Annotated in this window: 176 protein-coding genes and 2 riboswitches (1 of these 178 running past the window's edge); of the genes, 115 read left to right on the top strand and 61 right to left on the bottom strand. The window is 70.7% G+C overall.

Features of this window, described 5'->3' with window-relative positions:
• From ABZ928_RS33895 to ABZ928_RS33885, 3 genes are all read left to right on the top strand, one after another.
• Positions 1-900, top strand: a 900-nt coding sequence (locus tag ABZ928_RS33895; protein WP_361527377.1) for a cbb3-type cytochrome c oxidase subunit I, incomplete at its 5' end; no start/stop codon positions are given.
• The gene (locus ABZ928_RS33890) at positions 897-1,295 is read left to right on the top strand and encodes a cytochrome c oxidase subunit 4 (RefSeq protein WP_361527375.1); all 399 of its coding nucleotides are present in this window, start codon (positions 897-899) and stop codon (positions 1,293-1,295) included. The genes ABZ928_RS33895 and ABZ928_RS33890, both read left to right, overlap by 4 nt.
• Positions 1,296-1,447: 152 nt before the next feature.
• Complete coding sequence (locus tag ABZ928_RS33885; protein WP_361527373.1) at positions 1,448-2,710, top strand: Ig-like domain-containing protein; 1,263 nt, start codon at positions 1,448-1,450, stop codon at positions 2,708-2,710.
• Positions 2,711-2,791: 81 nt separating this feature from the next.
• Here ABZ928_RS33885 and ABZ928_RS33880 read toward each other — a convergent pair whose 3' ends face one another.
• A complete protein-coding gene (locus ABZ928_RS33880) occupies positions 2,792-3,193 on the bottom strand; it encodes a hypothetical protein (protein WP_361527371.1) in 402 nt (133 codons plus the stop codon).
• A gap of 171 nt (positions 3,194-3,364) precedes the next feature.
• On the opposite strand from ABZ928_RS33880, the gene ABZ928_RS33875 reads away from it, so the two are divergent.
• The 7 genes from ABZ928_RS33875 (at position 3,365) to ABZ928_RS33845 (ending at position 12,683) form a co-directional block, all read left to right on the top strand.
• Positions 3,365-3,985, top strand: coding sequence for a heme-copper oxidase subunit III (locus ABZ928_RS33875; protein WP_361527369.1), 621 nt, complete (start codon positions 3,365-3,367; stop codon positions 3,983-3,985).
• An 81-nt stretch (positions 3,986-4,066) separates the two neighbouring features.
• Positions 4,067-4,876, top strand: a complete 810-nt coding sequence (locus ABZ928_RS33870) for a c-type cytochrome (protein WP_361527367.1) — start codon at positions 4,067-4,069, stop codon at positions 4,874-4,876.
• Positions 4,873-5,928: a Rieske 2Fe-2S domain-containing protein gene (locus ABZ928_RS33865; protein ID WP_361527365.1), complete on the top strand. Its 1,056-nt coding sequence runs from the start codon at positions 4,873-4,875 to the stop codon at positions 5,926-5,928. The genes ABZ928_RS33870 and ABZ928_RS33865 overlap by 4 nt, the downstream gene beginning before the upstream one ends.
• Complete coding sequence (locus tag ABZ928_RS33860) at positions 5,925-7,559, top strand: cytochrome bc complex cytochrome b subunit (protein ID WP_361527363.1); 1,635 nt, start codon at positions 5,925-5,927, stop codon at positions 7,557-7,559. The genes ABZ928_RS33865 and ABZ928_RS33860 overlap by 4 nt, the downstream gene beginning before the upstream one ends.
• Positions 7,560-7,698: 139 nt before the next feature.
• Entirely contained in the window at positions 7,699-8,763 is a 1,065-nt protein-coding gene (gene trpD / locus ABZ928_RS33855; RefSeq protein WP_361527361.1) for an anthranilate phosphoribosyltransferase, read from the top strand.
• Between the two features lie 74 nt (positions 8,764-8,837).
• Positions 8,838-8,954: riboswitch (SAM riboswitch) on the top strand.
• Between the two features lie 145 nt (positions 8,955-9,099).
• Positions 9,100-10,461, top strand: a complete 1,362-nt coding sequence (locus ABZ928_RS33850) for an aminotransferase class V-fold PLP-dependent enzyme (RefSeq protein WP_361527359.1) — start codon at positions 9,100-9,102, stop codon at positions 10,459-10,461.
• Positions 10,462-10,526: 65 nt separating this feature from the next.
• Positions 10,527-12,683 (top strand): serine/threonine-protein kinase, encoded by a 2,157-nt coding sequence (locus ABZ928_RS33845; protein WP_361527357.1) that lies wholly within the window; start codon positions 10,527-10,529, stop codon positions 12,681-12,683.
• Here ABZ928_RS33845 and ABZ928_RS33840 read toward each other — a convergent pair.
• Both ABZ928_RS33840 and ABZ928_RS33835 read right to left on the bottom strand, forming a co-directional pair.
• Complete coding sequence (locus tag ABZ928_RS33840) at positions 12,680-12,961, bottom strand: Lrp/AsnC ligand binding domain-containing protein (RefSeq protein ID WP_108013337.1); 282 nt, start codon at positions 12,959-12,961, stop codon at positions 12,680-12,682. The genes ABZ928_RS33845 and ABZ928_RS33840 overlap by 4 nt on opposite strands.
• Positions 12,962-13,003: 42 nt before the next feature.
• Positions 13,004-13,762, bottom strand: coding sequence for a rhomboid family intramembrane serine protease (locus tag ABZ928_RS33835; RefSeq protein WP_361527355.1), 759 nt, complete (start codon positions 13,760-13,762; stop codon positions 13,004-13,006).
• A 164-nt stretch (positions 13,763-13,926) separates the two neighbouring features.
• On the opposite strand from ABZ928_RS33835, the gene ABZ928_RS33830 reads away from it, so the two are divergent.
• The 5 genes from ABZ928_RS33830 to ABZ928_RS33810 all read left to right on the top strand — a co-directional run bounded on the left by ABZ928_RS33830 (position 13,927) and on the right by ABZ928_RS33810 (position 19,367).
• On the top strand, positions 13,927-14,166 hold the full coding sequence (locus ABZ928_RS33830) for a hypothetical protein (protein WP_361527353.1): 240 nt from the start codon (positions 13,927-13,929) through the stop codon (positions 14,164-14,166).
• A gap of 36 nt (positions 14,167-14,202) precedes the next feature.
• Complete coding sequence (locus ABZ928_RS33825; RefSeq protein WP_361527351.1) at positions 14,203-15,546, top strand: NYN domain-containing protein; 1,344 nt, start codon at positions 14,203-14,205, stop codon at positions 15,544-15,546.
• Between the two features lie 313 nt (positions 15,547-15,859).
• Positions 15,860-16,894 (top strand): NlpC/P60 family protein, encoded by a 1,035-nt coding sequence (locus tag ABZ928_RS33820; protein ID WP_361527349.1) that lies wholly within the window; start codon positions 15,860-15,862, stop codon positions 16,892-16,894.
• A gap of 236 nt (positions 16,895-17,130) precedes the next feature.
• The gene (locus tag ABZ928_RS33815; RefSeq protein ID WP_361527347.1) at positions 17,131-18,144 is read left to right on the top strand and encodes an NlpC/P60 family protein; all 1,014 of its coding nucleotides are present in this window, start codon (positions 17,131-17,133) and stop codon (positions 18,142-18,144) included.
• Between the two features lie 32 nt (positions 18,145-18,176).
• Entirely contained in the window at positions 18,177-19,367 is a 1,191-nt protein-coding gene (locus tag ABZ928_RS33810; RefSeq protein WP_361527345.1) for a hypothetical protein, read from the top strand.
• Here the strand turns inward: ABZ928_RS33810 and ABZ928_RS33805 are convergent.
• Positions 19,324-19,881: a PadR family transcriptional regulator gene (locus ABZ928_RS33805; RefSeq protein ID WP_361527343.1), complete on the bottom strand. Its 558-nt coding sequence runs from the start codon at positions 19,879-19,881 to the stop codon at positions 19,324-19,326. The two genes, ABZ928_RS33810 and ABZ928_RS33805, sit on opposite strands and share 44 nt — an antisense overlap.
• 120 nt (positions 19,882-20,001) lie before the next feature.
• On the opposite strand from ABZ928_RS33805, the gene ABZ928_RS33800 reads away from it, so the two are divergent.
• The gene (locus ABZ928_RS33800; RefSeq protein WP_361527341.1) at positions 20,002-21,303 is read left to right on the top strand and encodes an MATE family efflux transporter; all 1,302 of its coding nucleotides are present in this window, start codon (positions 20,002-20,004) and stop codon (positions 21,301-21,303) included.
• Between the two features lie 141 nt (positions 21,304-21,444).
• On the opposite strand, the gene ABZ928_RS33795 is transcribed toward ABZ928_RS33800, so the two are convergent.
• Positions 21,445-22,686, bottom strand: coding sequence for a glycosyltransferase family 87 protein (locus ABZ928_RS33795; protein ID WP_361527339.1), 1,242 nt, complete (start codon positions 22,684-22,686; stop codon positions 21,445-21,447).
• A 166-nt stretch (positions 22,687-22,852) separates the two neighbouring features.
• Here ABZ928_RS33795 and ABZ928_RS33790 point away from each other — a divergent pair, with 166 nt between their 5' ends.
• Together ABZ928_RS33790 and ABZ928_RS33785 are read left to right on the top strand one after the other, a co-directional pair.
• A complete protein-coding gene (locus tag ABZ928_RS33790) occupies positions 22,853-23,995 on the top strand; it encodes a glycosyltransferase family 4 protein (RefSeq protein ID WP_361527337.1) in 1,143 nt (380 codons plus the stop codon).
• A gap of 83 nt (positions 23,996-24,078) precedes the next feature.
• Positions 24,079-25,665 carry a GMC oxidoreductase gene (locus ABZ928_RS33785; protein WP_361527413.1) on the top strand — a complete coding sequence of 529 codons (1,587 nt, stop codon included), beginning with the start codon at positions 24,079-24,081 and terminating at the stop codon, positions 25,663-25,665.
• A 28-nt stretch (positions 25,666-25,693) separates the two neighbouring features.
• Here ABZ928_RS33785 and ABZ928_RS33780 read toward each other — a convergent pair whose 3' ends face one another.
• Positions 25,694-27,490 (bottom strand): AMP-dependent synthetase/ligase, encoded by a 1,797-nt coding sequence (locus ABZ928_RS33780; protein ID WP_361527335.1) that lies wholly within the window; start codon positions 27,488-27,490, stop codon positions 25,694-25,696.
• 311 nt (positions 27,491-27,801) lie between these two features.
• Here ABZ928_RS33780 and ABZ928_RS33775 point away from each other — a divergent pair, with 311 nt between their 5' ends.
• The 6 genes from ABZ928_RS33775 to ABZ928_RS33750 all read left to right on the top strand — a co-directional run bounded on the left by ABZ928_RS33775 (position 27,802) and on the right by ABZ928_RS33750 (position 32,943).
• On the top strand, positions 27,802-28,599 hold the full coding sequence (locus ABZ928_RS33775) for a metallophosphoesterase (RefSeq protein ID WP_361527333.1): 798 nt from the start codon (positions 27,802-27,804) through the stop codon (positions 28,597-28,599).
• Positions 28,600-28,730: 131 nt separating this feature from the next.
• The gene (locus ABZ928_RS33770; RefSeq protein ID WP_361527331.1) at positions 28,731-29,171 is read left to right on the top strand and encodes an SRPBCC family protein; all 441 of its coding nucleotides are present in this window, start codon (positions 28,731-28,733) and stop codon (positions 29,169-29,171) included.
• An 86-nt stretch (positions 29,172-29,257) separates the two neighbouring features.
• On the top strand, positions 29,258-30,427 hold the full coding sequence (locus tag ABZ928_RS33765; RefSeq protein WP_361527329.1) for an ArsA-related P-loop ATPase: 1,170 nt from the start codon (positions 29,258-29,260) through the stop codon (positions 30,425-30,427).
• A 57-nt stretch (positions 30,428-30,484) separates the two neighbouring features.
• Entirely contained in the window at positions 30,485-30,961 is a 477-nt protein-coding gene (locus ABZ928_RS33760) for a DUF5304 domain-containing protein (protein ID WP_361527327.1), read from the top strand.
• A gap of 165 nt (positions 30,962-31,126) precedes the next feature.
• Positions 31,127-32,080 carry an ROK family glucokinase gene (locus ABZ928_RS33755; RefSeq protein WP_289915594.1) on the top strand — a complete coding sequence of 318 codons (954 nt, stop codon included), beginning with the start codon at positions 31,127-31,129 and terminating at the stop codon, positions 32,078-32,080.
• Between the two features lie 140 nt (positions 32,081-32,220).
• Positions 32,221-32,943, top strand: a complete 723-nt coding sequence (locus tag ABZ928_RS33750; RefSeq protein WP_361527325.1) for an endonuclease/exonuclease/phosphatase family protein — start codon at positions 32,221-32,223, stop codon at positions 32,941-32,943.
• A 152-nt stretch (positions 32,944-33,095) separates the two neighbouring features.
• Here ABZ928_RS33750 and ABZ928_RS33745 read toward each other — a convergent pair whose 3' ends face one another.
• Together ABZ928_RS33745 and ABZ928_RS33740 are read right to left on the bottom strand one after the other, a co-directional pair.
• A complete protein-coding gene (locus ABZ928_RS33745; RefSeq protein WP_361527323.1) occupies positions 33,096-33,662 on the bottom strand; it encodes a hypothetical protein in 567 nt (188 codons plus the stop codon).
• Positions 33,655-34,434 carry an alpha/beta fold hydrolase gene (locus tag ABZ928_RS33740; protein ID WP_361527411.1) on the bottom strand — a complete coding sequence of 260 codons (780 nt, stop codon included), beginning with the start codon at positions 34,432-34,434 and terminating at the stop codon, positions 33,655-33,657. The genes ABZ928_RS33745 and ABZ928_RS33740 overlap by 8 nt, the downstream gene beginning before the upstream one ends.
• A gap of 160 nt (positions 34,435-34,594) precedes the next feature.
• Here ABZ928_RS33740 and ABZ928_RS33735 point away from each other — a divergent pair, with 160 nt between their 5' ends.
• The 8 genes from ABZ928_RS33735 to ABZ928_RS33700 all read left to right on the top strand — a co-directional run bounded on the left by ABZ928_RS33735 (position 34,595) and on the right by ABZ928_RS33700 (position 45,048).
• Positions 34,595-35,341 (top strand): lysophospholipid acyltransferase family protein, encoded by a 747-nt coding sequence (locus ABZ928_RS33735; protein ID WP_361527409.1) that lies wholly within the window; start codon positions 34,595-34,597, stop codon positions 35,339-35,341.
• Between the two features lie 101 nt (positions 35,342-35,442).
• On the top strand, positions 35,443-36,666 hold the full coding sequence (locus ABZ928_RS33730) for a DUF5931 domain-containing protein (protein ID WP_361527321.1): 1,224 nt from the start codon (positions 35,443-35,445) through the stop codon (positions 36,664-36,666).
• Positions 36,663-37,340 (top strand): response regulator transcription factor, encoded by a 678-nt coding sequence (locus ABZ928_RS33725; protein WP_361527319.1) that lies wholly within the window; start codon positions 36,663-36,665, stop codon positions 37,338-37,340. The genes ABZ928_RS33730 and ABZ928_RS33725 overlap by 4 nt, the downstream gene beginning before the upstream one ends.
• 108 nt (positions 37,341-37,448) lie before the next feature.
• A complete protein-coding gene (locus ABZ928_RS33720) occupies positions 37,449-38,477 on the top strand; it encodes a 6-phosphofructokinase (RefSeq protein ID WP_361527317.1) in 1,029 nt (342 codons plus the stop codon).
• Between the two features lie 139 nt (positions 38,478-38,616).
• Positions 38,617-42,318, top strand: coding sequence for a CHAT domain-containing protein (locus ABZ928_RS33715; protein ID WP_361527315.1), 3,702 nt, complete (start codon positions 38,617-38,619; stop codon positions 42,316-42,318).
• A 28-nt stretch (positions 42,319-42,346) separates the two neighbouring features.
• A complete protein-coding gene (locus ABZ928_RS33710) occupies positions 42,347-42,703 on the top strand; it encodes a hypothetical protein (RefSeq protein ID WP_361527313.1) in 357 nt (118 codons plus the stop codon).
• 10 nt (positions 42,704-42,713) lie between these two features.
• Entirely contained in the window at positions 42,714-43,976 is a 1,263-nt protein-coding gene (locus ABZ928_RS33705; protein WP_361527311.1) for a hypothetical protein, read from the top strand.
• A 76-nt stretch (positions 43,977-44,052) separates the two neighbouring features.
• On the top strand, positions 44,053-45,048 hold the full coding sequence (locus ABZ928_RS33700) for a 2-hydroxyacid dehydrogenase (RefSeq protein ID WP_361527309.1): 996 nt from the start codon (positions 44,053-44,055) through the stop codon (positions 45,046-45,048).
• On the opposite strand, the gene ABZ928_RS33695 is transcribed toward ABZ928_RS33700, so the two are convergent.
• Positions 45,000-46,889, bottom strand: a complete 1,890-nt coding sequence (locus ABZ928_RS33695; protein WP_361527307.1) for an anthranilate synthase family protein — start codon at positions 46,887-46,889, stop codon at positions 45,000-45,002. The two genes, ABZ928_RS33700 and ABZ928_RS33695, sit on opposite strands and share 49 nt — an antisense overlap.
• A gap of 93 nt (positions 46,890-46,982) precedes the next feature.
• Entirely contained in the window at positions 46,983-47,051 is a 69-nt protein-coding gene (locus tag ABZ928_RS33690; RefSeq protein WP_361527407.1) for a trp operon leader peptide, read from the bottom strand.
• A gap of 96 nt (positions 47,052-47,147) precedes the next feature.
• On the opposite strand from ABZ928_RS33690, the gene ABZ928_RS33685 reads away from it, so the two are divergent.
• Positions 47,148-48,500: a class II 3-deoxy-7-phosphoheptulonate synthase gene (locus ABZ928_RS33685; RefSeq protein WP_361527305.1), complete on the top strand. Its 1,353-nt coding sequence runs from the start codon at positions 47,148-47,150 to the stop codon at positions 48,498-48,500.
• Positions 48,501-48,650: 150 nt separating this feature from the next.
• A complete protein-coding gene (locus ABZ928_RS33680; RefSeq protein ID WP_353696267.1) occupies positions 48,651-48,884 on the top strand; it encodes a (2Fe-2S)-binding protein in 234 nt (77 codons plus the stop codon).
• 10 nt (positions 48,885-48,894) lie between these two features.
• On the opposite strand, the gene bfr is transcribed toward ABZ928_RS33680, so the two are convergent.
• Positions 48,895-49,374 (bottom strand): bacterioferritin, encoded by a 480-nt coding sequence (gene bfr, locus ABZ928_RS33675; protein ID WP_361527303.1) that lies wholly within the window; start codon positions 49,372-49,374, stop codon positions 48,895-48,897.
• Positions 49,375-49,549: 175 nt separating this feature from the next.
• Here bfr and ABZ928_RS33670 point away from each other — a divergent pair, with 175 nt between their 5' ends.
• Complete coding sequence (locus ABZ928_RS33670; protein WP_361527301.1) at positions 49,550-50,182, top strand: sulfite oxidase-like oxidoreductase; 633 nt, start codon at positions 49,550-49,552, stop codon at positions 50,180-50,182.
• A 25-nt stretch (positions 50,183-50,207) separates the two neighbouring features.
• Here the strand turns inward: ABZ928_RS33670 and ABZ928_RS33665 are convergent, their stop codons facing one another.
• From ABZ928_RS33665 to thiO, 6 genes are all read right to left on the bottom strand, one after another.
• Entirely contained in the window at positions 50,208-50,717 is a 510-nt protein-coding gene (locus tag ABZ928_RS33665) for a DUF4396 domain-containing protein (protein ID WP_361527299.1), read from the bottom strand.
• Between the two features lie 76 nt (positions 50,718-50,793).
• Positions 50,794-51,654 carry a deoxyribonuclease IV gene (locus ABZ928_RS33660; RefSeq protein ID WP_361527297.1) on the bottom strand — a complete coding sequence of 287 codons (861 nt, stop codon included), beginning with the start codon at positions 51,652-51,654 and terminating at the stop codon, positions 50,794-50,796.
• Positions 51,655-51,691: 37 nt separating this feature from the next.
• On the bottom strand, positions 51,692-53,623 hold the full coding sequence (pknB, locus tag ABZ928_RS33655; protein WP_361527295.1) for a Stk1 family PASTA domain-containing Ser/Thr kinase: 1,932 nt from the start codon (positions 53,621-53,623) through the stop codon (positions 51,692-51,694).
• 118 nt (positions 53,624-53,741) lie between these two features.
• Complete coding sequence (locus ABZ928_RS33650; protein ID WP_361527293.1) at positions 53,742-54,578, bottom strand: thiazole synthase; 837 nt, start codon at positions 54,576-54,578, stop codon at positions 53,742-53,744.
• A gap of 3 nt (positions 54,579-54,581) precedes the next feature.
• Positions 54,582-54,782 (bottom strand): sulfur carrier protein ThiS, encoded by a 201-nt coding sequence (thiS, locus tag ABZ928_RS33645; RefSeq protein WP_361527291.1) that lies wholly within the window; start codon positions 54,780-54,782, stop codon positions 54,582-54,584.
• Positions 54,779-55,945, bottom strand: coding sequence for a glycine oxidase ThiO (gene thiO / locus ABZ928_RS33640; RefSeq protein ID WP_361527289.1), 1,167 nt, complete (start codon positions 55,943-55,945; stop codon positions 54,779-54,781). The genes thiS and thiO overlap by 4 nt, the downstream gene beginning before the upstream one ends.
• Positions 55,943-56,054: riboswitch (TPP riboswitch) on the bottom strand. It overlaps the preceding gene by 3 nt.
• Before the next feature lie 52 nt (positions 56,055-56,106).
• Between thiO and ABZ928_RS33635 the strand changes: the two genes are divergently transcribed.
• The 6 genes from ABZ928_RS33635 (at position 56,107) to ABZ928_RS33610 (ending at position 61,030) form a co-directional block, all read left to right on the top strand.
• Entirely contained in the window at positions 56,107-56,487 is a 381-nt protein-coding gene (locus ABZ928_RS33635; RefSeq protein WP_361527287.1) for a hypothetical protein, read from the top strand.
• A gap of 89 nt (positions 56,488-56,576) precedes the next feature.
• Entirely contained in the window at positions 56,577-57,740 is a 1,164-nt protein-coding gene (locus ABZ928_RS33630) for an FAD-dependent oxidoreductase (protein ID WP_361527405.1), read from the top strand.
• Positions 57,741-57,817: 77 nt separating this feature from the next.
• Positions 57,818-58,189, top strand: a complete 372-nt coding sequence (locus ABZ928_RS33625; protein ID WP_361527285.1) for an Rv2175c family DNA-binding protein — start codon at positions 57,818-57,820, stop codon at positions 58,187-58,189.
• Between the two features lie 136 nt (positions 58,190-58,325).
• Positions 58,326-58,973: a thiamine phosphate synthase gene (gene thiE / locus ABZ928_RS33620; RefSeq protein WP_361527283.1), complete on the top strand. Its 648-nt coding sequence runs from the start codon at positions 58,326-58,328 to the stop codon at positions 58,971-58,973.
• A gap of 129 nt (positions 58,974-59,102) precedes the next feature.
• Positions 59,103-60,026, top strand: a complete 924-nt coding sequence (gene metF, locus ABZ928_RS33615) for a methylenetetrahydrofolate reductase [NAD(P)H] (protein ID WP_361527281.1) — start codon at positions 59,103-59,105, stop codon at positions 60,024-60,026.
• A gap of 56 nt (positions 60,027-60,082) precedes the next feature.
• A complete protein-coding gene (locus ABZ928_RS33610; RefSeq protein WP_361527279.1) occupies positions 60,083-61,030 on the top strand; it encodes a hypothetical protein in 948 nt (315 codons plus the stop codon).
• A gap of 30 nt (positions 61,031-61,060) precedes the next feature.
• Here the strand turns inward: ABZ928_RS33610 and ABZ928_RS33605 are convergent, their stop codons facing one another.
• The 5 genes from ABZ928_RS33605 to ABZ928_RS33585 all read right to left on the bottom strand — a co-directional run bounded on the left by ABZ928_RS33605 (position 61,061) and on the right by ABZ928_RS33585 (position 67,054).
• The gene (locus tag ABZ928_RS33605; RefSeq protein ID WP_361527277.1) at positions 61,061-62,575 is read right to left on the bottom strand and encodes an NAD(P)/FAD-dependent oxidoreductase; all 1,515 of its coding nucleotides are present in this window, start codon (positions 62,573-62,575) and stop codon (positions 61,061-61,063) included.
• A 48-nt stretch (positions 62,576-62,623) separates the two neighbouring features.
• Complete coding sequence (locus ABZ928_RS33600; RefSeq protein ID WP_361527275.1) at positions 62,624-63,241, bottom strand: DUF4126 domain-containing protein; 618 nt, start codon at positions 63,239-63,241, stop codon at positions 62,624-62,626.
• 366 nt (positions 63,242-63,607) lie between these two features.
• The gene (locus ABZ928_RS33595; RefSeq protein ID WP_361527273.1) at positions 63,608-64,228 is read right to left on the bottom strand and encodes a TetR/AcrR family transcriptional regulator; all 621 of its coding nucleotides are present in this window, start codon (positions 64,226-64,228) and stop codon (positions 63,608-63,610) included.
• A gap of 44 nt (positions 64,229-64,272) precedes the next feature.
• Positions 64,273-66,357 carry a YhgE/Pip domain-containing protein gene (locus tag ABZ928_RS33590; protein ID WP_361527271.1) on the bottom strand — a complete coding sequence of 695 codons (2,085 nt, stop codon included), beginning with the start codon at positions 66,355-66,357 and terminating at the stop codon, positions 64,273-64,275.
• Positions 66,329-67,054 (bottom strand): ATP-binding cassette domain-containing protein, encoded by a 726-nt coding sequence (locus ABZ928_RS33585; protein WP_361527269.1) that lies wholly within the window; start codon positions 67,052-67,054, stop codon positions 66,329-66,331. Before ABZ928_RS33585 ends, ABZ928_RS33590 begins: the two co-directional genes overlap by 29 nt.
• Before the next feature lie 182 nt (positions 67,055-67,236).
• Between ABZ928_RS33585 and ABZ928_RS33580 the strand changes: the two genes are divergently transcribed.
• The 3 genes from ABZ928_RS33580 (at position 67,237) to ABZ928_RS33570 (ending at position 69,586) form a co-directional block, all read left to right on the top strand.
• Positions 67,237-67,806, top strand: coding sequence for an SAV_6107 family HEPN domain-containing protein (locus ABZ928_RS33580; protein WP_361527267.1), 570 nt, complete (start codon positions 67,237-67,239; stop codon positions 67,804-67,806).
• Between the two features lie 336 nt (positions 67,807-68,142).
• Positions 68,143-68,913 (top strand): methyltransferase, encoded by a 771-nt coding sequence (locus ABZ928_RS33575; RefSeq protein WP_361527265.1) that lies wholly within the window; start codon positions 68,143-68,145, stop codon positions 68,911-68,913.
• A 277-nt stretch (positions 68,914-69,190) separates the two neighbouring features.
• On the top strand, positions 69,191-69,586 hold the full coding sequence (locus tag ABZ928_RS33570) for a DUF3040 domain-containing protein (protein WP_361527263.1): 396 nt from the start codon (positions 69,191-69,193) through the stop codon (positions 69,584-69,586).
• A 230-nt stretch (positions 69,587-69,816) separates the two neighbouring features.
• Here the strand turns inward: ABZ928_RS33570 and ABZ928_RS33565 are convergent, their stop codons facing one another.
• The 4 genes from ABZ928_RS33565 to ABZ928_RS33550 all read right to left on the bottom strand — a co-directional run bounded on the left by ABZ928_RS33565 (position 69,817) and on the right by ABZ928_RS33550 (position 75,399).
• On the bottom strand, positions 69,817-72,207 hold the full coding sequence (locus ABZ928_RS33565; RefSeq protein WP_361527261.1) for a DUF3488 and transglutaminase-like domain-containing protein: 2,391 nt from the start codon (positions 72,205-72,207) through the stop codon (positions 69,817-69,819).
• A complete protein-coding gene (locus ABZ928_RS33560) occupies positions 72,204-73,580 on the bottom strand; it encodes a DUF58 domain-containing protein (RefSeq protein WP_361527259.1) in 1,377 nt (458 codons plus the stop codon). The genes ABZ928_RS33565 and ABZ928_RS33560 overlap by 4 nt, the downstream gene beginning before the upstream one ends.
• Positions 73,580-74,608 (bottom strand): MoxR family ATPase, encoded by a 1,029-nt coding sequence (locus ABZ928_RS33555; protein WP_361527257.1) that lies wholly within the window; start codon positions 74,606-74,608, stop codon positions 73,580-73,582. The genes ABZ928_RS33560 and ABZ928_RS33555 overlap by 1 nt, the downstream gene beginning before the upstream one ends.
• 239 nt (positions 74,609-74,847) lie before the next feature.
• Positions 74,848-75,399, bottom strand: coding sequence for a carbonic anhydrase (locus ABZ928_RS33550; protein WP_361527255.1), 552 nt, complete (start codon positions 75,397-75,399; stop codon positions 74,848-74,850).
• A gap of 355 nt (positions 75,400-75,754) precedes the next feature.
• Between ABZ928_RS33550 and rsmH the strand changes: the two genes are divergently transcribed.
• The 17 genes from rsmH (at position 75,755) to ABZ928_RS33465 (ending at position 93,983) form a co-directional block, all read left to right on the top strand.
• Entirely contained in the window at positions 75,755-76,711 is a 957-nt protein-coding gene (rsmH, locus tag ABZ928_RS33545; protein WP_361527253.1) for a 16S rRNA (cytosine(1402)-N(4))-methyltransferase RsmH, read from the top strand.
• Positions 76,712-76,720: 9 nt separating this feature from the next.
• Positions 76,721-77,248, top strand: coding sequence for a septum formation initiator family protein (locus tag ABZ928_RS33540; RefSeq protein WP_361527251.1), 528 nt, complete (start codon positions 76,721-76,723; stop codon positions 77,246-77,248).
• A gap of 5 nt (positions 77,249-77,253) precedes the next feature.
• Positions 77,254-79,218: a penicillin-binding protein 2 gene (locus ABZ928_RS33535; RefSeq protein WP_361527249.1), complete on the top strand. Its 1,965-nt coding sequence runs from the start codon at positions 77,254-77,256 to the stop codon at positions 79,216-79,218.
• A 173-nt stretch (positions 79,219-79,391) separates the two neighbouring features.
• Positions 79,392-80,912, top strand: a complete 1,521-nt coding sequence (locus ABZ928_RS33530; protein ID WP_361527403.1) for a UDP-N-acetylmuramoyl-L-alanyl-D-glutamate--2,6-diaminopimelate ligase — start codon at positions 79,392-79,394, stop codon at positions 80,910-80,912.
• A gap of 4 nt (positions 80,913-80,916) precedes the next feature.
• Complete coding sequence (gene murF / locus ABZ928_RS33525; RefSeq protein WP_361527247.1) at positions 80,917-82,323, top strand: UDP-N-acetylmuramoyl-tripeptide--D-alanyl-D-alanine ligase; 1,407 nt, start codon at positions 80,917-80,919, stop codon at positions 82,321-82,323.
• Complete coding sequence (mraY, locus tag ABZ928_RS33520) at positions 82,320-83,393, top strand: phospho-N-acetylmuramoyl-pentapeptide-transferase (RefSeq protein WP_361527245.1); 1,074 nt, start codon at positions 82,320-82,322, stop codon at positions 83,391-83,393. Before murF ends, mraY begins: the two co-directional genes overlap by 4 nt.
• Positions 83,375-84,808 (top strand): UDP-N-acetylmuramoyl-L-alanine--D-glutamate ligase, encoded by a 1,434-nt coding sequence (gene murD / locus ABZ928_RS33515; protein ID WP_361527243.1) that lies wholly within the window; start codon positions 83,375-83,377, stop codon positions 84,806-84,808. Before mraY ends, murD begins: the two co-directional genes overlap by 19 nt.
• Before the next feature lie 20 nt (positions 84,809-84,828).
• Positions 84,829-86,181, top strand: coding sequence for a putative lipid II flippase FtsW (gene ftsW / locus ABZ928_RS33510; RefSeq protein ID WP_361527241.1), 1,353 nt, complete (start codon positions 84,829-84,831; stop codon positions 86,179-86,181).
• A 6-nt stretch (positions 86,182-86,187) separates the two neighbouring features.
• Positions 86,188-87,285, top strand: a complete 1,098-nt coding sequence (gene murG / locus ABZ928_RS33505) for an undecaprenyldiphospho-muramoylpentapeptide beta-N-acetylglucosaminyltransferase (protein ID WP_361527239.1) — start codon at positions 86,188-86,190, stop codon at positions 87,283-87,285.
• A 36-nt stretch (positions 87,286-87,321) separates the two neighbouring features.
• On the top strand, positions 87,322-88,116 hold the full coding sequence (gene ftsQ, locus ABZ928_RS33500; RefSeq protein ID WP_361527237.1) for a cell division protein FtsQ: 795 nt from the start codon (positions 87,322-87,324) through the stop codon (positions 88,114-88,116).
• Between the two features lie 278 nt (positions 88,117-88,394).
• Complete coding sequence (gene ftsZ, locus ABZ928_RS33495) at positions 88,395-89,591, top strand: cell division protein FtsZ (RefSeq protein WP_361527235.1); 1,197 nt, start codon at positions 88,395-88,397, stop codon at positions 89,589-89,591.
• Entirely contained in the window at positions 89,588-90,328 is a 741-nt protein-coding gene (gene pgeF, locus ABZ928_RS33490; RefSeq protein ID WP_361527233.1) for a peptidoglycan editing factor PgeF, read from the top strand. The genes ftsZ and pgeF overlap by 4 nt, the downstream gene beginning before the upstream one ends.
• Before the next feature lie 6 nt (positions 90,329-90,334).
• Complete coding sequence (locus tag ABZ928_RS33485; protein ID WP_361527231.1) at positions 90,335-91,054, top strand: YggS family pyridoxal phosphate-dependent enzyme; 720 nt, start codon at positions 90,335-90,337, stop codon at positions 91,052-91,054.
• Between the two features lie 129 nt (positions 91,055-91,183).
• Positions 91,184-91,825 carry a cell division protein SepF gene (gene sepF / locus ABZ928_RS33480; RefSeq protein ID WP_289915696.1) on the top strand — a complete coding sequence of 214 codons (642 nt, stop codon included), beginning with the start codon at positions 91,184-91,186 and terminating at the stop codon, positions 91,823-91,825.
• Between the two features lie 49 nt (positions 91,826-91,874).
• Positions 91,875-92,165 carry a YggT family protein gene (locus ABZ928_RS33475; RefSeq protein WP_037937545.1) on the top strand — a complete coding sequence of 97 codons (291 nt, stop codon included), beginning with the start codon at positions 91,875-91,877 and terminating at the stop codon, positions 92,163-92,165.
• A gap of 52 nt (positions 92,166-92,217) precedes the next feature.
• Positions 92,218-93,432 (top strand): DivIVA domain-containing protein, encoded by a 1,215-nt coding sequence (locus ABZ928_RS33470; protein ID WP_361527228.1) that lies wholly within the window; start codon positions 92,218-92,220, stop codon positions 93,430-93,432.
• 116 nt (positions 93,433-93,548) lie between these two features.
• Positions 93,549-93,983 carry a hypothetical protein gene (locus ABZ928_RS33465; RefSeq protein WP_361527226.1) on the top strand — a complete coding sequence of 145 codons (435 nt, stop codon included), beginning with the start codon at positions 93,549-93,551 and terminating at the stop codon, positions 93,981-93,983.
• Between the two features lie 55 nt (positions 93,984-94,038).
• On the opposite strand, the gene ileS is transcribed toward ABZ928_RS33465, so the two are convergent.
• Positions 94,039-97,176 carry an isoleucine--tRNA ligase gene (ileS, locus tag ABZ928_RS33460; protein WP_361527224.1) on the bottom strand — a complete coding sequence of 1,046 codons (3,138 nt, stop codon included), beginning with the start codon at positions 97,174-97,176 and terminating at the stop codon, positions 94,039-94,041.
• 588 nt (positions 97,177-97,764) lie between these two features.
• Between ileS and ABZ928_RS33455 the strand changes: the two genes are divergently transcribed.
• The 6 genes from ABZ928_RS33455 to ABZ928_RS33430 all read left to right on the top strand — a co-directional run bounded on the left by ABZ928_RS33455 (position 97,765) and on the right by ABZ928_RS33430 (position 103,470).
• Positions 97,765-98,868: a TraR/DksA family transcriptional regulator gene (locus tag ABZ928_RS33455; protein ID WP_361527222.1), complete on the top strand. Its 1,104-nt coding sequence runs from the start codon at positions 97,765-97,767 to the stop codon at positions 98,866-98,868.
• A gap of 61 nt (positions 98,869-98,929) precedes the next feature.
• The gene (gene lspA / locus ABZ928_RS33450) at positions 98,930-99,529 is read left to right on the top strand and encodes a signal peptidase II (protein ID WP_361527220.1); all 600 of its coding nucleotides are present in this window, start codon (positions 98,930-98,932) and stop codon (positions 99,527-99,529) included.
• A 43-nt stretch (positions 99,530-99,572) separates the two neighbouring features.
• The gene (locus tag ABZ928_RS33445) at positions 99,573-100,517 is read left to right on the top strand and encodes an RluA family pseudouridine synthase (protein ID WP_361527218.1); all 945 of its coding nucleotides are present in this window, start codon (positions 99,573-99,575) and stop codon (positions 100,515-100,517) included.
• The gene (locus tag ABZ928_RS33440; RefSeq protein ID WP_361527216.1) at positions 100,514-100,984 is read left to right on the top strand and encodes a GNAT family N-acetyltransferase; all 471 of its coding nucleotides are present in this window, start codon (positions 100,514-100,516) and stop codon (positions 100,982-100,984) included. Before ABZ928_RS33445 ends, ABZ928_RS33440 begins: the two co-directional genes overlap by 4 nt.
• A 90-nt stretch (positions 100,985-101,074) precedes the next feature.
• Positions 101,075-102,661 (top strand): Na+/H+ antiporter, encoded by a 1,587-nt coding sequence (locus tag ABZ928_RS33435; RefSeq protein ID WP_361527214.1) that lies wholly within the window; start codon positions 101,075-101,077, stop codon positions 102,659-102,661.
• Between the two features lie 68 nt (positions 102,662-102,729).
• Positions 102,730-103,470: an SDR family oxidoreductase gene (locus ABZ928_RS33430; RefSeq protein ID WP_361527212.1), complete on the top strand. Its 741-nt coding sequence runs from the start codon at positions 102,730-102,732 to the stop codon at positions 103,468-103,470.
• A gap of 17 nt (positions 103,471-103,487) precedes the next feature.
• On the opposite strand, the gene ABZ928_RS33425 is transcribed toward ABZ928_RS33430, so the two are convergent.
• Positions 103,488-104,603 (bottom strand): mechanosensitive ion channel domain-containing protein, encoded by a 1,116-nt coding sequence (locus tag ABZ928_RS33425; protein ID WP_361527210.1) that lies wholly within the window; start codon positions 104,601-104,603, stop codon positions 103,488-103,490.
• Between the two features lie 29 nt (positions 104,604-104,632).
• Here ABZ928_RS33425 and ABZ928_RS33420 point away from each other — a divergent pair, with 29 nt between their 5' ends.
• Positions 104,633-105,202 carry a dienelactone hydrolase family protein gene (locus ABZ928_RS33420; protein WP_361527208.1) on the top strand — a complete coding sequence of 190 codons (570 nt, stop codon included), beginning with the start codon at positions 104,633-104,635 and terminating at the stop codon, positions 105,200-105,202.
• A 1-nt stretch (position 105,203) separates the two neighbouring features.
• Here the strand turns inward: ABZ928_RS33420 and ABZ928_RS33415 are convergent, their stop codons facing one another.
• The 5 genes from ABZ928_RS33415 to ABZ928_RS33395 form a co-directional block, all read right to left on the bottom strand.
• Positions 105,204-106,193 (bottom strand): zinc metalloprotease, encoded by a 990-nt coding sequence (locus ABZ928_RS33415; RefSeq protein WP_361527206.1) that lies wholly within the window; start codon positions 106,191-106,193, stop codon positions 105,204-105,206.
• A 176-nt stretch (positions 106,194-106,369) separates the two neighbouring features.
• On the bottom strand, positions 106,370-108,028 hold the full coding sequence (locus tag ABZ928_RS33410) for an alkaline phosphatase D family protein (RefSeq protein ID WP_361527204.1): 1,659 nt from the start codon (positions 108,026-108,028) through the stop codon (positions 106,370-106,372).
• 91 nt (positions 108,029-108,119) lie between these two features.
• Positions 108,120-108,932, bottom strand: a complete 813-nt coding sequence (locus ABZ928_RS33405) for a thioredoxin domain-containing protein (protein WP_361527202.1) — start codon at positions 108,930-108,932, stop codon at positions 108,120-108,122.
• A gap of 83 nt (positions 108,933-109,015) precedes the next feature.
• Positions 109,016-109,708 carry a hypothetical protein gene (locus tag ABZ928_RS33400; protein ID WP_361527200.1) on the bottom strand — a complete coding sequence of 231 codons (693 nt, stop codon included), beginning with the start codon at positions 109,706-109,708 and terminating at the stop codon, positions 109,016-109,018.
• Positions 109,709-109,800: 92 nt separating this feature from the next.
• Complete coding sequence (locus ABZ928_RS33395) at positions 109,801-111,126, bottom strand: DUF2252 domain-containing protein (protein WP_361527198.1); 1,326 nt, start codon at positions 111,124-111,126, stop codon at positions 109,801-109,803.
• Between the two features lie 203 nt (positions 111,127-111,329).
• Here ABZ928_RS33395 and dnaE point away from each other — a divergent pair, with 203 nt between their 5' ends.
• Positions 111,330-114,869, top strand: a complete 3,540-nt coding sequence (dnaE, locus tag ABZ928_RS33390; RefSeq protein WP_361527196.1) for a DNA polymerase III subunit alpha — start codon at positions 111,330-111,332, stop codon at positions 114,867-114,869.
• A gap of 98 nt (positions 114,870-114,967) precedes the next feature.
• Here the strand turns inward: dnaE and ABZ928_RS33385 are convergent, their stop codons facing one another.
• Positions 114,968-115,132 (bottom strand): hypothetical protein, encoded by a 165-nt coding sequence (locus ABZ928_RS33385; protein WP_361527194.1) that lies wholly within the window; start codon positions 115,130-115,132, stop codon positions 114,968-114,970.
• Positions 115,133-115,356: 224 nt separating this feature from the next.
• On the opposite strand from ABZ928_RS33385, the gene ABZ928_RS33380 reads away from it, so the two are divergent.
• The 4 genes from ABZ928_RS33380 (at position 115,357) to ABZ928_RS33365 (ending at position 119,259) form a co-directional block, all read left to right on the top strand.
• The gene (locus ABZ928_RS33380; protein WP_361527192.1) at positions 115,357-116,571 is read left to right on the top strand and encodes an NYN domain-containing protein; all 1,215 of its coding nucleotides are present in this window, start codon (positions 115,357-115,359) and stop codon (positions 116,569-116,571) included.
• A 106-nt stretch (positions 116,572-116,677) separates the two neighbouring features.
• Positions 116,678-117,652 (top strand): ABC transporter ATP-binding protein, encoded by a 975-nt coding sequence (locus ABZ928_RS33375; protein ID WP_361527401.1) that lies wholly within the window; start codon positions 116,678-116,680, stop codon positions 117,650-117,652.
• A gap of 76 nt (positions 117,653-117,728) precedes the next feature.
• Positions 117,729-118,550, top strand: a complete 822-nt coding sequence (locus ABZ928_RS33370; protein WP_361527190.1) for an ABC transporter permease — start codon at positions 117,729-117,731, stop codon at positions 118,548-118,550.
• A 34-nt stretch (positions 118,551-118,584) separates the two neighbouring features.
• Positions 118,585-119,259: an AAA family ATPase gene (locus ABZ928_RS33365; RefSeq protein ID WP_361527188.1), complete on the top strand. Its 675-nt coding sequence runs from the start codon at positions 118,585-118,587 to the stop codon at positions 119,257-119,259.
• 204 nt (positions 119,260-119,463) lie between these two features.
• Here the strand turns inward: ABZ928_RS33365 and ybaK are convergent, their stop codons facing one another.
• The 4 genes from ybaK to ABZ928_RS33345 form a co-directional block, all read right to left on the bottom strand.
• Complete coding sequence (gene ybaK, locus ABZ928_RS33360) at positions 119,464-119,964, bottom strand: Cys-tRNA(Pro) deacylase (RefSeq protein ID WP_361527186.1); 501 nt, start codon at positions 119,962-119,964, stop codon at positions 119,464-119,466.
• A 13-nt stretch (positions 119,965-119,977) separates the two neighbouring features.
• Positions 119,978-120,718, bottom strand: coding sequence for an LON peptidase substrate-binding domain-containing protein (locus ABZ928_RS33355; RefSeq protein WP_361527184.1), 741 nt, complete (start codon positions 120,716-120,718; stop codon positions 119,978-119,980).
• An 11-nt stretch (positions 120,719-120,729) separates the two neighbouring features.
• A complete protein-coding gene (locus ABZ928_RS33350; RefSeq protein WP_361527182.1) occupies positions 120,730-121,764 on the bottom strand; it encodes a hypothetical protein in 1,035 nt (344 codons plus the stop codon).
• A 137-nt stretch (positions 121,765-121,901) separates the two neighbouring features.
• Complete coding sequence (locus tag ABZ928_RS33345) at positions 121,902-123,461, bottom strand: oxidoreductase (protein WP_361527180.1); 1,560 nt, start codon at positions 123,459-123,461, stop codon at positions 121,902-121,904.
• Positions 123,462-123,616: 155 nt separating this feature from the next.
• Here ABZ928_RS33345 and hisD point away from each other — a divergent pair, with 155 nt between their 5' ends.
• From hisD to ABZ928_RS33295, 10 genes are all read left to right on the top strand, one after another.
• Positions 123,617-124,942 carry a histidinol dehydrogenase gene (hisD, locus tag ABZ928_RS33340; protein WP_361527178.1) on the top strand — a complete coding sequence of 442 codons (1,326 nt, stop codon included), beginning with the start codon at positions 123,617-123,619 and terminating at the stop codon, positions 124,940-124,942.
• Entirely contained in the window at positions 124,939-126,057 is a 1,119-nt protein-coding gene (locus ABZ928_RS33335) for a histidinol-phosphate transaminase (protein ID WP_361527176.1), read from the top strand. The genes hisD and ABZ928_RS33335 overlap by 4 nt, the downstream gene beginning before the upstream one ends.
• Positions 126,054-126,647, top strand: coding sequence for an imidazoleglycerol-phosphate dehydratase HisB (gene hisB, locus ABZ928_RS33330; protein WP_020137489.1), 594 nt, complete (start codon positions 126,054-126,056; stop codon positions 126,645-126,647). Before ABZ928_RS33335 ends, hisB begins: the two co-directional genes overlap by 4 nt.
• Entirely contained in the window at positions 126,644-126,808 is a 165-nt protein-coding gene (locus tag ABZ928_RS33325; RefSeq protein ID WP_361527174.1) for a hypothetical protein, read from the top strand. Before hisB ends, ABZ928_RS33325 begins: the two co-directional genes overlap by 4 nt.
• Positions 126,799-127,452 carry an imidazole glycerol phosphate synthase subunit HisH gene (gene hisH, locus ABZ928_RS33320; protein WP_361527172.1) on the top strand — a complete coding sequence of 218 codons (654 nt, stop codon included), beginning with the start codon at positions 126,799-126,801 and terminating at the stop codon, positions 127,450-127,452. Before ABZ928_RS33325 ends, hisH begins: the two co-directional genes overlap by 10 nt.
• Positions 127,452-128,189 (top strand): bifunctional 1-(5-phosphoribosyl)-5-((5-phosphoribosylamino)methylideneamino)imidazole-4-carboxamide isomerase/phosphoribosylanthranilate isomerase PriA, encoded by a 738-nt coding sequence (gene priA, locus ABZ928_RS33315; protein ID WP_361527170.1) that lies wholly within the window; start codon positions 127,452-127,454, stop codon positions 128,187-128,189. The genes hisH and priA overlap by 1 nt, the downstream gene beginning before the upstream one ends.
• Positions 128,186-128,575 (top strand): RidA family protein, encoded by a 390-nt coding sequence (locus ABZ928_RS33310; protein ID WP_361527168.1) that lies wholly within the window; start codon positions 128,186-128,188, stop codon positions 128,573-128,575. The genes priA and ABZ928_RS33310 overlap by 4 nt, the downstream gene beginning before the upstream one ends.
• 26 nt (positions 128,576-128,601) lie before the next feature.
• Positions 128,602-129,357: an imidazole glycerol phosphate synthase subunit HisF gene (gene hisF / locus ABZ928_RS33305; protein WP_361527166.1), complete on the top strand. Its 756-nt coding sequence runs from the start codon at positions 128,602-128,604 to the stop codon at positions 129,355-129,357.
• A 136-nt stretch (positions 129,358-129,493) separates the two neighbouring features.
• Positions 129,494-130,084: a helix-turn-helix domain-containing protein gene (locus ABZ928_RS33300; protein WP_361527164.1), complete on the top strand. Its 591-nt coding sequence runs from the start codon at positions 129,494-129,496 to the stop codon at positions 130,082-130,084.
• A 23-nt stretch (positions 130,085-130,107) separates the two neighbouring features.
• Positions 130,108-131,361, top strand: coding sequence for an MFS transporter (locus ABZ928_RS33295; protein WP_361527162.1), 1,254 nt, complete (start codon positions 130,108-130,110; stop codon positions 131,359-131,361).
• A gap of 225 nt (positions 131,362-131,586) precedes the next feature.
• Here ABZ928_RS33295 and ABZ928_RS33290 read toward each other — a convergent pair whose 3' ends face one another.
• The gene (locus ABZ928_RS33290) at positions 131,587-132,222 is read right to left on the bottom strand and encodes a TIGR03085 family metal-binding protein (protein WP_361527160.1); all 636 of its coding nucleotides are present in this window, start codon (positions 132,220-132,222) and stop codon (positions 131,587-131,589) included.
• A 74-nt stretch (positions 132,223-132,296) separates the two neighbouring features.
• Here ABZ928_RS33290 and hisI point away from each other — a divergent pair, with 74 nt between their 5' ends.
• The 10 genes from hisI to lgt all read left to right on the top strand — a co-directional run bounded on the left by hisI (position 132,297) and on the right by lgt (position 141,132).
• Positions 132,297-132,704, top strand: coding sequence for a phosphoribosyl-AMP cyclohydrolase (hisI, locus tag ABZ928_RS33285; protein ID WP_361527158.1), 408 nt, complete (start codon positions 132,297-132,299; stop codon positions 132,702-132,704).
• Positions 132,705-132,715: 11 nt separating this feature from the next.
• Positions 132,716-134,194: an anthranilate synthase component I gene (locus ABZ928_RS33280; protein WP_361527156.1), complete on the top strand. Its 1,479-nt coding sequence runs from the start codon at positions 132,716-132,718 to the stop codon at positions 134,192-134,194.
• 71 nt (positions 134,195-134,265) lie between these two features.
• Complete coding sequence (locus ABZ928_RS33275; RefSeq protein WP_361527154.1) at positions 134,266-134,907, top strand: TIGR02234 family membrane protein; 642 nt, start codon at positions 134,266-134,268, stop codon at positions 134,905-134,907.
• A 162-nt stretch (positions 134,908-135,069) separates the two neighbouring features.
• Positions 135,070-135,306, top strand: a complete 237-nt coding sequence (locus ABZ928_RS33270; RefSeq protein ID WP_361527152.1) for an HGxxPAAW family protein — start codon at positions 135,070-135,072, stop codon at positions 135,304-135,306.
• Positions 135,307-135,391: 85 nt separating this feature from the next.
• Positions 135,392-135,832, top strand: coding sequence for a DUF2752 domain-containing protein (locus ABZ928_RS33265; RefSeq protein ID WP_361527150.1), 441 nt, complete (start codon positions 135,392-135,394; stop codon positions 135,830-135,832).
• Between the two features lie 138 nt (positions 135,833-135,970).
• Positions 135,971-136,780 (top strand): indole-3-glycerol phosphate synthase TrpC, encoded by an 810-nt coding sequence (gene trpC, locus ABZ928_RS33260; RefSeq protein WP_266828420.1) that lies wholly within the window; start codon positions 135,971-135,973, stop codon positions 136,778-136,780.
• A 307-nt stretch (positions 136,781-137,087) separates the two neighbouring features.
• Positions 137,088-138,371, top strand: coding sequence for a tryptophan synthase subunit beta (gene trpB, locus ABZ928_RS33255; protein ID WP_361527148.1), 1,284 nt, complete (start codon positions 137,088-137,090; stop codon positions 138,369-138,371).
• Entirely contained in the window at positions 138,368-139,186 is an 819-nt protein-coding gene (trpA, locus tag ABZ928_RS33250; RefSeq protein WP_361527146.1) for a tryptophan synthase subunit alpha, read from the top strand. Before trpB ends, trpA begins: the two co-directional genes overlap by 4 nt.
• A gap of 109 nt (positions 139,187-139,295) precedes the next feature.
• Positions 139,296-140,072: a thioredoxin domain-containing protein gene (locus tag ABZ928_RS33245; protein WP_361527144.1), complete on the top strand. Its 777-nt coding sequence runs from the start codon at positions 139,296-139,298 to the stop codon at positions 140,070-140,072.
• A gap of 82 nt (positions 140,073-140,154) precedes the next feature.
• Positions 140,155-141,132, top strand: a complete 978-nt coding sequence (lgt, locus tag ABZ928_RS33240) for a prolipoprotein diacylglyceryl transferase (RefSeq protein WP_361527142.1) — start codon at positions 140,155-140,157, stop codon at positions 141,130-141,132.
• Between the two features lie 62 nt (positions 141,133-141,194).
• Here lgt and ABZ928_RS33235 read toward each other — a convergent pair whose 3' ends face one another.
• Genes ABZ928_RS33235 through ABZ928_RS33205 form a run of 7 tightly spaced genes read right to left on the bottom strand, consistent with a single transcriptional unit; the run spans position 141,195 to position 149,108 of the window.
• Complete coding sequence (locus ABZ928_RS33235) at positions 141,195-142,025, bottom strand: CoA ester lyase (RefSeq protein ID WP_361527140.1); 831 nt, start codon at positions 142,023-142,025, stop codon at positions 141,195-141,197.
• Positions 142,022-143,257, bottom strand: a complete 1,236-nt coding sequence (locus tag ABZ928_RS33230) for a CoA transferase (protein ID WP_361527138.1) — start codon at positions 143,255-143,257, stop codon at positions 142,022-142,024. Before ABZ928_RS33230 ends, ABZ928_RS33235 begins: the two co-directional genes overlap by 4 nt.
• Positions 143,254-144,147: a ribokinase gene (rbsK, locus tag ABZ928_RS33225; protein WP_361527136.1), complete on the bottom strand. Its 894-nt coding sequence runs from the start codon at positions 144,145-144,147 to the stop codon at positions 143,254-143,256. Before rbsK ends, ABZ928_RS33230 begins: the two co-directional genes overlap by 4 nt.
• Positions 144,144-145,586, bottom strand: a complete 1,443-nt coding sequence (locus ABZ928_RS33220; RefSeq protein ID WP_361527134.1) for an ADP-ribosylglycohydrolase family protein — start codon at positions 145,584-145,586, stop codon at positions 144,144-144,146. The genes rbsK and ABZ928_RS33220 overlap by 4 nt, the downstream gene beginning before the upstream one ends.
• Positions 145,574-146,740, bottom strand: a complete 1,167-nt coding sequence (locus ABZ928_RS33215) for an ADP-ribosylglycohydrolase family protein (protein ID WP_361527132.1) — start codon at positions 146,738-146,740, stop codon at positions 145,574-145,576. Before ABZ928_RS33215 ends, ABZ928_RS33220 begins: the two co-directional genes overlap by 13 nt.
• An 8-nt stretch (positions 146,741-146,748) precedes the next feature.
• Positions 146,749-148,020, bottom strand: coding sequence for an ADP-ribosylglycohydrolase family protein (locus tag ABZ928_RS33210; protein ID WP_361527130.1), 1,272 nt, complete (start codon positions 148,018-148,020; stop codon positions 146,749-146,751).
• Positions 148,017-149,108: an ADP-ribosylglycohydrolase family protein gene (locus tag ABZ928_RS33205; RefSeq protein ID WP_361527128.1), complete on the bottom strand. Its 1,092-nt coding sequence runs from the start codon at positions 149,106-149,108 to the stop codon at positions 148,017-148,019. The genes ABZ928_RS33210 and ABZ928_RS33205 overlap by 4 nt, the downstream gene beginning before the upstream one ends.
• 274 nt (positions 149,109-149,382) lie before the next feature.
• Here ABZ928_RS33205 and ABZ928_RS33200 point away from each other — a divergent pair, with 274 nt between their 5' ends.
• The 3 genes from ABZ928_RS33200 to ABZ928_RS33190 all read left to right on the top strand — a co-directional run bounded on the left by ABZ928_RS33200 (position 149,383) and on the right by ABZ928_RS33190 (position 156,540).
• Positions 149,383-150,114 (top strand): VIT1/CCC1 transporter family protein, encoded by a 732-nt coding sequence (locus ABZ928_RS33200; protein ID WP_361527126.1) that lies wholly within the window; start codon positions 149,383-149,385, stop codon positions 150,112-150,114.
• A 371-nt stretch (positions 150,115-150,485) separates the two neighbouring features.
• Positions 150,486-155,084 carry a glutamate synthase large subunit gene (gltB, locus tag ABZ928_RS33195; protein WP_361527124.1) on the top strand — a complete coding sequence of 1,533 codons (4,599 nt, stop codon included), beginning with the start codon at positions 150,486-150,488 and terminating at the stop codon, positions 155,082-155,084.
• On the top strand, positions 155,077-156,540 hold the full coding sequence (locus ABZ928_RS33190; RefSeq protein ID WP_361527122.1) for a glutamate synthase subunit beta: 1,464 nt from the start codon (positions 155,077-155,079) through the stop codon (positions 156,538-156,540). Before gltB ends, ABZ928_RS33190 begins: the two co-directional genes overlap by 8 nt.
• A 125-nt stretch (positions 156,541-156,665) precedes the next feature.
• Here ABZ928_RS33190 and ABZ928_RS33185 read toward each other — a convergent pair whose 3' ends face one another.
• The 4 genes from ABZ928_RS33185 to ABZ928_RS33170 all read right to left on the bottom strand — a co-directional run bounded on the left by ABZ928_RS33185 (position 156,666) and on the right by ABZ928_RS33170 (position 160,340).
• Positions 156,666-157,322 (bottom strand): calcium-binding protein, encoded by a 657-nt coding sequence (locus ABZ928_RS33185; protein WP_361527121.1) that lies wholly within the window; start codon positions 157,320-157,322, stop codon positions 156,666-156,668.
• Complete coding sequence (gene wecB, locus ABZ928_RS33180; protein WP_361527119.1) at positions 157,319-158,746, bottom strand: UDP-N-acetylglucosamine 2-epimerase (non-hydrolyzing); 1,428 nt, start codon at positions 158,744-158,746, stop codon at positions 157,319-157,321. Before wecB ends, ABZ928_RS33185 begins: the two co-directional genes overlap by 4 nt.
• A gap of 183 nt (positions 158,747-158,929) precedes the next feature.
• Complete coding sequence (locus ABZ928_RS33175; RefSeq protein ID WP_361527399.1) at positions 158,930-160,129, bottom strand: glycosyltransferase; 1,200 nt, start codon at positions 160,127-160,129, stop codon at positions 158,930-158,932.
• A 34-nt stretch (positions 160,130-160,163) separates the two neighbouring features.
• On the bottom strand, positions 160,164-160,340 hold the full coding sequence (locus ABZ928_RS33170; protein WP_361527117.1) for a hypothetical protein: 177 nt from the start codon (positions 160,338-160,340) through the stop codon (positions 160,164-160,166).
• Between the two features lie 349 nt (positions 160,341-160,689).
• Here ABZ928_RS33170 and ABZ928_RS33165 point away from each other — a divergent pair, with 349 nt between their 5' ends.
• Entirely contained in the window at positions 160,690-162,543 is a 1,854-nt protein-coding gene (locus ABZ928_RS33165) for a polysaccharide deacetylase family protein (protein ID WP_361527115.1), read from the top strand.
• Complete coding sequence (locus ABZ928_RS33160) at positions 162,540-163,613, top strand: hypothetical protein (protein WP_361527113.1); 1,074 nt, start codon at positions 162,540-162,542, stop codon at positions 163,611-163,613. The genes ABZ928_RS33165 and ABZ928_RS33160 overlap by 4 nt, the downstream gene beginning before the upstream one ends.
• Here ABZ928_RS33160 and ABZ928_RS33155 read toward each other — a convergent pair.
• Together ABZ928_RS33155 and ABZ928_RS33150 are read right to left on the bottom strand one after the other, a co-directional pair.
• Complete coding sequence (locus tag ABZ928_RS33155) at positions 163,610-164,512, bottom strand: chitosanase (RefSeq protein WP_361527111.1); 903 nt, start codon at positions 164,510-164,512, stop codon at positions 163,610-163,612. The genes ABZ928_RS33160 and ABZ928_RS33155 overlap by 4 nt on opposite strands.
• Positions 164,509-165,423 carry a rhomboid family intramembrane serine protease gene (locus ABZ928_RS33150; protein ID WP_361527109.1) on the bottom strand — a complete coding sequence of 305 codons (915 nt, stop codon included), beginning with the start codon at positions 165,421-165,423 and terminating at the stop codon, positions 164,509-164,511. Before ABZ928_RS33150 ends, ABZ928_RS33155 begins: the two co-directional genes overlap by 4 nt.
• Before the next feature lie 97 nt (positions 165,424-165,520).
• Here ABZ928_RS33150 and ABZ928_RS33145 point away from each other — a divergent pair, with 97 nt between their 5' ends.
• Together ABZ928_RS33145 and ABZ928_RS33140 are read left to right on the top strand one after the other, a co-directional pair.
• The gene (locus tag ABZ928_RS33145; protein ID WP_361527107.1) at positions 165,521-166,249 is read left to right on the top strand and encodes a VWA domain-containing protein; all 729 of its coding nucleotides are present in this window, start codon (positions 165,521-165,523) and stop codon (positions 166,247-166,249) included.
• Positions 166,250-166,352: 103 nt separating this feature from the next.
• Positions 166,353-167,987: a cytochrome bc complex cytochrome b subunit gene (locus tag ABZ928_RS33140; protein ID WP_361527105.1), complete on the top strand. Its 1,635-nt coding sequence runs from the start codon at positions 166,353-166,355 to the stop codon at positions 167,985-167,987.
• Here ABZ928_RS33140 and ABZ928_RS33135 read toward each other — a convergent pair.
• On the bottom strand, positions 167,965-169,011 hold the full coding sequence (locus tag ABZ928_RS33135; RefSeq protein WP_361527103.1) for an acyl-CoA dehydrogenase family protein: 1,047 nt from the start codon (positions 169,009-169,011) through the stop codon (positions 167,965-167,967). The two genes, ABZ928_RS33140 and ABZ928_RS33135, sit on opposite strands and share 23 nt — an antisense overlap.
• Complete coding sequence (locus tag ABZ928_RS33130; RefSeq protein WP_361527101.1) at positions 169,011-170,150, bottom strand: acyl-CoA dehydrogenase family protein; 1,140 nt, start codon at positions 170,148-170,150, stop codon at positions 169,011-169,013. The genes ABZ928_RS33135 and ABZ928_RS33130 overlap by 1 nt, the downstream gene beginning before the upstream one ends.
• A 70-nt stretch (positions 170,151-170,220) precedes the next feature.
• Between ABZ928_RS33130 and ABZ928_RS33125 the strand changes: the two genes are divergently transcribed.
• From ABZ928_RS33125 to ABZ928_RS33115, 3 genes are all read left to right on the top strand, one after another.
• Positions 170,221-171,009, top strand: coding sequence for an SDR family oxidoreductase (locus tag ABZ928_RS33125; protein WP_361527099.1), 789 nt, complete (start codon positions 170,221-170,223; stop codon positions 171,007-171,009).
• Between the two features lie 29 nt (positions 171,010-171,038).
• On the top strand, positions 171,039-171,653 hold the full coding sequence (locus ABZ928_RS33120; protein WP_361527097.1) for a TetR/AcrR family transcriptional regulator: 615 nt from the start codon (positions 171,039-171,041) through the stop codon (positions 171,651-171,653).
• A 62-nt stretch (positions 171,654-171,715) separates the two neighbouring features.
• Entirely contained in the window at positions 171,716-172,873 is a 1,158-nt protein-coding gene (locus ABZ928_RS33115; RefSeq protein ID WP_361527095.1) for an acetyl-CoA C-acetyltransferase, read from the top strand.
• Here the strand turns inward: ABZ928_RS33115 and ABZ928_RS33110 are convergent.
• From ABZ928_RS33110 to ABZ928_RS33095, 4 genes are read right to left on the bottom strand one after another with little or no spacing between them, the layout of a single operon-like run.
• Complete coding sequence (locus ABZ928_RS33110) at positions 172,857-173,906, bottom strand: nitronate monooxygenase (RefSeq protein WP_361527093.1); 1,050 nt, start codon at positions 173,904-173,906, stop codon at positions 172,857-172,859. The genes ABZ928_RS33115 and ABZ928_RS33110 overlap by 17 nt on opposite strands.
• Complete coding sequence (locus tag ABZ928_RS33105; RefSeq protein WP_361527091.1) at positions 173,906-174,625, bottom strand: CoA-transferase; 720 nt, start codon at positions 174,623-174,625, stop codon at positions 173,906-173,908. The genes ABZ928_RS33110 and ABZ928_RS33105 overlap by 1 nt, the downstream gene beginning before the upstream one ends.
• Positions 174,622-175,431, bottom strand: coding sequence for a CoA-transferase (locus ABZ928_RS33100; protein ID WP_361527089.1), 810 nt, complete (start codon positions 175,429-175,431; stop codon positions 174,622-174,624). The genes ABZ928_RS33105 and ABZ928_RS33100 overlap by 4 nt, the downstream gene beginning before the upstream one ends.
• Positions 175,428-176,198, bottom strand: coding sequence for an enoyl-CoA hydratase family protein (locus ABZ928_RS33095; protein WP_361527087.1), 771 nt, complete (start codon positions 176,196-176,198; stop codon positions 175,428-175,430). The genes ABZ928_RS33100 and ABZ928_RS33095 overlap by 4 nt, the downstream gene beginning before the upstream one ends.
• 54 nt (positions 176,199-176,252) lie before the next feature.
• Between ABZ928_RS33095 and ABZ928_RS33090 the strand changes: the two genes are divergently transcribed.
• Both ABZ928_RS33090 and ABZ928_RS33085 read left to right on the top strand, forming a co-directional pair.
• Positions 176,253-177,011: an SDR family oxidoreductase gene (locus ABZ928_RS33090; RefSeq protein WP_361527085.1), complete on the top strand. Its 759-nt coding sequence runs from the start codon at positions 176,253-176,255 to the stop codon at positions 177,009-177,011.
• A gap of 1 nt (position 177,012) precedes the next feature.
• On the top strand, positions 177,013-177,918 hold the full coding sequence (locus ABZ928_RS33085; RefSeq protein ID WP_361527083.1) for an SDR family oxidoreductase: 906 nt from the start codon (positions 177,013-177,015) through the stop codon (positions 177,916-177,918).
• Positions 177,919-177,986: 68 nt separating this feature from the next.
• Here the strand turns inward: ABZ928_RS33085 and ABZ928_RS33080 are convergent, their stop codons facing one another.
• Positions 177,987-178,868 carry a hypothetical protein gene (locus ABZ928_RS33080; protein ID WP_361527081.1) on the bottom strand — a complete coding sequence of 294 codons (882 nt, stop codon included), beginning with the start codon at positions 178,866-178,868 and terminating at the stop codon, positions 177,987-177,989.
• 99 nt (positions 178,869-178,967) lie between these two features.
• Here ABZ928_RS33080 and ABZ928_RS33075 point away from each other — a divergent pair, with 99 nt between their 5' ends.
• Complete coding sequence (locus tag ABZ928_RS33075; protein ID WP_361527079.1) at positions 178,968-179,405, top strand: GNAT family N-acetyltransferase; 438 nt, start codon at positions 178,968-178,970, stop codon at positions 179,403-179,405.
• On the opposite strand, the gene ABZ928_RS33070 is transcribed toward ABZ928_RS33075, so the two are convergent.
• Positions 179,392-181,125 carry a beta-galactosidase family protein gene (locus tag ABZ928_RS33070; RefSeq protein ID WP_361527077.1) on the bottom strand — a complete coding sequence of 578 codons (1,734 nt, stop codon included), beginning with the start codon at positions 181,123-181,125 and terminating at the stop codon, positions 179,392-179,394. The genes ABZ928_RS33075 and ABZ928_RS33070 overlap by 14 nt on opposite strands.
• 112 nt (positions 181,126-181,237) lie before the next feature.
• Between ABZ928_RS33070 and ABZ928_RS33065 the strand changes: the two genes are divergently transcribed.
• The 7 genes from ABZ928_RS33065 to ABZ928_RS33035 all read left to right on the top strand — a co-directional run bounded on the left by ABZ928_RS33065 (position 181,238) and on the right by ABZ928_RS33035 (position 189,873).
• Positions 181,238-182,137 (top strand): AraC family transcriptional regulator, encoded by a 900-nt coding sequence (locus ABZ928_RS33065; RefSeq protein WP_361527397.1) that lies wholly within the window; start codon positions 181,238-181,240, stop codon positions 182,135-182,137.
• A 220-nt stretch (positions 182,138-182,357) separates the two neighbouring features.
• Entirely contained in the window at positions 182,358-182,708 is a 351-nt protein-coding gene (locus tag ABZ928_RS33060; protein ID WP_361527075.1) for a chorismate mutase, read from the top strand.
• Positions 182,709-182,848: 140 nt separating this feature from the next.
• Positions 182,849-183,400, top strand: a complete 552-nt coding sequence (locus ABZ928_RS33055) for a response regulator (RefSeq protein ID WP_361527073.1) — start codon at positions 182,849-182,851, stop codon at positions 183,398-183,400.
• A gap of 56 nt (positions 183,401-183,456) precedes the next feature.
• Positions 183,457-185,949: an aminopeptidase N gene (pepN, locus tag ABZ928_RS33050; RefSeq protein WP_361527071.1), complete on the top strand. Its 2,493-nt coding sequence runs from the start codon at positions 183,457-183,459 to the stop codon at positions 185,947-185,949.
• A 103-nt stretch (positions 185,950-186,052) separates the two neighbouring features.
• On the top strand, positions 186,053-186,871 hold the full coding sequence (locus tag ABZ928_RS33045) for an NmrA family NAD(P)-binding protein (RefSeq protein ID WP_361527069.1): 819 nt from the start codon (positions 186,053-186,055) through the stop codon (positions 186,869-186,871).
• Positions 186,872-186,997: 126 nt separating this feature from the next.
• Positions 186,998-188,431: an aminotransferase class V-fold PLP-dependent enzyme gene (locus ABZ928_RS33040; protein WP_361527067.1), complete on the top strand. Its 1,434-nt coding sequence runs from the start codon at positions 186,998-187,000 to the stop codon at positions 188,429-188,431.
• Positions 188,428-189,873: a SidA/IucD/PvdA family monooxygenase gene (locus ABZ928_RS33035; protein WP_361527065.1), complete on the top strand. Its 1,446-nt coding sequence runs from the start codon at positions 188,428-188,430 to the stop codon at positions 189,871-189,873. The genes ABZ928_RS33040 and ABZ928_RS33035 overlap by 4 nt, the downstream gene beginning before the upstream one ends.
• Positions 189,874-189,936: 63 nt before the next feature.
• Here ABZ928_RS33035 and ABZ928_RS33030 read toward each other — a convergent pair whose 3' ends face one another.
• A complete protein-coding gene (locus tag ABZ928_RS33030) occupies positions 189,937-191,742 on the bottom strand; it encodes a 5'-nucleotidase C-terminal domain-containing protein (protein WP_361527063.1) in 1,806 nt (601 codons plus the stop codon).
• 150 nt (positions 191,743-191,892) lie between these two features.
• Here ABZ928_RS33030 and ABZ928_RS33025 point away from each other — a divergent pair, with 150 nt between their 5' ends.
• Together ABZ928_RS33025 and pyk are read left to right on the top strand one after the other, a co-directional pair.
• On the top strand, positions 191,893-192,612 hold the full coding sequence (locus tag ABZ928_RS33025; protein ID WP_361527061.1) for an SIMPL domain-containing protein: 720 nt from the start codon (positions 191,893-191,895) through the stop codon (positions 192,610-192,612).
• Between the two features lie 146 nt (positions 192,613-192,758).
• A protein-coding gene (gene pyk, locus ABZ928_RS33020; protein WP_361527059.1) for a pyruvate kinase crosses the window boundary here: on the top strand, positions 192,759-193,357 show its start. 832 nt of this gene lie beyond the right edge of the window; only the first 599 of its 1,431 coding nucleotides appear in the window; the start codon lies at positions 192,759-192,761; the stop codon falls past the right edge of the window.

The following is a 193,357-nucleotide window of genomic DNA, read 5'->3' as shown; positions in this document are numbered from 1 at the left end:
GGCATCATCTCCGAGGTCATCCCGGTCTTCTCCCGCAAGCCGATGTTCGGCTACATGGGCCTGATCGGCGCGACCATCGCGATCGCGGGCCTGTCCGTGACGGTGTGGGCCCACCACATGTACGTCACCGGCGGTGTGCTCCTCCCGTTCTTCTCCTTCATGACGTTCCTCATCGCCGTCCCGACAGGCGTGAAGTTCTTCAACTGGATCGGAACGATGTGGAAGGGGTCCTTGAGTTTCGAGACCCCGATGCTCTGGGCCACGGGCTTCCTGATCACCTTCACCTTCGGTGGTCTGACCGGTGTCATCCTGGCCTCGCCGCCGATGGACTTCCATGTCTCGGACTCCTACTTCGTGGTGGCGCACTTCCACTACGTGGTGTTCGGCACCGTCGTCTTCGCGATGTTCTCCGGCTTCCACTTCTGGTGGCCGAAGATGACCGGCAAGATGCTCGACGAGCGCCTCGGCAAGATCACCTTCTGGACGCTGTTCATCGGCTTCCACGGCACCTTCCTGGTCCAGCACTGGCTGGGTGCCGAGGGCATGCCCCGTCGTTACGCGGACTACCTCGCGGCCGACGGTTTCACCGCCCTGAACACGATCTCGACGATCAGCTCGTTCGTCCTCGGCGCGTCGATCCTGCCGTTCCTCTACAACGTGTGGAAGACGGCGAAGTACGGCAAGAAGGTCGAGGTCGACGACCCGTGGGGCTACGGCCGTTCGCTCGAGTGGGCGACGTCCTGCCCGCCGCCGCGGCACAACTTCCTCACCCTGCCGCGGATCCGCAGCGAATCCCCGGCGTTCGACCTGCACCACCCGGAGATCGCCGCTCTCGACCAGCTCGAGAACGCCCCTCACGGTGAGAAGGCTCTCGCGGGCGGCAAGGAGGCCGGCAAGTGAAGATCCAGGGCAAGATGTTCATGTGGCTGAGCGTCTTCGTCCTCGCCATGGCGGTTGTCTATGGCGTGTGGTCGAAGGAGCCGGCCGGTACCACGGCGCTCTTCCTGGCCTTCGGCCTGTGCATCATGATCGGCTTCTACCTGGGTTTCACGGCCCGGCGGGTCGACGCGGGCGCGCAGGACAACAAGGAGGCGGACGTCGCGGACGACGCCGGCGAGGTCGGGTTCTTCAGCCCGCACAGCTGGCAGCCGCTGTCGCTCGCCATCGGTGGCGCGCTGGCGTTCCTGTCGGTCGCGATCGGCTGGTGGCTGATGTACTTCTCGGCGCCGCTGATCATGATCGGTCTGTGGGGCTGGGTCTTCGAGTACTACCGCGGTGAGAACCGCACCCAGTAGCACGAGCTGAGCTCAAGGGAGCCCGGACACTCCGTCAGGAGGGTCCGGGCTCCCGCTTTTGCAGCAGTTTCCCTCGCTGAATGCAGCAGTGTCGGTCCCTCGTCCGAGTTACCCACCGCGCCAGGGCTGACAAAGCTTCTTAGCGTGAGGTCATGAGCCAGACTCCGCGTACGCGCACCGTCATCTCCTGCACGCTGCTGGTCGTCGCCCTCACCGCGGGCGCCACCGCATGCAGCGGCGACGGCAACCCGCTGTCGGCGGCGCCGTACGACGCGGCGGACCAGATCTCCTTCAACGGCCCCTCGGGCGACGGCAAGAAGGCCGACCCGGACAAGCCCCTGGAGGTCACCGCCGAGGACGACGACGGCCGCATCACGGACGTCACCGCCATGGACGCCACGGGACGCTATGTGGCGGGCGAACTCTCCGCCGACGGCACCCGGTGGCACAGCACCACCCCGCTGGCCGCCAGCGCCCGCTACACGGTGCGGGTGAGCACCGAGGACGAGGACGGGGCGCCCGGCCGCGAGGTCCTCGCCTTCGACACCGGCAAGCCCCTCACCAAGAAGCGGCTGAAGGTCACCTTCGGCCCCAAGGCGGGCAAGTACGGCGTCGGCCAGCCCATCACCGCCGAACTCAGCAAGCCTGTCAAGGACAAGGCGCAGCGCGCCGTCGTCGAACGGGCCCTCAAGGTCGACTCGATGCCCGCCGTGGACGGCGCCTGGCACTGGGTGGACGACAAGGAACTCCACTACCGCCCCAAGGAGTACTGGCCCGCCCACGCCACCATCCAGGTGCACAGCAACCTCGACGGCATCAAGATCAGCGACCGTCTGTGGGGCGGCACCGCCAAGCCCCTCAGACTGACGACCGGCGACCGCGTCATCGCCGTGACGGACGCCTCGTCACACTCCCTGACGTTCTACAAGAACGGCGAGGCGATCAACGAGATCCCCGTCACCACCGGCAAGCCCGGCTTCGAGACCCGCAACGGCGTCAAGGTCGTACTCGGCAGGGAGTACTTCGTACGGATGCGCGGCACCAGCATCGGCATCGCCGAGGGCTCCTCGGAGTCGTACGACCTGCCCGTCTACTACGCCACCCGCCTCACCTGGAGCGGCGAGTACGTGCACGCCGCCCCCTGGTCCGTGGGCTCCCAGGGCTACGAGAACGTCAGCCACGGCTGCACCGGCATGAGCACCGGCGACGCCGAGTGGTTCTACGACAACATCCACGAGGGCGACGTCGTCAAGGTCGTCAACTCCTACGGCGACACCATGGAGTCCTTCGGCAACGGCTTCGGCGACTGGAACCTCAACTGGAAGAAGTGGCGCAAGGGCAGCGCCCTGGTCGGCGGAACCCCGGAGGGCCCGAACCCGCAGGAGAGGGCAAGACTGCGCCCCGAGAGCGCCTGAAAGGCGCTTTAGGGGCGCGGGGAACTGCGCGACAAGCCACGACGGGCCCGCAGTCGCCGAACGACGAGCGGCCCCGTGCTCCTAGGCGCTCAGAGCCTTCTTCGCCCGCAGCAGGGAAGCCAAGGCAGCCGCGAACTCCACGGGATCCACCGGCAACGTCACCGCGGCCTCCGCCCGGCTCCACGTGGCCAGCCACGCATCCTGCGGCCGCCCGATCAGCAACAGCACCGGCGGCGCGTTGAACACCTCGTCCTTGATCTGCCGGCACAGCCCCATGCCACCCATCGGCACGGCCTCGCCGTCCAGGACACAGACATCGATCCCGCCCTTGTCCAGCTCGCTCAGCACCGCCGCAGGCGTAGCGCACTCCAGGAACTCGACCAGCGGCACATCGGGAGCGGGTCGCCTGCCGGAGGCGAGCCGCACCTGCTCGCGGGTGTTGGCGTCATCGCTGTAGACCAGCACCGTGGCGGTCGCCTGCATCGTTCCTCCGCGCGTCATTGGTCGGGTACCGATGCGGCGGATGCTACTCCCTTGAACACCCCGTCAACACCCGCTTGAACACCCCCGCGATGGGCCATACGGGCAGTACACACGTGCCGAACACTCCGAACGGCACCCCCCGGAGTGAGGGCGGGATAAGCGACCGACATAATGTCGGTCGTGGCGACAGCAACGACAGTAGAAACCGGGCACGCGCACCCGTCGGTCAACCGGCCGAACCTCACCAGCGTCGGAACCATCATCTGGCTGAGTTCCGAGCTGATGTTCTTCGCGGCCCTCTTCGCGATGTACTTCACCCTGCGATCGGTGACCGGTCCGGATCACTGGAAGGAAATGGCCGAGAGCCTGAACTTCCCGTTCTCCGCGACCAACACCACGATCCTGGTGCTCTCCTCCCTCACCTGCCAGCTCGGCGTGTTCGCCGCCGAGCGCGGTGATGTGAAGAAGCTCCGGATGTGGTTCATCGTCACCTTCGTGATGGGTGCGATCTTCATCGGCGGTCAGGTGTTCGAGTACACCGAGCTGGTCAAGAAGGACGGGCTCTCGCTCTCCTCCGACCCGTACGGCTCGGTCTTCTACCTGACCACCGGGTTCCACGGCATGCACGTGACGGGTGGCCTCATTGCCTTCCTGTTCGTTCTCGGCCGCACCTACGCGGCCAAGAGGTTCACTCACGAGCAGGCGACCGCCGCCATCGTCGTGTCCTACTACTGGCACTTCGTCGATGTCGTCTGGATCGGTCTCTTCGCCACGATCTACATGATCAAGTAGCCGGAGCCCGAACCCACGCGCGTTCTCGAAACGCACATTCCAGAAGCATCGACGCAGAAGATCCTGACACCGGGGTAATCCGTGAAAAAGCTCTCCGCACGACGACGCCATCCGCTGGCGGCGGTCGTCGTCCTACTCCTCGCGCTGGCGGCCACTGGGGGGCTGTACGCCGCGTTCGCACCCGCGAGCAAGGCGCAGGCCGATGAGACCGCCCAGTCCCTCACCATCGAGGAGGGCAAGAAGCTCTACGCCGTAGGCTGCGCAAGCTGCCACGGCACCGGTGGTCAGGGCACCACCGACGGCCCGAGCCTGGTGGGTGTGGGCGCCGCGGCCGTCGACTTCCAGGTCGGCACCGGCCGTATGCCGGCCCAGCAGCCGGGCGCGCAGGTCCCGAAGAAGAAGGTCATCTACACGCAGGCCGAGATCGACCAGCTCGCCGCGTACATCTCCTCGCTCGGCGCCGGCCCGGCCGTCCCGACGAAGAACGACTACAGCCCTGAGGGCGCGGACATCGCCAAGGGTGGCGAGCTGTTCCGCACCAACTGCGCGCAGTGCCACAACTTCACCGGCAAGGGCGGTGCGCTCACGCACGGCAAGTACGCGCCGTCGCTGGAGGGTGTCGACCCGAAGCACATCTACGAGGCCATGCAGACCGGCCCGCAGAACATGCCGTCGTTCCCCGACAGCACGCTGTCGGAGCAGAACAAGAAGGACATCATCGCGTACCTCGACGCGGTCAACGGTGACGACACCGAGAGCCCCGGCGGTCTTGAGCTGGGCGGTCTCGGTCCGGTCAGCGAGGGCCTGTTCGCCTGGATCTTCGGACTCGGCGCGCTGATCGCGGTCGCCGTCTGGGTCGCCGCTCGGACCGCAAAGGCCAAGAAGTCATGAGTAGCCAAGACATTCCAGAAGAGAACCTGCCCGCTGAGCAGGACGCGCACGGTGCGGTAAGCGTCGCGGACGAGAAGGACCCCTTCGCCGACCCCGGTCTGCCGCCCCACGAGCACCGAGTCCAGGACATCGACGAGCGGGCCGCCAAGCGGTCCGAGCGTGCGGTCGCCATGCTGTTCACGCTGTCGATGCTGGCCACGGTCGGCTTCATCGCCTCGTATGTGGCGGTCCCGCACGACAAGTCGATCTTCGTGTTCCCGATCGGTCACATCAACGCGCTGAACTTCGCGTTGGGCCTGACCCTCGGCATCGCGCTCTTCTCGATCGGCGCGGGCGCGGTCCACTGGGCCCGCACCCTGATGTCCGACGAGGAGGTCGCCGACGAGCGGCACCCGATCGAGGCGTCCCCCGAGGTCCGTGCGAAGGTCCACGCGGACTTCAAGCAGGGCGCCAAGGAGTCGGCGCTCGGCCGCCGCAAGCTGATCCGCAACACGATGTTCGGCGCGCTGGCCCTGTTCCCGCTCTCCGGCGTCATGCTGCTGCGCGACCTCGGCCCGCTCCCCGGCACCAAGCTCCGCCACACCATGTGGCGCAAGGGGCTCCAGCTCGTCAACATGAACACCAACGAGCCGCTGCGTCCCGAGGACGTCGCGGTCGGGTCGCTCACCTTCGCCAAGCCCGAGGGCCTGGAGGAGCACGACGAGAACTTCCAGACCGAGATCGCCAAGGCGGCCCTGATGATCGTCCGGCTCCAGCCGGACAACATCAAGGACAAGCGCGAGCTCGAGTGGTCGCACGAGGGCATCGTCGCGTTCTCGAAGATCTGCACCCACGTGGGCTGCCCGATCTCGCTGTACGAGCAGCAGACACACCACGTGCTGTGCCCCTGCCACCAGTCCACCTTCGACCTCTCCGACGGTGCCCGAGTGATCTTCGGCCCCGCCGGTCACGCTCTGCCGCAGCTGCGCATCAGCGTGAACGACGAGGGCTACCTCGAGGCGCAGGGCGACTTCGAAGAGCCTGTCGGTCCTGCCTTCTGGGAGCGCGGATGAGCACCAACGCCAACACTGCGGAGCGGCGCGGCAAAGCGCCCGCCGGCGAGCGAGTCGCCGACTGGGCCGACGGCCGCCTGGGGATCTACTCCCTGGCCAAGGCCAACATGCGCAAGATCTTCCCCGACCACTGGTCGTTCATGCTGGGCGAAGTGTGCATGTACAGCTTCATCATCATCATCCTCACGGGTGTGTATCTGACGCTGTTCTTCCACCCGTCGATGAACGAGGTGGAGTACCACGGCAGCTACGTCCCGCTCCAGGGACAGCTGATGTCCGAGGCGTTCAACTCGACCATGCACATCTCCTTCGATGTGCGCGGTGGTCTGCTGATCCGGCAGATCCACCACTGGGCGGCGCTGATCTTCCTCGCCGGCATGTTCGTGCACATGATGCGCGTGTTCTTCACGGGTGCGTTCCGCAAGCCGCGTGAGGTCAACTGGCTGTTCGGCTTCCTGCTGTTCGTCCTGGGCATGTTCACCGGCTTCACCGGCTACTCGCTCCCGGACGACCTGCTCTCCGGCACCGGTGTCCGCTTCATGGAGGGCGCGATCCTGTCCGTGCCGATCGTCGGCACGTACCTGTCGTTCTTCCTCTTCGGCGGCGAGTTCCCGGGCGGCGACTTCGTGGCCCGCTTCTACTCGGTCCACATCCTGCTGCTGCCGGGCATCATGCTCGGCCTGATGGTGGCGCACCTGATCCTGGTCTTCTACCACAAGCACACGCAGTTCGCGGGCCCCGGAAAGACCAACAACAACGTGGTCGGCATGCCGCTGCTGCCGGTCTACATGGCCAAGGCCGGAGGCTTCTTCTTCCTGGTCTTCGGTGTCATCGCGGCCATCTCGGCGATCGCCTCGATCAACCCGATCTGGGCCATGGGCCCCTACCGTCCGGACCAGGTCTCCACGGGCGCCCAGCCCGACTGGTACATGGGCTTCTCCGAGGGCCTGATCCGTGTCATGCCGGGCTGGGAGATCAACCTCTGGGGTCACACGCTCGTCCTGGGCGTGTTCATCCCGCTGATGATCTTCCCGCTGGTCCTGGTCGCGATCGCGGTCTACCCGTTCATCGAGTCCTGGGTCACCGGCGACAAGCGCGAGCACCACATCCTGGACCGCCCGCGCAACGCGCCGACGCGTACCGCCTTCGGTGTCGCGTGGATCAGCTGGTACATGGTGCTGCTCATCGGTGGTGGAAACGACCTCTGGGCCACGCACTTCCACCTGTCGATCAACTCGATCACCTGGTTCGTCCGGGTCGCGTTCTTCGTCGTGCCGGTGCTGGCGTTCGTCATCACCAAGCGGATCTGCCTCGGCCTCCAGCGCCGCGACAAGGACAAGGTGCTGCACGGCCGCGAGTCCGGCATCATCAAGCGCCTGCCGCACGGTGAGTTCATCGAGGTGCACGAGCCGCTCAGCCAGGACGCGCTGCACACGCTCACCGCGCACGAGCAGTACGAGCCGGTCGCGATCGGCGCCACGGTCGACGAGAACGGTGTCGAGCGCAAGGTGACGGGTTCCGAGAAGCTGCGCGCCAAGCTGAGCAAGGCGTACTACGGCGAGGACTCCCAGATCCCCAAGCCGACCGTCGAGGAGTACAAGGAGATCACGAGCGGCCACGGCCACCACTGATCACCAGCGTCGCCACACGCGGTGGAAGGGCCCCCGTCCGGTCTTCGGACGGGGGCCCTTCGCCGTGTCCTGAGCTGGATAGGGTGGGCTCACACTGTTGGTGAACGCCTTTCTTCTTACGACACTCAGGAGCGGCCTTATGAGCGCTGTGACCCCCGCTGGAGGCGACACCGCGGCGGGCCGTTCCTGGCCCGAGGTACTGAACGCCCTGCTGTACGGCCGTGACCAGAGCGCCGATGCCACGGCCTGGGCGATGGACCAGATCATGCGGGGCGAGGCGACCGACGCGCAGATCGCCGGGTTCGTGGTGGCGCTGCGGGCCAAGGGCGAGACGGTGGAGGAGATCACCGGGCTCGTGCGGGCGATGTACGAGCACGCCAATGTGATCGAGGTGTCCGGGCAGACCGTCGACATCGTCGGCACCGGCGGCGACGGCGCGAAGACGGTGAACATCTCCACGATGTCCTCGCTCGTCGTGGCCGGCACCGGCGCGAAGGTCGTCAAGCACGGCAACCGGGCGGCCTCCTCGGCGTCGGGTTCCTCGGACGTGCTGGAGAAGCTCGGCGTCAACCTCGACCTGACCCCGAAGCGGGTCGCCGAGGTGGCCGAGGAGGCCGGCATCACCTTCTGCTTCGCCATCAAGTTCCACCCGGCGCTGCGTCACGCGGGCGCCGCCCGCGGCCAGTTGGGCATCCGCACGGTGTTCAACGCCCTTGGCCCGCTGACCAACCCGGCGAAGGTCAAGGCGCAGGCGGTGGGTGTCGCCGACCCGCTGATGGCGCCGATCGTCGCCGGTGTCTTCGCCGAGCGCGGCAACTCCTCCCTGGTGTTCCGCGGCGACGACGGCCTCGACGAGCTGACGACGACGGCCACCTCGCACGTCTGGATCGTGCGGGACGGCAAGGTCACCGAGGAGAGCTTCGACCCGCGCGACGTCGGCATCGAGCTGGTCCCGGTGGAGGCGCTGCGGGGCGGCGACCCGGCGCACAACGCCGAGGTCGCCCGACGGCTGCTCGACGGTGAGACGGGCCCGGTCCGGGACGCCGTCCTGCTGAACTCGGCGGCCGCCCTCGTCGCCCTGCATCCGACCGGCGCCCCGCTCGCCGAGCAGCTGCGGGCCGGGATGGCGAAGGCCGCGGAGTCGATCGACTCGGGCGCGGCGAAGCGGACGCTGGAGCGCTGGGTCGCGGCCAGCAACAAGTAGCCGTACCGATGGTCGTCCCGCGATCCGGACACGGGTTGCGGGGCGACGATCACATCGCGTACGTTCCTGTACCAGGTCATGAGTGACAGTCATGAGGCCCCGGCCGACTGTCCGGCAACCCTCCGTCCGTGGCGGGGTGCCCCGGGTGAAGACCAGGCCGTAGGCAGCGAGGTCTACGGCAAGCGCGGGCCCCTCTCGAAACCAGGGGTCCTGGTCGTTCGAGGGAGTCTTCCGTGAGCAAGCGAATGCGATAGGGCTGCCGAGCCCCGCCTCCGCGCACCCTTTTCCTCTTCTCCGCATGCCCTGCTTCGGCATGCCCTCTCACGGGAGTTCCCCATGTCTGTCTCCACCGCTGCCGCCGCCCAGACCATTTGTGCCCAGCTGCCCGTTCTGGGCCGGGATGTCACCGTCCCGCTCGTCACGGGTGGCGAGGTCACCTACGCGGCCCTCGACTACGCGGCCAGCGCCCCCGCTCTCCAGCGCGTCTGGGACGACGTGGCGGCGTACGCGCCCTACTACGGCAGCGTGCACCGCGGCGCCGGCTACCTCTCGCAGCTGTCGACCGACCTCTTCGAGAACGCCCGCAAGACCGTCGCCGAGTTCCTGGACTGCCGCGTCGACGACCAGCTGGTCTTCACCCGCTCGACGACGGACTCCCTCAACCTGCTCGCGCGGGCCCTCCCCGCCGACTGCCAGGTGTTCGTCTTCGAGACCGAGCACCACGCGAGCCTGCTCCCCTGGAAGGACGCCCGGGTCACCTACCTCAACGCCCCGCGCACCCCGGAGCAGGCCGTCGAGACCCTGGAGAAGGCCCTCGCCGACCGTGACCCGTACGGCCCCGCCCTGGTCTGCGTGACCGGCGCCTCCAATGTCACCGGCGAGCTGTGGCCGGTGCGCGAGCTGGCCGCCGCCGCCCACGCGCACGGCGCCCGGATCGTGCTGGACGCCGCCCAGCTGGCCCCGCACCACCCGGTCTCCGTGCGGGACCTCGACGTCGACTGGGTCGCATTCTCCGGGCACAAGCTGTACGCCCCCTTCGGCTCCGGCGTCCTCGCGGGCCGCGCCGACTGGCTCCGGGCCGCCGACCCCTACCTCGCGGGCGGTGGCGCCAGCCGCAAGGTCACGCGGCGCGAGGACGGCGGTGTGGACGTGGAGTGGCACGAGAGCGCGGCCCGCCACGAGGCCGGCTCCCCGAACGTGATCGGCGCCTACTCCATCGCCTCGGCCTGCAAGGCGCTCACCGAGGCCGGTTTCGACACCCTGGTCGCCCGCGAGCAGCACCTGATCGAGACGGTGAAGGCCGGTCTCGCCGAGGTCCCCGAGGTCCGGATCCTCTCCCTCTTCGGCGACGACGCCCCGCGCGTCGGCGTGATCTCCTTCGTCGTCGAGGGCTGGAACAGCTCCCACTTCGCCGCCGCCCTCTCCGCCGAGTACGGCATCGGTGTCCGCGACGGCCTCTTCTGCGCCCACCCCCTCGTCCGCACCCTCCTCGGCAGCGACCCGCAGACCCAGGGCGAGTGCGGTGCCCCGGAGGCCGCGCCCGGCGAGAAGTCGCTCAACGCGATCCGGGTCAGCTTCGGCGCGGGCACCCCCGACGAGCACGTCGAGCGTTTTGTGACCGCCGTGAAGGAGCTCGTCAGGGACGGGGCGAAGTGGCGGTACCGCACGGAGGACGGCCGTTGCGTCCCGGCCGTCTGAGCGGCTGACGGGCCTGCGTATACGCTGCCCCCGCGGCATGTTCACGTTCGACGGGGGAGCAGGAAGTGCAGGCGCTGCGCGCGACGGACCCACGCAGGATCGGCCCGTACGAGGTACGGGGACGGCTCGGCTCGGGCGGCATGGGCGAGGTCTACCTCGCCGAGTCGCGGACCGGGCTGCGGCTCGCGGTGAAGGTGGTGCGCTCCGAGTACGCCACCGACCGCACCTTCCGGGCCCGGTTCCGGCAGGAGGTGCGGGCCGCGCAGACCGTCGGCGGGACGGGGACGTACACCGCGCGCGTGGTCGACGCCGACCCGGAGGGCGAACACCCGTGGATGGCCACGGAGTTCGTGGAGGGGCCGAACCTGCGCGACGCCGTCCTCGACGGCGGGGCGCTGCCCGAGCGGGCGGTGCGGGTGCTGGGCGCCGCGCTGGGGGAGGCGCTGGGCGCGATCCACGGGCGCGGCCTGGTGCACCGGGACCTGAAGCCCTCCAACATCCTGCTGGCCCCTGACGGCCCCCGCGTCATCGATTTCGGGATCGTACGGGCCCTGGAGGCCACGGCGATGACCCGCACGGGCGCGATCGTCGGCTCGGTCGGCTATGTCTCGCCCGAGCAGATCCGCAACGGCGGCCAGGTCGGTCCGCCGAGCGACGTCTTCTCCCTGGGCGCGGTGCTGGCGTACGCGGCGAGCGGCCGTGAGCCCTTCGGCGAGGGGCAGGACTCGGTGATCCTGCTGCGCATCCTGACCCGGGACTTCGACCTGACCGGCATACCGAAGGAACTGCTGTCGCTGGTGGAGGAGTGCCTGAGGGACGAGCCGGGGGAGCGGCCGACGCCGAAGGACGTCGTCGCGGCCATGGGCGGTGCCCCGGACGGCGGTCTGCGTCCGGGCTGGTTCACCGCCGGGGGCCCGGAGACCGTGGCTTCCCAGGGTGGCGAACTCTGGCTTCCGGAGCGGGAGTCGGGGGAGCGGGAGAGCCGGGTCGAGTATGTGGCGCCGGTGGTGGTGACGGAGACGGCGGTGCCCGAGGTGCCGTCGACTCCGGCGCGGCCGTCGCGGCGCGGGCTGCTGCGCCTCGCCGCGGGCGGGGCCGCGGTCGCCGCCGTCGGGGGAGCGGGCGGCTGGTGGTGGCTCGGGCGGTCGGACGAAGGGGCCGGTACCGAGGGGAAGAGCGGGAGCGCGAGCTCGCCGGGGAGGACCGTCGCGCGGAAGGCGTCCGTGGGCTGGACGTACGAGGACGCCGGCCCGCCGAGGGTGGCCGGGGGTGCCCTCGGGGCGCTGTCCGCCGACGGCCGGACGCTGTACTTCGCCGGGGACGACGGGACGCTGCGGGCCCTGGTCAGCGACGGCGAGGAACGCTGGAAGGCGTCCCTCTTCAAGGGGGCGTCCTTCGTCACCAGGCCGGTCGTCACGGCCGACGGGATCTTCGTCGCCGCGGTCAACGAGGCCGCGGGCGAAACGGGCCGGCTCATCGCGGTGAGCGCCGACGGCGAGGAGATGTGGACGCGGGATCTGCCGAGTCCGTTCTTCCAGCAGCCCGCGGTGTTCGGGGGCCATGTCGTCGTAGGGTCCGCGAAGGGCACGTTCGACGGTCCGGGTGTCGTGCAGGCGTACGACGGCCGGGGCAAGGTGCGCTGGGACGCGGCGGTGGGCGGCGCGCCGCACGAGGAACTCGTCGTGGCCGGCGACGTCCTCTACGTGCCCTGCTACGACAACCACCTCTACGGGGTCCGCGAGGGCGGTGCCGCGGAGTTCGACGCCAAGATGGACGGTGATGTGGGACGGCCCGCCGTCAGCAGTGACACCGTGGTCGTGAGCACCGGGAACCAAGCCGCCGAGTTGTTCGGGCTGGATCTGGCGGGCCGTCTGAACTGGCGGGAGCCGGACCTCGAAGGTTCCTACGTCCCGGCGAACGCGGACGCCTTCGCCTTCCTGGGGGTGACCAACTTGGGGGCGGTGCTCAAGGCGATCACGGCGCGCGGGGACGTGGTCTGGTCGCACGGAGGGGGTGGGGCCTTCTCCGACCCGGTGCTCGTGGACTCCACGGTGTACGTGCGTACCGACACCGAGGTCCACGCCCTCGACCTGAAGGGCAAGGTGCTCTGGGAGGCCGAGGTGGGCCCCGACCCGGGCGTCCTGCTGACCCCCGTCGTCCACGGCCGCCGTGTCTACGCCGGCACGAACAAGGGCATCGCCGCCCTGGACGTCAGCGGTTAGCTGTCGAGGCCGATCGCGAACGCCGCTTCCAGGTCGTGCTGGGAGTACGTGCGGAACGCGACGTGCGTGTCCGTCGCCTCCACGCCCGGGATCTTGCTGATGCTGCCGGGGATGACCTCGGCCAGGTCCTCGTGCTGCTTGACGCGGACCATGGCGATCAGGTCGTAGGTGCCGGTGACGGAGAAGACCTCGCTCACGGAGTCCAGCGCCGCGATCGACTCGGCGATCTCGGGGATCCGGTCCACGCTGGTCTTGATGAGGACGATCGCGGTGATCACGGCTGGTTCTCTCCCTCGGGGGCCACTGCTGGGGATCTCACCCTACTCGGCGTCCAACGGGCCTGGCTTTTCTGCCGGGGGTCCGGGGGTTGTCCCCCGGGAAGACACAGCAGTCGCAGGGGGGAATCGGACCCACGCGAAGGCGAAGCCCAGGCCGAAGCCCACCAGGTGCGCCAGATACGCCACCCCCGGGCCCTGTGCCGCCCGCCCCGCCGCCAGCCATTGCAGCGCCGCCCAGAAGGGCAGCACCACCCAGGCCGGGAAGCGCAGCGGCAGGAAGAAGAGGAAGGGGAGCAGGCTTGTGATCCGTGCCCCCGGGAACAGGTACAGGAACGCGCCCAGGACCGCCGAGATCGCCCCGGACGCGCCGACCAGTGACTGTTCGGAGTCGGCGTTGGCGGCCGCGTAGCCGAGCAGGGCGAGATAGCCGCAGCCGACGTAGAAGAGCGTGAACTGGACGCGGCCCATCCGTTCCTCGGTCAGCACCCCGAAGACGTAGAGGAAGAGCATGTTGCCCAGGAGGTGGACCCAGCTGCCGTGGACGAAGAGGGCCGTCGCCGGGGTGAGGGCGGCTCTGGCGGAGCCCTCGAACAGTTCTGCGGGGACCACGCCCCAGCGGTGGAAGTAGGCGCGCTGCGTGGCGAGCAGCGCGTCGCCGGAGCCGTACGCCGGATTGAGGCCCGCCGCCGGGCCGATCACGAAGAGCGCGCAGCACAGAGCGATGAGGCCGTAGGTCACCGGTGCCGAGACCCACAGGGTCCTGCTCGTCCGGCCGACCGCGCTGCGCCAGTTGCTGATCATGAACACAGAGCATGGCGTAACGGGACGCATGCGAACAGACCGCCTCGCCGCCGTGGACGGGCCAGCGGTGAGTACCCGCCAGGCCGTAGGGTTACGGCCACACGTGCCGGGGGACCGGCGCGTCGCGGACAATGGAAGACCTAGTAGGAATGAGCACAGGCACGATGACGGTTCCTCTGCCGACCGACTCGACGCGGTGGCGCTGCACCCTCTGCGGCAACCTCACGCGCTTCGACGTGACCCGCTCGTCGAAGGTCGTCGAGTACGTCCACCTCGACCTGGCCGGTGAGCCGAACGTCGAGGAGCGCGAGGTGGTCAGTGAGACCATCGAGTCGGTGCGCTGCCGCTGGTGCAACGCCGTGGATCAGGTGGAACTCGTGGACAGGCCGGGCGCCGGCTCCTGACGGAGCGGGACCCGCACAGCTAGTGGGGTGTGACGGATGGTGGAGAGCGCAGGCGGGGGGCCGGGCGACGGCGCCGCTGAGGTGCTCGACCGTCCGCTGCCCGACGGCGTGCGCCGCCGGGTCGTACAGATCGTGTCGGACGGCTTCGGCGGGCTGACCGTCGGCGAACTGCCCGCACAGCTCAGACAGTACGCGCGCTTCGCGCCGAACCGGCGGGCCAAGTTCGCCGGCAACGCGATGGCCGCGGCGCTGGAGACCGACCCGCTGTTCCGGCAGCGGATCGGGGAGAAGTTCAGAGAGGCCCAGCCGGAGCTCTGCGGGGCCCTGGACTCGGGCGCGCCGCCCCCGGCCGCGGATCCGCTGGACGTGGCGGCCGCGGCCTATGTACTGCGCCCCACGGGCTGGGTGAAGCTCGTGACCGCCGCAGGCGAGGAGGCCCAGCGGGCCGACGCCGAACGCGCCGACGAGGAGAGCCGGGCCGAACTGGAGCGGCTGCGCGAGGAGCTGGCGGCCGCCAGGGACCACACGCGCGCCGAGACCGAGCGGCTGCGCGTCGAGCTGGACTCCGCCAAGAAGGAAGCCGAATCGCTTCACCGCAAGCTGCGCGCGGCCCTCAGCGACGTCAAGCGCGGTGAGGCGGCGCTGCGCAAGGTGCAGGCCGAGATCGAGACCGTGCGCTCCGAGGGGCAGACGCAGGTGTCCGCCGCCGAGGGCGAGTCCCGGCGGCTCAAGGCCCGTCTGGGTGAGGTCGAGGCCGCCCTGGAGGCCACCCGGCGGGCCGCCCGCGAGGGGCGCAGCGTCGAGGACATGCGGGTACGGCTGCTCCTGGACACCGTGCTCGACGCGGCCCAAGGGCTGCGCCGGGAGCTGGCGTTGCCGCCGGTCTCCGTACGCCCCGCCGAGACCGTCGACGCGGTCGAACCGGGACGAATGACCCCGAAGGACATCGCCGCGCGGGCCCTGTCCGAGCACGATCCGGCCATCCTGGACCAGCTGCTCGCCCTGCCCCAGGCGCACTTGGTGGTCGACGGCTACAACGTCACCAAGACCGGCTATCCCCAGATGCCCCTGGAGAAGCAGCGTCTGCGGCTGCTCGGCCAGCTCTCGCAGCTCGCCGCCCAAACCGGGGCAGAAGTGACATGTGTCTTCGACGGCGCCGAGCTCGCCGCACCGGTGCTGCTCGCGCCGCCGCGCGGGGTGCGGGTGCTGTTCTCCAAGCCGGGTGTCACGGCTGACGAGTTGATCCGTCAGCTGGTGCGCGCCGAGCCGCCGGGGCGGCCGGTCATCGTCGCCTCCACCGACCGCGAGGTCGCCGACGGGGTGGCCAAGGCGGGGGCCCGGCCTGTCGCTTCCGCGATGCTTCTGAAGCGTCTGTCCTGAGCATCGAAGTCCGGCTGCCCCGGGCCTCGTTCGCTCCGGCCTGGCTCGCATTGCTCGCGCCGGCGACCTCGCGATGTGTCTTTTCTGCTGGGGGTCCGGGGGTTATCCCCCGGGAAAATGCAGCATGCCCGAATTGGCGCTTTCGTGACACAACGTAGCGTCAATCGAGCGTTACCGCATGTGAGTTGTGTGTAAAGAATGCAGTCCGTGACCGATTTTTTCGCTTGAGGATTTGAATGATCACAAGAAGGTCACTAGGGTCTGGGCTCGAACCTCCGAACGGGTGATCACTCACAAGAAGGAGCTCACCTCCGTGGCGTCCCATCGTCGACCCAAGCAGCCGAGCCGCACGCGCGTGACCGTGCTGACCACCGCTGCTGCCGCCGCAGTCGCTTTGAGCGCCAACGCCGCCAACGCGGCGCCGAGCGAGAAGCCGAGCAAGGACGAGGTCAAGTCCAAGGTCGACAAGCTCTACGAAGAGGCCGAGCAGGCCACCGAGAAGCTCAACGGGGCCAAGGAGAAGCAGGAGAAGCTCCAGAAGGAGATCTCCACCATCCAGGACAACGTCGCCCGCGGCCAGGAGGAGCTCAACGAGCTGCGCGACTCCATGGGCCTGGCGGCCGCCGCCCAGTACCGCACGGGCAGCATCGACTCCTCCCTCCAGCTCTTCCTGTCGTCGAACCCGGACGACTACCTGGACAAGGCCTCCACGGCCGACCAGCTCAGCGCCCAGCAGGTCGAGGCGCTGAAGAAGATCCAGGAGAAGCAGCGCGAGCTCGCCCAGGAGCGTTCCGAGGCGTCCGAGAAGCTCAAGGACCTCTCGACCACCCGGACCGAACTGGCCAAGAAGAAGAAGGAAGTCCAGGCCAAGCTCGCCTCGGCCCAGAAGCTCCTCAACACGCTGACGGCCGCCGAGAAGGCCGCCCTCGCCGCCGAGGAGTCCCGCGCCAGCCGCTCCGCCAGCTCCCGCGTGGACCTCGGCAACACCGCTTCCGCCTCCGCGCGCGGACTCGCCGCCTTCCAGGCCGCCCAGACCAAGCTCGGCTCGCCGTACGTCTACGGCGCCTCCGGCCCGTCCTCCTTCGACTGCTCGGGCCTGACCTCCTGGGCCTTCGCCCAGGCCGGTGTCTCCATACCGCGCACCTCGCAGGCCCAGGCCAGCGCCGGTACCCGCATCTACTCGCAGAGCGACCTCAAGGTCGGCGACCTGGTCATCTTCTACAGCGACCAGCACCACGTCGGGATCTACGCCGGCAACGGCCAGGTGATCCACGCCCCGCGCACCGGCACGGTCGTCCGTTACGAGTCGATCGGGAACATGCCGTTCCAGTTCGGCGTCCGGATCTGAGCCCCGTACTTCTTTCGTACTCCTTCAAGATCACGACACCGCACCGCCCGAACGGGCGAATCGTGACAACGTGAACTGACCCCGCACCCCGCCCATGACCTGCGTCAGGGGCGGGGTGTCACGTTCCGTGCCCACGGAGGTCGTTGGTGGCCGCCCGGTCGCAGGGTTACTGTCGGCCGCGTTTCCCTCTCGTAGGGGATGGTCCTTGTCCGCCAGCGGAAGGAGTGCGGCTTCCCGTGGGGTTCCATCGCCGCCTTGTACCGTCCGGGTTCGACCGGGGCGCGTCCGCCGCGCTCTGTGTCCTGTCAGCCACCGCCGCGGCCCTCGGGGCCGTACCGGCCTCGGCCGCGCCGCACGACGACACCCGTGCCGAGGTGGACCGCCTCTACGAGGAGGCAGAGAAGGCCACCGAGGCCTTCAACAAGGCCGACGAGCGCGCCGACACCCTCCGCGAGCAGGTCTCCACCGCGCAGGACCGCATCGCCCGGCAGCAGCAGCGCATCAACTCGATGCGGGAGGCGCTCGGTTCGCTGGCCGGCGCCCAGTACCGCGCCGGCGGCATCGACCCCTCCCTCGCCCTGCTGTTCTCCGACGACCCGGACGACTACCTGGACAAGGCCGCCGCCCTGGACCGGATCACCGCCCACCAGGCCGGTGAACTGAAGGACCTCCAGGAGGCGATGCGCGAGCTCACCCAGGAGCGGGTGGAGGCGGCCGGGAAGCTCTCCGAGCTGGAGAAGAGCCGCAAGGCCGTCGCGTCGCACAAGCGGACCGTCGAGAAGAAGCTCGCCAAGGCCCGCGAACTCCTCAACTCCCTGCCCTCCGACGAGCGCGCCGCCTACGACCGGGCCTCCCGCTCCGGCCGCGAGGACATGCCCGACCTCGGCGGCGCGGTCCCGCCCAACGCCCGCGCCGGTGCCGCGGTCGCCGCCGCGCGGGGCGCGCTCGGCAAGCCGTACGTGTGGGGCGCCACCGGCCCCTCCGGGTTCGACTGCTCGGGCCTGATGGTGTGGTCGTACCGGCAGGCCGGGGTCGCCCTGCCGCGCACCTCACAGGGCCAGCGCTACGCGGGACGCCAGGTCCCGCTCTCCCAGGCGCAACCCGGTGACCTGGTCACCTACCGGTCGGACGCCAGCCATGTCGGGATGTACGTCGGCAACGGCCAGGTGATCCACGCGCCCTACCCCGGCGCGCCCGTGCGCTACGACCCGGTGGGCATGATGCCGGGGGCCACGGTCACCAGGGTCTGACCTTCGCCTCGTCCCCGCCGTACGATCGTGAAATGGCTGGTCGAAGGCGGGCGTCGCGGCACGGCGTCATAGCGCTGTGCCTGCTGCTCGTCTCGCTCGTGGCGTGCGGCGGCAGGCCTGCCTCGGACACCGCCAGGGCTGATGTCCAGCGGCTCCTGGATCGCCGGGCGGCCGCCGTCCTGGACCGGGACGCGGCGGCCTTCCGGCAGACGGGCGCCCTGGACTGGTTCGAGAACGCGCGCGGGGTGCCCTTCGCCGCCTGGGCCTATCGCCTGACCGGCCTGCACCGCGACGGCGCCACGGCCACCGCCGACGCCGAGCTCAGCTACCGCATCGAGGGCTACGACAACGCCCCGGTCAGCGTCGGCCGCACGCTCACTCTGAGCCTGGACGCGGGCGGGCAGTGGTACGTGGACGGGGAGAAGCCCGCCGAGAAGTCCGCCGAGCAGCTGTGGGACCAGGGCGCGGTGACCGTCGTCCGCGGCGAGCACAGCCTCGTCCTGGGCGCCGGGCAGCCGACCGAGAAGCTGCACTCCTACGCCGACCTCGCGGACCGGGCGGTTCCGGCCGTGTCGAAGGCCTGGGGCGCCGACTGGGCCGGGCATGTCGTCGTGCTCGTACCGACGTCCCTGGAGGGCATGGCCGGGCTGCTCGGCTCGCCCGCCTCCTCGTACCGGGGGATAGCCGCCGTCACCACCGGCGAGACGGGCGCCCCCGCGAGCGCGCCCGCGGACCGGATCATCGTCAACCCCGACGCGTACGGCGTCCTCGGCAGTGTCGGCAAGCAGGTCGTGCTGACCCACGAGACCACCCATGTGGCCACCCGCGCCGCCACCACCGCCGCCACGCCCCTGTGGCTGTCCGAGGGGTACGCGGACCGGATCGGCTACCTCGGCTCCGGGCGCTCACCCGTCCAGGCGGCGCCCGAGCTGTGGCAGGCGGTGACCGAGGGACGGCTGCCCGCCGCGCTGCCCGAGGACTCGGACTTCGGGTTCAGCGGGAACGCGAACCGGCTCGCACAGGCCTACGAGAGCGGCTGGATGGCCTGCCGGATGATCGCGGACCAGTGGGGCGAGGCGAAGCTCCGGGAGTTCTACAAGGCCGTCGGCGGGCACAAGCAGCGGGCCGGGGCGGTCGAGGACGCGCTGGACCGGGTCCTCGGCACGAACCTCGACGACTTCACCGCGCGGTGGCGGGACTATCTCCGGGATCAGCTCGACTGAGCCGCTCTATGGCCTCCTCCAGCCAGGTGCGCTCCGCCTCGCCGGTCGCGCGGGCGACCCGCAGCATGCCCTCCCGGAACAGATCGCCGCTCTCCTCGGCACGGACGGGCTCGCCGCCGTCGTAGAAGAAGCTCGTGGGGGTGTCGAGGAACTCCAGGCGGCGGCGGAGCACGGCGGCCTGTTCAGCGCGGTCCGGCAGGTGGCGCAGGAACGTGAGGACCGTGTTGAAGCGGACCTGGTCGGTGATCTCGACCGGCTTGGGGTGGCGCAGCCGCTCCAGGAGGTCCTCGCGGCCCTCGTCGGTGAGGGAGAGGGTGCGGCGCGGGGCCGCGCTCGCGCCCGGCTCGGTGTGCTCGTCGAGCTTGCCGGCCTTCAGCAGACGGGTGATCGCGGGGTAGAGGGCGCCGTCGCTGACCGGGCGGACATGGCCGCTGAGGGCCTTGATCCGCTCCTTCAGCTCGTAGCCGTGCAGGGGCTCTTCGGCCAGGAAGCCCAGGATCGACAGCTCCAGCACGCCGATTCCTCCTTGTGGTTGTCGTAGCGCCATGATACCTCTTATCGAGCTACCTCGTTTCGATGTATACCGTTTCGAGGTGGCTCGTATCGAGATAGCTCGTGTCGAGGGGGATTTCTCATGGACAGTCATCGTCGGCAGCTCGTCGCGCTCGCCCATCCCGTCTACTTCTCGCTCCTCGCCTCCGTCGCCGCCGGGATCATCAACACGGTCTGGGTCTCCCGGCTCGGCGGACCGGCGGTGGCCGCCGTCGCGGTCGCGACCAACACCGAGAACGTGCTGCTCGGTGTGGCGCTGGTCTTCGGCTCCGGTACGACCGTGCTGGTCGCGCACGCCAGGGGCGCCCGGGATCCGGGGGCGGTGCGGGCGGCAGTGCGCGGCGGGTGGGCGGTGTTCGGGGTGGTCACGCCGGTGGTCGCGGCGGGCGGGTATCTGCTGCGGGAGCCCCTCGCCCGGCTGGTCCTGGGCGGGGGTGAGGCGCTGCCGCTCGCCGTCGGGTACTTCGCGATATCGATGCCGGGCATCGCCGTCTTCTTCGCCCAGCAGCTCGTCGACGGCATCCTCAAGGGCACGGGGGACACGAGAACACCGATGCGGCTCGCCCTGCTCGCCAACGGGCTGATCCTCGTCTGCGACCCGTTCTTCATCCACCTGTACGGCGTCCGGGGCGCCGCCGCCTCGACGGTGCTGTGCCGGGGCGTGGCGCTGGGGGTGGGGCTGGTCGCCCTGCGGCGGAACGCGCTGCTGCGTGCCGCCACCGGGCCCGGCGTGGCCTTCCTGCGGACGCTGCGCACCGGACTGCCCATGGCCGCCGACTTCACCGTGCGCCAGGGCGGGACGCTCGTGCTGGTCGCGATCGTGGCACGGCTCGGGGTGACGGCGGTGGCCGGCTACTCCATCGCCTACAAGGTCATGTACGTCGCCACCATGGGCTTCTACGCCGTCCGGCAGGCCGCCTCCATCCACACCGCGCATCTCCTGGGCGCCGGGCGGGACGAGCGGCGGGCGATCGGGCGGCAGGCGGTGCTGGTGTCCGGGGGGTTCGGGCTGGGGGCCGCCGTCCTGCTGGCGGTCACCGCTCCCTGGATCATGGCCGCCTTCGGGGCCGGATCAGGCGTCACCGACGACGGGGTGCTCTTCCTGCGCTGCATAGGCCCCTACCTGCTCCTGATGGCCTGCTTCATCGCCCTCGGCGGGGTCTTCGAGGGCGGCGGGGGAGCGCCGGTGCTGCTGCGGGTGACGCTGCTGGGGACGGCGCTCCAACTGCCGCTGGCGTACGCGCTGTCGGGGCTGGGGCTGCCGGGGGTGTGTCTCGCGCTGGCGCTGGCCATGGCGGTGCAGTGCGGGGTGGTCGGTGCGGTGTTCCCGAAGGTCCGGAGTCAGGAGGAGGCCGAGGCGTTGGTGGCGCGGGCCTCGGTCTGAGGGGCGGTGATGTCCCGGGCTGGGGCGGTGCCGTCGAACGCCATGGTCGCAGGGCGTCAAGGGGTGTGGTGGCGATCGGCGGGTGTTGCCGGGCGGAGGAGCGGATGGTGGGTGGCGGAGCCCTGCTCGGGAGCGCCGGCGTCAGGAGGAGACCGAGGTCTCCTCCTCGGCGGTGAGCGTGGCCTGAGCGGGCAGCGGGGCCTCGGGCTCGGCCGGCACCGTCGAGCGCCACAGGTTCACCGCCGCCAGCACGGTCGCGGCGACCAGCAGGCCGTTGCGAACGAACAGCAGGGTGACGCCGAGACCGTCGCTCGCGACCACGTTCCCGAAGTAGACCGGGAACTCCAGGACCGTCACGAAGGAGGCCACCAGGACGATCACGGCGGGCACCGCCATCCGGCTCGCCCGGAAGCACAGGCAGACGGCGGCGAGGCCGATCAGCCAGACCATGTACTGGGGGCTGATCACCCGGCTGGTCGTGGTGAACAGCAGGACCGCCACGAAGGCCGCGTCGGCGGCGGTGTGCGCCTCGAACCGGGTCGCCCTCAGCCGCCACAGCAGCAGCCAGGCGAACGCGACGGCGGTGAGGGCGAGGGCGGCCGTGCTGACGATGTTCACCCAGGGGCCGAGGAACTCGACCGAGCCGTAGTTGAGCAGCACCTGGCCGTCCCAGCCGTACTGCCGGGCCACGTGGAAGACGAGCGAGCCCAGCGACTCCACCTCGGTGCCCCGGTCGGCCTGGAAGGTCAGGAAGGCGAAGGCGCCGGGCATGGTCACGGAGAACAGGGCCGCGAGACCGGCGACGGTGCCCACCGCCCAGGCCCAGGTGGCGCGGCTGCGGACGGCGACCAGGAGCAGCACCGGCCACACCTTCAGCATCGCCCCGAGGCCCACCAGGGCGCCCATCACCCGGGGGTGCCGGGCGCCGGCGAGGAGGGCCGCCACTGCGACGGCGGTGACCATCACGTCGTAGCGGGCGTAGACCGTCGGGCCGAGCAGCGGCACGCCCACCACCCACACCCAGGCGCCGCGCAGCGAGCTGCCGGGGCGCAGGCCCGTGTACAGGAGCAGGGAGAGGACGATCAGATCGGCGACGAAGGCGAGGACGAAGAAGGCGGTCGCGTACTGGAGGAACGGCAGCAGCGCGGGGGAGAGGATCGCCAGCGCGGCGGCCGGCGGGTACTGCCAGGTGACGTCGTCCAGCGGGAACGTTCCGGTGCGCAGGACGTCGTACCAGCCCTGGTAGATCACCGAGACGTCGCTGGTGACGTCCGGGCCGGGGAAGACGAACACCTTGAGGACGAACAGGAGCAGCAGGAGCCTCGTCAGGCCCCAGGTCACCAGCAGTCCGGCCGGAGACCGCCTCGCACCCGCAATGTCCACCGGAGCCCCTGTTCGCGCGTTGCCACTCTTGAGATGGCCATGATGTACCGGTCACCTGTGTGCTTGCCATAAACGCGGCCGTGCCGAGCTGCGCGCGGGCCGTTCGGAGGGCTGTGCGCGGGCCGTTCGGCGGGCTCGGCGGGCGCTTTGGATAGGGTCGGCGGCGATGCACAGGACCCTGATCGTGACGAACGACTTCCCGCCGAGGCCGGGTGGTATCCAGGCCTTTCTGCACAACATGGCGCTGCGGCTCGACCCCGAGCGGCTCGTCGTCTACGCCTCCACCTGGAAGCGGAGCAGGGAGGGGATCGAGGCTACGGCCGCGTTCGACGCCGAGCAGCCCTTCACCGTCGTACGCGACCGTACGACGATGCTGCTGCCGACGCCGGGCGTCATGCGTACGGCGAGCGGGCTGCTGCGGGAGCACGGCTGCACGTCGGTGTGGTTCGGGGCGGCGGCGCCGCTCGGGCTGATGGCGCCCGCGCTGCGGAAGGCCGGCGCCGAGCGGCTGGTGGCCACGACCCACGGGCACGAGGCGGGGTGGGCCCAGCTGCCCGCCGCGCGGCGGCTGCTGCGCCGGATCGGGGAGGGGACGGACACGATCACCTACCTCGGCGAGTACACGCGGTCGCGGATCGCGGGGGCGCTGACGCCCGATGCGGCCTCGCGGATGGAGCGGCTGCCGCCCGGGGTGGACGAGAAGACCTTCCATCCGGGGTCGGGCGGCGACGCCGTACGGGCGCGGCTCGGGCTGACGGACCGGCCGGTGGTGGTGTGTGTCTCGCGGCTCGTGCCGCGCAAGGGGCAGGACACGCTGATCCTGGCGATGCCGAGGATCCTGGCCGCGCAGCCGGACGCGGTGCTGCTGATCGTCGGGGGCGGGCCGTACGAGAAGGAGCTGCGGAGGCTGGCGGCGGAGACGCGGGTCGCCGACTCCGTGCGCTTCACCGGTGCCGTGCCGTGGGCCGAGCTGCCCGCGCACTACGGCGCCGGGGACGTCTTCGCCATGCCGTGCCGGACCCGGCGGGGCGGGCTCGATGTCGAGGGGCTCGGGATCGTGTACCTGGAGGCGTCCGCGACCGGGCTGCCCGTGGTCGCCGGGGACTCCGGCGGGGCGCCGGACGCCGTGCTCGACGGCGAGACCGGGTGGGTGGTGCGCGGCGGCTCGGTGGAGGAGACGGCCGAGCGGGTCGTCGTGCTCCTTGAAGACCCGGAACTGCGGAGCCGGATGGGGCAGCGGGGGCGGGAGTGGGTCGAGGAGAAGTGGCGGTGGGACCTGTTGGCGGAAAAGTTGAAGACGTTGCTATAGCCGGAGGCGGATAATCCGCCGATGCTGCGTCCATGACAGCAAAACTGATGCAGCGTCAGCTGACGAGACGTCACATCCTGGGCATGGTCGCCCTCCAGACGGCCGCCGCCTCGGGTCTCACCCGCATCGGTCTCCAGTCGGCACAGGCCGTCGAACCGGCCGCCGTCGACAACGCGCCCGCCATCGTGGTCGGTTCGGGCTACGGCGCCGCCGTCGCCGCCCTCCGCCTCGGTCAGGCGGGCATCCGCACGATCATGATCGAGATGGGCCGGCTCTGGAACACCCCCGGCTCCGACGGCAAGATCTTCTGCTCCACCGCCAGCCCGGACCAGCGCTCCATGTGGTTCCGCACCCGCACCGAGGCGCCGCTGGCCACCTTCCTGTGGCTGGACGTCGTCAACAAGGACATCACCCCCTACCCCGGCGTCCTGGACCGGGTGCACTTCGCCAACATGTCCGTGTTCGTGGGGCGCGGCGTCGGCGGCGGCTCGCTGGTCAACGGCTGTATGGCGGTGACCCCGCTGAAGTCGTACTTCGCCGAGCAGTTCCCGACCGTCGACGCGAACGAGATGTACGCGACGTACTTCCCGCGCGCCAACTCCATGCTCGGCGTCAACACCGTCGACCCGACCTGGTTCGAGTCGACGGAGTGGTACCGCTTCACCCGGATCTCCCGCAAGCACGCCCAGAACACCGGCCTGAAGACCACCTTCGTGCCCAGCACCTACGACTTCGCCTACATGCAGAAGGAGGCCGCGGGGACGGCCACCAAGTCGGCGCTCGCCCAGGAGGTCATCTACGGCAACAACTACGGCAAGAAGAGCCTCGACAAGACGTATCTCGCCGCGGCGCTCGGCACCGGGAACGTCACCATCAACACCATGGAGCGGGTCAGGGCCGTCAGCCGGGCGAGCGACGGGACGTACGTCCTGACCGCCGACCGGATCAACGACGCCGGAACGGTCGTCGAGACCAAGCAGTACAGCTGCACGTACCTCTTCCTCGGCGGCGGGAGCCTCGGCACCACCGAACTCCTCGTGCGGGCACGGGACACGGGCACCCTGCCCGCCCTGGACGCGAGCGTCGGCGCCGGATGGGGGCCCAACGGCAACACCATGCTCGGCCGGGCCAACCATCTGTGGGACACGGTCGGGGCGAACCAGTCGACGATGCCGGTCATGGGCATCGACGACTGGGCGAACACCTCCAACCCGGTCTTCGCGGAGATCGCTCCTTTACCCACGGGACTCGAGCACTGGGTCAGCCTCTATCTGGCGATCACCAAGAACCCGCAGCGGGCCGCGTTCACGTACGACAGCGCCACCGACGGCGTGAAGCTCGGCTGGACCGCCGCCCAGAGCGCGGTGTCGTCGGGCATGGCCAAGAAGCTGTTCGACCGGATCAACTCGGCGAACACGACCATCTACCGGACCGATCTGTTCGGCACGCCCAGCAGGACCTTCGCCGACGACTTCACCTACCACCCGCTGGGCGGCTGCGTGCTGGGCAAGGCGACCGACAACTACGGCCGGGTGAAGGGGTATTCGAAGCTGTACGTCACCGACGGCTCGCTCGTGCCCGGGTCGATCGGGGTGAACCCGTTCGTGACGATCACGGCGCTCGCCGAACGGACGATGGCGCGGGTCCTCGTGGAGGACACCGCGCCATAAGCCTCGTACAGCGTTTTCAACGGGCGTACTACTTCTGGTAGATCGCCTCGATCTCGTCCGCGTAGTCCTTCGCCACCACATTGCGCTTGAGCTTCAGGGACGGCGTCAGGTGGCCCGAGTCCTCCGTGAACTGGGAGGAGAGAATGCGGAACTTCCGCACCGATTCCGCCTTCGACACCGCGGCGTTGCCGTCGTCGATCGCCGCCTGGACCGCCGCGTTCAGGTCCGGGTCGTCGACCAGCGACGCCGCGGTGACGCCCGCGGGCTTGCCGTGCTCGGCGGCCCAGCGGCCCAGGAACTCCTCGTCGATGGTGACCAGCGCGCCCACGAACGGCCGCCCGTCGCCCACCACCATGCACTCCGCGACCAGCGCGTGCGCGCGGATACGGTCCTCGATCACGGCCGGGGCGACGTTCTTGCCGCCCGCGGTGACGATGATCTCCTTCTTGCGGCCGGTGATCCTGAGGTAGCCGTCCTCGTCGAGGGTGCCGATGTCACCGGTGTGGAACCAGCCGTCGGCCAGCGCCTCCTCGGTCGCGCCCGGGTTGTTCCAGTAACCCGTGAACAGGTGCTCGCCGTGCAGCAGGACCTCGCCGTCGTCGGCGATCCGGACCACCGAGCCGGGCAGCGGCTGGCCGACCGTACCGATCTTCTGCCGGTCCCAGGGGTTGAAGGCGGTGGCCGCACAGGACTCGGTCAGACCGTAGCCCTCCAGGACCGTGAAGCCGATGCCGCGGAAGAAGTGACCGAGCCGCTCGCCGAGCGGGGCGCCGCCGGAGATGGCGTACTCGCCCTTGCCGCCGAGGACCGCGCGCAGCTTGCTGTAGACCAGCTTGTCGAAGGTCTTGTGCTTGATCTTCAGGCCGAGGGACGGGCCCGACGGGGTGTCCAGCGCCTTGCTGTAGGCGATCGCGGTGTCGGCGGCCTTGTCGAAGATCTTGCCCTTGCCGTCCGCCTGCGCCTTGGCACGCGCCGAGTTGTAGACCTTCTCGAAGACGCGCGGGACGCCAAGGATCAGGGTCGGCCGGAAGGAGGCCAGCTCGTCGGTGAGGTTCTTGATGTCCGGGACGGTGCCCAGCTTGATCGGCGCCATCATCGGCGCGACCTGCACCAGACGCCCGAAGACATGGGCGAGCGGAAGGAACAGCAGGACCGAGCACTCACCGGTGCGGAAGAGGGGCCGCAGCCGCTCCACCACGTTCCCGCACTCCGCGAAGAAGCTGCGGTGGGTCAGCACACAGCCCTTCGGGCGGCCGGTCGTGCCCGACGTGTAGACGATGGTCGCCGGGTCGTCGGCCTTGGCGAGCGAGCTGCGCTCCTCCACGGCGGCGTCGGTGACGTCCTGCCCGAGCCGCCCCAGCTCCTCCACACCCCCGGCGTCGATCTGCCAGACGTGCTTGAGGGCGGGCAGCTGGTCGCGCACAGACTCGACGGCGGCCACATGGGTGTCCAGCTCGACGACGATGGCGGTGGCGCCCGAGTCGGAGAGGATCCACTGGACCTGCTCGGCGGAGCTGGTCTCGTACACCGGAACGGTGATCGCGCCCGCGCACCAGATCGCGAAGTCGAGCAGCGTCCACTCGTAGCGGGTGCGGGACATCAGGCCGACGCGGTCGCCGGGCTGGACGCCGGAGGCGATGAGCCCCTTGGCGGCGGCGTGCACCTCGGCCAGGAAGGTCGTGGCCGTCACGTCCTGCCAGGCGCCCCCCACCTTGCGGGCGATCACGGCGACGTCGGGATGCTGCGCGGCGTTTCTACGGACGATGTCCGTGAGATTGCCGTCCGCAGGGACCTCGTACAAAGCCGGAAGGCTGAACTCGCGCAAGACTGCTGCTCCTCATAGGGCGCCGGCGCCACGACGTTGTGCGATGCGACGGTGCGGTCCAAGGCTCGGGCAGGTGCCCGGGATCCGCAGCGGCTGGGCCACTGGTTGAAATCCTGAGCACGACTGGACTGCCCGGACGTTACCCGCCGGTATGGCGTCTCCGACAGGGGGGTCCGGCGAGATGTTCGCTGCGTCACACAGATTGGTGTCTCTTTTCGCGCACAGTAGTCCACCCATTTGATGACTAGCCAGTAACCGCAGGTCCCGTCGCCACTGTTCACGTATGCCGCACACGCCTACCCTTGATCGTCATGGCACCCACACCCACCGGTAACCGGAGGACTCGCGTACATGTGGTCAGCGACGTGCACGGCAACGCACGTGACCTGGCCGCCGCCGGTGCGGGCGCCGACGCCCTGATCTGCCTGGGCGACCTGGTGCTGTTCCTCGACTACGCCGACCACTCCCGCGGCATCTTCCCGGACCTGTTCGGGGTGGAGAACGCCGACCGCATCGTCGAACTGCGCACCGCCCGCCGCTTCGAGGAGGCGAGCGCGTTCGGCGCCCAGCTGTGGGCCGGCATCGGCATGGACCGGGCGGCCGCCATCGAGAAGGCGGTGCGCAAGCAGTACGCCGAGATGTTCGCGGCCTTCCCCACACCGACGTACGCCACCTACGGCAATGTCGACATACCGCCCCTGTGGGCCGAGTACGCCGGACCGGGCACGACCGTCCTCGACGGCGAGCGGGTGGAGATAGGCGGACGGGTGTTCGGCTTCGTGGGCGGCGGGCTCCGGACACCCATGCGCACGCCCTACGAGATCAGCGACGAGGAGTACGCGGCGAAGATCGAGGCGGTGGGCGAGGTCGACGTGCTCTGCACGCACATCCCGCCGGAGGTGCCCGAGCTGGTCTACGACACCGTCGCGCGCCGCTTCGAGCGGGGCAGCCGGGCGCTGCTCGCCGCCATTCACCGGACGCGGCCCCGGTACGCGCTGTTCGGTCATGTCCACCAGCCCCTTGTCCGGAGGATGCGGATCGGGGCCACCGAGTGCGTCAACGTGGGGCACTTCGCGGGGAGCGGCAGGCCCTGGGCGCTGGAATGGTGACCGGGCGGTGAAGTCGGGCGCTCACGTGCGCGGTAGCCTTCACGCTGCACACACGTGCGCAGGACCACCTTGTGAGGAGACCTGCGCGAGCAGACCTGCCCTACCGGCCCGCATCTGGAGGAGCCACGGCGATGGCGGAACACACCAGCTCGAGCATCACGATCGAGGCGGCACCGGCCGACGTCATGGGGGTGATCGCCGACTTCGCCCGCTACCCGGACTGGACCGGCGAGGTGAAGGAGGCGGAGGTCCTCTCGACGGACGCCTCCGGCCGGGCCGAGCAGGTGCGGCTCGTCATGGACGCGGGGGCGATCAAGGACGACCAGGTTCTGGGGTACACCTGGACCGGGGAGAACGAGGTGTCCTGGACCCTCGTCAAGTCTCAGATGCTGCGGTCGCTCGACGGGTCGTACATTCTCAAGGCGACGGGGTCGGGGGCGACGGAGGTCACGTATCTGCTGACCGTCGACGTCAAGATTCCGATGCTGGGGATGATCAAGCGGAAGGCCGAGAAGGTCATCATTGATCGGGCGCTGGCTGGATTGAAGAAGCGGGTCGAGTCGGGGAAGTAGCTGGTTCGTCGCCGGGTGCGGGTGCGTTTGGGCTGGTCGCGCAGTTCCCCGCGCCCCTAGGTGGGTCTGAGTTACCGTTCCTTTCCATGCGCACCCTCCTGATCACCGGGGCGGGTGGCAGTGGTCGTACGACTGTTGCCGCTGCCACCGCTCTTGCCGCTGCCCGCTCAGGCATCCGCACGCTCGTCCTGAGTGCCGATCGCACCGACAGTCTCGGTTCGGTGCTCGGTGTGGCCACGGGGTCGGTGCCTGTGGAGGTCCGGGAGGGGCTCACCGCCTGGCGGCCCGATGCCGCCGCCGGGTTTCGGGATGATCTCGCGGGGTTCCAGGAGCGGGCGGCCAACGTTCTCGATCTTCTCGGTGCCTCTCGGCTCGACGCCGAGGAGGTGACGCCGCTCCCCGGCGCCGAGGAGCTGACCCTCCTGCGTGCCCTGCGGGACGCGGTGCTGGCCGAGCGGCACGATCTGCTGGTCGTAGACCTGCCACCCGCTCCGCAGGCCCTCGCGCTCCTCGCCCTCCCCGAGGAACTGCGCCGCTATCTCCGCAGGCTGCTCCCGCCCGAGCGGCAGGCGGCCCGCGCCCTGCGCCCCGTCCTCGGGCGGCTCGCGGGCATCCCCATGCCGTCGGAGTGGCTGTACGAGACCGCGGCTCGCTGGGACATGGAGCTGGGCGCGGTCGAGGCGGTTCTCGCGGACCGGAACACCGTCGTACGGCTGGTCGCCGAGCCCGGTCCGGCCGGGGCGGATGCCGTGCGTTCGGCGGGGCTGGGGCTCGCGCTGCGGGGTCTGCGGCCCGACGTCCTGGTGGCGAGCCGGGTGCTGCCCGAGGAGGCGGGGGACGGGTGGCTCGCCGGGGTCGCCGCGCAGCAGCGCAAGGCGGTGGAGGAGTGGCAGGAGTCGTACGACGTGCGAGTCGTCCGGCATCTCGGTCACGATCCGCGCGGTACCGACGACCTCGTCACGCTCGACGTTCCCGGTGCCGAGCGCACCACCTCCGTCGTCGAGTGGCCCGTCGAGGACCGGCTCGGTGCGGACGGAGTGCTGGTGTGGCACATCCCGCTTCCCGGCGCGATACGGGACGAGCTCGACCTCATCCGGCGCGGTGACGAACTCGTCGTCAGCACCGGGCAGTTCCGCCGGATCGTGTCCCTTCCGTCCGCCCTGCGCCGCTGCACCGTCGCCGGGGCCGCCCTGCGTGACGGGGAGCTGTGCGTCCGGTTCGCGCCGGACCCGGATCTCTGGCCGGAGACACGGTGAACGTGGTACCCCCGTTCGGGTAACGTCGTAGAGACGAACCGCAGTCAGGAGTCCGTCATGAGCGAAGAGCTCCCCCCGTCAGACGCCGTCGAACACGAGGCCGTCGACGAGGTACGGGCCACCGACGCCGACGCCTGGGCGACGGCGTGTGCCGAGGATCTCGCGGCGGAGAAGGCCCGCCGTCGTGCCGAGTACGGTCCGCCCCCCGGGTCGGCCGCCGAGGAACTGCGCAAGCTCGTCGACGCCGTCACCGACAAGCTGTCGTCGATCCAGTCGCCGCTGTTCGGAGCGGTGGCCGGACCCGCCGCCCAGCAGGTGGCCCGCCAGGTCGTCCAGCAGGCCAAGGCCGCCGTCGAGCCCGTCATCGAACGCAACCCGGACGTCTTCGACCACCTGGCGGCAGCCGGCAACGAACTGCTGGCCGCCTACCGCTCCGCGGTCCAGGCCCAGGAACAGCGCTGGACCCAACGGGACAGCAAGCCCCGCCAGGGCGGCGAGGAGCCCGGCCCGGGCGAGCGCATCGACCTGGACTAGAGGCGGGTGAGGGCCTGCCGCCGGACTCCCATCTGCCTGGAGGGGCCTGGCACGCACTCCCACCAGGCCCCTCCAGGTCCGCCCTCCGGGCGGACGACGGGAGTCTGGCGGCGGGCCCTCAGGTACGGTGGGCCGTAGCGGGGCTCGACCGAAACTGAGGGATTCATGGGACTCACCATCGGCGTCGACATCGGCGGCACGAAGATCGCGGCCGGCGTGGTCGATGAGGAAGGCAACATCCTCTCGACCCACAAGGTGCCGACCCCGGGCACGCCCGAGGGCATCGTGGACGCCATCGCTTCCGCCGTAGAGGGCGCTCGTGCGGGGCACGAGATCGTCGGCGTGGGCATCGGCGCTGCCGGTTACGTCAACCGGCAGCGCTCCGAGGTCTACTTCGCGCCCAATATCCACTGGCGCAACGAGCCGCTGAAGGAGAAGGTCGAGGCCCGCGTCGGCCTCCCCGTCGTCGTCGAGAACGACGCCAACGCGGCCGCGTGGGGCGAGTACAAGTTCGGCGCCGGCAAGGGCCACCGCAACGTCATCTGCATCACGCTCGGCACCGGCCTCGGCGGCGGCATCATCATCGGCAACAAGCTGCGCCGCGGTCACTTCGGCGTCGCCGCCGAGTTCGGCCACATCCGGATGGTCCCGGACGGCCTGCTGTGCGGCTGCGGCTCGCAGGGCTGCTGGGAGCAGTACGCCTCCGGGCGCGCGCTCGTCCGGTACGCCAAGCAGCGCGCCAACGCGACCCCCGAGAACGCCGAGATCCTTCTCGGCCTCGGCGACGGCAGCCCCGACGGCATCGAGGGCAAGCACATCTCCATGGCCGCCCGCCAGGGCGACCCGGTCGCCGTCGACTCCTACCGCGAGCTCGCCCGCTGGGCCGGCGCCGGCCTCGCCGACCTCGCCTCCCTCTTCGACCCCTCCGCGTTCATCGTCGGCGGCGGCCTCTCGGACGAGGGCGAACTGGTCCTCGACCCGATCCGCAAGTCCTACAAGCGCTGGCTGGTCGGCGGCAACTGGCGCCCGGTGGCCGACGTCATCGCGGCCCAGCTGGGCAACAAGGCCGGGCTGGTGGGCGCGGCAGACCTGGCAAGAGAGCCCGACCCGATCATGTAAATGAGGGGCGGGCGCGACCCACCCAAGGGGCGCGGGGCTGTATCAACGTGCGGCTCCGCCGCGTGGGCGCGACAAGCCACGACGAAGCGGCAGTCGCGCATCTACCTCGCGCCCCTCCCCATGGGGCGTAAATTACCCGCATGCCGCCCGAGAGTTCAGCCCTCATCCGAGTCCTGAGCTACAACATCCGCTCCATGCGAGACGACACAGACGCGCTGGTCAGAGTGATCCGCGCCTGCGCGCCGGACCTCGTACTGATCCAGGAAGCCCCCCGTTTCTTCCGCTGGCGCAAGAAACTCGCCCGCCTGGCCCGAGCAGCCGACCTCGTGATCCTCTCCGGCGGCGCCACAGCCGCAGGACCGGCGATCCTCTGCAACCTCCGAGCCACCGTCGAACGCACGGAAGACGTCCTTCTCCCGCTCACTCCGGGACAGCACCGGCGCGGGTTCGCCACCGCCGTCGTCCGGCTCGGCGGCGCCCGCCTCGGCGTACTGAGCTGTCACCTCAGCCTCCAGAAGGACGAGCGCTACGAGCAGGCCGGCATGCTCCTCGACCGCCTCGCCGGCATGGGCGTGGAACACGCGATCGCGGGCGGCGACCTGAACGAACGCCCCGGCGGCCGTACCTTCGCCCGCCTCTCCAGCACCCTCCAGGACTGCTGGACCGTGGCCCCGGACGGCGGCGAACACACCTGGACCCGCACCGAACCCCATCAGCGCATCGACGCGATCTTCGCGACGAAGGGCATCGAGGTGCTCGGCTGCGGGGTCCCGCTCGGGCAGCCCGGGGTGGTCGACGAGGATCTCAGGCGGGCGACGGATCACCTGCCGGTACTGGCCGTGGCCCGGGTGCCCGCGATCTGAACCACATCCGCCGGACGGAGTCCGGCGCAGCCGTCCGAAGCCTGTGAGGCCCCCTCGGGGCCGAGCAGTGCGAGGGCGGCATCCAGAGGTACTGCCTTGAGGGCGGCCACGGACCATCTCCCGGTCCTGGCCACCCTCAAAGTCCCCGTCGGCTAGACGACCGCACCCCGCCCGGGGTCGTCGTCCTCGTCCTCGTCCGTCCGCATCCGCGCCACCAGCGTCGCGAACCCGCCCAGGAACCCGCCGATGCCGAGCGTGGCGAGCCACCAGGTCATGTCCCAGCTGAGGAGCACCGCGAGGAGCAGCAGCAGCGGTCCGCCCAGGACCGCCAGCCACGCGAACTTCGCGGTGGTGTCCGCGGCCGGCAGCGGCGGCGGCTCCGGCGGGATGAAGTGGCCCTCGTCGTCCTCGTCGAAGTCCTCCTCGGAGGCGTCCGGCGTCACGTAGTCGCGCGGGCCGACACCGGGCGCGAAGGCGACGGAGCTGCCCAGCGGCTTCGAGGACGCGGGCGTCTCGTCCTCCTCCTTGGGCCTCTCGTCGTTGGTCTCCGGTTCGAGAAGTGCCAGATCCTCGACCGACTTGAACGGCTTGGCACCCGGCGGATCCTTGGGCTCCTCGCCGTACCCGGCCACGATCGCCTCCCAGGCCGCCGCCTCGTCGAAGGGGACGCCCTGCTCTTCCGGCTCGCGGTCCTCGCGGTCGGAGTCGTGCTCAGCCACGTGCGGCCGTCCCTTCCTTGCCGATACCGGGTGCGAGCCGGTCCATGAAGGCGAAGCTCTCCTCGAAGATCCGCTCCGCGTCATGGTCCAACGTCGCCACGTGGTAGCTCTGTTCCAGCACGATCTCCGATACGTCCGTGGAGGACACCCGGCTCAGCACGAGCGCGGAGTCGACCGACGGCACCACATGGTCCTCGGCGCTGCGCAGGAGCAGCAGCGGCTGCGTGACCTGCGGGAGCTCGCCGTCGACGAGGCGGAAGAACTTCCGCAGGGAGTGCGCGGAGTGCAGCGGGACGCGGGTGTACCCCAGCTCGTGGGCGCCTTCCTTCTTGATGTCGTCGGCGATCCCCGGCGTCGTCCGGAGCAGATGCCGGGCCACCGGAAGGGCGTACGGCGCGAGGCCGTGCATACGGTTCGCCGGGTTGACGACGACCACGCCGGTCACGCCCTCGCCGTGCTTGGCGGCCAGCCGCAGGGCGAGGGCGCCGCCCATGGACAGGCCCGCCACGAACACCTCGGTGCAGCGCTCGCGCAGGGCGCGCAGCTCGCGGTCCACCTCCGCGTACCAGTCCTGCCAGCCGGTGAGCGCCATGTCCTCCCAGCGGGTGCCGTGCCCGGGAAGGAGGGGCAGCGACACGGTCAGGCCGCGCTCGGCGAGGTACTCCGCCCAGGGGCGCAGCGACTGCGGGGAACCGGTGAAGCCGTGGCAGAGGAGGACGCCCGTCTCTCCGCCCTCGTGGCGGAACGGCTCGGCTCCAGGGAGGACCGGCACCTTCGGTCTCCTGTTCATGAGAAGGGTGTGAACGTGTCCAGGTGTGGTTCACCGTACGCGACCGCACTGACACCGACCAGGGTCGTCGGGGCCTTTGACGGTGCTCCGGGTTAAGGTCTGATCGACAGACACAGGAGGCACGGGGTTGTTGTACGGAACGATGAAGGTCGCCATCGGCGGGCCGCTGAAGGTCGCCTTCAGGCCCTGGGTGGAAGGCCTCGAGAACATCCCGGCGGACGGCCCCGCGATCCTGGCGAGCAATCATCTGTCCTTCTCGGACTCGTTCTTCCTGCCCGCGGTCCTCGACCGCAAGGTCACCTTCATCGCCAAGGCGGAGTACTTCACCACGCCGGGTCTGAAGGGCCGCCTCACGGCCGCGTTCTTCAAGGGCGCGGGCCAGCTCCCGGTGGACCGCTCCGGCGCGCGCGGCGCGGGTGAGGCGGCGATCAAGGCCGGCATCGAGGTGCTGGAGCGCGGCGAGCTGTTCGGGATCTACCCGGAGGGCACCCGCTCGCCCGACGGCCGCCTCTACCGGGGCAAGCCGGGCGGCCTCGCGCGCGTGGCGCTCGCCACCGGCGCTCCGGTCATCCCCGTCGCGATGATCGACACGGAGAAGATCCAGCCGCCCGGGCAGGTGATGCCCAAGCTGATGCGGCCGGGCATCCGCATCGGCGAGCCGCTGGACTTCACCCGGTACCAGGGCATGGAGCACGACCGTTTCGTGCTGCGCGCCGTGACCGACGAGGTCATGTACGAAATCATGAAGCTCTCCGGCCAGGAGTACGTCGACATGTATGCGACCGCCGCCAAGCGGCAGATCGCGGACGCGGCGAAGGCCGAGAAGGAAGCGGAGAAGGCGGCCAAGGCCGCCCTCGCGAAGGCCGAGAAGGAACGCTCCGAGTCCTAGCAGGGGCTTCGGGGGGGGCAGGGAGTGAGTGAGCTGGAGGGCGCGGCGTACCGGCTCAGGCGCCCGGAGGCGAACGACCAAAAATAGGGGGTGGCGCGGGTATGGCCAGGCGTGAGCGTGTGATGAGGATGTCGGTGGAGCTGCCGCTGTGGCGCGCGCTCACCGGCTACCGGGTGCTGACCATGCTGTACGCGGTCGGGCTGTTCGCCACCAACTACGAGAACTACGACCGCGCGGGCATCGCTTACGCCTACTTCGCCGTCCTGATCGTCTGGACGCTCGCCACCCTGCCCCGGGTCCAGAACGAGGCCGCCTGCACCAAGCGCTTCCTCGCCGTCGACCTCGGCATCGCGCTCACCGGCATCCTCCTCACGCCGCTGGCCGTCAGCGACCACCACATCGACACCGGCGGCCCGACCCTGCCGTCGATATGGACCGCGGGCTCGGTCCTGGCGTTCGCCATCAAGGGCGGCTGGCGCTGGGCCGCGTTCGCCTCCACCCCGGTCGCCGCCGCCAACCTCATCGAGCGCGGCGCCCCGGCCCGGGACACCGTCCACAACGTGATCCTCGTCTGGGTCGCCTCCATCGCCATCGGTTACGTCGTCGAGGTCGCCCGCGCCTCCGAGCGCACCCTCGCCCGCGCCCTGGAGATCGAGGCCGCGACCAGGGAGCGGGAGCGGCTCGCGCGGGACATCCACGACAGCGTGCTCCAGGTGCTCGCCATGGTGCAGCGCCGGGGCGCGGTCATCGGCGGAGAGGCGGCCGAGCTGGGCCGGATGGCGGGCGAGCAGGAGGTCGCGCTGCGCACGCTGGTCTCCGGCGGGCTGATCCCCGTCTCCTGGGCCTCGGAGGACGCGGCGCAGGGGGCGGTCGTACGGGCCGTGGACGAAGGCGACGAGCCGGAGCCCGGCGGTCCCGTCGATCTGCGGTCGCTGCTCGCCCCGTTCGCCGCCGCCAAGGTCAGCCTCGCCGAGCCCGGCGCTCCCGTGGAGCTGCCTCCGGCCGCCGCGAAGGAGCTGGCCGCCGCGGTGGGGGCCGCCCTGGACAACGTACGGAAGCATGCCGGGGAGGACGCGCGCGCGTGGATCCTGGTCGAGGACGAGCCGGACGAGGTCGTGGTGACCGTGCGGGACGACGGGCCCGGGATTCCCGAGGGGCGGCTCGCGCAGGCCGAGGGGGAGGGGCGGCTCGGGGTCGCGCTGTCGATCCGGGGGCGGCTGCGTGAGCTGGGCGGCAGCGCCGAACTGATCTCCGTGCCCGGACAGGGCACCGAGGTCGAGCTGAAGGTACCGAAGGTTTCGCGGGGGAAGGCAGGAAAGCGATGAGTGAGCAGCGGGGCCCGATCAAGGTGATGGTGGTCGACGACCACCCCATGTGGCGCGACGCGGTCGCCCGCGACCTGGCCGAGTCCGGCCTGGACGTGGTGGCCACCGCGGGCGACGGCGAGCAGGCCGTACGCCGTGCCAAGGCCGCCGGGCCCGATGTGCTCGTGCTCGACCTGAACCTGCCGTTGAAGCCGGGGGTGCAGGTCTGCAAGGAACTCGTCGGGCACAACCCGGCGTTGCGGGTGCTCGTGCTGTCGGCGAGCGGTGAGCACGCGGATGTGCTGGAGGCCGTGAAGTCGGGGGCGACCGGCTATCTGCTGAAGTCGGCTTCGACCGAGGAGCTGCTCGACGCGGTGCGGCGTACCGCCGTCGGCGATCCCGTCTTCACGCCCGGCCTCGCCGGTCTCGTCCTCGGTGAGTACCGGCGGCTCGCCTCCGAGCCCGCGCCCGCCCCGGACACCGACCAGCCCAAGGCGCCCGAGCTCACCGAGCGGGAGACCGAGGTGCTGCGCCTTGTGGCGAAGGGGCTGAGCTACAAGCAGATCGCCGAGCGGCTGGTCATCTCGCACCGCACGGTCCAGAACCACGTCCAGAACACCCTCGGCAAGCTGCAACTCCACAACCGGGTGGAACTCGTTCGGTACGCCATAGAGCGCGGGCTTGACGACGAGTAAATCAACGGGCCGCTGATTCACCGGAATTGCCCTTCCCGCCCATCCCTGTGTGACCTGGATCACCATTAGCGTGACTCCCACAGGCAACCGCGGCGAAGGGACATTTCCATGCGGGTCGGAGTACTGACCGGAGGCGGCGACTGCCCCGGGCTCAACGCCGTCATCCGGGGCGTCGTCCGCAAGGGCGTGCAGGAGTACGGCTATGACTTCGTCGGCTTCCGGGACGGCTGGCGAGGTCCCCTGGAGAACGACACCGTCCGCCTCGACATCCCCGCCGTGCGCGGCATCCTGCCCCGCGGCGGCACCATCCTCGGCTCCTCGCGGACCAACCCCCTGAAGGTCGACGGCGGCATCCGGCGCATCAAGGAGAACCTCGCCAAGCAGGAGGTCGAGGCGCTCATCGCCATCGGCGGCGAGGACACCCTGGGCGTGGCCGCGCGCCTCACCGACGAATACGGGGTGCCCGTCGTCGGCGTACCGAAGACCATCGACAACGACCTGTCCGCCACCGACTACACCTTCGGCTTCGACACCGCGGTCGGCATCGCCACGGAGGCCATCGACCGGCTGCACACCACCGCCGAGTCCCACATGCGCGTCCTGGTCTGCGAGGTCATGGGCCGGCACGCCGGCTGGATCGCCCTCCACTCCGGTCTCGCCGGCGGCGCCAACGTCATCCTCATCCCCGAGCAGCGCTTCGACGTCGAGCAGGTGTGCGCCTGGATCACCTCCCGCTTCAAGGCCTCCTACGCCCCGATCGTGGTCGTCGCCGAGGGGGCCATGCCGAGGGACGGCGACGTGGTCCTCAAGGACGAGTCGCTCGACTCCTTCGGGCACGTCCGGCTGTCCGGGGTCGGCGAGTGGCTGGCCAAGGAGATCGAGAAGCGGACCGGCAAGGAGGCCCGTACGACCGTCCTCGGGCACATCCAGCGCGGCGGCACCCCGAGCGCCTTCGACCGCTGGCTCGCCACCCGGTTCGGGCTGCACGCCATCGAGGCCGTCCGGGACGGCGACTTCGGCAAGATGGTCGCGCTGCGCGGGACGGACATCGTGCGGGTGCCGATCGCGGAGGCGACGGCGAAGCTGAAGACGGTCGATCCGAAGCTGTACGAGGAGGTCGGCGTCTTCTTCGGCTGACGGGTGTTCCTCGGCTGACCGGTCTTCTTCGGCTGAGTCCGGGGACAACTTCCCTCTCCGTGGCTCGAGTTGTACCGCACCTGAGCGCCGCCCCGGTTAACGTGGCGGCGTTCGGCGCATGTGTCACGGGGGAGGCGTGATGGTCGGGTGGTTCAGCGGGCGGGAGTTGCGGGCGCTGCTGGAGCGGCATCAGGAGGAACTCGCCGGGGTCTGGCCCGCCGTACGGGACGGCGGGGTGCCGCTCGCGCCCTCACCGTGGCAGGCGACCGGGCTCGCCGGACTGTTCCGGGCGGCGGGGCGGTCGGTCGACGCCCGTGGCGAGCGGGGCGGTCATCCGCCCGAGCACGCCGTGGTGCTGCTGGCCCTCGCCCTGCTGCACCGGATACAGCCCGCGGCCACCCCTCCCGACCTGCGCCCCCTGGTCGACCCGGCCGCACCCCTCGACGCGGAGACGGTCAACGCGCTCGGCGGCATGACCACCCGCTTCCTCGACCACGCCCGGGACGAGGGCGTGCCCCAGCACCTCCGCCGCTGGTGCCTCGATGTCGCCCTCCTCTGCGGCACCCGCTGTCTGGCCGGTTCCGCGCCCGCCGACCCCCGCCGGGCCGCGATGCACCAACTCCTCTCGCACATCGCGGAGTTACGGTTCCAGACCACCGGCGACCCGGCCGACGAGGAGACGGCGATCGCGCACGCCCGCGCCGCCTACGAGCACCGCACCCCCGGTACGCCGGGTGCCGACATGGCCGCGCGGCTCGCCCAGTTGCTGGGGGAGCGCTGCTCCCGGCTGCGGGACGCCTCGCCCATGGGTGACGCGCCCGCCCTCGTCCGCACCGCCCTCGCCGCCGTGGACCCCGCGAGCGTCGAGTGGCTGGCGTACGCCATGACCGCCGGGAGTGCCTTCGTCACCGCCACCGTCCATGAGCTGAAGGACGTCCGACTGCTCGACGAGGCACTGGAGTTGCAGCGCGCGATCCGCGAGCACCCGCACTACGGCCGGGTCGAGGACAGCATGGGTCCGGTCACCGCGGGCCTGCTGGCCCAGCGCTTCGCCCGGCGGCGCGACCCGGAGATCCTCGCCGAGGCGATCGAGGCCTACGAGGAGCTGTACGCCGTCCGGCCGCCGAAGTACGCCGCCGACCTCGGCCGGCACCTCCAGTACCGCTACCAGCTGCACGGCGACAGCGCCGACCGGCGGCGCGCCCTCGACCTCCTGCGCGAGGGCCTGTCGGGGCCGGACACCTCGCGCGAGGCGGTGGGCTCGTACGGCACCGCCACCATGCACGAGTACCGCGAGACCGGCGACACCGGGGCGATCGCCCGCGCCCTGGCCGTAGTGACCCCGCTGACCGCCCCGGGCGGCGCGCACGCCGAGGACTCCCAGGCCCTGCGCGCGCTCTGCCAGCTGCACATCGCCCGCATGGAGGGCGAGACCGCACCCGACTACGGCCCCGCCGAGGAGGCCGCCCGCCGCACCTTCGCCCATGCCCGCTCCGCCGCCGAACGGGCCCTGGCGCTCTCGGTGCTGGCCACCGTGCTCGTGCACCGCTACCGGTTCGGCCATGAACTCGCCGTGCTCGACGAGGCGGTGGCCTGCTGCCGCGAGGGCTTCGACGCGCTCGCCGACGACGCGGACATCGAGACCGTCAACGCCGTGCGCGGCAGCCTGATCATGGCCCTCGCCGAACGCCACACCCGCACCGGCCACCTCGCCTCGCTGAGGGAGGCGATCGCCGTGGGAGAGGAACTCGCCGCCCACACACCGGAGTACGAGGCCGAGACCCCGGTGATCCTGGGCAACGTCGCCACCCTGCTCGCCGACCACGCCCGCCGGACCGGGGACGCCGACCGGCTCGACCGGGCACGGCGGCTGGCCGAGAACGCCCTCGCCACCACCCAGCCCGGCCACCACATGCGGCACAGCCTGGTCAGCGCGCTCGGCAGCGTCCTCCTCGCCCGCTTCCGGCTGCCCGGAGCCGGGACCGAGGACGCCGAGACCGCCGTACGCCACTACGAGACCGCCCTGCTCGACCCGCCCGCCGACCCGCTGCGGCGCGCCGATCTCTACGGCAACCTGTCGCACGCCCTGCGCGAGCGGTACCGGTTCGGCGGTGACCGGGAGGATCTCGACATCGCGCTGGCGGCCGCCCGCAAGTGCGTACGGCTGGTGCCGCCCCGGCATCCGCTGCGCGGTGGCGCGCTGGGGGCCGTGTCCTGGGCGTTGCAGGACATCGCCCGCGCGGACAAGGGCTTCGACGCCATCCGTGACCAGGCGCTCGACGTCAACGCCGAACTGGCCGCCGACCCGGCCCAGCCCCCGGTGTACCGCCTCGCGGCCTCGGCGCAGCTGGCGCGGGTGGCCCACGCCGTCGGCGACGAGGAGCGGGCGCTGGCCGCCGTACGGGACGCGGTCGACAGGCTGCCGCTGGTGGTGTGGCGCGGGGTCGACCGCTCCGACCAGGAACAGACGCTCAGCGACGGGGAGTTCGGGTCCTTCGCGGCGGAGGTCGCGCTGGCCGCCGGGAAACCCCGGGAGGCGCTGGAGCTGTTGGAGGCGACCCGTGGCGTCCTCGCCGCCCAGGCCCTCGAACTGCGCACCGACGCCGAGGACCTGACCGCGGCGGAGCCCGGACTCGCCGCCCGTTTCACCGAGGTGCGCCGCGAGCTGGAGAGCGCCGCCGACGACCTGTCCGCGTCCGGCGCCGACCGCCGCCACCGGCTGGCCCGTGAATGGCAGGAGACCCTCGACGCGATCCGCGCCCGTGACGGTTTCCAGGACTTCCTGCGGCCGCCCGGGGCCGGGCAGTTGCTGTCCGCCGGTGACCGCGGACCGATCGTCGTGCTCACCGTCGGCAGGGAGGGCACCGGCCACGCCCTGCTCCTCGACGGCACCGACGTACGGGTCTGCCCGCTGCCCGGTCTCACCCACGCCGAGGCCAGGGAGCGCGGCGAACTGCTCTTCCAGGCGGTCGCCGCGGCGGGCCGCTCGGGGCTGGCCCGCGCCTTCGCCGAGCAGTCCGTCGGAGACCTCCTGGAGTGGCTGTGGACCACGATCGCGGAACCGGTCCTGACCGCCCTCGGCATCACCGGCCCGCCCGCCCCCGGCCAGGAGCCGCCCCGCCTGTGGTGGTGCCCCTCAGGACCGCTCACCTTCCTCCCACTGCACGCCGCCGGCGCCGTCCCCGACCGGGTCGTCTCCTCCTACACCCCGAGCCTCACGGCCCTCCTGCGGTCCCGGAGCCGCGCGGTGCCCGCCGACCGGGCGCCGCTCATCGTCGCCGTACCGGAGACCCCGGGGCAGGCCCCGCTCCCGGGCGCCCTGCGGGAGGCCGAGCTGGCACACCGGGCGGTGGGCGGCACGCTGCTGCGCGGGGACGCGGCGAGCGCCGAGGCCGTACGCTCCGCGCTCGCTGGCCACTCCTGGGCGCACTTCGCGTGCCACGGCGTACAGGACCCCCAACAGCCGTCGGAGGGACGGCTGTTGCTGCCCGACGGCACACTCTCGGTCCTCGACATGACCCGACTCCACCTGCCCGACGCCGAGTTCGCGTATCTCTCCGCCTGCGAGACGGCGGTCGGTGGCGCCCGGCTGCCCGACGAGGCGCTGCACCTCGCCGGGTCCCTCCAACTCGCGGGCTTCTCCCAGGTGATCGGCACGCTGTGGCGAGCGGACGACGAGGCGTCGGCGGAGATCGCGGCGGGCGTCTACGGCGAGTTGGCGGCCGCCGGACCGGGGGCGCCGCCCGCCGCGGTGGCCCTGCACCACGCGGTACGGCGACTGCGTGCGCGGTGCCCTGAACTGCCGTTGAGCTGGGCGGCACATGTGCACTCAGGGGCGTGAGAGGAGCGCGGGGTCCTACGATCGGGCCATGACCTCTGCGAACGACGACACCTCGCTGAGCACCGTGCACGCCGATTTCTGCCGGGAGTTGGCGATCCTGCGGCTGCTGAGCGGGCCTCGGCGAGCCGCCCTGGAACAGGCGGTACGGCGACTGCGCGAGGGCGCGGACTTCGCCGAGGTGTTCGGCTCGCTCGACGTCAGGGTCACCGCCCCGCTGACCGGCCGGGCGGCCCCGCCCCCGGTCGCCGCTCCGGGCCCGCCCGTCCCCGGCCGCTACCTCTGCCCGGTCGGCGTCTGCCACCGGGACGAGCAGCGGTACGCGGGGGAGGGGCCGCCCGAGTGCCTGGTGCACGAGCGGGTGCTGACCTTCGTGCCGGACGCGTGAGGAGCGGACGGTGACGGGGTTCCTCGCCGAGCTGGGCCGGAAGCTGGCCGAGCGCTGGTTCACACTGCTGGTCCTGCCGGGCCTCGCCTACCTCCTGATCGCAGCGACCGCCGTAAAACTCGGCCAGGCCCACTGGAACGACTGGCACGCCCTCTGGGACGGCTTCACCGCCCTCACCGAGGGCACCCCCGACCACCAGAACAGCCTGGCCGCCCGAGCCGCCCTCCTGATCCTCGCCGCGATCCCCCTCTCCGCCGCGGTGGGCGCCCTGGCGCAAGCCTTGGCCGCCCCGGTCGAACGCGCCCTGTGCGGCCCATGGCCCGGCCCCTTCGCACCCCTGTCAAGCCGCCTCACGACCCACCGCGAAACCCTCTGGAACACCGCTGACCTCGCCCACCGCCGCCAGAACGCCCTCGCTGACGCGGCCGCCCGCAGACACCTCACCCTGACCCAGACGGCCCGCCAGGCGGAGAGAGAGGCTGCGCGGGCCGGGGCGGCGGGGTCGCCGTCGACCGGTGCGGTCCAGCCCGCCGGTGCTGACGCGGGTGAGGGTGTATCCGGTGCGGCTCAGCCCGCCGGCCCTGACGCGGCCCGCGCAGGCCGCCCCAGCGGGGTCCGGGCAGACCTGCCCGACGCCACGCGGTCCGCCCGCTCCAGCGCCGCCCCCGACTCCGCCGCGGCGGGCCTTGCTCCCGGCGCCGCCCAGCCCACTACCCCCGCGTCCTCCACCCACCTCGCCGCCGCCCAGGCCGCCCAAGCCGCCCGCGCCCGAGCCGCCCGCTACGCCGACATAGCCGCCCACCACACCGGCTCCGCCGCCGCCCAAGCCGCCCGGCGCAACGCGCTCTCGCTGATCCGGCCCGAGCACCCCACCCACCTCGGTGACCGGCTCCGCGCCCCGGCGGTTCGGCTGGGGGCCGAGTACGGCATCGATCTCGCGACCGTGTGGCCCCGGCTCTGGCTGCTGCTCCCCGCGTCCACCCGGGACACGCTCACCGCGACGCGGGCCCGGCTGGATGCCGCGTTCGCGTTGGGCGGGTGGGCGGTGCTGTATCTGCCGCTCGCCCTGTGCTGGTGGCCCGCCGGGCTGATCGCCCTGGTCACCGCCCTCGTCTCCCGGCGTCGTGCCGCGCTCGCCGCCGAGGCGTACGCCGAGCTCGTCGAGGCCGCCGTAGATCTGCACCTCGACCGGCTGCACAGCCGCCTCGCCGAACCGCGCCCGTCCCCGCAGCAGGGCCGCGCGCTGACGGAACGGCTCCGCAGAGGTCTCTGAGGTCACTGAGGTCTCTGAGCGGAGCCCGGCCGGTCGCCGTATATTCGGCGCATACCCCACCAGAACGGGAGCGGTCATGGAGATCCTGGCCTTCGGTGTCCAGGCGGACGAGAAGCCCCTGATCGAGCGGGCCTTCCAGGGGCACCACGAGGTCCGCTGCCTGGACGTGTTCCTCAACGAGGACACCGCGCCCATCGCGGCCGGGTACGAGGTCGTCTCCACCAGCGTCAACGCCGAGCTGGGCGCCCGTGTCCTGGAGGTGCTCACGGCGGGCGGCACGCGGATGATCGCCCAGCGTTCCACCGGGTTCAACAACATCGACCTCAAGGTCGCCGAACGGCTCGGCATGACGGTCGCCCGGGTGTCGTACTACTCGCCGTACTCCGTCGCCGAGTTCGCGTGGACCCTCGCCATGGCCGTCAACCGCCGTATCGTCCGCGCCTCCACCCGCACCCGCGACTTCGACTTCCGCCTCGACGGCCTGATGGGCCGCGACCTGCACGGCCGCACCGCCGGAATCCTCGGCACCGGCAAGATCGGCGAGGCCTTCGCCCGGATCGCCCACGGCTTCGGCATGCGCCTGCTCGGCTGGGACGTCGCCGAGAACCCCGCCTGCATGGAACTCGGCATGAAGTACGTCCCCAAGGAACAGCTCCTCGCCGACTCCGACCTGGTCACCCTGCACGTCCCGCTGATGCCCGAGACCAGGCACCTCATCGACGCCGACGCCCTGAAGGTGATGAAGGACGACGCGATCCTCGTCAACTCCAGCCGCGGCGGCCTCGTCGACACCACCGCCCTCGTCGACGAACTCCGCGCGGGCCGCTTCGCCGGCGTCGGCCTCGACGTCTACGAGGCCGAGGCGGGCCTGTTCTTCCTCGACAAGTCACTCGAAGCCATCGAGGACGACACCCTGGCCCGCCTCGTCACCTTCCCGAACGTCCTGGTCACGTCCCACCAGGCGTACTACACGGAGGACGCCGTCGGCCAGATCGTCGACGCCACCGTGCGCAACGTCCTCGACTACAAGGCCGGCCGCCGCTCCGAGAACGTGCTCGTGCCCCGCAGCTGACCCACCAACTCCCGTACGACAGCGACCCCGTTGAGCGTGAGGACCGACTCCGGGTGGAACTGCACCCCCGCGAACCCGGGCCCCCGCAGCGCGTGCACCTCACCCGACGCACTCCGGCTCACCTCCACCTCGTGCGCCGCCAGCTCCGCCGCCGTCTCGTCGTCGCACTGCGCCACGAAGCTGTTGTAGAACCCGACGGTCTCCGACCGCCCGAACAGGTCGACCGTCGTCTGCGCCCCCTGGTACGGCACTTCCTTCCGTACGATGTCCAGCCCCAGCTCGGCGGCGATCAGCTCGTGTCCGAGGCAGACGCCGAGCACGCCGTGCCGGTTCTCTCGGATGACCCGGGCGGTCAGCTCCCGCAGGAAGCCCATCTTGGGGTCGGTCAGATCGGAGGGATCGCCCGGGCCGGGGCCCAGGACCACCACTCCTTCGTGGGTGAGGACCGCCTCCCGCAGCCCCGGCTCGTCGTAGCGCCGGACGGTCACCTCAAGACCGCTCGACCGCAGCACGTGCGCGAGCATCGCCGTGAAGGTGTCCTCCCCGTCGACGACCAGGGCATGGCCGCTCAGCTCCGCGCCCTTCCTGGGCGCTTCCTGCATCCGCAGCCAGAACGGCGCGAGGGACGACCGGCGCCCGTCCAGCGCGGCACGCACGCGTGGGTCGTCCGAAAGACGCGGCCGTACGGACTCCTCGGGCGCCCTTCCCGGACGTACCCCCAGCGCCGCCAGCACCCCGGCCGCCTTCGCATGCGTCTCGGCGACCTCGCTCGCCGGATCCGAGCCACGGACGAGGGTCGCGCCGACCGGAACCCGCAGCCGGCCGTCGTCGGAGATGTCGGCGGTGCGGATCAGGATGGGGGAGTCCAGGGTCTGCGCCCCGCCGGAATCCCGCCCCAGCAGCGCCAGCGCACCCGCGTAGTACCCGCGCCCCCCGACCTCGTGCCGCTCGATGACCCGGCAGGCGTTCTGGACCGGCGAGCCGGTGACGGTCGCCGCGAACATGGTCTCCTTCAGCACCTCCCGCACATCCAGCGAGGACTTCCCGCGCAACTCGTACTCCGTGTGCGCGAGATGCGCCATCTCCTTCAGCCGCGGCCCGACGACGACCCCGCCCATGTCGCCGACGGTGCACATCATCTTGAGCTCCTCGTCGACGACCATCGACAGCTCCTCGATCTCCTTGCCGTCGGCGAGGAACTCCAGCAGATGCTCCGGGGTCGGCCCCTCGGCGGGATAGCGGTACGTCCCGCTGATCGGGTTCATCACGACCGTGCCGCCGGACATCCGCACATGCACCTCGGGGCTCGCCCCGACCAGCGTCCGCTCGCCGGTGTGCACGACGAACGTCCAGTACGCGCCCCGCTCGCCCACCAGCAGCCGCCGGAACAGCGCGAGGGCGTCCTCGCGGGAGAACCCCGGGATCTCCCCCTCGTACGTCCGCCGGATCACGAAGTTCGCGCCCTCGCCCTGCCCGATCTCCTCGCGCAGCACCCGCCCGACGATCTCCCCGTACTCCTCGTCGTCGACGTCGAAGCCCCCGCCCTCCACGCGTACCTCCCGCGCCGGGAGCTGCCGCAGCGCCTCGGCGAGCGGGATGGCGTACGACTCCTCGGGCGTGAGGAAGGCCAGCGGTGTGCCGTCGTCCCTTACGTCGAAGCCGCGCTCGCGGATCTGCCGGAACGGCAGCAGGGCGAGGCCCTCGTCGGGGAGGTCGGCGAGCCGGTCGTACGTGGTGACCGGGCCGACGAGCAGCTCGACGGTCTGCTCGTCATGGCTCGGCGTGCGTCGGCGCAGCAGGGCGAACGGGCGGGAATCGTCGAGCAGGTCGAGCAGACGCATGGGTCCGTGTCCTTGTCATTGGGAGGAGACGGACCCCGGAAACACCGAAGGCCGCCCCTCGGGCGGCCTTCGCGAAGTCTTGCGTACGCGCAGTCAGTGGGCCGCCGGATGAGCGGTCCACCACCAGTTCTGGGTCGTGTTCTGGGTAGAAAGCGCGAACATGCGAGGCACCTTACCTCACGCGCACCTGAGCATGGGTGCGTCTCACCTGTCGAGCCGTGCGAAAACGACGCGACACGACCCCGTAATGTTGAGGGCGTGACCGTGAACGCTAAGACCAGCGCGAGCGCTGGCAACACCTGGCGAGACCTGCCCGCGGCGCAGCAGCCCGAGTACCCCGACCTTGAGGCTCTGCGCGCAGTCGTTGCGGACCTCGAGTCGTATCCGCCGCTCGTCTTCGCGGGCGAGTGCGATCAGCTGCGCGCCCGGATGGCGGCCGTCGCCAAGGGAGAGGCGTTCCTCCTCCAGGGCGGCGACTGCGCCGAGGCCTTCGACGCGGTGTCGGCCGACCACATCCGCAACAAGCTCAAGACCCTGCTCCAGATGGGCGCCGTGCTGACGTACGCCGCGTCCGTGCCCGTGGTGAAGGTGGGCCGCATCGCCGGCCAGTACTCCAAGCCGCGCTCCAAGAACACCGAGACCCGCGACGGCGTGACCCTGCCGACGTACCGCGGCGACTCGGTCAACGGCTTCGACTTCAACGAGGCCGCCCGCGTCCCGGACCCCGAGCGCCTCAAGCGGATGTACAACGCCTCCGCCTCCACGCTCAACCTGGTCCGCGCCTTCACCACCGGCGGCTACGCCGACCTGCGCCAGGTGCACGCCTGGAACCAGGACTTCGTGAAGTCGTCCCCGTCCGGGCAGCGCTACGAGCAGCTCGCGCGGGAGATCGACAACGCGCTGAACTTCATGCGGGCCTGCGGCACCGACCCGGAGGAGTTCAAGACCGTCGAGTTCTACGCCTCCCACGAGGCGCTGCTCCTCGACTACGAGTCGGCGCTCACCCGCGTGGACTCCCGCACCGGTCAGCTGTACGACGTCTCCGGCCACATGGTGTGGATCGGTGAGCGCACCCGGCAGCTGGACGGCGCGCACATCGAGTTCGCCTCCAAGATCCGCAACCCGATCGGGATCAAGCTGGGCCCGACGACGACGGCCGAGGACGCGCTCCAGTACATCGAGCGCCTCGACCCGGACCGCGAGCCGGGCCGTCTCACCTTCATCGTGCGGATGGGAGCGGACAAGGTCCGCGACAAGCTGCCCGAGCTGGTCGAGAAGGTCACCGCTTCCGGCGCGACGGTGGCCTGGGTGACGGACCCGATGCACGGCAACACCTTCGAGGCCGCCTCGGGTCACAAGACCCGCCGCTTCGACGACGTGCTAGACGAGGTCAAGGGCTTCTTCGAGGTCCACAAGGGCCTCGGCACCCACCCGGGCGGCATCCACGTGGAGCTCACCGGTGACGATGTCACCGAGTGCGTGGGCGGCGGCGACGAGATCTTCGTCGACGATCTGCACCAGCGCTACGAGACGGCCTGCGACCCGCGCCTGAACCGCAGCCAGTCGCTTGACCTGGCGTTCCTCGTCGCGGAGATGTACAGGGACCAGTAAGGGTTTCGCCTGTTACAGGGGCATGGAGTGGGGCGCGGATCACATACGATCCGCGCCCCACTCCACTTTTATGGTTCCTGTATGACGGGTAAGGTTAGGTTAGCCTCACCGATCAACGGGGACGGCACGACCTATCAATCCCGTCGGGAGGTGACCCGCGTGTACGTCTGCAGTTGCTTCGGGGTCACCGAGCAGCAGGTGAAGAAGCACGCGGAGGACGGTGCCTGCACCCCCCGCCAGATAGCCTCCGCCTGCAAGGCGGGAACGGACTGCGGGTCGTGTGTACGCCGCATTCAGGCGATCCTGGGCCGAGGCGCCTGTCCCCGGCGTGAGCTCGCCGATCAGGGGCAGCCGGTCCTCGCCGAACTGGACGAGGCGGCCTGACTCCGGCCGCTCAGCTCTCCGGCTGCTCGATCAGCTGGGCGATGTAGAGCGCCTCACCGAGCTTCTCCAGAAGCTCCAGCTGGGTGTCGAGGTAGTCGATGTGGTGCTCCTCGTCCTCGAGGATCGACTCGAAGATGTTCGCGGACGTGACGTCACCCTTGGCGCGCATCACCTCGATACCGCGCTTGAGGCGGTCGATCGCCTCGACCTCGATCTGCCGGTCGGCCTCGAACATCTCCTTGACCGTCTGCCCGACCCGGACATGGAACAGCCGCTGGTAGTTCGGCAGCCCTTCCAGGAACAGGATCCGGTCGGTGAGCACCTCGGCGTGCTTCATCTCGTCGAACGACTCGTGCCGCGTGTACTTCGCGAGCTTCGTCCAGCCGAAGTTCTCCTGCATCTTCGCGTGCAGGAAGTACTGGTTGATCGCGGTGAGCTCGCCGGTGAGCTGCTCGTTGAGGAATTCGATGACCTCGGGGTCGCCCTGCATCGCAGAGGCTCCTTCCGATTCGGGGAACTGGCAGGTTGCGCCGCATCCTTGCACCGGGTTCGAAGATCGTCCAGTAAGTCTTCACTTAGTAAGTAAGTGCATGCTTAGTCCAGTTTGAGGCGATTTGATGTCTGGTTGGTCAGGTGCACCGCCCCGGGTCTGTCAGGATGGAGTCATGGGTCAGCCGGTGGAACGCGAGTCAGGAGAAGCGGCACACTCCGAGCTTCCGCCGGGGCAGCGAGTGCAGCGCGGCTGGCCGGTCACGCACTACGGGCCGGTCCCCAAGTTCCGCCCCGAACGCTGGGAGTTCCGCGTCTTCGGCGCCACCGCGGACGGCGAGAAGCGCTGCTGGACCCACGAGGAGTTCACGGCCCTGCCGCACACCACCGTGGTGGCCGATCTGCACTGCGTCACGAAGTTCAGCATGCTCGGCGCGGAGTGGGGCGGGGTCCCCGCCCGGACCATCCTGGAGACCGCTCCGCCCGCCCCGGACGTCACCCATGTGATGGTGTGGGCCGAGTACGGATTCAGCTCCAACCTGCGCCTTGAGGACTTCGCCTCCGAGCGCACGATCTTCGCCACCCACAAGGACGGCGAACTGCTGACCGCGGAGCACGGCTTCCCGCTCCGGCTGGTCGTCCCCCATCTGTACGCCTGGAAGGGGCCCAAATGGGTCCGGGGCGTCGAGTACATGACCGCCGACCGTCGCGGGTTCTGGGAGGAGCGCGGCTATCACAACGTCGGCGACCCCTGGAAGGAGCAGCGCTACTCCTACCAGGAGGGGCCGGGGGACGGGCCCGAGCTGTAGCGGTTCCCGTCAGGGGTGCTCGGGCTCAGTGGTGGTACTGGTGGACCACGGCGTGGCCCTTGCCGCGGCCGATCATCCACTTGTTGACCGGCACCGTGACGATGAAGGCGATGACCAGCGAGATCGCCAGCGAGGCCCAGAACAGGAAGTCGGCGAGTTCCGCGTCCATCGCGTCCGGCCACAGCACGATCACGCCGTTGTCGATCAGCTCCATCACCGCGATCGACAGCGTGTCCGCGGCCAGCGCCACCTTGACCGCTCCCCGCAGGCCGACGCCGGCCTTCAGGACGCCGCGCAGGGTGAGGGAGTAACCGAAGAAGAACGCGAGGACGATCGCCAGGATCGTCGTCGGCACGTTCCCCCAGCCGAGCGCGGTGCCGATGACCATGCCGAGCACCTCGCCGATGGCGCAGCCGGTGAGGCAGTGGAGGGTGGCCTGGACGGCCATGGACCAGCTGCTGCCCATCGGCTGGTGCTGCTCGTGCTGGTGCTCGTCGTGGTGGTGAGCGTGCCCTGTGTGCGCCTCGTGCTGCATGCGTGCCCCCAAAGTCGGATGACGGTTCCTGCTCCGAGCAAGAACCGTATACCCCCAGGGGGTATTCCGTAACGGGTTATCCGTCGCGAAGTTTCTTCAGCCGCTCCACGTCCGCCGCGTGCCCCTCCTTGCCGCCGGGGGTCTCGATGATCAGCGGTACGCCCTCGGTGGCCGGGTGGGTCATCAGCGCCCGGAAGGGGTCCTCGCCGATGTGACCGGCGCCGATGTTCTCGTGCCGGTCCTTGTGGGCGCCGACCACGTCCTTGGAGTCATTGGCGTGGATCAGCTTCAGCCGGCCCTCGCCGACCGTGTCCACCAGGAGGTCGAGGGTCTGGTGCATGCCGGACGGGCCGGTCAGATCGTGCCCGGCCGCGAAGATGTGGCAGGTGTCGAGGCAGATCCCCAGCTTCGGGTGGGCGTCCAGCGCCTCGAAGTACGGCCCGAAGTCCCAGGTCCGCGAGCAGAGCGAGGCACCCTGTCCGGCGGTCGACTCCAGGAGCAGGAACGGGTCGTCGTCGTGGGTCAGCTCATCGAGGAGCGGCAGCATGTGCTCCCGGACCTGCTTCAGCGCCACGGACCGGTCCCGTCCGCCGGTCGCGCTGCCCGTGTGCACGACCACGCCGAGCGCGCCGATCTCCCGCCCGCGCCGCAGCGAATGCCGCAGGCTCTCCACCGACTTCTCCACGGTCGCCTCGGTGTGCGAGCCGAAGTTGATCAGATACGGGGCGTGGACGTACGCCGGGATCGACTCCGCCGCGCACGCCGCGCGGAACTCCTCGTCCTGCCGCGGGTTGCCCACGGGCGTGGCCCAGCCGCGCGGGTTGGCGACGAAGACCTGCACGGTCTCGGCCTTGAGGTCACGGGCGTAGGACAGGCCGACGGAGTTCAGACCGCCGGCCACGGGGACATGGCCGCCGACGGGGTTGCGCTGAGTCATCACCCTTTCAGGGTGTCATGCGGCGCGGGGTGCCCCGTCAGCGGATCTCGATGGTGATCGTCGACCCCTTGGGGGCCGTGTCCCCGCCGTCCACCGACTGGCTCTTGACCGTGTCGCCGAACAGTCCGAGGATCCCGCGGTCCTCGTCGACCTCGAAACCGGCGGCCTCCAGCTCGGCCTTGGCGTCGTCGACCTTGTCGCCGACCACGTCCGGGACCTCGACCATCTCCGGGCCCTTGGAGATCGTCAGCGTCACGGTGTCGCCCGTGGCGGCCTCGGTGCCCTCCTCCGGGGTCTGCGCGGCGACCTGGCCCTTGTCGAACTCGGAGTTGACCTGTTCGGCGGCGACCTTGACCTTCAGGCCCGCGTCCTCCAGGTCCGCCTTCGCGTCCTCCAGGCTCTCGCCGGTGACGTCCGGGACGTCCACCGGGCTGCCCTTGCTGACGACCAGGGCGACGGCCGTGCCCGAGCGGAGCGTGGTGCCGATCTCCGGGTCGGTCCTGATCACGAAGCCCCTGATGACGTCGTCGCTGAACTCCCGGGTCACCATGCCCGGTTCGAGCCCGTCGTTCTTGAGTCGTTCCTTCGCCTTGTCGAGCCGGAGCCCCTTGATGTCGCCCAGCTTCACGGTCTCGGGACCCTTGGAGACGGTCAGCGTCACCGAGTCGTGGCTGCGGATCCGGGTGCCGACGGCCGGGTCCGAGCTGATGACCTGGCCGCGCTTGTAGGTGTCGCTGTACTCCCGCTTGACCGTGCCGACCTCGAGACCGGCCGCCTCCAGATCCTGCCGGGCCTGCTTCTCGGTCTTCGTCACGAGCGCCGGGACCTTGGTGAACTGGCCGGAGTTGATGTACCAGACGCCGGCGCCGACCCCGAGGATCAGCAGCAGGGCGACGACGATCGCGAGCGGCCCGCGCGGGGGCCCCGAGCGGCGGCGCCGGGGCGGCGGGGGCGGCGGGGTCTCGAACCGGCTCGTGCGGTTGAGCGCGGGCTCGCCGTCGGGCTCGTTGACCGGCAGCGGGCGGGGCACCGTCAGCGAGCGCGGGATCACGCTCGTCCGGTCCTCCGTGTTGTTGTGCTCGGTGGTCAGCGCCTGCGGCGGGACCATGTCCAGCTGGTCGGCGCCGAGCGCGGCGCGCGCCTCGCGGGCCTGCGCGAGCAGCGCCACCGCGTCGTGCGGGCGGACGTCCGGGGTGCGGGCGGTCGCGGAGGCGACCAGCTCGTCGAGCTCGAACGGCAGCCCCGGCACGATCGCCGACGGCGGCGGCACGTCCTCGTGGAGGTGCTTGTAGAGCACGATCGCGGGGGAGTCCCCGTCGTGCGGCTTCTCGCCGGTCAGCATCTCGTACAGCACCACACCGCACGCGTACACGTCGACGCGGGCGTCGGCGGCGCCCGGCTGCTCGATCTGCTCGGGGGCGAGATAGGAGACGGTGCCGAGCACGGCGCCGCTGGTGTTGGTGACGGTGTCGACGGACCGGACCAGCCCGAAGTCGGCGACCTTGACCCGGCCGTCGTCCCCTATCAGGACGTTCTCCGGCTTCATGTCCCGGTGCACGAACCCCGCGCGGTGCGCGGCGCCGAGCGCGGCCAGGACCGGCTCCAGGATGTCGAGCGCGGCCCGCGGTTGCAGCGCGCCCCGGTCGCGCAGCACGTCCCGCAGGGTGCAGCCCGCCACGTACTCCATGGCGAGATAGACGTACGACCCGTCGGTGCCCTGGTCGAAGACCTGCACCACATTGGGGTGGGCGAGCCGGGCGACGGACTTGGCCTCGCGGATGAACCGGTCGACGAAGGTGCCGTCGGCGGCGAGGCCCGGGTGCATCACCTTCAGCGCGAGCACACGGTCGAGGCGGGTGTCCACGGCCCGGTAGACCGTGGCCATCCCGCCGACCGCGATCCGCGCGTCCACGCGATAGCGGCCGTCGAGCACCTGCCCGACCAGAGGGTCCTGAAGGGTCGTATCCACGCAGGTGAGTGTACGAGCCGTGACTGACAGGGCCGGGGGTTCGGGCGAGATCGGGGCGGGACTGAAGCCGTCCTGTGACGGACGTCGCAACGACTTTCGGCCTGTCTCGAACGTGCGTTCAGGGCGAGACGGGCGAGTCGGACGAGTCGGGTGAGCCGGGTCGGAACGCCGGGCGTTCCGGGTCCAGCCGTGCCAACCCCGTGGTGGGGGAGGAGGCTTCGGCGAAGTGCCGCTTGGGGATCCGCCCCGCCCGGTACGCCAGCCGGCCCGCCTCCACCGCGTGCCGCATCGCGTGCGCCATCAGCTCCGGCTCCTGCGCCCGGGTCACCGCCGAGGCGAGCATCACACCCGCGCACCCCAGTTCCATCGCGAGCGCCGCGTCCGACGCCGTACCGGCCCCCGCGTCCAGGATCACCGGCACGCACGCGTGGTCGACGATCAGCTGGAAGTTGTGCGGGTTGCGGATACCGAGCCCGGAGCCGATGGGGGAGCCCAGCGGCATGATCGCCGCACAGCCCGCGTCCTCCAGCTTGCGGGCGAGGACCGGGTCGTCGTTGGTGTACGGCAGCACCGTGAAACCGTCGTCGACCAGGGTCTCGGCGGCGTCCAGGAGCTCGATGGGGTCCGGCAGCAGGGTGCGCTCGTCGGCGATGACCTCCAGCTTGACCAGGTCGGTGCCGAGGGCCTCGCGCGCGAGACGGGCGGTCAGGACGGCCTCCCCGGCGGTGAAACAGCCCGCCGTGTTCGGCAGCACCTGGATGCCCAGCCTGGTCAGCACCGACAGGACGGAACCGTGCACGCTCGGGTCCACGCGCCGCATCGCGACCGTCGTCAGCTCGGTGCCGGACGCGACCAGCGCCCGCTCCAGCACCTCCGGGCTGGGCGCCCCGCCGGTGCCCATGATCAGACGGGACGAGAAGGCCGTACCGCCGAGGAGGAAGGGATCGTCGGCCATGGGTCAGCCTCCTTGGACGGCGGTCAGGACCTCGACGCGGTCCCCCTCGGAGAGGGGCGTCGACGACCACTGTCCGCGCGGGACGACGGTTTCGTTGAGGGCGGCGGCGACTCCGGAGGGGGCCGGGGTGAGGGCGCGCACGACGAGGTCGAGAGCCGTGCCGGGAGCGAACTCGCGCGGCTCTCCGTTGACGGAGATGTTCATGCGGGCTGCTCCGTGAGGCTCTTGGGGCGGGCGAACCGCGCGGGCGTGAACGGGCGGACCTCGTCCGGCAGTTCACCGGTGGTCAGTACGTCGGCCATCGCGTCGCCGGTGACCGGCGTGAGCAGCACGCCGTTGCGGTAGTGGCCGGTGGCCAGCAGCAGGCCCGGCAGTTCGGTCGGGCCGAGCAGCGGCGCGTTGTCCGGCGACCCGGGGCGCAGTCCCGCGCGGGTCTCCGTGAGCGGCAGTTCCGTGATCCCCGGCACCAGCTCGTGGGCGTCGCGCAGCAGCTCGTACACCCCGCCCGCGGTGACCGTGGTGTCCCAGCCCAGTTCCTCGCTGGTCGCGCCGATCACCAGCTCGCCGTTCTCGCGTGGCACCAGATAGACGTGGCTGCCACGGACCACGGCTCGCACGGTCCGGTTCAGGAACGGCGCGTACCGCTGCGGCACGGTCAGCCGCAGCACCTGCCCCTTCACGGGCCGCACGGGCGGCAGTACGTCGTCGGGGACCCCGGCGAGGCGCCCGCTGAGGCTGCCGCCGGCGAGGACGACCTGGCCCGCGCCCAGCCGGGTGCCGTCGGTCGCCGTGATGCCGACGGCGCGGTCCCCGACGACGTTCAGGCGCTCGGCCCAGAGGCGGTGGAAGACCACGCCCGCGTGCTCGCACGCGGCCAGCAGCGCCTTGACCAGCCGCCGGGGGTCGATCTGGTGGTCGCCGTCCACCCGCAGCCCGCCGCGCACCCCCGGCGCGAGCATCGGCTCCAGACGCCGGCAGTCCCGGCCGGACAGCCACTCCGACTCCAGGCCCGACTCCCGCTGGAGGGCGTGCAGTTCGCGCAGATGGGCGCGGTCGTCGGCGTCGAGCGCGACGGCGAGGGTGCCGCAGCGGCGGTAGCCGAGGTCCTGGCCGGTCAGTTCGGTGAGCTCGGCCGCGAACTCCGGATAGCGGCGCGCCGAGGCGAGGTTCAGACCCAGCAGGGTCTGCTCGCCGTAGTGCAGTTCCGTGACGGCGGCCAGCATCCCGGCGGCCACCTGGGCGGCCCCGCCACCCGGTTCGGGATCGACGACGGCCGTGGCGAAACCGCGCTGCGCGGCCCGCCAGGCCGTGACGAGGCCGATGATTCCGCCCCCGACAATGAGGACGTCTGACGTACGTGAGGACATGGGCGTCCAGCCCCTCCCTTCGCCGGCATGACCCGGATCAGGTTCGTACGGTCGGAGGCCGCCAGCCTCCCTCTCAGCCCGGTGCGTCCGGGCTCCCGCGAGTGCTCTACGTTGGCCACCCTAGCCCGACGCCGTATGTCTCAGTAAGGGAGCCTCTCTCGGTGGCACGCTCGCTCGACGGTCTCGTCCTCGCCCCGGTCGCCGACCAGGCCCCAGGTCAGGTGGGTACCCGCACCCGGTTCACGTACCACGAGAAGGACGGCGGGATCTGGGCCGAGTACGCGGGCGGGGACGTCGTACGCGGGCATCTCGTGGGTACCCGGGACGGGGACCGGCTCGACTTCCGGTACGTCCAGCTCAAGCACGACGGGACGACCTCCTCCGGGCACTGTGTGTCCACGGTCGTGGAGCTCGCCGACGGGCGGGTGCGCCTTGAGGAGACCTGGGAGTGGGAGTCGCAGGCGGGACGCGGGACGAGCGTCGTGGAGCAGATCGCGGTGAGCGCTGACGGTGTGGAGCAGGTCACCCCGCACGAGTCCTGACTGACAATTTGTCAGTTGTCTATGGTGATCCGGTGAGCGAGGAGACGGACACGCAGGCGCAGCAGCGGGTGGTCGTGGTCGGCGCGGGCATGGCCGGCGTACAGACCGCGGTCGCGCTGCGCGAACAGGGCTTCACCGGCACCGTGACACTGCTCGGCGCCGAGCCGCATCAGCCGTACGACCGGCCGCCGCTGTCCAAGGCCGTACTGCTCGGCAAGGCCGAGGGCTCCGCCTTCGACGTCGACTTCGAGGCGCTCGGCATCGACCTGGAACTGGGCCGCGAGGTGCTCGGCGTCCACCCCGGCGACCATCGGCTGGACACGGTGGACGGGCCCGTCCCGTACGACGTCCTGGTCCTCGCCACCGGTGCCGAACCGATCCGGCTGGCCGGCGCCGAGGGCGTCCCGGGCGTCCATCTGCTGCGCACCCTCGACGACGCCGAGCGGCTGCGGCCCGTGCTCGCCCGGCAGCACGACATCGTGGTCGTCGGCGCGGGCTGGATCGGCGCCGAGTTCGCCACCGCCGCGCGCGAGGCGGGCTGCGCGGTGACGGTCGTGGAGGCCGCCGACCGGCCGCTCGCGGGCGCGCTGCCCGCGGAGGTGGCCGCGCCGATGACGTCCTGGTACGCCGACGCGGGCGCGGTGTTGCGCACCCACGCGCGCGTGGAGCACATCGAGCCCGGTTCGGTCGTCCTCGACGACGGCACCCGGCTGTCCGCCGACGCCGTCGTGGTCGGCATCGGGGCCCGTCCCGCCACGGCCTGGCTGGCCGGCTCGGGCATCGAACTCGGCGCGCACCGTGAGGTCGTCGCCGACGACCGGCTGCGCACCTCCGTGCCGGACGTCTACGCGGTCGGCGACTGCGCGTCCTTCCCTTCGGGAAGGTACGGCGAGCGGCTCCTGGTCCACCACTGGGACAACGCCCTTCAGGGCCCGCGCACGGTGGCCGCCAACATCATCGGCGAGACGCCCGCGGTCTACGACCCGGTGCCGTACTTCTGGTCCGAGCAGTTCGGCCGCTTCGTCCAGTACGCCGGGCACCACACGACCGCCGACACGGTCCTGTGGCGCGGCGACCCCTCCGGACCGGCCTGGACGGTGTGCTGGCTGCGCGAGAACCGCCTGGCCGCCCTGCTGGCGGTGGGCCGGCCCCGGGACCTGGCACAGGGGCGGCGGCTGATCGAGGCGGGGACGGAGCTGGACCCGGTGCTCCTGGAGGATCCGGCGAGGCCGTTGAAGGCGGCGGTGGCGTAGTCCCGGGGCCGTCTCGTGGTGCCGGGTCGGACCTCCCCGGCTTCCGACTGTCAGTGCGGGATGGCAGGCTTGATGTCGTGACCGAGATTGACGCAAAGACCGATGCTCTCGTACCCGAGTGGCTCACCCTCCCCGACATCGCAGAAATGCTGGACGTCGAGGTGACAAGGGTGCGGCAGCTGGTCAAGGAGGGCCAGCTCATCGCCGTACGCCGTGGTGAGAACCGCGCACTGCACGTCCCCGCCGCCTTCATCGACGGGGCCGAGCAGAAGGTGGTCAAGGGGCTCGCCGGGACCCTGACGCTGCTGAGGGACGACGGCTTCACCGACGAAGAGATGCTGGAGTGGCTCTTCACCCCCGACGACAGCCTCCCCGGCACCCCCGCCCAGGCCCTGAGTGAGAACCGCGGCACGGAGGTGAAGCGCAGGGCCCAGGCCCTGGCCGTCTGACCCCACCCCAGTCCGGTGGCGGGACCGGGACCTGAGCGGGTCCCGGTCCCGTGAACCGACTGTGGTTCACTACCGGGCGTCGTGGGCGGCCGCACCCGCTCGCGGCCGTACGCCATCGACACCGGGGGACACCCGCATGCCCGACAACGCCCGCGCCCACCTCGCCGACGCCCGTGTCTATCTGTGCACGGACGCCCGCAAGCGCCAGGGGGATCTCCCCGAGTTCCTCGACGCCGTGCTGGCCGGCGGGGTCGACATCGTGCAGCTGCGCGACAAGGGCATGGAGGCGGCCGAGGAACTGGAGCACCTGGCGGTGTTCGCCGAGGCCTGCGCCCGGCACGGCAAGCTCCTCGCGGTCAACGACCGGGCCGATGTCGCCCACGCCGCCGGCGCCGGCGTACTGCACCTCGGCCAGGGCGACCTCCCCGTCCCCGCCGCCCGCGCGATCCTCGGCGAGGACGTCCTGATCGGCCGCTCCACGCACGCCGAGCCGGAGGCCGCGGCCGCCGCCGTCCAGGAGGGCGTCGACTACTTCTGCACCGGCCCCTGCTGGCCGACCCCCACCAAGCCCGGCCGCCACGCCCCCGGCCTCGACCTGGTCCGCCACACCGCGGGCCTCGGCACCGACCGTCCGTGGTTCGCCATCGGCGGCATCGACCTGGGCAACCTGGACGAGGTGCTGGAGGCGGGAGCGCGCCGCGTGGTCGTCGTACGGGCCATCACGGAGGCGGACGACCCCGGGGCCGCGGCGGCGGAGTTCGCCAAGCGGCTGCGAGGGCGGTAGCCACGACCGTGGCGCTCGTCCTGATCCGTTTGTCCGTCAAGTGTCCGAGGGGTGGACAACAAGTCGACAAAACGGGCAAATTTCCGTGATCCGGTTGGGTGGCCGCCGCCCCCTGGCTAACCTGCGGGTATGGCCCTAGGAACCGCATCCACCAGGACGGACCGCGCACGCACCGTGCGCGACATGCTCGCCGCGGGCAAGACGACGTACTCGTTCGAGTTCTCGGCGCCGAAGACCCCCAAGGGCGAGCGGAACCTGTGGAGCGCGCTCAGGAGGGTCGAGGCGGTCGCCCCCGACTTCGTCTCCGTGACATACGGAGCCGGCGGTTCCACCCGTGCGGGCACGGTCAAGGAGACCCAGCAGATCGTCGCGGACACCACGCTGACGCCGGTCGCCCACCTCACCGCGGTCAACCACTCCATCGCGGAACTGCGCAACATCATCGGCCAGTACGCCGACGCCGGGATCCGCAACATCCTCGCCGTGCGCGGCGACCCGCCCGGCGACCCCATGGGCGACTGGGTCGCGCACCCGCGCGGTCTGACCTACGCCGCCGAACTCGTCCGGCTCATCAAGGAGTCGGGTGACTTCTGCGTCGGCGTCGCCGCCTTCCCGGAGATGCACCCGCGGTCCGGCGACTGGGACACCGACGTCGCGCACTTCGTCGACAAGTGCCGGGCCGGCGCCGACTACGCCATCACGCAGATGTTCTTCCAACCGGAGTCCTATCTGCGCCTGCGTGACCGGGTCGACACGGCCGGCTGCGCGACCCCCGTCATCCCGGAGATCATGCCGGTGACCAGCGTGCGGATGCTGGAGCGGCTGCCGCAGCTCAGCAACGCGGTCATCCCCTCCGTCCTGAAAGAGCGGATCCTCACAGCAAAAGACGATCCGGCCGCTGTACGCTCCATTGGCATCGAATTCGCCACGGAGTTCTGCGCCCGGCTGCTGGCCGAGGGAGTGCCCGGACTGCACTTCATCACGCTCAACAACTCCACGGCGACGCTGGAAATCTACGAGAACCTGGGCCTGCACCACCCATCGCAGGCCTAGACCGGCCGCACGGATATACGACACACTGCGTAGCGGTCACTGGGAGAGGGGCGTACATGGGCTGGACGGTCCTCTACATCGCGTTCGGAATCGTCGCGCTGTGGTTGCTCGGCGAGGTGCTGCTGCAGTACAAGGCGCGCCTGCGCTGGCGTCTGCTCGCCTTCGCCGGGTTCCTGGGCGTCGTACTCGGTGTCCTCATGCCCTCGGTGATCGTCATCGGGCTGGGCGCCGCGGCCTTCGCGGTCGGCCAGACCTACGTCACCCTCTCCTTCCGCCGCGGCTTCGCCGAGGGCTGGGCGGTCAACCCGCCGGCCGCCCTCGAGGGCATCACCGGCGGCAAGCGCCCCGGCCGCCGGGACCGCGGCCGCGAGGAGCCGAGCCTGGAGGTCTCCGACCTCGAAGCGGCCGACGCCGGTTACGGCGACGAGGGCGACTACGCCCAGCCGGCCCCGGCCGCCTACGCGCAGGACGACTACGACCGCGACGACGTCTTCACCCCCTCCCGCCCCACCGCCGCCGAGTCCACCGCGGTCTACGAGCCGCAGCCCATGCCCGACGACACCGGCTCCTACGGCATATACGGCGACGGCACCTACGCGGGCCAGGGGCAGGGCCAGCCCCAGGACCAGTACGCGACGGCCGCCCAGGGCGCGGACCAGAACTACGGCTACGACGGCTACACCGGCTACGACCAGCAGCAGTACGGCTACGACATGGCCGGACAGCAGCAGTACGCCGCCTACTCCGACCCGTACATCGGCACCCAGACCTACGGCGGCTACGACACCTCCTACGGCGGCCAGCAGCAGTACGGCCAGCAGGCCTACGGCACGGACCAGTACGGCAACCCCACCTACGGCGGCGAGACCCCGGCCGGCGGCGTCTGGGTCCCCCAGCAGCGCACCGACGAGACATACGGCGGCGAACTCCCGCCGGAGCAGCAGTACCCCTACCAGGGCAACGGCCAGCAGGGGAACGGCTACGACGAGCAGTACCGCTTCTGAGGCTCTTCGGCGGTCACTGAGGTACGGCGGTCATTGCGACCCCCGGAACTCCTGCCCCTCCACGATCAGCCCGGCGACCAGCGCGCCCGACATGCCCGCGTGCGGGAGGCCGCCGCCGGGGTGGGACCAGCCGCCGACCCGGTAGAGCCCCGGGAGCGCGGTGGTGTTGGACGGCCGCAGGAAACGGCCGCCGCCCGCGGCGAGCGCGGGTGGCTGGAGGCCGCCGAACATGGAGTTCGTCTCCTCGTCGGTGTCGTCGTCGTCCCGCGTCTCGCGCCACAGCACGCGTTCGCGCAGGCCCGGTACGGCGGCCTCGGCACGTTCGACGAGGAGATCCGCGAAGCGCGCTCCGAGGACGCCGTCCTCGTCCCACTCGACACCCGGCGGCAGTACGGCGGACACGACCACGGCCTCGTGCTCGGCGTCGGGACGCAGCGCGGGGTCGTCCGGCCGCAGGACGGTCACCGTGAGCTGCGGGGGCTCCTCGGTGATGCCGCTGACGAAGTCCAACTCGGCCGTGCGGTCCGGGGCGTGGACGACCGTGCGGTGCGCGGCACCGGGCTCACGGGGCCCGCGCAGCGCCAGCAGCACGCGGAAGCGTCCGGGCCGGAAGCTGTCCAGGGCGTCCGGCCGCACATCGCGCTCGCCGTACAACGGGTGTTCCGTGATGCGGTCCAGGTCGTCCGGCTCCACGCCCGCCACCACATGGTCCGCGTCGTGGATCGTGCCGCCGCGCAGCTCCACGCCCGCCGCCCGGCCGTCCTTCTCCCGCACTCTGACGACATCGGCACCGAAGTGGAACTCGACCCGGCGCGCCACGCACCGCTCGTACACCGCGCGCGCCAACTCCCGGATGCCGCCCCGCACATACCAGGTGCCGAAGGCGTGCTCCATGTACGGCAGGACCGCGGCGCTCGCCGGAGCCTTCCGCGGGTCCAGGCCGTACGCGAGGGCGTGGCTCTCCAGGAGCGCGACGAGCCTCGGGTCGCGCAGCTCCCAGGCGCCGACCTCGGCCAGTGTGCGGGCCCGGCGGGTGCGCAGCAGCTTCTTGTGGGGGACCGACGGATAGGGCTCGCGGTCGGCCAGCACCGACCAGTTGGGCCACAGGGGTTCCTCCAGGAGCGGCCTGCGGGTGCGGTCCCAGGCCTCCCGGGCCCGGACCAGGAAGTCGCCCCAGCGGTCGCCCGCCCCCGCGCCGAGCGCCTCGTCCAGCGCCGAGACGACGCCCGCGCGGGAGGCGTTCGGCAGCGAGACCTCCGTGCCGTCCGCGAAGACGTGCCACGACGACGGGTCGACCTGGACCAGCTCGACGACGTCCTCCAGCGGTTCCCTGCCGGTCTTGACGAACAGATCGCGGTAGACCGCGGGCAGCGTGAGCAGCCCCGGCCCGGTGTCGAAGGCGAAGCCGTCGCGCTCGAAGCGGCGTACCCCACCGCCGTACGTCTCCGTACGCTCGTACACCGCCACCCGGTGGCCCGCGACGGCCAGCCGGGCAGCGGCCGCCATCGCGCCCATCCCGGCGCCGATCACCGCAATCCGTGCCATGCCTGCGACTTTATCGGCCGCCACTGACAGCCTTGGTGACAGGTGGGGTCACCAGCCGGGCGGCGCCCCTGTCCGGCCCGCGAGCCGTTTCTCCTCCCGGCGTTGGGCCCGGCGGCGCAGGAACCGGCGGATCCGGGAGATCAGGAAGACGAGTATCACCAGCCCGCCGACCAGCAGCACGGCCGCGATGATCGCCGCCGCCTGCGGGTTGAAGATCGCGAAGGTGACGATCCCGCCCACCCCGAGATCCTCGGCCAGGCTCACGATCACGTTGCTGAACGGCTCCGGCGAGGTGTTGACCGCCATCCGCGTCCCGGCCTTGACGGCATGGCTGGCCAGCGCCGTCGAACCGCCGACGAGACCCGCGGCCACGTCGTTGAGCGAGCCGCTCTGCCCGGCGAGCACGGCGCCGACCCAGGCGCCCGCGGCCGGGCGGATCACGGTGTGGACCGAGTCCCACGCCGAGTCGACGTACGGGATCTTGTCCGCGACCGCCTCGCACAGGAACAGCACGCCCGCTGTGACGAGGACCTCAGGGCGCTGGAGCGTCTCGGGGACGTCGTCGCTCACCCCGGTCGCGCCGAAGACGCCGAGGAGCAGTACGACGGCGTACGCGTTGATTCCGCTGGCCCAGCCGCTGGTGAAGACGAGAGGGAGTACCGACACGGACGCGATCGTAACCACTGGGCAACGGAGCGTCCTGGGCCTGAGTGCGTACTCCTGAGTATCCGTACCTAGTGGGTGAGATGAGTACGCGCGCGGATGGGGGCCGACCTGCGCGAACGAGAGAGTGGAGCCACGGAGAAGGGGAACGGCTCCGGAACCGGCGACACGGGGCGCCGGAATCGGAGCCGCCCCGGATCCGCTCCTTCCGCCGGCGGAAGTCGGCGGGAGCGAGGCACGGGGGACCCGGGGGAACGACCGAACGGGGGTCCAACGGGGGACACGGGGGAAAACGGGGGAGCACGAGAAGGCGCCGGTTCGAGGTGGCCCGCGGGGGACGCGGCCACAGCGGACCGGCGCTTTCGTGTTCTACGCGCGCGTACCGCTCACCCGGCCCTGCAACAGCCGCGACAGCGCCGAGTGGACGTCGTCCAGCGTCCGTTCCGGCTGGAACGCCTTCCAGTCCAGGGCGGCCACCAGCACCATGCCGACCAGGGCGGACGCGGTCAGCGAGACATCGATCGCCTCATGGAACTCGCCGCCCTCGATGCCCTCCCGCAGCACGCCCTCGACGACCGCCACCGCCTGCTGACGGACCACCATGAGCGTGGACTGCCAGGCCCGGTTGGTGCGCCACAGCTCGGCCACGTACAGCTGGGTGAAGGCCGGGTACTTGTCGATGAAGACGAGCCCCGCGCGGATCATCGCGTCCAGGGCGTCCGTCTTGCTGCCGCCCTCCGCCTTGGTCCGCTCCGCCGCCTCCCGCAGCGAGGCGGTCAGCAGGCCCACACCGTGCCGCAGCAGCTCCTCGAAGAGGACGGACTTGCTCGCGAAGTTGTAGTAGACCGTGCCCTTCGCCACCCCGGCCCGCTCGGCGATCTCGTCGACCGTGGTGGCGGAGAAGCCCTGCTCTGCGATGAGCGTGACGGCCGCCTCGTAGAGCTTCTGCCGGGTGGCCTCGCGGCGCGTGCTGCCGCTGCTGCTTTCCATGGTCCCGATTCTCACAGCAACCGGGGACCCGTCGGTCGTCGAGGTCACAGGCTCAGCTCCGGGTGCAGCCGGTCGAGCGTCCACACCTGGCGGCGGCGGGCCGAGACCGCCGTCAGCGCGAGCGCGCCCGCGGTGAACGCGACGAGCACCACGCACGCGTGCCACACCGGACCGAGCCCGCCGCCCGTGATGAGCCGGCGCAGCGCCTCGACGACGTAGCTCATCGGCAGGAACGGGTGGAGCGCGTTGAAGAAGGCCGGGCTGGTCTGCACGGGGTAGGTGCCGCCCGCGGACGTCAACTGGAGCATCAGGAAGGCGAGGACGAGGATCCGGCCCGCCGCCCCGAAGCGGGCGTTCAGCCACTGCACGATCGCCGCGAAGCACGCCGTGACGAGGAACAGGAAGCCCACCGTGCCGGCCGCCCGCACCATCTGGAGTCCGATCGCCCAGTGCAGCACCGACATCAGGGCCACCGTCTGGAGCACCCCGACCGCCACCACCGGCAGCCAGCCCGCCAGCGCGATCCGCCACGCGGGGGCGCCCGCGGCGAGCGCGCGCCGGTTCATCGGCGCCATCAGCATGTACGCCACCATGGCGCCCACCCACAGGGACAGCGGGATGAAGTACGGGGCGAAACCGGTGCCGTAGTTGGGCGCCTTGTGCAGGTCCTCGGAGACGAGCTGGACCGGGTCGGCCATGACGCCGGTGCGCTGGTCGCGGTCGGCCTTGTCGTAGTCGGGGATCTGGCCGGCGCCGTCGTGCAGTCCGTCGGAGAGCTTCCCGGAGCCGTCGACGAGCTTGTACATGCCGCCGTTGAGATCCTCGGCGCCCGTCCTGAGCTTGCCGACCCCCTCGTCCAGGTCTCCGGCGCCGGTCTTGGCCGTGCCGAGCCCCGTGTGCAGCTTCTCGGCGCCCGCGGCGACCTTGCCCGCGCCCTCGTTGAGCTCGTTGATCTTGGAGACGGCGTCACCGAGGTCCTCGGAGAGGTGCGGCGCCCGGTCGGCGAGCGCCTGGGCCTGCTTCTGAAGGGTCGCCAGGTTCTTGTCGAGCTTCTTCAGATCGCCGTCCTGGTCACCGACGAGGGTGTTGATGTCGTCCGCGATGGTCGCCACGTCGGCGGCCGCGTCCTTCGCCTTCTTCAGGTCCGAACAGGCCACGTCGGGCAGTACGGGGTTCTCGCAGCGCGCCTTGTAGACGTCGTCCAGCGTGTCGGACGCCGTACGCGCGCCTTCGGCGGCGACCGGTGCCGTCTTCACCAGGGTCCCCAGGTGCTTGCGGATCGCCTTGCTGGAGTCGGCGACGAGCTGGGCGGTGTCACCGATCGTCTTCTCGTGGTCCGCGAGGAACGGACCGACCTTGTCCGCGACGCCGTTGACCTTGTCGGCGAGCGTCTGCGTACCCTCGGCGACCTGCTGCGAGCCGTCCTCCAGGTCGCCCGCGCCCTTGTCGAGCTTCTTGAGCCCCTTGGCGAGCTTTCCGCTGCCGCTCTTGGCGTCCTTCAGCCCGTCGGCGAGATCCTTCGACCCTTTCTCGGCCTTCCCGATGCCGCCCTCCAGCTGGTCGGCGCCCTTGGCCGCCTTCACCGTCGCGCCGTGGATGTCGGAGAACGAGATGAAGATCCGGTCCAGGAAGGACCGCGACGCCTTCGTGGACGCGGCCTGGCGCACCTCACTGAAGACCGTGCGCGAGATCTGCCCGACGATGTAGTTGTTCGCGTCGTTGGTCCTGACCTGGAGCGCGCCCGTCTCGGGGGAGTCGCCCGCGCTGGACGCGATCCGCGCGCTGAAGTCGGCGGGCACGGTCAGCGACAGGTAGTACGTGCCGTCCTCCACGCCCACGCGCGCGTCGGCGGCGCTCACCTCGTGCCACTCGAAGACGTCGCTGTCCCGCAGCCCCTCGGTGATGCTGTCGCCCGCCGCGAGCTTCTTCCCGTCGGCGGTCGCGCCCTTGTCGTCGTTCACGAGAGCCACCGGGATGCGGTCGAGACGGCCGTACGGGTCCCAGAACGACCACAGATACAGCGCGCCGTACAGCAGGGGCAGCACCAGCAGCGCGACCAGAGCGGCGCGCGGCAGCTTCCCCCGCCCGAAGCGCCGCAGCTCAAGCGCGGCCAGTCGCGGCGAGCGCATCGGCGTCCTCCTTCTCCTGGGTGGACACCTTCACGGCGTCCTCGGGGGCCTCGCTGCACACCGCCACGACCGTGGTCCCGGCCTCGGCGATCGACCTCAACAGCGCCCAGACCTCGGCCCGTTCGGCGTCCGACAGCTTCAGATCGGTGTCGTCGACGCCGAGCAGCTCCGGACGCCCGATGAGCGCGAGCGCGATGGACAGCCGCAGCGCCTCCACCCGCTCCAGATCGCGTACGGCGGTCCGCGAGCCCTTGGGCAGGGCCTCCCGGTCGAGACCGGCGGCGGTCAGGGCGGTGTCGATCCGCAGCTTCGCCTCCTCGGCCCGCTCGGCCCGCGGCCGCAGCAGCGCGCGCAGGGAGTCCCCGAACCGGCGCTGGAGCAGGGCCCGTTCCCGCAGGTGCTCCCCGACGGTGAGGGCCGGGTCGAGATCGGTGACACCGGCGACATGGGCCAGGGCGCTCACCCGCCGCACCGCCGACAGCTGCTTCGGCAGCCGCGCCCCGCCCACGGCCGCCGTCCCCTCGGTGGCCCTCATCCGCCCGGTGAGCGCGAGCAGCAGACACGTACGGCCGGACCCCGACGGTCCCTCGACCGCGATCAGCGACCCGGGTCCGGCGTCGACGGTGACCCCGCGGAACGCCCACCCCCGTGGCCCCTTGAGCCCGAAGCCCTCGGCTGTGACGGCGACTCCGCCCACAGCCCACCCCCTGAGTGTTGAAGCGAGTTTTTGAACTGACTGGTCAGTGCAAAAACTAACCCGAACCTTCGATCGAAGCAAAAGTGCAGGTCAGAACGGATTGTCAGTGCCATACCTCACGATGGGCACATACGGCATCCCGTATCGGGACGTGCCGTCACACAGACGACAGGAGGTTCGTCATGGCCAGCTATCACGCAGCAGCCGCCCGCCGGCGCCGCGCCACCGGCCCTGCCCCCTCACTGACCGGACCGGCGAGCGATGTACACCCCGTGCTCCGCCGGACCACGGCCCCGCCCGCCGCCCTCGATCTGCTCGCCCAGGCCCGCTCCGGTCTCGACGAGGCCGCCGTCCTGGAGACCCCCAACGAGCGCTATGCGACGGCCCATCTGGCCGCCCTGCGTACCGCCGCCGCCGTGCTCGCCGCGCGCGGCCGCCCCGAGCCCTCGCCCCGACGCCGGGCCAAGATCCGGAGCGCCTGGGAAGTGCTCCCCGAGATAGCGCCCGAGCTCGCCGAGTGGAGCGCGCTCTTCGCCGCCGGCGCCCGCCGCCGCGCTCGCGCCGAGGCCGGCATCCAGGGCGCGGCCAGCCGCCGGGACGCCGACGACCTCATCCGTGACGTGGCGATGTTCCTGCGTCTCGTCGAGCGCATGCTGGTCCTCCAGCCGGTCCTGCCCCAGCCCCGCCAGGACCAGGACCGCCCGGACCCCGACGGCCACGGAGAGGAGCGGGACATGCCAGACGCGGGGTGAGGGCTTTGGCGGGGCGGCGAGGCTTGGGGCACTGGGGGACACCAGGGACGCCAGGGGCGCCGGGCGGTCGCCCGGGCGCGGACGCCGGTCACCTGAAGACCCGCCCCTGCTCGAAGGCTCGGTTCCCTGGAGGCTCGCTCGTGCTCGGCCTCCGGACTCCTCGAAGTCCGCCGTATGAGACGTGCCGCCGGGCAGCCTGGCGTGATGGCCGGGTGAGGTGTCCGAGGCAATAGGGTGGAGGGCGCCTGAAGCCTTGCCCGCCGGTACCTCGGAGGGGCGGGCAGCCCGTTCGCTCCGCCGCGCAAGAGGCGGTGCCGCGCCGAGGAGTCAACTGCCGTGTCGGACCCCCTGCGACCCCGCGCCTCCCTCCGTACCGCCGTGGTCTGGGAAGTACTCCAGGAGGCCCTCGAACGGCGGGTCAAGGCCACCGGCCGGGACACCCTGGACGTCCTCGACACCGGAGGCGGCAGCGGCAACTTCGCCGTGCCCGTCGCCCGTCTCGGCCACCGTGTCACCGTCGTCGACCCCAGCCCCAACGCGCTGTTCGCCCTGGAGCGCCGCGCCGCCGAGGCCGGTGTCGCCGACCGGGTGCAGGGCGTCCAGGGCGATGCCCACGGTCTCTTCGACGTGGTCGAGCGCGGCGCCTACGACGCCGTGCTGTGCCACGGCGTCCTGGAGTACGTCGACGACCCGGCCGAGGGCATCCGCAACGTGGTGGCCGCGCTGCGCTCCGAGGGCGTCCTCAGCCTGCTCGCCGCAGGGCTCGGCGGTGCCGTGCTCGCGCGCGCCCTCGCGGGCCACTTCAAGGAGGCCAAGCAGGCCCTGGAGGACCCGAACGGCCGCTGGGGCGCGGGTGACCCCGTGCCCCGCCGTTTCTCCGCCGACCAGCTCACCGGACTGGTCGAGGGCGCGGGCCTGGAAGTCGGCGCCGTGCACGGCGTTCGGGTCTTCGCCGACCTGGTGCCCGGCGTGCTCGTCGACACCGAGCCCGGCGCCCTGGAGGCCCTGCTCAAGCTGGAGGAGGCGGCGGCCGCGCTCCCCGCCTTCCACTCCGTGGCCACGCAGCTTCACGTGCTCGGCGAGACGCGGGGGACCGGCGAGGCCTGAGCCGCCTCCCCTGGTGCGGCGCTGATCAGGGACTTGGGTGCAGATGGAGTACGCCACAGGCCCCCCGATCGGGCGCCCAGCGCCGTATGATCGAGGGAGACCGTCCGGCATGACGGGTCGGCCGCTGGGGAATGCAAGATCTAGCGGGCCGGGACGTTCATGGCGGAATCCCGGTTGGCCAATTGGCGTAGAGGGGCGGGTTTCACGGGGGCGATTCCCTGCCTATCCTGAAGGGACCCCCTAGTCGCCCCGGCGACTGCACGATGAGGAGGACTCCGTGCCGCTCTCGGAGCACGAGCAGCGAATGCTCGAGCAAATGGAGCGAGCGCTGTACGCCGAAGATCCCAAGTTCGCGACAGCGCTTGAGGGAAGCGGGCTGCGCACGTACACCCGGCGACGGGTCTACCAGGCGGTCGCGGGCTTCCTCGTGGGTATCGCGCTCCTCATGGCCGGTATGGTCGCCAAGCAGGTGTGGCTCAGTGTGGTGGGCTTCCTCGTCATGCTGGGCTGTGCGGTACTCGCCGTGACCGGCTGGCGCAAGGCTCCCAAGCCGGGCGAGCAGCCCGCGGCCGGTGCCCCGCACGCCCGTCGCCAGGCCAGGCAGAAGCGCTCCCTGATGGACCGCATCGAGCAGCGCTGGCAGAAGCGCCGCGATGAGCAGGGCGGGCACTAGCCCGATCAGCAGCTGATGCGGAGGGGGTGACCGCCGACCGGGCGGTCACCCCCTCACGCACGCCCGCGCCACGAGGACGTACGGCCGTATCGCGACGACATACGGCCGCGTCACGAGCGTGGGCTGTCACCCCGACACAACGCACAACGGCTGAGGCCCTGATCCGCTCGCACGGATCAGGGCCTCAGCCGTTCGTTGCCTCCCCGGACCTCCCCGGGCCTCCCGGGGCCTCAGCCCTCCTGGCCGGACGGCTTGCGCAGCGTCGGCCGGGCGGCCGCCGCGCGCCTCTTCGCGCCGCTCCACCACTCCGAGGCCGCCCACACCACACGCATGGTGGAACGCGGGGCGAGGACCGCCCGCAGCCGCGTGCGCCGGGTGACCGGACCGGCGAGACCGGAGACCACCCGCCGTACGTCCTCCGCGAGCCCCGCCGTCGGGCGCGGCCGCGGCGCGTACAGGACCTGCTCCACGGCGTCCGCGACCCGGTGCACCGCGGCCGCGGCCGTCGGATCGAGATGGCCCAGTCTGACGATCCGGGCCGCCGCCTTGCGCGGGGTCTGGGACTCGTCCGGCAGGATCCCGAAGTCCCAGGCCGTATCGGTCAGTTCCAGCCAGACCGCCAGGGTGTGCGGCACCACGTCCGCGTCACCGCGGCCGTGCGCCCCCAGCCGTACCGCCCGGGTGCGCAGCCGCCACAGCATCGGTGCCAGCGGGATCGCCAGCGCGGCCAGCCCGCCGAGGACCCACGCCAGGACGACGTACCAGTTCGGACCGTCGTCGTCCTTGACCGGTGCGGCCGCGGCGGACTCGCTCGGGCACGCCTCCAGCTTCTTCTGCTCCGCCGTGCAGCTCTCGCTCGCCGAGGGAGCCGTGGACGGGGCGGTGCTCGCCGCCGACGACGGACGGCCGACGTCAGGGAGCGTGGTGCTCGGGCTGTCCGTCTGGGTGTACTCGGGGAGCGTGCCCCGGGTCGGGGTCGGCTCGAAGCGGGTCCAGCCCACGCCCTCGAAGTACAGCTCGGGCCAGGCGTGCGCGTCCCGCAGCCCCACCGACACCGTGCCGTCGGCCTCCGGCGTACCGGGCGCGAAGCCCACCGCGACCCGGGCCGGGATGCCCAGGCTGCGGGCCATCGCCGCCATCGCGAAGGAGAAGTGGACGCAGAAGCCCTGCTTGTTCTTCAGGAACCGGGCGATCGCCTCGGAGCCGCTGCCGACGTCGACCGAGGTGTCGTACTGGAAGCCGCCGGTCAGGGAGAAGTACTCCTGGAGCTTGACCGCCTGCTCGTAGTGGTTCGCGGAACCCTCGGTGACCTCGCGGGCCGTCTTGCTCACGATGGCCGGCAGCGACTTCGGCAGCTCGGTGTAGTCGCGGTAGTCGCGCAGCGATGTCGGCGTGGCCGGCGCCGTGGCCAGCTGCTGCGCCGTCGGCTGCACGACGAGGCTCTTGACCTCGTACGTCGCCCCGCCGGTGTTCTCGCCGTGGTCGCCGACGAGGGTCATGCCGACGGGTTCGTAGCGCCAGTCCCCGTCGATCGACACACCGCTGGGCGGGTACGGCATCGGCAGCCAGTCCTGCCGGTAGTTCCTGTCGGACGCGATCCTGGTCGTGATCTCGGTGCGCCGGATGTCGGGGCCGAGGCCGACCGGTGAGGGGAGTTCGTCCGGCACCTTGAAGATGTCACGCTTGGACGGCTTCCAGGTCCTGCCGTCGAAGTCGTCCAGCGACACGATCCGCAGATAGAGGCTCGACTGGTCCTCGGGCTCGGTGCGCAGCGACAGGACCTGCCGGTCGTTGTCGGTGTTGAGGTTGTCGCGCAGCGAGACCAGCGGGTTCACCGCGGAGATCGTGCCCCCGCTGCCACTGCCGCTTCCCACGCCCGTCCCCGCGCCGTCCAGGAGGCCGCCGTCCATCGCGGGCAGGGCCACCGGCACCACCAGGGCGAGACCCAGCGCGACCGCGCCGATGCGCCGCCCGGTGCGGACCGGGGCCACCACACCGCTCTCCCCGCCCGGGGTGCGCGGCGCCCCGCCGAACACGCGGCCCCACTGGGACAGTCGGTCACGGCCCTCGGACAGGAGCAGCATCAGATAGCCGGCCGCCGCGACCACGAACCACAGCCAGTCGGCACCGCCGTCGGAGAGTCCCGCGGCGACGGAGTACAGCGCGAGCAGCGGCAGCCCGGCCGGAGCCGCGCTGCGGAAGGTCACCGCGAGGGTGTCCACCGCGAGGCCGATGATCAGCACCCCGCCGATGATCATCAGCCGGATGCCGTCGGACTCCAGCGGCGCCGGGATCGCGTACCGCGCGATGTCGTCGCCGCCCTGCTGGAGCAGATCGGCGAACCGCTGGAAGGCCTCCGGGCCCGGGACCAGCCCGGCGACCGCCTGCTCCCGGGTGAAGAGCAGGGTCAGCATCATCAGTGTGACCAGGGCCTGCGCGGCCACCGTCAGCGGCCGGGCCAGGGGGACCCGCCGGGTCGCCGCGCCCACCAGTGACTGGATGCCGAGGAGGAAGGCCGCCTGGAGGATCCAGGTGGCCGGTTCGACCAGGGGCAGCAGGGCGCAGGACGCCATCAGGGTGGCCGCCCAGGCGCCCAGCGCCAGTCGTGCCCGCCCGCTCATGCCGGTGCCCCCTCACTGCCGACGCCGTTCGTCGCGCCGATGCCGGTGCGCTCGCGGTCCGCCTGGCGCCACAGCTCGGTCAAGGAGGTGCCCCGCGGCACGCTCAGCGCCGTCCAGCCCGCCTCGCGCAGCATCCGCAACCGCTCCTCGGTCCTGTTCAACGGCCGTGCCACGTCGGCGGGTTCCCGCACCCAGCCGTCACTGTCCAGCAGGAAGGCGACCGCGCCCCCGCTGCGCTGACGCATCTTGGCGGCCACCGCGGCCTGTTCCTCGTCGAGGTCCCCGAAGAAGGCGACCAGCAGCCCCTCGTTGCCCCCACGCAGCACGTCGTACGCCCGGGACAGGCCGGTGCCGTCGGAGTGGTCGATCACCGCGAGGGTGTCCATCATCAGCCCGGCCGCGTCCGCCGTCTCCTGACTGGCGCCCGCGAACCCGTCCGCGCCCTCGCCGGGCACCGAGCTGCCGGTGTCCGTCAGCAGCCGCACGGAGAAGCCCCGTTCGAGCATGTGGACCAGCGCGGACGCCGTGCCCGACACCGCCCACTCGAAGGCCGAGTCGGGGCCAGCGCCCCGGAAGGCGAGACCCCGGGTGTCGAGGAGCACCGTGCAGCGGGCGCGCTGCGGCTGCTCCTCGCGGCGCACCATCAGTTCGCCGTAGCGCGCGGTGGAACGCCAGTGCACCCGGCGCAGATCGTCGCCGTAGCGGTACCCGCGCGGGATGACGTCGTCCTCGCCGGCCAGCGCGAGCGAGCGCTGCCGTCCGTCGCCGTAGCCCTTGGCCTCACCGCTGAACCGCACCGGCGGCAGCGGCTCCACGCGCGGGATCACCGTGAGGGTGTCGTACGAGGAGAAGGACCGGGTCAGTTCGCACATGCCGAACGGGTCGGTCAGGCGGAGCTGGAGCGGGCCCAGCGGGTAGCGGCCGCGCAGGTCGGAGCGGACCCGGTAGGACACCTCGCGGCGGCCGCCCGCCTCGACCCGGTCCAGGACGAAGCGGGGGCGCGGGCCGAGGACGTACGGGACCCGGTCCTGGAGCATCAGCAGACCGGTGGGCAGGCGCGAGACGTTGTCCATGCGGAGATGGACGCGGGCCTCGCTGCCGGCGGGCACGCGCGCGGGGGCGAGCCGGCGGCTGCCGGCGACCCGGTAGCGGGTGCGGTAGAGCACGGTCGCGCAGACCAGCGGCAGCACCGCGAGAAGCAGGCCGACCCGGAGCAGATCGCTCTGCCCCAGGACGTACGCGCAGATGGCGGCGGCGATGCCGGCGGCCAGGAACGAGCGGCCGCGGGTGGTCAGACCGGCCAGCGCGGTGCGCATCCCGCCCTTGTCGCCCCGGTCGGCCTCCGCGTGGCCCGGCCCGGCGGCGGTGGTCATCACAGCCTCCGCGGCGGCTGCTGGCCGTACGCCTGCGTGCCGTGGCCCAGGCCGATGCCGCCCTGCTGCTGCGGTACCGGGGTGCGCTGGAGGATCTCCTGCACGACCTGCTCCGCGGTGCGCCGGTTGAGCTGGGCCTGGGCGGTGGGCAGCAGCCGGTGGGCCAGGACGGCCACGGCGAGCGCCTGGATGTCGTCCGGCAGCGCGTAGTCCCGGCCGCTGAGGGCGGCGGACGCCTTCGCCGCGCGCAGCAGGTGCAGCGTCGCGCGCGGGGAGGCGCCGAGTCTCAGGTCGGGGTGGTTGCGGGTGGCCGCGACCAGGTCGACCGCGTACCGCCGCACCGCGTCGGCGACGTGGACCCCGCGGACGGCGTCGACGAGCTTCACGATGTCGTGCGCGTGCGCCACCGGCTGAAGGTCGTCCAGGGGGCTCACCCCGCCGTGGATGTCGAGCATCTGGAGCTCGGCCTCCGCGCTGGGGTAGCCGATGGAGACCCGGGCCATGAAGCGGTCGCGCTGGGCCTCGGGCAGCGGGTAGGTGCCCTCCATCTCGACCGGGTTCTGCGTGGCCACCACCATGAACGGGCTCGGCAGCTCGTACGTCTGCCCGTCGATGGTGACCTGGCGCTCCTCCATGGACTCCAGGAGCGCGGACTGCGTCTTCGGCGAGGCGCGGTTGATCTCGTCGCCGATCACGATCTGCGCGAAGATCGCGCCCGGCTTGAACTCGAAGTCCCGGCGCTGCTGGTCCCAGATGGACACACCCGTGATGTCCGAGGGCAGCAGGTCGGGCGTGAACTGGATACGCCGCACCGAGCAGTCGATGGACCGCGCCAGTGCCTTGGCCAGCATGGTCTTGCCCACGCCCGGCACATCCTCGATCAGAAGATGCCCCTCGGCGAGCAGTACGGTCAGCGAAAGCCGTACGACCTCGGGCTTGCCCTCGATCACACCCTCCACCGAACTGCGGACTCGCTCCACAGTGGCAGTCAGATCAGTGAGGCTCGCTCGATCGTCATAGGTCGTCACCCGGCCCTCCTCGGCCCGTTCTTTCTCCGGGCCGACGCTCTGCGTTGCGGACCGGCCCACCCCGAATCACGGACACCACGCGGAAATAGTTCCGCGTGACGTCCATCCCCGCATTCTTGCTGCCGTTACCGATTCGTGTCACTCGCCTGTGGACAACTGCCAGCGATATGTCGGGGCTTGCGACCTTTTGAGTACCCCGGAACCGGAAATCAACAGCGGAAAGACAGCTTCGGAGGCGGTCAGGAGGGGTCGATCTCGCGCAGCAGACCCGTCTTCACGTCGAACACGAAACCGCGTACGTCATCGGTGTGCAGCAGGAACGGGTTGGTGCGCACCCGCTGCATGGACTGCCGTACGTCCTGGTCGACGTCCCGGAAGGACTCCACGGCCCAGGCCGGGCGCTGGCCGACCTCCATCTCCAGGTCGTGCCGGAACTCCTCGGTCAGGGTCTCCAGGCCGCAGCCGGTGTGGTGGATGAGGACGATGCTGCGGGTGCCGAGCGCCCGCTGGCTGATGGTGAGCGAGCGGATCACGTCGTCGGTGACCACACCGCCCGCGTTGCGGATGGTGTGGCAGTCGCCGAGCTCCAGGCCGAGCGCGGCGTGCAGGTCGAGACGGGCGTCCATGCAGGCCACGATGGCCACGTGCAGGACGGGACGGGCGTCCATGCCGGGGTCGGTGAAGGCGGCGGCGTACCGTTCGTTCGCCTCGACGAGGCGAGTGGTGACCGTGTCGGTGTCACCAGGTATGGCGCCTTCGGTTGCGGTGGCGGCGGATGCAGAAGTCGTCATATCCACGACGGTACTGGTCACAGCCGTTCCGGTCCTGTCGTGAGATGGGAAAAAGAGCGTCATCACGTCCTCTGTGTGAGGTAACCCACAGGAGGGACCCGGTACCTCCGAGCGGGTGATTTCCCGTCGCCGTCGCTTCGCCCCGGAGCCGGGCCGCGACGCGCAGGCCGGTTGATTGACCGCGAGTCACCGTGGACTAAAGTGACGCGAAGCGGGAGGCGAGGTCTCCCTGCTGGACTGAATTCCCCAGGAGACACCGGCGCAGTCACCGGATCTCCGGCGCCGGCGGGCCTTTCCTTCACGAGCGGGCGGGGACCCGGCGGTGCGTATCACCCGCCGGATCTGAGAGGGCCCCTTGAGCAACAGTCGACATGTCCCGGTGATGCTCCAGCGGTGCCTGGACATGTTGGCCCCCGCCCTCCAGGCCCCCGGCGCGGTCGTCGTCGACTGCACCCTCGGACTCGGCGGCCACAGCGAGGCCCTCCTCCAGCAGTTCCCCGAGGCCCGGCTCGTCGCCCTCGACCGCGACAAGGAGGCCCTGCGCCTCTCCGGCGAGCGCCTCGCGCCCTACGGGGAGCGCGCCACCCTCGTCCACGCGGTGTACGACGAGCTCCCCGAGGTCCTCGAAAGGCTCGGCACGCCACGCGTGCAGGGCGTCCTCTTCGACCTCGGCGTCTCCTCCATGCAGCTCGACGAGGCCGACCGCGGCTTCGCCTACGCCCAGGACGCCCCGCTCGACATGCGCATGGACCAGACGACCGGCATCAGCGCCGCCGAGGTCCTCAACACCTACCCGCCCGGCGAACTCGTCCGGATCCTCAGGGCGTACGGCGAGGAGAAGCAGGCCAAGCGGATCGTGGGCGCGATCGTGCGCGAACGAGACAAGGAGCCGTTCTCCAACAGCGCCCGGCTCGTCGAACTGATCCGCGACTCCCTGCCGCAGGCCGCCAAGCGCACCGGCGGCAACCCGGCCAAGCGCACCTTCCAGGCGCTGCGCATCGAGGTCAACGGTGAACTGTCCGTCCTGGAACGGGCGATCCCGGCCGCCGTGAAGGCCCTCGACGTCGGAGGGCGGATCGCGGTCCTGTCGTACCACTCGCTGGAGGACCGGCTGGTCAAGCAGGTCTTCGCGGCCGGCGCCGCCAACACCGCGCCCCCCGGACTGCCGGTGATCCCCGAGCAGTACCAGCCGCGGCTCAAGCTGCTCACGCGCGGTGCCGAACTTCCCACGGAGGAAGAGGTCGCCGAGAACCGCCGGGCGGCGCCCGCGCGGCTGCGCGGAGCCGAGCGGATCAGGGCGGACATCGAGTGAGGAGCGTGAGTGAGCAGTAAACCCGAACTGAAGGGCCGGGCCGCTCGGCTGGCGCGGCTCTTCCCCACCACGGGGAGCCGGACCCAGGCCGCCCGCACCCCGTTCGTCCTGCTCGTCGTCCTGCTCCTCGGCGGCGGTCTCATCGGGCTCCTCGTGCTGAACTCCGCGCTCTCCGAAGGGTCGTTCAGACTCGACGACCTCCAGAAGGAGACCAAGAGCCTCACCGACCAGGAACAGGCCCTCCAGCGGGACATCGACGCCTACTCCGCCCCCGACGCCCTCCAGCGCCGGGCCCGCGAACTCGGCATGGTCCCCGGCGGCGACCCCGCCTTCCTCGACCCTGACGGCACCGTCAAGGGCGTCCCCGGTGCCGCGGCCGAGCAGTCCTCGGCCCAGGTCGTCAGGCCGCCCGAGGTGCTCGCGCCGCTGGTCGTCACCTCCGCGTCCCCGTCCTCCCCGTCGCCGTCCCCGACGCCGACGGCCCCCACCCCCTCCATCCCCTCCACCGTCCCGTCCTCCCCGACCCCCGGCAGGTGACGGAAGTGTCCGACAGGGAACCGCCGCGCCGCCGTGTGCCAGGACCCGCCAGGCCCGCCCCCGACGCCCGACGGCGCCCCGCGGGCCCCGGAGCCCGCCCGGCCCGCCGTCCGGCGGCGCCCCGCCCCGCGGCCGCGCGCCCGACGGGCCCGCGCCTGATCCGGCTCGGCAGCCCCCGGCCCCGGCTCCGCATGGTCAGCCTCGCCCTGACCCTCGTACTGATCGCCTTCGTCGTACGACTCCTCCAGGTCCAGGCCGTCGACGCGAGCACCTACGCCGCCAAGGCCCAGCAGAACCGGTACGTCGGCTACACCCTGGCCGCCGAGCGCGGCCAGATCACCGACCGCGCGGGGGTGGCCCTCGCGACCAGCGTGGACGCGTACGACATCACGGCCGACCCCACGCTGTTCAGCGCGAAGCAGCTCAAGATCTCCGACGGGCCCGAGCAGGCGGCCGCGCTGCTCGCCCCGATCCTCGGCCAGGACCAGGCCGGGCTCACCGAGAAGCTGCGGACCAAGGGGCAGTACGTCAAGCTCGCGGGCCGGCAGACACCGCAGGTCTGGAAGCAGATCAAGGACCTCAAGAGCGCGCTGGCCACCAAGGCCGAGGACGACGGCACCACCGTCAACGTCCTCGCCGGTGTCTTCGCCGTCGCCACCAGCAAGCGGGTGTATCCCAACGACGACCTCGCCGCCGGGATACTGGGCTGGGTCAACGCCGACGGCAAGGGCGGCGGCGGGGTCGAGCAGCAGCTGAACACGCTGCTGGCCGGCAAGGACGGCAAGATCCGCTACGCCCAGTCCGGCGGCCGTCAGGTCCCGACCGCGGGCTCCACGGAGACCCCCGCGGTGGCCGGCAGCGACGTCGAGCTCACCATCGACCGCGACATCCAGTGGGCCGCGCAGAACGCCATCACCGAGCAGGTGGACAAGTCCAAGGCGGACCGCGGGTACGTGATAGTGCAGGACACCCGGACCGGCGAGATCCTCGCCATGGCCAACTCGCCCGGCTTCGACCCGGGCGACCTCTCCCAGGCCGACCCGAGCACCCTGCACAACTGGGCCCTTGAGGACGCCTACGAGCCCGGCTCCACCGCCAAGGTCATGTCGATGGCCGCCGTGCTGGAGGAGAACGTCGCGACGCCGCTGACGCACGTCGTGGTCCCCAACCGGCTGCACCGCGGCGACCGGCTCTTCAAGGACGACATCGACCACGAGACGTGGAACCTCACGCTCAACGGCGTGCTCGCCAAGTCCAGCAACATCGGCACCATCCTGGCCACCGGCCAGCTCGGCAAGACCCAGTCCGAGTCCAACCGGATCCTCTACTCCTACCTGCGCAAGTTCGGCCTCGGCAGCTACAGCGGCCTCGGCTTCCCCGGTGAGACCCGGGGCATCCTCGCGGCGCCGGAGGACTGGTCGACCTCGCAGCAGTACACGATTCCTTTCGGCCAGGGCGTCTCCCTCAACGCGATGCAGGCCGCGTCGGTCTACTCGACGATCGCCAACGGCGGCGTACGCGTCGAACCCACGCTCGTGCGCGGCACCCAGGGACCCGACGGACGCTTCACGCCCGCCGCGAAGCCCAAGAAGTCAAGGGTGATCAGCGAGAAGACGGCGAAGGCCCTCGCCCAGATGCTGGAGTCGGTCGTGGACGACCAGGAGGGCACCGGCACCAAGGCACGCATCCCCGGCTACCGGGTCGCGGGCAAGACGGGTACGGCCAACCGCGTGGATCCGGCCACCGGCAAGTACCGCGGCTACACCTCGTCGTTCGCCGGGTTCGCCCCCGCCGACCAGCCCCGCATCACTGTGTACTGCGCCATCCAGAACGCCACCAAGGGCAGTTACTTCGGCGGCCAGATCTGCGGACCCGTCTACAAGCAGGTCATGGAGTTCGCCCTGAAGACCCTCCAGGTCCCGCCGACCGGAACCAAGTCCGCCAGTCTGCCCGTCACCTTCACACCCTGACCGCACGCTCCGGCACGGAACCACCCAGGAACCAGCTCGTGACAACGATCACTCCCGATTCCGGGAACCAGGGCGCGCCCGTGCCCTCACTTCGCTCCGACCGGGGTGTGCCCGGTACGCTCACCGCCGTGCCACACGCTGATCAGTCCCAAACCACCCAGAAGGGCCATCCCGTGACATATCCGGGGCCGCCCCGGCCGGTTCAGGTCTCCGCCACACCCCTCGCGGAGCTCGCCGGCCAACTGGGTGTCACCGGGCCCGAGAACGCCGTATCGGTCACGGGCATCACCCATGACTCACGCGCGGTCCGCCCCGGCGACCTGTACGCCGCCCTCCCCGGCGCCCGTCTGCACGGCGCCGACTTCGTCACCCAGGCCGCCGGTCTCGGCGCGGCCGCCGTGCTGACCGACCCGACCGGCGCCGAGCGCGCCGCGGCGACCGGACTGCCGGTCCTGGTGGTCGACGACCCGCGCGCGCGGATGGGCGAACTGGCGGCCACGATCTACGGCCACCCCGGCCGCGATCTGCTCCAGATCGGCATCACCGGCACCTCAGGCAAGACCACCACCGCCTATCTGGTGGAGGGCGGTCTGAAGGCCGTCCGCAGCACCGGGCTCATCGGCACCGTCGAGATGCGGATCGGCGACGAGCGCATCAAGTCCGAGCGCACCACCCCCGAAGCCACCGACCTCCAGGCGCTGTTCGCGGTCATGCGCGAACGCGGTGTCGAGGCGGTCGCCATGGAGGTCTCCAGCCACGCGCTGGTCCTCGGCCGGGTCGACGGCACGGTCTTCGACATCGCCGTCTTCAACAACCTGAGCCCGGAACACATGGAGTTCCACTCCGACATGGAGGACTACTTCCAGGCGAAGGCCCAGCTGTTCTCCGCGAAACGCAGCAGACTCGGCATCGTCAACCACGACGACGAGTACGGCCGGCGGCTGGTCAAGGAGGCCGGCGTCCCGGTCCTCACCTTCTCCGCCGAGGGCCACCCCGACGCCGACTGGCGCGCCGAGGACGTCCAGGTCGGCCCGATGGACTCGACGTTCACCGTCGTCGGCCCCAAGGGCGAGCGGATCGCCGCGAAGTCGCCGATCGCCGGGCCCTTCAACGTCGCCAACTCCCTCGCCGCGATCGTCGCCCTCGCCGCCGCCGGGCTCGACCCGCAGACCGCCGCCGACGGCGTCGCCGCGGTGCCGGGTGTGCCGGGGCGCCTGGAGCGCGTGGACGCCGGGCAGCCGTACCTGGCGGTCGTGGACTACGCCCACAAGACCGACGCCGTCGAGTCCGTCCTCAAGGCGCTCCGCAAGGTCACCGAGGGCAAGCTGCACATCGTGCTCGGCTGCGGAGGGGACCGCGACAGGACCAAGCGGGCCCCGATGGGCGCCGCCGCGGCCCGGCTCGCCGACACCGCCGTACTGACCTCCGACAACCCCCGCTCCGAGGACCCCCTCGCGATCCTCGCAACCATGCTCGAAGGCGCGGCGTCCGTGCCAGTACACGAACGCGGCGAGGTCCAGGTCTTCGAGGACCGGGCCGCCGCGATCGCCGCCGCCGTCGCCCGAGCACGGCCCGGGGACACCGTGCTGGTCGCGGGCAAGGGCCATGAGCAGGGCCAGGACATCGCCGGGGTGGTCCGTCCCTTCGACGACCGCCAGGTGCTTCGAGAAGCCATCCAGAAGACCCAGGGATGAACTTGTGATCGCCCTCTCTCTCGCCGAGATCGCCTCAGTCGTCGGCGGGCAGACGCACGACATACCGGATCCGTCCGTCCAGGTCACCGGATCCGTCGTCCGGGACTCCCGTGAGGTGGAGTCCGGCAGCCTCTTCGTCGCCTTCGTCGGCGAGCGCGTCGACGGCCACGACTTCGCGGCCCAGGTCGTCGAGGCGGGCGCGGTCGCCGTCCTGGCGTCGCGCCCCGTCGGCGTGCCCGCGATCGTGGTGGACGACGTCCAGACGGCCCTCGGCGCCCTCGCCCGTCATGTCGTACGACGGCTCGGCGCGACCCTCGTCGCGCTCACCGGCTCGGCGGGCAAGACCAGCACCAAGGACCTGATCGCCCAGGTGCTCCAGCGCCACGCGCCGACCGTGTGGACCCCGGGCTCCCTCAACAATGAGATCGGGCTGCCGCTGACCGCCCTGTCCGCCACCGACGAGACGAAGTTCCTCGTCCTGGAGATGGGCGCCCGCGGCATCGGCCACATCCGCTACCTCGCGGACCTGACGCCCCCGAGGATCGGCCTCGTCCTGAACGTCGGCACCGCCCACATCGGCGAGTTCGGCGGCCGCGAGCAGATCGCGCAGGCCAAGGGCGAGCTCGTCGAGGGTCTGCCGGAGGACGGCGCCGCGATCCTCAACGCGGACGACCCCCTCGTACGGGCCATGGCGTCCCGTACGAAGGCGAAGGTGATCCTTTTCGGAGAGTCCGACGAAGCGGACGTACGCGCCGAGAACGTGAGACTCACGGACACCGGACAGCCCTCCTTCAGGCTTCGCACACCCTCCGGTGCAAGCGAAGTGACCATGCGCCTGTACGGTGAGCACCACGTGTCGAACGCGCTCGCCGCGGCCGCCGTCGCCCATGAGCTGGGCATGTCCGCGGAAGAGATCGCCACCGCGCTCTCCGAGGCGGGCTCCCTCTCCCGCTGGCGGATGGAGGTCACCGAGCGCCCCGACGGCGTGACCGTCGTCAACGACGCCTACAACGCCAATCCGGAGTCCATGCGAGCCGCCCTGCGCGCGCTCGTGGCCATGGGCCGCGGACGGCGGACCTGGGCGGTGCTCGGCAAGATGGCCGAGCTCGGGGACGAGGCGCTCGCCGAGCACGACGCGGTCGGGCGGCTCGCCGTCCGGCTCAACGTCAGCAAGCTCGTCGCGGTCGGGGGCAGGGAAGCGTCCTGGCTGCAACTGGGCGCATATAACGAGGGTTCGTGGGGTGAGGAGTCGGTGCACGTGTCCGACGCACAGGCGGCGGTCGACCTGTTGCGCAGTCAGCTGCGCCCGGGAGACGTCGTACTCGTGAAGGCGTCCCGTTCGGTCGGTCTGGAGAGTGTCGCCGCGGCGCTGCTCGCGACCGGTGCCGAGGGTGAGGTTTCCGCCCGATGATGAAGCAGATCCTGTTCGCAGGAGTCATTGGTCTGTTCCTGACCCTGGTCGGCACCCCGCTGCTGATCAAGCTGCTCGCGCGCAAGGGCTACGGCCAGTACATCCGCGACGACGGCCCGCGCGAGCACGCCAGCAAGCGCGGAACGCCGACCATGGGTGGTATCGCCTTCATCCTGGCGACGGTCGTCGCCTACTTCCTGTCCAAGGTCATCACCGGCTACCCGCCGACCTTCTCGGGTCTGCTGGTGCTCGGACTGATGGTGGGCATGGGCCTGGTCGGCTTCCTCGACGACTACATCAAGATCATCAAGCGGCGTTCGCTCGGCCTGCGGGCCAAGGCCAAGATGGCCGGCCAGCTGATCGTCGGCATCAGCTTCGCGGTGCTCGCACTGATGTTCCCGGACGCCCGCAACAACACCCCGGCGTCCACGAAGCTGTCGTTCATCACGGACTTCGGCTGGAAGATCGGCCCGATCCTGTTCGTGGTCTGGGCGCTGTTCATGATCCTCGCGATGTCGAACGGCGTGAACCTCACCGACGGCCTGGACGGTCTGGCCACCGGCGCCTCCGTGCTCGTCTTCGGCGCCTACACCTTCATCGGTGTCTGGCAGTTCCAGGAGTCCTGCGCCAACGCGACGACCCTGACCAACCCCAACGCCTGCTATGAGGTACGAGATCCACTGGACCTCGCGGTCATCGCCTCGGCGCTGATGGGTGCCTGTCTCGGCTTCCTGTGGTGGAACACCTCGCCGGCGAAGATCTTCATGGGCGACACCGGTTCGCTCGCGCTCGGCGGTGTCCTGACGGGTCTGGCCATCTGCTCCCGCACGGAGCTGCTCGTGGCCATCATGGGCGGTCTGTTCGTCCTCATCACCATGTCGGTCGTCATCCAGGTCGGCTCCTTCCGGCTCACCGGCAAGCGCGTCTTCCGCATGGCACCGCTCCAGCACCACTTCGAACTCAAGGGCTGGTCCGAGGTCCTGATCGTGGTCCGCTTCTGGATCATCCAGGGCATCTGTGTGATCGTCGGCCTGGGCCTCTTCTACGCGGGATGGGCAGCGGAAAAGTGACCTCCTCGGAGCCTCTCGACTGGCAGGGCAAGCACGTCACCGTCGCAGGCCTCGGCGTCTCCGGCATCCCGGCGGCCAAGGTGCTGCACGCGCGCGGGGCGCACGTCACGGTCGTCAACGACGGCGACGACGCACGCGCGCGTGAGCAGGCCGCCGAACTGGAGGCGCTCGGCATCACCGTCCGCCTCGGCGACGGCGCCACCCTGCCCGAGGGCACCGAACTCATCGTCACCGCACCCGGCTGGAAGCCCGACAAGCCGCTGTTCGAGGCGGCCCGCGCGGTCGGCGTGGAGATCTGGGGGGACGTCGAGCTCGCCTGGCGCCTGCGCGGCCCCGACGCGGCCCCCTGGCTCGCGATCACCGGCACCAACGGCAAGACGACCACCACCCAGATGCTTGCGTCGATCCTGAAGGCGGCGGGCCTGCGCACGGCGGCCGTCGGCAACATCGGGATCTCGGTGCTGGACGCGGTCCTCGGCGAGGAACAGTACGACGTCCTGGCCGTGGAGTTGTCGAGCTACCAGCTCCACTGGGCGCCCTCCCTGCGCGCCCACTCCGCCGCAGTCCTGAACCTCGCCCCCGACCACCTCGACTGGCACGGCTCCATGGAGGCGTACGCCGCCGACAAGGGCCGCATCTACGAGGGCAATCGCGTCGCCTGTGTCTACAACGTGGCCGACAAGGCCACCGAGGACCTGGTGCGCGAGGCCGACGTCGAGGAGGGCTGCCGGGCCATCGGCTTCACCCTCGGCTCCCCGGGCCCCTCCCAACTCGGCGTCGTGGACGGCATCCTGGTCGACCGCGCCTTCGTCGAGAACCGGCAGAAGAACGCCCAGGAGCTCGCCGAGATCTCCGACGTCAATCCGCCGGCACCGCACAACATCGCCAACGCCCTTGCCGCGGCGGCCCTCGCGCGTGCGTTCGGGGTGCCCGCCAAGGCCGTACGGGACGGTCTGCGGGCCTTCACCCCGGACGCGCACCGGATCGCGCACGTGGCGGACGTGGACGGGGTCGCGTACGTCGACGACTCCAAGGCCACCAACACCCACGCCGCGGAAGCGTCGTTGGCGGCGTACGAGTCGATCGTGTGGATCGCGGGCGGGCTCGCCAAGGGCGCCTCCTTCGACGAGCTGGTCGCCAAGTCGGCAAAGCGACTTCGCGGTGTCGTGCTGATCGGCGCGGACCGCGCGCTGATCCGCGAAGCCCTCGCGCGACACGCCCCGGAAGTACCCGTCGTCGACCTCGACCGGACCGACACTGGGGCGATGCTCCAGGCGGTGACGGAGGCGAAGCGGCTGGCTCGGCCCGGCGACACGGTGCTGCTGGCCCCGGCCTGCGCCTCCATGGACATGTTCACCAACTACAACAAGCGCGGTGACGCGTTCGCGGAGGCGGTTCGCGAACTCGGCTCCTGACCGACGTAGCGGAGGCTCTGATGCCCAGCAGCCGTACCGGCCGACCGCCCGTGCAGCGGGCCGTCAGACGTCCCGCCGTTTCCCGTCCGGTGCGCGACAACCCCGTACGACGGCTCTACACGCGCGCGAAGAAGGCCTGGGACCGGCCGCTGACCGCGTACTACCTGATCCTCGGCGGCAGTCTGCTGATCACCGTGCTGGGCCTTGTGATGGTCTACTCGGCCTCCCAGATCACCGCGCTTCAGATGTCGCTGCCGGGCTCCTTCTTCTTCCGCAAGCAGTTCCTTGCTGCCGCCATCGGCGCCGCGCTGCTGCTGATCGCCTCCCGGATGCCGGTCAAGCTGCACCGGGCGCTCGCCTACCCGATCCTGGCGGGCGCGGTCTTCCTGATGGCGCTGGTGCAGGTGCCGGGGATAGGGATGTCGGTCAACGGCAACCAGAACTGGATCTCGCTCGGCGGCTCCTTCCAGATCCAGCCCAGCGAGTTCGGCAAGCTGGCCCTCGTGCTGTGGGCCGCCGACCTGCTCGCCCGCAAGCAGGACAAGAAGCTGCTGACCCAGTGGAAGCACATGCTGGTGCCGCTGGTTCCGGTCGCCTTCATGCTGCTCGGGCTGATCATGCTCGGCGGCGACATGGGCACGGCGATCATTCTCACAGCGATCCTGTTCGGCCTGCTGTGGCTGGCGGGGGCGCCCACCCGGCTCTTCGTCGGGGTGCTGTCGGTCGCGGCCTTCATCGGCGTGGTCCTCATCAAGACCAGCCCCAACCGGATGGCCCGGCTCCAGTGCATCGGCGCCACTGACCCGGGCCAGGGCGACACCTGCTGGCAGGCCGTGCACGGGATCTACGCCCTCGCGTCCGGCGGAATCTTCGGATCCGGGCTCGGCGCGAGTGTGGAAAAATGGGGGCAACTCCCGGAAGCGCACACGGACTTCATCTTCGCCGTCACCGGTGAGGAACTGGGCCTGGCGGGGACGCTGTCGGTGCTGGCCCTCTTCGCGGCTCTAGGCTATGCGGGTATCCGCGTGGCCGGTCGCACGGAGGACCCGTTCGTCAGGTATGCCGCGGGAGGCGTGACCACCTGGATCACCGCTCAGGCGGTGATCAACATCGGTGCGGTGCTCGGCCTGCTGCCGATCGCCGGCGTCCCGCTCCCGCTGTTCTCCTACGGAGGGTCCGCGCTGCTGCCGACCATGTTCGCCATCGGGCTGCTGATCGCCTTCGCGCGCGACGAGCCCGCTGCGCGGGCGGCGCTGTCGATGCGGCAATCCCGCTTTGGTAGAAAGCGGGGTGGCGGGGGTGGATCGGCACCTCGGAGATGGAACACGATGCGACGGCGCGCCTCGGTGGCGCGCTCGTCCGGAGAGCGGTGAATTTCGGTGCATGTCGTACTCGCCGGTGGGGGGACCGCCGGCCACATCGAGCCCGCGCTCGCCCTCGCGGACGCCCTGCGCAGGCAGGACCCCACCGTGGGAATCACGGCCCTGGGCACGGAGCGCGGCCTGGAGACCCGGCTCGTCCCCGAGCGCGGCTACGAACTCGCGCTGATCCCCGCCGTGCCACTGCCGCGCAAGCCCACGCCCGAGCTGATCACCGTCCCGGGCCGGCTGCGCGGCACGATCAAGGCCGCCGAGCAGATCCTGGAGCGCACCAAGGCGGACGCCGTCGTCGGCTTCGGCGGTTATGTGGCGCTGCCCGGCTATCTCGCCGCCAAGCGCCTCGGTGTGCCGATCGTGATCCACGAGGCCAACGCCCGCCCCGGCCTCGCCAACAAGATCGGCTCGCGGTACGCCGCCAGGGTCGCCGTCTCCACCCCGGACAGCAAGCTGCGCGACGCCCGCTACATCGGCATCCCGCTGCGCCGCACCATCGCCACCCTCGACCGGGCCGCCGCCCGTCCCGAGGCCCGGCACATGTTCGGCCTCGACCCCAACCTGCCCACGCTGCTGGTCTCCGGCGGCTCCCAGGGCGCCCGCCGCCTCAACGAGGTCGTCCAGCAGGTCGCGCCCTACCTCCAGCAGGCCGGGATCCAGATCCTGCACGCGGTCGGCCCGAAGAACGAACTGCCGCACGTACAGCAGATGCCGGGGATGCCCCCGTACATCCCGGTACCGTACGTGGACCGGATGGACCTCGCGTACGCCGCGGCCGACATGATGCTCTGCCGCGCGGGTGCGATGACCGTCGCCGAACTCTCCGCCGTCGGACTCCCGGCCGCCTACGTCCCGCTGCCCATCGGCAACGGCGAACAGCGGCTCAACGCCCAGCCGGTGGTCAAGGCCGGCGGCGGACTGCTGGTCGACGACGCGGAACTGACCCCCGAGTGGGTCCAGAGGAACGTCCTGCCCGTGCTCGCCGACCCGCACCGGTTGTACGAGATGTCCCGCGCCGCCAGCGAGTTCGGCCGCCGGGACGCCGACGACCTGCTCGTCGGCATGGTGTACGAGGCGATCGCCGCCAACCGTGCGCACCGTTAGGCACGGCGGTTTCAGGTAGAGCGAAGGGCAGGCAGCGTGGCCGGAACGACGACCGCCGAGCGCGGTGAACGCCAGCAGGAGTCGTCCGGCCCGCCGCCCGTCCGGCGCTTGAGGGTGCCTCAGCCTCGTACGATCATCATCCTCGCCGTCGCGCTGGTGCTGCTGGGCGCGGGCGGCGTCTGGGCCCTGTACGGCTCGAACTGGCTGCGCGTCGAACGTGTGTCGGTCTCCGGCGTCGATGTCCTGACGCCCGCACAGGTGCGCGAGGCCGCCGACGTACCCGTCGGATCGCCGCTGATTTCCGTCGACACCGATGCGATTGAGGCACGGTTGCTCAGGAAATTGCCCCGAATTGACTCGGTTGACGTGGTCCGCTCCTGGCCCCACGGAATCGGCTTGAAAGTGGTTGAGCGCACTCCGGTTCTGATTGTCGAAAAGGGCGGAAAGTTTGTCGAAGTGGACGACGACGGCGTCCGTTTTGCCACGGTTTCCCAAGCCCCGAAAGGCGTCCCCGCACTGGAATTGACGCTCTCCGACTCGGGCTCCGCCGCCGCGAGCCTGCGCCGCTTCGGCGAGGACCGGCTCGTCCGCGAAGCCGTCCGGGTCGCGGGTGCCCTTCCGGCCGCCGTCGCGAAGAGCACCCGGACCGTCAAGGTGCGTTCGTACGACGACATCTCGCTGGAGTTGAGCGGCGGCCGGACCGTCGCGTGGGGGAGCGGCGAGAAGGGTGCCGCGAAGGCCCGTACGCTCACCGCTCTCATGAAAGCGGCTCCGGGTGCGCGGTACTTCGACGTCTCGGTTCCCACCGCCCCTGCGTCATCAGGGAGTTGACGTACATCTGCGCAGGCCAGCACCCTGGTTGGCTACCGCTACGGCTGATCACATAGGGTGAAAAGAAAAACGGGAGGTTCGGCGTGTTCGTTGAACGTGCGCCACTTGTCGACTTAGTGTCCTGTTCAGAAGACTCCAGGGAACAGACACACTGGTAACCCTAAACTTCAACGTTAGGGTTCGGGTCGGCACTATGGACCGTCCCATTCGGCATCCGTCGTCGTATCGCATGACCACGCGAGACGACGACACGTAACTCGAGGCGAGAGGCCTTCGACGTGGCAGCACCGCAGAACTACCTCGCAGTCATCAAAGTCATCGGTGTCGGCGGCGGTGGTGTCAATGCCATCAACCGGATGATCGAGGTCGGTCTCAAGGGCGTCGAGTTCATCGCCATCAACACCGACGCGCAGGCGCTGTTGATGAGCGACGCCGACGTCAAGCTCGACGTCGGCCGTGAACTCACCCGCGGACTCGGCGCCGGCGCCAACCCGGCCGTCGGACGCAAGGCCGCCGAGGACCACCGCGAGGAGATCGAGGAGGTCCTCAAGGGGGCCGACATGGTCTTCGTGACGGCCGGCGAGGGCGGCGGCACCGGTACCGGCGGCGCGCCCGTCGTGGCCAACATCGCCCGCTCGCTCGGCGCCCTCACCATCGGCGTGGTCACGCGCCCGTTCACCTTCGAGGGACGGCGCCGCGCCAACCAGGCCGAGGACGGCATCGCGGAACTCCGCGAAGAGGTCGACACCCTCATCGTCATCCCCAACGACCGGCTGCTGTCCATCTCGGACCGCCAGGTCTCGGTCCTCGACGCCTTCAAGTCGGCCGACCAGGTCCTGCTCTCCGGTGTCCAGGGCATCACCGACCTCATCACCACGCCCGGCCTGATCAACCTCGACTTCGCCGACGTCAAGTCGGTCATGTCCGAGGCCGGTTCGGCCCTCATGGGCATCGGCTCGGCCCGCGGCGACGACCGCGCGGTGGCCGCGGCCGAAATGGCGATCTCCTCGCCGCTCCTTGAGGCGTCCATCGACGGCGCCCGCGGTGTGCTGCTCTCCATCTCCGGCGGCTCCGACCTCGGCCTGTTCGAGATCAACGAGGCCGCCCAGCTGGTCAGCGAGGCCGCCCACCCCGAGGCCAACATCATCTTCGGCGCGGTCATCGACGACGCCCTCGGCGACGAGGTCCGGGTCACGGTCATCGCCGCCGGCTTCGACGGCGGCCAGCCGCCGGCCCGCCGGGACACCGTCCTCGGTTCGTCCTCGGCCTCGGCCCGCCGCGACGAGCCGACTCCGGTACGGCAGCCCGAGTCCCGCCCGTCCTTCGGCTCGCTCGGCAGCGTCACGCCGAAGGAGGACCCGGAGCCCGCGCCCGAGCCGCTGGCCGACCTCCCGGTCTCGCCGCCGGTCCCGCCGTCGCGGACCTACTCGGACAGCGCGGCCGAGGAGCTGGACGTGCCGGACTTCCTGAAGTGATAGGACAGCGCTCCGGAACGAGCGATGTGAGCGGCGCGCACTTCGCCTTCACCGACAGGTGGGGCGGGGTGAGCGCCGTTCCGTACGAGGAGCTCAACCTCGGCGGAGCGGTCGGCGACGACCCCGACGTCGTACGTTCGAATCGTGAACTGGCCGCCAAATCGCTCGGGATCGACCCGGCGCGGGTGGTCTGGATGAACCAGGTGCACGGGGCGGAGGTGGCGGTGGTCGACGAGCCGTGGGGTTCCGCTTCGGACATCCCGTCCGTCGACGCGGTCGTCACCGCCGAGCGCGGACTGGCCCTCGCCGTCCTCACCGCCGACTGCACACCCGTGCTGCTCGCCGACCCGGTCGCCGGAGTCGTCGGCGCCGCCCACGCGGGGCGGCCCGGCATGGTCGCCGGGGTCGTCCCCGCCGCCGTACGGGCCATGACCGGACTCGGCGCCGATCCCGCCCGGATCGTCGCCCGCACCGGACCCGCCGTGTGCGGCCGGTGCTACGAGGTGCCCGACGCGATGCGTGCCGAGGTCGCCGCGGTCGAGCCGGCGGCGTACGCCGAGACGAGCTGGGGCACTCCCGCGGTGGACGTGACCGCCGGAGTGCACGCGCAGCTCGAACGGCTCGGGGTGCGCGACCGGGAGCAGTCGCCGGTGTGCACGCTGGAATCGGGCGACCACTTCTCGTACCGCCGCGATCGCACCACGGGGCGACTCGCGGGATATGTCTGGCTGGACTGAGAGAGCATGACGGACCGTAAGGGCGAACTCGCCGCGAATCTGGCGAAGGTGGAGGAGCGCATCGCCGCCGCGTGCGTGGCCGCGGGCCGCAAGCGCGAGGAGGTGACGCTCATCGTGGTCACCAAGACCTACCCCGCGAGCGATGTGCGGCACCTGTCGGAGCTCGGTGTGCGCGATGTCGCCGAGAACAAGGACCAGGACGCGGCACCCAAGGCCGCCGAGTGTTCGGATCTGCCGCTGACTTGGCACTTCGTGGGTCAGTTGCAGACCAACAAGGTGCGTTCTGTGGCTGGTTATGCCGATATGGTGCAGTCCGTCGACCGGGCCCGGCTCGTCACGGCGCTCTCCAAGGAAGCGGAGCGGCGGGGGCGGGAACTCGGTTGTCTGATCCAGGTCGCGCTCGACGCGGACGAGGGTGGGCGCGGGGACCGCGGGGGTGTCGGACCCGATGGAATCGAAGAGTTGGGCGAACTCGTGGCGGCGGCGCCGGGTCTGCGGCTGGCGGGTCTGATGACCGTCGCGCCGCTCACCGGTGCTTACGCGGGACGCGAACTCGCGGCGTTCGAGCGGTTGATGGATTTGTCGACCGACCTGCGCCGAGCTCATCCGGCTGCGAACATGGTCTCGGCAGGAATGAGTGCGGACCTCGAACAGGCCGTGGCGGCCGGAGCGACACATGTGCGCGTCGGCACTGCGGTACTCGGTGTCCGCCCGAGGCTCGGGTAACGTCGCCAAGAAGTCGGACCACAGCAGAAAATATGGTCATTACCGCCGAAAGGCGGGCGCAACGACCACGTGGATCGCGGGCAATTGGCAGTCGTCAGCCGATCCACCACAGAGCGGAGGACTCAGAGCATGGCCGGCGCGATGCGCAAGATGGCGGTCTACCTCGGCCTCGTGGAGGACGATGGGTACGACGGCCGCGGATTCGACCCCGACGACGACTTCGAGCCCGAACTGGACCCGGAGCCCGAGCGTGACCACCGGCGGCACGAGCCGGTGCACCAGGCCCACAGTGCACATCAGTCCCAAAGGGACGAAGAGGTGCGAATCGTACAGCCGGCCGCGCCGCGTGAACCGCTCGCCCGTTCCGCTTCGCTCGCCGCTGAATCGGGACGCCCCGCGCGGATCGCGCCCGTGGCGTCCATCACACAAGAACGCCAGAGCCTGGAGAAGAACGCGCCGGTGATCATGCCCAAGGTCGTGTCGGAACGAGAGCCTTACAGGATCACCACGCTTCACCCGCGGACCTACAACGAGGCCCGTACCATCGGGGAACACTTCCGTGAGGGCACCCCGGTGATCATGAATCTGACTGAGATGGATGACACAGACGCCAAGCGACTTGTCGACTTTGCGGCCGGTTTGGTGTTTGGTCTTCACGGCAGCATCGAGCGGGTGACGCAGAAGGTGTTCCTGTTGTCGCCTGCTAACGTCGATGTCACGGCGGAGGACAAGGCCCGTATCGCAGAGGGCGGGTTCTTCAATCAGAGCTGAGACAGCCGACCGGTAAGACGTACGAACAGGGGAGAGGGAAAGACAGGCCATGGGCGTGTTCGCGCAGGTGATCTACATCGCGCTGATGGTGTTCCTCATCGTGCTCATCTTCCGGTTGGTCATGGACTACGTCTTCCAGTTCGCCCGCTCGTGGCAACCTGGCAAGGCGATGGTGGTCGTTCTGGAGGCCACCTACACTGTCACCGATCCACCGCTGAAGCTTCTGCGGCGGTTCATCCCGCCGCTGCGTCTCGGGGGCGTGGCGCTCGACCTGTCCTTCTTCGTACTGATGATCATCGTCTACATCTTGATCTCTATCGTGGGCAATCTCGCGAGGTGACAGTGGACGATACGGTCTTGCCGACTGCCGATGACTACGTTGAGGTGAAGAGATGCCGTTGACCCCCGAGGACGTGCGGAACAAGCAGTTCACGACCGTCCGCCTCCGAGAAGGCTATGACGAGGACGAGGTCGATGCCTTCCTCGACGAGGTCGAAGCCGAACTGACGCGCCTGCTGCGCGAGAACGAGGATCTGCGCGCCAAGCTGGCCGCGGCGACGCGTGCCGCCGCGCAGAACCAGCAGAACATGCGCAAGCCTCCGGAGGGCCCTGGCGGCCCCCAGGATCAGCAGCAGGGTATGCCGCAGGGCGGGATGCAGCCGGGCGGAATGCAGCAGGGCGGAATGCCGCAGCAGGGCATGCGTGGGCCTGGTGGCCCCGTGCCGGCCGGCATATCGGGCCCGCCGCAGCAGCAGATGGGCGGCCCCATGGGCGGCCCGCCCCAGCTGCCGAGCGGTGCCCCGCAGCTGCCCGCCGGTCCCAGCGGACAGGGCGGCCCGCAGGGCCCCGGCCCGATGGGCCAGGGTCCGATGGGTCAGGGTCCGGGTCCGATGGGCCAGGGTCCGATGGGCGGCCAGCCCCCCATGCAGCAGATGGGTGGCCCCATGGGCGGTCCGATGGGTGGCCCCATGGGCGGCCCGATGGGCGGTCCCGGTCAGGGCCCCGGTGGCGACAGCGCCGCCCGTGTCCTCTCGCTGGCCCAGCAGACCGCCGACCAGGCGATCGCCGAGGCCCGTTCCGAGGCCAACAAGATCGTCGGCGAGGCGCGTTCGCGTGCCGAGGGTCTTGAGCGTGACGCCCGTGCCAAGGCCGACGCCCTGGAGCGGGACGCGCAGGAGAAGCACCGCGTCGCGATGGGCTCCCTGGAGTCCGCCCGCGCCACGCTGGAGCGCAAGGTCGAGGACCTGCGCGGCTTCGAGCGCGAGTACCGCACCCGCCTGAAGTCGTACCTGGAGTCGCAGCTGCGTCAGCTGGAGACCCAGGCCGACGACTCGCTGGCCCCGCCGCGCACCCCGGCGACCGCGTCGCTTCCGCCGTCCCCGGCGCCCTCGATGGCCCCGGCCGGTGCGAGCGCCCCGTCGTACGGCGGCAACCCGGGCGGCATGGGCGGAGCCCCGGCTCCGGCGGCCTCGTCCTACGGTGGCCAGCAGCAGATGTCGCCGGCGATGACCCAGCCGATGGCTCCGGTCCGCCCGCAGGGCCCCGGCCCGATGGGCCAGGCACCCTCTCCGATGCGTGGCTTCCTCATCGACGAGGACGACAACTGACGGGTTGTAGTACGCCATAGGCGTCGGCAGCGTTCAGGGCGAGGCCCCGGGTTTTCGATCCGGGGCCTCGCCCTTTTGGCGCGTGTCGGCGAAGCGACGGCGCTACTGTGCGGGGGATGGGGCGGAAACGTCGGGCGAAGCAGGCCGAGGCGGAATGGCAACGGACCCTTGAGTGGCGCCTGGAGCGGGTGGCACATGAGATCTACGTCCAAGTGGCGACCGCGGGCCTGCCGGTGGTTCCCGTAGCGGGCGCGGGGGTGATGGTGGAAATCGTCCACAACCCTGGCACCGACCCGGACGTGTGGGTCGGTTGGATGGCGGCACCCTCGCTGCGTGAAGCTGTCGATGGGGCGGACGCCCATGCCGAGGCTGTCGTATGGCTGCGGTCGCACGCTTACACGATCCTCACCGTGATGACCGAGGCGATCCGGGCCATCCTCACCTCCAGCGGTTTCAGCGTCGCCGTCCAGGTCGATGGCGGATCGTCCTACACCGTCCGTGTCCTGGACATTCCCCGTGCACTGCATACGGAGTTCGGACTGTCGTCCTGACGCACTGAAGGGCCCGGCCCCCTGCACGGGAGCCGGGCCCTTCAACAGCCGGGCGCTACGCCTTGCGCAGGCGGAACGTCAGGGACAGGCCCTCGTCGGTGAAGGGCTCGCCGTAGGTGTCGTCGGCCTCGCCCTGGGCGAAGTCGGTGGACAGGACTTCGTCGGCGATCAGGTGCGTGTGCTCGGTCAGGGCCGCGATCACCGCCGGGTCGGTGGAGGTCCAGCGCAGGGCGATGCGGTCGGCCACGTCGAGGCCGCTGTTCTTGCGGGCCTCCTGGATCAGGCGGATCGCGTCACGGGCGAGGCCCGCCTGGCGGAGCTCCTCGGTGATCTCCAGGTCCAGGGCGACCGTGGCACCGGAGTCGGAGGCGACCGACCAGCCCTCGCGCGGGGTCTCTGTGATGATCACCTCATCCGGAGCCAGGGCGACCGTCTCACCGTCGACCTCGACCGACGCCGTGCCCTCGCGCAGGGCGAGGGAGAGCGCGGCCGCGTCCGCGTTCGCGACGGCCTTCGCCACGTCCTGGACGCGCTTGCCGAACCGCTTGCCCAGGGCGCGGAAGTTGGCCTTGGCGGTGGTGTCGACCAGGCTGCCGCCGACTTCGGAGAGGGACGCCAGCGACTCGACGTTCAGCTCCTCCGTGATCTGCGCGTGCAGTTCCGGGTTCAGGGTCTCGAAGCCCGTCACCGCGACCAGCGCGCGCCGCAGCGGCTGGCGCGTCTTCACGCCCGACTCCGCGCGCGTGGCGCGGCCCAGCTCGACCAGGCGGCGGACGAGCACCATCTGCTTCGACAGCTCCGGGTCGATGGCGGTGAGGTCCGCCTCCGGCCAGGACGTCAGGTGGACGGATTCCGGGGCGCCGGGGGTGACCGGGACCACCAGGTCCTGCCAGACCCGCTCGGTGATGAACGGGGTCAGCGGGGCCATCAGCCGGGTGACCGTCTCCACGACCTCGTGCAGCGTGCGCAGCGCGGCCTTGTCGCCCTGCCAGAAGCGGCGACGGGAGCGGCGGACGTACCAGTTGGACAGGTCGTCGACGAACGCCGAGAGGAGCTTGCCGGCGCGCTGGGTGTCGTACGCCTCCAGAGCCTGCGTCACCTGGTCGGTGAGCGCGTGGAGTTCGGACAGCAGCCAGCGGTCCAGGACCGGGCGGTCGGCCGGGGCCGGGTCGGCGGCGGAGGGCGCCCAGTTCGAGGTACGGGCGTACAGGGCCTGGAAGGCGACCGTGTTCCAGTACGTCAGGAGCGTCTTGCGGACGACCTCCTGGATCGTGCCGTGGCCGACGCGGCGGGCCGCCCACGGGGAGCCGCCGGCCGCCATGAACCAGCGGACCGAGTCGGCGCCGTGACGGTCCATCAGCGGGATCGGGTCCAGGGTGTTGCCCAGGTGCTTGGACATCTTGCGGCCGTCCTCGGCGAGGATGTGGCCGAGGCAGACGACGTTCTCGTAGGACGACTTGTCGAAGACCAGGGTGCCTACCGCCATCAGCGTGTAGAACCAGCCGCGGGTCTGGTCGATGGCCTCGCTGATGAACTGCGCCGGGTAGCGGCTCTCGAAGAGCTCCTTGTTCTTGTGCGGGTAGCCCCACTGCGCGAACGGCATCGAACCCGAGTCGTACCAGGCGTCGATGACCTCCGGCACGCGCGTGGCCGTCTTGCCGCAGGCGTCCTTGGGGCACGCGAAGGTGACGTCGTCGATGTACGGGCGGTGCGGGTCGAGTTCGGACTGGTCGGTGCCGGTCAGCTCGGTGAGCTCCGCGCGGGAGCCGGCCACGGTCAGGTGGTCGTCCTCGCAGCGCCAGATCGGCAGCGGGGTGCCCCAGTAGCGGTTGCGGGACAGCGCCCAGTCGATGTTGTTCTGGAGCCAGTCGCCGAAGCGGCCGTGCTTGACCGTGTCCGGGAACCAGTTGGTGTTCTCGTTCTCCTGGAGGAGACGGTCCTTGACCGCGGTGGTGCGGATGTACCAGGACGGCTGCGCGTAGTAGAGGAGCGCGGTGTGACAGCGCCAGCAGTGCGGGTAGCTGTGCTCGTACGGGATGTGCCGGAAGAGGAGGCCGCGCTGCTGGAGGTCCTCGGTGAGCTGTTCGTCCGCCTTCTTGAAGAAGACGCCGCCGACCAGGGGGACGTCCTCCTCGAAGGTGCCGTCGGGGCGGACGGGGTTCACCACGGGCAGGCCGTAGGCGCGGCAGACCTTGAGGTCGTCCTCACCGAAGGCGGGGGACTGGTGGACCAGACCCGTACCGTCCTCGGTCGTGACGTATTCGGCGTTGACGACGAAATGTGCCGGTTCCGGGAACTCGACGAGCTCGAACGGACGTTGATAGGTCCAGCGCTCCATTTCGGCGCCGGTGAAGGACTGGCCGGTGGTCTCCCAGCCCTCGCCGAGCGCCTTGGCGACGAGCGGCTCGGCCACGACGAGCTTCTCCTCGCCGTTGGTCGCGACGACGTAGGTGACCTCCGGGTGCGCGGCGACCGCCGTGTTGGACACCAGGGTCCAGGGGGTCGTCGTCCAGACCAGGAGCGCTGCCTCGCCCGCGAGCGGACCGGAGGTGAGCGGGAAACGGACGTACACGGACGGGTCGACGACCGTCTCGTAGCCCTGCGCCAGCTCGTGGTCGGAGAGGCCGGTGCCGCAGCGGGGGCACCAGGGGGCGACGCGGTGGTCCTGGACCAGCAGGCCCTTGTTGAAGATCTCCTTGAGCGACCACCAGACCGACTCGATGTACTCGGGGTCCATCGTGACGTAGGCGTCGTCGAGGTCGACCCAGTAGCCCATGCGGTTCGTCAGGTCGGTGAAGGCGTCGGTGTGGCGCAGCACGGACTCGCGGCACTTGGCGTTGAACTCGGCGATGCCGTACGCCTCGATGTCCTTCTTGCCGCTGAAGCCGAGCTCCTTCTCCACCGCGAGCTCGACCGGGAGGCCGTGGCAGTCCCAGCCGGCCTTGCGGGCCACGTGGTAGCCGCGCATGGTCCGGAAGCGGGGGAAGACGTCCTTGAAGACGCGTGCCTCGATGTGGTGGGCGCCCGGCATGCCGTTGGCGGTGGGCGGGCCCTCGTAGAACACCCACTCGGGGCGGCCCTCGGACTGCTCCAGGGACTTGGCGAAGATCTTCTGCTCGCGCCAGAAGTCGAGCACCGCGTGCTCGAGCGCGGGCAGATCGACCTGGGCGGGCACCTGGCGGTACTGCGTCATCAGTCTTCCTCCGGCGGACTTGCTGCCTTCCGTCCGGAGGGACGAGAGCCGAATCCTGTACGCCGCCTTCGGCGCGCTCCCGCGGTACCACCCTCCTTGGCTCCCCGGTGCGCCTTCCGCACCGATGAGCCCCCTCATTGGGGTCGCGATGCCGGTTCTAACGCCCCTGACGGGGTTTCTTCCGGCGGCTCCGGGGTGATCTTCACGTCGCGCTCGCCCCCGGGCTTCCACCGTCCCCGGGTCGCTCTGGGCTGCGTACGTCGCTACTCGTCCCCATCCACGCTTTTCGCTCCGCCCAGTGTACGGCGCCGCACGGACAGCGGCCGACCGGTTTTCGGGGCACCCGGAGGGCGGGTCGGTCCGGGCCTGGGGTGACTCGAATGGAGCGGTACGCGTGTTCGGATTTTGGGACGGGCGATCCGGCGGATTACCCGGCGGGGAGCTGGGCACAACGCATGCAGGCTCGACGCGCGGCAGGCACGAGCCGGGCGAATCGGGCGTGCTGCCCCGTTGCCGTGGGACTCAAGTCGATTTATCGTCCCAGCACGATTCGCGTGCAAGATCACAATATGTGAAGGGGCCGCGGCCATGGTGGCGAAGAAGACCGCCGTACAGCAGTCGGCGTCGGGCAGCACCAGGCCTGCCGAGGCCTCCGGCGGTGCGGCCAAGGACGTGGGCGGGAAGAAGAGCGCGCAGGGAGGTGCCGCCAAGGCGGCGAAGGCCGTGAAGACGGTCGGCGCCGGCGCGGGGAAGGCGGCCGCCAAGAGTCCCGCGAAGAAGACCCCGGCGAAGAAGGCGACGGCTACCCGGGCGGCATCCAAGACGGCCTCCAAAACCGCCTCCAAGTCGGCTCCCGCGCGGAAGGCGGTCGAGGAGGAGGGGCCCGAGAGACCGGCGGCGGCAGCAGGGAAGACCGCCGCGAAGAAGACGGCGGCTAGGACGGGGGCGAAGAAGGCGGCGGCGAAGGAAACGGCGGCGAAGGAAACGGCGGCCACGAAGACGGCAGCGGCGGGCGCGAAGGCGTCGGCGGCGGGCAATGAGACCGCCGCGGGGAAGAAGCCGGCCGCCGCGACGAAGAAGGCGGCCGCCAAGAAGAGCGCTGCCGCGAAGAGCACCTCCACGAAGAGCACCTCCACGAAGAGTGCGGCCGGCAAGAGCACGGCCAAGAAGGCGGGCGCGGCGCAGGCCGCGCAGCAGACGGGAGCCACGACGGTGGTTGCGAAGAAGACTCCTGGCACGGCCACGGCGGCGAAGACCGCCGTCCCCAAGGCACGCCTCGCCGCGGCGGTGACTCCGGGCGAGCTCGCGGTCCGCCCCGGCGAGGACCCCTGGACCCCGGAGGAGGTCGCGGAGGCGCGCGCCGAGCTCCAGTCCGAGGCGCTGCGGCTGCGCTCCGAGATCACGACGTCCGAGGAGTCCCTGGTCGGTCTGATGCGGGACTCCGGGGACGGCGCGGGCGACGACCAGGCCGACACCGGGACCAAGAACATCACGCGTGAGCACGAGATGGCTCTCGCGGCCAACGCGCGCGAGATGCTGCTCCAGACCGAGCGCGCCCTGGAGCGGCTCGACGCGGGCACGTACGGGCTGTGCGAGAACTGCGGCAACCCCATCGGCAAGGCGCGGATGCAGGCGTTCCCGCGGGCCACGCTGTGTGTGGAGTGCAAGCAGAAGCAGGAACGCCGGTACTGAGGGTGCGGTCGGGCGTGCCGTACCCTCGTCCTCAGTCAGGTACCTAGGTCGAGGGACTCACGTGGCAGAGGCGGAGCGCATCATCGGTACGCCGGACTCCCCGGAGGGGGCGGAGGCCGAGCCGGAGCAGTCAGCCGGTGCGGAGGGGCAGCACAGCGCCGAGGCGCGGCCCAGGGGGAAGCGGCGGGTCGCCGTGCTGTTCGCGGTCGCCGCGTTCGCGTACGCCCTCGACCTGATCAGCAAGATGATCGTGGTCGCCAAGCTGGAGCACCACGCGCCGATCGAGATCATCGGGGACTGGCTGAAGTTCGAGGCGATCCGCAACGCGGGCGCGGCCTTCGGGTTCGGCGAGGCCTTCACCGTGATCTTCACGGTGATCGCGGCGGCCGTGATCGTGGTCATCGCCCGGCTCGCCCGCAAGCTCTATAGCCTGCCCTGGGCGATCGCGCTCGGCCTGCTGCTGGGCGGTGCGCTCGGCAACCTCACCGACCGGATCTTCCGCTCGCCCGGCGTCTTCGAGGGCGCGGTCGTCGACTTCATCGCGCCGAAGCACTTCGCGGTGTTCAACCTCGCCGACTCGGCGATCGTGTGCGGCGGCATCCTGATCGTGCTGCTGTCCTTCAAGGGCCTCGACCCGGACGGGACCGTCCACAAGGACTGAGCGCGCGTTCGGGACTGTCCGACCCGTCCGGCATACTCGACGGGTGAGCACAGTTCCCGAGGTCCGTACCCTGCCCGTGCCCGACGGCCTGGAGGGCGAGCGCGTCGACGCCGCCATCTCCCGCATGTTCGGCTTCTCCCGCACCAAGGCGGCCGAGCTGGCGGCGGCGGGCAAGGTCCAGGTCGACGGGTCCGTGGTCGGCAAGTCCGAGCGGGTGCACGGCGGGGCCTGGCTGGAGGTCGAGATGCCGGGGGCGCCCGCGCCCGTGCAGATCGTCGCCGAGCCGGTCGAGGGCATGGAGATCATCCATGACGACGACGACGTCGTGGTGATCGTCAAGCCCGTCGGTGTGGCCGCCCACCCGTCGCCCGGCTGGACGGGCCCGACCGTCATCGGCGGCCTCGCCGCCGCCGGGTACCGGATCTCGACCTCCGGCGCGGCCGAGCGCCAGGGCATCGTGCACCGCCTCGACGTGGGCACCTCCGGCCTCATGGTGGTCGCCAAGTCGGAGCGGGCGTACACCTCGCTCAAGCGCCAGTTCAAGGAGCGCACGGTCGACAAGCGCTACCACACGCTCGTGCAGGGCCACCCGGACCCGACGAGCGGCACCATCGACGCACCCATCGGCCGTCACCCCAACCACGACTACAAGTGGGCGGTGACCGCCGACGGCAAGCCGTCGGTCACGCACTACGACCTCATCGAGGCGTTCCGCGCGGCCTCCCTGCTCGATGTGAAGCTGGAGACCGGCCGCACCCACCAGATCCGCGTCCACATGGCCGCCCACCGCCACCCCTGCGTCGGCGACCTGACCTACGGCGCCGACCCGACCCTCGCCAAGCGGCTGCACCTGACCCGGCAGTGGCTGCACGCCGTCCGCCTCGGCTTCGAGCACCCCGGGGACGGGCAGTGGGCCGAGTTCGAGAGCGACTACCCGGCCGACCTCCAGAAGGCCCTCGACCAGGTCCGCGAGGAGACGTACGGATGAGCCTGCCGTCGTACGCCGTGCGGGTCGCCGAGGAGCCCGCGGACCGCGAGATGTGCTTCGCGGTGCGCAAGGAGGTCTTCGTCGCCGAGCAGGGGGTGCCGGAGGACCTGGAGTACGACGCGTACGACGCCGTCGCCGTGCATGTCCTGGCCGTGCGGGAGGACGGGGTGCCGCTGGGCACCGGGCGGCTGCTGCACGGCCCCCGGGCCGCCGAGAAGATCGGCGGTGACCTGACGCTGGGGTCGCTCGGGCGGCTCGCCGTCACCCAGGAGGCGCGGGGGCTGGGCGTCGGGGTGGCGCTGGTGCGGGCCATCGAGGACGCGGCACGCGCGCTCGGGCTGGCGGCGGTGGATCTGCACGCGCAGACCCATGCGCTGGGGTTCTATGAGCGGCTGGGGTACGAGGCGTACGGGGCGGAGTACCCGGAGGCGGGCATCCCGCACCGGGGGATGCGGCGCGCTCTGTAGCGCGGGGCGCCGAAAACGCTGGTGAGAGCGGCGGCGTGGCAGGCTTGAGGTCTGTCGTCCGAACGCCGAGAGCTCATCGGAGTGCTGACCGTGGATCAGTTGGCCCTGTTGTTCGTGCTGTTGCTCGGGGCCGTGGTGAGTGTCCCGGTCGGGGACCGGTTCGGGCTGCCGGCGCCGGTGTTGATGACCCTGCTCGGGATCGTGCTCGCGCTGCTCGACTTCGTGCCGAACGTCGAGATCTCGCCGGACCTGATCCTGCCGCTGCTGTTGCCGCCGCTGCTCTACGCGGCCGTACGGCGGACGTCCTGGCGGCAGTTCGCGGCCAATGTCAGGCCGATCTTCCTGCTGGCGGTGGCGCTTGTCTTCGTCACCACGCTCTGTGTGGCCGTCGTCGCCAACGCGATCGTGCCCGGGCTGCCGATCGCCGCCGCCGTGGCGCTGGGGGCGCTGGTCGCGCCGCCCGACCCGGTCGCCGCGACCGCCGTCGCCGGGCAGCTCGGGCTGCCGCGCCGGCTGGTGTCGATCCTGGAGGGCGAGGGGCTCTTCAACGACGTGACGGCGATCGTGCTGTACCACGTGGCGATCGCCGCGGTCGTCAGCGGATCGTTCCACCTCGGGGAGGCCGCGCTCGAACTGGTGCTGTCCGCGGTCGTCGCGGTCGTCATGGGCGTCGCCCTCGGCTGGGGCGCCAACAAGCTCATGGACCTGCTCGGCGACGCCACCCTGCAGATCGGCCTGACCCTCCTCGTGCCGTACGCCTCCTATGTGCTCGCCGAGGAGCTGCACGGCTCCGGAGTGCTGGCCGTGCTCACCACCGCGCTCTTCCTCGCCGAGTACGGCACCGATGCCGACGACGTGCTGACGCGGCTCGCCGGGCACACCTTCTGGGACATCGTCGACACGCTCGTCACCGGGGTGGCCTTCGGGCTGATCGGGCTCGAACTGCACAACGCCGTCAGGACCGCGTCCGGGCGGTGGGGCGAGATGCTCGGCTGGGCGGCCGCGATCGTGGGGGTCGTCGTCCTCGTACGGCTGGTGTGGCTGCTGCCCGCGACCTGGGTCGCCAAGCGGCTGCACGCGAAGCAGGACTACGACGAGGAGATCCCGATGAGCTGGCGGGAGACCGTCGTCATGTGGTGGTCCGGGATGCGGGGGGTGGCGTCCGTGGCGCTGGCGCTGGCGGTTCCGCTGAAGATCGACGACGGGTCGGCCTTTCCCGACCGGGACGAGATCGTGTTCATCGCGTTCGGCGTCATCATGGCGACCCTCGTGCTCCAGGGGCTGACCCTGCCCTGGCTCGTGAAGCGGCTCGGCGTGGAGGCCGACACCGAGCGGGAGAAGGAGTTCGAGAAGACGCTGGCGATCCGGGCGGCCAAGGCGGCCAAGCGCCGGTTGAAGGAGATCGAGGAGGTCGAGGAGCTGCCGGAGGAGCTGTCCGAGCAGATGCTGCGGCGGGCCTTCGACATCGGAGTGCGGATCAGCCCCGACATGGGGGACGAGGAACGGCGGGAGGCGCATCAGCAGCGGGTGAAGCGGCTGAAGCGGGTGCGGCGGATCCAGGGCGAGATGATGAGCGCCGCGCGGCACGAGGTGCTGGCGGCGCGGAGTGAGCCGGGGGCGGATCCGGAGGTCGTGGACCGGGTGTTGAGGCACCTCGACGTGCGCAGCCTGCGGTGAGCTGATCGTCGTATGGCAGTCGTGTAAAGGGCAACGACTTTGCGGGCGGCTCTTTTTAGGGTGGAGGCATGGCTCGCAACGTGGTGATCAGTGGTGGCGGTACGGGAATCGGGCTCGCGGCGGCGCGGGCGTTCGCGGCGGACGGGGACCGGGTGCTGCTGCTCGGGCGGCGGAAGGAAGTGCTGGAGCGGGCGGGGGTGCCGGGGGCGTCGACGTACGCGGCCGATCTCACCGACACGGCTCAGGTGCGCGGGGTCGCGGAGTTCGTCGGGCGGGAGCTGGGGGCCGTGGACGTTCTCGTCCACAGTGCCGGAGGGACCGGGCAGCTCGAACCGCCTGCCTCCGGTGACGATCCGCTGGACGCCGTCGCGCACAACTGGACCGTCAACTTCCGGCTCAATCTGCTGACCGCCGCGCTGCTCACGGAGGCGCTGAAGGACCGGCTGGCCTCGCCCGGCGGGCGGGTGCTGTTCGTCAGCTCCATCGCCGCCTACCGGGGCTCCGGGAGCGGGGCGTACGGGGCGGCCAAGGCCGGACTGCATCCGTACGCCCATGATCTGGCCCGGGATCTCGGACCGCGCGGGATCACCGTGAACGTCGTCGCGCCCGGCTACATCGAGGACACCGAGTTCTTCGGCGCCGCCATCGACCCCGCCCGCCGCGAACGCCTCATCGCCGACACCGCCAACGGCCGCGCCGGGAACCCCGGGGACATCGCGGAGACCCTGCGCTGGCTGGCCTCGCCCGGCGCCGGCCATGTGACCTCGCAGATCGTGCAGGTCAATGGGGGCGCCGAGCGGGGCAATTGACGGTCAGTGGCTTGCCCTCAGCGGCCTGACCTCGGGGGCTCGTGGGCCCTGCGGGGGGCGCCGTCCGGGGTGGGGGACGGGCGGCCGCCGTTGGTGCCCGGGGGGAGGGCCGAGTCCGCCGTGTTGACGCGGGGGAGGGCGTACGGGTGCTGCTCGGTCAGCCAGCGGATCATCTGTTCGCGGACGGTGACCCGGACCTTCCAGATGTCGTCCGCGTCCTTGGCCGTCACCAGGGCCCGCACCTGCATGGTGTTCGGGGTGGAGTCGGTGACCGAGAGGTCGCAGGCGCGTCCGTCCCACGCCGGGCAGTCGCGGAGGATGTCGCGGAGCTTCTCGCGCATCGCCTCCATCGGCGCCGAGTGGTCGAGGTGCCAGTAGACGATGCCGGTCATCTGGGCACCGCCGCGCGACCAGTTCTCGAACGGCTTCGAGGTGAAGTACGACACCGGCATGGTGATCCGGCGCTCGTCCCACGTGCGGACCGTGAGGAAGGTCAGCGTGATCTCCTCGACCGTGCCCCACTCGCCGTCCACCACGACCGTGTCCCCTATGCGCACCATGTCGCCGAACGCGATCTGAAGCCCCGCGAACATATTGCTCAGCGAGGACTGCGCCGCGACACCGGCGACGATGCCGAGGATGCCGGCCGAGGCCAGCAGGGAGGCGCCGGCCGCGCGCATCGCCGGGAAGGTCAGCAGCATCGCGGCGATCGCCACCACGGCGACGACCGCGGCGACCACTCGCGTGATCAGCGTCACCTGGGTGCGCACCCGGCGGACCCGGGCGGGGTCGCGGCTGGCGCGGGCGTAGCGCGAGTACGTCGTCTCGACGACCGCGGCCGCGATCCTGATCGTGAGCCAGGCGGCCGCCCCGATCAGCACCAGGGTCAGCGCCTGTCCGATGCCGACCCGGTGTTTCTCGAGGATTTTCGCCGAGTCGTACGACCCTCTGAGCAGGGCCGCGCAGATGACGAGCTGGTAGGGGATGCGACCGCGGCGCAGCAGACCCCACAGGGGAGTCTCGCTGTGCCGCTGGTCGGCCTTGCGCAGCAGCAGGTCGGTGGCCCAGCCGATGACGAGCGTGAGCACGACCGAGCCACCGATGACGATCAACGGGCGCAGTACGTTCTCCATGTGTCCGACCGTACTGGCACGATGGCCTCATGAACATCATGCTCTTTCACTCGACGTACGGTCTGCGGCCCGCGGTGCGCGCGGCGGCGGACCGGCTGCGCGCCGCCGGACACGAGGTGTGGACGCCGGATCTCTTCGAGGGGCAGACGTTCGAGACGGTCGAGGACGGCATGGAGTTCAAGGAGCGGATCGGCAAGGACGAGCTGCTCAAGCGGGCCGTGCTGGCCGCCGCGCCCTACTCGGAGCGGGGCCTGGTGTACGCCGGGTTCTCCTTCGGCGCCTCCGTCGCGCAGACCCTCGCCCTCGGCGACGACAAGGCGCGCGGACTGCTGCTTCTGCACGGCACGTCGGACATCGCCGCCAACGCCGCCGTGGACGAACTGCCGGTGCAGCTGCATGTCGCCGAGCCCGACCAGTTCGAGACGGACGACTGGCTGAGCTCCTGGTATCTCCAGATGGGCCGCGCGGGCGCCGACGTCGAGGTGTACAGATACGCCGGGGCCGGTCATCTCTACACCGACCCCGACCTGCCCGACTACGACGAGGAGGCCGCCGAGGCCACCTGGCGGGTGGCGCTCGGCTTCCTCGACTCGCTCTAGGTCAGCCTGCGCGGTAGGCCGCGAAGCTCTGCTGCATCCGCGTCACCTGGCCCGAGGTGAACTGGTACATGCAGCTGTCGTACGTGTAGTCCATGAAGTTGTGGATCGGGTCGACGCCGGTCTTGTTGGTGCAGCTGTCGCGGCCGGTCGGGCACTCGTAGGCGGCACTCTTCTCGGCCGGGGTGTCGCTGACGTAGTCGCCGTTGCCGTTACAGCCGCCCTGGAAGGTGTGGTACAGCCCCATCCAGTGGCCGACCTCGTGGGTGGCGGTGTCGCCCTCGTCGTAGTTGGTGGCCGAGCCGCCGGGCAGGGACGCGTCGAGGATGACGACGCCGTCCATGGTGGGGCTGGACTTGTAGGAGCTGGGGAAGGTGGCCCAGCCGAGGAGGCCGTCGCCGAGGTTGGCGGTGTAGATGTTGAGCGCGTTCGCGCCGCCCTTGCGCAGAGCGGTCTTCATCGCCTTCTCCTCCGTGGAGCCGTAACCGACGTTGTACCAGGTGGCGTTGTCGGTGTAGTCGGTGCCGGCCAGGGTGAACTGGTAGCCGGAGTCGACGTTTCCGGTGCCCTGGCCCGCGTAGGCCGCGTTCAGGACGTTCAGCTGGGCGGTGATGTCGGAGGAGCCGAGGTTGCCGGTGGCGCCGTCGTGGATGACGTGGAAGTACACCGGGATGGTGGTGGAGGCCGCGGCGGCGAGGCTCCGGCTGCCGGACTTGGGCAGCTTGTCGAGCTTGGCCTTGAGGTCGGCGTTCATCGCCTGGGCCTTGGCGGCGCTGACCTCGTTGGGCTCGGCGATGTGCTCGCCGCTGCCGGGGCGGGACTCTCGGGCCGCCGCGTGGGTGTCCGTGTCGGCGCAGTCGGCGGCGGCCGGAGCCTGGGCCGCCGCGAGTCCGGTGGGCGCCGACAGGGGAGTGAGCATCAGGGTTCCGGCCACAACGGCCGTGCCGAGAAGGCGTCTGCGCATAGTGGGGGATATCCGGGCAAGCGCACGCATGCTGACTCCTAGCGGATGCGTTGGGGAGAGCGGACGCAGGGGTCTTCCTGGCCGCCGCCCGGAGATTACGTGTACATGCTCAGCCTGTAAATGCCTTCCGATCACCTTCTGACCGGCCAAGGGGCGCGGCCGTATACGAACACAGGCCGCGCCCCTCGCCGTTGGCCGGAACGTGACTACACGGGGTCGTACGTCCGCTCGACCTTCTGCGTGCCGGTCTTCGTCCGGTACGAACGGGCCCAGGACGAGGTCGCGTCGGCCTTCGTCTTGTCGGAGACGACGTAGTAGTCCATCTGCGCGCGGTCGGCCGTGATGTCCAGGACGCCGTAGCCGTGGCGGTCCGTGTCGACCCAGTGGACATGCCGGTTGGCCAGCTTGATGATCGGCGCGGCGACCGCGGAGACCGTGCCCTCGGGGACCTTCACGAGGTCGTCGAGGTTGTCGGAGGTCACCGACGTCACGACGAACTCGGTGGCGGCCGAGGCGGACAGCGGATACGTACCCGCGTCCACCGGCACGTCGTTGGCCCACGCCATGTGGATGTCACCGGTCAGGAACACGGTGTTGCGGATCGCGTTCGAGCGCAGGTGGGCCAGGAGTTCGCGGCGGTCGTCCGTGTAGCCGTCCCACTGGTCGGTGTTGAGGGCGAGCCCCTCCTTCGGCAGGCCCAGCAGCTCGGCGAGCGGCTTCAGCAGGTCCGCGGAGAGCGAGCCGATCGCGAACGGCGAGATCATCACCGAGTTGCCGACCAGCCGCCAGGTCGTGTCGGAGGACTTCAGCCCCGCCTTCAGCCAGTCCAGTTGGGCCCGGCCGGTGAGGGTGCGGTCCGGGTCGTCGACCGAGCCGTTCCCGACGGACACCTGCTGCGAACGGAACGACCGCAGGTCCAGCAGCGACAGATCGACCAGCTTGCCGAAGCGCAGCCGCCGGTAGGTCGTCCCCGCGATCGCCGGACGCACCGGCATCCACTCGAAGTACGCCTGCTTTGCGGCGGCCTGGCGCGCGGCCCAGGTGCCCTCCGCACCCTCGGTGTGGTTCTCGGCCCCGCCCGACCAGGCGTCGTTGGCGAACTCGTGGTCGTCCCAGATCGCCACGACCGGCGCCACCGCGTGCAGCGCCTGGAGATCGGCGTCGGTCTTGTACTTCCCGTGCCGGGTCCGGTAGTCGGCCAGGCTGAGGATCTCGTGGGTCGGCGCGTGCTGCCGTACGACGGTGTCGCGCGTCCCGTACTCGCCGGTGCCGTACTCGTAGATGTAGTCGCCCAGGTGCAGCCAGGCGTCCAGGTCACCGCGGGCCGCGAGATGGCGGTACGAGGAGAAGTAGCCGGCCTCCCAGTTGGCGCAGGAGACCACGCCGAAGCGGAGGCCCGTGACGGCCGCGTCCGCCGCCGGCGCGGTGCGGGTGCGCGCCGCCGGGGAGTCGGTGCCGCCCGCGGAGAAGCGGAACCAGTAGCTCGTGGCGGGGGCGAGGCCGCGGACGTCGGCCTTGACGGTGTGGTCGGAGGCGGCGGTCGCGGTGACGGAACCCTTGGCGACGATGTTCGTGAACGCCTTGTCCGAGGCGACGGTCCAGCTCACCTCGGTGTCCGGGCCGAGCCCGGATCCAGGCACCGCCTCGGCCGTCGGCGTCACCCGGGTCCACAGCAGGACGCCGTCCGGGAGCGGGTCCCCGGAGGCCACGCCGTGCAGGAACGCGGGGGCCTCGGCGGCGGCTTGAGCGGGGAACGGGGCTGCTATGAGGGCGGCGCCCGCGGTGGCGGCGGCGGCCTTCACGACCGTACGGCGGCGCGGCGCCAGGGAGTTGAGGCGCTCGGATACTCTGTGTCTACTGGTCACGAGCGATCAGGTTACTGGCCGGTATGAACGAGAGCGGGCGAACTGGTAAAAGTTCGCCCGCTCTTCAGGAGCCGGTTGATTCAGGCCGGGGTCAGGCCTTCAGCGCCGCCTCGATCGCCGTGTTGAACTCGGCCACCGTCATCGGCGCGTTCTGGCCGTCGGAGCCGGTCAGCGCCTTGCCGTCCATCTTCAGGGTCGGGGTGCCGGTCACGCCGCTGTCGTCGAACTTCGCCGACATCTCCAGCGCCCACTTGTCGTAGGTGCCGTTCTTCACGGCGTTCTGGAAGGTCTTGTTGCCCTTCAGGGCGTCGACCGTGTCCGCGATCTTGATGAGGTAGGAGTCGTCCTTGAACTTGTCGTCGGACTCCTCGGGGTGCCACTTCGCCGAGTACATCGCGGTCTTGTACTCGAGGAAGGCCTCGGGGCTGACGTTGAGCGCCGCGCCGAGCGCGCTGAGCGCGTTCTTCGAGCCCTCGCCGCCCAGGCCCTTGTCGAGGAAGCTGGCACCGACGTACTCGATCTTGAACTTGCCGGCCTCGACGTCCTTGTCGACGGTCGAGCCGACGGTCTGCTCGAACTGGGCGCAGATCGGGCAGCGCGGGTCCTCGTACATCACGAGGGTCTTCTTGGCGGTGCTCTTGCCGATGGTGACGGTCGTGCCGTTCGTGCCCGTGGTGTTGGCCGGCTTGACGAGCTTGTCGTCCTTCGCCGACTCCCAGTAACTGGGCTTGTTGCCCTGGACGACCGCGTAGCTGATGCCGCCGGCTATCGCGAGGACGCCGACCATCGAACAGGCGACGATGACCTGCCGCTTGATCTTGGACCGCTTGGCCTGGCGCTCGCGCTCCTGGCGCAGCCGCTCACGGGCCGCCGTCTTCGAGGCCTGGCTGTTCCGCTTGCTCATGGGTGTTCTCCGGGAAAAGGGGACGCGCACACGTCGTGTGCGGGATACGTATGGGGGACTGGTGGTGCTCAGGTGCTGTTCGGTCAGGCGAAAGCGACCGAGCACGGCGGTCCACGCCGTCCCAGGGAGTGCACGAGGATCCGGTCGCGCGCGATGGTCGTACGGCGACCGGGGTGCCGAGGGGCGCGGGCCGCCGGGGTCCGGCACACCGCCACCGCGGCGACCGCCAGCAGGAGCGGCCGGAACGCGGTCGCCGCCCCCGCCCGCAGCAGCTGGGCCAGCGCGCGCTCACCGCGGCGCAGCCAGGCGGCGGCGAGGATACCGACGCCGATGTGCGCGCCGAGCAGCAGCCAGGCCGTCGTCGGGTCGGTGTGGGCGAGGGCGCCCGCGAGGCGGTCGGTGTCGGTGCCGGTGACACGGGCCAGCGGGCTGCCGAAGGTGGTGCCGTCCCCGCAGAACACGTCCCAGCCGACCGAGCGCAGCGGGCCGGCGACAGGGCCGCCCGCGGCGCCGTAACAGACGTGCTGTCCGGTGGTGAAGACGGTGTCGGCGGCCAGTTCCAGGGGGACCAGCAGGGCGGCGATCCGCCCGAAGCTCCGCTCGCGGCCGGCGAGGGCGTACGCGAGGACGAACACGGTGGCCGCGATCAGCGCCACCGTGTTCAGCGGAAGCGGAACCCGGGACAGCAGCACGTGCGACGCGGTGCTGAGCGTCACGACGACTGCCGTGAACAGCGCCGCGCGGAGCGCTCGTAGCTGGGTCCCGGATATGTCCATAGCGCAGAGAGTGTGTCACGAGGGCCTGTAAGGGACCCCTAAAAGGTTCCTGTGAGCGGCCCTATCGTTATCGATCCCACAGCGGGGCCGGTCTACAGGCCCGGAATGCGGCCGTTGCGGAACAGGTCCACGAAGATCTGGTGGTCGGTACGCGCGCGTGCGCCGTAGTCGTGGGCGAAGGAGACCAGGAGCTCCCCGAAGCCGTCCTCGTCGGCCGCGATGGCCGCGTCGATGGCCCGCTCGGTCGAGAAGGGCACCAGGGACTCGCCGGACTGGTCGTCCGCCGCCGCGTGCATGGTGGCCGTGGCCCGGCCGAGGTCGGCGACGACGGCCGCGATCTCCTCGGTGTCGTCGATGTCACCCCAGTCCAGGTCGACGGCGTACGGCGAGACCTCGGCGACCAGCTGGCCCGCGCCGTCCAGCTCGGTCCAGCCCAGCCACGGGTCGGCGTGCTGCTGGAGGGCGCGCTGGGAGAGGACCGTGCGGTGGCCCTCGTGCTGGAAGTAGTCGCGGATCGCCGGGTCGGTGATGTGCCGGGAGACGGCCGGGGTCTGGGCCTGCTTGATGTAGATCACGACGTCGTTCTCCAACGCGTCGCTGTGGCCCTCCAGGAGGATGTTGTACGACGGCAGCCCGGCCGAGCCGATGCCGATGCCCCGGCGGCCCACCACGTCCTTCACCCGGTACGAGTCCGGGCGGGCCAGCGAGGTCTCCGGGAGGGTCTCCAGGTAGCCGTCGAAGGCCGCGAGCACCTTGTAGCGCGTGGCCGCGTCCAGCTCGATGGAGCCGCCGCCGGGCGCGAAGCGGCGCTCGAAGTCACGGATCTCGGTCATGGAGTCGAGCAGGCCGAAGCGGGTCAGCGCGCGGGCGTCGCGCAGCGCGTCCAGGAGCGGGCCCTCGGCGGTGTCCAGGGTGAAGGGCGGCACCTCGTCGCTCTTGGCGCCGGTGGCCAGGGCGTGGATGCGCTCGCGGTAGGCGGCCGCGTAGACCTTCACCAGCTCGGTGATCTGCTCGTCGCTGAGCGCCTTCGCGTACCCGATGAGCGCGATGGAGGCGGAGAAGCGCTTGAGGTCCCAGGTGAAGGGGCCGACGTACGCCTCGTCGAAGTCGTTGACGTTGAAGATCAGCCGGCCGGTGGCGTCCATGTACGTGCCGAAGTTCTCGGCGTGCAGGTCGCCGTGGATCCACACGCGCGAGGTGCGCTCGTCCAGGTACGGGCCGCCCCGCTTCTCCGCGTCGAGGTCGTGGTAGAAGAGCGCGGCCGTGCCCCGGTAGAACGCGAACGCGGAGGCCGCCATCTTGCGGAACTTCACGCGGAACGCGGCCGGGTCGGCGGCCAGGAGCTCGCCGAAGGCGGTGTCGAAGACGGCGAGGATCTCCTCGCCGCGAGGCTCGTCGCTGAGCTGCGGTACCGACATCGCTGGGTGCCTCCTGGTGCATGTGTACGACAGCGTTTCTGTCGTCTCAACGGGCGGGGCCGGACAAAAGTGCCCGCGAAAACCCTCGCTGTGAAGGTACGCGGGGCAGCCCCCGGAGTGTCAGTGGTCAGGCATAGACTTCGACGCTGTCCCCCGAACTGTCCGTCCGCCTGTCGCCGAGCGTTTTCCATGGAGGCCACGCCGTGTCAAAGCCGCCGTTCACGCACCTGCACGTCCACACCCAGTACTCCCTGCTGGACGGTGCCGCGCGGCTCAAGGACATGTTCAACGCGTGCAACGAGATGGGCATGACCCATATCGCCATGTCCGACCACGGCAACCTGCACGGGGCGTACGACTTCTTCCACACCGCGAAGAAGGCCGGGGTCACCCCGATCATCGGCATCGAGGCCTACGTCGCCCCCGAGTCCCGGCGCAACAAGCGCAAGATCCAGTGGGGCCAGCCGCACCAGAAGCGGGACGACGTCTCCGGTTCCGGTGGTTACACCCACAAGACGATCTGGGCGGCGAACAAGACGGGCCTGCACAACCTCTTCAAGCTCTCCTCGGACGCCTACGCCGAGGGCTGGCTCCAGAAGTGGCCCCGGATGGACAAGGAGACCATCTCCCAGTGGTCCGAGGGCCTCATCGCCTCCACCGGCTGCCCCTCCGGCGAACTCCAGACCCGGCTGCGCCTCGGCCAGTACGACGAGGCCCTGAAGTCGGCGGCCGAGTACCAGGACATCTTCGGCAAGGACCGCTACTTCCTGGAGCTGATGGACCACGGCATCGAGATCGAGCGCCGGGTCCGCGACGGCCTCCTCGACATCGGCAAGAAGCTCGGCATCCCACCGCTGGTCACGAACGACTCGCACTACACGTACGCGCACGAGGCGACCGCCCACGACGCCCTGCTCTGCATCCAGACCGGCAAGAACCTCTCCGACCCGGACCGCTTCAAGTTCGACGGCACCGGCTACTACCTGAAGTCCACGGACGAGATGTACGCCGTCGACTCCTCGGACGCCTGGCAGGAGGGCTGCCGCAACACCCTCCTGGTCGCCGAGCAGATCGACACCACCGGCATGTTCGAGGCCAAGAACCTCATGCCGAAGTTCGACATCCCCGAGGGCTACACCGAGGTCACCTGGTTCAAGGAGGAAGTGCGCCGCGGCATGGAGCGCCGCTTCCCGGGCGGCATCCCCGAGGACCGCCAGAAGCAGGCGGACTACGAGATGGACGTCATCATCCAGATGGGGTTCCCGGGCTACTTCCTCGTCGTCGCCGACTTCATCATGTGGGCCAAGAAGAACGGCATCGCGGTCGGCCCCGGCCGAGGCTCCGCGGCCGGTTCGATCGTCGCCTACGCCATGGGCATCACCGACCTCGACCCGATCCCGCACGGCCTGATCTTCGAGCGGTTCCTCAACCCCGAGCGCGTCTCCATGCCCGATGTCGACATCGACTTCGACGAGCGCCGGCGCGTCGAGGTGATCCGGTACGTGACGGAGAAGTACGGCGCCGACAAGGTCGCCATGATCGGCACCTACGGCAAGATCAAGGCCAAGAACGCGATCAAGGACTCCGCGCGCGTGCTGGGCTACCCGTACGCCATGGGCGACCGCCTCACCAAGGCGATGCCCGCCGACGTCCTCGGCAAGGGCATCGACCTCGACGGCATCACCAACCCCTCGCACCCGCGCTACAACGAGGCCGGCGAGATCCGCGGGATGTACGAGAACGAACCGGACGTGAAGAAGGTCATCGACACCGCCAAGGGCGTCGAGGGCCTGGTCCGGCAGATGGGTGTGCACGCGGCCGGCGTGATCATGTCCAGCGAGCCCATCGTCGACCACGCCCCGATCTGGGTCCGGCACACCGACGGCGTCACCATCACGCAGTGGGACTACCCGCAGTGCGAGTCGCTCGGCCTGCTGAAGATGGACTTCCTCGGCCTGCGCAACCTGACGATCATGGACGACGCCGTCAAGATGGTGAAGTCCAACAAGGGCATCGACCTCGACCTGCTGGCCCTGCCGCTGGACGACCCGAAGACCTTCGAACTCCTCCAGCGCGGTGAGACCCTCGGCGTCTTCCAGTTCGACGGCGGACCCATGCGCTCCCTGCTGCGCCTGATGAAGCCCGACAACTTCGAAGACATCTCCGCCGTCTCCGCGCTGTACCGTCCGGGCCCGATGGGCATGGACTCGCACACCAACTACGCGCTGCGCAAGAACAAGCTTCAGGAGATCACCCCGATCCACAAGGAGCTGGAGGAGCCCCTCGAAGAGGTCCTCGCGGTCACCTACGGCCTGATCGTCTACCAGGAGCAGGTGCAGAAGGCCGCCCAGATCATCGCCGGGTACTCGCTCGGCGAGGCCGACATCCTCCGCCGCGTGATGGGCAAGAAGAAGCCTGAGGAACTGGCGAAGAACTTCACCATCTTCCAGGCCGGCGCCCGCAAGAACGGCTACAGCGACGAGGCCATCCAGGCCCTGTGGGACGTCCTGGTCCCCTTCGCCGGCTACGCCTTCAACAAGGCGCACTCGGCCGCGTACGGACTGGTCTCGTACTGGACCGCCTACCTCAAGGCGAACCACCCGGCCGAGTACATGGCCGGACTGCTCACCTCGGTCAAGGACGACAAGGACAAGTCCGCGATCTACCTCAACGAGTGCCGGCGCATGGGCATCAAGGTGCTCCCGCCGAACGTCAACGAGTCGGTGCACAACTTCGCCGCCCAGGGCGACGACGTGATCCTCTTCGGCCTCGAAGCGGTGCGCAACGTCGGTACCAACGTGGTCGAGTCGATCATCAGAAGCCGCAAGGCCAAGGGGAAGTACGCCTCCTTCCCCGACTACCTCGACAAGGTCGAGGCGGTCGCCTGCAACAAGCGCACCACGGAGTCGCTGATCAAGGCGGGCGCCTTCGACACCATGGGGCACACCCGCAAGGGCCTCACCGCGCACTTCGAGCCGATGATCGACAACGTCGTGCAGGTCAAGCGCAAGGAGGCCGAGGGCCAGTTCGACCTCTTCGGCGGGATGGGCGAGGAGGAGACCAGCGAGCCCGGCTTCGGACTCGACGTCGAGTTCACCACCGACGAGTGGGACAAGGCCTATCTCCTCGCCCAGGAGCGGGAGATGCTCGGCCTGTACGTCTCCGACCACCCGCTCTTCGGTCTGGAGCACGTGCTGTCCGACAAGGCCGACGCGGGCATCGCCCAGCTCACCGGAGGTGAGCACACGGACGGCGCGGTCGTGACCATCGGCGGCATCATCTCCGGGCTTCAGCGCAAGATGACCAAGCAGGGCAACGCCTGGGCGATCGCGACCGTCGAGGATCTCGCCGGTTCCATCGAGTGCATGTTCTTCCCGGCGACCTACCAGCTCGTCTCGACCCAACTCGTCGAGGACGCCGTGGTGTTCGTCAAGGGCCGCCTCGACAAGCGCGAGGACGTGCCGCGGCTGGTCGCGATGGAACTCCAGGTCCCCGACCTGTCGAACGCGGGCACCAACGCGCCCGTGATCCTCACCATCCCGGCAACGAGGGTCACCCCGCCGATGATCAGCCGCCTCGGCGAGATCCTCACCCACCACAAGGGCGAGAGCGAGGTCCGGATCAAGCTCCAGGGCCCGACCAAGACCACGGTCCTGCGCCTCGACCGGCACCGGGTGAAGCCGGACCCCGCGCTCTTCGGCGACTTGAAGGTGCTGCTCGGCCCGTCCTGCCTCGCGGGTTAGCCGTACGTGAAGGGGGCGCACCCGCCATCACGGGTGCGCCCCCTTCGTGTGCCTGGGTCTCAGCGACCCATGGGTCTCAACAACCCTTTATGCAGATGTCAGTTGTGGCCGAAGCGCTTCTGCTTGCCCTTGCGGGCAACGTCACCCGGAGTCACCTGGGTCATGCGCTGCTCGGCCTGCGCCTCCATCGAGGACTGCTGGGCCTGCTGCTGACCACGCTCGGACTGCGGCTGCTTGCGGTCACGGTTCTTGTTCTTGGCCATGGTGATCTGCCTCCTGAGGGGGATCTAGGGGCCAGGGCCGGGACCAGATTCACATAGGCTGACAAAGACCGCATTTCGGATAATTACCGTCTGTGACAGGGCTTGTCGCCCCGCGATGCCCCGAAACGCCACGCCGAAGATCGAGTTCGGGCCGTTAACCTTCGCGTGGTCGGGCAGACTCGAAGGAAGCCCGAAGTAAACCGCCTCGGAAGAGGGTGAGTCGCGTGGACCGCTGCATCGTCCTGGTGGACGCCGGGTATCTGCTGGGGGCCGCCGCCAGTCTCCTCGCCGGGGAACCCTCCCGGTCCCGCATCACCGTCGACCATGCCGCCCTCATCCAGGGCCTGCGAGAACGCGCCGAGTCCGACACGGAACGGCCGCTGCTGCGCATCTACTGGTTCGACGGCGCCCCCGACCGCGTCCCGCAGCCCGAGCACCGCCGGCTGCGCGTGATGCCCCGCGTCACCGTCCGGCTCGGCGCTCTGACCCGCAGCGACGGCCGCTGGGCCCAGAAGGGCGTGGACGCCGCCATGCACGCCGAGCTCACCGAGCTGGCCCGCAACCGCGCCTGCTCGGACGTGGTCCTGGTGACCGGCGACGGCGATCTCCTGCCGGGCATGATGGCCGCCAAGGAGCACGGCGTCGCCGTACACCTGTGGGCCGTGCAGGCCGCCGACGGGGACTACAACCAGTCCGAGGACCTGGTCGCCGAGGCCGACGAGCGGCGCGTCCTGGACCGTACGTGGATCACCAAGGCCGTACGCGCCAAGGAGCTCGGCGGGATCTGCGCGCCGCCGCCCGCGCCGCGGCCCGAGATCGCCGCGATCCTGTCCGCGCCGCTGCCGGACTCCGCGCTCTCGGCGCCGCCCGAGCGGCCCGTCGAGGAGGGCGAGCACACCACCGCCGGTCACTCGGAGAACGGCACGCAGGAACGCGTGCCCGCGCCCAAGGGCGTGCCCACCCCCAAGGACCTCGCCGCGCTGCGCGCCCCCGGCGTCCAGCCGCAGCAGCCCGCGAACGCGACCCTGCGCTGGTCCTCCGACAAGGGCTGGGTCGACCGCCCCGGCGGCGCCGCCGAGCCGCCCGAGGTCGCCTCGATGCCCACGCTCGCCCAGCTGACCACCGCCGAGCAGCGCTGGGCGGACCGCGAGGAGGACATCACCACGGTCGGCGGCGACCCGTACGAGGTCGGGCAGGTCTTCGCGCGGCGGTGGATGGAGCGGCTCGGCGACCAGAGCCATCTCCAGAAGCTCTCGGGGATGTACCCGCGGATCCCGCACCGCATCGACGGCGAGCTGCTCAGGTACGCGGCACGGTTCGGTCTCCTCGCGCACAAGGACGACCAGATCGACGAGCACGACCGCTACGCCATCCGTGCCGGGTTCTGGCGCGAGATCGACGTACGGACGGCCGCGGAGCACGCGCCCGCGGGGGAGTGAAACGGCACATACGCCGCCCCAAGGGCGAGCGGCGCGCCCCGACCCCGTACTCTCGTCCCTTGTGAGTACGCGCGCGGCACAGGCACTTCGGCACGGTGACGATGTCGTGTGCGCGGTGCGCGGACTGACCAAGACCTATCCCGCGACACGGGGTCGGCGGGGTGCTCCGGGGACCCCCGAGGTGCGGGCCACCGACGACGTGCGGATGGACATCCGGCGCGGTGAGATCTTCGGGCTGCTCGGGCCGAACGGGGCCGGCAAGTCCACCCTCGTGCGGCAGCTGACCGGGCTGATGCGGCCCGACCGCGGGTCCGTGGAGATCCTCGGGCACGACATCGTGCGGCACCCGGAGCGGGCCGCGCGGATCCTCGCCTATCTCGGGCAGGAGTCCAGCGCCCTCGACGAACTGACCGTCTCCCTCGCCGCCGAGACCACCGGGCGGCTGCGCGGCCTCGACGCGCGGGCGGCGCGGGGCGAGAAGGACGCCGTGCTCGACGAGCTCGGGCTCACCCCGCTCGCCGGGCGGCCGCTGAGGAAGCTGTCCGGCGGGCAGCGGCGGCTGGCGTGTCTGGCCGCCGCGCTGGTCGGGGAGCGGCCGCTGCTGGTCCTCGACGAGCCGACCACCGCGATGGACCCGGTCGCGCGGCGGGCCGTGTGGTCCGCCGTCGACCGGCGGCGGGCCGAGCGCGGGACGACGGTGCTGCTCGTCACCCACAACGTCATCGAGGCCGAGACCGTGCTCGACCGGGTCGCCGTCCTCGACCAGGGGCGCGTGATCGCCTGCGACACCCCCGCCGGGCTCAAGGAACGGGTCGCCGGGGAGGTCCGCGTCGACCTCGTGTGGCGCGAGGCCGCTCCGCTGCACGTGCCCGAGGTGGCCGCGCTCCAGGACCGGGCCGTCGCCTCCGGGCGGCGCTGGACGCTGCGGCTGGTGCCCGAGGAGGCGCGGGCGGTGGTGGCCACGGTGACCGGCGGGGCCGCGTTCGCCGCCCTCGACGACTTCACGCTCGCCACGCCCAGCCTGGAGGACGTGTATCTCGCGCTGGGCGGGGCGGCGCAGCAGGGGTTGGTGAAGGCTTGAGCGCGCGGACCGCCGTATCCGTACGGAACAGGGTGAATGCCGGAGTGGACCCGACTGTGAGAGGGAGCAGCGCCACGTGAGTGTCGTACCCGCCGAGGTTCTGCCCGGCAGCGCCCTGGGCGTCGAGGAGACGCGCCGGGAGGCGGCCGAGCTCGGGCCGCGCGCGCGGCTGTGGCCGTCGCTCGTGGCCGTGTACCGGGCGCAGCTGTCCCGGGCGCGGGTCGCGCGGATCCCGCTGCTGTTCGTGGCGACCTTCCAGTCGGTCGGGATCATGATCCTGATGCGGGGGGTCGTGGACGGCGGGGCCGAGGCGCAGGCCGTGGTCGCGGGGTCCTCGGTGCTGGTCGTGGCGTTCGTCGCGCTGAACCTGCTCGCGCAGTACTTCGGCCAGTTGCGGGCGAGCGGCGGCCTTGACCACTACGCGACGCTGCCCGTGCCGCCGGCCGCGGTCGTGCTCGGGGCGGCGGGGGCGTACGCCTCCTTCACCGTGCCGGGGACCGTGGTGACCGCGGTGTTCGGATGTGTGCTGTTCGGGCTGCCGCTCGCGCATCTGTGGGTGCTCATCGCGGTGATCCCGCTCGCGGGAGCCGCGCTGGCGGGGCTCGGGGCGGCCTTCGGGCTGCTCGCGCCGCGGCCGGAACTGGCCACCGTGCTCGGGCAGTTGGGCATGTCCGCGGCGCTGCTGCTCGGCGTGCTGCCCGCCGACCGGATGCCGGAGGCGGTGCGGTTCCTGCGGGATCTGCTGCCTTCGACGTACGGTGTGGAGGCGTTCGCGCGGACGTTCGGGCCGCATCCGGACTGGGCGTTCGTCCTCGGTGACCTGGCCGTGTGCGGGGCGGTGGGCGTGGTGTCGCTCGCCGTCGCCACGTGGGCCTACCGTCGAGCGGCCGTCCGGTGACGCGCCGCACAGGCGGGCCTGGCACGATGTCAGGGTGACCGCACCGCTGACTCCGCCTCCGCCGCCGAGCGAACCGTCCCCGCACCAGGCCGCCTGGCAGGTGCCGCCGCCCTATGGGGCCGGTGGGTTCGGGAGCGCGTACGAACAGGACGGCCCCGGTATGAAGACCGAACTGCGGGAGGCCGCCGTGATCGCGGTCGCGGTGGCGCTCGGCGGGGCGCTGCTCGGGGTGCTGTGGTGGTGGCTGGCCCCGCATGTGCCGCTGGTCGGGGACGTCGTCGACAAGCAGTGGGTCGTCTACCTCGGCGACAGCGAGGGGGAGCAGGCGGTAGGCGTCGACGGAACGTTCACTCTGCTCGGGCTGGCGTTCGGGTTCGTGAGCGCGCTCGTCGTCTTCCTGGTGCGGCGGCGGGGCGGGGTCCCGCTGGTCGTCGCGCTGGGCGTGGGCGGGTTCCTCGGGTCGCTGCTGGCGTGGCGGGTCGGGATCTGGCTCGGGCCCGCGACGGATGTGATCGCCCACGCCAAGTCCGTGGGCAAGGGGGTCACCTTCTCGGCGCCGCTGAAGCTCGGGGCGAAGGGGGCGTGGCTGGCGTGGCCACTGGCGGCGCTGCTGGTGCATCTGGGGCTGACGGGGCTGTTCGGGCCGCGGGATCCTGATCCGTATCCGCAGCAGGGGCCGTACGGGCCGCACGGGTCGCCGCTGACGTAGGGCAAGGGCAGCAGTCTTGGGCGGTGGTCTGGGGGCGCGGTGGCCTGGGGGCTACGGCCCCCAGACCCGTCCCGCCCGGAGGAACTCGCTATGCCGGGCGCCTGCCGTGGTTCGAGCGGCCCTTCTTGATGCGCCACTTCCGCTTGCGCGTTTTCTTCGACATGTCCCTCGTACTTAACCGAGGAACCTCATCGCGTCGAGAGGTCACGCACGGCCGATGGGGGCGATCACCGCTTCCGTGAGCTTGGCCAGGTTCTCCGGGGAGAGTTCGAGCTCCAGGCCCCTGCGGCCCGCTGAGACGCAGATCGTGGCGTGGGCGGATGCCGAGGCGTCCAGGACGGTCCGGAGCCTCTTGCGCTGGCCCAGAGGGGAGATGCCGCCCCGTACGTAGCCGGTGGTGCGTTCCGCCAGGGTGGGGTCCGCCATGGCCGCCTTCTTGCCGCCCACCGCCGTGGCCAGGGCCTTCAGGTCCAGCTGGCCCGCCACCGGGACCACCGCGACCGTCAGGGCGCCGTCCACGTCCGCGACCAGGGTCTTGAAGACGCGGTCGGGGGAGACGCCCATCGCCTCCGCGGCCTCCTCGCCGTAGGAGGGGTGGGCGGGGTCGTGGTCGTAGGCGTGGACGGTGAACTCCACGCCCGCCGCCGTCAGGGCCACGGTCGCGGGCGTGCCGCCCGACTGCTGCTTCTTCGGCTTCTTCGCCACGAAGGCTCCCCGCTCAGTTCAGACTCGTCGGGCCGCGCGTCAGGTCCGACGCGGGCAACGACGGCAGGCTACGGATGATGGAGGTCTCCGAGCGAAGGAGTTTCAGCTCGTCGCGGAGGCGGGACGCGGCGTCCGGGGACTGGAGGAGGCGCTGTTTGGTGGGGGTGTCCAGCATCATCGCGGCGGCCACCAGATAGGAGACCACCGAGGGTTCGTCGGGGAGTTCCGAGCCGGTGGTCAGCGAGCGTTCACGGGCTCCCGCCAGGCGCTTCTGGTACTGGCGGAAGGCGCGCAGGACCCCCTCCGCGAGGGCGCCCGCCTCGTCGCCCGGCTCCTCCGGCAGCTCCTCCAGCTCCGCCGTCAGGAACGGGCCCGACGCGTCGACCGACAGCAGCCGGACCCGTGTCGTACCGGTCGCCAGGACCTCGAACGTGCCGTCCGCCCGCTCCCTGATCGTCGCCGCGTCCGCGACACAGCCCGTGGTGTGGAACGCCTTGACCGGGTCGGGGCCGAAGCCCGCCGCGGGGCCGCGCTCGGGCACGGCCGTCGGGTCGGGCATGCCGGGGGCCGTCGAGGCGACCTCCAGGCCGTCGCGGATCGCCACGACGGCGAAGCGGCGCGGTTCGTCCTCGGGGGTCTTCAGCAGATCGCGCATCATGGCGCGATAGCGCTCCTCGAAGACGTTCAACGGCAGCACCAACCCCGGGAACAGCACCGAGTTCAGGGGGAAGAGCGGGAGACGGACGGTGGTCACGGCGCAAAAGCCTAATGGTCGCCGAGGTGTGCGCGTCCGCCGTGCCCACCTGGTGGATGTCCGGACGTCGAGCGGAGGCGGATCTCCTCGCGCAGTTCCAGGAAGCTGCCCAGCGGATCCTCCGAGAGCTGCTCCCAGGGGAACGACGTCGCGTACGGGCCGATGAGCCGCATCTGCTCCAGGGCGTCATGCCAGCGGTTGAGGCGGGAGAGGACGTACGCCAGCTTGTTCCGCAGCTCCGCGGGCCACGGGTCGGCCGCCGGGAAACGCGCCGAGAGCGCGATCGCGCGGTCCGCCGCCGCGGACAGGCGTTCCAGCGGTACGTCGGGGCCGCAGCCGTCGGTCAGATAGGCGAAGGCCGCCCTCGTCGGCAGTGCCTGGACGAGGGAGTCCGCGGGGGCGTCCTGGGCCGCCGTCTCCGCGAAGTCGAAGCACTCGTGGTGGGAGCCGTGCCAGCTGTCGGCGAGGTAGCGCAGGGCGGCGGCATGGCAGCCGTAGTGGTGCGGGGCGCGGCGGATCGCCGCCTCCCACAGCTCCTCGAAGTACTTGTGGCCCGCGTTCGAGCCGTGCGCGTGGTCCAGGGCGAGACGCCACGGCACCGGGTCCCGGTCGTCGCCGCGCGCGGCGGCCGTGATCAGCGGGTTCAGCTCGCGCAGCAGCTCCGCCCGGGCCGGTGACTCCCAGGCCCGCGCCACCGCCCGCTGAGCGGCCACCAGCAGCATGTCCGGGTCGTGCGGGGCGGCCGCACGCCAGTCCTCGAACCACTCGGGGCGGGCGGCGGCGAAGGACGCCAGGCGTACGACGTAACGGTCGCGGTATTCCCAGGCGGCACTGGCGCGGGTCGCGGCCAGCAGGGTGGACGCGGCCTGCCAGGTGCCCTGTCCGGCGGCCACGAGCGCGGGGGCCAGACGGTCGTCCGGCGCGTCGAGGAGCACCTCGTCGTCGGCCGGGAGCGCGACGGCGGGATGCTGGACGAGGGGCCGGGTCGCCCGGGGCGTACGCGACGACCGGACGAACGGAGGCAGGAGAGCCATGGTGTCGACCATTGAAAAGCCGCAGATCGAGGAAGCGCCAGAGGTTTCGAGCAAAGTGCGGAAAGTTGTACGGCGATAGGTCAAGAGTCGGTAAAGCGTTTACTGTTCAACAACTGTTCGATCGGTGTGCGCGCGGACGGGCGGAAGACCTAACTCCGCCGGAGCAGCCGTGTCGCTCCCGCCGCCACCGTCGTCGCGAGAATCCAGCCCAGCAGGATCATCGTCGCCGCCAGCCACTGCCATCCGCCCCGCAGCTGCCAGAACCCGACCTGGCCCAGGTCGATGACCGGCAGCAGCAGATCGAGGGAGAACAGGGCCGGGTTCCAGTACGGGGCCTCGCCGCTCTTGATGGGGGGATGGTTCGCGTGCGCGAACGCCAGCGAGCTCGCCGCCCACAGCACCGCCATCCATACCAGGGCCCGCCCCGGCCGGTACCCGTAGGCGACCGTCCAGTCCTGCGCGTATCCCCACACCTTGGCGGCGAGCGGCAGCGTCTCCCGGTGCCGGCGCTGCTTGGCGAGCAGCACCTCGCGCGCGTCCACGTCCTCGCCGCTCTCCCGCAGCACCGCGGCCAGCCGTTCGTACGGCTCCGGGTTGTACTCGGCGGTCGCCGCCGCCACCCACGCCAGCCGCTCGGCCAGCGGGAACCGGCCCTGCGGCACCAGGTTCTCGTAGCTGAAGCCGCCCATGTGCAGCTGCCCCGGACCCGGCCAGCTGTCCGCGTGGTCCATCAGGTTGCCCACCCGCGCCCCCGACAGGACCACCCGGCCGCGCGCCGGCTTCTCCCCGAGGAAGCGCAGCTCGGGCGTCTGGATGCGGCGCAGCGACACCTCCTGGTCGTCGGTGAGGGTGAACCGGGCCCGCTCGAAGTCGAGCGCGTCCCCGAACCGCCCGTCGTCCAGGCGCAGCCCGCCCACGCAGGAGAACCGCTGGATCCGCGTCCCGCGCGCCGGAGTCGCCCCGCTCAGCAGCGGGCTGCCGACGCCCGCCGGGGTCAGGTACACCGAGCGCTCGACCGTCAGCTGCGGGGCGTTCAGCGTGAGCCGCGTGTACGGGTTGGACAGCTGCGCGCCCCGCAGACTGAGCGAGCCGCCGACCTTGGCACTGCGCAGGCTCAGCTCACCGTGCGACTCCAGGAGCTCGGCCTGCAGGTCCTGCCCGACGGTCATGCCGTCGGCGGCGATCGAGCGGCCGCTGCGGTCGCGGTGGGCGATCGCCTGGTTGAGCAGCAGGTCGGTGCCGATGTGCGCGTCGGTCAGCCGTACACCGTTGTGGAAGCGGCAGCGGGGGAGGTGCAGATCCCCCTCGGTGTGCACCCGGGCCGCCTCCAGGCGCGGTACCGAGCAGTCCACCAGCCGCACGGTCGTGAAACGGGCCTCCGGCACCAGGACGTCCCGCTCGAAACGGCAGCCGCGCATCTCGACGTACGGCACCACGATGCCGCCGGCCAGGTCCAGCGTGCCGCTGACCTGCACCCCTCTGAGCTTCAGGGACGACACCCGGCCCGCGAGCGCGGGCGGTCCGTCCAGCAGCAGCCAGGCCACGATGCGGGCCCGCACGGTCCGCTCCGGACCCCACGGCGGCCCGCCGTGCGGATCGTCGGCGACCGCGTCCCCGCTGGCCAGGTCGTACACGCTGCCGTTGCGGAAGGCCTGCCACATCCCGGCCTCGGCGGGTGTCAGATCGTCCGGCAGGTCCCCCTCGGTCACAGCGCTCGCATCCCCCTCGGCTCCGGTCGGGCACAACCCTTGATGCCCGCTCAGCGACGCCCTGAACGCTAGACGTGCGGTGGATCTCCCGGGTTGCGTATCAGCCACTGGAATGCCTGAACGACGCCGAACCGTGGTCTGAGAGAATTGGGTCTGTGATCTCCCGAATCGATCTGCGCGGCGACGCCCTCCCCGAGGGCCCCGCCCTGCGCGACCTGCTGCCCCGAGCCGACTTCGACGTTCAGGCCGCCCTGGAGAAGGTGCGTCCGATCTGCGAGGCCGTGCATCATCGGGGCGACGCGGCGCTGATCGACTTCGCCGAGAAGTTCGACGGGGTGCGGCTGGAATCCGTACGGGTCCCGGCGCAGGCCATCAGCGACGCACTGGAGAACCTGGACCCGGCCGTCCGCGCGGCCCTGGAGGAGTCCATCCGGCGCGCCCGGCTCGTCCACCGCGAGCAGCGCCGCAGCACCCACACGACCCAGGTCGTGCCCGGCGGCACCGTCACCGAGAAGTGGGTGCCGGTCGACCGGGTCGGGCTGTACGCGCCCGGCGGCCGGGCCGTCTACCCGTCCTCCGTGATCATGAACGTGGTCCCGGCGCAGGAGGCCGGCGTCGAGTCCCTCGCCCTCGCCTCCCCGGCGCAGGCCGAGTTCGGCGGGCTCCCGCACCCGACGATCCTCGCCGCCTGCGCGCTGCTCGGCGTCGACGAGGTGTACGCCGCCGGTGGCGCGACCGCCGTCGCGATGTTCGCGTACGGCACCGAGTCCTGCCCGCCCGCCAACCTGGTCACCGGCCCCGGCAACATCTGGGTCGCCGCCGCCAAGCGCTACTTCACCGGCAAGATCGGCATCGACGCCGAGGCGGGTCCGACCGAGATCGCGATCCTCGCGGACGACACCGCCGACCCGGTGCACGTCGCCGCCGACCTGATCAGCCAGGCCGAGCACGACCCGCTCGCGGCCGCCGTCCTGGTCACCGACTCCGTCGCGCTCGCGGACGCGGTCGAGAAGGAGCTGGAGCCGCAGGTCGCGGCCAGCAAGCACATCGAGGACCGGATCGCCCCGGCCCTCGCGGGCAGGCAGTCCGCGATCGTCCTCGTCGACGGCATCGACGAGGGCCTGCGGGTCGTCAACGCGTACGGCGCCGAGCACCTGGAGATCCAGACGGCACGCGCGCAGGACGTCGCCGAGCGGGTCCGCAACGCCGGTGCGATCTTCATCGGCCCCTGGGCGCCGGTCTCGCTCGGCGACTACGCCGCCGGGTCCAACCACGTCCTGCCCACCGGCGGCTGCGCCTGCCACTCCTCCGGGCTGTCCGTGCAGTCCTTCCTCCGGGGCATCCACATCGTCGACTACACCGAGGACGCGCTCGCGGACGTCGCGCATCACGTGGTCACGCTGGCGGAGGCGGAGGACCTGCCCGCGCACGGCGCGGCGATCAAGGCAAGGTTCGGTTGGAAGGTGCCTGAGAGCAAGTGAGCTTCGGAATCGACGATCTCCCCGTACGGGACGAGCTGCGCGGCAAGTCCCCTTATGGCGCGCCCCAGTTGGACGTCCCCGTACGGCTGAACACCAACGAGAACCCCTACCAGCTGCCCGAGCCGCTGGTGGAGCGCATCGCCGAGCGCGTCCGTGAGGCCGCCCGCGACCTCAACCGCTACCCCGACCGGGACGCGGTCGAACTGCGCACCCAGCTCGCCAAGTACCTGACCGACACGTCCGGTCACGAGGTCGGCCTGGCCAACGTATGGGCCGCCAACGGCTCCAACGAGGTCATCCAGCAGCTGCTCCAGACCTTCGGCGGCCCCGGCCGGACGGCGATCGGCTTCGAGCCGTCGTACTCGATGCACGGGCTCATCGCGCGCGGCACCGGCACGGGCTGGATCTCCGGCCCGCGCAACGACGACTTCACCATCGACGTCGAGGCGGCCGTGCGAGCGATCGCCGACGCCAAGCCCGACGTCGTCTTCATCACCACCCCCAACAACCCCACGGGCAACGCGGTCCCGCCCGAGACGGTCCTCGCGCTGTACGAGGCCGCGCAGGCGGCGAAGCCCTCGATGGTCGTGGTCGACGAGGCGTACATCGAGTTCAGCCACGGCGACTCGCTGCTGCCGCTGATCGAGGGGCGGCCGAACCTCGTCGTCTCGCGCACGATGTCGAAGGCCTTCGGCGCGGCGGGCCTGCGCCTCGGCTACCTCGCCGCGCACCCGGCGGTGGTGGACGCCGTACAGCTCGTACGGCTGCCCTACCACCTGTCGGCCGTCACGCAGGCGACCGCCCTGGCCGCCCTTGAGCACACCGACACGCTGCTCAAGTACGTCGAGCAGCTGAAGTCCGAGCGGGACCGGCTGGTCACCGAGTTGCGGGCGGCGGGCTACGAAGTCGTCGAGTCCGACGCCAACTTCGTGCAGTTCGGCCTGTTCGAGGGCTCGGAGGGCTCGCACGCGGCCTGGCAGAAGATCCTCGACCGGGGTGTCCTGGTCCGGGACAACGGCATTCCGGGGTGGCTGCGGGTGTCCGCCGGAACCCCCGAAGAGAACGACGCGTTCCTCGACGCGGTCCGTGAACTGAAGAAGGAGCAGAGCGCATGAGCCGCGTAGGCCGCGTAGAGCGGGTGACGAAGGAGACCTCGGTCCTCGTCGAGATCGACCTCGACGGGTCCGGCAAGGTCGATGTGTCGACGGGTGTCGGGTTCTACGACCACATGCTCGACCAGCTCGGCCGCCACGGTCTGTTCGACCTGACCGTGAAGACCGAGGGCGATCTGCACATCGACTCGCACCACACCATCGAGGACACCGCCCTCGCCCTCGGCGCCGCCTTCAAGCAGGCGCTCGGCGACAAGGTCGGCATCTACCGCTTCGGCAACTGCACGGTCCCGCTGGACGAGTCCCTCGCCCAGGTGACGGTGGACCTGAGCGGCCGCCCGTACCTCGTGCACACCGAGCCCGAGAAGATGGCGCCGATGATCGGCGAGTACGACACCACGATGACCCGGCACATCCTGGAGTCCTTCGTCGCCCAGGCCCAGATCGCGCTGCACGTGCACGTGCCGTACGGTCGGAACGCGCACCACATCGTGGAATGCCAGTTCAAGGCGCTGGCGAGGGCCCTGCGGTACGCCTCCGAGCGCGACCCGCGCGCGGCCGGCATCCTCCCGTCCACGAAGGGCGCGCTGTGAACGGCCTGTCGACGGTCCTGATCGTCCTCGGCCTCTTCCTGGTCGGCGGGATCATCTCCTTCGCCAAGCAGCAGATGCCGAAGAGCCTCATCGTGCTGCTGTCCATCGGCGCCGCGATGTGTCTTGTCGCCGGTGTCCTGAGGCTGGAGGTGTGGAATTGAGCGCCGCTTCCGGCAAGAAGGTCGTCGTCTTCGACTACGGCTTCGGCAATGTGAGGTCCGCCGAGCGCGCCCTCGCCCGCACCGGCGCCGAGGTCGAGATAACGCGTGACTTCGACAAGGCCATGAACGCCGACGGACTCCTTGTGCCCGGCGTCGGCGCCTTCGCCGCCTGCATGAAGGGCCTCAAGGAGGCGCGCGGCGACTGGATCATCGACCGCCGGCTCTCCGGCGGCCGCCCGGTCATGGGCATCTGCGTCGGCATGCAGATCCTCTTCGCGCGCGGCATCGAGCACGGCGTGGAGACCGAGGGCCTCGACGAGTGGCCCGGCTCCGTCGAGCCGCTCCAGGCCGAGATCGTGCCCCACATGGGCTGGAACACCGTCGACGTGCCCACCGGCTCCGAGCTGTTCGCCGGCCTGGACACGGACGCCCGCTTCTACTTCGTGCACTCCTACGCCGTCCACGACTGGACCCTGGAGACCGCGAACCCGGCGATGAAGGCCCCCCTCGTCACCTGGACCACCCACGGCAAGCCCTTCGTGGCCGCCGTCGAGAACGGCGCCCTGTGGGCCACGCAGTTCCACCCCGAGAAGTCCGGCGACGCCGGTGCGCAGCTGCTGAACAACTGGATCGGAACCCTCTGATGCCCGCGAAGCCCTCACGGCTCGAACTCCTCCCCGCCGTCGACGTCCGTGACGGCCAGGCCGTCCGCCTCGTGCACGGCGAGTCCGGCACGGAGACCTCCTACGGCTCCCCGCTGGAGGCCGCCCTCGCCTGGCAGGCGGCGGGCGCCGAGTGGCTGCACCTCGTCGACCTGGACGCCGCGTTCGGCACCGGCGACAACCGGGACCTGGTCCGCCAGGTCACCGAGGCCATGGACATCAAGGTGGAGCTGTCCGGCGGCATCCGCGACGACGCCTCCCTGGCGAAGGCCCTCGCCACCGGCTGCACCCGCGTCAACCTCGGCACGGCCGCCCTGGAGACCCCCGAGTGGGTCGCCAAGGTCATCGCCGAGCACGGCGACAAGATCGCGGTCGGCCTCGACGTACGCGGTACGACCCTCAAGGGCCGCGGCTGGACCAGCGAGGGCGGCGACCTCTACGAGGCGCTGGCGCGGCTCGACAAGGAGGGCTGCGCGCGGTACGTCGTCACCGACATCGCCAAGGACGGCACGCTCCAGGGCCCCAACCTGGAGCTGCTGCGCAACGTCTGCGCGGCGACGGACCGGCCGGTCGTGGCGTCGGGCGGCGTGTCGTCCCTGGACGACCTGCGGGCCATCGCGGAGCTGGTACCCCTCGGTGTCGAGGGCTCCATCGTCGGGAAGGCCCTGTACGCGAAGGCGTTCACCCTGGAAGAGGCCCTGGAGGCTGTGTCGTCATGAGTGATGCCGTACGGCGTGTGCAGAGCGGGAGTCCCTGGGAAGAGTCCTTCGGTTTCGCACGCGCCGTCGCGGCGGGCGACCGCGTCCTGGTGGCGGGCACGACCTCCTTCAAGGGCCAGGTGCTGTACGGCGAGGGCGACCCGTACGAGCAGGCCAGGGTGGCGTTCACCAGCGCGGTCGAGGCGATCGGCGAGTTCGGGCTCGGTGTCGAGTCCGTGATCCGTACGCGGATGTATCTCACCCATGCGCGGGACGTGGACGACGTGGGCCGCGCGCACAAGGAGCTCTTCGACACGGTGCGCCCGGCGGCGACGCTGCTGGTGGTGGACGGGTTCGTCGATCCCCGCATCCTGGTCGAAGTGGAACTGGAAGCCTTCCGAGGCTAGAGGCAATACAGAGGAGCCGTGGATTCATGACCCTGGCGGTCCGAGTCATCCCCTGCCTGGACGTGGACAACGGCCGGGTCGTCAAGGGCGTCAACTTCCAGAACCTGCGCGACGCGGGCGACCCCGTCGAGATGGCCAAGGTGTACGACGCCGAGGGCGCCGACGAGCTGACGTTCCTGGACATCACCGCGTCCTCGGGCAACCGCGAGACCACGTACGACGTGGTGCGCCGCACCGCCGAGCAGGTCTTCATCCCGCTGACGGTCGGCGGCGGTGTGCGGACCGCCGAGGACGTGGACAAGCTGCTGCGGGCGGGCGCGGACAAGGTGGGCGTCAACACGGCCGCCATCGCGCGCCCCGAGCTGATCAAGGAGATCGCGGAGCGGTTCGGGCGCCAGGTGCTGGTGCTGTCGGTGGACGCGCGCAGGACTCCTGAGGGCACCTTCGAGGTCACCACCCACGGCGGCCGCAAGGGCACCGGCATCGACGCCGTCGAGTGGGCGCACCGGGCCGCCGAGCTGGGCGCGGGCGAGATCCTGCTCAACTCGATGGACGCGGACGGCACCAAGGACGGCTACGACCTGGAGATGATCGCCGCCGTCCGCAAGCACGTCACGGTCCCGGTGATCGCCTCCGGCGGCGCCGGCAAACTCGCCGACTTCGCCCCGGCCATCGAGTCGGGGGCGGACGCGGTGCTGGCGGCGTCGGTGTTCCACTTCGGCGACCTGCGGATCGGCGAGGTGAAGGACGCGTTGCGGGGGGCGGGGCACCCGGTGCGGTGACGGGCCCTGACATGTTCTGAGGCGTTGAGGTAAGCCCCGGCCACCTGGTGGTCGGGGCTTACTTGTCGACAGATAGGAAAGAGAAGTTGCGCAAAATCTATTGCGCAACTTTTCTTTCGTATCTACGGTGGGACACATGACAGGCAAGGAGAGAGACCGCAGGATCACGGATGTGGGCACGCTCAAGGCGCTCGCCCACCCGCTGCGGATGCGGCTGTACCGGAACCTGACGCTGGCCCGGGTCGCCACCGCCTCGCAGCTGGCCGAAGCGGTCGACGAGGCGGTCTCGCTGGTCAGTTATCACCTGCGGAAGCTCGCGGAGCACGGGCTGATCGAGGAGGCCGAGCCGCGGAGCGCCGACGGCCGGGAGCGGTGGTGGCAGCCCGCCTCCGAGGGCGTCAGCATCCGCGACGAGGACTTTCGGGACGCACCCCAGGAGGCGGCCGCACACGCGGCGGCCACCAGGATCTTCGCCGATCAGCGCATCGAGATGTACCGCCGCTGGCTCGACGAACGGTCCACCTGGAACGCCGAGTGGAACCGGACGGCCACGTCCACCGAGTCGTCGATCCGCCTGACGGTGGCGGAGACGGCCGAACTGAACAAGGAGCTGCTCGCGCTGCTCCACAAGTACGACGAGCTGGGCCGGGTCGCCGAAGCCGCAGGTGACACCGAGGGCCGCGAGAACGTCGCGGTGCACACGTACACCTTCCCGTTCCGCGCCTGAGACGTTCCGAGAGGACCCCGCCCATGACCACCGCCACGCTCATAGCCCCGACGGACGTCGTCTCCCGCCCCGCCCACCGCGACGGCAACGTCCTGCGCTGGCTCGCCGCCTACACCTCCTCCATGGTCGGCGACAGCGTGTACTACATCGCCCTGTCCTGGGCCGCCGTACAGGCCGGGAGCCCCTCGCAGGCCGGTGTCGTGATGTCGGTCAGCGCGCTGCCGCGGGCGATCCTGATGCTCGGCGGGGGAGTCATCGCCGACCGGCTCGGGCCGCGCAGGGTGGTCGTCGGGAGTGACGTGGTGCGCTGCGCGGCGGTCCTGGCGGTGGCCGCGCTGCTGTTCCTCACCAGCCCGGGGCTGTGGCCGCTGGCCGCGCTCGCCCTGGTCTTCGGGGCCGTCGACGCGGTGTTCGTGCCGGCCGTGGGCGCCCTCCCCGCGCGCGTGACGACACGCGACCAGCTGGCGCGCGTGCAGGGCATGCGGGGGCTCGGCATCCGCTTCGCGAGTGTCGTCGGCGGGCCGCTCGGCGGGCTCGGGGTGGCGGTCGGCGGCGCGGCGGCGGCGTTCGCGCTCGCGGGGCTGCTGATCGCCGTGTCCGTGCCGCTGCTGGTCTCCGTACGGCTCCGGGAACTCCCCGCCGACGACAAGGCGGCCACGCCCCGGGGCACCGCCTGGAGCGACCTGGTCGCCGGTCTGCGCTACATCCGCGGCCACCGCGTCCTCGCCCCGCTGATGCTGGCCATCGCCCTCGGCGACCTCGGCTTCGTCGGTCCCCTCAACGTCGGCCTCGTCCTCCTCGCCGACGAACGCGGCTGGGGCGCCGCCGGGATGGGCTCGGTGCTCGCCGGGTTCGGTGTCGGGGCCGGTATCGCCTCCCTGCTGCTGACCGTGCGCGGACGGTTGCCCCACGCCGGGCGGGTGGCGGCGTTCGCGATCATCGCGGGCTCCGTCGCGATCGGCGCCCTCGCCTACGCCCCGAGCATCGTCGTGGCCGTCGGTACGGCCCTGCTGGTCGGGCTCCTCGCCGGCCTCAGCGGCGCGATGTGCGGCGCCCTCCTCCAGACCCAGGCCGACCCCGCCTACCTCGGCCGCGTCACCGCCGTCTCCAGCCTGGTCAGCCTCGGCCTCGCCCCGCTGAGCATGCCGGTGTCCGCCGCGGCGATCGGGGCGTGGGGGACCGGACCGGTGTTCGTCGTGAGCGCGGCGGTGTGCGGGCTCGGCGGGGTCGTGGCCCTGGCGGTACGGGACCTGCGGCGGGCCGAACTGCCGAAGTGAGGGAGCGGCTGAGCCGATGAGCGACCTGCCGGTCGCGCGGACGAGCGGCTGGGCCACCAAGGGGCCGCGGCGCCTGTCCATGGCGTGGCGGCGGGTCAGCGGCTGAGCCGCCTGGCCACTCGGCCACCGCGCCCTCCGCCCGTCGAGCGGCCCAGCGGCTGAGCCATCCGCCCACCGGACCACGCATCCACCGAGCCTCCGGTCACCCGCCGGAGGCTCCCGCGTTCAGATGCCCAGTTCCTTCGCCTCGTGCAGCTTCGCGATCGCGTCCTTGTCGCCGTCCAGCGCGACGTCGGCGGCGCTCTGGCGGCCGTACAGGAACAGCAGCAGCTCCGAGGGCTCGCCGGTCACCGTCACGACCGGGGCGCCGCGGTGGGCGACCGACGTCTGGCCGTCCGGGCGGCGCAGGACGAGGCCGGTGGGGGCGCTGCGGCCCATCAGGCGGGCGGTGCGCTCCAGACGGGTCCACAGGGCGTCCTGGAAGACCGGGTCGAGCTCGCGCGGGGTCCAGTCGGGCTGGGCGCGGCGGACGTCCTCGGTGTGGACGTAGAACTCGATCGTGTTGGAGGCTTCGTCGATCTGCTTGAGGTTGAACGGGGAGAAGCGCGGCGGGCCGGTACGGATCAGCTGGATCAGCTCCTCGTACGGCTTGGCGGCGAACTCCTCCATCGCCTTGTCGAGGCGGCCGGCGAGCTGCTTGATGAGGAGGCCGCCGGCGGCGTCGGGCCGGCGCTCGCGCACCACCACGTGCGCGGCGAGATCCCGGGTCTGCCAGCCCTCGCACAGGGTGGGAGCCTCGGGACCGGCGGTCTCCAGGAGGTCGGCGAGCAGAAGTCGTTCACGCTTGGCGAAAGTCGACATGCCGTCAGCCTACGACCGCGTTCCGGGTCCGCACAGTGGACGCCACGCCTGCTCTGTCAGTGGCGCGCGGCACAATGGCACCCATGACCAGCAGCACGCCCGCGCCCAGCCCCCTCGACCCGGAGATCGCCGCGCGCCTCAAGCGCAGCGCCGACGGGCTCGTCCCCGCCATCGCCCAGCAGTACGACACCGGTGAGGTGCTCATGCTCGGCTGGATGGACGACGAGGCGCTGCACCGCACCCTCACCACCGGCCGCTGCACCTACTGGTCGCGCAGCCGCCAGGAGTACTGGGTCAAGGGCGACACCTCGGGCCACTTCCAGTGGGTCAAGTCGGTCGCGCTGGACTGCGACGCCGACACCGTGCTGGTCAAGGTCGACCAGGTCGGCGCCGCCTGCCACACCGGCGCGCGCACCTGCTTCGACGCCGATGTGCTCCTCAAGGACGGCGCCGGTTCCGGCGTACCGGCCACGGATCAGTAAGGTCACCGGCCATGGACCTCGAGACCTTCCGCAAGCTCGCCACCGACCGGCGTGTCATCCCGGTCACGCGCAAGCTCCTCGCCGACGGCGACACCCCGGTCGCGCTCTACCGCAAGCTCGCCGCCGAGCGCACCGGCACCTTCCTGCTGGAGTCCGCCGAGAACGGCCGCTCCTGGTCCCGCTACTCCTTCGTGGGCGTCCGGTCCGCCGCCACCCTCACCGCGCGCGACGGCCAGGCCCACTGGCTCGGCGCCCCACCGGTCGGCGTCCCCGTCGACGGCGACCCCCTCGCCGCCCTGCGCGCCACCATCGAGGCCCTCCACACCCCCCACCAGGAGGGTATGCCGCCCTTCACCGGCGGCATGGTCGGCTACCTCGGCTACGACATCGTGCGCCGCCTGGAGAAGATCGGCCCCGGCGAGCGCGACGACCTGAAGCTCCCCGAGCTGACCATGCTCCTGACCAGCGACCTCGCCGTCATGGACCACTGGGAGGGCTCGGTCCTCCTGATCGCCAACGCGATCAACCACAACGACCTGGACACCGGCGTCGACGAGGCCTACGCGGACGCGGTGGCCCGCCTGGACGCCATGGAGGCGGACCTCACGCGCGCGGTGGCCCAGCCGCCCGCCGTACTGCCGCCCTCCGAACTCCCCGAGTACACCGCGCTGTGGGGCGGCGAGGAGTTCCAGGCGGCCGTCGAGGACATCAAGGAGCGCATCCGCGCGGGCGAGGCCTTCCAGGTCGTCCCCTCGCAGCGCTTCGAAACGCCGTGCACGGCCAGCGCGTTGGACGTCTACCGGGTCCTGCGGGCGACCAACCCGTCCCCGTACATGTACCTGTTCCGCTTCGACGGCTTCGACGTGGTCGGCTCGTCCCCCGAGGCCCTGGTCAAGGTCGAGGACGGGCGGGCCATGGTCCACCCCATCGCCGGCACCCGCTGGCGCGGGGCGACCCCGCAGGAGGACCAGGCCCTCGCCGACGAACTGCTCGCCGACCCCAAGGAACGCGCCGAGCACCTGATGCTCGTCGACCTGGGCCGCAACGACCTCGGGCGGGTCTGTGAGCCGGGCTCGGTGGAGGTCGTGGACTTCATGTCCATCGAGCGCTACTCCCACGTCATGCACATCGTCTCGACGGTCACCGGCAAGGTCGCCCAGGGCCGCACCGCCTTCGACGTCCTGACCGCCTGCTTCCCGGCGGGCACCCTCTCCGGCGCCCCGAAGCCCCGCGCGATGCAGATCATCGACGAACTGGAGCCCTCCCGACGGGGGTTGTACGGCGGCTGCGTCGGCTACCTCGACTTCGCCGGCGACTCCGACACGGCCATCGCCATCCGTACGGCACTGCTGCGGGACGGCACGGCGTACGTCCAGGCCGGCGCCGGAATCGTCGCCGACTCCGACCCGGTCGCCGAGGACCAGGAGTGCCGTAACAAGGCGGCGGCGGTGCTGCGGGCGGTGCACACGGCGAACCGGCTCGGCAAGTAGGTCGTCCAGCAAGAAGTGCGGCGCTTCTCATATGAACCCCGGGTGACGGTTCGCCCGGGGTTAGGGCGATAGTGGAGTACGTGACTGCTGTACCGCACCCCCGTTCCGAAGCCGCAGGCCCCGCCAGGGCCGGACGGCTCAGCCTCGCCGTAGCCCTCCTCTCCGGCGCGCTCGGCGCGGCCGTGGCGCTGCTCTCGACCCGCCAGGAGTGGTCGTCGGGCACCGCCACGGTGGCCGGCGGCGACTTCCCGTTGACCGCCAGGGGCAGCGATGTCACCGGCGTCCCCGCGGCCCTCGCCATAGTGGGCCTCGCCGCGCTCGTCGCCGTCTTCGCCGTCCGCAAGGCGGGCCGCTTCGCGGTCGCCGGGCTTCTCGCGCTCTCCGGCGCGGGGATCATCGCCGCGGCGGTGCTGGGGGCGACGGACGCGTCCGCGCTGGACGAGCAGGCCGCGAAGGCCTCCGGCGATGCGGCGGCGTCCGTGGCTGGGCTGAGTCATACCGCCTGGCCGTACGTTGCTGCTGTCGGCGGGGCGTTGATTTTGCTGGCCGGGTTGCTCGCGCTGCGTTACGGGCGGTTGTGGCCTGCGATGTCCGGGCGGTACGAGCGGAATGGGGAGCCTCGGGTGAGTCGGCGGGCGAAGGCTGTGGATCCTGAGCGGCCTGAGGAGATGTGGAAGGCGCTGGACCGAGGAGAGGACCCGACAGGGGCCTAGAGAGGTTGCGTTTCGGCTGCCCGGCCGGTGGGGGCTGGTCGCGCAGTTCCCCGCGCCCCTTAGGTTGGTTGGGCTACCCCCGATCACTTTGTGCGGGCGCGTGCGGAAGAATGAAGGCTGAGCGTCCGGCTCAGACACGTTTACAGCAACGAGGAGCAAGTCATGGCGGGCAGCAGCCACGGTCACACTTTGGCCGCTTGGACCGGTGTCACTATCGCCTTCATCGGTTTCTGCGTATCGGGCGCCTTCATGGTGCTGGCCGAGCCGCTGGGATTCTGGGCGGGCATGGTGATCGTGGTCGCCGGTGGCATCGTCGGCTGGATCATGAGCGCGATGGGTCTGGGGCAGCCGAAGGACGCTCACAAGGCGCTGGTGACCTCGGCGCAGGCCGAGAGCTGATCCGGCGGTAACGCGGTCGCGTACGACTTCCTGAGGGGCGGCCCCGTGCCGCCCCTCACGCGTGTTCCGGGCCCGGGGAGGCACAATGCGAGGCGTGAACGCCGACAGCCACAGGGTGACGCCGTACGCGACGAGGGCGGGGCGGCTGGCCGTGCCCGCGGGGGTGCTCGCGGCCGTCGCCGGGGCCTTCGCGTATGTCGGGGCCGTGGATCCGAACGAGCCCGGTCATTACCCCGTCTGTCCCCTCCTGCGCTACACGGGCATCTACTGCCCGGGGTGCGGCGGACTGCGCAGCGCGCACGCGTTCATCCACGGGGACCTGCTGACCGCGCTCCAGGCCAACGCGCCCGCCGTTCTCGGCTATCTGGGGTTCGCCGTGCTGTGGACCGTCTGGGTGGTCCGTGCCGCGCGCGGGCGGCCGCTGCGGCTCGACCTGGGGCCCGTGCAGCTGTGGAGCGTGGGCGCATTGCTGCTGGTCTTCACCGTTGTCCGGAACCTGCCCTTCGGTGGCTGGCTGCACCCTTGATCAATTGATGAACGTCCAGGTAGTGGGACCGCCGTCAACCGGATGCGAGGCCTACGCCTTCCTCCGGATACCATCGCAGTGACCACCTCTTCTCACTGGTCGCTGGAACTGTCAACCGTCTGGAAGGGGGCCGCTCGCGTGAGTGTGCTCGACGAGATCATCGACGGCGTCCGTGCCGACCTCGCGGAACGGCAGGCGCGCGTCAGCCTCGACGAGCTCAAGGAGCGCGCGGCGAAGGCTCCCGCGGCCAAGGACGGAGTCGCCGCCCTGCGGGGCGACGGCGTCAAGGTCATCTGCGAGGTCAAGCGGTCCAGCCCCTCCAAGGGCGCGCTGGCCGCGATCGCCGACCCGGCGGGCCTCGCCGCGGACTACGAGGCGGGCGGAGCCGCGGTCATCTCCGTCCTCACCGAACAGCGCCGCTTCGGCGGCTCGCTCGCCGACCTGGAGGCGGTCCGCGCGCGCGTGGACATCCCGGTCCTGCGCAAGGACTTCATCGTCACGTCGTACCAGCTGTGGGAGGCCCGCGCGTACGGCGCCGACCTCGCCCTGCTGATCGTCGCGGCCCTCGACCAGCCCGCCCTGGAGTCCCTCATCGAGCGCGCGGTCTCCATCGGCCTCACCCCGATCGTCGAGGTCCACGACGAGGACGAGGTCGAGCGCGCCGTCGACGCCGGCGCCAAGGTCATCGGCGTCAACGCCCGCAACCTGAAGACCCTTGAGGTCGACCGCGGCACCTTCGAGCGCGTCGCCCCCGAGATCCCCGACCACATCGTCAAGATCGCCGAGTCCGGCGTCCGCGGCCCCCACGACCTCATCGCTTACGCCAACGCCGGCGCCGACGCGGTCCTGGTCGGCGAGTCCCTCGTCACGGGCAAGGACCCCAAGTCGGCCGTCTCCGACCTGGTCGCGGCGGGCGAGCACCCGGCATTGCGGCACGGGCGCAGCTGATCATTCGATAGGCTTGCGCGCGATGACTCCGACCATCCCCACCGCTTCCGCGGACCGCTACGCCCGCCTCGCGCGCGGCTGCCGTCCGCGAGGCTGCCGCGCCCCCGCCCGCCGGGTGCACGGCCGCAGGGTGCGGTACGTGATCGGAGATGAGCCGGGGCAAGTCAATGGCATGCGATGGCAAGAGCGCCCCGTCAGGGGCGCGGGGAACTGCGCGACCAGCCACAACGGGTCCGCTGCCAACTGATTACCCCGCTCCCCACGGCGATCAGTGCTGTTCACACACCACTCACCGTGAGGTTTCCGCATGCCCAGCGAGTTCTTCATCCCTGACCCCGAGGGTCAAATCCCCAGCCCCGAAGGCTACTTCGGCGCCTTCGGCGGCAAGTTCATCCCGGAGGCCCTCGTCGCCGCCGTGGACGAGGTCGCCGTCGAGTACGACAAGGCCAAGCACGACCCCGAGTTCGCCCGTGAACTCGACGACCTGCTGCTCAACTACACGGGCCGCCCGTCGGCCCTCACCGAGGTCCCCCGCTTCGGCGCGGAAGCCGGTGGCGCGAGGATCTTCCTGAAGCGGGAAGACCTGAACCACACCGGCTCCCACAAGATCAACAACGTCCTCGGGCAGGCCCTGCTCACCAAGCGCATGGGCAAGACGAGGGTCATCGCCGAGACCGGCGCCGGCCAGCACGGCGTCGCCACGGCCACCGCGTGCGCGCTGTTCGGCCTTGAGTGCACGATCTACATGGGTGAGATCGACACCCAGCGCCAGGCCCTCAACGTGGCCCGCATGCGCATGCTCGGCGCCGAGGTCATCGCCGTGAAGTCCGGCAGCCGCACGCTGAAGGACGCGATCAACGAGGCGTTCCGCGACTGGGTCGCCAACGTCGACCACACGCACTACCTCTTCGGCACGGTCGCGGGCCCGCACCCCTTCCCGGCGATGGTCCGCGACTTCCACCGCGTCATCGGCGTCGAGGCCCGCCGCCAGATCCTGGAGCGGGCAGGACGGCTCCCCGACGCGGCGATCGCCTGTGTCGGCGGCGGCTCCAACGCCATCGGCCTCTTCCACGCCTTCATCCCGGACGCCGACGTACGCCTCATCGGCTGCGAGCCCGCCGGCCACGGCGTGGAGACCGGCGAGCACGCGGCGACCCTGACCGCGGGCGAGCCCGGCATCCTGCACGGTTCCCGGTCCTACGTCCTCCAGGACGAGGAGGGCCAGATCACCGAGCCGTACTCGATCTCGGCCGGTCTGGACTACCCGGGCATCGGCCCCGAGCACTCCTACCTCAAGGACTCCGGCCGCGGCGAGTACCGCGCGGTCACCGACGACGCGGCGATGCAGGCGCTGCGGCTGCTGTCCCGCACGGAGGGCATCATCCCGGCGATCGAGAGCGCGCACGCCCTCGCGGGTGCGCTGGAGGTCGGCAAGGAGCTGGGCAAGGACGGGCTGATCATCGTCAACCTGTCCGGGCGTGGCGACAAGGACATGGACACGGCCGCGCGCTACTTCGGCCTGTACGACACCGACGCCGAGGTCGCGGCCGACGCCGCCGACCTCGCCGAGATCGAGGGGGACGCCAAGTGAGCGGGAACATTCAGCTGCTGACCGACACCCTCGCCGGTGCCAAGGCCGAGGGCCGGTCCGCGCTCATCGCCTACCTCCCGGCCGGGTTCCCGACCGTGGACGGCGGTATCGAGGCGATCAAGGCCGTCTTCGAGGGCGGCGCCGATGTCGTCGAGGTGGGGCTGCCGCACTCCGACCCGGTTCTCGACGGTCCCGTCATCCAGACCGCCGATGACATCGCCCTGCGCGGCGGTGTCAAGATCGCCGATGTCATGCGGACGGTGAAGGAGGCGTACGACGCCACCGGGAAGCCGGTGCTCGTGATGACGTACTGGAACCCGATCGACCGCTATGGCGTCGAGCGGTTCACCGCCGAGCTCGCCGAGGCGGGTGGCGCCGGGTGCATCCTGCCCGACCTGCCCGTGCAGGAGTCGGCGCTGTGGAGGGAGCACGCGGAGAAGCACGGGCTCGCGACCGTCTTCGTCGTGGCGCCCAGCAGCAAGGACGAGCGGCTCGGGCAGATCACCGCGGCGGGCAGCGGGTTCGTGTACGCGGCCTCGCTCATGGGGGTCACCGGTACGCGCGCGTCGGTGGGGGCGCAGGCCCAGGACCTGGTCGAGCGTACGCGCGCGACCGGCACCGACCTGGCCGTCTGTGTCGGGCTCGGGGTCTCCAACGCCGAGCAGGCCGCCGAGGTGGCCGGCTTCGCCGACGGGGTGATCGTCGGCTCGGCCTTCGTGAAGCGGATGCTGGACGCGCCGGACGACAAGGCGGGCGTGGAGGCGGTGCGCGAGCTCGCGGGCGAGCTGGCGAAGGGCGTGCGCGAGAAGGCGTAACACCGCCTGCGGATCCCGGCCGTAGTCGGGATATTTCGTACAGGTCACTCGAACGGGTGGACCTGGGGCCGGGGAGGCGCGCTGCGCCTCCCCGGTTCGTTCTGCGGGTGTGAGCGAGAAGAACCGTGAGGGAAAGCGCACCGCCCGTGAGCGGCTGGCGGTCGAGCGAGAGAAGCAGAAGGCCGCGGAGAGGCGGCGGCGGACGCTGATCGTGGGTGCCAGTGTCGTCTGTGTCCTGGGGCTCGCGGCGGTGATCGGAGTGGTCGCCGCCAACTCGGGCAAGGACGACGACAGCGACACCGCGGGCCCGGTCGTGGCGCCCTCGGGGGCCAACGGCGACGACAACCTCGCCATCCCGGTCGGAAAGACGAGCGCCAAGTCCACGCTCACGGTCTGGGAGGACTTCCGCTGCCCGGCCTGCAAGTCCTTCGAGGACGCCTACCGCTCGACCATCCACGAGCTGACCGGCTCCGGACAGCTGAAGGTCGAGTACCACCTCGCCACGATCATCGACGGCAACATGGGCGGCTCCGGCTCCCGCAAGGCGGCCAACGCGGCGGCCTGCGCCCAGGACGCGGGCCAGTTCACCGCGTACCACGACGTGCTGTACGAGAACCAGCCCTCCGAGACCGACGACGCCTACGCCAAGGACAGCAAGCTCATCGAGCTGTCGAAGAAGGTCGACGGACTGGACACGGCGAGCTTCCGTTCCTGTGTCGAGAACGGCACGCATGACAGCTGGGTCGCCAAGTCCGCGGCGGCCTTCCGCAACGGCGGATTCAGCGGCACCCCGACCGTCCTCCTCGACGGCAAGAACATCTACCAGGACCAGACCATGACCCCGGCCAAGCTGAAGCAGCTGGTGCAGAAGGCGGCCAAGGGGTAAGGGATTCACGCCCTCCCGTTATGGACCCGTAGCCGGGCCGCCTGCCGTGGGCGCCGCCCGGCACGGTAGCGTCGGGGTTGCCATGGAACTTGCCTACATTCCCAGCCCGTCGCGCGGGGTGATCCACCTCGGCCCCATTCCGCTGCGCGGCTATGCGTTCTGCATCATCATCGGCGTCTTCGTCGCAGTCTGGCTCGGCAACAAGCGCTGGATCGCCCGGGGCGGGCGGGCCGGCACGGTGGCCGACATCGCGGTCTGGGCCGTGCCGTTCGGTCTGCTCGGCGGCCGGCTCTACCACGTGATCACGGACTACGAGCTGTACTTCAGCGCGGGCCGCGACTGGGTGGACGCCTTCAAGATCTGGGAGGGCGGCCTCGGCATCTGGGGCGCGATCGCGCTCGGTGCGGTCGGCGCCTGGATCGGCTGCCGCCGCCGGGGCATCCCGCTGCCGGCCTACGCCGACGCCATCGCCCCCGGCATCGCCCTCGCGCAGGCGATCGGCCGCTGGGGCAACTGGTTCAACCAGGAGCTGTACGGGCGGGAGACGGACCTTCCGTGGGCCCTGCACATCACGTCCTCGACGGACGGCCGGGTGCCGGGCTACTACCACCCGACCTTCCTGTACGAGTCCCTGTGGTGCATCGGCGTCGCCCTCCTCGTCATCTGGGCCGACCGCCGCTTCAAGCTGGGCCACGGTCGGGCGTTCGCGCTGTACGTCGCCGCGTACTGCGTGGGCCGGTTCTGGATCGAGTACCTCCGCGTCGACGACGCCCACCACATCCTGGGCATGCGGCTGAACAACTGGACCGCGATCGTCGTGTTCCTGCTCGCCGTGGCGTACATCGTCATCTCGGCGAAGAAGCGCCCGGGCCGCGAAGAGATCGTGGAACCGCTGGCCGACGGTCCCGACGGCCCCGACGGTGAGACCGAGAAGTCCGAGGACACCGAGGGCGCCGAGGAGAAGGCCGAGGACGCCGACTCCGCCGAGGGCGTGGAACTGACCAAGGACGAGGCGGCCGAAGAGGCGAAGGACGAGGCCGAGTCCGCCAAGAAGAGCTGAGCATTGGTCGTACGACGATGAGGGCGCCCCGAGATCTCGGGGCGCCCTCATCGTCGTACGGGTCAGATGCGGTGGGCCAGGGACAGGGTGCGTTGGGCCGCTGCCACCACCGCCGCGTCGATGAAGCTGCCGTCCGGCAGGGCCTGGGCTCCCTGCTCGACCGTGGCGGCCTTCACGATCGTCTCCGCCTGTTCGATCTCCCGGGTCGTGGGGAGGTAGGCCTGTTCGATGACCGGGAGTTGGCGGGGGTGGATGGCGGCCCGGCCCAGGAAGCCGAGGGTGCGGCCGTGGGCGCAGGAGGCGGCCAGGCCCTCCAGGTCGCGGATGTCGGGGTGGACCGACTGGGGCGGGGGAGGCAGGGCGGCCGCTCTCGCCGCCACGATGACCCGGGAACGGGACCAGTCGAGGCCGGCGTCGTCGCGTACGCCGAGGTCGGCCCGTAGGTCCGCCTCGCCGAGGGCGATGCCGCGCAGGGACGGGTGGGCGGTGGCGATGTCGTAGGCGCGTTCCACGCCGAGGGCGGTTTCCAGGAGGGCGTAGAGGGAGAGGGCGCCTCCGGCGGCGGGGGGTGTGCGTTCGGCGATGGTGGTGATCTGCCGCGCGGAGGTCACCTTCGGGAGGCGGAGGCCGGAGAGGCCGGGGAGGGCGGCCAGTGCGGTGAGGTCGGCCGCCGCGAGCGGGCTCTCCAGGGCGTTCACGCGGACGTGGACGGGGCTTGGCCGCGGTTCCGAGAGGAGTTCCGCCGTGGCGTCGCGGGCGTAGGACTTGCGGTCGGGGGCCACCGCGTCCTCCAGGTCGATCACCACGACGTCGGCGCCCGCCGTCAGGGCCTTCGTCACCACGTGCGGGCGGTCGCCGGGGACGTAAAGCCAGGTCAGCGGTGGGGCCGTCATACCGCGCCCTCCTCGCGCAGGGTCGCCAACTCGGCCTCCGTCAGGCCCAGTTCGGTGAGGATCTCCGTCGTGTCCGCGCCGTGCGGGCGGCCGGCCCAGCGGATCGCGCCGGGGGTGTCGGAGAGGCGGAAGAGGACGTTCTGCATGCGGAGCGGGCCCAACTCCGGGTCGGAGACGGTGGTGATGGTGTCCAGGGCCGCGTACTGGGGGTCCGTCATGACGTCCCGGATGTCCTGGATGGGGGCCACCGCCGCCTCAGCCTTCTCGAAGGCCGCCAGGACCTCGGAGCGGGTGCGGGCGGCGATCCAGGTGCCGACCGCCTCGTCGAGGACGTCGGCGTGACGGGCGCGGTCGGCGCCGGTGGCGAACCAGGGTTCGGTGGTCAGGTCCTCGCGGCCCACCAGGCGCAGGACGCGTTCCGCGATCGACTGGGCCGAGGTGGAGACGGCGACCCAACTGCCGTCCGCGGTGCGGTAGGTGTTGCGCGGGGCGTTGTTGGCGGAGCGGTTGCCGGTGCGTCGCTGGACGTAACCGAGTTGGTCGTACCAGGTGGGTTGCGGGCCCAGGACGCCGAGGATCGGTTCGATGATCGCCATGTCGACGACCTGGCCCTCGCCCGTGCGGTCACGGGCGGCGAGGGCGGTCATCACCGCGTACGCCGTCGCGAGGCCAGCGATGGAGTCGGCGAGGCCGAAGGGCGGGAGCGTCGGGGGCGCGTCCGGTTCGCCGGTGATCGCGGCGAAGCCGCTCATGGCCTCGGCGAGGGTGCCGAAGCCGGGGCGGTGGGCGTAGGGGCCGAACTGGCCGAAGGCGGTGACGCGGGTGAGGATCAGGCGGGGGTTGACGGCGGCGAGGTCCTCCCAGCCGAGGTCCCACTTCTCCAGGGTGCCGGGGCGGAAGTTCTCGATGACGACGTCCGCGGTGGCGGCGAGCCGGAGGAGGGTGGCTCGGCCGCCGGGCTTGGAGAGGTCCAGGGTGATCGTCCGCTTGTTGCGGCCGAGGACTTTCCACCACAGTCCTACGCCGTCCTTCGACGGGCCGTGGCCGCGGGAGGGGTCGGGCTTGGCGGGGTGCTCGACCTTGATGACCTCCGCGCCGAAGTCGCCGAGCAGGGTGGCCGCCAGGGGGCCGGCGAAGAGGGTGGCGAGGTCGAGGACGCGGAGGCCGGTGAGGGGGGCGGGGTGAGGTGTGGGGTGCGCGTTCGTCGTGGGCTGCGGGTTCGTGGGGTTCATGCGGTGAACTGCTTGTCGATCTCCTGGCGGTACGGCATCGATGCCGAGGCGCCCGGTCGCTGGACCGAGATGGCCGCCGCCGCTGATGCCCATCTGAGGGACTCGCGCATGGGGCGGCCCTCGCCGAGGGCCACCGCGAGGGCGCCGACGAAGGTGTCGCCCGCGCCGGTCGAGTCGATGGAACTGACCTGGGGAGCGGGGACGGTGAGGGGGTCGGCGTCGCGGGCCACGTAGAGGCTGCCGGCGGAGCCCAGGGTGATGACCACCTCGGGTACCTCTTCGAGGAGGGCGAGGGCCGCGGCGTGCGGGTCGGTGCGGCCGGTGAGGGTGGTCGCCTCGTGCTCGTTGGGGATCAACAGGTCGGTGGCGGTGAGGAGTTCGATGGGGAGGGGCTGGGCGGGGGCCGGGGTGAGGATCGTCCGGACACCGTGGGCGCGAGCCGCGTCGGCGCCCGCGACGACCGCCGCGATCGGGATCTCCAGCTGGAGGAGCAGGGCGTCGGCGGAGGCGATCAGGCTCTCGTCGCCGGGGGCCAGGTGGTCGACGGTGCCGTTCGCGGCGGGGATCACCACGATCGCGTTGCCGCCCTCGTCGTCGACGACGATGTGGGCGGTGCCGGACGGGCCTTCGACGGTGCGGAGATGGTCGGTGTCGACGCCGGAGTGTTCGAGGGTGGAGCGGAGCTGGGTGCCGTAGGCGTCGTTGCCGACCGCGCCGATCATCGAGACGGTGGCGCCCGCGCGGGCGGCGGCGATCGCCTGGTTGGCGCCCTTGCCGCCGGGGATCGTACGGAACTCCCGTCCCGTCACCGTCTCTCCGCGTTGCGGGGCCTTCTCGACGTAGGCGACGAGGTCCATGTTCGTGCTGCCGAGTACGGCGATGTGCGTCATGGGCGGGAAGCCTCCAGGTGGGTGAGGTGGGCGAGGGTGTCGAAGCCGGTGCCGTCGAAGTCGGCGACGGAGGTGGAGAGGCGGTTCTTGAGGGGGGTCGTCCAACGGTCGGGGAGGTGATCTGGGGTGCCGGTGAGGAACGCGGCGATGCTGCCCGCGGTGGCGCCGTTGGAGTCGGTGTCCCAGCCTCCGCTCACCGCCTTGCAGATGGAGGCGGTGAAGTCGCCGTTCGCGTGGGTGAGGGCGGCGGTGATCAGGGCGGTGTTGGGGATGGCGTGGACCCAGTGGTGGGTGGTCGCGTAGGTGGCGTGGAGTTCGTCCACGACCTTGTCGAAGTCCTCTGTTTCTTCGGCCAGTTGGATCGCGTGGTGGATCGCTTGTGACAGGCGGGAGGTCGGGGGGATCACGGTGAGGCCGGTGCGTAGGCAGGTGTGGATGTCGTGCTTGCCGGTGGCGGCGGTGGCGATGGTGGCTGCCGTGAACATCGCCGCGTAGACGCCGTTGGCGGTGTGGGTGAGGGTGGCGTCTCTGTGGGCCTGTTCGGCTGCGGCGGCGGGGTTTCCCGGGTTGGTCCAGCCGTGGATGTCGGCTCGGATCAGGGCGCCGATCCACTCGCGGAAGGGGTTGCGGTGGCGGGCCGTGTGTGGGGGGTCCAGGCCGAGGAGGAGGTTGCGGTAGGCGATGCGTTCCGCTGTGAAGGTGCGGCCTGCGGGGAGTTCGTCGAGCCAGAGTTGTGCCACGTCCTCGGTGGTGAAGTGTCTGCCGTGGCGTTGGAGCAGGAGGAGGTTGAGGAGGGGGTAGTTGAGGTCGTCGTCCTCGGGCATGCCGTCGATGTTCTCGGCGAGGGAGGTGGGGGCTGAGCGGCGGTTCCAGGGGTGGGCGTCCAGGAGGGGCTGGGGGACTCCCTTGGCTGTGAAGTAGGTGGTGAGGGGCCAGTTGCCGGTGGATTTGGCTAGGGCGCGGATGGCTTCTAGGGGGAGCTTCTCTACTGGTTTGCCTAGGAGGCAGCCGATTGCTCTGCCTAGCCAGGCTGCTTCGTAGGCTGACGGGGTGGGGGCTGAGGTGGGGGTGGGTGCGCTTGCCCGCGCTGGCGGGGTGCCGCCTGCGCCCACCCGTGCCGCCCCAGCGGCACGATTGCCCGCAGCTTGGGCTGAGCAGGGCCATGCCGGGCAGGTGGTCTTGATTTTTGTCAGGTCTGTTGGTTCGGCTTCTTCCAACTTGCTTGGTAGGTCTGCCAGTTCGTCCAGTAGGTCTTTGGCCAGTTGGCGGAGGTATCTGGAGGGCGGTTCGGCGGAGGCTCCTGCTCGTAGGGGGGCCTCCTCTCCTCCCGCTGCCTTCCATCTCGCTGCGATCAGGCATGCCTCTCGGCCGTCCAGTGCTGCCTGGCGGAGTTCGTGGCCCAGGAGGTCTTCCGGTTGGACCCAGGTCAGTCGGCGCATCTTGGGCCTCCGAGGGCGGTGACGGCTGCCTTGTGGGTCTCGTGGCGGCGTACGTCTCGCTCGTAGATCTCCTGGGTTACCTCGGTCAGAGTGGTCGCCGGTTCCCACAGGTCCAGGCGGCTGGCTTCCGATACCTGTTTCGCCCAGGTCTCCGGGGGCGGGGAGCCCAGGGCTCCGGCGAGTGCGCCTGCCATCGTGGCGATGGAGTCGCAGTCGCGGCCGTAGTTGACGGCGCCCAGGACCGCTCGGCGGTAGTCGCCGTCGGCCACCAGCAACATGCCCAGGGCGATGGGGAGTTCCTCGATCGCGTGGACGCGGGAGGGGCGGCGGGCGGCCAGGGACGGGGAGCGGTAGTCGGGGCCCACGGTGTCGTAGGGGGCCACCGCCTCTCGTAGGGGCTTCAGGGCCGATTCGAAGTCCGTGTGGTGCTGGGCGGCTTCGCAGACCTTGAGGATCGCCGTCCGGGTGCCGTCCTTCGCCTGGGAGAGGCATGCCGTGACCACCGAGTCCGGGGTCGCGTTCGGGGTGCAGGCCGCCGCCACCGCCGCCGCGAAGACCGCCGCCGCCTCCCTGCCGTACGACGACTGGTGGGCGCCCGCGATGTCCAGGGCCTCCGTGTAGGCGGCTCTGGGGTTGGCCGCGTTCACCAGGCCCACCGGGGCCATGTACATCGCCGCGCCGCAGTTCACGATGTTGCCCACGCCTGCCTCGCGCGGGTCGACGTGGGCGTAGTGGAGGCGGGTCACCAGCCATTTCTCGGCGAGGAAGACGCGGTGGAGGGGGAGGGCCTCCTGTTCCAGTTCCGGGATCCAGCGGGGGGTCGTCATGAGGTCCGGGACCAGGTGGTCGGCGATCGCGTACGCGTCCAGGTGGTCGCGGACCTTGGCGTAGACCCTGATCAGGGCGTGCGTCATCAAGGTGTCGTCGGTGACGTGGCCGTCGCCCTTGTGGTACGGGGCGATCGGGCGTGCCGTGCGCCAGGCGTCGCCGTTCCAGGGGCCGACGATGCCGTGGACGCGGCCGGCGTGGCGTTCGAGGATCTGGTCGGGGGAGTAGCCCTCGACGGGACCGCCGAGGGCGTCGCCCACCGCCGCGCCCACGAGGGAGCCGGTGATCCGATCCTCAAGGTTGGTTTCAGGACTTTTGGGCGTCATGCCCCGAATCATCCTCCTGGTGGGGCCGGTTGTGTGGCTTCCAGGAGTTCGGCGAGTTCTACGAGGTCGGTGCCGGTGAGACGGGGGAGGGCGCAGCCGGAGAGGGTGCGGCAGGTGTCTCGCCAGGTGGCGGGGATGGCTTCGCCGCCGCTCAGGGCACCGGTGAGGGCGCCGGTCAGGGCCGGGGCCGAGTCCGCGACGCGGGAGAGGCAGGCCGCGGCCGGGATCGCCTCGGCGATACGGCCCCTCGCGGCTGTGGCCAGGGCCAGGGCCACCGGGACCGTTTCGGCCGCCGCGATGCCGTAGCTGTAGACGTGGTCGACGATCTGGTGTTCCAAGAGGGGGATCAGGGCGAAGGCGTTCTCCGCGTCGTGGGCGAGTTTCAGGGCGTGGCGGGTGTTGCGGCCGATCTCTGTCTCCTCGGGGAGTTCGGTGAGGGCGGCGGTGGTGCAGGTGTCGATGTCCGCGCCGGTGAGGGCGAGGGAGAGGGCCGCCGCCATGGCTCTCGCGCCGTGTACGCCGTCGCCGTCCTGGGTGTAGCGGGCGTCGAACTCCGCCAGGTCCGCGGCGAGTTGGGGGGTGCCGGGGTGGGCTGTCGCCAGGACGCAGGCCCGGATGCAGGCCGCGTCGTCGAAGTAGTGGGGGTTGTCGTGGCCGGTGGCGGGTGGGCGTAGGCCGGTGGCGAGGTTGCCGAGGCCTGCGCGTACCGAGATGCGGGCCCTCAGGGGGAGGACGGCGGATTCGACCTCCGGGGCGCGGTCCGCTGCGGCGGCGACCTCGCTGGCCAGGGCGTTCCAGGTGAGGTCGATGGCGGCTCTTGTGCGGCGGGCCCTGCTGAGGTCGCCCAGGGCGGTGTCGTCGCCGGCTCTGAGGAGGGCCTCCGCTGCGAACGCCGCCCATTCGGCGTCGTCCGAGGGGCCGAGGCGGAGGGGTTCGGGGGGTTGGTTCAGGGCGATGGGGACGGGGAGGGTGGTTGTCGCGTTCTGTTCGGCGAAGGTGTCCAGTTCTCGGGTGAGGCGGCGGGTCCAGTCGGGCATGCGGGCGGCTCTGTGGCGGGCGGAGGGCCAGCCTGCGGCGTCGCCTGCGGCCAGGCCTAGCAGGAGGCCCTCGACGCGGCGGGCCGCGGCGCGTGCATGCGGCGGCAGTACGGCGCCAACGGCCTCGGCTTCGCCTTCGGTCCAGGTGTTCCCACCCGCACCACCCGTGCGACTCTCGTCGTCGGGTGCGGGTGGCCCCTGTGGGGCGGATTCGCCGTCGGCGGCCGCGGGTGCGCTTCTCATTCCGCCACCTCCAGCCCCTCGTCCGCCGCCAACGTGAACGCCGTAGCGTCCGGAAGCGGCCACGGCTGTTCGGCTTCGGGGCCCGGGCCTCGTACCGCGTCCGTCAAGCGGTCCGCCACGTCCAGTACGTGGTGGCCGGCCATTGCCGGGAGGCAGCTGCCTCTCGCTGGGCCGATGGCTGCCGCCCAGTCGGTCGGGATGGAGGAGGAGCCCCGGGTCGCGCCTGCCAGGGCTCCTGCCACTGCCGCCGTCGTGTCCGCGTCTCTGCCCATGTTCACCGCCGTGAGGACCGCGTCGACGAAGTCGCCGTCGGCTGCCGCGTACGCGCCGAAGGCCAGGGCGACGGCTTCCGGGGCCAGGTCGGTCCAGGGGTAGCCGCCGATGACCACGGCGGAGCGGACGGCTCGTTCGCCTCGGTGGGCCACCGCTACCGCGCGTCTCAGGGATCTGGCCGTCCAGGAGTCGTCCGGGATGACCGCCAGTGCCGATGCCACCACCGCGATCGTCGGGGCTCCCGCCATCGCCGCCGCCACGCCTGCCGCGACCGCCTGGCCGCCGTAGATGCCCTCGCCGTCGTGGCTCACCGAGCCGTCGATCGCCACCAGCCGCGCTGCTTCCGCCGGGCGGCCTGCCGCGTAGACGCCGAAGGGGGCCGCTCGCATCGCCAGGCCGTCGCTCCAGGCGTGGCGGTGCTGGGCGGAGATGGGGGCCGCGAGGCCTCTGCGGAGGTTCTCCAGGGTGCCGCGCTCGCTGAAGCCCGCACCTCGGAAGGGGCCCTCGTCGCGGTCGGCGATCCATTCGTGCCAGGCCGCCTCCACGTGGGCCGGGGTCAGGGCGGAGCCGTGGCGGGAGAGGAGGAGGCCGGAGAAGATCGCGTACTCCGTGTCGTCCGTGCCGGCCGGGGTGTCCGAGACGTAGCCCGTGATGCGGCCCCAGCGGGCGCGGATCTCCGACGGTTTCATGTTCTCCGCCGGGGCGCCCAGCGCGTCGCCCACGGCCAGGCCCAGCAGTGCGCCGCGGGCCCGTTCGCGGAGTCCGGTGGCGTCCCCGGGCGCCGGGACCGGGGGAATGCAGGCGATGGATGCCATACGCGGCCTCTCCTCCGGAGGCTCCGCGCGACAGGGGGCGGGGCCTTTGGGGATGTGTCCCACCCGGGCGCGTCACACGAGCATCCGGAGCCTCAGCGTCACCCGGTCGACATCTGAGCGGACTCTCGATCGTATGGGCATTCGAGGGTAAAACCGCAGGTTAGCCCAGCCTCCCCTTGCTGGCGGGCGGGAATTTCCGGACGTACAGTCGGGTTGTCGGTAATTAGAATCAGTCTAAAGTTAGCTTTGGCTTAGCTTCCCTGGGGGATCCGGAATGGCCATCATCGAGACCTCGGCGCCACTGCACGAGGCGCACCGCGACAACCACACCCACCGGGATGTCAATGGTGGGTGGCTGCGGCCCGCCGTCTTCGGGGCGATGGATGGGCTGGTTTCCAATCTCGCGTTGATGACCGGTGTCGCCGGGGGGTCCGTGGGGCAGCAGGCCATCGTTCTGACCGGGCTCGCCGGTCTTGCCGCCGGCGCCTTCTCCATGGCCGCCGGTGAGTACACCTCCGTCGCCTCGCAGCGGGAACTCGTCGAGGCCGAGCTGGATGTCGAGCGGCGGGAGCTGCGCAAGCATCCGCAGGATGAAGAGGCTGAGCTTGCCGCCCTGTATGAGGCCCGCGGTGTCGAGCCCTGGCTCTCCCGTGAAGTCGCCAAGCAGCTTTCCCGGGATCCCGAGCAGGCCCTTGAGATACACGCCCGTGAGGAGCTCGGGATCGACCCCGGGGATCTGCCCTCGCCGCTCGTCGCCGCCGTGTCGTCGTTCGGGGCGTTCGCGCTGGGGGCCCTGCTGCCCGTACTGCCTTATCTGCTGGGGGCCAGTGCGCTGTGGCCGGCCGTGCTGGTGGCGCTCGTCGGGCTGTTCGCGTGCGGTGCGGTCGTGGCGAAGGTGACCGCTCGGAGCTGGTGGTTCAGTGGGGTGCGGCAGCTCGCTCTCGGGGGTGCCGCGGCCGGTGTGACGTACGCCCTGGGCACTCTGTTCGGAACGGCCGTAGGATAAGCCGACTGGAACTTATGCGTTGGGCCGCATAAGTAGCCGTTACTCACTGGTTTCGAATGCTTAACCACTGGGCATGAGCCGTAAGCGCTGTGGGCAATGACGCCTGCCGCGCATCCGCGAGGTGGGCGACGCCGCTCCCCCCGCCCCCTGGACCGACAGACACTGATCTGTCCTGATCGGTCCCACACACTTCAAGCCACGTGCGCGACACCCCCCTCGCGACCTCGTGGCGTCCGCATGTTGGAACGGGGTATCCGGTTCCCGAGATCCGCTCCATCATGTAACCTGCACGAAATTTTGCGCACACGCAGAGGGCCAACGTCGTCCCTCGGCACGCAGACATGCCACTTGAGACGACGACGGGAGAGCCGATGCGTACGCCGCGCCAGCCGTCCCAGCACTCCGCGAATGGCCAGAACTGGTCCTTCATGGATGCTCGCCCTGCTGCGCAGGGTATGTACGACCCCCGCAACGAGAAGGACGCCTGTGGCGTCGGTTTCGTGGCCACCCTCACCGGCGAGGCGAGCCATGCGCTGGTCGAGCAGGCGCTCACGGTTCTGCGCAACCTGGAGCACCGCGGTGCCACCGGCTCCGAGCCCGACTCGGGTGACGGCGCGGGCATCCTGACCCAGGTCCCGGACGCGTTCTTCCGTGAGGTGGCCGGGTTCCAGCTGCCCGAGGCCGGTTCGTACGCCGTCGGCATCGCCTTCCTCCCGGAGGACGGGGCCGCCGAGGCCGTCTCGAGGATCGAGACCATCGCGGGCGAAGAGGGCCTCACCGTCCTCGGGTGGCGTGAGGTTCCCGTCGCTCCCGAGCTCCTCGGCGCCACCGCCCGGTCGACCATGCCCGTCTTCCGCGAGATATTCGTCGCCGACGGCGCCAGCTCCGGGATCGACCTCGACCGCAAGGCGTTCGTGCTGCGCAAGCGCGCCGAGCGCGAGGCCGACGTCTACTTCCCGTCGCTCTCCGCGCGCACGATCGTCTACAAGGGCATGCTGACCACCGGTCAGCTGGAGCCCTTCTTCCCGGACCTGTCCGACCGCCGCTTCGCCTCGGCCGTCGCCCTCGTCCACTCGCGCTTCTCCACGAACACCTTCCCGTCGTGGCCGCTCGCGCACCCCTACCGGTTCGTCGCGCACAACGGTGAGATCAACACCGTCAAGGGCAACCGCAACTGGATGGTCGCCCGCGAATCGCAGCTCGTCTCCGACCTGTTCGGGAACGACGAGAAGGCCCTTGAGCGCGTCTTCCCCGTGTGTACGCCGGACGCCTCCGACTCGGCGTCCTTCGACGAGGTGCTCGAACTGCTCCACCTCGGTGGGCGTTCGCTGCCGCACTCCGTGCTGATGATGATCCCGGAGGCGTGGGAGAACCACGACTCCATGGACCCGGCCCGGCGCGCCTTCTACCAGTACCACTCCACGATGATGGAGCCCTGGGACGGCCCGGCCTGTGTCACCTTCACCGACGGCACCCAGGTCGGTGCCGTGCTCGACCGCAACGGCCTGCGCCCCGGCCGCTACTGGGTCACCGACGACGGTCTCGTCGTGCTGGGTTCCGAGGTCGGCGTCCTCGACATCGACCCCGCCAAGGTCGTCCGCAAGGGCCGCCTCCAGCCCGGCAGGATGTTCCTCGTCGACACCGCCGAGCACCGCATCATCGAGGACGACGAGATCAAGGCGGAGCTCGCCGCCGCGGCCCCCTACGCGGAGTGGCTGGAGGCCGGCGAGATCGAGCTCTCCGACCTCCCCGAGCGCGAGCACATCGTGCACACCCACGCCTCGGTCACCCGCCGCCAGCAGACCTTCGGCTACACCGAGGAAGAGCTGCGCATCATCCTCGCGCCGATGGCCAAGACCGGCGGCGAGCCGCTCGGTTCGATGGGTACGGACTCGCCGATCGCCGCGCTGAGCGAGCGTCCGCGTCTCCTCTTCGACTACTTCACCCAGCTGTTCGCACAGGTCACCAACCCGCCGCTGGACGCGATCCGCGAGGAGCTCGTCACCTCGCTGCGCAGCTCCCTGGGCCCCCAGGGCAACCTGCTCGACCCGACGGCCGCCTCCTGCCGCAGCGTTGTCCTGCCCTTCCCGGTCATCGACAACGACGAGCTGGCCAAGCTCATCCACATCAACGCCGACGGCGACATGCCCGGCATGAAGGCCGCCACGCTCTCCGGCCTCTACCGGGTCTCCGGCGGCGGTGACGCCCTCGCCGCGCGCATCGACGAGATCTGCGCCGAGGCCGACGCCGCGATCGAGAACGGCGCCCGGCTGATCGTCCTCAGCGACCGGCACTCCGACGCCGAGCACGCGCCGATCCCGTCGCTGCTGCTCACCGCGGCCGTCCACCACCACCTCATCCGCACCAAGCAGCGCACCGAGGTGGGCCTGCTGGTCGAGGCCGGCGATGTCCGCGAGGTCCACCACGTCGCCCTGCTGATCGGCTTCGGCGCCGCGGCCGTCAACCCGTACCTGGCGATGGAGTCGGTGGAGGACCTGCTGCGCGCGGGCACCTTCATCAACGGCCTGGAGCCCGAGCAGGCGATCCGCAACCTGATCTACGCGCTCGGCAAGGGCGTCCTCAAGGTCATGTCCAAGATGGGCATCTCGACCGTCGCCTCCTACCGAGGCGCCCAGGTCTTCGAGGCCGTCGGTCTCGACACCGCCTTCGTCGAGAAGTACTTCAACGGCACGGCCACCAAGATCGGCGGCGTCGGCATCGACGTCATCGCCAAGGAGGTCGCCGCCCGGCACGCCAAGGCGTACCCCGCCTCGGGCATCGCTCCCGCGCACCGCGCGCTGGAGATAGGCGGCGAGTACCAGTGGCGCCGTGAGGGCGAGCCGCACCTGTTCGACCCGGAGACGGTCTTCCGCCTCCAGCACTCCACGCGCACCAACCGCTACGACATCTTCAAGAAGTACACGGACCGCGTGAACGAGCAGTCCGAGCGGCTGATGACCCTGCGCGGTCTCTTCGGCTTCAAGTCGGACCGGCCCTCGATCTCCATCGACGAGGTCGAGCCCGTCTCCGAGATCGTCAAGCGCTTCTCCACCGGCGCCATGTCGTACGGCTCCATCTCCAAGGAGGCGCACGAGACCCTCGCCATCGCCATGAACCAGCTGGGCGGCAAGTCCAACACCGGTGAGGGCGGCGAGGACCCGGAGCGTCTGTACGACCCGGCGCGCCGGTCCAGCATCAAGCAGGTCGCCTCCGGCCGCTTCGGTGTGACCTCCGAGTACCTGGTCAACGCGGACGACATCCAGATCAAGATGGCCCAGGGCGCCAAGCCCGGCGAGGGCGGCCAGCTGCCCGGCCACAAGGTCTACCCGTGGGTCGCGAAGACCCGTCACTCGACCCCGGGTGTCGGTCTGATCTCGCCGCCGCCGCACCACGACATCTACTCCATCGAGGACCTGGCCCAGCTGATCCACGACCTGAAGAACGCGAACCCGCAGGCGCGGATTCACGTGAAGCTGGTGTCGGAGGTCGGTGTCGGTACCGTCGCCGCGGGTGTGTCGAAGGCGCACGCGGACGTCGTCCTCATCTCCGGTCACGACGGTGGCACCGGTGCCTCTCCCCTCACCTCTCTGAAGCATGCCGGTGGTCCCTGGGAGCTGGGCCTCGCCGAGACCCAGCAGACCCTGCTGCTCAACGGCCTGCGCGACCGGATCGTCGTCCAGACGGACGGTCAGCTGAAGACCGGCCGTGACGTCGTCATCGCCGCGCTGCTCGGCGCCGAGGAGTTCGGTTTCGCGACCGCGCCGCTCGTCGTCTCCGGCTGCGTCATGATGCGCGTCTGCCACCTGGACACCTGCCCGGTCGGCATCGCCACCCAGAACCCGACCCTCCGGGACCGGTTCGCGGGCAAGGCCGAGTACGTCGTGAACTTCTTCCAGTTCATCGCCGAAGAGGTCCGCGAGATCCTCGCCGAGCTGGGCTTCCGCTCCATCGAGGAGGCCGTCGGCCAGGCCGGCACGCTGGACGTCGAGCGCGCGGTCAACCACTGGAAGGCGCAGGGCCTCGACCTGGCCCCGCTCTTCCACGTGCCCGAGCTGCCCGAGGGCGCCGCTCTGCACCAGGTGATCGAGCAGGACCACGGCCTGGAGAAGGCGCTCGACAACGAGCTCATCAAGCTCGCCGCCGACGCCCTCGCCGCGTCCAGCGCCACCGACGCCCAGCCGGTGCGCGCCCAGGTCGCGATCCGCAACATCAACCGCACGGTCGGCACCATGCTCGGCCACGAGGTGACGAAGAAGTTCGGCGGTGCGGGCCTGCCCGAGGACACCATCGACATCACCTTCACCGGCAGCGCCGGCCAGTCCTTCGGCGCCTTCCTCCCGCGCGGTGTCACGCTGCGCCTGGAGGGCGACGCCAACGACTACGTCGGCAAGGGTCTGTCGGGTGGCCGTGTCATCGTCCGCCCGGACCGGGGCGCCGACCACCTCGCCGAGTTCTCGACGATCGCGGGCAACACCATCGCGTACGGCGCGACCGGCGGCGAGCTCTTCCTGCGCGGTCGTACCGGTGAGCGCTTCTGCGTCCGCAACTCCGGTGCGCTGGTGGTCTCCGAGGGCGTGGGCGACCACGGCTGCGAGTACATGACCGGCGGTCACGCGGTGGTGCTCGGCGAGACGGGCCGCAACTTCGCGGCCGGCATGTCCGGCGGTATCGCGTACGTCATCGACCTCGACCGCGACAACGTCAACGTCGGCAACGTGAACGCCGTAGAGGCGCTGGACGACCAGGACAAGCAGTGGCTGCACGACGTGGTGCGCCGCCACGCCGAGGAGACCGGTTCGACGGTCGCCGAGAAGCTGCTCGTCGACTGGGACACGTCCGTGGAGCGCTTCAGCAAGATCATCCCCAGCACGTACAAGGCTGTGCTCGCCGCCAAGGCCGCCGCCGAGCAGGCCGGTCTCTCCGAGACCGAGATCACCGAGAAGATGATGGAGGCGGCGACCAATGGCTGACCCGAAGGGCTTCCTCAACCACGGCCGCGAGGTCGCCAAGTCCCGGCCCGTCGACGTCCGTCTGAAGGACTGGAACGAGGTCTACGTTCCGGGCTCGCTGCTTCCGATCATCTCGAAGCAGGCGTCCCGCTGCATGGACTGCGGCATCCCGTTCTGCCACAACGGCTGTCCGCTGGGGAACCTCATCCCCGAGTGGAACGACTACGCCTACCGCGAGGACTGGGCGGCGGCCTCGGAGCGGCTGCACGCGACCAACAACTTCCCCGAGTTCACGGGGCGGTTGTGCCCGGCTCCCTGCGAGTCGGCGTGTGTGCTCGGCATCAACCAGCCGGCCGTCACCATCAAGAACGTCGAGGTCTCGATCATCGACAAGGCGTGGGACAGCGGTGACGTCGAGCCGCAGGCCCCCGAGCGCCTGTCCGGCAAGACCGTCGCCGTCATCGGCTCGGGCCCGGCGGGTCTCGCCGCCGCCCAGCAGCTGACCCGGGCCGGTCACACGGTCGCCGTCTACGAGCGCGCCGACCGCGTCGGTGGTCTGCTCCGCTACGGCATCCCCGAGTTCAAGATGGAGAAGCGGCATATCAACCGCCGTATCGAGCAGATGCGCGCGGAGGGCACCCGCTTCCGTACCGGGATCGAGATCGGCCGCGACCTCAAGGCGACCGACCTGAAGAAGCGGTACGACGCGATCGTCATCGCCGCCGGTGCGACGACCGCGCGTGACCTGCCGGTGCCGGGCCGCGAGCTCAAGGGCATCCACCAGGCCATGGAGTACCTGCCGCTGGCCAACAAGGTGCAGGAGGGCGACTTCGTGGCGCCCCCCATCACCGCCGAGGGCAAGCACGTCGTGGTCATCGGCGGTGGCGACACCGGCGCCGACTGCGTGGGCACCGCCCACCGCCAGGGCGCGGCCTCGGTCACCCAGCTGGAGATCATGCCCCGCCCGAACGACGAGCGGAACGCGGTCTCGCAGCCCTGGCCGACCTTCCCGATGCTGTACAAGGTCACCTCCGCGCACGAGGAGGGCGGCGAGCGGGTCTACTCCGTCTCCACCACCCACTTCGAGGGCGACGAGGACGGCAACGTCCAGTGGCTGCACCTCAGCGAGGTCGAGTTCGTCGACGGCAAGCTGACCTCGAAGCCGGGCACCGAGCGCAAGATCCCCGCCCAGCTGGTGACGCTGGCGATGGGCTTCACGGGCACCGACCGCGAGAACGGCCTGGTCGAGCAGTTCGGCCTGGAGCTCGACGAGCGCGGCAACATCGCCCGCGACGCCGACTTCCGGACCAACGTGCCCGGCGTGTACGTCGCCGGTGACGCGGGCCGCGGCCAGTCCCTCATCGTGTGGGCAATCGCGGAGGGCCGCTCGGCCGCCCGCGGCGTCGACCGGTTCCTGACCGGGGCCAGCGATCTGCCGGCTCCGATCCGTCCGACGGACCGTTCCCTGATGGTCTGATCCGGCGGATCGACAGACGTCCCGTACAAAGGCGTACGGAACACTGACGGCGCCTGCCTTCCTCGTCCCCGACCGGACGGATGGCAGGCGCCGTCGCATGTCCAGGAAGTTGTTCAGGAGGCTGTTCAGGAGGCTTCGAGGCCCTTGAACTCCACCGTGGCGTCCTCCGAGTACGCGCCCACCCGCCCCTGGAGATAGGGGCGTTCGGCGTCGGTGAAGGTCACGAGCTGCTCGCCGTCCACCTCCACGGTGAGCACGGCGCCCTTCTGTTTCACCAGCACCTCGCTCCAGTCGCCCACCGGGTACTCCTCGTGCCCCGTGACCAGGAATCGCTGGCCGCCCGGATAGGCCGGGTCCCGTTTGCCCAGCTCCCAGCCGTTCGGCTTGAGGGTGATGTAGTAGAAGTGCTCCGGGTCGGTGTACGCCCAGACCAGCCACGGCACTTCCCACGGGTTCGGCTTCGGTTCGCGCAGCTGCTTCAGCGTCCGCATCCGCGCCTCGTAGCGCACGTCCGTGTAGGAGGCGGTGCTCACCACCAGGCCGGCGTGGGTGGTGCCGGGGTCCTCGGCGGCCATGGGGGAGAGGGTGAGCGAGGTGTCGTCGCCGTGGTTGGCGCCCATGCCGTTGAACACCGACAGCCAGCGGCCGTGCGTGGTCCCGTCGATCCAGGGCTTGGGGAGGGGAGCGCCGCCGCCCTGGCACTGGCTCACCGTGACGGCGACGATCGCGGCCAGGGTGAGAACCAGTGCCAGTCCGGTGACGCTGCGCCCCCTGCGTGTCATGCCGTCGAGTATGGCCCGGACGCCGTCAGCCCGACCGGGACATCGGCCGCGAAGTCCTCGGCCAGTTGGGCCAGGATCCGGCGCGCGGCCGTGCCGTCGCCGAACGGATTGCCGGCCCTCGCCATCCGCCGGTACTCCGCCGGGTCGTCGAGGAGCCTCTCCGCCCAGGTCACGATGGCGTCCGGGTCGGTGCCGACCAGCTGCGCCGCCCCGACCTCGACCGCCTCGGGCCGTTCGGTGGTGGTGCGCAGCACGAGCGCGGGCTTGCTGAGACTGGGCGCCTCCTCCTGGATCCCCCCGGAGTCGGTGAGCACGAGGTCGCACTCGGCGAGGGTCGCCGCGAAGTCCAGGTAACCGAGCGGCTCCACGAGCGAGATCCCCTCATGGCCGTCGAGTTCGGGCAGCAGCACGTCCCGTACGGCCGGGCTCTTGTGCAGCGGCAGCACGATCTCCACGTCCCCGCGCCGGGCGAGCCGCGTCAGCGCCCGTCCCATGCCGCGCATCCGCTCGCCCTGGTTCTCCCGGCGGTGCAGGGTGACCAGGATCCGTTTAGGTCCTCCCCGGCGGATCATGCCGGCGTCGCGGGCCCTGGCACGCGCTCCCCCAGAGGGGGCACCCTCAGCGGCGTTGTCGTCACTCTCCCCCACGCTCGACTTCGCTCGCGCGGGAGGGGCCCCCATCGCTCCGCGTCGCCCGCCGCGGGAGCGGCTGATGTCCACGTCTTCTCCGCCTTGCAGCTGCACGCACCAGACCCCGCTCGGGTCTGTGACCAGGCACTGGGCGTCGCAGCCGGCCTGATCCGCCGGGCAGGCCCTGGCGCCGGTGCGGAAGACCGAGGAGCCGGTGCCCTGGGCCAGGACCCACAGGAGGTTGTCGATGACCGTGTTGCCGGTGGTGAAGACCTGCTCCTCGGGGACGCCCTCGTCGGTCAGATGCCGGGCCGCGGCCGGGGTCGGGGCGAAGTGCCAGCGGGCGATGCGGCCGATGAGGCTGCGGTTGAGCTCCTCCGGGAACGGGTTGTCGATGACGCCGGTGCGCAGGCCGGCCTCGACATGGGCGACCGGGATCTTCTCGTAGAAGGCGGCGAGCGCGCCGGCCAGCGCGGTCGTGGTGTCCCCTTGGACCACGACCAGGTCGGGGCGTTGTTCTCGCATGGCCTCGCCGAGCTCCCGGACCAGGCGGGCGGTGAGGTCGGACAGCTGCTGCCGGCTGCGCATCACGTCGAGGGCGATACGGACGTCGACGCACAGCATGCCGAGCATCTGGTGGAGCATCTCGCGGTGCTGGCCGGTGGTGACGACGAGCGGTTCGAACTGCGGACTCGCGGCCATGGCCCGTGCCACGGGCGCCAGTTTGATCGCTTCCGGCCGGGTGCCGAGCACGAGCATGGCACGTACGGGCACGGCTGACGGGTGTGTGGACATGGGTGCCCCCCTTGGGCATGCGTGATCGGCGCAGCGACCACGTCGAGGGTGATGAGAGAGGTACTGGGAGAAGAGAGGACCCGCGCGGGGACCGGGCGCGGCCTGAATGTCCTCGGTCGAGCGGTCGAACGTCCGCTGAGTGGTTGGCCTTTGAGCGGTCGTCCTTCTAGCGGTCCTGCGTCCTTACGTGCGCGCCGTCTTCAGCCAGCCCCGCTGGCCGGTGAGCATCCGCCAGAACCCCCACCAGCCGGCCGCGAACCAGATGTAGCCGTAGAAGACGAAGACATGGGCGAGCAGGACCGAGCGCACCAGGCCCAGCTCCCGCTCCCGCTTGGCGTACACGAAGCCGTACGCGTAGGCGGCGGTGAACGAGAGCGCGTACGGGCCCAGCAGCCACATGGGCGAGACGAGCGGCTGTCCGGCCTGCACGGAGGCCACGGTGGTGGCGACGACGGCGACGACGAAGGACAGCGGGAGCAGCGAGGTGAGCAGGATGAGCACCGGGCTGGAGAGGTGGTAGAGCAGGTCGAGCGCGGCTCTGGTGGGCACGTCCCTGAGGATGAGCGGGACGAGTCCGGAGGACTGCAAGTGGCCCTGGAACCAGCGGGATCGCTGGCGGATCAGGCGCCTGAGGCTGAGCACGGCCTGCTGGGAGACCGCGGCGGTGGTGCAGTGCTGGTTGGTCCAGCCCTTGGCGATCAGCCGCACCCCGAGGTCGAGGTCCTCGGTGAGGCTGTCGCTCCAAGGGCCGTCCCCGCCCAGGGTGTTGAGCGCCGACAGCCGCATGAACTGGCCGTTGCCGCCCATGCCCACGCTGCCGATGTAGCGGCGGGCGCTCTGGAAGACGTCGCCGTAGACGACGAACTCCATGTCCTGCATACGGGCGAGCAGTCCGAGGTGCCGGTTGTACATCCGGACACAGACCTGGACCGCGCCCGTGCGCGGGTCGTCGAAATACGGGTCGACGGACTGCACGACATGCGGATCCAGCCGCCCGTCCGCGTCGACCACGCAGAGCACGACATCGGCCGGGTCATGGCGGTCGAGCAGACCGGATTCCCGCAGGTGGCGCACGCCGTCGTTGAGTGCTGCACCTTTCCCTTTCCGGGCGTTCGGCGGAGTGCGCCGGTGCAGCCGGACCAGGGCCGGGTCGGCGGCGAGGGCGATCTCCGAGGTGCGGTCGTCCGAGCCGTCGTCGATCACCAGTGCCATGAAATTACGGGCGGGTAGCGAGGTGATCCTGGCGAGGCTTTCGGAAAGCACTTTCTCCTCGTTGAGACAGGCGAGGAGGAATACGTAGAAGCGTTCTTTCCGGTCTGTTCGAGAACGGCGAATTCTGCGTCTCGACAGCAGAAAGAGGCTCGTGTTGTAGCAGCCCGCCATAATGATCAAAGTGATGCTGGACCACAGCAGCAGTTCAGTGATCATGGTTGCCCCCGGTGCCGGCCTGCGCTTTCAGTGCCTGGCGGCGCAGTCGTATCCGGGCGAGCAATATCAGACAGGCCGACAGGCAATAGAACAGGAATCCGGCCCCGGCCGCGGCCTGTAGGGCTTTGGCCAGAGGTAGCCCCGGCACGGCTTCGGGCGCGGCCATCGCCCCTGCAAGAGGCAGGAGAGCCCCCAGGGCGGGTCGTCCGTACATTGTCCCCCCACACATTTCACAGCGCGTCCCCATCGCGCGAAGGTGAACGTAGCAGACGCCGAGGGCGACTCTGAAGGTTATTCGGAAAAAGGACATGTCCGATCTTCTGGTGGGGTCTCCTGGTCCTCCGGGAATTCACCCTTCGGACCATTGACACCCTTCGTGACCGTCATAAGAATCGGTGACTTCCTGTTGTGAAAAGCCTTTGCCAAGGATTGGCAAAGTGGGGGGAATGATCGTGAGACCAATGATCGCAAGACCTTTGACGCGTACGCGGCGACAAGGAATTCCGAAGCTTTCCGTGATCCTGTTGCTGGTCGCCGCTCTGCTCAGCGGTACCTTCCTCGCGGCGGGTGCCCAGGCCGCCCCCGGTGGGGACCGGCCCGGCCACGAGAACGTCGGCGGGAAGTCCGGACTCAGCCGCGTCGACCTCAAGGGCTGGGCGAAGGCCCAGCTCAAGGCCGACCGGGCCCGCCACGACAAACAGCGCCAGAAGCCGTCCACGACCAGGGCGTCGACGACGACCGGGCTGCCGGCCACCACCACCCTGGCCTCCACGGCCGCCTTCCCGGTCCGCACCGCGACAGCCGTCACCCGGCAGGCCGCCCTGCTCCAGGCCGACGACGTCGCCGCCGCGGCCGCCCCGGCCACCCTCGTCCTCTACGACACCGCCGGCCCCTACGGCCAGCTGGGCGAGCTGTACGCCATGGCCGCCGCCAACCTCGCAGGTCACTTCGGTACGGTCACCGCCAAGCCGGTCCAGCAGTACACCGCGGGCCTGGTCGACTCGTACACGGCCGTGATCTACATCGGCTCCACCTACTACTGCTGCGACGTCCCCGACGCCGTCCCGGCCGCCTTCTACCAGGACGCCTCCACCACCACCAAGCCGGTGATCTGGATGGGCGCCAACATCTGGAACATGGCGAACTCGGTGGGCGTAGCCCAGTTCACGCAGAAGTACGGCTGGGACCCGACGACGTCGTACTACGAGGACGGCGGTTCGATCGGGACCGTGACACAGGTGACGTACAAGAACCAGGCACTCACCCGGAAGATCCCCGCGGGCCAGGACGGCGGCGTGCTGCGCCCCAACGTCCTCACCGGACCCGGCTATCCCGCGGTCACCAGGGTCGCCGAGGGGCTCGACACCTCCAACAGCCACACCTTCGGGTGGGCCGTCCGCTCCTCCAACCTCACCTACCTCGGTGAGATCCCGTTCGCGTACGTCTCCGAGAGCGACCGGATCATCGTCCTGGAGGACCTCCTCTACGACGCCCTCGCCCCGGCCACCACCGAACGGCACCGCGCGCTGCTGCGCCTGGAGGACATCAGCCCCAACTCGGAACCCTCCGAACTGCGGGCGATGGCCGACCTGCTGAAGGCGAACAACATCCCGTACGGCATCAACGTGATCCCCGTCTACACCGACCCCAACGGCACCTACAACAACGGGGTCCCGGAGACGATCACCCTCGCCCAGCGGCCGCAGGTCGTCAGCGCCCTGAAGTACATGCTGGCCAGGGGCGCGGTCCTGATGGACCACGGCTACACCCACCAGTACAGCAACGTCGCCAACCCGTACAACGGCGTCACCGGCGACGACTTCGAGTTCTACCGCGCCCACGTCGACGCCTCGGACAACGTCGTCTACGACGGCCCGGTCGCCGGGGACTCCACCGCCTGGGCGCAGGGCCGGGTGACCAGCGCGCTCGCCGCGTTCACCGCCGCGGGCCTGCCGAAGCCGACACTGTGGACCACCCCGCACTACGCGGGCTCGGCCGCCGACTACAAGGTCTTCAGCGCCAACTTCAACGCCCGCCTTGAGCGTTCGCTGTACTTCTCCGGCACGCTGAGCGGCAACTCCGCCGGACCCAACGTGTTCATCGGCCAGTTCTTCCCGTACGTCGTCAACGACGTGTACGGCACCAAGGTCCTGCCCGAGAACATCGGCAACTACGAACCCGAGGCCTACAACAACCACCCGCCGAGGCTGCCGGCCGACCTGATCGCCTCGGCCAAGGCCAACCTGGCCGTCCGGGACGGGTTCGCCAGCTTCTTCTACCACCCGTACTTCCCGACCCAGCCGCTGAAGGACACCATCGACGGCATCAAGGCCCTGGGGTACACGTTCGTCAGCCCGACGAGCCTGTGAGGGCACGCGTCATCAAGAGGAGGGTCGTCGCCGCCGCCGCGGTGGCGGCCCTCCTCGCCGCCGCCGGCTGCACGACCACCAGCCCCTCCAGCGGCAAGGAGCCCACCGCGACGATGCGCGGCATCACCCTGCCCTCCTGGTACCGCACCGACTACGACAGCCCCGCCGCCGACCGCTATCTGCGGGACATCCGCGCCACCGGCGCCCGCTGGGTCACCTTCACCCCGACCTGGTACCAGCAGCGGCGCACCGACACTGTGATGCGCCCCACCGAGGAGACCGCGAGCGACGCGAGCCTGAAGCACATCGTGCGCCGCGCCCACGCCCATGGCCTCAAGGTGATGATCAAGCCGCACGTCGACCTGCCCGGCGACGGCGACCGCGCCGAGATCCGCCCCCGCGACCGGGCCGCCTGGTTCACCTCCTACCGCCGCTTCATCACCCACTACGCCGACCTCGCCGCCGACACCGGCACCGAGCAGTTCGCGGTCGGCACCGAACTCGCCGGCGTCTCCGGTGACCGCGCGGCCTGGACCCGGACCGTCGACACCGTCCGCGACCACTACGACGGCCCCCTGACCTACGCCGCCAACTACGACGAGTACACCCGGATCCGCTTCTGGAAGGAGCTCGACCTCATCGGCATCGACGCCTACTGGCCGCTGGCGGAGAAACCCACCGACGACACCGGCCGGCTGCGCCGCGCCTGGCAGCCGATCGCCGGGAAGCTCGCCGACTTCGCCCGCCGCCACGACCGCCGGATCCTGTTCACCGAGGCCGGCTACGTCAGCCAGCGCGGCGCCACCACCGCCCCGTACGCCTGGGACATCAGCCGCCGCACCGGCGACGCCGAACAGGCCGCCGCCTACCGGGCACTGCTGGACACCTTCACCGGCCGCGGCTGGTGGGCCGGGGTCTGCTGGTGGATGTGGGACGACTGGCCGGACAGCGGCGAGACCCCGGCGAAGCTGGCGTACACCCCGCACGGGAAACCGGCGGAGAAGGTGCTGCGGGAGAAGTGGGGCGCCGCCCCCGAGGCTGCCGGGGGGACGTCCGACGGCACCTCCTAGGACACGCGGTACGTCTCCCCGTACACCGCCCACGTCAGCGGTGTTCCGAGGTCCAGCTTCCCGTCGTACAGGAACTGCCGTTGCGCGGTGTCGATGCGGGAGGTGTCGATGTCGGCCTTCCGCTGCTTCATGGCCTTCCTGCGGACGTCGAGGAAGATGTCGAGATAGGCCTTCTCCGAGCCGCCCGCGGAGGGCAGGTCGGCCTCGTGGAGGGCCTTTTCGCGCAGGCCGTAGAAGCTGGTGGCGTTGGTGCCGGGGCCGTGGAAGACCATGGCGTCGTAGTAGATGAACTGGCCCAGGGTGCCCAGGCCGTCGAGCTTGGCGAGGCGGACCGCGGGGTCGAAGTAGACGCGGTCGCGCTCCTCGTCCTGGGCCTCGCGGAAGGCCGCGACCTCGGACTCGGCCTTCCACGCCTTGGTGAAGCCGGGGTCCAGGCCCTCGTGGGAGTCCGTGCCGTCCACCTTGCGCAGGGCGGGAAGGTAGCGGGCCAGGCCGTTGTCCGGGTGGGCCTTCGTGTAGTGCTCGACGAGGCCGAGCAGGTCGTTGGTGCCGGTGCAGAAGCCGATGATGCCGGCCGTGTAGCCCTGGCCGTCCCCTATGTCCTCGATGTAGCCGTAGGCGGAACGCCAGTCGAGGGTGGAGTTCTCGGCGCTCGCCACGATCTGCTGGGCCAGCTCCTTCTTCGCCGGGTCGGCGAGACCGGCCGGCAGCGAGGCGATCGTCTCGTCGTCGGCGGAACGTTCCTCCTCGGCCCGGCTCTTCGCGTCCTCACGGGCCAGCTGGGAGGCGGACACCGGGGCCTTCGCCGGGGCCTCCGCGGAGTCCGTCGGGGCGAGGAAGTAGACGGCCGCAGTGATGGCCACGGGCACGGCCGCGAACAGCAGGACCGCTCGTCTCACTGGGTCAACTCCGAGATTCTTCCGATCGACGCGACCACGAGCAGCGCGAGGAGCGCCGCACACGCGGCGGCCTGCACCAGGCCGCGCCGGGGTCCCCGGGGAGCATAGGCGTACACCAGCGTCACCGCACCACCCGTGAGCAGACCGCCGAGGTGACCCTGCCACGAGGTGAACCGCGAGGAGATCAGCAGCCAGACCAAGAGGAAGACCATGAACTGGTTGACGCCCCGCATGTCCGCGCCCACCCGCCGGGCCATGACGTAGTACGCCGCCCCCAGCCCGAAGACCGCCCCGGACGCGCCCAGCGAAGCCGTACCCGGGTCGGTGAGCAGCAGCTCCCCGACCGAGCCGCCCAGCGTCGCCAGCAGATAGAGCCCCAGATAGCGGACCCGGCCCAGCATCGGCTCCACCACCCGCCCCAGCTGCCACAGCGACACCATGTTCATCACGATGTGCGCCAGGCCGAAGGCCCCCTCGGTCGGCTCCAGATGCAGGAACCCGCTGGTCAGCAGCCGCTCCCACTGCCCGGCCACCACACCCTCCGCATGGAAGTCGGACGGGTAGGACGACTGGTACACGTACGAGAGCCCGTCCGGGCCGACCAGCCGTGCGGTCACCATCGCGAAACGGTCGACGATCTCCGGGCGCAGCACCTCGGCGACATAGGCCAGCACATTCAGCGCGATCAGCGCGTACGTCACGACCGGCACCGCCGACACCCGGCCGCCGACGACCGTACGGGCCTGCCGGACCGACCTCGCCCCCTCCTTCACGCACTCCACGCACTGGTGACCGACGGCGGCCTCGCGCATGCAGTCGGGGCAGATGTAGCGGTCGCAGCGGGTGCAGCGGACGTGGGACTCCACCTTGGGATGGCGGAAGCAGGTGGTGACGGTGGACTCGGATTCCACGGCCGGCTCCTCGGGGATGGGACGATCAGTGAGCCGGTGGGGACGGCGGCGATCAAAATAGCCAATGCCCGTGAAGAGAGCGACGGTGGGGGAACGAATGGCAGCGATCAGTCTCAGCAAGGTCGAGGAGACCGCGCCCGCGCTGGTGAACCTGTACAAGAGCGCCGGGGTGTCGCTGCGCAAGCACGGCCTGGACGGGCTGCGGGCCGCGGTCTACCTCGTCGTCGACTACTCCGGGTCCATGAAGCCGTACTACAACGACGGCAGTGTGCAGGCCCTCGCCGACCGGGTGCTCGGCCTCTCCGCGCACCTCGACGACGACGGCACCGTGCCGGTGGTGTTCTTCTCGACCGACGTCGACGCCGAGACGGAGATCGCGCTCGCCGACCACGAGGGGCGGATCGACCGGATCGTGGCCGGGCTCGGGCACATGGGCAAGACCAGCTACCACCTGGCCATGGACGCGGTCATCGACCACTACCTCGACAGCGGCTCCCGGGCACCCGCCCTCGTCGTCTTCCAGACCGACGGCGGTCCGATCAACAAGCTCGCCGCGGAACGGTACTTGTGCAAGGCGGCCCGGCTGCCGCTGTTCTGGCAGTTCATCGGGTTCGGGGACGCGAAGAGCAAGCAGTTCGACTATCTGCGCAAGCTCGATGAATTGGCCGTGCCCGACAAGCGGGTCGTCGACAACGCCGGGTTCTTCCACGCCGGTTCGGAGCCCCGGAAGGTGTCCGACGCCGAGCTGTACGACCGGATCGTCGGCGAGTTCCCGAAGTGGCTGGTGGCCGCGCGGGCGCAGGGGATCATCCCGGTCGGCGCTTGAACCATCGTCGCTGAGGGCGGCGGATGAGCCGCTGTTCGTCCCGTTGGCTTGGGCGTGGTGCCGTGCCACGCTGGGGTGGAGCCGACGGGGAGGGCGACGACGTATGGACGGCGCACGATCGGTGAACCGGAAGCGGGAGCCCGCTCCCGGCGGCGGGGAGCGGCTCGCCGACTGGGCGGACGGACGGCTGGGCCTGTACGCGCTGGCCAAGGCCAATATGCGCAAGGTCTTTCCCGACCACTGGTCCTTCATGCTCGGCGAGGTCTGCCTCTACAGCTTCATCGTCCTGATCCTCACCGGCGTCTATCTCACCCTGTTCTTCGAACCGAGCGGGGTCGAGGTCGTCTACCACGGCTCCTACGAGCCCCTCAACGGCGTAGTGATGACAAGGGCGTTCGAGTCCACGCTCGACATCAGCTTCGATGTGCGCGGCGGGCTGCTGATCCGGCAGATCCACCACTGGGCGGCGCTCGTCTTCGTCACCGGGATGCTCGTGCACATGATGCGGGTGTTCTTCACGGGCGCCTTCCGCAAGCCCCGCGAGCTCAACTGGGTCTTCGGCTGGACCCTGTTGATGCTCGGCATCATCACCGGCCTGACCGGCTACTCCCTCCCCGACGACCTGCTCTCCGGCACCGGCATCCGCTTCGCGCAGGGCGCGATCCTGTCGGTGCCGATCGTGGGGACGTATCTGTCGTTCTTCCTGTTCGGCGGGGAGTTCCCGGGCCACGACATCATCCCCAGGCTGTTCCCGATCCACGTCCTCCTGCTGCCCGGGATCATGCTGGGCCTGGTGGTCGCGCATCTGATCCTGGTCTTCTACCACAAGCACACGCAGTACCCGGGGCCAGGGCGTGACCAGAAGACGGTCGTCGGCATGCCGTTCCTGCCGGTGTACATGGCGAAGGCGAGCGGCTTCTTCTTCCTCGTCTTCGGCGTCCTGGCGATCATGGGCGGGCTCGCCCAGATCAACCCCGTGTGGGCCTTCGGGCCCTACCGCCCGGACCTGGTGACCACCGGCGCCCAACCCGACTGGTACCTCGGCTTCTCCGAGGGCCTGATCCGGGTGATGCCGGGATGGGAGATCAACGCCTGGGGCCACACCCTCCAGCTGGGCGTCTTCATCCCCTTCTCGCTCTTCCCGCTGATCCTCCTCGCCCTCGGCGTCTACCCCTTCGTCGAGGCGTGGATCACCGGCGACAAACGCGAACACCACATCCTCGACCGGCCGCGCAACGTGCCCGTACGGACGGGGCTCGGCGTGGCCTGGCTCAGCCTGTACGCGGTGCTGCTGATCGGCGGCGGCAACGACATCGTGGCCACGCATCTGCATCTGTCCATCAACGTCATCACCTGGTTCGTACGGATCGCCGTGTTCGTGGTCCCGGTGCTGGCGTTCGTCGTGACGAAGCGGGTCTGCCTCGGGCTGCAACGGCGGGACCGCGACAAGGTGCTGCACGGCCGGGAGACCGGCACGATCAAGCGGCTGCCGCACGGGGAGTACGTCGAGGTCCACGAACCCCTCGCCCAGGAGGTACTGCACACCCTCACCCAGCACGAGCAGAATCCGCCGTACGAGGTGGGCCCGCTCGTCGACGGGAACGGGGTGCGGCGGCCGGTGAAGGTTTCCATGAAGGTGCGGGCGCGGCTGGCGCGGGTCATGTTCGGGCCGGAGACACGGATCCCGAAGCCGACGGTGGAGGAGTACCGGGAAGTCACCAGCGGCGACCACCACTGACGGCGACGGCCGTCCGGCACTCGTCCGGCGTGCCCCAGGCGGTGCGCAGGGCGCGGGCCTTCGTCAGCCACAGGGACAGGTCGTACTCCGCCGTGTACCCGATCGCGCCGTGCAGTTGGAGCGCGGTGCGGGCGGTGGCGTACGCGGCCTCGCATGCCGTGACCTTCGCGGCGGCGACGTCTTCGTCCGTCATCGTCAGCGCGGCGCCCAGGAGGAGGGGGCGGGCGAACTCCAGGGCGATCTTCGCGTCGGCGAGTTGGTGTTTGACGGCCTGGAACGAGCCTATGGGGGCGCCGAATTGGGTGCGCTGCTTCACGTAGGAGACGGTTCGGTCGAGGAGGGCGAGGCCGATGCCGAGGGCTTGGGCGGCGGTGGTGAGGCGGGCGAGGCGGAGGGCGGGGGGCAGGGACGGCGGGTCGGCGGCCAAGAGTTCACCTTCGTGAGGGGCGGTGAGGAAGAGGCGGCGGGCGGGGTCCAGGGAGGGGCGTGGGGGGTGTGTGGGCGGGGGAGCGAGGCGGAGCTCCGTGGGGGGCTGGGGAATCGGCCCTGAAGGGGCCTCGTCCTCAAGCGCCGGACGGGCTGAAATGCGGGGGCCCGGCGTTGACAGTGTCAACCGGATGTCCGCCGCGTCCGCGTCCAGCACGTACGGGCCCGTCGTCAGCGTCGCCATCGACTCGCCCGAGGCCAGCGCGGGCAGGAGCCGCTTCGCCGGGCCCTGGTCGTCCAGCCCCGCCAGCAGGGCCGCCGCCGTGACCGTCTCCACCAGAGGGCCGGGGACCGCGTGCCGGCCCAACTCCACGAACGCCAGGGCGAGTTCCACCGGGCGGAGTCCCAGGCCCTCGTGCGCCTCCGGGACCGCCAGTGCGAAGACGCCCGCCTCGGCGATACGGGACCACAGCGCACGCCCGCTCGTGTGCTCCCCGCGGCTCCACTCCCGTATCACCGTCGGGGTGTCCGCGGCCGTCAGCATCGCGTCCAGGGACGCGGTGAACTCCCGCTGCTCGGCGTCGACCAGGAACCGCATCAACGGCGTCCCTTCGGCAGGCCGAGCAGGCGCTCGGCGATGATGTCGCGCTGGATCTCGTTGGTGCCCGCGTAGACGGTGCCGGCGAGGGAGAAGACGTAGCGCTCGGACCAGCCGGTGTCCGCCAACTCGCCCTCGGGGCCCAGGAGATCGAGGGCCGTCTCGTGCAGGGCGATGTCCAGCTCGGACCAGAAGACCTTGTTCATGCTGGACTCCGCGCCGAGCGACCCGCCCGCCAGGACCCGGGACGCCGCCGCGTGGGTGAAGAGCTGGTAGGCCCGGGCGCCGATCAGGGCGTCGGCCACACTGTTCCTCGTGCCCGCCGGGGCGCCCTGTGCCTGCCACAGCCCGTGGAGCCGGGCCGCCGCCGCCAGGAAGCGGCCCGGGGACCGCAGCTTCAGCCCCCGTTCGTTGCCCGCCGTCGCCATCGCGATCCGCCAGCCCTGGCCCGGCTCGCCGATCACGTCCTCGTCCGGCACGAACACCTCGTCCAGGAACAGCTCCGCGAAGGCCGGCTTGCCGTCGAGGCGGGCGATCGGGCGGACCGTGACGCCGGGGGCGTGGAGGTCGAACATGACGTACGTCAGGCCCTGGTGGGGTTTCGGGGCGTCCGGGTCGCTGCGGAACAGACCGAAGGCGCGGTCCGCGAAGGCCGCCCGCGACGACCACGTCTTCTGGCCGGTCAGCAGCCAGCCGCCGTCCGCGCGGACCCCCTTCGAGCGCAGGGACGCCAGGTCCGAACCCGCCTCCGGCTCCGACCACGCCTGCGCCCAGATCACCTCGCCGGTGGCCATCGACGGCAGCACACGCGCGCGTTGCTCCCGCGTGCCGTGGTCGAAGAGGGTGGGGGCGAGGAGGCTGATGCCGTTCTGGTTGACGCGGCCGGGGGCGTCCGCCCCGTAGTACTCCTCCTCGAACAGCAGCCAGCGGACCAGGCCCGCGTCCCGGCCGCCGTACTGCGTCGGCCAGTCGACCACCGACCAGCGGTCCGCGGCCAGTTCGGCCTCCCACGCGCGGTGGGCCGCGAAGCCCTCCTCCGTCTCCAGGGAGGGGAGCGGCTCGGACGGCACATGGGCGCCCAGCCAGGCGCGGGCCTCGGCGCGGAAGGCCTCCTCTTCCCCGGTGAAGGCGAGGTCCATCGTCACCAGCCCTTCGACGGCGCCTCATCGACGCTTCCCTAACAAGTGTTTGGTAGGTTAGCGTGACCCTATGACAGGCGTCGAGAGTCCCGAGTACGAGCCGGGGCACGGGCTGCTGACAGGGCGCACCGCCGTCATCACCGCCGCGGCCGGCGCCGGCATCGGCGGGGCGACCGCGCGGCGCTTCCTGGAGGAGGGCGCGCGCGTGCTGATCAGCGACGCCCACGTGCGGCGGCTCAAGGAGTACGAGGCCCAGCTGGCCGGGGAGTTCGGGGCGGACGCGGTGAGCGCCGTCGCCTGTGACGTCACCGACGAGACCCAGGTCCAGGCGCTCTTCGAGGCCGCCGTGCGCACGCATGGGCGGCTGGACGTCGTCGTCAACAACGCGGGCCTCGGCGGCACTTCACCCCTCGTCGACATGTCCGACGAGCAGTGGTCCCGGGTCCTCGACGTCACCCTCAACGGCACCTTCCGGTGCACCCGGGCCGCCCTGCGGCTGATGCGGGAGGGCGGGGGCGGGGTCGTCGTCAACAACGCCTCCGTCGTGGGGTGGCGGGCGCAGGCCGGGCAGGCGCACTACGCGGCGGCGAAGGCGGGCGTGATGGCGCTGACGCGGTGCGCGGCGATCGAGGCGGCCGAGTTCGGGGTGCGGGTCAACGCGGTCGCGCCGAGTCTCGCCATGCATCCGCACCTGGTGAAGGTGACGTCCCCGGAGCTGTTGGAGGAGCTGACCGCGCGGGAGGCGTTCGGGCGGTACGCGGAACCCTGGGAGGTCGCCAACGTGATCGTGTTCCTGGCGTCCGGCTACTCGTCGTACATGACGGGCGAGGTCGTCGCCGTCAGCAGCCGGCACCCCTAGGGCGAGAACGATGAGGCGAGAATGATGCCGTGCCGACCAAGAAGAAGCCCCAGGTGACCCCCGCCGCGCCCGCCCGGCGCCGGGAACTCCTCGACACCGCCGCCGAGGTCTTCGCCGAACAGGGGTACAACGCCACCACCGTCCGCAAGATCGCGGACCACGCGGGCATGCTCGCGGGCAGCCTCTACTACCACTTCGACTCCAAGGAGTCGATGCTCGAAGAGATCCTGCGGACCTTCCTCGACGAGCTCTGGGACGGCTACGACACCGTCCTGGACGCCGGGTTGGGCCCGCGCGAGACCCTCGAAGCGCTCGTCACCGAGTCGTTCCGGGAGATCGACCGGCACCGCGCCGCCGTCGCGATCTACCAGAAGGAGAGCAGGCAGCTGGTCGCGCAGGAGCGGTTCGGCTTCCTCGCCGAGTCGCAGCGCAACTTCGAGAAGGCGTGGCTGTCCACGCTGGAACGCGGGGTCGCCGCTCAGGTCTTCCGGGCCGACCTCGACATGCGGCTCACCTACCGCTTCGTGCGCGACACCGTCTGGGTCGCCGCGTCCTGGTACCGGCCCGGCGGACAGCACAGCCCGGAGGAGATCGCCCGGCAGTACCTGTCGATGGTGCTGGACGGGATCGCCGTACGCGAATAGCCGCTATCAAGTGCCCCTATCGGGCGCCCCTATCAAGTACCCCTTTATGCGAGGGAGTTGCCATGGCCGAGGCCTACATCGTCGAAGCGGTGCGGACGCCCGTCGGGCGGCGCAAGGGAGGGCTCAGCGGGGTCCATCCGGCCGACCTGGGCGCTCATGTGCTCAAGGAACTCGTCGCGCGGGCGGGGGTGGACCCGGGGGCCGTCGAGGATGTCGTCTTCGGGTGTCTGGACGCCGTCGGGCCGCAGGCCGGGGACATCGCGCGGACCGCATGGCTGGCGGCGGGGCTGCCCGAGGAGGTGCCGGGCGTGACCGTGGACCGGCAGTGCGGGTCCTCGCAGCAGGCCGTGCACTTCGCGGCCCAGGGCGTGCTGTCGGGGACGCAGGACCTGGTGGTCGCGGGCGGGGTGCAGAACATGTCCCTCATCCCCATCGCCTTCGCCACCCGGCAGGCCGCCGAGCCGCTGGGGCTGACGCAGGGGCCGTTCGCGGGGAGCGAGGGCTGGCAGGCGCGGTACGCGGGCAAGCCGGTGAACCAGTTCGTCGGCGCCGAGATGATCGCCGCGAAGTGGGGGATCAGCCGGCAGGACCAGGAGGAGTTCGCGCTGCGGTCGCATCAGCGGGCGGTGCGGGCCATCGACGAGGGCCGGTTCGCGCGGGAGACCGTGGCCTACGGGGACGTCGCCGTCGACGAGGGGCCGCGCCGGGACACCTCGCTGGAGAAGATGGCCGGGCTGAAGCCGGTCGTCGAGGGCGGCACCGTCACCGCCGCCTGCTCCTCGCAGGTCTCCGACGGCGCGGCGGCGATGCTGCTGGCCTCGGAGGGGGCCGTACGCGAACACGGGCTCACGCCACGCGCACGCGTGCACCATCTCTCGGTACGCGGCGAGGACCCCATCCGGATGCTCACCGCGCCCATCCCGGCCACCGCCCACGCCCTGAAGAAGACCGGGCTGTCCATCGACGCCATTGACCTCGTCGAGATCAACGAGGCCTTCGCGCCGGTGGTGCTGGCATGGCTGAAGGAGACCGGGGCCGATCCGGAGAAGGTGAACGTCAACGGGGGCGCCATCGCTCTCGGGCATCCCCTGGGTGCGACCGGGGTGAAGCTGATGACGACCTTGCTGCACGAACTGGAGCGCACGGGCGGACGGTTCGGGCTTCAGACGATGTGCGAGGGCGGGGGACAGGCCAACGTGACGATCATCGAGAGGCTCTGAGGTTCTCCAGCACCTCCTCGGCCTCCTTCATGATCCGCTCCACCAGCTCCGCGCACGACGGCAGGTCGTCGATCACCCCGGCGACCTGCCCGGAGGCCATCACCCCGAGGTCCGTACGGCCGTCCACCATCGCCGACTTGAGCAGCATCGGGGTGTTCGCGGCGAGGAGGACCTGGCTCCAGGTGAGGTCCTTGCCGTGCTTCATGGCGAGGCCGTCGTGGATCAGCTGCCGCCAGGTGAGGCCGGAGAGGCGGCGGAAGGCGGTCGCATGGCGGACCGCACGCACCAGGGTCCGCGCGCGGCCGGCGCTCTCCAGGGAGGTCACCAGGTCGGTGCGCAGCATCCGGTGGGGCAGCCCGTCGACCGCCCGCGTCACCGTCACGTCCCGGACCGTGGCCGCGAGATAGCGCCGCTTCACCGCGTCCGGCACCGTCGAGTCCGACGTCAGCAGGAACCGCGTGCCCATCGCGACCCCGGCCGCCCCGTAGGCCAGCGCCGCGACCAGCCCTCGCCCGTCGAAGAAGCCGCCCGCCGCGACGACCGGGATGTCGACCGCATCCACCACCTGCGGCAACAACACGCTCGTCGCCACCTCGCCGGTGTGCCCGCCGCCCTCGCCGCCCTGCACGATCACCGCGTCCGCACCCCATGCCGCGACCTTCTCGGCATGGCGGCGGGCCCCTACGGACGGGATGACGACGAGACCCGCCTCCTTGAGCTCGGCGATCAGCTCGGGGGAGGGGGCGAGGGCGAAGGACGCCACCCGCACGCCCTCCTCGATCATCAGGCGCACCCGCTCCCCGGCGTCGGCCGCGTCGGCGCGCAGATTCACGCCGAAGGGCGCGTCCGTCCGGGACTTGACCTCACGGACCGCCTCGCGCAGCTGGTCCAGGGTCATCGTCGCCGAGGCCAGGATGCCCAGCGCGCCCGCGTTCGCCGTCGCCGAGACCAGGCGGGGGCCCGCGACCCAGCCCATCCCGGTCTGCACGATCGGGTGCCGAACCCCGACGAGCCGGGTGAGTGCCGTGTCCATCAGGCGGCGACCTCCCGGGCGCGCGAGTTACCCGGATCGATCACCTCGCGGATCAACTTCAGCTCCTCGGCGGTGGGTTCGCGGGTGTATGGCACCTCGTCCGGGACGATCAGCGTGAAGCCGGTCGCCTCCTGAACGTCGGCGATGCTCACCCCGGGGTGCAGCGACGCCAGCCGCATCGAACGGTCCGGCGTCGCGAAGTCGAAGACGCCGAGGTCGGAGACGACTCGGGGTATCCGATGAAACCGCGCCCCGGCCGCGTGGTCGTACCCCACCCCGCACACCAGGTCGCCCTTCTCCACGAAGACCCGCCGCGAGTGCCTCGGCACCCAGTAACTCGTCGGATTGTTGAGGGTGTTGACCGGCGCCCCCCGCACCCCGAGCAACTGCCGCTTCGGCCGCGCCCAGTCGCCGATGCAGGAGATGTTCTGGTTGCCGTACCGGTCGATCTGGCTCGCGCCCATCATCACGTGCCGCCGCCCGCCCGTGACCAGGGCCAGATGCTGCCGGTACGGCAGCCAGCCCTCGACCGTGCCGTCCGGGCGGACCAGCAGCGCCTCGCCGTCGGTCAGCAGCAGGTCGGGGGAGAAGGTGAGCCGGGCGAGGCGGGCGCCGACGGAGGGGATCAGGCCCATGGGGCTCGCGAGGATCTCCCCGGCGTCCCGCCAGGCCTCGGCGCAGGCGATCACGCAGTACTCGGCGCGGGTGACGCCCGTCATGAGTCCTCCCCGAGATCGAGATAGCGCCGCGCGAACTCCGGCCAGGGAGTGGTCGCGTACTCCTTCTGAGCCGCCTCGTCCCGGCCGTAGTCGGGCGCGCAGGACGTGAAGTGCGCCCCGTTCGGGGCCTCCACGACCCCGGTGACGGTGTGCCGCTTGATCAGCAGCGACTGGGGCGGGGCCTCCTTCGTCAACTCGGCCGTGTCGACGACCCGTTCGCAGGAGACGTACGCGGTGTCCGCCGCCTCGCAGAAGAGGTCGTCGAAGTACGGGTCCGGGCCCAGATACTGTCCGTTGCCCAGCCGGTCGGCGCGGTTGACGTGGACCAGGGCCGCGTCCAGGCGCAGGGCCGGCATGGCGACGAACGTCTCGGCGTTGTCGTAGGGCGAAGTCACCGTCCGCAGACCGGGGTTGACCCGCATGACGTCCGAGCCGACGCCCGCCCGCACCGGAAGGAAGGGGAGGCGGTTCGCCGCCGCGTGCAGGCCCCACATGAACATCGCCTCGTCGATCTCCGTCAGCTCGATGGCGCCGGATTCGCGGGCCGCCCGGTAGTGCGGTTCGAGGGGGATCGAGTCGAGGGTGACGAAGGGGGCGACGAGCTTGCGGAGACGTCCGGCGGCGGCCAGCATGCCGACGTCCGGGCCGCCGTACGAGACGACCGTCAGGTCGGTGATCTCCGACCGGAGCAGTGCCCTGACCAGCGCCATCGGCTTGCGGCGGGAGCCCCAGCCGCCGATGCCCAGGGTCATGCCGCTCTCCAGCCGGGCGACGGCTTCGTCGGCGGTCATGGTCTTGTCGCTCACTCTGCCTCCTTCCTGGAGTGCCTTGACTTCGCGGAGTCCCCGAAGGTGTCGCGGACCCGGTCGGCCACCCCGCTCACGCTCGCCTCGAAGGTGAAGCCCTGCTCGAAGCGGTAGCTGCGGCGGACGTCGACCGGGTCGATGCCGTTGATGGCGGCCTTGGCGAGGCGCAGCAGCTCCCCGTCCTTGGCGGCGATCTCGCGCGCCAACCCCAGGGCCGCGTCGGTGAGTTCGGCGCGCGGTACGACCGCCCACACCGATCCGTGCGCGTGCAGGTCGGCCGCGCTCGCCGTGCGCGAGGTGAAGTACAGGGCGCGCATGAGGTGTTGGGGGACGAGCCGGGCCAGATGCGTGGCCGCGCCCAGCGCGCCCCGGTCCAGCTCGGGCAGTCCGAAGACGGCGTCCTCGCTCGCCACGATCGCGTCCGCGTTGCCCACGAGCCCGATACCGCCGCCCAGGCAGAACCCCTGCACGGCCGCCACGACCGGGACCTCGCAGTCGTACACCGCCGAGAACGCCTCGTAGCAGCCGCGGTTGACGCCGACGAGCGCGGCGGAGCCCCGGGCCTGGATCTCCTTGATGTCCACGCCCGCGTTGAACCCCCGCCCCTCGGCGGCCAGCACCACACACCGCACCGCGGGATCGCGGCCGGCCGTGCGCACCGCGTCGGCCAGCGCGTACCAGCCGTCCACCGGCAGGGCGTTGACCGGCGGGTAGTCGACCGTGACGACGGAAATCCCCTTTTCCCGGGATGAGGTGGAGACAGTCATGGAAGCATCAGCTACCTTTCCACCAAACGTTTGTTAGGTGGAGGGTAGCGGCGAATGGAGCTGAATGGGAGGGTCGCCGTCGTCACGGGCGGGACGCGGGGCGTGGGCGCCGGGATCGCGCGGTCCTTCGCGGAGGCGGGTGCGGAGGTCGTCGTCTGTGCGCGAAGGCCGCCCGAAGTGCCGGTCGAGGGAACGGAGTTCGCCGCGCTCGACGTACGCGACCACGACGCCGTACGGGCCTTCTTCGCCGGGCTGTCCCGCGTGGACGTCCTCGTCAACAACGCGGGCGGCGGGCCGTACCGGCTGCTGGCCGACGCGGACGCCGAGCGGCACACGCGCGTGGTCGAGCTCAACCTCCTTGCCCCGCTGGCGGTTTCCCTCGCCGCGTATCCGCACCTCAAGCGGGCGAAGGGATCGGTCGTCATGGTCGGCAGCGTCAGCGGCAGCCGTCCCTCGCCGGGTTCGGCGGCGTACGGGGCGGCGAAGGCCGGGCTGGAGAACCTCGCGCGGTCGATGGCGGTGGAGTGGGCGCCGGACGTCCGGGTCAACACCCTGGTCGTCGGCATGGTCCGCACCGAACTCGCCCATCTGCACTACGGCGACGAGGACGGCGTCGGCGCCGTCTCCCGCACCGTCCCGCTCGGGCGCCTCGCGGAGCCCGCGGAGGTCGGCTCCGCGGCCGTCTTCCTCGCCTCGGCCGGCGCCGCGTACATCACCGGGGCGTCACTGCTGGTGCACGGGGGCGGGGAGCGGCCCGCGTTCCTCGATGCGGCAACTGCCGACAGGGAGACAACCACCAACAAGGAGAGCTGAGTTGACCGGAATCTGCGAGGGCCGGGTCGTCGTCGTCACCGGTGCGGGGAGAGGGCTGGGCCGGGCCCACGCGCTGGCGTTCGCCGCGGCCGGGGCGCGGGTCGTGGTCAACGACCTCGGTGTGGGGCTGGACGGCACGCCGGAGCCCGACGGTCCGGCGGCTCAGGTCGTCGCCGAGATCCGCGCGGCGGGCGGCGAGGCGGTGGCGCACGGCGCCGACATCGCCACGTCCGAGGGCGCCGCCTCGCTCGTCGCGACCGCCCTGGAGGCGTACGGCCGTCTCGACACCCTGGTCAACAACGCCGGGTTCCTGCGCGACCGGATGCTCGTCAACCTCGACGAGGACGACTGGGACGCGGTGATGCGGGTCCATCTCAAGGGCCACTTCCTGCCGCTGAAGCACGCGGCGGCGCACTGGCGGGCGGAGGCGAAGGCAGGTCGTACGGCAACAGCCCGAGTCATCAACACCAGCAGCGGGGCAGGGCTGTTGGGCTCGCTCGGGCAGGGCAACTACAGCGCCGCGAAGGCCGGGATCGTCGGGCTCACGCTGGTCGCCGCCGCCGAACTCGCCCGCTACGGCATCCAGGTCAACGCCATCGCCCCCGCGGCCCGGACCCGGATGACGGAACGGACCTTCGCCGAGACCATGGTGGCGCCCGACACCGGCTTCGACGCGATGGCCCCGGAGAACGTCTCCCCTCTGGTGGTCTGGCTGGGCTCGGCGGCGAGCGAGGGGGTCACCGGCCGGGTCTTCGAGGTGGAGGGCGGAAGGATCACGGTGATGGAGGGCTGGAGGGCGGGCCCGAGCGCGGACAAGGGCGCGAGGTGGACCCCTGCGGAGGCGGGGGAGGCGGCACGGAAACTGTTGGACGGGGCGGAAACCCCGGGACAGATATACGGGGCTTAGGACAACCCACCCAGGGGCGCGGGGAACTGCGCGACCAGCCACGACGGCGCAGCAGACGGCAGACAACATCAGGTGTCGCACTCCAACACCGTCCGGCACAACCCGCACCGCGCCCGCACCCGCCCCCGAACCGGCACCCTGATCCGCTGATGGCAGGTCGGGCACGGGAACGACACCCGCAGCCCCCCGGCGCTCCCGTCGGGCGTGAAGGCGTAGGGCGCGCCAGGGTGCGGGGCATGCGCACGCCGGTCACGCGCATACCGCCGCCGCCCAGCCCAGCCGGCCGCGGTCAGCGGTGGCTGCTGCTCGTCCTCACGGGCCCGCGCCATGCCCTTCACATACGCCGTGTAGGCCTGCGGACTGGTGAACCACACCGACGGATCCTCACCGAACACCAGCGACCGCTTGGCGAGGACGTATCCGAACTCCTCCGGCGTCAGATACCCCAGCTTCTGCGAGGACGCCCCGTCCTCCCGGTACGCGTCGAGCAGCAGCCACCCCGCGCCCAGATACGTCGTCGCCGTGTCCGTCAGGATCTCGTTCTCGCGGGTGCCCGGGAAGGACAGGTCCAGGCGGTGCAGATAGACATGCATGATCTCGTGGGCCAGGGCCGCGCCGATGTCCCGCCGATGGGTGCGGAAGCGGTCGTTCAGCTCCACGAAGTACTCGGGCCCCGCGGCGAGTTCGACGTTCGCCGCGTGCTTCATCTCCCGGAAGCTGACGATCAGCCGCGCGTCCGGGAGCCGGTAGTGCCGCACCAGTTCCCGGGCCACCCGCTGGGCCCCCAGATAGAGATCGTCGGTGTCGCAGAACGTCACGTCGACCGGGGCGACACTCGTCGCGAACGCCTGCACGGTGTCGTACGACAACCTTTTGTAGAGCGCGGTGATCGACGCCCGCACCGTCTCCAGATGCGGGTACCCATGCTGGACCGGCCCGTCGTTCGCCACGCCTGCACCCCCAGGACGCCGAGAACCCGATCCCACTCTACGGCGGTACGGGCGGATTCTCGCTGGTGGGATTCCCGGCCCGGGGAGATACTCCCCGCTGTGACCATCGAACAGACCGCGGGTTCCCTGACCGTGGGCGGCAAGGACGACGCCCTCGAACAGCGCCTCGACGACGAACTGACCGCCTTCAACGCCGAGGCGACCGGCGCCGGCACACCGCAGCCCCTGACCGTCCGGGCCGCCGACGCCGACGGAGAGCTGGCCGGCGGACTCACCGCCTGGATCTGGGGCTCCTGCTGCGCCGTGGACATGCTGTGGGTGCGCGAGGACCAGCGGCACGCCGGCTGGGGGAGCCGCCTCATGGCCGCCGCCGAACAGGAGGCGGTGCGGCGCGGCTGCTCCGAGATGATCGTCTCCTCCTTCACCTTCCAGGCCCCCGGCTTCTACAAGGGCCTCGGCTTCCGCGAGACCGGCCGCACCGAGGGCATCCCGGGCGGCCACCAGGACGTGCATCTGCACAAGGTCATCGGCGCCTGAGGGACGGCGGGCCCGACGCCCGCTCGAACTCCAGCACCCATACGTCGTTGTCGCCCTCCCGCAGCACCGGCCCGGGCACATACAGCGCGTGCTGCGGGCCCGCGGACCAGTAGCGGCCCAGATCGAAGCCGTTGACCCACACGAACCCCCGGGTCCAGCCCGGCAGTTCGAGCAACGCGTCCCCGACGCCCCGCACGGTGAGGGTGCCCCGGTACAGCCCCGGGGCACCGCTCCCCGGCAGCGCGCCCAGCGGCAGCCCGCCGATGTCGTCCAGCGCGTCCAGCCGCAGCCCACGCGCGCGTACCCCGTGCAGATACTGCCGCTCGTGCAGCAGCCCCCCGGTGATCCCCTTCGGTTCCCCGGTCCGCGGCCCGTAGTTGACCCGCCCCAGCGACTCCACCCACAGCTCCACGCGCGCGTACCCGGCGACCGGCTCCTTCAGCCGCTCGTCCTCCTCGCTGAGCACCCCGGCCTGCTCCCCGTCGACGTACACCACCGCCAGATCCCGCAGCCCGCGCGCGATCAGCGGATACGGCTGCCGCGGCCCCGGCACGGTCACCTCGTAGCGCACCAGCCCCCGGTCCACGCCGAGTTCCTCGAAGGTGGGCGGCACGGGGGAGAAGGTCTCGGGGCCGCCGAGCGTCTCCAACACGTCGCTCAGGGACGCCCAGCCGGTCAGCCGTGCGTCCGCGTCCGCGCCCAACCGCGCGGGCAGCGGCGGGAGTTCCGGCAACGGGCCGTCCGCGTACTCCGCCAGCACCTCACGGAAGCGCCAGAACTTCTCCGTCGGCGCCCCGAACTCGTCGATCGGCGCGTCGTAGTCGTACGACGTCACGTCCGGCTCCAGCGGCCCGTCGTGCAGATCGCCGCCGCCCCGGTTCGCCCCCGCCCAGCCCGCGAAACTCGTCCCGCCGTGCGCCATGTACAGATTCACAGAGGCCCCGCACTCCAGGATCTCCCGCAGCGTCTCCGCCGCATCCGCCGGATCCCGCACGACATGCCCGGCGCCCCAGTGGTCGAACCAGCCGCACCAGAACTCCATGCACATCAGCGGCCCGCCCGGCCGGTGCCGGCGCAGCGTCTCGAACGCCACGCGCGCGTGCGAGCCGAAGTTCACCGTGGCCAGCACACCCGGCAGCGAGCCGCCGGTCAGCATGTGGTCCTCGGGGCCGTCGGACGTGAACAACGGGACCGTGACACCGGCGTCCAGCAGGAGATCGGCGAGCCGACGCAGATACTCCGCGTCCGAGCCGTAGCTGCCGTACTCGTTCTCCACCTGCACCATGATCACCGGGCCGCCCCGGTCGATCTGCCGGGCCACCACCTGGGGCAGCAGCCGCCGCAACCAGCGCTCCACCTGCCCGAGGTACTCCGGGTCACTCGTGCGCGCCCGCCCCGTCAGCCAGTGCGGCAGCCCGCCGTTCTCCCACTCCGCGCAGATGTACGGCCCCGGCCGCACCACCGCCCACAGCCCCGCCTCCCGCGCCGCGTCCAGGAAACGACCCAGGGCCTCCACATCCCCGTACACCCCCGGCGCCGGCTCGTGCAGGTTCCACGGCACGTACGTCTCCACACAGTTCAGGCCCATCGCCCGCAGCATCGCCAGCCGGTGCCCCCACTGCGCCTCGTGCACCCGGAAGTAGTGCAGCGCCCCGGACAGCAGCCGCACCGGCCGCCCGTCCAGCAGAAAGTCTTCGTCCCCCACCGTGAACTCGCTCATACGCCCCACCCTCACCTCTGGCGCAGGTCAGGGTCCATGGACAAAGATCGGCGCAGCTTGGACGGAAAGACTGGACGGAAAGACGGGGACCGTGCCGACGTACCAGACCTGGATGCGGTTCCTCACGCCCGGCCCCGCCCACCACCGCCTCGGCCTCGTCTGCCTCGGCGTCGGCCTCCAGTACGGCGCCCTGCCCACCGTCGGCCCCCGCACCCTCGACCACCACGTCGCCGTCGTCATCAGCACCGGCTCCGGCTGGTACGAGGACCCGCGCGGCCGGCGTACCACCGTCACCGCACCCGCACTGCTGTGGCTCACCCCCGGAGTCCCGCACCACTACGCGCCCGACCCCCACACCGGCTGGGACGAGGGCTTCGTCGACTTCACCGGCCCCGCCACCGCCACCTACACCGAACTCGGCTACATCGAACCCGACCGGCCCGTCGTCCCCCTCTCCGACGCCACCGCACCCCGGGCCGTCATCGGCCGCATGGCACGCGCCGCCCGCCGCGACAACCCCCTCCTCGAAGTCGAGACCGGCGCCGCCGTCCACGAACTCCTCGTCGCCCTGCGCCGCGCCCGCGCCGACCTCACCCCCGACGGCCACCAGGTCCTCAAAGCCCTCGCCCGCGACGCCTTCACCCCCATGTCCGTCGCCGACCACGCCGCCCGGCACGGCATGACCCTCGCCGAACTGCGCACCGCCGTCCGCAGAGGCGCCGGATGCAGCCCCAAGGACTACCTCCTCGGCATCCGCCTCGGCCGCGCCAAGGAACTCCTCGCCGCCACCGAACTCCCCGTCGCCGCCGTCGCCCGCCGCGTCGGCTACGACGACCCCGCCTACTTCTCCCGCCTGTTCACCCGCCGCGTAGGCACCCCGCCCGTCCGCTTCCGCGCCCAACAGGGACGCGCCGTCCCCGGCGGCTGGAGCGACCAGGTCCCCGACCCGGCGGATCCGCCACGGCTTCCCGGCACGGGCGGCACGGGTGGCATGCCCGGCACGGGCACGTAGGACGGCCGGTGTCCGGCCCCGGTCACCGTCGGACACCCGCGGCCGCCGACCGCGCCCGCAGGCGGCACGGTACGCACGCCGGCGTGGACGCGCCCGGCGACCCCATCACCCCGCCCCACGCGGGCACGGGCCCCCGCCGGGCGCCCCGCCCACCGGCGCCGCCCCACCCCGCCGATCCGCCCAGACCTCCCCGGCCCCACGCCACGTAGGGTGGACGCCCATGACCACCAGCAACAACGGAACCGGTGACGTCGACCCCGCCGTCCGCGAGGAACTCGCCCGGCTGCGCGACAGCATCGACAACATCGACGCCGCCGTCGTCCACATGCTCGCCGAACGCTTCAAAGCCACCCAGCAGGTCGGCCACCTCAAAGCCCAGCACCAGCTGCCGCCCGCCGACCCCGCCCGCGAGGCCCGCCAGATCGAACGGCTGCGCACCCTCGCCGAGAACGCCAAACTCGACCCGGCGTTCGCTGAGAAGTTCCTCAATTTCATCATCGCCGAGGTGATCCGCCACCACGAGCGGATCGCCGAGGACGCCGTCAACGGCACTCCGCCACAAGCGAACTGACCTCGGGCGACGCCCTCAGGGCGTGACACGCGGGCCCGCGAGCGGCATGCTGCGCTGTGCACTCCTTGTGCGCTGGCGAGCACTCCCCGTCAGCGAATCGGACATAAGCTGGTTGTCCCATGCGGGAGGGACGTCGGGCCATGCCGTCGGATGCCAAGATCCTCATCGTCGACGACCATGAGGACACGCTGTACGCCCTGGAGAGCGCCCTCGCCCCGCTGGGGTACCGGCTCGGCCGCGCCACCAGCGGCGACGAGGCACTCAAGCAGGTACTCCGCGGACAGGTCGGCCTGCTCCTCCTCGACGTCCGCATGCCCGGCGTCAGCGGCCTCGACGTCGTCCGCTACATGCGCCGCCTCGAACAGACCCAGCACATCCCCGTCGTCCTGCTCACCGGCTTCGGCGCCGACCACGAACTCACCTCCACCGCCTTCGGCCTCGGCGTCGCCGACCTCGTCATGAAACCCATCGACCCCTGGTCCCTGCGCACCAAGGTCCGCTACCTCTTCGACGCCCACCGCCGCCACCTGATGCTCGAAGAGGAGATCCGCGAACTCCGCGCCCTCGTCAAGGACCACGGCGAGGCCCCCGACCCCGCCCCACGCCCCGCCCTGCCCCACCCCGACCCACGCGTCCCCCTCCAACGCGCGCAGGAGGCGCACAACGGCAGGCTCGAACAGGACCGGACATAGGGCGCGTAACGATCCGCCCCTGTGCCATGCCGCTCCCATCAGGCAGCATGTCGTTCATGTCCGTACTGACGCGCGACGAAGCGCAGACCCGTGCCAAGCTCCTCGACGTCCACCGCTACACGATCGACCTCGATCTGACCACCGGCGACGCCACCTTCGACTCGCGAACCGTCATCCGCTTCAGCGCCCGCACGGACGCGGACACCTTCATCGAGATCAAGCCCGCCGAACTGCGCTCCGTCACCCTCGACGGACAGCCCCTCGACCCCGAGAGCCTCGACAGCGGCCGGCTGCCCCTGAAGAACCTCACCGCCGGCGAACACGAACTCCACGTCGACGCACGCATGGACTACTCCCGCACCGGCGAAGGCATGCACCGCTTCACCGACCCCGCCGACGGCGAGACCTACCTCTACGCCAACGTCTGCATGGACGACGCCTCCCGCGTCTTCGCCGCCTTCGACCAGCCGGACCTCAAGGCCGTCTTCGAACTCTCCGCGACCCTGCCCGAGCACTGGACCTTCCTCGCCAACGGCATCACCGAACACCTCGGCGACGGCCGCTGGCAGGCCGCCCCCACCCCCCTGATCTCCACCTACCTCGTCTGCGTCGCCGCCGGCCCCTGGCACTCGGTCACCACCGAACACCGCGGCCTGCCCTTCGGCCTGCACTGCCGCCGCTCCCTCGCCCCGTATCTCGACACCGACACCGACGAACTGTTCGAGATCACCAAGCAGTGCTTCGACCGCTACCACGAGAAGTTCGAGGAGCCCTACCCCTTCGACTCCTACGACCAGGCGTTCGTCCCCGAGTTCAACGCCGGCGCCATGGAGAACCCCGGACTCGTCACCTTCCGCGACGAGTTCGTCTACCGCTCCGCCGTCACCGACACGGAACGCCAGACCCGCGCCATGGTCATCGCCCACGAGATGGCCCACATGTGGTTCGGCGACCTCGTCACCCTGCGCTGGTGGGACGACATCTGGCTGAATGAGTCCTTCGCCGAGTACATGGGCTACCACACCCTCACCGAAGCCACCCGCTTCACCGACACCTGGGCCGACTTCGGCGTCGTCCGCAAGCCCTGGGGCTACGAGGCCGACCAGCGCCCCTCCACCCACCCCGTCGCCCCCGACCCCGAGCTCGTGCCGGACACCGCCTCCGCCATGCTCAACTTCGACGGCATCTCCTACGCCAAGGGCGCCTCCGCACTACGCCAGTTGGTGGCCTGGCTCGGAGAGAAGGACTTCCACGCCGGCATCAACACCCACTTCGCCCGCCACAAATTCGCCAACGCCACCCTCGCCGACTTCATCGACTCCCTCGCCAGCAGCACCGAACGCGACGTCCACGCCTGGGCCGACGCCTGGCTGCGCACCACCGGAGTCGACACCCTCCGGCCGACGGTGACCCGCGCCGACGAAGGCACCTACACCCTCACCGTCGAACACACCGGCAGCCGCCCCCACCACATCTCCGTCGGCCTCTACGACCACGACGTCACCGACGAAGGCCGCCACCTCGTCCTGCGCGAACGCCTCGCCCTCGACATCCCGCAGACCGCGCCCCTGCCCATCGGCAAGCGCCCCGCACTGCTGCTGCTCAACGACGGCGACCTCAGCTACGCCAAGATCCGCTTCGACGACCACTCCTTCGAAACCCTCCGCACCAAGCTCTCCGGCCTCCCCGACCCGCTCACCCGCGCCGTCGTCTGGAACGCCCTGCGCGACTCCGTCCGCGACGGCGAACTCGCCCCCGCCGCCTACCTGGAGGCCGCCCGCACCCACCTCCCGTACGAGACCGACCTCTCCCTCGTCCAGGGCGTCCTCACCTTCGCCACCGTCCAGGTCGCCGGCCGCTTCGTACGCCCCGAGGACCGCCCCGCGGCCCTGAGCACCCTCGCCTCCCTCTGCCGCGACCTCATCCGCCGCACCGAGGACGGCGACAACCCCGGCCTGCGCCTCATCGCCGTACGCCACTCCATCGACGTCGCCGCCCACCCCGACACCATCGCCGCCTGGCTCGCCGACGGCACCGTCCCCGGCGGCCCCGAACTCGACCCCGAACTGCGCTGGCGCGTCCTCGCCCGCCTCGCCGTCCTCGGCGCCACCGACGAAGCCGCCATCACCGCCGAACTGGACCGCGACCCGTCGGCCACCGGCCAGGAAGGCGCCGCCCGCTGCCGCGCCGCCCTCCCCGACCCCGACGCCAAGGAGAAGGCCTGGGAGTCGATGTTCGCCCACGACAACCTCTCCAACTACCTCTTCAACGCCACCGCCCAGGGCTTCTGGCAACCCGAACAGACCAACCTCGTACGGGAATACGTCCCCCGCTACTTCCAGGACGCCGTCGCCCTCTCCCACCGCCGCAGCAACGCCATGGCCGACGCCACCGGCCGCTGGGCCTTCCCCGCCCCGGCCGTCGACGCCGACACCTTGCGCCTGGGCGAGGAGTGCCTCGCCGACGCCGAGCCCACCCCGGCCCTGCGCCGGAGGCTCGCCGACCAACTCGACGACCTGGCACGGGCGTTGCGGGTCCGGGAGGCCTAGGACCGACGACGTAGGGCACGGCTGGTCCCTGACGACGATGTGCGGGGCTGATCGCTCTTCCTAGGCTCCAACAGCCAAGGAACATCAGCCCCGGGAGCAATCAGTGATCGTAGTCACCGGCGCCACCGGCAACGTCGGCCGTGCCCTCGTCGAACGCCTCCTCGCCGCAGGCCGGCCCGTACGGGCCCTCACCCGCGACCCCCAACGAGCCGCCCTCCCCGACGGCGCCGAGGTGATGCGCCTCCACCCCGACGAACCGCTCTTCGAAGGCGCCACCCAACTCTTCCTCTACGCCCAGGCAGGCACCGACCTCCTCGACGCCGCCCGCGCGTCCGGCGTCCGGCACGTCGTCCTCCTCTCCTCCGGGATCATCCAGGAAGGCGCCGACGAGACCCACCCCATCCACGTCATGCACGCCACCGTCGAACGCGCCCTCCGCGACAGCGGCCTCGACTGGACCTTCCTGCGCCCCCACGCCTTCGCCACCAACGCCCTCCAGTACGCCCCGCAGATCCGCACCGGAGCCGGCACGGTCCGCGGCGTCTTCGCCGACGCCCTCAGCGCCCCCATCCACGAGGACGACATCGCCGCCGTCGCCGAACGCACCCTCCTCGACCCCGGCCACGAAGGCACCGCCCCCCGCCTCACCGGCCCCGCCGCCACCACCAACACCGACCAGATCACCGCCATCGGCCGAGCCCTCGGACGCGACCTGCACTTCACCGAGATCCCCCCGGAGCAGGCGGGCCCCGAACTGTTCCCCCACGTACCCCCACACCTCCTCCCGGGCCTCCTGAAGAGCTTCGAGGCCACCGTCGGCGTCCCTCCGGAGATCACCGACACCGTCGAGAAGATCACCGGAACCCCGGCCCGCACCTTCGAACAATGGGCCAAGGACCACGCCGACGCCTTCCGCGGCTGATCCCAACAAGCTTTCCCCGCACGGAAGTACCCCCTTTCGGGTCTGGATCGTTGAACTTTTCGGGCGCGCCCACGCAACCGCGTACAAGCTGGAACCCCCTCTGTCCGGCGCCCCGGAGGACAACCCATGACCACCCCACCCCTGGCCTCCGGCCCCGAAGGCCCCCACGCCCTGCGCCCGTTGCTGGACACCGTCCTGGCCGCACTCCGAGACGGCACGGGCGAGCGTGGGGGCCCACTCCCGGCGGGAGGCCCGGAGACGGTCGTGGCACGGGTACGGGCCGCGGTGGGCGACGTACTGCCGGGGGAGGGCGACCCGGAGGCGCTACGGCATGTGGTGCGGGCTTTGGCGGAGGGCTCGGCGGACCCGGCGAACCCGCTGTGCATCGCTCACTTGCACGGCCCGCCCCTGGCGGTAGCGGTGGCGGCGGACTTGGCGGCAAGCGTCCTGAACCCGTCCCTGGATTCATGGGACCAGGCGCCAGCGGCGTCGGAGCTGGAAGCACTGGTGACACGGTCACTGGCCAACGAGGTCTACGTGGAGCTACCTAGGGGCGCGGGGCTGTATCAATTTGCGGCTCCGCCGCGGGGCGCGACCAGCCCCCACCGATCCGCAGCCGAATCCTTGGTAACAACGGGCGGCACAGAGTCAAACCAACTGGCCCTCCTCCTGGCCCGAGAGTCCCTGGGGCCCGGCCTCCGCCTGATCTGCGGATCCAACGCCCACCACTCCCTGCCGCGCGCCGCCTGGCTCCTGGGCCTCCCCGACCCGGTGATCGTCCCGGCCCCCGCAGGCACCCTCGACCCGGCAGCCCTGGACGCCGCCCTCACCGACCTCCCCGGCCCCCACCTGGTCGCCGCCACCGCAGGCACCACCGACGCCGGACTCATCGACCCACTTCCAGAGATCGCCGCGCTCTGCGCATCTCACGGAGCCCGCCTCCACATCGACGCCGCATACGGCGGAGCCCTCCTCTTCAGCGACCGCCACCGAGAGAAGCTCACGGGCCTGGGCGCCGCAGACACCGTAACCCTCGACCTGCACAAACTCGGCTGGCAACCCGTCGCCGCAGGAATCCTCGCCGTCCGCGAGCGCAGCGACCTCGGCGCCCTCCACCACCGCGCCGACTACCTCAACGCCGACGACGACACAGAAGCCGGCCTCCCCGACCTCCTCGGCCGCTCCCTGCGCACCACAAGACGCCCCGACGTCCTCAAGATCGCCGTCACCCTGAAAACCCTCGGACGAACAGGACTTGGCGCACTGGTCGACCAAGTCTGCGACCGGGCAGCCGAGTTCGCGGAACTCCTCGACGCACACCCCGGCTTCGAGCTCCATGACCGGCCCACCATCAGCACGGTCCTGTTCCGCCCCGCACACGCGACGGACGACGACATCGCCACCACCCGCCGCGACCTCCTCACCACCGGCAGGGCCGTCCTCGGCAGGGCCCGCCTCGACGGCCGGCTCTGGCTGAAGGCCACCCTCCTCAACCCCCACACCCGGCCCGACGACCTGGCCGCCCTCCTGAAACTCGTGGAAGGAACCACCCGCAGATGACCCCCACCCCCACCCGCAATCCCAACCCCGCCCCCGGCACCCCGCCCCACCACGAACCCGACGCCCCCCGCGACCTCGTAGGCATCGGCATCGGCCCCTTCAACCTCTCCCTCGCCGCCCTCGCCCACCCCCTCGCCGAACTCGACACCGCCTTCTACGAGCAACGCCCCGCCTTCGACTGGCACGGCGGCCTCCTCATCGACGGCGCGAGCATCCAAGTCCCGTTCCTCGCCGACCTGGTGACCCTCGCCGACCCCGCCAGCCCCTGGACCTTCCTCAACTACCTCAAGAGCCGCGACCGGCTCTTCCCGTTCTACTTCGCCGAGCGCTTCCACATCCAGCGCGCCGAATACGACGCCTACTGCCGCTGGGTCGCCGAGAACCTCCCCGGACTCCACTTCGGCCACCAGGTCGACGCCGTCCGCTGGAACCCCGAACGCAACGTGTTCGAGGTCGACTTCACCCAGCTCGACAGCGACGGAGAAGCCGAAGCCCTCGGCCGCACCTACACCCGCAACATCGTCCTAGGCGTCGGCACCGAGCCCTACATCCCCGAACCCCTCAAGCCCCTCGTCGAGGCGAGCGGCGTGCCCGTCATCCACGCCGCCGACTACCTCGCCCACCGCGACACCTTCCTGCGCGCCGACCACGTCACCGTCGTCGGCACCGGACAGTCCGGCGCCGAGATCTTCCTCGACCTGCTCCGCGCCCGCCCCACGGGCCGCGAAGGCCTGCACTGGCTCGGCCGCACCCGGGCCTTCGCCCCCATGGAGTACTCCAAGCTCGGCCTGGAACACTTCACCCCCGACTACACGCGCTACTTCCACGCCCTCCCGGAAGCCGAACGCGACCGCCTCGTCGACTCCCAGTGGCAGCTCCACAAGGGCATCGACGCCGACACCATCACCGCCATCCACGACGAGCTCTACCAGCGCACCCTGCACGGCGGCTGGCCCGACACCACCCTCACCCCCGGCGTCCGCGTCCGCACCGCGGGCCGCGTCGCCACCACCAAGGTCGAACTCCACCTCGAACACACCGAGCAGAACACCCGCTCCCGCCTCACCACCGACGCCGTCGTCCTCGCCACCGGCTACCGCGAACGCCCCCTCGACCGCATCCTCGCCGGCCTCGACCCCTACCTGCGCCGCGACAGCCACGAACGCCCGCGCGTGGACGAGCAGTTCAGGCTGGTCATGGACCCGTCCGTCACGGGCTCCCTCTACGTCCAGAACGCCGAACGCCACACCCACGGCGTCGGCACCCCCGACCTTGGCCTCGCCGCCTGGCGCAGCGCCACCATCCTCAACTCCCTGACGGAGAAGGACCCATACCCGCTGCCCGCCCGAACGGCCTTCACCACCTTCGGACTCGACCCCCAGCCCCACATCCCGGCCGCCCGCCAGGCCCAGGCCCTCACCCCCCTCGTCGAAGGCCGCTGAACACGCCGACGGCGCCGCTGCGAGAACCTCGCACCGGCGCCGCCGACCCACCTCTACCGGCCCCTAGAAGACCGGCGTACCGTCCCGCGTCAACTTCCAGTCCACCGAAGCGAAGTCGGCCGGGTTCAGCACACCCTTCGCCGTCACCCACTCCGCGATCCGCGTCCGGATCTCCGTCGACTCGGCCCACACCTCGGTCGCCGACGCCACATGCGGGAACGCGCCGCCGCCGTTCGCCCGGTAGTTGTTCACCGCGAACACGAACTGCTGCGCGTCGTCCAGCGCCGCACCGTTGTACGTCAGGTTCTTGATCCGCGACCCCGCCGCCTGCGCGATGTCGATCTCGTACGCCAGCCCCGACACATAGTCGTAGTTGTAGTCCGGCCGGCTGTTCGCGTTCGTCAGCTTCTCCACGTCGACCACGGCATCCGCCGCCGTCTGCACGAAGTACTGCGCCGAGTACTCCAGGTACGCCCTGACCTGCGCGCCCGTCAGCAACTTCGCGACCAGCGTGTTGTCGTACACGTACAGGCTCGACAGATCCCGGATGGTGACGTCACCGGCCGGGATCTCCGACGTACGGGAGAACGGCGACGCCTGCGCGATCACCGGCAGCGACGCGTACTCCGTGCTCGCCAGCGCCGCCTTGACCACGTCCTCCTGGACCTTCGTGATCAGGTCGATGATCGGGGCGTCCTTGTACCGCGCCTCGACCGTCGTCAGCGTCTCCGTCGCCGTACCGACAACCTGGTTGACGTACTCGACCACGATGTCGTGATCGGCCTTCAGCAGCTTCGTGATCTTCGGGTCGTCGGCGACGCTGTTGGAGTTCAGCACCGAGGACGCGACCGACTCGACCGACCAGCGGCCCTTCGAGAAGACCAGCTCGATGTCGAACACCGACAGCCGCTCCGCGTACGCCAGCGGCTCCGACAGCACGACCGTCTTGCCGGTCTCCGTGTTGGTGACCTTCAGCTCCGGGATCTCCACATGCGCGTGCCCGACCAGGATCGCGTCGATACCGGGCACCTGCTGGGCCACCAGCGCCGCCGAGTTCTCGATGTACGGCAGCTGGTCACCGTACGACGACGTCCCGGACGAACCGGAGTGCGCCGACACGACGACGACGTCCGCGCCCATCGACCGCAGCTTCGGCACCCACTTCGCCGCCTGCTCCTCAAGACCGGGGAACACCAGCTTGCCCTCGACGTACGCCTTGTCCCAGATCGCGATACCCGGGTTCGTCAGACCGAGGACGGCCACCTTCACCGGCGGAGCGCCCGCCACATGGAACTTCTTGATGAAGTAGGGCGGGAACGCCGGCTTGAGCGTCTTCGCGTCCAGCGCGTTCGCGCCCAGCAGCGGGAAGTGGCACTGGTCCTCGAACTTGCGCAGCGTCTCGATGCCGTAGTTGAACTCGTGGTTGCCGAGCGCCACAGCGTCGTACCCGATCGCGTTCATCGCCGCGGCCATCGGGTGGACCGGACCGCCCTTCGCGGTGATCGGGTCGACCTTCGCGTAGTAGTACGTCAGCGGCGTGCCCTGGATCGTGTCGCCCGCGTCGATGAGGAGGGTGTTGCAGCGGCCCTTCTCCTCCCGGACCTGGTTCACCAGGGTCGAGATACGGGCCAGGCCCTGCGCGTTGCCCTTGGAGTCCGTGTACTCCGCGTCCTTGAAGTAGTCCCAGTTGAAGATGTGACCGTGCAGGTCGGTCGTGCCCAGCACCGTCAGCGAGTACCGCTTAGCGGGCTTCTGCCCCTTCTTGGCCTCCGCCGCCTCGGCCGCAGGAGCCCCCACGGCACCGGCCAGCGCGACGCCCGCACCGGTCACGGCGGACTTCTCCAGGAACTTCCTGCGGTTCAACGGCATGTCTCGATCTCCTCGGGGAACGGTCAACAACGCGCGTAGATTCTGACCCGCACATGGCGAGCGGCAATAGGCCCTAGAGGTTTCGATCTGGTGACCGAACCTGTGACTTGTGCCGGTGGTAACCCACCAAGAAGTGACAGAGTGGGTCGTATGACCACACCGACCGCGGACGACCCCCACCCCTACGTCCCCTACGGCACCCCCGACGCCCCCCGCATCGCCGTCCGCGGCGAAGCCCGCCTCGAAGTCGACCCCGAGATCGCCCGCATCGGCATCACCATCGCAGCCCGCGGCAAAGACCGCCGCACCGCCCTCGACGACCTCACCCACCGCAACACCACCGTCCTCGACCTCATCAAGACCTACGGCGACGCCGTCGAACGCCTGGAGACCGGAGCCTTCTCCATCACCCCGGAACTCAAGGAGAAAGGCCGCGGCGAACGCGTCCACGCCTACCACGGCCGCGTCCACGTCACCGCCGAGCTCACCGACTTCACAGCGCTGGGAGAACTCACCACGCGGCTCGCGGACATGGACCTGACCCGCGTGGACGGCCCCTGGTGGGCCCTACGGCCCAACTCCCCGGCCCACCGCCAAGCCCGCCAGCAGGCCGTCAAGGAAGCCGTACAGCGGGCCAGGGAGTACGCGGAGGCGCTGGGGACATCTCTGGCCGCCCTCGTGGAACTCGCCGACATCGGCGCCGAGAACACCCAGCCCCTCGCCCCCGCCGCACCGGGCGGCCGTATGCGCTCCATGTCCTACGCGGCAGCCGAGGACACCGCAGCCGCCCCGCTGGACCTCGAACCCCAGCGCCAGCGCGTCTACGCCCAGGTCAACGCCCGCTTCACCATGGCCCCACCACAGCTGTAAGCAGGTCTGGAATTCGCGAACGAAAACGCTCATAGGAGCGACCGGTCGCACAATTCAACACTTGTCAATAGCCCTTCACTCAAAGGTTGTTGAGTAGTCACCCCCGACCAAATCTCTACCCACCGGTAAGCCCTAGGGTCGAAGACATGCGCCGAGCAAAGATCGTCTGCACCCTGGGCCCCGCCACCGACTCGTACGACCAGATCAAGGCACTGGTCGAAGCCGGAATGGACGTGGCCCGCTTCAACCTCAGCCACGGCACCTACGCCGAGCACGAGGAGCGCTACCAGCGCGTCCGCAAGGCCTCCGACGAGACCGGCCACAGCGTCGGCATCCTCGCCGACCTTCAAGGCCCGAAGATCCGCCTCGGCCGCTTCACCGAAGGCCCCGTACTCCTTGAACGCGGCGACACCTTCACCATCACCGTCGAAGAGGGCGCCGAGGGCGACCAGCAATCCTGCGGAACCACCTACGCGGGCCTCGCCCACGACGTCACCACCGGCGAACGCATCCTCATCGACGACGGCAAGGTCTGCCTGGAAGTCACGGCCGTCGACGGCCCCCGCGTCCACACCACGGTCGTCGAAGGCGGCATGGTCTCCGACCACAAGGGCCTGAACCTCCCGGGCGTGGCCGTCTCGGTCCCCGCTCTCTCGGAAAAGGACGAGGCCGACCTGCGCTGGGCGCTGCGGGCGGGCTTCGACGTGATCGCGCTGTCATTTGTGCGGTCGGGCCGGGACATCGA

It is taken from the genome of Streptomyces sp. NPDC046909 (assembly GCF_040644695.1).
GTDB lineage: Bacteria > Actinomycetota > Actinomycetes > Streptomycetales > Streptomycetaceae > Streptomyces.
Note: the sequence above shows the minus strand (reverse complement) of the source record. Positions and strands in the feature narration are given on the sequence as shown.

What these genes read in the sequence shown, in the direction of transcription:
- ABZ928_RS33885 (WP_361527373.1), top strand. Translation starts at nt 1,448, where the DNA reads ATGAGCCAGACTCCGCGTACGCGCACCGTCATCTCCTGCACGCTGCTG.
- ABZ928_RS33880 (WP_361527371.1), bottom strand. Translation starts at nt 3,193, where the DNA reads ATGCAGGCGACCGCCACGGTGCTGGTCTACAGCGATGACGCCAACACC.
- ABZ928_RS33875 (WP_361527369.1), top strand. Translation starts at nt 3,365, where the DNA reads ATGTCGGTCGTGGCGACAGCAACGACAGTAGAAACCGGGCACGCGCAC.
- ABZ928_RS33865 (WP_361527365.1), top strand. Translation starts at nt 4,873, where the DNA reads ATGAGTAGCCAAGACATTCCAGAAGAGAACCTGCCCGCTGAGCAGGAC.
- ABZ928_RS33860 (WP_361527363.1), top strand. Translation starts at nt 5,925, where the DNA reads ATGAGCACCAACGCCAACACTGCGGAGCGGCGCGGCAAAGCGCCCGCC.
- trpD (WP_361527361.1), top strand. Translation starts at nt 7,699, where the DNA reads ATGAGCGCTGTGACCCCCGCTGGAGGCGACACCGCGGCGGGCCGTTCC.
- ABZ928_RS33850 (WP_361527359.1), top strand. Translation starts at nt 9,100, where the DNA reads ATGTCTGTCTCCACCGCTGCCGCCGCCCAGACCATTTGTGCCCAGCTG.
- ABZ928_RS33835 (WP_361527355.1), bottom strand. Translation starts at nt 13,762, where the DNA reads ATGATCAGCAACTGGCGCAGCGCGGTCGGCCGGACGAGCAGGACCCTG.
- ABZ928_RS33830 (WP_361527353.1), top strand. Translation starts at nt 13,927, where the DNA reads ATGACGGTTCCTCTGCCGACCGACTCGACGCGGTGGCGCTGCACCCTC.
- ABZ928_RS33825 (WP_361527351.1), top strand. Translation starts at nt 14,203, where the DNA reads ATGGTGGAGAGCGCAGGCGGGGGGCCGGGCGACGGCGCCGCTGAGGTG.
- ABZ928_RS33810 (WP_361527345.1), top strand. Translation starts at nt 18,177, where the DNA reads ATGGCTGGTCGAAGGCGGGCGTCGCGGCACGGCGTCATAGCGCTGTGC.
- ABZ928_RS33800 (WP_361527341.1), top strand. Translation starts at nt 20,002, where the DNA reads ATGGACAGTCATCGTCGGCAGCTCGTCGCGCTCGCCCATCCCGTCTAC.
- ABZ928_RS33790 (WP_361527337.1), top strand. Translation starts at nt 22,853, where the DNA reads ATGCACAGGACCCTGATCGTGACGAACGACTTCCCGCCGAGGCCGGGT.
- ABZ928_RS33785 (WP_361527413.1), top strand. Translation starts at nt 24,079, where the DNA reads ATGGTCGCCCTCCAGACGGCCGCCGCCTCGGGTCTCACCCGCATCGGT.
- ABZ928_RS33775 (WP_361527333.1), top strand. Translation starts at nt 27,802, where the DNA reads ATGGCACCCACACCCACCGGTAACCGGAGGACTCGCGTACATGTGGTC.
- ABZ928_RS33770 (WP_361527331.1), top strand. Translation starts at nt 28,731, where the DNA reads ATGGCGGAACACACCAGCTCGAGCATCACGATCGAGGCGGCACCGGCC.
- ABZ928_RS33765 (WP_361527329.1), top strand. Translation starts at nt 29,258, where the DNA reads ATGCGCACCCTCCTGATCACCGGGGCGGGTGGCAGTGGTCGTACGACT.
- ABZ928_RS33760 (WP_361527327.1), top strand. Translation starts at nt 30,485, where the DNA reads ATGAGCGAAGAGCTCCCCCCGTCAGACGCCGTCGAACACGAGGCCGTC.
- ABZ928_RS33755 (WP_289915594.1), top strand. Translation starts at nt 31,127, where the DNA reads ATGGGACTCACCATCGGCGTCGACATCGGCGGCACGAAGATCGCGGCC.
- ABZ928_RS33750 (WP_361527325.1), top strand. Translation starts at nt 32,221, where the DNA reads ATGCCGCCCGAGAGTTCAGCCCTCATCCGAGTCCTGAGCTACAACATC.
- ABZ928_RS33735 (WP_361527409.1), top strand. Translation starts at nt 34,595, where the DNA reads ATGAAGGTCGCCATCGGCGGGCCGCTGAAGGTCGCCTTCAGGCCCTGG.
- ABZ928_RS33730 (WP_361527321.1), top strand. Translation starts at nt 35,443, where the DNA reads ATGGCCAGGCGTGAGCGTGTGATGAGGATGTCGGTGGAGCTGCCGCTG.
- ABZ928_RS33725 (WP_361527319.1), top strand. Translation starts at nt 36,663, where the DNA reads ATGAGTGAGCAGCGGGGCCCGATCAAGGTGATGGTGGTCGACGACCAC.
- ABZ928_RS33720 (WP_361527317.1), top strand. Translation starts at nt 37,449, where the DNA reads ATGCGGGTCGGAGTACTGACCGGAGGCGGCGACTGCCCCGGGCTCAAC.
- ABZ928_RS33715 (WP_361527315.1), top strand. Translation starts at nt 38,617, where the DNA reads ATGGTCGGGTGGTTCAGCGGGCGGGAGTTGCGGGCGCTGCTGGAGCGG.
- ABZ928_RS33710 (WP_361527313.1), top strand. Translation starts at nt 42,347, where the DNA reads ATGACCTCTGCGAACGACGACACCTCGCTGAGCACCGTGCACGCCGAT.
- ABZ928_RS33700 (WP_361527309.1), top strand. Translation starts at nt 44,053, where the DNA reads ATGGAGATCCTGGCCTTCGGTGTCCAGGCGGACGAGAAGCCCCTGATC.
- ABZ928_RS33695 (WP_361527307.1), bottom strand. Translation starts at nt 46,889, where the DNA reads ATGCGTCTGCTCGACCTGCTCGACGATTCCCGCCCGTTCGCCCTGCTG.
- bfr (WP_361527303.1), bottom strand. Translation starts at nt 49,374, where the DNA reads ATGCAGGGCGACCCCGAGGTCATCGAATTCCTCAACGAGCAGCTCACC.
- ABZ928_RS33670 (WP_361527301.1), top strand. Translation starts at nt 49,550, where the DNA reads ATGGGTCAGCCGGTGGAACGCGAGTCAGGAGAAGCGGCACACTCCGAG.
- ABZ928_RS33665 (WP_361527299.1), bottom strand. Translation starts at nt 50,717, where the DNA reads ATGCAGCACGAGGCGCACACAGGGCACGCTCACCACCACGACGAGCAC.
- ABZ928_RS33660 (WP_361527297.1), bottom strand. Translation starts at nt 51,654, where the DNA reads ATGACTCAGCGCAACCCCGTCGGCGGCCATGTCCCCGTGGCCGGCGGT.
- ABZ928_RS33650 (WP_361527293.1), bottom strand. Translation starts at nt 54,578, where the DNA reads ATGGCCGACGATCCCTTCCTCCTCGGCGGTACGGCCTTCTCGTCCCGT.
- thiS (WP_361527291.1), bottom strand. Translation starts at nt 54,782, where the DNA reads ATGAACATCTCCGTCAACGGAGAGCCGCGCGAGTTCGCTCCCGGCACG.
- thiO (WP_361527289.1), bottom strand. Translation starts at nt 55,945, where the DNA reads ATGTCCTCACGTACGTCAGACGTCCTCATTGTCGGGGGCGGAATCATC.
- ABZ928_RS33630 (WP_361527405.1), top strand. Translation starts at nt 56,577, where the DNA reads ATGGCCGGCGTACAGACCGCGGTCGCGCTGCGCGAACAGGGCTTCACC.
- thiE (WP_361527283.1), top strand. Translation starts at nt 58,326, where the DNA reads ATGCCCGACAACGCCCGCGCCCACCTCGCCGACGCCCGTGTCTATCTG.
- metF (WP_361527281.1), top strand. Translation starts at nt 59,103, where the DNA reads ATGGCCCTAGGAACCGCATCCACCAGGACGGACCGCGCACGCACCGTG.
- ABZ928_RS33610 (WP_361527279.1), top strand. Translation starts at nt 60,083, where the DNA reads ATGGGCTGGACGGTCCTCTACATCGCGTTCGGAATCGTCGCGCTGTGG.
- ABZ928_RS33605 (WP_361527277.1), bottom strand. Translation starts at nt 62,575, where the DNA reads ATGGCACGGATTGCGGTGATCGGCGCCGGGATGGGCGCGATGGCGGCC.
- ABZ928_RS33595 (WP_361527273.1), bottom strand. Translation starts at nt 64,228, where the DNA reads ATGGAAAGCAGCAGCGGCAGCACGCGCCGCGAGGCCACCCGGCAGAAG.
- ABZ928_RS33590 (WP_361527271.1), bottom strand. Translation starts at nt 66,357, where the DNA reads ATGCGCTCGCCGCGACTGGCCGCGCTTGAGCTGCGGCGCTTCGGGCGG.
- ABZ928_RS33580 (WP_361527267.1), top strand. Translation starts at nt 67,237, where the DNA reads ATGGCCAGCTATCACGCAGCAGCCGCCCGCCGGCGCCGCGCCACCGGC.
- ABZ928_RS33565 (WP_361527261.1), bottom strand. Translation starts at nt 72,207, where the DNA reads ATGAGCGGGCGGGCACGACTGGCGCTGGGCGCCTGGGCGGCCACCCTG.
- ABZ928_RS33560 (WP_361527259.1), bottom strand. Translation starts at nt 73,580, where the DNA reads ATGACCACCGCCGCCGGGCCGGGCCACGCGGAGGCCGACCGGGGCGAC.
- ABZ928_RS33550 (WP_361527255.1), bottom strand. Translation starts at nt 75,399, where the DNA reads ATGACGACTTCTGCATCCGCCGCCACCGCAACCGAAGGCGCCATACCT.
- mraY (WP_361527245.1), top strand. Translation starts at nt 82,320, where the DNA reads ATGATGAAGCAGATCCTGTTCGCAGGAGTCATTGGTCTGTTCCTGACC.
- murD (WP_361527243.1), top strand. Translation starts at nt 83,375, where the DNA reads ATGGGCAGCGGAAAAGTGACCTCCTCGGAGCCTCTCGACTGGCAGGGC.
- ftsW (WP_361527241.1), top strand. Translation starts at nt 84,829, where the DNA reads ATGCCCAGCAGCCGTACCGGCCGACCGCCCGTGCAGCGGGCCGTCAGA.
- ABZ928_RS33485 (WP_361527231.1), top strand. Translation starts at nt 90,335, where the DNA reads ATGACGGACCGTAAGGGCGAACTCGCCGCGAATCTGGCGAAGGTGGAG.
- sepF (WP_289915696.1), top strand. Translation starts at nt 91,184, where the DNA reads ATGGCCGGCGCGATGCGCAAGATGGCGGTCTACCTCGGCCTCGTGGAG.
- ABZ928_RS33475 (WP_037937545.1), top strand. Translation starts at nt 91,875, where the DNA reads ATGGGCGTGTTCGCGCAGGTGATCTACATCGCGCTGATGGTGTTCCTC.
- ABZ928_RS33470 (WP_361527228.1), top strand. Translation starts at nt 92,218, where the DNA reads ATGCCGTTGACCCCCGAGGACGTGCGGAACAAGCAGTTCACGACCGTC.
- ABZ928_RS33465 (WP_361527226.1), top strand. Translation starts at nt 93,549, where the DNA reads ATGGGGCGGAAACGTCGGGCGAAGCAGGCCGAGGCGGAATGGCAACGG.
- ileS (WP_361527224.1), bottom strand. Translation starts at nt 97,176, where the DNA reads ATGACGCAGTACCGCCAGGTGCCCGCCCAGGTCGATCTGCCCGCGCTC.
- ABZ928_RS33455 (WP_361527222.1), top strand. Translation starts at nt 97,765, where the DNA reads ATGGTGGCGAAGAAGACCGCCGTACAGCAGTCGGCGTCGGGCAGCACC.
- ABZ928_RS33440 (WP_361527216.1), top strand. Translation starts at nt 100,514, where the DNA reads ATGAGCCTGCCGTCGTACGCCGTGCGGGTCGCCGAGGAGCCCGCGGAC.
- ABZ928_RS33430 (WP_361527212.1), top strand. Translation starts at nt 102,730, where the DNA reads ATGGCTCGCAACGTGGTGATCAGTGGTGGCGGTACGGGAATCGGGCTC.
- ABZ928_RS33425 (WP_361527210.1), bottom strand. Translation starts at nt 104,603, where the DNA reads ATGGAGAACGTACTGCGCCCGTTGATCGTCATCGGTGGCTCGGTCGTG.
- ABZ928_RS33420 (WP_361527208.1), top strand. Translation starts at nt 104,633, where the DNA reads ATGAACATCATGCTCTTTCACTCGACGTACGGTCTGCGGCCCGCGGTG.
- ABZ928_RS33415 (WP_361527206.1), bottom strand. Translation starts at nt 106,193, where the DNA reads ATGCGTGCGCTTGCCCGGATATCCCCCACTATGCGCAGACGCCTTCTC.
- ABZ928_RS33405 (WP_361527202.1), bottom strand. Translation starts at nt 108,932, where the DNA reads ATGAGCAAGCGGAACAGCCAGGCCTCGAAGACGGCGGCCCGTGAGCGG.
- ABZ928_RS33400 (WP_361527200.1), bottom strand. Translation starts at nt 109,708, where the DNA reads ATGGACATATCCGGGACCCAGCTACGAGCGCTCCGCGCGGCGCTGTTC.
- ABZ928_RS33395 (WP_361527198.1), bottom strand. Translation starts at nt 111,126, where the DNA reads ATGTCGGTACCGCAGCTCAGCGACGAGCCTCGCGGCGAGGAGATCCTC.
- ABZ928_RS33385 (WP_361527194.1), bottom strand. Translation starts at nt 115,132, where the DNA reads ATGGCCAAGAACAAGAACCGTGACCGCAAGCAGCCGCAGTCCGAGCGT.
- ABZ928_RS33350 (WP_361527182.1), bottom strand. Translation starts at nt 121,764, where the DNA reads ATGGTCGACACCATGGCTCTCCTGCCTCCGTTCGTCCGGTCGTCGCGT.
- hisB (WP_020137489.1), top strand. Translation starts at nt 126,054, where the DNA reads ATGAGCCGCGTAGGCCGCGTAGAGCGGGTGACGAAGGAGACCTCGGTC.
- priA (WP_361527170.1), top strand. Translation starts at nt 127,452, where the DNA reads ATGCCCGCGAAGCCCTCACGGCTCGAACTCCTCCCCGCCGTCGACGTC.
- ABZ928_RS33310 (WP_361527168.1), top strand. Translation starts at nt 128,186, where the DNA reads ATGAGTGATGCCGTACGGCGTGTGCAGAGCGGGAGTCCCTGGGAAGAG.
- hisF (WP_361527166.1), top strand. Translation starts at nt 128,602, where the DNA reads ATGACCCTGGCGGTCCGAGTCATCCCCTGCCTGGACGTGGACAACGGC.
- ABZ928_RS33300 (WP_361527164.1), top strand. Translation starts at nt 129,494, where the DNA reads ATGACAGGCAAGGAGAGAGACCGCAGGATCACGGATGTGGGCACGCTC.
- ABZ928_RS33295 (WP_361527162.1), top strand. Translation starts at nt 130,108, where the DNA reads ATGACCACCGCCACGCTCATAGCCCCGACGGACGTCGTCTCCCGCCCC.
- ABZ928_RS33290 (WP_361527160.1), bottom strand. Translation starts at nt 132,222, where the DNA reads ATGTCGACTTTCGCCAAGCGTGAACGACTTCTGCTCGCCGACCTCCTG.
- hisI (WP_361527158.1), top strand. Translation starts at nt 132,297, where the DNA reads ATGGCACCCATGACCAGCAGCACGCCCGCGCCCAGCCCCCTCGACCCG.
- ABZ928_RS33280 (WP_361527156.1), top strand. Translation starts at nt 132,716, where the DNA reads ATGGACCTCGAGACCTTCCGCAAGCTCGCCACCGACCGGCGTGTCATC.
- ABZ928_RS33270 (WP_361527152.1), top strand. Translation starts at nt 135,070, where the DNA reads ATGGCGGGCAGCAGCCACGGTCACACTTTGGCCGCTTGGACCGGTGTC.
- ABZ928_RS33265 (WP_361527150.1), top strand. Translation starts at nt 135,392, where the DNA reads ATGCGAGGCGTGAACGCCGACAGCCACAGGGTGACGCCGTACGCGACG.
- trpB (WP_361527148.1), top strand. Translation starts at nt 137,088, where the DNA reads ATGCCCAGCGAGTTCTTCATCCCTGACCCCGAGGGTCAAATCCCCAGC.
- lgt (WP_361527142.1), top strand. Translation starts at nt 140,155, where the DNA reads ATGGAACTTGCCTACATTCCCAGCCCGTCGCGCGGGGTGATCCACCTC.
- ABZ928_RS33235 (WP_361527140.1), bottom strand. Translation starts at nt 142,025, where the DNA reads ATGACGGCCCCACCGCTGACCTGGCTTTACGTCCCCGGCGACCGCCCG.
- ABZ928_RS33230 (WP_361527138.1), bottom strand. Translation starts at nt 143,257, where the DNA reads ATGAACCCCACGAACCCGCAGCCCACGACGAACGCGCACCCCACACCT.
- rbsK (WP_361527136.1), bottom strand. Translation starts at nt 144,147, where the DNA reads ATGACGCACATCGCCGTACTCGGCAGCACGAACATGGACCTCGTCGCC.
- ABZ928_RS33220 (WP_361527134.1), bottom strand. Translation starts at nt 145,586, where the DNA reads ATGCGCCGACTGACCTGGGTCCAACCGGAAGACCTCCTGGGCCACGAA.
- ABZ928_RS33215 (WP_361527132.1), bottom strand. Translation starts at nt 146,740, where the DNA reads ATGACGCCCAAAAGTCCTGAAACCAACCTTGAGGATCGGATCACCGGC.
- ABZ928_RS33210 (WP_361527130.1), bottom strand. Translation starts at nt 148,020, where the DNA reads ATGAGAAGCGCACCCGCGGCCGCCGACGGCGAATCCGCCCCACAGGGG.
- ABZ928_RS33205 (WP_361527128.1), bottom strand. Translation starts at nt 149,108, where the DNA reads ATGGCATCCATCGCCTGCATTCCCCCGGTCCCGGCGCCCGGGGACGCC.
- ABZ928_RS33200 (WP_361527126.1), top strand. Translation starts at nt 149,383, where the DNA reads ATGGCCATCATCGAGACCTCGGCGCCACTGCACGAGGCGCACCGCGAC.
- gltB (WP_361527124.1), top strand. Translation starts at nt 150,486, where the DNA reads ATGCGTACGCCGCGCCAGCCGTCCCAGCACTCCGCGAATGGCCAGAAC.
- ABZ928_RS33190 (WP_361527122.1), top strand. Translation starts at nt 155,077, where the DNA reads ATGGCTGACCCGAAGGGCTTCCTCAACCACGGCCGCGAGGTCGCCAAG.
- ABZ928_RS33185 (WP_361527121.1), bottom strand. Translation starts at nt 157,322, where the DNA reads ATGACACGCAGGGGGCGCAGCGTCACCGGACTGGCACTGGTTCTCACC.
- wecB (WP_361527119.1), bottom strand. Translation starts at nt 158,746, where the DNA reads ATGTCCACACACCCGTCAGCCGTGCCCGTACGTGCCATGCTCGTGCTC.
- ABZ928_RS33175 (WP_361527399.1), bottom strand. Translation starts at nt 160,129, where the DNA reads ATGGCGGGCTGCTACAACACGAGCCTCTTTCTGCTGTCGAGACGCAGA.
- ABZ928_RS33170 (WP_361527117.1), bottom strand. Translation starts at nt 160,340, where the DNA reads ATGGCCGCGCCCGAAGCCGTGCCGGGGCTACCTCTGGCCAAAGCCCTA.
- ABZ928_RS33145 (WP_361527107.1), top strand. Translation starts at nt 165,521, where the DNA reads ATGGCAGCGATCAGTCTCAGCAAGGTCGAGGAGACCGCGCCCGCGCTG.
- ABZ928_RS33140 (WP_361527105.1), top strand. Translation starts at nt 166,353, where the DNA reads ATGGACGGCGCACGATCGGTGAACCGGAAGCGGGAGCCCGCTCCCGGC.
- ABZ928_RS33135 (WP_361527103.1), bottom strand. Translation starts at nt 169,011, where the DNA reads ATGCGGTTCCTGGTCGACGCCGAGCAGCGGGAGTTCACCGCGTCCCTG.
- ABZ928_RS33130 (WP_361527101.1), bottom strand. Translation starts at nt 170,150, where the DNA reads ATGGACCTCGCCTTCACCGGGGAAGAGGAGGCCTTCCGCGCCGAGGCC.
- ABZ928_RS33125 (WP_361527099.1), top strand. Translation starts at nt 170,221, where the DNA reads ATGACAGGCGTCGAGAGTCCCGAGTACGAGCCGGGGCACGGGCTGCTG.
- ABZ928_RS33115 (WP_361527095.1), top strand. Translation starts at nt 171,716, where the DNA reads ATGGCCGAGGCCTACATCGTCGAAGCGGTGCGGACGCCCGTCGGGCGG.
- ABZ928_RS33110 (WP_361527093.1), bottom strand. Translation starts at nt 173,906, where the DNA reads ATGGACACGGCACTCACCCGGCTCGTCGGGGTTCGGCACCCGATCGTG.
- ABZ928_RS33105 (WP_361527091.1), bottom strand. Translation starts at nt 174,625, where the DNA reads ATGACGGGCGTCACCCGCGCCGAGTACTGCGTGATCGCCTGCGCCGAG.
- ABZ928_RS33095 (WP_361527087.1), bottom strand. Translation starts at nt 176,198, where the DNA reads ATGACTGTCTCCACCTCATCCCGGGAAAAGGGGATTTCCGTCGTCACG.
- ABZ928_RS33090 (WP_361527085.1), top strand. Translation starts at nt 176,253, where the DNA reads ATGGAGCTGAATGGGAGGGTCGCCGTCGTCACGGGCGGGACGCGGGGC.
- ABZ928_RS33070 (WP_361527077.1), bottom strand. Translation starts at nt 181,125, where the DNA reads ATGAGCGAGTTCACGGTGGGGGACGAAGACTTTCTGCTGGACGGGCGG.
- ABZ928_RS33065 (WP_361527397.1), top strand. Translation starts at nt 181,238, where the DNA reads ATGCGGTTCCTCACGCCCGGCCCCGCCCACCACCGCCTCGGCCTCGTC.
- ABZ928_RS33060 (WP_361527075.1), top strand. Translation starts at nt 182,358, where the DNA reads ATGACCACCAGCAACAACGGAACCGGTGACGTCGACCCCGCCGTCCGC.
- ABZ928_RS33055 (WP_361527073.1), top strand. Translation starts at nt 182,849, where the DNA reads ATGCCGTCGGATGCCAAGATCCTCATCGTCGACGACCATGAGGACACG.
- pepN (WP_361527071.1), top strand. Translation starts at nt 183,457, where the DNA reads ATGTCCGTACTGACGCGCGACGAAGCGCAGACCCGTGCCAAGCTCCTC.
- ABZ928_RS33040 (WP_361527067.1), top strand. Translation starts at nt 186,998, where the DNA reads ATGACCACCCCACCCCTGGCCTCCGGCCCCGAAGGCCCCCACGCCCTG.
- ABZ928_RS33035 (WP_361527065.1), top strand. Translation starts at nt 188,428, where the DNA reads ATGACCCCCACCCCCACCCGCAATCCCAACCCCGCCCCCGGCACCCCG.
- ABZ928_RS33030 (WP_361527063.1), bottom strand. Translation starts at nt 191,742, where the DNA reads ATGCCGTTGAACCGCAGGAAGTTCCTGGAGAAGTCCGCCGTGACCGGT.
- ABZ928_RS33025 (WP_361527061.1), top strand. Translation starts at nt 191,893, where the DNA reads ATGACCACACCGACCGCGGACGACCCCCACCCCTACGTCCCCTACGGC.